Raw genomic sequence first — 230,686 nt, forward strand, 5'->3', positions numbered from 1 at the left:
CGGTGGTTGTCCCGGGGTAAGGGTGTAGGACGGCGTGCAGGCAAATCCGCACGCCATGCGTCCGAGACCCGATGCCGAGCCGATTGCGGCGAAGTGGACGATCCTATGCTGTCGAGAAAAGCCTCTAGCGAGTTTCATGGCGGCCCGTACCCCAAACCGACTCAGGTAGTCAGGTAGAGCATACCGAGGCGTTCGGGTGAACTATGGTTAAGGAACTCGGCAAAATGCCCCCGTAACTTCGGGAGAAGGGGGGCCACGCCCGGTGAGCCGATTTACTCGGTGAGCGGGGGGTGGCCGCAGAGACCAGCGAGAAGCGACTGTTTACTAAAAACACAGGTCCGTGCGAAGCCGTAAGGCGAGGTATACGGACTGACGCCTGCCCGGTGCTGGAACGTTAAGGGGACCGGTTAGTCCCGCTACGGCGGGGCGACGCTGAGAACTTAAGCGCCAGTAAACGGCGGTGGTAACTATAACCATCCTAAGGTAGCGAAATTCCTTGTCGGGTAAGTTCCGACCTGCACGAATGGCGTAACGACTTCTCGACTGTCTCAACCATAGGCCCGGTGAAATTGCACTACGAGTAAAGATGCTCGTTTCGCGCAGCAGGACGGAAAGACCCCGGGACCTTTACTACAGTTTGATATTGGTGTTCGGTTCGGCTTGTGTAGGATAGCTGGGAGACCGGGAAGCCGCCACGCCAGTGGTGGTGGAGTCGTCGTTGAAATACCAGTCTGGTCGTGCTGGATGTCTAACCCGGGTCCGTGATCCGGATCGGGGACAGTGTCTGATGGGTAGTTTAACTGGGGCGGTTGCCTCCTAAAGGGTAACGGAGGCGCCCAAAGGTTCCCTCAGCCTGGTTGGCAATCAGGTGTTGAGTGTAAGTGCACAAGGGAGCTTGACTGTGAGACCGACGGGTCGAGCAGGGACGAAAGTCGGGACTAGTGATCCGGCGGTGGCTTGTGGAAGCGCCGTCGCTCAACGGATAAAAGGTACCCCGGGGATAACAGGCTGATCTTCCCCAAGAGTCCATATCGACGGGATGGTTTGGCACCTCGATGTCGGCTCGTCGCATCCTGGGGCTGGAGTCGGTCCCAAGGGTTGGGCTGTTCGCCCATTAAAGCGGTACGCGAGCTGGGTTTAGAACGTCGTGAGACAGTTCGGTCCCTATCCGCTGCGCGCGCAGGAGTCTTGAGAAGGGCTGTCCCTAGTACGAGAGGACCGGGACGGACGAACCTCTGGTGTGCCAGTTGTCCTGCCAAGGGCATGGCTGGTTGGCTACGTTCGGGAGGGATAACCGCTGAAAGCATCTAAGCGGGAAGCCTGCTTCGAGATGAGGGCTCCCACCCACGTGATGGGGTAAGGCTCCCAGGAGATGACTGGGTTGATAGGCCGGATATGGAAGCACGGTAACGTGTGGAGTTGACCGGTACTAATAGGCCGAGGGCTTGTCCCCAGGTTGCTCGCGTCCACTGTGTTAGTTCTGAGGCAGCGAACGGTTGCCGGCTTTGAGCGGGACAGAACAGAAGAGTGTGCTTGTTCGCTCGAAACCATCAGGGTTTCGGTGGTCATAGCGTAGGGGAAACGCCCGGTTACATTCCGAACCCGGAAGCTAAGCCCTACCGCGCCGATGGTACTGCAGGGGGGACCCTGTGGGAGAGTAGGACGCCGCCGAACAATCTTTGGAAGGACCCTTGGTCCCAGCGTTCAGCTGGGACCAAGGGTCTTTTTTATTTCTGGAGCGCGCCGGAGGTCCGGCTGCGCGAGAATGCTTGCGGTACCGAAGACAGGAGTCACCCATGTCCACCAACTCTCCCGAAGACCGACCTGAGCGCGACCAGCGGCGACGGGACAGTGGTGACCGTTCGGACCGTGGCGGCCAGCGAGGAGGTCCGGGCCGGTCCAGTGACCGTGACCGCGGGGTCCGCAGGGACGGAGACCGCGACCGTGGGTCCCGTCGCGACGACCGTGGTGGCAGCCGGCCGGAGCACGGTGGTTTCCGAGGCCGTGACGACAACCGGGGCGGCGACCGGGGCGGCGACCGGGGCGGTTTCCGTCGTGACGACAGCCGTGGTGGTGAGCGGGGCGGTTTCCGTCGTGACGACAGCCGTGGTGGTGAGCGGGGCGGTTTCCGCGGGCGTGACGATCGTGGTGGCTTCCGTCGTGATGACCGCGACGACCGCGACCGTGGTGGCTTCCGTCGTGACGATCGTGGTGAGCGGGGTGCTTACCGGGGCCGTGACGACAGCCGTGGCGGCGACCGGGGTGGCTTCCGTCGTGACGACAGCCGTGGCGGCGAGCGGGGCGGTTTCCGTCGTGACGACAGCCGTGGCGGCGAGCGGGGCGGTTTCCGTCGTGACGACAGCCGTGGCGGCGAGCGGGGCGGTTTCCGTCGTGACGACAGCCGTGGCGGCGAGCGGGGCGGTTTCCGTCGTGACGACAGCCGTGGCGGCGAGCGGGGCGGTTTCCGTCGTGACGACAGCCGTGGCGGCGAGCGGGGCGGTTTCCGTCGTGACGACAGCCGTGGCGGCGAGCGGGGCGGTTTCCGTCGTGACGACAGCCGCGGCGGCGAGCGGGGCGGTTTCCGTCGTGACGACAGCCGCGGCGGCGAGCGGGGCGGTTTCCGTCGTGACGACAGCCGCGGCGGCGACCGGGGTGGCTTCCGTCGTGACGACAGCCGCGGCGGCGACCGGGGTGGCTTCCGTCGCGACGACGACCGGGGTTACGGCCGGCGGGATGACCGTCGTGACGATCGGCGAGACGACCGGCGGAGTGACGATCGTGGCGAGCGGGGTGTTTACCGGGGCCGTGACGACAGCCGTGGCGGCGACCGGGGCGGTTTCCGCCGCGACGACAGCCGTGGCGGCGAGCGGGGCGGTTTCCGTCGTGACGACGACCGGGGTGGTGAGCGGGGCGGTTACCGGGGCCGTGACGACAGCCGCGGTGCCGACCGGGGGTACGGTCGGCGTGACGACAGCCGGGGCGGCTTCCGGGGCCGCGACGACCGTGGACGTGGGCCGCGCCGGGACGACCGGGGCGGGCGGCCCGGCGAGTTCCGTGGGCGCGACGACCGGCACGGAAGCGGCCGGTTCCGTGAGGAGCGCGACCGGGACCGCGAGCCCATCAAGCGGCTGCCGATCCCCGAGGAGGTCACGGGCGAGGAGATCGACAAGGACGTACGGCAGGAGCTGCAGAGCCTGCCCAAGACCCTCGCGGAGGATGTCGCCAGGAACCTGGTGATGGTCGCCCGGCTGATCGACGAGGACCCCGAGGGCGCCTACGGCTACGCCCGGGTGGCTCTGCGGCTGGCGTCGCGTGTCGCCGCAGTACGGGAGGCCGCCGGCTTCGCGGCCTACGCCAACCAGAAGTACTCCGAGGCACTTGCCGAGTTCCGGGCGGCGCGGCGGATGACCGGGACCGTGGAGTTGTGGCCCCTCATGGCCGACTGCGAGCGTGGGCTCGGGCGGCCGGAGAAGGCGCTGGACATGGCCGGTGCTCCCGAAATGCAGAAGCTGGACAAGGCGGGGCAGGTCGAGATGCGGCTCGTCGCGGCCGGCGCGCGGCGTGACATGGGGCAGTTGGACGCTGCCATCGTGACGCTGCAGAGCTCCGAGCTCGCGTCCCACTCCGTGCAGCCGTGGACCGCGCGGCTGCGGTACGCGTACGCCGATGTGCTTCTCGCCGCCGGACGGGCCGATGAGGCTCGGGAGTGGTTCGCGAAGGCCGTGGAGGCCGACCGGGACGGCAGCACGGACGCGTCGGACCGGCTGGCCGAGCTGGACGGCGTGGAGTTCATGGACGCGCTCGACGACGAGGGTGCCGATGCCGACGCCGATGCCGACGCCTCGGCCGATGCTGATGCCGGTGCCTCGGCCGATGCTGATGCCGGTGCCTCGGCCGGTGCCTCGGCCGGTGCCTCGGCCGGTGCCTCGGCCGATGCCTCGGCCGACGCCGACGCCTCGGCCGACAAGGACGAGAGCGTCGCCGACAAGGATTGATGGCTCACGCCTGTGACGCAGGACGAAGGGGTGGGATTTCCGGTTCACCCGACCGGGAATCCCACCCCTTTCCGTTTCCCGCCTCCCGCGCCACCCGTCAGAACGCGCGCAGTACCAGCCCCGACGCCGGCTTGGGCCCGAAGGACGTCAACTTGCGGGGCATCGTCACGCCCTGGCGGGCGAGGTCGCGGACGACCTCCTCACGGACCGGGTGCAGCAGTACCGCCGTACCGCCGTCGCGTTCCGCCTTCTCGACGGTCGCGGCCGTGTCGTGGATGTAGGCGATATGGGCCGGGGAGTCCTCGGGGATGCGCCACACCCGGTTCAGGAGCGTGGAGTGCAAAACAGTGGCGTCCAGGGTGCGCCAGGCCGTCGGGCGGTTGCCGGGGACGGTGCGGGCCAGCAGATCCGGGTCCGGGCGGTCGACGAGGTGGAAGGCGCCGTCGCCGGCCAGGAGGAAGGCGTTGCCCGCGCCGGCTGCCTCGGCCAGTACCTCCATGGCCTCCGGCAACGAGGCGTCCACGCGGCGGACCCGGAACAGGCCGTCCAGGGCCGCCAGCGCGTCCGCGACGGGCAGACCGTGCAGCAGGCGGTGGATCGCGCGGACACGCAGCGGGTACCGGGCCGTGTCGACCAGGAGCACCAGGCCGTCGTCCCAGGGGCTGGGGGAGGGGTGCTCCGCGCGGAGCCGACGGTATGTCGCCCAGCGGTGGTGGCCGTCGGCGATGAGGGCCTGCTGGCCGGCCAGGTCGGTCCGGACCATGGCCAGGTCGGCGGGGTCGGTGAGGGACCACAGCCGGTGGCAGAAACCGTCCTCCGTCGTGGTCGCGAGGAGGGGAGGCGTCTTGGCCGTGCGCTCGATCAGGTCGGCGGTGGCATCGGCCGAACCCTCCCCGGGATAGGTCAGCAGCAGGGGCTCGAGGTTCGCGGACGTGGCCAGCATCAGGGCCGCGCGGTCGGCGACGATGTGCGGCATGACGTCCTCGTGCGGCAGGACCAGCTGCTCGTCGGGGTCCGAGACGCGCAGGGCGCCGATGATCCCGCGCTGCAGCAGGCCGGCGCCGTCACGCTGTTCGTAGACGTACAGACAGGGTTCGGGGTCCGTGGTCAGGACGCCTTCGGCGCGCCAGCGGTTCAGGGTGGCGGCGGCCTGGGCGTTGCGGGCCTCGGGGGTGTCGGCCTCGGGCAGGATCAGCCGGACGATGTTGTACGGGTCGGCGGACTGCAGGTGATGCAGGCCGTCGGGGCGGACGACGACGTCGTACGGCGGGGATGTCACGGCGGCCAGGCTGCCGACCCGGTCGGGATCGTAGCGAAGGCCTTGGAACGGGGTGAGTTCCAGACCTCGGCGCGCCTTTGCTTCCGAGGGACCTGCAGTCTTCATCAGGGCATCGTACGAGGGCCGGCGGCATGGGGGATGATCGGGGGAAAGCCGTCGAACGAGGAGCGATGCGGAATGAGCCGGAGCGTCAGGACGAGGCCCGGGGGCAGTGGGCAGGCCCTGAGCGAGGCGTACGACACGGCGCTGCTCGACCTCGACGGTGTGGTGTACGCGGGCGGGGAGGCGATCGTCCACGCGGTCGAGTCGCTGGCCACGGCTCGCGCGGGAGGCATGCACCTGGCGTACGTGACGAACAACGCCCTGCGCACCCCGGACACGGTGGCCGCACATCTGACGGAGCTGGGCATACCGACGGGTGCCGGGGACGTGATCACATCGGCGCAGGCGGTCGCGCGGCTGATCAGCGAGCAGGTGCCACAGGGGGCCAGGGTGCTGGTGATCGGTGGCGAGGGTTTGCGGGTGGCGCTGGGTGAGCGCGGGCTGGTGCCCGTGGAGTCGGCGGACGACGATCCGGTCGCGGTGGCACAGGGATACGGCGGGCCGGACTTCCCTTGGGGGCGGTTCGGGGAGGCGAGTTACGCGATCGCGCGCGGGGTGCCGTGGTTCGCGTCCAACACGGATCTGACGATCCCCAGCGGACGGGGTATCGCGCCGGGCAACGGCGCGGCGGTGGAGGTCGTCCGGATCGCCACGGGCGCCGAGCCGCAGGTGGCGGGCAAGCCGCTGCCGCCGATGCACCGGGAGACGATTCTGCGCACGGGCGCCGAGCGGCCCCTGGTGGTGGGAGACCGGCTGGACACGGACATCGAGGGCGCGTTCAACGGTGGGGTGGATTCGCTGCTTGTGCTGACCGGGGTGACCGACGGGGCGCAGCTGCTGGCCGCGCCGCCGCAGCATCGGCCGACCTACGTCGACGCCGACCTGCGCGGGATGCTCACCGGGCAGCCGGAGGTGGTCGAGGCGGACAGCGACGGCGGATTCCGGTGCGGTGGCTGGACGGCGGCAGCGGACGGCGAGGCCCTGGCGCTGGACGGGGACGGTGCCGCTCTGGACGGGCTGCGGGCGTTGTGCGCGGCGGCGTGGACAGCGGCGGGCGACGGCGTGTGCGCGTTGGCCGGAGCCAAGGCACTGGCACAGCTGGGCTTGTGAGGCACCCTCGAGGCAGCACCTCGGGATCGTGATCGCTTCGGAGGGTAGGCTAACCTAACTGCGTGTTGGTCGACAGTCCCCCCGAACCGCGCGCGGACATCGCCCCCGCGCATCCGAACCGCCGGGCGACGCTCCGTGTCCTCGGGCTGTTCCTCTCCGCCGCGATCCTGGTACTCATCGCCCTGGCGAGTATCGCGATCGGGGCGAAGGACCTGTCCCTGGACCAGGTCTGGCACGGCCTGTTCGAGGGTGCGGGCACCTACGGCGATGCCGTCGTCGCCGACCGGCTGTCACGGACCGTGCTCGGCGCGCTGGCCGGCGCCGCGCTCGGCCTGGCGGGAGCGGTGCTGCAGGCGCTCACCCGTAATCCGCTCGCCGATCCGGGACTGCTCGGCATCAACGCGGGCGCGTCGGCGGCGGTCGTCACGGCCATCACCTTCTTCGGCGTCACGTCGCTGTCGGGCTATGTGTGGTTCGCGTTCGGCGGGGCGGCGGCGGTCGGGGCCCTGGTGTGGTTCCTCGGCGGCAGCCGGGGCGCGACCCCGGTACGCCTGGTGCTGGCCGGCACCGCGATCACCGCGGCGCTGTTCGGCTACCTCCAGGCGGTGATGATCCTGGACGAGGCGGCCCTGGGGAGGATGCGCTTCTGGACGGTGGGGTCGCTGTCGTCGGCGAACGGCTCGGTCATCCGGCAGGTACTGCCGTTCCTGCTGGTCGGGTTCGTGCTGGCGCTGCTGCTCGCCCGGCCGCTGAACGCCATGGCCATGGGCGACGACACCGCCAGGGCCCTCGGCGCCCACCTGAACCGCACGCGGGCGCTGGCCATGCTCGCCGCGACCGTGCTGTGCGGGGCCGCGACGGCCGCCTGCGGGCCGATCGTCTTCGTGGGCCTGATGGTGCCGCACGTCGTGCGCTCGTTCACCGGACCCGACCTGCGCTGGATCCTGCCGTACGCGGCGATCCTGGCGCCGGTGCTGCTGCTCGGCGCCGACGTCATCGGCCGTGTCCTGGCCCGGCCCGCGGAACTCCAGGTCGGCATCGTCACCGCGATCATCGGCGGCCCGGTCTTCATCTTTCTCGTACGACGGCGGAGGACGGCCCAGTTGTGAAGACCAACCGTGCTGTACGGACCCCGGGCGGCCTCTCGCTCCGGGTGGACGTGCGGGCCCTCGTCGTCGCCGTCCTGCTCCTGCTCGTGGCGCTCACCGCGAGCGTGGTGCTGATCGGCACCGGCGACTTCCCGATACCGGCCGCCGACGTGATCCGGACCCTGCTGGGCGAGGGCGACCCGGGCCAGGAGTTCATCGTCACCGAACTGCGGCTGCCCCGGGTTCTGGTCGGGCTGCTGGTCGGCGTCTCGCTCGGGCTCGGCGGCGCGCTGTTCCAGTCCGTCTCCCGCAATCCTCTGGGCAGTCCGGACGTCCTCGGCCTCGGACAGGGCGCCACGGCCGGCGCGCTCGTGATGATCGTGCTGTTCTCCGGGACCGCCGACCAGGTCGCCGTCGGTGCGCTGATCGGCGGACTGGTGACCGGGTTCGCCATCTATGTGCTCGCCTGGAAGCGAGGTGTGCACGGATACCGGCTGGTCCTGGTCGGTATCGGTGTCTCCGCGATCGTCACCGCGGTCAACGGCTATCTGCTCACGAAGTCCGACATCGTCGACGCGGCCCGTGCGGTGGTGTGGATGACCGGCTCCCTCGACGGCCGCGACTGGGACCAGGTCTGGCCCCTGCTCGCGCTGTGCGTCATCCTCGTACCGCTGGTTCTCGCCCACTCCCGCGGGCTCAGGATGATGGAGATGGGCGACGACATCTCGTACGCCCTCGGAGTCCGGGTGGAGCGCGTACGGCTGTTGCTGATGCTGTCCGCCGTACTGCTCACCGCGTCCGCGACCGCCGCCTCCGGACCGGTCGGCTTCGTGGCGCTCACCGCTCCGCAGCTCGCCCGCCGCCTGACCCGTTCGCCCGGGCCCAACCTGGTGTCGTCGATGTGCATGGGCGCCGCCCTGCTGGTGACCGCCGACTGGATCTCGCAGCGGGCCTTCGGCGCCGAGCAGTTGCCCGTGGGGGTGGTCACCGGGGTACTCGGCGGTGTCTACCTGCTGTGGCTGCTGGTCACCGAGCGCAAGGCGGGCCGGATATGAGCGCCGGGAGCGCCAGGAACTCCGCCGCCGGCGGCGGACGGAACAACCGAAGGAGCACCGTGAACCGGCTGTCCGCCGAGGACGTCACCCTCGCCTACGACCAGCGTGTCATCGCCGAGCAGTTGTCGGTGGAGATACCGGACAACTCCTTCACCGTGATCGTCGGCCCGAACGCCTGTGGCAAGTCGACGCTTCTGCGGGCGCTGTCCCGGATGCTGAAGCCCCTTCAGGGGCGGGTGCTGCTGGACGGCCAGGTCATCCAGTCGATGCCCGCGAAGAAGGTCGCCCGCACGCTCGGCCTGCTGCCCCAGTCGTTGATCGCACCCGACGGGATCACCGTCGCCAACCTGGTGGGCCGGGGCCGGTATCCGCACCAGGGCATCCTGCGCCAGTGGTCGGCCGAGGACGAGCGGGTCGTCCAGGAGTCGATGGCCCGGACCGGCATCGCCGACCTCGGCGAACGCCATGTCGACGAACTCTCCGGCGGGCAGCGGCAGCGCGTGTGGATCGCCATGGCGCTCGCCCAGGAGACCCCGCTGCTGCTCCTCGACGAGCCGACGACCTACCTGGACATCCAGCACCAGATCGACGTACTCGACCTGTGCGCGGAACTGCACGAGGAGCAGGGGCGCACCCTCGTCGCCGTCCTGCACGACCTCAACCACGCCGCCCGGTACGCCACCCACCTCATCGCCCTGCGCGAAGGGAAGGTCATCGCGCAGGGCGCGCCGAAGGAGATCGTCACCGCCGGGCTGGTCGAGCAGGTCTTCGGGCTGAGCTGCCAGGTCATCGACGACCCCGAGACGGGAACGCCCCTGATCGTTCCGGCGGCCCGCAAGGCGCGCGTCGCGGCCGGAACCGGGCGGACCGCGGGCCAGCAGGAGAAGGTGGGCGCTAGAGAAGCTTCCTGAGGTGGAACAGGTCGCGCAGACCCGCCTCCAGCCTCACCCGGCCCGAGGCCCAGGCCCCGGCGAAGTGCAGTTCGCCGTCGACCAGGGCCAGCAGGTCGTCCCCCTTCATGGCGAGCCTGAGCTGGGCCTTCTCACGCGGAGGGCCTTCGAGGGTGTGGTGCACCTCGATCCGCCCGCCGGTGAGCCGGCCGACGAAGGTCACGTCCAGGTCGGTGATGTGGCAGCTGACCGAGCGCTCCATCGCCGCCGCCGCGCGGACGCCGCCCTCGGCGTGACCCATGCTGTCCGAAAGTCTGGTGAGTGCGGCGCGGCACTCCTCGATCGTGGCCATCGCGGACGACGGTACCCCAGTGGTTCGCGGTAGCGTCGGGGCATGAACGACGCAGTACCCCAGCCGGGGAGCGCGCACCGGCGGACCCTGCGGGCGGAGCCGGCCGCGCACCGGGCAGAGCACCCCGCACCGTCCCGGCCGGAGCACCCCGGGCCGGAGGATCCCGCACCGCAGGCCCCGGCCGGGTACGCTCCCGCCGACCCCGCGCCCCTGGACGTGCCCCGCACCCCCACCGGAAACGCCGAGGTGGACGCGCGGCTGGAGCGGCTGGCCGACGCCGACCACCTCACCACGGACGGCCATGTCGAGGTGTACGAAGATGTGCACCGGGGGCTGCGCGACGCGCTCACCGCGCTCGACGCCCGCCCGGGCCCTCCGGTTCCCACCCATCACCCGTCCACCACCCCTCACCGTGGCCCTTCGGGCCACGAGTCCCATTCGACCTACCGACCGGGGAGCTGAACCGAACGTGGCAGGAGTCGCACGCCGCCGTCTCGACGCGGAGCTGGTCCGCCGAAAGCTCGCGCGCTCGCGTGAGCACGCCGGCCAGCTGATCGCCGCCGGACGGGTCAGTGTCGGCAAGACCGTCGCGACCAAGCCCGCCACGCAGGTGGAGACCGCCGCCGCGATCCTCGTCGCCGAGGACGCCGGCGACCCGGACTACGTCTCGCGCGGCGGCCACAAGCTCGCCGGCGCGTTCGAGGCCTTCGTGCCTCGAGGGCTGGTCGTCGAGGGGCGGCGGGCGCTGGACGCCGGAGCCTCGACCGGGGGTTTCACCGACGTCCTGCTGCGGGCCGGGGCCGCGCACGTGGTCGCCGTGGACGTCGGATACGGACAACTCGCGTGGTCTCTCCGGAACGATGAACGCGTCACCGTCAAGGACCGTACGAATGTACGGGAGTTGACGCTTGAAGCAATCGATGGGGAGCCTGTGGATCTTGTCGTGGGGGATCTGTCCTTCATCCCGCTCGGGCTGGTCCTGCCCGCCCTGACACGGTGCGCGCGGCCGGACGCCGATCTGGTGATGATGGTCAAGCCGCAGTTCGAGGTGGGCAAGGAGCGGCTGGGTAGCGGCGGGGTCGTACGCAGCCCGCAACTGCGCGCCGACGCCGTGCGGGGGGTGGCCGCCAAGGCCTGGGAGCTGGGACTGGGGGCGAAGGGTGTGACGGCGAGTCCACTGCCCGGTCCCTCGGGGAATGTCGAATACTTTCTGTGGCTGCGGGCCGGGGCTCCGGAACTGGACCCGGCCGACGTTGACCGCGCAGTGGCGGAGGGGCCGCGTTGACACCGAATCGAGTTCGTACCGTTTTCCTGCTCGCCCACACCGGCCGTCCCGCGGCCATCCGCAGCGCGGAACTGGTGGTCAAGGGGCTGCTGCGTTCCGGGCTCGGGGTGCGGGTGCTGGAGACCGAGGCACAGGACCTGCCACTGCCCGGTGAGGTGGAGACCGTCAAGGAGGCCACGCCCGAGTGCCTCGACGGCTGCGAGCTGCTGATCGTGCTGGGCGGTGACGGCACGCTGCTGCGAGGCGCGGAGTTCGCCCGCGCCTCGGGGGTGCCGATGCTCGGTGTGAACCTCGGCAGGGTCGGGTTCCTCGCGGAGGCAGAGCGGGACGACCTCGACAAGGTCGTCGACCGGGTGGTGAGCAAGGCGTACGAGGTCGAGGAACGGATGACCGTCGACGTCGTCGTGCACCGGAACGGCACCATCGTGCACACGGACTGGGCGCTGAACGAGGCGGCCGTGCAGAAGGTGTCCGCCGAGCGGATGCTGGAGGTCGTGCTGGAGATCGACGGGCGGCCGGTGACCGGATTCGGCTGCGACGGGATCGTGTGCGCCACCCCGACCGGGTCCACCGCGTACGCGTTCTCCGCGGGCGGGCCCGTGGTGTGGCCGGAGGTCGAGGCGCTGCTGATGGTGCCGATCAGCGCGCACGCGCTGTTCGCCAAGCCGCTGGTGACCTCGCCGGACTCGGTGCTGGCCGTGGAGGTCCTGCCGCATGTTCCGCCGGGTGTGCTCTGGTGCGACGGGCGGCGGACCCTGGAGCTGCCGCCCGGGGCGCGGGTCGAGGTGCGGCGCGGCGCGGTGCCGGTACGGCTGGCCCGGCTGCATCACGCCTCGTTCACGGACCGGCTGGTGGCGAAGTTCGCCCTGCCGGTCTCGGGGTGGCGGGGGGCTCCGCACTAGCGCGTGTCGGGAGGTCGTGCCGTGCCCGGGCCGCTCCGACGGCGGCTCCCGCGCCTCTCCTGTCCCGTCCGTCGCCGCGCCCGTCGGACCCGCCGGCGGACGGGGTCCCGCTCACGGGTGACGACCCGCCGCGATCCCGAACGGGTGGGGCGGCGTCGCACGGCGCGAGGAAAACCTCGTAAGGTCTGGGACGTGTTGGAGGAGATGCGGATACGGTCGCTCGGAGTCATCGACGACGCCGTGGTCGAGCTGTCACCCGGCTTCACCGCCGTCACCGGTGAGACGGGCGCGGGCAAGACCATGGTGGTCACCAGCCTCGGGCTGCTGCTGGGTGGAAGGGCGGACGCGGCCCTGGTGCGGATCGGCGCCAGAAACGCGGTCGTCGAGGGACGGATCGCCGTGCCCGAGGGTGCCGCGGCCGTCGTACGCGCGGAGGAGGCCGGGGCCGAACTCGACGACGGGGCGCTGCTGATCAGCCGTACCGTTTCCGCCGAGGGGCGCTCACGGGCACACCTGGGCGGGCGGAGCGTGCCCGTGGGGCTGCTCGCCGAACTCGCCGACGACCTGGTGGCCGTGCACGGGCAGACCGATCAGCAGGGGCTGCTGAAGCAGTCCCGGCAGCGGCAGGCGCTCGACCGGTACGCGGGCGACGCGGTCGCCGGGCCGCTCGCCAAGTACACCGGGGCGTACAAGCGGCTGCGGGCCGTCACCGCGGAGCTCGAACAGATCACCACGCGCGCGCGTGAACGGGCCCAGGAGGCCGACATGCTGCGCTTCGGGCTCGAGGAGATCGCCGGGGTGGAGCCCCGCGCCGGTGAGGACGTGGAACTGGCCGAGGAGGCCGAGCGGCTCGGCCACGCCGAGTCCCTGGCGTCCGCCGCGCACGCCGCGCACACCGCTCTCGCCGGTAACCCGGAGGACCCCGAGGGAGTCGACGCCGGGACGCTCGTCGCGGGCGCCCAGCGGGCCCTGGAGGCCGTCCGGGCGCACGATCCCGCGCTGGCCGCGCTCACCGACCGGATCGGCGAGGTCGGCATCCTGCTGCGTGACGTGGCCGGGGAGCTCGCGGGGTACGCCGACGACCTGGACGCCGACCCGCTGCGGCTGGCGGCAGTCGAGGAGCGGCGGGCCGCGCTCACCGGGCTGACCCGGAAGTACGGCGAGGATGTCGCCGCCGTGCTGGCCTGGGCCGAGGAGAGTGCCGCGCGGCTCACGGAACTCGACGGGGACGACGAGCGGATCGGGGAACTCACCGCCGAGCGGAACGGCCTGCGCGCCGAACTGGGCGGACTGGCGCAGGAGCTGTCGGAGGCACGGACCGAGGCCGCGGAACGGTTCGCGGCGGCCGTCACCGCGGAGCTGGCGTCCCTGGCCATGCCGCACGCGCGCGTGTCGTTCGACATCCGGCAGACGGACGACCCGGACGGCGTCGAGGTCGGTGGGCGGACCGTCGCCCACGGGCCGTCGGGCGTGGACGAGGTCGAGCTGCTGCTGGCCCCGCACCCCGGCGCGCCGCCCCGGCCCATCGCCAAGGGCGCGTCCGGCGGTGAACTGTCGCGCGTGATGCTGGCCGTGGAGGTCGTGTTCGCCGGGACGGACCCGGTGCCGACGTACCTGTTCGACGAGGTCGACGCCGGTGTCGGCGGCAAGGCGGCCGTCGAGATCGGGCGGCGGCTCGCCAGACTGGCGAAGAGCGCGCAGGTCGTGGTCGTCACGCATCTGCCGCAGGTGGCCGCGTTCGCGGACCGGCAACTGCTGGTGGCGAAGACCGACGACGGGTCGGTCACCCGGTCCGGCGTGAAGGTGCTCGAAGGGGAGGACCGGATCCGGGAACTGTCCCGGATGCTGGCCGGCCAGGAGAACTCCGAAACGGCCCGTGCCCACGCGGAGGAACTCCTGGCGACGGCCCGCGCGGACGGCTAGCCGCCGTACCGCCCGGTGCCTCGGCCGGGTGCTGCCTCGGCCGGAAGGGCGCCGGCCGGGGGGCGTCGGCCGACAGGAGACTCTTCTTCACTCGTGTGGGTGAAATTTCTGTCCGGCCCGGTGCAGGCGGGCGCTTCCGTCGTTGCCGCGATCCCCTTGTGCCCTGGCATGCTTGACGGAGCACGCGTAGAAGACCGTGCGGTACACCCCCTCCGCACGGTCCTTCTGTACGTTCTTCGGGACCATCCGACCCGAACCAGGAGCTCGGCCACGTGACCCCCGTGAGCAGCCACTCGCACGGCCAGTCGCCGCTGCGCACCGTGCAGGTGCTGGGCGGCGGCAACGCCGCCACCAGCGCCCATGTGCGCTCACTGGCCGCGGGACTCGTCGCACGGGGTGTGCGGGTCACGGTGTGCGCCCCCGCCGAGGCTGAGCACACCCACGACTTCACGGGCGTCGGCGCCGGCCATGTGCACGTCCCGCGCAGCAGCGACCCCGGCTCGGTGGCCGCGTTGCGGACGGCCTGCGCGGATGCCGACCTGGTGCACGCGCACGGCCTGCACGCCTCCTTCCGGACCGCGCTCGCCCTCAGCGGCAGGCGCACCCCGCTGATCGTCACCTGGCACGACCGGGCGTACGCCGACGGCGCCCGCGCGCACTTCCTGCGGCTGCTGGAGCGGAGGGTCGCCAAGGCGGCCACCGTGGTGCTCGGAACCACCTCCGTCCTGGTCGACCGGGCCCGCCGGACCGGAGCGCGGGACGCGCGGCTGGCGGCCGTCGCCTTCCCCGCGCCCCGCACGGCCGCGGAGCCGGAGGACCCGGACGGGGCGCGGCCCAAACTGCGTGCCGAACTCGGCGCCATCGGCCGCCCGTTACTGATCGCGCTCGGCTCCCTCGAACGGCGCCGTGGTTACCACACCCTGCTGGACGCCACGCACGGGTGGCGTCGCCTCGACCCCGTGCCGCTGGTCGTCGTCGCGGGGGAGGGGCCGCTGCGCGGTGAACTCCAGCGGCGTATCGCGGACGAGGAGCTGCCGGTCCGGCTCATTGGACGACGCGACGACGTCACCGAGCTGCTCGGGGCCGCGGACCTCGCGCTGCTGCCGAGCCGGTGGGAGGGGCGCTCCACGCTCGCCCAGCAGGCCCTCCACGCGCGCGTGCCGCTCGTCGCGATCAGGGCCGGCGGCATGCCCGAACTCGTCGGCGGCGCCGCCGAACTCGTCCCCCACGGCAACGCGCGCGCGCTCGCCGACTCCGTCGTGCGGCTGCTGGGCGACCCGGAACGCAGGGAGGAACTCAGTGCCAGGGGCACCCGGCAGGCGGCCGGGTGGCCGACGGAGGACGAGGCGGTGGTCCAGGTGCTCAGTGTTTACGACGAGTTGACCCAGCACCGCCCGTCGATCTGACGTCACATGCCGCGTCAGGGCACGTGCCGCCGTGCCCGCAGGGCCAGGCTCAGGGTCAGGACCATGTGCGGGTCGTCGAGGTCGCTGCCCAGCAACTCCCCTATTCTGGCCAGCCGGTTGTACAGCGTCTGACGGTTCAGGTGCAGTTCGCGGGCCGTCTCCGCCTTGCGTCCCGCATGGGCCAGGTAAGTCTCCAGGGTGGGCAGCAGCGGCGGCCGGGAGCGGCGGTCGTGGTCCAGGACCGGGCCGATCGCGCGGTCCACGAAGGCCGCCAGGTCCGGATGGTCACGCAGCCGCCACATCAGCAGGTCGACGTCCAGGCGGCGGGCGTCGTACCAGGGACGGTCCGGCAGCCCCTGCGCCGCGCTCGCGGTCCGGGCCGCATGCCGCAGACCCGCCGACGCCGCCGCCCAGTCACCGGCGGCCCCGACCACCACCACGGGCGGCCGCGCCCCCGGCGGCATCATTCCCGCCCGCTCCGCCCCGGCGCGCAGCGCCGCCGCCACCCGGTCCGCGATCGCCGGCCGTTCCGTCTGCGCGCGCAGCCCGAGCAGCAGCGGCACCCGCCCCTCCACCGGCCGCACACCCAGCAGCACGGGCACTCCGAGCGAGGCCAGCTCCTCGGCGACCGCGCGGGCCAGCACCGCCCAGCCGCCGCCCTGCGGGGACAGGGAGTCACCGAGCCGCATCACCACCGGGAGCAGTGGGCCGGTGCCCGGTCTGAAGCCCAGCACGCGCGCCTGCGCGGGCGCGTCCTGCGGGGCGACCCGGCCCTCGGAAAGGTCGACGAGGAAGTCGCCGCGTCCGCGTGCCGCCAGTTCCTCCTCCTGGCGGGCCTGCATCAGCACCACGGCGAGCAGGCCCGCCGCCCGTTCGGCTGCCATGCGGTGCACCGGCGCCGGCGCCGTCCGCACCGGCAGCAGCACCAGACGCGCCCGTACCCCGCCGCTGCCCGGCCCGCCGCCGGGTATGTCGACGAGTGCCGAACCGGCCGGCGGGTCGTCCTGGTGCCGGTCGCGCAGCCCCTCCCACACCTGGAGCGGGTCGGCGCCCTCGGGGCCCTCCCCGGCGGCGTACAGCAGCCGCCCGTCCGTCGTCTCCAGGAACACCGGGTTGCCGCTGACGTCAGCCAGGATCCGCAGGACCTGGGGGACGCCCCCGCCGCCCAGCAGCGCCTCGGTGCAGCGCCGGTGCACCTCCTCGGCGCGCCGCAGCAGCGCGTAGTGACCGCTGACGATCTCGGTGTGGATCTCCTCGGTCACCGTCACGTACGGCACCTCGCGGTGCAGCTGGACCAGGGGCAGCCCCGCCGCCCGTGCCGTGTCGACCAGGGCGGCGGGCAGGCGGGTGAAGCGGGTGCCGAGCTCCACGACGAGGGCCGCGATGTCCCGCTCGGCCAGCGTGCGCACGAACGCCCGCTGCTCGGCGGGGCGGCTGCCGAGACCGTATCCGGTGGTCAGCAGCAGCTCCCCGCCCTTGAGTAGCGAGGCGATGTTGGGCACCTCGCCCGCGTGCACCCAGCGCACCGTGCGCTCCAGGCCGTCGGCTCCGGCCACCACCTCGGGCAGCCCGCTGCGCAGCGCGGGCAGTTCCAGCGCCTGCCGCACGGTGATTCCGGCACCCCGGGTGTCGTATCCGCCGTCACTGTCACTGCCGCCGCCCATGCACCGGACGCTACCCGCGCGCACCGGCGCGCGGGCCGTCGGGCGGCCCCTCAGCCCCCGTACGCCCCCGAGGCCGTCAGGCGCAGGGCCGTGTCGATGAGGGGGACGTGGCTGAAGGCCTGGGGGAAGTTGCCGACCTGGCGCTGGTTGACCGGGTCCCACTCCTCGGCGAGCAGGCCGAGGTCGTTGCGCAGGGACAGCAGCTTCTCGAACAGTCTGCGGGCCTCGTCCACGCGGCCGATCATCGCCAGGTCGTCGGCCATCCAGAACGAGACGGCGAGGAACGCGCCCTCGTCGCCCGGCAGCCCGTCGACGCCCTCGTCGGCTCCCTCTGTCGGGTAGCGCAGGATGAAGCCGTCCGGGGTGGACAGCTCGCGCTGGATCGCCTCGATGGTGCCGATCACCCGCTTGTCGTCCGGCGGCAGGAAGCCCACCTGCGGGATCAGCAGCAGCGCGGCGTCCAGCTCCTTGGAGCCGTACGACTGCGTGAACGTGTTGCGTTCCTTGTCGTAGCCCTTCTCGCACACGGTCCGGTGGATGTCTTCGCGCAGCTGCTTCCAGCGCTCCAGCGGGCCGTCCACGTCACCGGACTCGATGAGCTTGATGGTGCGGTCGACGGCGACCCAGGCCATCACCTTGGAGTGCACGAAGTGGCGACGCGGGCCGCGCACCTCCCAGATGCCCTCGTCCGGCTCCGTCCAGTGCTTCTCCAGGTAGTGGATCAGCTTCACCTGGAGCAGGGACGCGTAGTCGTTGCGGGCCAGGCCCGTCATGTGGGCCAGGTGCAGGGCCTCGGTGACCTCGCCGTACACATCCAGCTGGAGCTGGTGCGCCGCGCCGTTGCCGACCCGGACCGGGGTGGAGTTCTCGTAGCCGGGCAGCCAGTCCAGCTCCGCCTCGCCGAGCTCGCGCTCACCGGCGATGCCGTACATGATCTGCAGGTTCTCCGGGTCGCCGGCCACCGCGCGCAGCAGCCACTCGCGCCAGGCGCGGGCCTCCTCGCGGTAGCCGGTGCGCAGCAGCGAGGACAGGGTGATCGCCGCGTCACGCAGCCAGGTGTAGCGGTAGTCCCAGTTGCGGACGCCGCCGATGTCCTCCGGCAGGGAGGTGGTGGGCGCGGCGACGATGCCGCCGGTCGGGGCGTAGGTGAGGGCCTTCAGCGTGATCAGGGAGCGGACCACGGCCTCGCGGTAGGGGCCGTGGTACGTGCAGTGCTCCACCCACTCCCGCCAGAAGTCCTCGGTCGCCTCCAGCGACTGCTCCGGCTCCGGCAGTGCCGGCGGCTCCTTGTGCGAGGGCTGCCACGAGAGTGTGAAGGTGATCCGGTCGCCCGGCGCCACCGTGAAGTCCGAGTACGTCGTCAGCGACTTCCCGTACGTCTCGGCGGATGTGTCGAACCACACCGAGTCCGGGCCCGCGACGGCCACCGTGCGCCCCTCGTGCCGGTGCACCCACGGCACCACCCGGCCGTAGGAGAAACGCATCCGGAGCGCCGAACGCATCGGCACCCGGCCCGAGACGCCCTCCACGATGCGGATGAGCTGCGGGGCGCCGTCGCGCGGGGGCATGAAATCGGTCACCCGGACCGTGCCGCGCCCGGTGTCCCACTCCGACTCCAGGATCAGCGAGTCGCCGCGGTAGCCGCGCCGCGTCGCCGCCGGCGGGGGCGCCGGGGGCGTGCGCCGGGCCGATCCGCCAGAAGCCGTGATCTTCGGTGCCCAGTAGGCCGGCGAAGATGGCGTGCGAGTCGAAGCGGGGCAGGCACAGCCAGTCCACTGTGCCGTCCCGGCAGACCAGGGCAGCGGTCTGCATGTCTCCGATGAGTGCGTAGTCTTCGATGCGCCCGGCCACGTGCAACTCCAGTCGAACGGCCACGTCACCCCACGAGGGGGCTGTCGCTAGTGCGGTCAAGGGGTTAGTGAGTTACGTAATGCGTCGTTGAGCGACGAAGCAAAGCAGTCGCTCAGCCATGAATGCAAAGCGCCGATTATTACTCAACGAACTGACGAGCTTTCGTTGTTCCGGTGTGACGGGCTGGGGTGGCGCCGTTCGGCCGGCCGGGCTCGGCAGCGGGGTGTCTGAGCAGGATACGACGCACGTGGACGGTCTGTGCGCCGCTCCGGACAACGCACCACTGCCGAACGGGTGAGCAGCGGGTGAGGGGCCTGCGAGGTGACGGATCCGTGCCGGCGTGTGTGCGGAGCGTGGCCGGACGGCATCGCCCCGCGTCGCTGATACGCTGGTAGCCCGTGGACCGGTGGGCCCCTTCCCCGGAGGGGGAAATCCGAACAGGGCACCCCCGAACCGCAGCGACGGCACCGTCGGAGACCTCCGGCAGGCAGCCGCCCCGCCCCCCAGACAGCGACCACGGGAGCCCCCTCTTGGCCATGCCAAAATCCACGACGACCAAGCACATCTTCGTCACCGGGGGTGTCGCTTCCTCTCTCGGCAAGGGTCTGACCGCCTCGAGCCTCGGCATGCTGCTCAAGGCCCGCGGTCTGCGCGTCGTGATGCAGAAGCTCGACCCGTACCTCAACGTCGACCCCGGCACGATGAACCCCTTCCAGCACGGTGAGGTGTTCGTCACCAACGACGGCGCCGAGACCGACCTGGACATCGGACACTACGAGCGTTTCCTCGACCGTGACCTGGACGGCTCCGCCAATGTCACCACGGGCCAGATCTACTCGACGGTGATCGCCAAGGAGCGGCGCGGCGAGTACCTGGGCGACACCGTGCAGGTCATCCCGCACATCACCAACGAGATCAAGCACCGCATCCGCCGGATGGCGACGGACGAGGTCGACGTCGTGATCACCGAGGTCGGCGGCACGGTCGGCGACATCGAGTCGCTGCCGTTCCTGGAGACCGTCCGCCAGGTGCGGCACGAGGTCGGCCGCGACAACGTGTTCGTCGTCCACATCTCGCTCCTGCCGTACATCGGCCCCTCGGGTGAGCTGAAGACCAAGCCGACCCAGCACTCCGTCGCGGCGCTGCGCAACATCGGTATCCAGCCGGACGCGATCGTGCTGCGCTGCGACCGCGAGGTGCCGACCGCGATCAAGCGGAAGATCTCGCTGATGTGCGACGTCGACGAGGCCGCCGTGGTCGCCTGCCCCGACGCCCGTTCGATCTACGACATCCCGAAGGTCGTGCACGCCGAGGGCCTGGACGCCTACGTCGTGCGCAAGCTGGACCTGCCGTTCCGGGACGTGGACTGGACGACCTGGGACGACCTGCTCGACCGGGTCCACAACCCCGACCACGAGATCACCCTCGCCTTGGTCGGCAAGTACATCGACCTGCCCGACGCCTACCTGTCGGTCATCGAGGCGCTGCGCGCGGGCGGCTTCGCCAACAAGGCCCGGGTGAAGATCAAGTGGGTCACTTCCGACGACTGCAAGACCGCGGCCGGCGCCCAGGCGCAGCTCGGTGACGTCGACGCGATCTGCATCCCCGGCGGCTTCGGGGACCGCGGTGTGCTCGGCAAGGTCGGCGCGATCCGCTACGCGCGCGAGAACCGGATCCCGCTGCTCGGTCTCTGTCTGGGCCTGCAGTGCATCGTGATCGACGCGGCCCGCAACCTCGCGGACATCTCCGACGCCAACTCCACCGAGTTCGACCCGGCCACCTCCCACCCGGTCATCTCCACCATGGCCGAGCAGCTCGACATCATCGCCGGTGAGGGCGACATGGGCGGCACGATGCGGCTCGGCATGTACCCGGCGAAGCTGGCCGAGGGCTCGATCGTGCGCGAGGTGTACGACGGCAAGGAGTACGTCGAGGAGCGCCACCGGCACCGCTACGAGGTGAACAACGCCTACCGCGCGGAGCTGGAGAAGAAGGCGGGGATCGTCTTCTCCGGCACCTCCCCGGACGGCAAGCTCGTCGAGTACGTCGAGTACCCGCGCGAGGTCCACCCGTACCTGGTCGCGACCCAGGCACACCCGGAACTGCGGTCGCGTCCGACGCGTCCGCACCCCCTGTTCGCGGGTCTCGTCAGGGCCGCCGTCGAGCGGAAGGTCTCGAAGTAACACACCGGTTGTACGGTTGCCGGGGTGCAAGCCTTCAAAGGGTGAGCACCCCGGCCGCTTTTCTCACCCACCGCAATCGCACGACCCCTGTACGTCGGGAAGGACGGGCATGACGATCAAGGACACCCCGGAGGAGTGGGAGATCCGGGCGACCCGGACCCCCTTCGTCGGCAACAAGACCTCCGTCCGCACCGACGACGTGGTCATGCCCGACGGGACCGTCGTCCACCGCGACTACCAGGTCCACCCGGGGTCCGTGGCCGTCCTCGCCCTCGACGACGCCGATCGCGTCCTGGTCCTGCGCCAGTACCGCCACCCCGTGCGTCACAAGCTGTGGGAGATCCCGGCCGGTCTGCTCGACGTACCCGGCGAGAACCCGCTGCACGCCGCCCAGCGGGAGCTGTACGAGGAGGCGCACGTCAAGGCCGAGGACTGGCGGGTGCTGACCGACGTCTACACCACCCCCGGCGGCTGCGACGAGGCCGTACGGATCTTCCTGGCCCGCGGACTGTCCGAGGCCGAAGGCGACCGCTTCGAGGTCGAGGAGGAAGAGGCCGACATGGAACTGGCCCGGGTGCCCGCCGCGGACCTGGTCCGTAAGGTGCTGGCCGGTGAACTGCACAACAACTGCCTGGTGGTGGGCGTCCTTTCGCTTGTTGCCGCACGGGGCGGGGACGGGCTCGACGCGCTGCGCCCCGCCGAGGCGCCGTGGCCGGCGCGCCCGTTCGAGGCCTGAACCACCCCGATGCCCTTGCGATGTGACCATCGGCTGATCCGATCGAGGGATGCATTCGCCGCGCTCCACACGGAACGTAGCAGAGCGTGAACTAGGCTCTGAAAAACGCCCGATCCGGAGTCCCGGCGGGCTTGCGCGTGCGGTGGGACGGGAGAGTGGCCCGTGACGGACCAGGCGGTGGACACGGACGGTGCACGGCTCTCCCAGGACGTTACCGTGGGGGACCGGTTCCTGGGACGTACAAGGGAGTTGAAGGAACTGCGCGCCGACATCGAGCGCGCGGGACTGGACACCCTCTCCGGCCGCAAGGCTCCCCGCGCGCGCGTGCTGCTCATCGCCGGCCGGCCGGGCTCCGGCCGTACGACTCTCGGTGAGGAACTCGTACGCCAGGTCGCCGACCGATACCCCGACGGGGTGCTGCGCGCCCGGCTGAGCGAAACCGACGGCACGCGCGTGCCCGTCGAGCGCTCCGCGCGCGAACTGCTCGACGCGCTCGACGTGCCCGCCCCGGCCGGCGCCCCCGAGGACGATCTCGCCGAGGCGCTGCGGACCGCCCTCGCCGGCCGCCGGGTGCTGCTCCTGCTGGACGACGCGGCCGACGCCGAGCAGGTCGACGCCCTGCTGCCGGACAGCCCCGACTGCCTGGTGGTCGCCGTCTCCGAGGGCCCGCTGACTGGCATCTCCGACGTCCGCCCGTGCACCCTCGGGGGCCTCGACACCAAGTCCGCCGTGGAACTGCTGTCCCGGTCCACCGGCTCGGTCCGCATCACCGTCGACCCCCGGGCCGCGGAGGGCCTGGCCGAACAGTGCCAGGGGCAGCCGGCCGCCCTGGTACTGGCCGGCGGCTGGCTCGCCGCCCGGCCCAAGGCCGCCGTCGCCGACCTCGCCAGGCAGTTGCACACCGGCCCCGACGACGGTATCGCGCGCACCGCGGTCAGCCGTGCCCTCCACCTCGTGCACGCCGAGCTGCCCGCGCCCGCCGCCCGGATACTGCGCCTGCTGAGCCTCGCCCCGGCCGGCCTGGTCGACCCGCACACCGCCTCCGCGCTCGCCGGCTGCTCGGTGAGCAGCGCGCGCACCACCCTGGACGACTTCGTCTCCGTGGGCCTGCTGCGCCCGGCGGGGTCGTCGCTGCCGCAGTACGAGGTGCCCGGCTGTCTGCACCCCCTGCTGCGCGGCCTCGCCGAGACCCACGAACGGCCGGGCGAGCTCCAGCTGGCCCGCGCCCGCATGCTGGAGCGGACCGTGCGGCTGCTCCAGTCGTGCAGGGCCATCACCGAGACCGACAGCCCCCAGGCACGCGAGAAGCTCCTCGGGACGCCTCGCTCCCTGCGCTTCGCCGGCCCCGGGACGCCGCCGACTGGCTGAGCGCCCGCAAACCCGCCCTGCTCGCCTCGGCCCGGCTCGCGGTCGCCGACGGGACGCTGGACACCCTGGCCCGCCGCCTGATGTCGCAGTTGGTGCGCGCCATGGTGGCCCACTTCGGCACCCAGGCCGCCGCGAGCGACCTGTACGGCATCCACCGCCTCGTCCTCGACGTGGCCGAGCGCCGGAAACTGCCCCGCGAGAAGGCCGCGGCCCTGCTGAACCTCGGCGACCTCGACGTCCGGACCGGCCGCACGGCCGACGCGCTGGCACGCTACCGGGCCGCGCTGGACGCCGGCCGCGCGGCGAACGACCCGTACGCGACCGGCCGCGCGATGGAATCCGTGGGAGGCGCCCATCTGGAGCTCGGGGACTTCGACCGGGCCGCCGACTGGTTCGGGCGGGCCCTCGCCGAGCGGCTCGCCCGGGACGAGCGTGCGGACGCCGCCCGCCTCTACGGCCGGATCGCCGCCGCCCACACCTACGCCGGCCGCTACGGCGAGGCGCTGCGGAACTGGCGGGCGGCGGTCGCCGGGTACCGCAAGAACGGTGATGTGACCGCCCAGGCACGGGCGCTGAGCGAACTGGCCCGGGTGCAGGAGTACGCGGGCCTGCCCGAGGAGTCGCTGCGCACCTGCCGGGAGGCGGTGGAGTGGGCCCGGCGGGCCGAGGACACCCGGCTGCAGGCGGCGCTGCACCTGCGGCTCGCCGACACCTTCGGGCACCTCGGCGACCCCGCGTCGGCCGCGCTGCACCGGGGAACGGCCGAGCGGATGCTGCAGGAGGAGGCCGAGGCGTCCCAGGCACCCGGCATCGACCCGGAACTGCGAAATCCGTAGTTCTCTTGCGGAAGATCGAGCTTTGCAAGACCGGACAGCGGTACTGCCTTCATTGAGATGGCTCTGCCGCGCCCCCTTCAGCGGTCTCTCCCGGTGTGCACGTGTGTGCCCGGGTATGTGTAGTGATACCTCATACCCTCCGAGCCAAGGACCGTGATCGACGTGAAGGTCGGCATCCCCCGCGAAATCAAGGACAACGAGTTCCGGGTGGCCATCACCCCCACCGGCGTGCACGAGCTGGTGCGCCACGGCCACCAGGTCGTCATCGAGCGCGGCGCAGGAGCCGGCTCCTCGATCCCGGACGGCGAGTACCTCACCGCGGGAGGGCAGATACTGGACACCGCCGACGAGGTCTGGGCCGCCGCCGACCTGCTGCTGAAGGTCAAGGAGCCGGCCGCCGGGGAGTACCACCGGCTGCGCAAGGACCAGACGCTCTTCACCTACCTGCACCTGGCCGCCTCCAGGGAGTGCACGGACGCCCTGCTGGCGTCCGGCACCACCGCGATCGCCTACGAGACCGTCGAACTGCCCGGCCGCGCGTTGCCGCTGCTCGCGCCCATGTCCGAGATCGCGGGGCGGCTGTCCGCCCAGGTCGGCGCCTACCACCTGATGCGGGCCAACGGCGGCCGCGGCGTGCTGCCCGGCGGTGTCCCGGGGGTGCAGGCCGGCCGGGCCGTCGTCATCGGCGGAGGAGTCTCCGGCTGGAACGCCGCGCAGATCGCGATCGGCCTGGGTTTCCACGTGACCCTGCTCGACAAGGACATCAACAAACTCCGTGAGGCCGACCGGGTCTTCGGCACGAGGATCCAGACCGTCGCCTCCCACGCCCTCCAACTGGAGAAGGCCTGCCTGGAGGCCGATCTGGTGATCGGCGCGGTGCTGATCCCCGGCGCCAAGGCGCCGAAGCTGGTCACCGACGACCTCGTCTCACGGATGAAGGCCGGGAGTGTCCTTGTCGACATCGCGATCGACCAGGGCGGCTGCTTCGAGGGCTCCCACCCGACCACGCACACCGAGCCGACCTTCACGGTCCACGAATCGGTCTTCTACTGCGTCGCCAACATGCCCGGCGCGGTGCCCAACACCTCCACCTACGCCCTCACCAACGCCACGCTGCCCTATGTCGTCGAACTCGCCGACCGCGGCTGGTTGGAGGCGCTGCGCCGCGACCCCGCGCTCGCCAAGGGCCTCAACGCGCATGACGGCAAGGTCGTTCATCAGGAGGTCGCCGAAGCGCACGGCCTGGACCACGTGGGACTCGCCGCGCTGCTCGGCTGAGCCCCCGGGCGGTGGCCTCCGAGCGTCAAGTCGACCAAGTCACCGACCGGCAAAGGCGATACTCCCCCCATCTCGGCTTCGCTCGATCGGGAGCCCCCTCTTCGTTCGTCAACGCGGCGGACCCCGTCCGGTCTTGCCCGCCAGGTCCGGCGGGATGTGTGTATGGTCACTTCACGGATCCAGGACAACTCGTCTCGAACGTCACGCTTCCACCGATTCGCACACCGGTGAAACCTGCCGTGCGACGCTCGTACGCCCTTGACAGAGGGATGTTTCATTGTCGACACATCGGGCCGGGTCCGGCGGATTGTGTTGCTGCGGACCGCCGACACGCCATAGAGTCGCCAACCGTCGGCATGATGCCACGCTGACCTGTCTAGAAGTTTCCTGGTCACCAAGGAGGTAAGACGACTTGTGAATGAGTCGACATTTACTCCCGGGGGTGGTCAACCAGGAATGCCTGCACGGGACCGGGATCCCGCGGGGTTCGCTGCTGTCGGCTCCGTCGCCGTGCACACCTTCGCAGCCCAACAGAGTCAGCAGGCGACTCTCACTGCACACCCGAGCATGGATGGCCATCACGTGAACGCCATGGCCGGCGACGGAAGTGGCGCGCCCCACAACCAACTCGCCGACTACGACGAACTGCCCGAGGGGCATTTCTACGACCCCGACGCCGAGTACGAGCCGGATCCCGAGTACGCGGCCACCCTCGCGCCCGACGCTGCCCGGCAGCGCCGTGAGCGCGTCGGCCCGACCGGCCGCCCGCTGCCGTACTTCCCGATCCCGGGCCCGCTGACCGACCACGGTCCCGCGAAGATCATCGCGATGTGCAACCAGAAGGGCGGTGTCGGCAAGACGACGTCGACCATCAACCTGGGTGCCGCGCTCGCGGAGTACGGCCGCCGGGTGCTGCTCGTCGACTTCAACCCGCAGGGCGCGCTGTCGGTCGGACTCGGCGTCAACCCGATGGAACTCGACCTCACCGTCTACAACCTGCTCATGGAGCGGGGCATGGCGGCCGACGAGGTGCTGCTGAAGACGGCGGTCCCCGACATGGACCTGCTGCCCAGCAACATCGACCTGTCGGCGGCCGAGGTCCAACTCGTCTCCGAGGTCGCCCGCGAGTCGACGCTGCAGCGCGCGCTGAAGCCGCTCATGGACGACTACGACTACATCGTGATCGACTGTCAGCCCTCGCTCGGCCTGCTCACGGTCAACGCGCTGACGGCCGCGCACAAGGTGATCGTGCCGCTGGAGTGCGAGTTCTTCGCACTGCGCGGCGTGGCGCTGCTCACCGAGACCATCGAGAAGGTCCAGGAGCGGCTCAACCCCGAGCTGGAGCTCGACGGGATCCTCGCCACGATGTACGACTCGCGCACGGTGCACAGCCGTGAGGTGCTCGCGCGCGTCGTCGAGGCGTTCGACGACCACGTCTACCACACGGTCATCGGGCGTACGGTCCGCTTTCCGGAGACGACCGTCGCCGGTGAGCCGATCACCACGTACGCGTCCAACTCCGTCGGTGCCGCCGCCTATCGCCAGCTTGCCAGGGAGGTGCTCGCCCGGTGTCACGCCGAGTGAGTCTGCCGGGGGCCGACGAACTCTTCCGTACCACAGGGGGGATGGCGCTCCAGGCGTCCACGCCGAGGCGCCAGGCCAACGGCGAAGCCCGGATCCCCGCTCCCGCGGGAGAGGGCGGCGCGGCCGCGGCCCAGGACGACACTCCGCAGTCGGTGTCCGCGCGGGGCGGCGACGGCGAGGGTGCCGAGCACGTCGCCACGGACGCCGAGCCGGCCGAAGCCGGCGAGTCCCGCAGCCGCGTCGCGCCGGAGCGCTCCGCGCGACGGCAGGGCACGCAGGAGGGCTCGAGGGGTCCCGCCGGTACGGCCGCCGAAGCGGCCCCGCGCAAGCGCGGAAGGGCGGCGGCGAGACGGCCCAGCGGCCGTGAGCGGCACGACGAGAAGATCACGGTGTACGTGTCCGCCGAGGAGCTCATGGACCTCGAGCACGCCCGTCTGGTGCTCCGGGGCGAGCACGGACTGGCCGTCGACCGGGGCCGGATCGTCCGCGAGGCGGTCGCCGTGGTCCTCGCCGACCTGGAGTCCCGCGGAGACGCCAGCATCCTCGTACGACGCCTGCGTGGACGGTAGCGGTAGCCTGCGGAGGCCATGACCTCGAACAACGCCACCGGCCGCGGCCCGCAGCCCGGCCGCCGGCGCGCGCTGGGGCGGGGGCCGGGGGCCGCACCGCCGGTGACCCCGCCCGCGGAGGCGGGGGCGGAGGGACCGGGGGCCGTGCCTCCCACCGAGGCCCGGGCTCCCGCTCCCGCTCCGGCGGCTCCGGAGGACGTACCGGACGTCGGCAGGCCGCCCGAGCCGGCACCCGGAAGTCCCGAGGCGGACGAGGGGGCTGAGAGTGTCGAGGGCGCCGAGGCGGGCGACGGCAGGTTCAAGGTCCGGTTGTCGAACTTCGAGGGACCGTTCGACCTGCTGCTTCAGCTGATCTCGAAGCACAAGCTGGACGTCACCGAGGTCGCGCTGTCCAAGGTGACCGACGAGTTCATGGCGTACATCCGGGCGCTGGGGCCGGACTGGGACCTGGACGAGACGACCGAGTTCCTGGTCGTGGCGGCCACCCTGCTCGATCTCAAGGCGGCGCGCCTGCTGCCCGCCGCCGAGGTGGAGGACGAGGCGGACCTCGCCCTGCTGGAGGCCCGGGACCTGCTGTTCGCCCGCCTGCTCCAGTACCGCGCGTACAAACGGGTCGCGGAGATCTTCAGCGGGCGGCTCGACGAGGAGGCCCGGCGCCACCCCCGGACCGTGGGGCTCGAGCCGCACCACGCCGAGCTGCTGCCCGAGGTCGTCATCGGCATCGGCGCGGAGGGGTTCGCCAGGCTCGCCGTCAAGGCGATGCAGCCCAGGCCCAAGCCGCAGGTGTACGTCGACCACATCCACGCGCCGCTGGTCAGTGTGCAGGAGCAGGCCGGGATCATCGTCGCGCGGCTGAAGGAACTCGGCGAGGCCGGTTTCCGGGAGCTGATCGAGGACACCGACGACACGCTGACCGTCGTCGCCCGGTTCCTCGCGCTCTTGGAGCTGTACCGGGAGAAGGTCGTCGCCCTCGAGCAGGAGACCGCGCTCGCCGAGCTGACCGTGCGCTGGACCGGCGGTGACGGGGACGCCACCCCCACCGTCACCGACGAGTTCGACCGGCCGCCCGAGCAGCCGAGGGAGCCGGAGGAGGAGAAGGCGTGAGTGAGGACACGACCGGCGTTCCCGCGGGGCCGCGCACCGTTGCGGACCTCGACCTCAAGCCCGCCCTGGAGGCGGTCCTCATGGTCGTGGACGAGCCCGCGACCGAGGAGCACCTGGCGAAGATACTGGAGCGGCCGAGACGCCAGGTCGCGGACGCGTTGTGCGCGTTGGCCGACGAGTACACCGTCCAGGGGCGTGGCTTCGAGCTTCGGCTCGTCGCCGGCGGCTGGCGGTTCTACAGCCGCCCCGAGTACGCCGCGGCCGTCGAGGGCTTCGTCCTGGACGGCCAGCAGGCCCGGCTCACCCAGGCCGCCCTGGAGACCCTCGCCGTGGTCGCCTACCGTCAGCCGGTCAGCCGCAGCCGGGTCTCCGCCGTACGTGGAGTGAACTGCGACGGGGTCATGCGCACCCTGTTGCAGCGGGGTCTGGTCGAGGAGGCGGGCACGGAACCCGAAACAGGTGCGATCCTGTACACGACGACGAACTACTTCCTGGAGCGGATGGGCCTGCGCGGTCTGGACGAGCTCCCGGAGCTCGCGCCCTTCCTCCCGGAGGCGGAGGCGATCGAGGCCGAGACCCAGGAAGCCGTACCGTCGTTCGATCCGGACGCCCCGGACCCGGACGACGGTCCCCCTACGAACACGGAATTGTGATGCGAAGCAGCGGCAGCGGCAGCGGCAAGAGCGGCGGACGCGGTAACCCCCGCGGCGCCGGCGGCAACAGGGACCAGCGGCAGGGGCAGGGCCGCCCCGGCAAGCCCCGCCCCGAGGAGCGCCGCTACGACGGGGGCCCCGGGGGGCCTCCAAGGAGGGAACGGATTCCGGCCGTCCTGGCCGTACCGGCCGTACCGGTGCCAAGCCGTCCGGCCGGACCTCCCAGTCCGGGCAGCAGGGCGGCAGGGGCCGTACCGCTCCGGCCCGCTCGCGCGAGTACGAGACACGGATCGAGGAGCGCAACCGCGACCGGTACGCGGGCAAGAAGGACGTGAAGCTCCCGAAGACCTTCCCTGGCGCCGAGCAGGAGGGCGAGCGGCTGCAGAAGGTGCTCGCCCGCGCGGGGTACGGTTCCCGGCGCGCCTGCGAGGACCTGATCGAGCAGGCACGGGTCGAGGTCAACGGCGAGATCGTGCTGGAGCAGGGTCGCCGGGTCGACCCCGAGAAGGACGAGGTCAAGGTGGACGGGCTGACCGTCGCCACCCAGTCCTACCAGTTCTTCTCGTTGAACAAGCCCGCCGGTGTCGTCTCCACCATGGAGGACCCCGAGGGGCGTCAGTGCCTCGGTGACTACGTCACCAACCGCGAGACCCGGCTGTTCCACGTGGGCCGGCTCGACACCGAGACCGAGGGCGTCATCCTGCTCACCAACCACGGTGAGCTGGCGCACCGGCTGACCCACCCGCGGTACGGGGTGAAGAAGACCTACCTCGCGCACATCATCGGACCGATCCCGCGCGACCTGGGCAAGCGGCTGAAGGACGGCATCCAGCTGGAGGACGGTTACGCGCGCGCGGACCACTTCCGCGTCGTCGAGCAGACCGGCAGGAACTACCTCGTCGAGGTGACCCTGCACGAGGGCCGCAAGCACATCGTGCGCCGCATGCTCGCGGAGGTCGGCTTCCCGGTCGACAAGCTGGTGCGCACGGCCTTCGGGCCGATCACCCTGGGCGACCAGAAGTCGGGCTGGCTGCGCCGGCTGTCGAACACCGAGGTCGGCATGCTGATGCAGGAGGTCGAGCTCTGAGGAGGAGCGGCACCTTGTGAGACAGCCCCACCCCCCTTTATAGTCTTCCTGACCATAAAGGGGGGTGGGTTGTTCTCATGCAGGGCTACGACAAGTACGCCTATGAACCCTTCGCCGTCACCGTCGACCTCGCCGTGTTCACACTGCGCGGGGGCGCGCTGCACGTCCTGCTGGTCCAGCGCGGCCAGGCGCCGTACGCGGGCCGTTGGGCGCTGCCGGGCGGATTCGTCCAGCCGGACGAGTCGGCGGAGACCGCCGCCCGGCGTGAACTCGCCGAGGAGACCGGGCTGACGGACGTGTCCGGGCTGCACCTGGAGCAGCTGCGGACCTACAGCGAACCCGACCGGGATCCCCGGATGCGGGTCGTCTCCGTCGCGTTCGCCGCGCTGCTGCCCGACGCACCCGAGGCGCACGGTGGCAGCGACGCGGCCCAGGCCCGCTGGACGCCGTACGGCGGGGCGCGGGGCGGGCCGGCAGGGCGGCTCGCTTTCGATCACGATCGGATTCTGGCCGACGCCCGCGACCGCGTCGGCGCCAAGCTCGAGTACACCTGCCTGGCCACGGCCTTCTGCCCGCCCGAGTTCACCCTCGGCGAGCTGCGACAGGTCTACGAGACCGTGTGGGGCACCACGCTCGACCGGCCCAACTTCCGGCGCAAGGTGCTCGCCTCCGCCGGTTTCGTCGAACCGGTCCCCGGCGCCGCGCGCCTCACCGGCGGCCGGGGTAAACCCGCCGCGCTCTACCGGGCCGGGACCGCCACCGTCCTCCACCCGCCCCTGCTCCGGCCGACCCCGGAAGGACACCCGGCATGACCGTCACCGTCACCAAGCGCTCCGCCACGGGCGCGCTCACCGGACTCGCCCTCGGGGACGCGCTCGGATTCCCCACCGAGTTCGACGACGTCCCGTCGATCCTCGCCAAGTACGGGCCGTGGCGGGAGAGGGACCTGCCGGAGCCGGCGATCGTCACCGACGACACCCAGATGACGCTGGCACTCGGGCGCGGACTGCGCACGGCGGCGGGCCGGGGGTCGCTCGGTCCGAAGCGGCTGGAGCGCCCGGTACGCGAGGAGTTCGTGGACTGGTACCGCTCGCCCGAGAACAACCGGGCACCCGGCACCACCTGCCTCCGGGCCTGCTGCCTGCTGTCCGAGGAGGACCGCCCCTGGCAGGACGCCAGTCAGGTCGGTTCCAAGGGCTGCGGCGCCAACATGCGGGTCGCGCCCATCGGGCTGATCCCCGGGCTGAGCGGCGAACAGCGCGCAGGCGCCGCCCAGTTGCAGTCGGCCCTCACCCACGGACACCCGACCGCGCTCGCCGCCTCCGACCTCACCGCCCACGCCGTACGACTGCTCGCCCAGGGCGCCGAACCGACCGGCCTGATCGGCATGTTGCGTTCCTACGCCTACGAGAACCGCACCCGCTACCACGAGTTCTGGCTCGGCGACCTGTGGACCCGCGCCGAGGACGCCACCCCGGAGCGCTTCATCGCCCGCGGCTGGGACGAGTGCCTGGACATCCTGGAACGCCTCCAGAGCGCCGTGCGCACCGTCTCGCCGGAGACCGACCCGTGCCTGGCGACGGGGGAGGGCTGGATCGCGGAGGAGGCCCTGGCGACGGGGCTGCTGTGCTTCCTGCTCTTCGTCGACGAACCGCTCACCGCCCTGCGCCGCGCCGCCTGCACCTCGGGCGACTCCGACTCCCTCGCCTGCCTGACGGGCGCCTTCGCGGGAGCCCACCTGGGCGCGGACGCCTGGCCAAACGCCTGGGCCGACCGCATCGAGTACCGGGACGAACTGCTGGCACTGGGGGCCCTCTGGGACGCGTAGGAGGCCCCCGCCGCAGGAGCGCCCGTCTCGCTCAGGGCGTCCGCAGAGCCGACGCCCGGCGGACGCGGACGAGGAAGTCCTCGATCCGGCGGCGGTCCGGCTCCGCCGGGAGCGGCGTACCGCGCAGGGCCTCCCCGGCCTCCCGCTCCAGGCGGATCATCCGGGCCTCGACCTCCGGCCAGGGCACCTCGCCCCGCTTCACCGCGAGCAGCGGCTCGCGCAACTCGCCCGCGTGGACCGTCAGGGCGCCCGTGCGCAGCACGTCGCGGGCGGAGGCCAGCAGGCGGAGCAGATGCATCGCGTGCTTCCACCGGGGCACCCCGTGGACGTGGACGTCGGCCTCCAGTTTGCGGCGTTGGCCGTACGCGTACCTGGTGAACGTCTCGTGGACCCGGCGGGAGAGGAACGCGCCGCGCAGGGCGAGCAGTTCGCGGCCGGTGTCGTCGGCGTACTCCACGAGCGGCGAGTGCAGGCACTCCAGGATGTTGGGGTTGGCCCGCAGGGCCAGCTCGCAGAAGCGTTCCAGCTCCCAGCTGAACTGCTCCTCGGCCGGTCCCTCGACATGGGTCGGCGGCTTCTCGAAGCGCCAGAACAGGGGGGTGGGGGCGAGGAAGACGCCCCGGCGGTCGGTGTCGCTGCCCTCCGTGGCCAGACCGAAGGCACGCGACCCCATGACGCAGGCGTAGACGGTGTGGTCGCGGACGAGGTGCTCGGGGCGCATGCCCGGGAGCGTATGCGGCGGCTCACGCCGGGCGAATCGAATTTCCCTCCCCCGTGATCTGCTCCGAAGGCAGCGGACCAGTCGCCGGCCCTGGTCCACCGAGCCGTCGGTGATCCGGAACCGGCTGCCGCGGCAGGCGCAGTTGACGGTGCCGTCCGAGGCGTTCGCCAGGAGGCAGTGCCGGTGGGTGCAGATCGCCGAGAAGGCCTGGAAGTCGCCCTGCCCCGGCTGGATCACCACGATCTCCTCGTCCTTGAGGACCATCCCTCCGCCCACCGGGATGTCGCCGGTCGAGGCCAGCTCCTGACCTGCCGACGCATGGGGCGGGGCGGTGTCCGTGGCGGAGTCCGGCGAGGATTCCCTGCCGCCCCCGCCCCCGCCCCCGCCGCAGCCACGGCCAGCGCCGTCGCGCCCGTCGCGAGAAGGACCGTGCGTCGCGTTGTGCGAGGGGGCATGTCGTCGCTCCGGGGGAGGGAGGCATGGACGAGGCGGAGGAGGGACCCCAGCAGTCCGGTACCGGACGTACCGCCCGTCTCGGAGGGCGGGCACCGGACACCGGCCGCGCCCGTTCTGACTAGGCTGGACGACCGACACCCACGTCGGCACGTCGGCGAGTGAACACACCGGCACGCCGGTACACCAGTACACCAGCGCAGCAGCAAGGAGCATCGTCGTGACGGTACGAGCGGTCCGGGGCGCCGTCCAGCTCGAGCGGGACGAGTCCGGCCACATGGAGGAGCAGGTCGGCGCCCTGCTCACCGCTGTTCTGCGGCGCAACGGTCTGGCAGCGGACGACCTGATCAGCATCTGGTTCACGGCCACGCCCGACCTGCACTCCGATTTCCCGGCCGTCGCCGCCCGCAAGCTCGGCATCGTCGACGTTCCCCTGATCTGCGCTCAGGAACTGGACGTCGAGGGCGCCATGCCCCGGGTCGTCCGCATCCTCGCGCACATCGAGTCCGACCTGCCGCGTGCCGACATCGCCCACGTGTACCTCGGTGCCGCGGCGGCCCTGCGCAAGGACATCGCACAGTGAGGACCGCACTGGTCATCGGCACCGGGCTGATCGGCACGTCCGCCGCCCTCGCCCTGTCCCGGCGGGGCGTCGTCGTCCACCTCGTCGACCACGACCCGGAGCAGGCCCGTACGGCCGCCGCGCTCGGCGCCGGCACCGACCGGGAGCCGGAGGGGCCGGTGGACCTGGCGATCGTCGCCGCCCCGCCCGCCCACGTGGCCGAAGTCCTCGCCGAGACCATGGGCCGCGGTGCGGCCCGCGGCTACATCGACGTCGCCAGCGTGAAGGGCGGTCCGCGCCGTGAGCTCGAGCAGCGGGGGCTCGACCTGTCGGCGTACATCGGTACCCACCCCATGTCCGGCCGGGAGAAGTCCGGCCCGCTGGCCGCCGGCGCGGACCTCTTCGAGGGCCGCCCGTGGGTGCTCACCCCCACCCGGGACACCGACACCGAGGTGCTGAACCTCGTCCTCGAGCTGGTCTCGCACTGCAGGGCCGTGCCGGTCGTCATGGACGCCGACGCCCACGACCGTGCCGTGGCCCTCGTCTCCCACATGCCGCACCTGATGTCCAGCATGGTCGCCGCGCGCCTGGAGCACGCCGAGGAGGCCGCCGTACGGCTGTGCGGGCAGGGCATCCGGGACGTGACCCGGATCGCCGCCTCGGACCCCCGGATGTGGATCGACATCCTCTCCGCGAATCCCGGGCCGGTCGCCGACCTGCTCAGCGACGTCGCCACCGACCTGGAGGAGGCGGTGCGGGCCCTGCGCGCGCTGCAGTCCTCCGACGAGGACAAGCGCCGCGAGGGCAGCACCGGCATCGAGGGTGTGCTGCGCCGCGGCAACGCCGGCCAGGTCCGGGTCCCCGGCAAGCACGGCTCCGCGCCGCGCGTCTACGAGGTCGTGGCGGTGCTCATCAACGACCAGCCGGGCCAGCTGGCCCGCATCTTCGCCGACGCGGAACGTGCGGGCGTCAACGTCGAGGACGTACGCATCGAGCACGCGACCGGGCAGCAGGCCGGTCTGGTGCAGCTCATGGTGGAGCCCAACGCGGCCCCGGTGCTCACCGCGGCACTCCGGGAGCGGGGCTGGGCGATCCGCCAGTAGCACCTGCCGGGCGGCGGGCGGTGGGTGTCCGGAGACAGCACCCGTGCCGGTTCCGGGAGCGGGTGCGTGGCCGGGAGCGGGTAGGGCCGATCGAGGGACCCACACCCAGTAACCTTGTCCAGGGCAGTCGCGCCCCGCTCCCCGCCAGCCAGGTCCAGGAAGGTCCCCACTGTGGAAAGCGCCACGCCAGTGATTGTCGCCATCGACGGTCCGTCCGGCACGGGCAAGTCGAGCACGTCGAAGGCCGTGGCGGCACAGCTGGGCCTGAGCTACCTGGACACCGGCGCCCAGTACCGGGCGATCACGTGGTGGATGGCCGCCAACGGCATCGACATCACCGACCCCTCCGCGATCGCCGCCGCGGCCGGCAAGCCCGAGATCGTCTCCGGCACCGATCCGGCGGGACCGACCATAACGGTCGACGGTGTCGACGTGGCCGGACCGATCCGCGAGCAGGACGTCACCTCCAAGGTCAGCGCCGTCAGCGCGGTCCCCGAGGTGCGTTCCCGGATCACCGAGCTGCAGCGCACGATCGCCGGCTCCGCCGTCACCGGCATCGTCGTCGAGGGCCGTGACATCGGGACCACCGTGCTGCCCGACGCCGACCTGAAGATCTTCCTCACGGCCTCCCCGGAGGCGCGCGCCGCCCGCCGCAGCGGTGAGCTGAAGGGCGCCGACCTGCACACCACCCGCGAGGCCCTGGTCAAGCGGGACGCGGCCGACTCCAGCCGCAAGACCTCCCCGCTGGCCAAGGCGGGCGACGCGGTCGAGGTGGACACCACCGATCTGACGCTGGAGCAGGTCATCGAGTGTGTCGTCACCCTCGTCGAGGAGAAGCGAGCCGGGCGGTGACCGAGCTTCCGTCGGCGCGGGGCGCCGAGGTCGGGCGGCGGATCGGCGTCGGCCTGATGTACGGGCTGTGGAAGCCGCGCGTGCTGGGCGCCTGGCGGGTGCCCGCGGCCGGTCCGGTGGTGCTCGCCGTGAACCACTCCCACAACATCGACGGACCGATGGTCATGGGCGTGGCGCCCCGGCCGACGCACTTCCTGATCAAGAAGGAGGCGTTCGTCGGGCCGCTGGACCCGTTCCTGACCGGCATCGGCCAGGTGAAGGTGGACCGGGACACCACCGACCGCACGGCGATCTCCCGGGCGCTCGGCGTCCTGCGGGAGGGCGGCGTCCTCGGTATCTTCCCCGAGGGCACCCGGGGCGAGGGCGACTTCGCCTCGCTGCGCGCGGGGCTCGCGTACTTCGCCGTACGCGGTGGTGCGCCGATCGTGCCCGTCGCCGTGCTGGGAAGTTCCGGGCGGGGCGAACGGTTGATAAAGGGGCTGCCCCCGCTGCGCTCCCGTGTCGACGTCGTCTTCGGCGACCCGTTCGACGCGGGTGACGGCGACGGCCGCCGCACCCGCAAGGCGCTGGACGCGGCGACCGAGCGGATCCAGAAGCAGCTCACCGCGCACCTGGAAAACGCCAGACGCCTCACCGGGCGCTAGGCGACACTGAGTAGTGGATCACCCGGAACCGGGCATTCCACCGACCACCACGATGAACAACGAGGTACGGACTTCATGAACGACCACATCCAGCCCGACGGCTCGGCCGAGCACGAGCACGATCACGGGGCGCTCGGTGACGCCGAGTTCGCGGAGTTCATGGAGCTCGCCGCGGAGGAGGGCTTCGACCTCGAGGACGTCGAGGGCGCCATCGAGGCCCTCGGACACGGCCCACTGCCCGTGCTCGCCGTCGTCGGACGTCCCAATGTCGGCAAGTCGACTCTGGTGAACCGCATCATCGGCCGCCGCGAGGCCGTCGTCGAGGACAAGCCGGGCGTCACCCGCGACCGCGTCACCTACGAGGCCGAGTGGGCGGGCCGCCGCTTCAAGGTCGTCGACACCGGCGGCTGGGAGCAGGACGTCCTCGGCATCGACGCCTCCGTGGCGGCGCAGGCCGAGTACGCGATCGAGGCGGCCGACGCCGTGGTGTTCGTGGTGGACGCCAAGGTCGGCGCGACCGACACCGACGAGGCCGTCGTCCGCCTGCTGCGCAAGGCGGGCAAGCCGGTCGTCCTGTGCGCCAACAAGGTGGACGGCCCGAGCGGCGAGGCCGACGCCTCCTACCTGTGGTCCCTGGGCCTGGGCGAGCCGTACCCGGTCTCGGCCCTGCACGGCCGCGGCACCGGCGACATGCTGGACCAGGTTCTGGAGGCGCTGCCGGAGGCACCCGCGCAGACCTTCGGCACGGCGGTCGGCGGCCCCCGCCGGGTCGCCCTGATCGGCCGCCCGAACGTCGGCAAGTCCTCGCTGCTGAACAAGGTCGCCGGTGAGGAGCGCGTCGTCGTCGACGAGATCGCCGGTACCACCCGCGACCCGGTCGACGAGCTGATCGAGCTGGGCGGCAAGACCTGGAAGTTCGTCGACACCGCGGGCATCCGCAAGCGCGTCCACCTGCAGCAGGGCGCCGACTACTACGCCTCGCTGCGCACCGCCGCCGCCGTCGAGAAGGCCGAGGTGGCCGTCGTCCTCCTCGACGCCGCCGACTCCATCTCGGTGCAGGACCAGCGCATCGTCACCATGGCCGTCGAGGCGGGGCGGGCGCTCGTCCTCGCGTTCAACAAGTGGGACACCCTCGACGAGGAGCGCCGCTACTACCTGGAGCGGGAGATCGAGACCGAGCTCGACCAGGTGGCGTGGGCGCCGCGGGTGAACGTGTCGGCCCGCACCGGACGCCACATGGAGAAGCTGGTCCCGGCGATCGAGACGGCTCTGGAGGGCTGGGAGACCCGCGTCCCGACGGGCAGGCTGAACGCCTTCCTCGGCGAGCTGGTCGCCTCCCACCCGCACCCCGTACGGGGTGGCAAGCAGCCGCGCATCCTGTTCGGCACGCAGGCGGGCACCAAGCCGCCGCGGTTCGTCCTGTTCGCCTCCGGCTTCATCGAGGCGGGCTACCGGCGGTTCATCGAGCGCCGGTTGCGCGAGGAGTTCGACTTCGAGGGCACGCCGATCCACATCTCGGTGCGGGTGCGCGAGAAGCGCGGCAGGAAGAAGTGAAGAAGTAACGACGGCAGGCATGGTGAAGGGGCGCTCCCGGTAGGGAGCGCCCCTTCACCACGTCGCGCGGTGCCTCGTATGCCTTGGTCTGCCTTGGTCAGGCGCCCCTGCGAGGTGTCGGGGGCAGTCCCGCCGGCACGTGGTGCATCCCGATGGCGTGCCGGCCGACCGCCGTGACCCGCTGCCACTGCGGCTGCTGCCCGGCGGTCTGACGGGCTCTGCTCGCCCCCGCGCTGTAGGCGCTGTACGACCCGCCGCCGAGGGAACCGCCGAAGGTCCCCGAACCGTGGCCCACGGACGAGTCCGCACCGACGGACGGGCTCGTACTGTGCGGGATGCTTCCAAAGGCGGTGAAGCCCAGTTTCTCCTCGCCGCTGCGGTCGCCCGGCAGTGAGCGGAAGGACTTCACGTACTCGGCGTAGAGCGCGTCGTAGATCGGCGTGGCCGAAGGGCCGCTCTTGGAGTCCTGAGCCGACCGCACGGGGGCGGGGACCAACGGGAAGGGCTGGCGGCGGGGAACGTCGTATGCGTGCACATATACCCAAACGACCCCGCGCGGCAAGGGATGCGGCCCACGTGGGGTTTTCGCCGGTCACCGGCCGGTCGGCCGCCGTCCGACGGCCGACCCCCTTCGCTGGTCAAAGGCCGGCGAGCGGCAGTGCCGCCGCGACCAGCCTTCCGTTCGCCGCCGCCCGGTCCAGCGCGTCGCGCAGCAGGTCCTCGCGCGGCTGACGGCCGATCGAGCCGACCGGGGCCGCGAACAGCAGTACCTGCTGGTGCTTGTTGGCGGCCGTACGCCAGCCCTCGGTGACCTGGAGCGGCTGGTGCGCCTGCCACCAGGCCACCGGCTGCCCGCCGTTCGGGTTCGGCTGGAGCACCGCGTGCAGCTGGCCCACGGCCAGCAGCACCGACCAGCCGTGCAGCACGGCCGGTGTGGTGGACAGCTCGGTCACGGGCATGAAGCCCTGCTCGATGAGCAGCGGCAGGAAGTCGTCGCCGGACGCGAGCGAACCGGGCCGCGCGACCGGCGCGGTCGGCTCGAACGACCAGGGCCGGGTGCAACTCCCCGGCGATCAGGACCAGGCCGCTGGTCACACCGAGCACGGCCTGCTCCGGTGCGACCTGTTCCGCCGCGGCGTGTCCCGCCGCGGCGTGTCCCGCCGCGGCGTGTACGGCCTGCGTGGCGGGTGCGGCCTGTGCGGGCGCGGTGTCGTCTCCGCCGATGGACCGCACGGCTCCCTGGAGCTGCTCCTCGGTGACCTGGACGACCTGCGAGGGCAGGCAGGTGGAGTGGGCGAAGGCGAGGACGGCGGTCTCGTCCCCGATGAACAGGACTGTGCTGGTGCGCTCCTGCTCCGGATCGCCCGGGGTGCGGCAGGAGGTGCAGTCGTAACCGCCCGGGGCGAAATCTCCGGCGAGCAGGCGGTCGGCTTCTTCGTCGCCGATCTCGGCGCGTACCTCGTCGCTGACGTCGAGCATGCGCGGCACGGGTGGCTCCCTCGGGATGCGGTGCGTGGCGAGGCCGGGGGGCTCCCGGCCCGCGGTCCGGGTGGGTCCCCGGCTCATACAGAAGACAACGGGCGATCTGTGGCGGGAGTCACGCCCCGGAGCGAACGGAATCGAACCATCCAGCGCACACGGTCACTTCCGACACGGAATCGGACCCCCATCGTCAACTGCCCTCGGTGCCAACGGGGTTGTTCGGGTGAAGTAGCTCACGGAACATCCGGCGTGTCGATCTGTAAATCATGAAATAAGCGAATAAAGTGGGTCTCCTGAAAGTGACGCTACCTCGGGTAATGGCGAACTTGCCTGGGAGGAAGGGGAGTTGCTTGATCCCGCTGGGTCGGGCTGCCCAGATTCCTTCGCCGTGTGCAGCGAGCACCGCTCGGGAACGTCCGCCGACCGCACCGAGTACGACCCATCGCACGACCGGAGAACGCTCCGGAGAACGACCCGACGGCGGACGGGGCGGGCGCGACACACGGCGTCTCATGACGTGGTGGCGGCGCTCTGCCTCGGGGGACCCCGAGTCCTTGGAGAGGGAACTACATGTTCGAATGTGCCGACAACACCCGCGACGACGCCCGGAAGACCCAGAAGCCCCGTACGGCGGCGGTTCTGGCCGGCGCGGCACTGCTCGCGCCCCTCGGACTGCTGGCCGCTACCGGCAACGCCGCGGCGGCGGACAGTGGAGTGTGGGACCGCATCGCGCAGTGCGAGAGCGGCGGCAACTGGCACATGAACACCGGCAACGGCCACTACGGCGGGCTGCAGTTCACCGCCTCCACCTGGCGCGCGTTCGGTGGCACGGCCTATGCGCCGACCGCTGACCGGGCCACCAAGTCCCAGCAGATCGTTGTCGCCACCAAGGTCCAGCAGGCCCAGGGGTGGGGCGCCTGGCCCACCTGTTCGGCACGCGCCGGGGCATCCGGGAGCGCACCCGGTGCCGACCCGGCGCCCGCGCAGAAGGCCCCGGCGAAGCGCGCGACGCCGTCGAAGTCCGCCCAGCGATCGACATCGTCGAATCCGTCGAACCATTCCAAGCGGTCCGTCCCGTCGCGGGCACCGGCGCAGTCGTCGGGCGACGCGGACCGGGGCTCGTCCGGCGGCCACTACACCGTCCGCGCGGGCGACACACTGAGCGGCATCGCCGCCCGGCACGGAACCACCTGGCAGCGGCTGTACGCCGCCAACAAGGCCGTCATCGGCGGCGATCCCGACGTGATCACGCCCGGACAGCGACTCGCGCTCTGAACCACCCCGGGTGAACAGGGTCCGAGGTGAGGCCCCGGCCACCCGAGGTGAGGCCCCATCCGGTCGACCGCCAGGTTTTCGGCCGTTCGGGTGGGGCTTTCGGCGTCAGGCCCGGCGACCGGGTCCCCCCGCCTCCCCGGTGAACACCACCGCACCCCGGTGCGGTCCGTCGACGAAGGCGGGCCGGCCGCGCAGTGCGCGCGGCAGCCGCTGTTCGGCGATCACCGCGCACGCGTGGAGCGCGGCCGCCGGCGACATGCCCTGAGCGGGCTCGTAGACGAGCAATACGCGCGTGGGCCGACCACACCCGTGCGAGGCCGCCGTGCGCTGCTCGCCCCCGGAGAGGGTGCCCGCGGCGCTCCAGCAGTGGCCGCAGCTCGGACAGGCGCCGAGGGCCGCCGCGCCGCGGGTCGCGAAGTCTCCGGAGAAGCCGTCGCGGGGGCGCGCGGGAGCGGCGAGCACGAGGTTCTCGCGCACGGTGAGGCAGCCGAACACCGCCTGCCGCTCCGGCACCAGGCACATCCCGCGCCGGGCCCGCGCGTGCACCGGTACGCCCGGAGCGCGGTGCCCGCACGGCCGTCGTCGTCTCCTGCGAGCAGTCCGCGTCCGCCGCCCACGCCATGCTCGTCGAGCGGGGTCTGAGGACCGAGGACTACAAGGGCGCCCCGCACCGCCGCGGCGCCCTGTGGGCCACCGGCTCCAGCCGCAACTTCGACGACACCGGACGCGAGGCGGTACGGGATTTCCGGGACGCCACCGAGGGCCTGGAGACACACTCCCAGTGCCAGTGCCAGTGCCAGTGCCAGTGCCAGTGACAGAGGCACTGGGAGGGGTGGGCCGCCGCGTGCTGGTTCACCGGCGCGGCGGGGTCCTGTGCGGGCACGGGCGCGGACACCCGCACGGGCATCACGCGCGCGTGCGTCGACGACTTCGTGGACCGCGCCGACGGCTGCACCACGGGCGGGCCGCTGCTCCCCGTCACGTTCGTCCGCGCGCCCGAACCGCCGGGGACCCGCAGGGCCTGTCTGTCGGTAGCCCGTCGGCAAGAGGACGAGGGCTGGGTCTCCCAGGGCGATATGGACCGCACCTGCATCGACGTACCGCACCTGGCCTACGAGCCCCGGGGCCCGGACCTGTGCCGGCATCGCAGAGGTGGCGGACGGTATGGGGGAAACGCGAATCTTCTGTGCGGTGATGCCTTTCGCGAGCATGCGGGACGACGGAATTCAAGAGGCTCCGGAGACGCTTCTCCCGGAACTCTCCGCCGGATTCATCCGCGCCCTCCGGCGCGGCGCTCGGGGTTTGTCCGCGACTTCCTACGGAAGGGGCGCCGAACCACCCATTCGTGTGACGGTCATGGGCGCGAACACCTGTCGCACCTGTCGTGATCCTGTGACAGAAGTGTGACCGCCGGGGGATCTCGGGCCGTGTTCCCGGTCGGGCCTTCCCCGTCCGCCGGGCAGGGCATAGCGTGACCGTATGGCACCCATTCCGACACCCTCCGCGGAACCCGACGACAGCCCGGACGCCTATGTGGGCCTGCCCGCGGACCGCGCCGAGCGGCTCGCACGCGAGCGCGGCTGGTCGACGGTGCGGGTGCTGCCGCCGGGGGCGATCATCACCATGGAGTACCTCGTGGGACGGCTGAACTTCGAGGTGAGGGACGGCAGCGTGGCGCGGTCCTGGAAGGGCTGAGACACGGCGACGGTCCCGGTTCCACGAGGGAACCGGGACCGAGGTGTGCGTACCTGGACGTGGCTCCGGACCGGCGTGCGTACCGGGGCATCGGGAGCGCCGGGGTGCCGGGCAGTCGCCCAGTGTCCGTCAGGGGCGGGTCGCCGGTGCGTTGCCGCGCGGCTGGCGTTCCCCGTGCGACGGGCGGCGGCTGCCGGCCGGGGTGACCGGACTGCGCTCCGCGCGCCCAGTGTGCGGGCCGGGCGCCAGGTAGGCGGGTGACCGGGTGCCGGAACGGGACGAGGAGACCGGCTCGGGGACCGCGGTGTCCTCGTGGTCGGTGAGCGGCTTGAGCATGACCGGCGCTTCGGCGGGCAGGGGGGCGGCGGGCGCCGTACGGCCCTGACGTGCGTACCGGCGCTCGCGCCAGCGGTCGCGCCAGTCGAAGATGCGGTCCTCGGCGCGGGCGATCATCGGTTCGAACCAGGGCAGCGCCAGCAGGATCAGCAGGCCGGCCACCCAGCCGAGCAGTACGTCGCTCAGCCAGTGGGTGCCGATGTAGACGGTGGACAGGCCGACACCGAGCGAAGTCACCGCGGACAGGGCGGACAGCCAGCGCCGTGCTCTCGGAGTAGAGGCGAGATAGGCCAGGATTCCCCAGGTCACCACGGCGTTCGCGGTGTGGCCGCTGGGAAATATGCTGCCGCCGAGCCACATCTCGCTGGATCCGATCTCGGTCGCGTAGTGCGGCCCGAGGCGCCCCATGCCGTACTTCGCGGCACCGACGGTGATGTTGAGCAGCAGCAGGGACACACCGAGCGCGAGCAGCGGACGCAGCGTGTGCTGCCGCCAGGAGCGCCAGCCCAGCCAGGCGGCGACCATCACCGCGGTCGGGCCGCGCTGGCCGAGCACCACGTAGTAGTCGACGAAGGCGTGGATCTGTGCCCACTGCTCGTAGGGGCGGAAGAACATCACCCGCCAGTCCAGCCGGACCAGCCAGGACGTGATGACGACGGCCCACACGATCGCCACGTAGAAGGCCAGGGCGGAGCCGAAGAGCACCGTCCGGTGCCGGCTGATTCGAGGCACGTCGATGTGAGCCTGCCGCTCCGGCTCACGATCCAGCCTCGCGAACACCCGGTCCAGACGGGTGGGCTTACGTTCGGTACGCACCCAATCGACGTTACAGGGAGTGAACGCTCAGCCCCGTCGAATCAGCCGCTTTGTGATGACGATGTGATGTGGGATTGCTCTCAAAGTGATCTTTAATCTTAGCGAATCGAAAATCTCCGGACGTCGTGTCCTTCAATTCTTTTGATCATTCGCGGTTGCGGCTTTATTGCGCTTTTGGAATTCGTTCACCGGGGGATGACGCAGAATTTCCCCGGTGCTCACCGCCGGTCGGTGGGTACGGTCCGGCGGGAGCGGCTCAGGGCGGACCGGAACCGTTCAGCCAGAAGGCGCCGTACACCGCCGAGGCCACCGCGACGGACGCCACCACCAGTGCCGACCTGGGCGTACGCAGCCGGGCCAGGCCCTGCGCGAGGGGCAGCAGCAGCGGGAAGGCGGGCATGAGCAGACGCGGCTTCGAACCGAAGTAGCTCGACGCGCACAGGGCGAGGACGGTGACGACACCGGCGTACACCAGCAGCGGGAGCGGTTGACGCTGCCGTACGCAGACCACGTACAGCCACATCAGCAGACCGACCCCGAGGATCAGTCCGAGCCCCGCCAGGGCCGACGGAAACGACGTGAACTTCTCGAGGGTGAACCGGGCGAAGGCATAACCCCCGTCGAACCCGTTCCGCCATCCGGCCTGCACATCGAGATACCCGAACAGCCCCTTCCCGGTTCGGTGGCCGACCCACAGAACGTAACCGGCGGCACCGAGCGGAGCGAGGGACATGCCGAGCGCCCGGCGGACGCGGACGCCGGGGGCGCCCGGCGGCACGTGCGCGCCCTCGGGTGCGGGAACGCGCCGGGTGTCCTCGTGCGTGGCGGCGCGTTCCCCGGAGCGCGCGCCGCCCACCGCTGCCGCACCCCGGCTCCCCCCGAACGAGCGAAGACCGGCGGGGAGGCGACGGCGGCTGTGCGCGAGAGAGGCGATGCCCGCCGCCCATACCGCCGCGACCACCGCCAGCCCCACCGGGCGGGTCAGGCCGGTCAGACCCGCCAGGACCCCGGCCGTCACCCAGCGCCCGGTCAGCACCGCGTACAGCGACCACGCGGCGAGTGCCGTGAACAGGGACTCGCTGTACGCCATCGACTGGACGACGCCGACCGGCAGCACCGCCCAGAGCAGCACCGCGCACACCCCGGCCCGCGGCCCGTACACGTGGTCCACCACCGCGAAGATCCCCCAGGCGGCGGCGAGCGAGGCCAGTACGGCGACGACGAAGCCCCCGTCGGCGTACGACAGCGGCGACACCGCCGTCACCAGCCGCTCCAACCAGGGGAGCAGGGGGAAGAAGGCCAGGTTCGAGTGCACGTCCCCGTTCGGGAGGCGCACCTCGTAGCCGTACCCCAGCTCGGCGACCCTCGTGTACCAGAGCGCGTCCCAGCGGGCCGTCAGCAGGGTGTACGCGCTCTTGCCGCCCGCCTCGCTCCACAGCGCCAGGACGACCAGGCCCAGGGTGCGCACGGCCGCGTACCCCAGGAGCGCCGGCGCGGCCCGGCGCAGCACACCGGGGCGGGTCGGCAGGGCACGCGTCTCGAGATCGGTCACGGGCCCGATTATCGACCGGGCGCCCGGCGGGGCGGCCCGGCAGGGCGCACGGCCCTCCAAGACGGGCGGGCTCCCCGGACGGGCGGCCCGGCAGGACGTACGGGCCCCGGAGGCGACCGGAAGCCACCGGGGACCGCCGGAAACGACCGGAAAGAAAGTGGTGTACGCCACACGTTTCTGCCGGATCTGTGAGAGGTCCGCCACTCGGTACCGGCATTTCCTCGCGTACGCTGACGTGCCACTCGCCGTTCGTTGCGCAGGCCGGAGGCCACACCGCTCCTCTCCAGCCGAGTCGCGGGGGGAGTCCCCCACCCCGTGAGTCCGCCGAGCGCGAGGGAACATCTGGGAGGTCTGTACATGTCCGGGACGACCACGGCCGCCGCGCTGCGCCGTAGGGCGGCCGGGGCCGGTGCCAACCGCTGGGTGATACTCGTCGTCCTCTGCGCCAGCCTGCTGCTCGTCGCCGTCGACGCGACCGTGCTGCACGTGGCGGTCCCCGCCGTCACGGAGGACCTCAGGCCCAGTGGGATGGAACTGCTCTGGATCGTCGACGCCTACCCGCTGGTCTGCGCGTCGCTGCTGATCCTGTTCGGCACCCTGGGCGACCGGGTCGGGCGCAGACGCGTACTCCTGCTCGGCTACGCACTGTTCGGCATCGCCTCCGGTATCGCGGCCCTCGCGGACAACGCGCAGGTGCTGATCGCGGCGCGGGTGCTGCTGGGTGTCGGCGGCGCGATGATCATGCCCGCGACGCTGTCGATCCTGCGGCAGATCTTTCCGGACCGGCGCGAGCGGGCGCTCGCCATCGGCATCTGGAGCGCGGTCGCCGCCGTGGGTGCGGCGGTCGGGCCCCTGCTCGGCGGGTTCCTGCTGGAGAACTTCTGGTGGGGCTCGGTCTTCCTCATCAACATTCCGCTGATGCTGGTCAGCCTCCCGATGGGGCGGTTCCTGCTGCCGGAGTCGAAGGGCGACGGCAGCGGCCCCTGGGACGTGACGGGCGCGCTGATGGCCGCCGCCGGGCTGTTCGCGGTGGTCCTGGGCGTGAAGCGGCTCGGCGGCGGCGAATCCGCCGGCGGCGTGTGGACCGCGCTGACACTGGCCGCGGGCGCCGCCCTGCTGTCCGCCTTCGTCCGCCGCCAGCGGCGACGCGCACACCCGCTGGTCGACCTGCGGATGTTCGCCCGGCCGGCGTTCAGTACGTCGGTGGGCTGCATCGTGCTGGCCATGCTCGCCCTGGTGGGCCTGGAACTGATCGCCGCGCAGTACCTCCAGCTCGTCCTGGGACTGTCCCCGCTGGAGACCGGGCTGCGCCTGCTGCCGCTGACGTTCGCGGCGATGGCGGCGGGGCTGGCGGGTGCGCGGCTGCTGCGCCGGTTCGGGCCGCGCCGCATGGTCTGCTTCGGTTTCTGCCTGACGGCCGCCGCGGTACTGCTGCTGACCGCGATGGGTGGGCAGGACAACCGCGCCCTGCTGCTGAGCGGATTCGTCCTGCTCGGCTTCGGCCTGGAGACCACCCTGTTCGGGGCGTACGAGTCGATGCTGAGCGAAGCGCCCCCGGAACAGGCGGGCGGGGCCGCCGCCATAGGCGAGACCTCGTACCAACTGGGCGCCGGAATCGGGATCGCGCTCCTCGGCAGCGTCATGAACGCCGCCTACGCGCCCGGCCTCACCGGTGTCCCCGGGGTGCCCGCGTCGGCGTCCTCGGCGGCGGGACACTCGCTGGGAGAGGCCCACGAGGTCGCCGCCCAACTGGGCGGGCCCGCCGAAGCCGCCCTGCTGGACGCGGCACGCCACGCCTTCGTGCACGGGCTGCATGTGACCCTGCTGGTCAGTGCCGGCCTGCTGCTGCTCGGGGCCGCGATGGCGCTGCGGCTGCCGCGGGTGATGCACTGCGAGACGGCGACGGCCGGGGAAACACCCGCGGACGTGCCGGCCGAGGTCTCCGCGGACATGCCCGCCGACGTGTCCTCCGGCGGAGCGGCCGACGTCCCCGCGCCGCGTGCGGCCGCGGAGTCCCGCGTCTCGGTGTGAGGCGTGCCGCCGCCGGGCCGGGTGGACGTGAGCGACACCGCGTCGTAACGTCGGGTCGGTCCGAGCCGTGACTAGCAGTGCTAGTTGGAAGTGGTGCCGGCCGGGCCGTGCCGGTCAGATCCCCCGGAGGGTGTCCCATGTCCGCGTCCTCGAAGTTGCCCCCCTTCGACCCGGCCGACCCGCTCGGCCTCGACGACTTGCTGGAGCCGGAGGACCTGGCGGTCCGGGACACCGTGCGCGCCTGGGCGGGAGACCGGGTACTGCCACATGTCGCCGACTGGTACGAGAAGGGCGAACTGCCCGGCATCCGGGAGCTGGCACGGGAACTCGGCGGGATCGGCGCGCTCGGCATGCCCCTCAGCGGTTACGGCTGCGCGGGCGCCTCGGCCGTGCAGTACGGGCTCGCCTGCCTGGAGCTGGAGGCCGCCGACTCCGGCATCCGGTCCCTGGTCTCCGTGCAGGGCTCGCTCGCCATGTACGCCATCCACCGGTTCGGCGGCGAGGAGCAGAAGCAGCGGTGGCTGCCGCGGATGGCCGCCGGCGAGGTCATCGGCTGCTTCGGGCTCACCGAACCCGACCACGGCTCCGACCCCGCGGCCATGCGGACGTACGCCAAGCGCGACGGCGGGGACTGGGTCCTGAACGGTCGCAAGATGTGGATCACCAACGGATCCGTGGCCGGTGTCGCCGTGGTGTGGGCGCAGACCGACGACGGGATCCGCGGGTTCGTGGTGCCCACCGACAGCGCAGGGTTCTCGGCGCCGGAGATCAAGCACAAGTGGTCGCTGCGCGCCTCCGTCACCAGCGAACTGGTCCTCGACGACGTACGGCTGCCCGCCGACGCCGTACTGCCCGAGGTGACCGGGCTGCGCGGACCGCTCAGCTGCCTCTCGCACGCCCGGTACGGGATCGTCTGGGGCGCGATGGGCGCGGCGCGCGCCTGCTTCGAGGCCGCCGCCGACTACGCGAAGTCGCGGGAGCAGTTCGGGCGGCCCATCGGCGGGTTCCAGCTGACGCAGGCCAAACTCGCCGACATGGCGGTCGAACTGCACAAGGGGATACTGCTCGCCCATCATCTCGGGCGGCGCATGGCCGCCGGCCGCCTGCGTCCCGAGCAGGTCAGCTTCGGCAAGTTGAACAACGTCCGCGAGGCCATCGACATCTGCCGCACGGCCCGTACCATCCTCGGCGCCAACGGGATCTCGCTCGAATACCCCGTGATGCGGCACGCGACGAACCTCGAATCGGTGCTCACCTACGAGGGCACCGTGGAGATGCACCAGCTCGTGCTGGGCAAGGCGCTGACCGGAATCGACGCGTTCCGGTAGGCCCGGTGGGGGCAGGGCCGACGAGCGGCCCTGCCTCAGCTCTGGTTGTAGAAGCCGTCCGACCGGTGCGCCGCGGGCTCTCCGCTGACGACCTCGGTGTCGGCCGGGCTGAGCAGGAACACACGGTTGGACACGCGCTCGATGGACCCGCGCAGACCGAAGATCAGCCCGGCGGCGAAGTCGACGACGCGCTTGGCGTCCCCGGCCTCCATGGCGGTGAGGTTGATGATGACGGGGACCCCGTCCCGGAACAGCTCGCCGATGGCGCGGGCATCCCGGAAACTGTCCGGGGTGACCGTGCCGATGCGGCGGCCCTTCTCCTCGGCGACGTCCGTGGCCACCTTGACCCGCGGATCGGTGACCCAGGCGTCCCCCGGCTCGGTCCCGTCGGAGTAGTCGTCGTCGTAGTAACGCTCGTCTTCGTTGTCGTCGACGAGGCCAAGCCAGGCACTTGCCTTGCGTACCGATCCCATGGACGCCTCCTCTCACAGCGGTCCTTCTTGCTTTCCGCATCCCTATGGTCGTCCATGACGCGGAGGGCGCGCCAAGTGATTGGACGCCGCGCGGGGGGTTTGTGACGGTACTGGTGCAGGGCTGATCCGTCGAGAGCCCAAGCCCCCCAAGGGCCTTGACGGAAGCGGATGCTGACTAAGAGTGAAATATGATTCTTCTCGGCGTATGGGTGATGAGCGGCGCGTACGAGTGAACGCGGCAGTCGGTACGATGCCGCCGCTCCACTTCGCAGCATCCACGGGGGAACGTCATGTTCGGAATGCTCAGGCCCTGCCGGCACCGGCTCGGTGAACAACTCACGGCTCAGTGGACGGCGCATCTGTGCGGGCTGTGTCTGGCGTTGCGCGGGGACCACGGGCAGCTCGCACGCGTGGTCACCAACTACGACGGGCTGCTTCTCTCGGTCCTGACGGAGGCTCAGGCGGTGCGTGCGGACGCCGGACGGCGCACGGCGGGGCCGTGTCCGCTGCGCGGCATGCGGACCGCCTCCGTCGCGCACGGTGAGGGCGCGCGACTCGCGGCGGCCGTCTCGCTGGTCCTGGCCTCCGCCAAGGTGCGCGACCACGTGGCCGACCGGGACGGGCTGCTGGCCCGCAGACCGGTGGCGCTCGCCGCGCGCCGCGTCGCCGCGAGCTGGGACCGGGCCGGGGCGCGGACCGGTTCGGGCGTCGGGTTCGACACGGCCGTCCTCGTCGACGCCGTCGACCGGCAGACCGGCATCGAGACCCTGGCCGGGCCGGGCACTCCGATCCTCACCGTCACCGAACCGACCGAGACCGCCACCGCGGCGGCCTTCGCGCACACCGCGGTGCTCGCCGGGCGCGCGCACAATGCCGGGCCGCTCGCCGAGGCCGGGCGTCTCTTCGGTCGGCTCGCCCATCTCCTGGACGCCGTGGAGGACCGGGAGGCCGACGCCGCGGCGAGCGCGTGGAACCCCCTCACCGCCACCGGCACCCCCCTCACCGAGGCCCGCCGGCTCGCCGACGACGCCGTGCACGGCATCCGGCTCGCGCTGCGCGAGGTGGAGTTCGGCGACGGCGGTCTGGCGCACCGGCTGCTCGTCCATGAACTGCCCAACTCCGTCCACCGTGCCTTCGACACCGTTTCTTGTGCCCACGGCTTTGGCCCCTACGCACCGCCCGGCGCACCGGGCACGCCCGGTGGCCCCGGAGGTCCGATGCCACCCGAGCCGCCGCGCCGCGACCGGCGCGGGCTGCTCGCGGGCTGCGCCGTGTGGCTGGGACTGGCATGTACGTGTCAGATGTGCTGCGGCACTTACGAGGACCCCTGGAGCCGGGAGCGCAAGGACGCGGCCTGCTCCCGGTGCGACTGCGGCGGATGCGGCGACTGCTGCGGTTGTGGTGAGTGCTGCGGCTGCTGCGGTGAGGACGGTGGCTGCGACTGCGGCTGCGACTGCTGAACCAGCGTCCGGAGAGGCGTTCGGAGGGGCTCCGTAGAAGTAACCGGTGGGATCCGAAGGGGAATCGGAGGGGCGACTTCCGGCCATCTTCAGGGCGCGGGCGATGATGGTGAAGCTGGTGTGTCGGCCGGTGGCGCAAGGGGTGTGGCGGGCCAACTCGCACAGCCGGTTCAAAGGGTGACGGCCGAAAGGCACTCTTGTGCCGACCGGTCGTTCGACCGAATACTCACCCCCAGCGCTTGTCAGGAGCACGGCATGTTCGGAATCCGGACGGCCGGCCCCTGCCTGCGCCTCACGGGCCCGAACCCCACGAGAGCCCCCTACTTCCTTTGTGGAGGAACGAAAAGTGAGGATCAAGCGCACCACCCCCCGCAGCGGCATCTCGAGACGCACCCGGCTGATCGCCGTCTCCACCGGCCTCCTGGCCGCCGCCGCGCTCGCGATCCCCAGCGCGAACGCGTCCGAAGCACCCACCACCTTCAGCTCCGCCGAGCTCAAGAGCGTCAGCGGCTCGGTGCTGAAGGCCGACGTCCCGGGCACCGCCTGGGCCGTCGACAGCAAGACCAACCGGGTCGTCGTCACCGTCGACAGCACGGTGTCCCAGGCCGAGATCGCCGAGATCAAGCAGCAGGCCGGTGCCGACGCCGGCGCGCTGCAGATCAAGCGCACGCCGGGCAAGTTCACCAAGCTGATCCAGGGCGGCGACGCCATCTACGCGAGTAGCTGGCGCTGCTCGCTCGGCTTCAACGTCCGGGCCAGCAGCGGTGCCGAGTACTTCCTGACCGCCGGCCACTGCACCAACGGCGCGGGCACCTGGTACGCCAACTCCGGCCGCACCACCACGCTCGGCTCCACCGCCGGCTCCAGCTTCCCGGGCAACGACTACGGCATCGTCCGGTACACCAACTCCTCGGTCAGCAAGCCCGGCACCGCCAACGGCGTGGACATCACCCGGGCGGCCACCCCGAGCGTGGGCACCACCGTCATCCGCGACGGCTCCACCACGGGTGCGCACAGCGGCCGGGTCACCGCGCTCAACGCGACCGTGAACTACGGCGGCGGCGACATCGTCTACGGGATGATCCAGACCAATGTCTGTGCCGAGCCCGGCGACTCCGGCGGCCCGCTGTACGGCAGCAACGGCACCGCGTACGGTCTGACCTCCGGCGGCAGCGGCAACTGCCGTACCGGTGGCACGACCTTCTTCCAGCCGGTGACGGAGGCCCTGAGCGCCTACGGCGTCAACGTCTACTAGGCCTGCAGGGCCGACGGACCACCAGTGGGCCGTCCGGCCAGGAGGCCGGGCGGGGCCGGCCGGTACCACCGGCCCCCGCAGGTTCCACCGCAGCCGGCAGCATGACGAGCCCCGCACGGCAACCGCCGTGCGGGGCTCGCTCTTGTGGGGGCGCGGAGTTACCTTCGAGGGACACACAAGGACGCGCCGGGCGGCGCCGGTCGCGGGATCACCTGATACGCCACTTCGGACCCTGGGGGCCGTGATGGTCGAGGAACTGGTGACGGCGGGAGTGACGCTGGCGTCCGCCGGAGCGGTCGGTCTGATGTCGGCGGCGCGGGTCGTCAAGCAGTACGAGCGGGGCGTGGTCCTCCGGCTCGGCAGACTCCGCCCCCAGGTGCGGGGCCCGGGGTTCACGGTGATCGTTCCGTTCGTGGACCGGCTGCACAAGGTCAATCTGCAGATCGTCACGATGCCGGTGCCCGCGCAGGAGGGCATCACCCGGGACAACGTCACCGTGCGGGTGGACGCGGTCGTCTACTTCAAGGTCGTCGACGCGGCCGCCGCGCTCGTCAACGTCGAGGACTACCGGTTCGCGGTCTCCCAGATGGCGCAGACCTCACTGCGCTCGATCATCGGCAAGAGCGATCTCGACGACCTGCTGTCCAACCGGGAGAAGCTCAACCAGGGCCTGGAGCTGATGATCGACAGCCCGGCGGTCGGCTGGGGCGTGCAGATCGACCGGGTCGAGATCAAGGACGTCTCGCTGCCCGACACGATGAAGCGGTCCATGGCCCGGCAGGCGGAGGCCGACCGCGAGCGGCGGGCCCGGGTCATCAACGCCGACGCCGAGCTCCAGGCGTCGAAGAAGCTGGCCGAGGCCGCCCAGCAGATGGCGGACACGCCGTCCGCGCTGCAGCTGCGGCTGCTGCAGACGATCGTGGCGGTCGCGGCCGAGAAGAACTCCACGCTGGTGCTGCCCTTCCCGGTGGAGCTGCTGCGCTTCCTGGAACGGGCCGCCCAGCAGCCGGTGCAGCAGGAACGCGCCCTCGAGAAACCCGGATCGCCGAGCGACCGGCACAGGACCGGCGACGCGGACAAAGACGGAGTGGCAGGGCGAGAGAGCGGCAGGGTCGGAGACGGGGGCAGGGACCGAGCCCCGGATACCGATCGCACGGCCCCGGACTTCGGGCGCCTGGCCCCGGACACGGGCCGCAAACCGACTCCGGCCCCGACCCCGGACACATGACACGCGACCGCCCCCGGACCGACGCGTGACACGTGCTCCGCGCGTGGTTCCCGTGACTCGCGGCAGGTGCGACCGGAGCAGCAGCCGCCGCCTCTGGACGGTGCGAAGCCGGTGCGGGCGCCGTCGCAGGACTCGGTGGAGCGACGTCAGTCCACCCCGCCCCGCTCGAATTCGGACCAGGAAGGATCGAATTCGAGCCAGGGCTAGACCTCCCGAATCATCCTGCGGGTTACTCGCTCGTAGCGTTTGCAGTGCGAACCGACCTGCGTGTCCATGACCTGTCAGGACATAGCGGGCGCAAGAGTGTTGTCCTACCCGCGTCCTGAAGTCGACCTTGTGTGCCCTCTGTGGGCCTCGGAACAGTAGGCGGCGTTCAACCGGCAGGGGTGCGGCCTTTTTGTGTGCCGCCCCCGTAGCCGTACGCCTTCCGGTTCGTGAGGTCCCCGCAACCTCCCGGACCGTCCCCCCCACAGGAGGACGTGAGTGGAAGCACCGACGCGTACCCAGGCGGCGTGTTGCCGTGACGGGTGCGGGCATCGCCGCACTGGTCGCCGCGGGAGTCACCTTCCAGACTGCGAACGCCAGCGAGACCCCGGAGGCCTCCGCGCCCCGGATTCTCTCGAACACGGCGGCCGGAAACCTCGCCTCGACGCTCGCCGAGGACCTCGGCGCCGGCGCGGCGGGAACGTACTACGACGCGAAGAGCAAGAGCCTCGTGGTGAACGTGCTCGACGAGGCGGCCGCCGAGACCGTCGAGTCGGCCGGCGCCAAGGCGAGAGTCGTGGCGAACTCCCTCGCCGAGCTGAAGGGCGCGCGCACCACCCTCGAGCAGGACGCGAGCATCCCGGGTACCTCCTGGGTGGCCGACCCGACCACCAACAAGGTCGTCGTCACCGCGGACCGCACGGTCTCCGAGGCCGAGTGGGCCACCCTGACGAAGGTCGTCGACGGACTCGGGGACAAGGCCGAACTCCATCGCACCAAGGAGTAGTTCAAGACCTTCATCGCGGGCGGCGACGCCATCACCGGAAACGGCGGGCGCTGCTCGCTCGGCTTCAGCGTGACCAAGGGCGGCGAGCCGTTCTTCCTCACCGCCGGGCACTGCACCGAGGGCATTTCCACGTGGTCGGACTCCTCCGGCAACGTGATCGGTGAGAACGAGGCGTCCAGCTTCCCGGGCGACGACTACGGCCTGGTCAAGTACACCGCCGACGTGGAGCACCCGAGCGAGGTGAACCTCTACGACGGCTCCACACAGGGGATCTCCGGCGCCGCCGAGGCCACCGTCGGCATGGAGGTCACCCGCAGCGGCTCCACGACCCGGGTGCACTCGGGTACGGTCACGGGCCTGGACGTCACCGTGAACTACGGCAACGGCGACATCGTCAACGGTCTGATCCAGACCGACGTCTGCGCCGGGCCCGGCGACAGCGGCGGCTCGCTCTTCTCGGGCAGCAGCGCGGTCGGTCTCACCTCCGGCGGCAGCGGCGACTGCGCCTCCGGCGGTACGACCTTCTTCCAGCCGGTGACGGAGGCCCTCTCGGTGACTGGCGCCCAGATCGGCTGACCCGCCCGCGGTACCGGCAGTACCTGCGGTACGCACACGGACGTCCCGTCCCTCCGCGCGAGGGGCGGGACGTTTCGTGTGCCCGCCCGGTGGAGGAGGTGGCGGAGACCGTACGGGCTTGGGGTGACGTGCTGGGGGGAGGGGAAAGTGCGGTTACTGCGCGAAAGTCTGCTGCGCCTCGCACCCAACGGGTCTGTTCACCCTGTTTGGTGACGCTTTGCCAGGTGGCGCCATACGTCACCTGCTATCACTGGAAGTTTTTACCGACGCGTAACTTCCCTGTTTGGCTACTCACCCGTAACTTGACGGGTGAACAACATCCTCGTGATCCGGGTCACAGGGCGTAAGGCCGTCGCATTCTCCCCTTGACGTGCAAGGAGATCACACGATGCTGCCCTGGAAGCGAGTGGTCAGACCGCTGGCCGCACTGCTGCTGGCCGCCGCGGCCGTCACCGTCCCCACCGCCACCGGCGCCCACGCCGCGGGTTCGCCCAGCTCGGGCTGGAACGACTACACCTGCAAGCCGTCCGCCGCCCATCCCCGCCCCGTCGTCCTGGTCCACGGCACCTTCGGGAACTCCGTCGACAACTGGCTGGGTCTCGCGCCCTATCTGAAGCACCGCGACTACTGCGTCTTCTCCCTCGACTACGGTCAACTCGACGGTGTCCCCTTCTTCCACGGCCTCGGCCCCATCGAGCGGTCCGCGGAACAACTCGACGCCTTCGTCGACAAGGTGCTCGCCGCGACCGGTGCCACCAAGGCGGACCTCGTCGGGCACTCGCAGGGCGGCATGATGCCCCGCTACTACCTCAAGTTCCTCGGCGGAGCCGACGAGGTGAGCGCCCTCGTCGGGATCGCGCCCAGCAACCACGGCACCACCCTCGGCGGCCTCACCAACCTGCTGCCCTACTTCCCGGGCGCCGGGGACCTGCTGAACGAGACCACCCCCGCCCTCGCCCAGCAGGTTGTCGGCTCCGACTTCCTCACCAGACTGAACGCGGGCGGCGACACCGTGCCCGGCGTCCGCTACACCGTCCTCGCCACCCGGTACGACGAGGTGGTCACCCCGTACCGCAGCCAGTACCTGAGCGGGCCGAACGTACGCAACGTCCTGCTCCAGGACCTGTGCCCGCTCGACCTGTCCGAACATCTGGCGATCGGGGTGCTCGACCGGATCGCCTTCCACGAAGTGGCCAACGCCCTCGACCCGGCCCACGCCCGACCCACCACCTGTGCTTCGGTGTTCAGCTGACACGTGTAGTCAGTGGCACGTGCAGTCAGTGACGCGCACGCCGGGGGCCTGTCCGGCCTGAGCCGCCGGACAGGCCCCCGGGTACCGGGCGGAGTCGGGTCAGTGGCCGTTCCGCCCGCTCGCCGCACGCCGCGGGTGGAGGCGGACAACGCCGCCGAACCGAGTGCCAGCGCCACGGCCCCGCCGACCATCAGGCACGGGGTGTTCCCGTCGCCCCGGTCTCCGCGAGGTTCTCCGAAGCACCGGCCGCCTTGGGCCGGTTGGCGGTGGCCCCGGTCACGAATCGATTGTCAGTGGCGGGTGTCACGCTTGGCGCCATGACCGATGACAGTGGCGTTACGGGCACGGTGGGTGTCGACTGGGACCTGGCGGCCGCCGCCTTCGACGAGGAACCGGATCACGGGCTGCGCGATCCCCGGGTGCGCGAGGCCTGGGCCGGGCGGCTGCGTTCCTGGCTGCCCGCTCGGGCGAGCGATGTCCTCGACCTCGGCTGCGGCACCGGCAGCCTGTCCCTGCTCGCCGCCGAGCAGGGACACCGGGTGACCGGAGTCGACCGATCCCCGGCCATGGTGGCGCTCGCCCGGGAGAAGCTCGCCGGACGCGACGCGGTGTTCCTCATCGGCGACGCCGCGGCGCCCCCGACGGGGGAGCAGCGCTACGACGTCGTTCTCGTACGGCACGTGCTGTGGACGCTGCCCGATCCGGCCCGGGTGCTGCGGTGCTGGCGGGGGCTGCTGCGTCCCGGCGGCCGGCTCGTGCTGGTGGAGGGGGTCTGGGGGACGGTGAGCCCGGTCGGCATACCGGCGGACCGGCTCACTTCGCTCCTCACCCCGTTCGCCGGACAGGTGCGGGTCGAGGGGCTGTCGGACGAGGTGGCGCTGTGGGGGAGGGAGGTGGGCGACGAGCGGTACGTGGTGGTCGCGATGCCGGAGTGAGGAGGGCCCGGTCGGGCCCGCCTGCTCAGCTCAGGAGCGCGTCGAAGCGGTCTCCGCGGGCTCGGGCCTCCAGTTCGTCGAGGGCGGCGACGGCGGCGGCCGCCGCCCGCGGGTCCGTCTCCGTGAGGCCGCTCGCCGTGAACTCGTCCTCGTCGAGGCGCCGTACGTCCGTGCCGTCGGCGGAGCGCCACAGGTCCAGGTCGAGATCCTCGACGACCAGCTCCGTACCGGCGAGCACGGCCGGGCGGGTGATGTCGCAGTAGTGGCCCTTGAGGGTGCCCCCGGCGGTGCGCACCTCCTTCACGGAGTACCACCGGTCGCGCCAGTAGTACTCGGTGAAGACGTCACCGGGTTCGAAGCGGACGAAGCCGAAGTCGCGGGTGCCGTCGCCCGCCCAGGGCGCGCGCACGGTGACGCGGGTGCCGTCGTCGGAGAGGAGGTCCGCGGGGTATCTGATCTTGGTGCGGCCCGCCTTGACGAGGACGACCTCGACGCGTGCGGGGCTCTCAGCCCAGTTCGCGGACATGGCGCACCTCCGTCGCACAGATCTCGTAGCCGAACCACTTGTTGATCGCGATCATCGGTTCGTTCCCGGTGTCGTTGCCCGTGAACGCCTCCGTGTACCCGGCGGCGCGGGCGCGGTGCAGGGAGGTGTTCTTGGCGAGTTTGGCCAGGCCCCGGCCGCGGTGGGCGCGGGCGGTACCGGTCATGGCGGTGCCGTAGCGGCCGGCGCCGTCGGTGTACGCCGCGGTGAAGGCGGCGGGGCTGCCGTCGACCACCGCGACCGTGGTCAGGGCGGGGTCGAGCAGTGGGTGCCGCCAGGTCTCCTCGAGCCAGACGTCGTAGTCGGCGAACTCGGTGTCGATGTCGCTCGGTTCGTCCGACGAGGTCTCCGCGTCCAGTACGAACAGCGGATGCGGGTCGTCGGCGAAGTCGGCGCCGGTGCGCAGTTCGACGCCGGGCGGCGGATCCTGGAGCGGCGGCAGGGTGCCGCCGGCCAGATCCAGCCGCAGGAAGTACGCCGACCGGCTCGCACGGTAGCCGCGCCGCTCGGCGAACGCGCGGTTGTCCGGCGCGTCCAGGACCCAGGAGTAGACCTTGTGGACGCCGAGGGAGGCCAGACGCTCCTCGGCGGTGCGCAGCAACAGCGACCCGGCGCCGCGCCGGGTCCTGTCCGCACGTACGTAGACGTTGGCGGAGCCCTGGCCGGGCTCCGGGCTGTCGTGGGCGAGGCTGAGCTGGACGGTGCCGATGATCTCCCCGTCCTCCTCGGCGACGAGTTGCCCGAAGTGGGCGTCGGGGTGGGAGTGCCGCAGATGGTGCAGCACGGACTCGGGGGTGGACAGCATGAAGGGGATGGCGAGCCTGCGGACGTGGGAGAACCCCTCGGCGTCGGCTCGGACTTCGGGACGCAGGTCGCGCACGATGATGGCCATGAGGGCGCACGCTACGGGGGGACGCGCGGGGGCTGCCTCTCATTTTCCGCGGGGTGCGGGACAATCGGGACGTGACCCTGAAGATCCATATCGACGACAGCGCGCCCCCGTACGAGCAGGTGCGGGCGCGGATCTCCGAGCAGGCACGGTCGGGAGCCCTGCCGGTGGGCTACCGGCTGCCGACGGTGCGGGGCCTGGCCGAGACGCTCGGCCTCGCCGCGAACACGGTGGCCAAGGCCTACCGTGCGCTGGAGGCGGACGGCGTGATCGAGACCCGCGGCCGCAACGGCACGTTCGTCGCCGCCGCGGGCTCGGCCGCGGAGCGGGAGACGGCGTCGGCGGCCCAGGCCTACGCGGAGCGGGTGCGACGGCTCGGGCTGAGCGAGGACGCGGCCCTGGCCGCGGCACGGGACGCGCTGCGGGCGGCCTACGGGGGGTAGCCGCGGGCGGCTACAGGTACAGCCCTGCCTCCGCCTCCCCACGCGGTTCCGGCAGCGCCGTCGGGGACGTGCCCCGGCGCAGGGCGTACAGCTCGGCCAGGGTGGCACCCTCGCGGCCGATGCCGTCCTCGTGGCCCAGCCAGTTCACCGCCTCCGCCCGGGTCAGCGATCCCACCTCGATGCGGGCGAGGCAGCGGCCCGGGCGGACGACGGCGGGATGGAGGCGCTCCAGGTCCTCGTTGGTGGTGACGCCGACCAGGACGTTGCGGCCCTGGCCGAGCAGGCCGTCGGTGAGGTTGAGCAGCCGGGACAGCGCCTGGCCGGCGGTGTGCTTGGCCTCGCCGCGGATCAACTCGTCGCAGTCCTCCAGCAGCAGCAGCCGCCAGCGCCCCTTGCCCGTCGAGTCCTCCTCGCCGATTGCGATGTCCATCAGATAGCCGACGTCGGAGAAGAGCCGCTCGGGGTCCAGGACGCAGTCCACCTGGCACCAGTCCCGCCAGGAACGGGCCAGTGTGCGCAGGGCGGACGTCTTGCCGGTGCCCGGCGGGCCGTGCAGCAGGAGCAGCCGGCCCGCGATGTCCTCGGGCGTGGTCTGCATCAGGCGGTCCATCGCGTCGGCCACCGGCGCGGTGTAGTTGGGCCGGATCTCGTCCCAGGTGCCCGCGGAGATCCGCCGCGTCGTGCGGTGCGGACCGCGGCGCGGGGAGACGTACCAGAAGCCCATGGTCACGTTCTCCGGCTGCGGTTCCGGTTCGTCCGCCGCACCGTCCGTCGCCTCGTCCAGGATCTTCGCCGCGAGTTCGGCGGTGGTCGCGGTGACGGTGACGTCGGCGCCCCGGTTCCAGCGGGAGATCAGCAGCGTCCAGCCGTCGCCCTCGGCCAGGGTGGCGCTCCGGTCGTCGTCCCGGGCGACCCGCAGCACCTCGGCACCGGTGGGCAGCAGGGTCGCGGCGGAGCGCACGCGGTCGATGGTGACCGCGTGCGAGAACGGCTGCTCGCCCGTGGCGAAACGGCCGAGGAACAGCGCGTCGACGACGTCGGACGGGGAGTCGCTGTCGTCGACGTTGAGCCGGATCGGCAGGGCGTCGCGCGGATCTGCAGGCATGCCGCCATGATCGGTCACACGGGCGCCCCGCGCACCCGGTTTCCGTGGGGGCGCGCGGGGCGTCCGGGGCCGTGGTCGGTCCGGCCGGGCCCTGTCACTGTCGGACATGCGCCGCCAGCCGCCGCGCGTGCCGCGCCCGGCGGACCACCGCGTACCCCTTGGTCAGGGCCTGGTCCCGGACGAACACGCGGGTGAGGGCCCGGCCTTCCACCAGCCGCTCGAACTCGGCGGTGTCCGTCGACCGGCGCACGGTGACCCGCCGCAGCGCGTACGGTCCCTGCGCTCGGCGGGCGAGACCGTTGCCGACGGCGAGCGCCTGCGCGTACCCCGTTTCCCGCACCGCCTCCCGCACCCGGCGGCTGGAGTAACCGTAGGGATAGGCGAACGAGACGGGTGCGCGGCCCAGTTGGTCCGAGACGATCTCCCTGCAGAGGATCAGTTCGGAGCGCAGCCGCCGGTCGTCGAGCTGGTCGAGCTGTGGATGGTTGTGACTGTGGCCGCCGATCTCCACGCCTGCGCAGGCCAGTTCGCGCACCTGGTCCCAGTCCAGCATGGTGTCCAGGCCGCCGCCGGTGTCGTGCGGCCCCCGGAGCCATCCGGTGGAGACGAACAGTGTGGCCGGGAAGCCGTGCCGGGCGAGCACGGGCAGGGCGTGCCGGTGCACGCCCTCGTAGCCGTCGTCGAACGTGACGAGGACGGGTCGCTCGGGAAGCGGGCGTCCCGTGCGCCAGCAGGCCGCCAGTTCGGCCGTGTCGACGGGGGTCAGACCCCGCTCGGCGATCACCGCCATCTGCTCGGCGAACGCCTGCGGGGTCACGGACAGCGCGCGGGTGGCGTCGTTGGGGTCGGTGGCCACCGAGTGGTACATGAGGATCGGGACGCGTTCGTCAGCCACGTCAGCCACGGGCACCCCCTTGCTCCCCGCCCCGGCGCTCCCCGGCACGGCGGACATCGCCGCCGACGTCCACCACGGAGAACGTGACCCCGCCCCACCGGGCCCGTACGCTCCCCACCACGTATCCGCCCGCCGCCGTGAGCACCCCGGCGACGATCGCACCCACGCGTCCCGCACCACCCGGCCGGGTCAGCAGGGCGTCGCGCAACCCCCGTACCACCCCGGCCGGCAGGACACGCGTGGTGTACCGGCGTTCCGACTCCAGCCCCTTCCCGGCGCCGACGCTCCGTGCCACCAGCGCCTTGGACAGGCCCTCGGCGTAGGTGCGGGTGCGGAAGTAGCGAAAGTGCTCGCGCACCTGGGGCACCCGGTGGTGGATCACCGCGCGGTCGTCGATCAGCAGGACCGCGTCGGGCCGGGCACGGCTGAGGCGGATGCACAGCTCCGTCTCCTCCCCGCCCAGCGGGCGCTTGTCGCCGTTCCGTCCGATACCGGTGGCGAAGCCGCCCGCGGCGTTGAAGGCGCTGCGCCGGAAGGAGGCGTTGCCGCCGAGGACGTTGCGCACCCGCACCCGTCCGCGCGGCAGACCCCGGTACGTGCAGCCCACCACCCAGTCGAACTCCTCGGGGAACCAGCCGGGGCGCCTGCCCGACGCCCAGACGGGCTCGGTGCGCCCGCCGACCGCCATCACACGCGGATCGGCGTAGCCCTCGGCGAAGTGCCCGAGCCAGTCGCGTTCGGCCACGGCGTCGTCGTCGAGGAACGCGACGATCCCACCGCGCGAGGCGGCGATGCCGGTGTTGCGGCCGGCGGACAGGCCGCGGGGGCCCGCGTTGGCGAGCACCCGCACGTCGTCGGTGTCCTCGTACTCCTTGCCCAGACGGTCCAGCAGAACCTGGTTGTGGTCCACGACCAGCAGAATCTCCAGGGCCGGCCGGGACTGCGCCCGCACCGAGGCGACCGCCGCGAGGACGTCCTCCCAGCGGTCCTCGGTGTAGGCGCAGATCACGACCGAGATGCCGGTGTTCCCGGTGTCACCGGGGACACCGGGGATGCCGGGAGCGCTCAAGACACCTTCCCCCGGACCGTTTCGAGCAGCGGCGAGTGATGCGGACGGCGGCGCAGGGCACGCCGGTTGGAGCGCTCCCCGAGGATCACCCCGAGGACGCGAAACCCGTCCCGCACGGCCCGCAGATTGCTCGCGCCGTGGATGCGCAGATACTCGTGGCTGGGTATCTCCTGCACTCTCAGCCCGGCCTTGACGACCCGGATGTTCATCAGGGTCTCGACCTCGAAGCCGGTGCAGTCGAGGTCGATCTTGTCCAGGCAGTGCCGCCAGAACGCGTTGTAGCCGTAGCAGAGGTCGGTGTAGCGGGCGCCGAACTTGCGGTTGACGACACCGCACAGGACCCGGTTGCCGAGCTTGCGGATGAAGGTCATGTCGTCGGTGCCGCCGCCGTTGGCGAAACGGGACCCCTTGGCGAAGTCGGCGCCCGAGACGAGGGCGGAGACGTACGACACGATCTCGTTGCCGTCGGCCGAGCCGTCCGCGTCGACCATCACGATGATGTCGCCGGTGCAGGCCTGGAACCCGGTGTTCAGGGCGTCCCCCTTGCCCTTGCCGCGCTGTTCGACGACCTTGACGTCGGGCCACGACTCGCGGGCCACTTCGACGGTGTTGTCGGTGGAGTTGCCGTCGACCAGGACCACTTCGTGGATCCAGTCGGGAAGCGTCTTGAAGACGTACGGCAGGTTCTCCGCCTCGTTCATGGCCGGTATCACCACGCTCACCGGCGGTGCGATGGCCAGGTGCGAGGAGACGGGCCGGTATTTTCCGGTGGCCGGCGGATCTCGTCCGCGGTCGCCGGCTGCAGAACGGAACTCATGAGTCTGGTCCCTCTCGTCCGGTGGGCCGCCCACCCCCGGGTGGCCCGGCTGTTCGTCCGGTTCGAAGGGGGGTTCTCACCCGCGCCACGACAGAACGGAGTTCCGCGCACGCCGGGTGAGCTGGCAAAACTGACCGGCCGCAGAATGCGGCAGCCGGCCGCGCGGCACGGCTCGGTCACCGTTGCGGTCACCGAGCACGGCACCCCCCTACCGCGCCCCGTCTCGGTTCGTCGCAGTCCTGAACCCTCCCCTGGAGCCGCGTACTGACGGACCGATGCGAGTGAGATGTATTGCAATGTGTGACGGTATTGACGATTGAACCCGTATGGCAAGACCTGGAGTCGGATCTCACGTTTTTGTTGGTTTGACTGTTACGTGCGCCTCTGGCCGCTCCCGGACCACCGGCATGCCGCCGTGGCGCTCGGACGCAACCGCGTCTCGGGGGCGACCGCACGGTTCCGGCCGGAAGGTCCCGGTCCACGCGAGGAAAGCCTTCCGAAAGACCGGCCGACAGGTCCTGGGTCGGCGGGTCCTGCGGAAGGCATCGGTGGAGACGTGTTGTTGCGGATGGTCTGCATGGCCGACTTTGCCCCCCGAAGCGTCGGATGCCGGGCTTCAATGTGGCGCAGCCCGTTGTGGGCGTCAAGGCCCGAACAGCCCTAAGGCCTGAATTCGTCCGGGATTGAACAGGTGTTCCCGGTCGGCAGCCCGAGATGACAACACCACGCGGACTTAGGGGAAGTCACAGTTTTGGCATGGACACTTCCAGTCAACGCGCGTAGTTGCTATGAAAGTTGCTGCAGAGATCCCCCTATGGGAGGTTCCATGAGACGTTCCCGGCTTTCCGTCCTTCTCGGCTCGCTCCTCCTCGCCGTCGCGACCGCCCTCACCGGGGCCGCCACGGCGCAGGCGTCCCAACAGGCCGCCGTCGGCGGCTATGTGGCGCTCGGCGACTCCTACTCCTCCGGCGTCGGAGCCGGCAGCTACATCAGCTCCAGCGGCGACTGCAAGCGGAGCACGAAGGCCCATCCCTACCTCTGGGCCGCCGCCAACTCACCCTCGTCCTTCGCCTTCACCGCCTGCTCGGGCGCTCGAACGGGTGACGTTCTCTCCGGGCAGCTCGGCCCGCTCAGCACCGCCACCGGACTCGTCTCGATCAGCGTCGGCGGCAATGACGCCGGTTTCGCCGACGTCATGACGACCTGTGTGCTTCAGTCCGAAAGCACCTGCCTCTCGCGGATCGCCACCGCACGGGCGTACGTCGAATCGACGCTGCCCGGCAGCCTCGACAGCGTCTACTCCGCCATCCGCACCCGGGCCCCGAACGCCCATGTCGTCGTCCTCGGCTACCCCCGCTTCTACCAGCTCGGCACCTCCTGCGTCGGCCTCTCCGAGACCAAGCGGAAGGCGATCAACGACGCGGCCGACCTTCTCGCCAACACCATCGCCCAGCGCGCCCGCGCGCACGCCTTCACCTTCGGCGACGTGCGCACCCCCTTCGTCGGCCACGAGATCTGCTCCAGCAACTCCTGGCTGCACAGCGTGAACTGGCTCAACATCGGCGACTCCTACCACCCGAAGGCGGCCGGCCAGTCCGGCGGTTACCTCCCGGTGCTCAACAGCGCGGCCTGATCCAAACGAAAGACCTCAGGGGCCGCCCGCTCAGGGAGCGGCCACCGAACCGGAAGGAGAGGGGGAGACCCCGTCCGACGGGGTCTCCGTCTCGCACGTCACCGAGAACGGCACCGAGTCGGGCGTCGCCGTCCAGACGGACCGGACCCAGGGCGAACTGAACGCCGAACGGGACCGTTCACGTGAGATCGCACACGTTCTCGCGGCCCCGGACGCCCGCGCGAGCAGCGGCCGGGACGTACGGGGCGGCACGATCGGAGTGACTGCTTCCGCATCGGAGGGGAGCGCGGTCGTCACCCTCGGCGGATACGGCAACCCGCCGAACGGACGTGTGCGCCAGCTGCGGCTCATGCGCCCGGGCACCGAACCGCGCTCCCTCGGGCTCTTCGAGGCCGACACGCCTCTGGTCGCCTCCGACCTCGATAAATCCGTGACGTCACTCGCCGTGACCGTCGAGCCCGACGGGGGATCATCGCAGCCCATCACCCAGCCGGTCGTCCAACTCGCCCTGAAAAGGGTCGTATTCGGAGAGTAATCGTCGAGTGTTCGTCAACCTCCTTACAGGGAAGGTGAATCCTGCGACCGCGATACACGAGTGCCCGTACGGGGCGATAGGGTTACCCTGCCCGGGGTGGACTCGTACGGGTGGGGAGTGACATGGAACAGATAACGGTGCACAGCAGGGCCAGGGTCCCTGCGATCACCTGTGGAAGCAGCGCGACCAGTGCACGCCTGGACCGCCACCTCTCGGTGCTGGCGGGACCCGCCGTCCCGCAGCGGGAGACGGCCGAGGCGACGTCGCTGATGCGCGAGCTGACCGCACGCGACCGAGGAACCAGAGGCGTGCGGGCACGGACGAGCCGTGTCTCGCTCTTCGCCCCGCTGCGCCGACTGCGCCGCTCCCTGTTCGGCAGTCGTTAGACCCGCGCCCGGACGGACCCACCGTCCTGGCGCGGCACCGCGCGCGTCCCCTGTCACCCCCACGGCACACGACGCACACCCCGAGCACCAGCACGTCGTCCCCTTCCCGGACCACGCTCCCGACCCTGGGCCTCACCCCTCTTCCGGGTTTCCGGCACCCCGACCCACCCGGCAGCGCTCTGGGGTGTGTTGATTTCCGTCGGTCCCACCGTGTCCCCACCCGTCGCATCCGCCTCGGCCGCCGTCCGGGCGCCGTCACCCGGCGCGTCAGAGCAGAGCGAGTTGGCCCTCCGGGCCCTCCTCGTGGGCGTCCAGTACCGAGGCGGGCCGGTGTGCGGATCTCGGTGCCGGGAGTACGCCGGCCCGGTGCAGTTCCGTCGGCGTGATCGGGTCGACCGCCACTCCGTCCCGCAACGCGAGTCGACGCGGGCGCAGTTCGGCCATCAGGGTGAGGACCGTGATCAGCTCCAGGAGCTCCGAGGTCCAGGCCTGTGGCCAGACGGCCGGACGGATCGCGTCCAGGGTGCCCGGGTCGGCCCCGTCCGTGCGGGCCGCGCACCACCGCTCCAGCACCCGGACCCCGGCCACCTCGAACTCCCAGGCCGTCGTCGGCACCGGTGAGATGCGGCCCTCGTCGAGAAACAGGGCCTCCTCGTCGGGGTCGTAGCGCACGGTCAGCGGCCGGGAGGGGAGCGGGGCCCGGACGTAGGGGCGGCGTCCGCCCGGGAGCCGGGGGCGCTCCCCGTCGCGCCGCATCAGCCACAGCAGCCGGTGGCCCACCTCCACGCCCGCGGTCCACACGTCGGCGTCCCCGGTGAGCGGCACCGTGAGCCCGCCGGGTCCGGTGCGCACCGCGGCCATCGCCCAGGCGAGCACGTCGACGGCCGGAGCCTTCCGGCCGAGCCGTGCCGCGAGGTGCTCGGACAGGGCCGGGGCCAGGTTCGGTTCCGCGCCTCCGGGCCGGCGGTACAGCGGGCGGATGCGGCCGGGGCGCAGCACCGGCAGCAGGGACGTGGCGAGCAGCAGCGGACCGGCGGGGTCGTCGGCGCCGGCCTCACCGCTCCCGGCGCGTTCACCCCGAGTGCGTCCGCTCCGCCCCGCGGTGGCCTCGACGACGAAGATCTGCCGCTCGTCGGTCACCCGCCACAGTTCGGGGCGGGCCGCGTCGATCAGCCGCTGGTCGGGAATCAGCCACTGCTCGTCGAAGGGGGAGTGCAGCACCCGGACCGGTTCGGGGCACGGGCCCGAGGCGCGCGCCAGCTTCTCCGTTCCGCCCGACCGGCCCGGCAGTTGCCCGACCGCCGTGTGCACCGTCCGCGAACGCGTCGGCTGGAACAGGGCCTCCCGGTCGGGCCCCACGGCCTTCAGCAGGGCATCCCAACGGGCCTTCAGAGCCGCCGGGTCGGGGGCCGCCGGCCACCCCCGGCCGAGTCGCGGCGGTGCGACGGACCACGGCATGAGGTCCGCCAGCAGCGGAGCGTCGTCATGCGTCACGCTGGGCATCGTACGGCCTGAGGGGCCGACCGGATCAGGTGGCTTCCAGGGTCACCGTGAAGGAGAAGCGGTCGCCCCGGTAGTTGATCACGGCCACGTCCAGGGGCCGGCCGGTGGTGTCGTACGTGATGCCGGTGTAGTGCAGGATCGGGCTGAGCAGCGGGACCTGGAGCAGACGGGCCGTCTCCGGGTCCGCGAGCCGCGCCTCCACGATGTCCGTGATGCGACTGATGTCCACCCCGACGATGTCCCGCAGCACCTTGGTCATCGGCCAGCGCACCAGATCCTCCAGGTCGATGCGGGCGGCGATCTCCGGACGGACGTAGTTGCGGGCGTGGTTGGTCGGCTCGCCGGTCTTCTCGTCGCTGCGCAGCCGGTGGTAGGCCGCAGCCTCCTCCAGGTCGGGGAAGTGTTCGGCGAGTTCGGCCGGCACCGGCGCGGTGCCGTGCTCGAGCAACTCGGTCGTCATGCCGGACTGCTGGGCCACGATCGCGTCCACCGAGCCCAGCAGGCGTACCGGGGCGCCCCTTCGGGCGTCGGGCTCGATGAACGTGCCGCGCCGGCGGTGCCGCGTGATCAGTCCCTCGTCCTCCAGTTCCTTCAGTGCCTGCCGCATGGTCAGCACGCTCACCCCGTAGTGCCCCGCCAGCTGTTCCTCGGTGGGCAGGCGCAGCGGGTCCCGGGGCGAGCGGCCGAGGATCGATGCGCGCAGCGACTGCGACACCTGGTACCAGAGCGGCAACTTGCGGTTCAGGACGATCGAATCCGGCGCGAAGGAGGTCACGGGCTATCCGTATCGGTCGGGAACGCTCAGTGCAATGCGAGCCGCGGAGGCCTCGACACCCCTTGCTGCGGCACCCCGGAGGCGGCACCGCGTCACAGCGCGCGGAAGTGGCTCTCCAGGCCCTGCCACACGTCGTCGTAGCGCTCCTGCAGGTGCTCCGCGCGTGCCGCCTGCGGCGTCAGGGACACCGGCCAGCGCGTCTCGAACATGAAGGCGAGACCGTTGTCGATCTTCTGCGGGTGCAACTCGGCGGCGCTCGCCCGCTCGAACGTCTCCCGGTCCGGCCCGTGCGCCGACATCATGTTGTGCAGCGAGCCGCCGCCCGGGACGAAGCCCTCCGCCTTCGCGTCGTAGGCGCCCTCGATCAGGCCCATGTACTCGCTCATCACGTTCCGGTGGAAGTACGGCGGCCGGAACGTGTCCTCGCCCACCAGCCAGCGCGGCGCGAACACCACGAAGTCCACCCCGGCCAGCCCCGGTGTGTCGCTCGGCGACGTCAGCACCGTGAAGACCGACGGGTCCGGATGGTCGTAGGAGATGGTTCCCATCACATTGAAGCGGCGCAGGTCATAGGCGTATGGCACATAGTTGCCGTGCCAGGCGACGACATCCAGCGGGGAGTGGTCATAGGTGGCCGACCAGAGGTTGCCGCAGAACTTGTTCACCACCTCCACCGGGCCCTCGACGTCCTCGAACGCGGCGACGGGCGCCCGGAAGTCCCGTGCGTTCGCCAGTCCGTTGGCGCCGATCGGGCCGAGGTCGGGCAGCCGGAACGGGGCACCGTAGTTCTCGCACACATAGCCGCGGGCCACCGGGCCGCCGTCGGACGCGTCGTCCAGCAGCTCCACGCGGAAGCGCACCCCACGAGGGATCAGCGCGATGTGTCCCGGCTCCACATGCAGCAGCCCGAACTCCGTGCGCAGCAGCAGCCCGCCCTGCTCCGGGACGATCAGCAGCTCACCGTCGGCGTCGCTGAACACCCGGTCCATCGAGGCAGTCGCGTGGTAGAGGTGCACCGCCATTCCGGTGCGCTGGGTGACGTCGCCGTTGCCGCCCAGCGTCCACAGGCCGGCCAGGAAGTCGGTGCCCTCCGCCGGCGCGGGCAGCGGGTCCCAGCGCAGGCGGTTGGGGTCGGGCACGGTCTGGGTGAAGGGTGCGCTGCGGATCGCGCCGTTGCCCGTGCGGGTGAACGCCGGGTGCGCGGCCGACGGGCGGATCCGGTACAGCCAGGAGCGGCGGTTGCTGGCCCGCGGCTCGGTGAACGCCGTACCGCTCAGCTGCTCCGCGTACAGCCCGAGCGGCACGCGTTGAGGCGAGTTGCGTCCCTCGGGCAGGGCGCCCGGGACCGCCTCGGAGCTGTGCTCGTTGCCGAACCCGGAGAGGTGGTCGAGTCCCTCGGCGGCCTTGCGCGCGTCCCCGCTCATCTTCGCTGCTCCCTTGCGTGCGATTCCTATGCGATACCATAGGATTGCGGTTTCCCCAGCGCAAGGGGGCCGCACGACCCCGTTCCGCGTGTCGCGGCCGTCCCCGCCCCCGGGCCGCGCCCTCTTCTCGACAGAGGACGAGGGAACCCGACTCCAGGGGGATTCGGGAGTCCGCACCCGTGTTCTACGCTCCCCGGGATGGCGTGGACGGGGAGGCCGGTCACCGCACTCGCGGTCTGTGTCGTACTGCTAGCCGGATCCGCGGGCTGCGGCTCGCGTGAGGAACAGGGGATGAACGGTGAGTCGTACTCGCCGGCCGGCAGGCTCCTGGTGGCCCCGGCGATCGGCCGCGAAGGCTCCTGCAAGAGGCTCCCCCCACATGCGTACCGGTCGGTATGCTCGGCGTGTCCGCCCGTCACCGCCCCGGGAGGCCCCGTGCCCCGCACCGCCCTTCGCGTCTGCCCGCTGTGCGAGGCCACCTGTGGCCTCACCCTCACCCTCGACGACGGCCGCGTCACCGGCGCCCGGGGCGACCGTGACGACGTGTTCAGCAAAGGATTCATCTGCCCCAAAGGCACCTCCTTCCCCGCCCTGGACGCGGACCCCGACCGGCTGCGCACCCCCCTCGTCCGGGTCGGCGGCGAGCTGCGCGCGGCCACTTGGGAGGAGGCGTTCGACGCGGTCGCCGCCGGTATCCGGTCCGTCGTCGAGCGATACGGCCCGCACTCCGTCGGAGTCGTCCTCGGCAACCCCAACGTGCACACCGTGGCGGGCGCCCTCTACCCGCCCGTCCTGATCGCCGGCCTCGGCACCCGCAGCCTCTTCACCGCCTCCACCCTCGACCAGATGCCCAAGCACGTCTCGAGCGGGCTCCTCTTCGGTGACGCCAACGCGATCCCCGTACCCGACCTGGACCGCACCGACCACCTGCTGCTGATCGGCGCCAACCCCCTGGAATCCAACGGAAGTCTGTGCACGGCACCCGACTTCCCCGGCCGCCTCCGGGAGCTGAGGGCCCGCGGCGGCACCCTCACCGTCATCGACCCGCGCCGCACCCGCACCGCCCGCCTCGCCGACCGGCACATCGCCATCCGGCCCGGCACCGACGCCCTGCTGCTCGCCGCGATGACGTGCGTACTCTTCACGGAGGACCTCGTCGACCTCGGGGAGTCAGCGCCCCATGTACGAGGAGCCGACGAACTCGCCGACGCAGTCAAGGACTTCACACCCGAGGCAGTGGCCCCCGTCTGCGACGTCGACGCGGACACCATCCGCACCCTCGCCCGCGAACTCTCCGCCGCCCCCACCGCCGCCGTCTACGGCCGCATCGGCAGCTGCACCGTCCCGCACGGCACCCTGGCCAGCTGGCTCGTCGACGTCCTCAACACCCTCACCGGCAACCTCGACCGGCCCGGCGGCGCCCTCTTCCCGTGGGCCGCCACCGGCAAGGGGCCGCGCCCCGCCGGGCCCGGCCGCGGCTTCGCCCTCGGGCGCTGGCACTCCCGGGTGAGCCGGCACCCCGAGACCAAGGGCGAACTGCCGCTGTTCGCCCTCGCCGAGGAGATCGACACCGCCACCGACGAAGGTGAGCCGGTGCACGCCCTCATCGCCGTCGCCGCCAACCCGGTCCTGTCCGCACCCGACGGCGACCGCCTCGACAAGGCTCTCGGCTCACTCGACTTCATGGTCAGCGTCGACCCGTACCTCAACGAGACCTCCCGCCACGCCCACGTCGTACTCCCGCCGCCCCCGCCCGCGCAGAGTCCGCACCACGACTTCGCCTTCAACACCCTCGCCGTACGCAACCAGGTCCGCTACACGCGCCCGGCGCTTCCACTGGAGCCCGCCCGCATGGCGGAGACCGAGATCCTGGCCCGGCTCCTCCTCGCCGCCACGGGCATGCGCGGCGCCGACCCGGAGGACGTCGACCGGCTGGTCGTCCAGCAGACCCTCGGCAGGGCGGTGAACGACCCGCACTCCCCGGTGCACGGCCGCGACCCGGAGGAACTCGCGAAACTGCTCACCGGCGACGACGGACCCGAGCGGCGGCTGGACATGATGCTCCGCCTCGGCCCCTACGGCGACGGCTTCGGCGCCGAACTGGACGGACTCACCCTGGACAAACTGCTCGCCCACCCGCACGGTATCGACCTCGGACCACTGCGCCCCCGCCTTCCGCAGCTCCTGAGGACTCGCAGCGGTCGGGTGGAGCTGCTGCCGGAACCGATCGCCGCCGACCTGCCCCGACTGCGCGCCGCCCTCGGCGAACGCCCCGCCGCGTTCGTCCTCGTCGGCCGCCGCCACCTGCGCTCCAACAACAGCTGGATGCACAACGTGCCCGCCCTCACCGGCGGTTCCAACCGGTGCACCCTGCAGATCCACCCCGACGACGCCGAACGCCTCGGCATCCGCGACGGCGGGCCGGTACGGGTCAAGGGCGCCGGGGGAGAGGTGACCGCCCCCGCCGAGGTGACCGACGGGGTGCGCCGGGGCGTGGTGAGCCTCCCGCACGGCTGGGGCCACGACCGGCCCGGCACCCGGCTGCGGCACGCCACGACCGACCCCGGCGTCAATGTGAACCAGCTGCTCGACGGCAGCCTCCTCGACCCGCTGTCGGGCAACGCCGTACTCAACGGAGTGCCCGTCGAAATCGCCCTCGGGACCAGCCCGTGACGGGTCCTGTGACCGGTCCTGTGACCGAAAAGCGCACCGCGCTGACCGGAGCAAAGCTGTGACCTGGGGCTTTGCGCTTATTGGTCGCATGTCAACGTCTTGTCAACGCCGCTTCGAGGGATCTGACTTCATGCCCAACGACGGCTTCCACCTCTGATCTTGGCCGGTGCTCCGCCCCTCGGGGCGGGGGTGAAGGCCATTTCGGCGTTCTGCCCGTCCTCGCCGAGGCCGCCGCGGCCCACGGCGTCTCACCGCTCGACGGCGCGATGACCATCAGCCTGGGCAAGCAGTTCCTGCGGCTGCCCGGATCCCTCTGACCGGACCGCCGGTTGCTCCGCGTGCAGCAGGGCCGCGAGGTCATCGTGGGCCTGCGCGCCGAGGCAGTCCGGACCGCGCCAGGTTCTCGGCATCGCCCGGGCCGGGGAGGCCCCGCCGAGCTCCGGCTGCCCGGCGCCCTCCTCGTCCGCACCACCCCCGACGCCCGCCTGCGGCATGGCACGCAGGTCCCGCTCCTGGTCGACATCGCTCACCTGTTCGTCTTCGGCCAGCAGGGCGCACGCGTCTGCCCCGCCCCGGAACAACTGCCCGACCTGGACCAGTGGCACGGCCCCTCTGGCGCCAGGAAATTAGCATCGCTAGTTTATGAGGTGGACGTCGATCCCCGTACCGGAGGAAGCGCGATGAAGGCATACGACGGCATGTACATCAACGGTGCCTGGCGCCCCGCCGCCGGCCGGACGTGATCGAGGTCGTGAACCCGGCCGACGAGCAGGTGATCGCCACCGTCCCCGCGGGCACCGCCGAGGACGTGGACGCCGCCGTACGGGCCGCCCGCGCCGCCCTCCCGGCCTGGGCCGCGACCCCGCCTGCCGAGCGCGCCGCCCGCCTCGCCGCCCTCCGTGACGTGCTGGTGGCCCGGCAGGAGGAGATCGCTCGAACGGTGACGGCCGAACTCGGCGCACCCCTGAAGCTCTCGCAGACCGTGCACGCGGCCGTGCCTGTCGCGGTGGCGGGCTCGTATGCCGAACTGGCGGCGACGTACTCCTTCGAGGAGAAGACGGGCAACTCGACCGTCCTGTACGAACCGGTCGGTGTGGTCGGCGCGATCACGCCCTGGAACTACCCCCTCCACCAGATCGTCGCGAAGGCCGCCCCGGCCCTCGCCGCCGGCTGCACGATCGTCGTCAAGCCCGCCGAGGACACCCCGCTGGTCGCCCGGCTCTTCGCGGAGGCGGTGCACGAGGCGGGGGTTCCGGCCGGCGTGTTCAACCTGGTCACCGGCCTCGGCCCGGTGGCCGGCCAGGCCCTCGCCGAACACCAGGGCGTCGACCTGGTCTCCTTCACCGGCTCCACCGCCGTCGGCCGCCGGATCGGCGCCGTCGCCGCGGGCGCGGTCAAGAAGGTCGCCCTCGAACTGGGCGGCAAGTCCGCCAACGTGATCCTCCCCAGCGCCGACCTGGCCCGGGCGGTCAACGTCGGGGTCGCCAACGTGATGACCAACTCCGGTCAGACGTGCAGCGCCTGGACCCGCATGCTGGTCCACCGCGACCAGTACGACGAGGCCGTCGCGCTCGCCGCGGCCGCCGCCGCGAAGTACGGCGACCGTATCGGCCCCCTCGTCAACGCCAAGCAGCAGGAACGCGTGCGCGGTTACATAGAGAAGGGCGTCGCCGAGGGCGCGCGTCTGGTCGCCGGGGGCCCCGAAGCCCCGCGCGAGAAGGGGTGTTTCGTCAGTCCCACCGTCTTCGCCGACGTCACCTTGGACATGACGATCGCCCAGGAGGAGATCTTCGGGCCCGTCCTGTCCGTCCTGCGCTACGAGGACGAGGAGGACGCCCTGCGCATCGCCAACGGCACCGTCTACGGACTCGCCGGCGCGGTCTGGGCTGGCGACGAGGCGGAGGCGACGGCGTTCGCCCGCCGCATGGAGACCGGTCAGGTCGACATCAACGGCGGCCGCTTCAACCCCCTCGCGCCGTTCGGCGGTTACAAGCAGTCGGGCGTGGGCCGCGAACTCGGCGTGCACGGCCTGACCGAGTACCTCCAGACCAAGTCCCTCCAGTTCTAGGGGATTCCATCCATCATGACCGTCCGCGCCGCCGTACTGTCCGCCGTCGACGCCCCGTTGGAGACCACGGGGATCGCCCTGCCCGAGTCCGGCCCCGGCCAGGTCCGTATCCGGCTCGCCGCCGCCGGTCTCTGCCACTCCGACCTGTCCCTGGCCAACGGCACCATGCGCCTTCCGGTCCCGGCCGTGCTCGGCCACGAGGGCGCCGGCACGGTCGTCTCCGTCGGCGAAGGCGTCACCCATGTCGCTCCCGGCGACGGCGTCGTCCTCAACTGGGCGCCCTCCTGCGGAGCCTGCCCCGCCTGCGCGCGCGGCGAGGTATGGCTGTGCGCCGACGCCCTGGGCGGTGCCGCCCGGGTGCACGCCCACCGCGCCGACGACGGCACCCCGCTCCACCCCGGCCTGAACGTCGCCGCCTTCGCCGAGGAGACGGTGGTGCCCGCATCCTGCGTCCTGCCCGCCCCGGACGGCGTCCCGCTCACCGACGCCGCCCTGCTGGGTTGCGGCGTGCTCACCGGCTACGGCGCCGTCCACCACTCCGCGCGGGTCCGGCCGGGCGAGTCGGTCGCGGTGTTCGGCGTGGGGGGAGTGGGCCTCGCGGCCCTCCAGTCGGCCCGAATCGCCGGCGCGACGACGATCGTCGCGGTCGACGTCTCCCCGGCGAAGGAGGAACTGGCGCGCTCCGCCGGGGCGACCGACTACCTCGTCGCCTCGGACACCACGGCCCGCGAGATCCGTGCCCTCACCGGGAAACAGGGCGTGGACGCGGCCGTCGAATGCGTCGGCCGCGCGACCACCATCCGCACCGCCTGGGACTCCACCCGGCGTGGCGGCCGCACCACGGTCGTCGGCATCGGAGGCAAGGACCAGCGGGTCACCTTCAACGCCCTGGAGATCTTCCACTGGGGCAGAACCCTTTCCGGCTGCGTCTACGGCAACTCCGACCCGGCCCGGGACCTCCCCGTCCTCGCCGGACACATCCGAGCGGGCCGTCTCGACCTGGGCGCCCTGGTGACGGAACGGATCGCCCTGGACGGCATCCCGGCCGCCTTCGACAACATGTCGGCGGGCAAGGGCGGACGAGCCCTGGTGGTCTTCTAGGGCCTGATGCGGGAGTGGCGCGGTGGGCGCCGGTCAGTGCAGGACCGCTTCCTCGATCCCCAGCAGTTCGGACAGCGCCCGCTCGCCCGCCTCCGTCACCTTCACCGCGCGCTCGGAGCCGATGCGGACACACCACCGTGCGTCCAGGGCGTGCCGGCACAGGGCCGCGCCGGCGACTCCGGCGAGGTGGTGGCGGCGTTCCGTCCAGTCGAGGCAGGCGCGGGCCAGCGGGCGGCGGCCGCGGCGGTCGAGTTCGATGCCCAGGGCGTCGAACCAGCGCAGGCCCGCGCCGGTGAGCGCGAACCCGGTGTCCCGGCGCAGCAGTCCGCGCGCCGTGAACGCGTCTGTGACCGCGATGCCGAGCCGGCCGGCGAGATGGTCGTAGCAGGTGCGTCCGCGGGCCATCGCCGAGCCGGCGCTGGCCTGCCGCAGGGTGCGCGGGCGCACAGCCGTACCCGGGGCGACCTGCCCGGCCAGTTCCTCCACCAGCTGGGCGACCCGCGCGTCGGCGAGCCGTACGTACCGGTACCGACCCCGCCGTTCCTCGGCGAGCAGCCCGCCGGCGACCAGCTTGCCCAGGTGCCCGCTCAGCGTGGACGGGGCGACGCCCGCGTGCCGCGCCAACTCGCCCGCCGTCCACGCCCGGCCGTCCAGCAGAGCCAGCAGGCAGGCGGCCCGTGTCTCGTCGGCGATCAGCCCGGCGAGCCGGGCGAGCCCGGGGGCCTGGGGGTCCTTCGACGTCATGCGCCCCAGCATGCGGCATGGACTCTTCGGCGCCGGCCGAACCGTCCGCGCAGACGCTGCCCCGTACCCGCGCTGCCGTACGTACCTAGGCCGTGCCGTCCCGCACCTGCTCGTACTGCTCGGCCAGACCGTCCAGCAGCGCCGTCAGGCCCGTCTCGAAGGCCCGCTCGTCGATCTTCTCCTGTTTCTCGGCGAGCAGGTGGGCCTGCCCGAGGTGGGGATAGTCGGCGGGATCGTACGCGCCGGCGTCGTCCACGAAACCGCCGGCGAAGGAACCGAGCGCCGAGCCCATGATGAAGTACCGCATCAGCGCGCCGATGGATGTGGCCTGCGCCGGCGGCCAGCCAGCCTCGACCATCGCGCCGTAGACCGCGTCGGCGAGCCGCAGGGCGGCCGGGCGGCGGCCGGGACCGCGCGCCAGGACCGGCACGATGTGGGGGTGGTCGCGCAGCGCGGCGCGGTAGGAGACGGCCCAGTCGTGCAGCGCGGTCCGCCAGTCCCGGCCGTCCTCGAACATCGACAGGTCGACCAGCGCGCTCACCGAGTCGGCCACCGCCTCAAGGATCTCGTCCTTGGTGCGGAAGTGGTTGTAGAGCGAGGGCCCGCTGACCCCCAGCTGTGCGGCGAGCCGGCGTGTGGAGACGGCCGCAAGGCCCTCCGCGTCCACGAGCGCACGGGCCGTTTCGACGATCCGGTCGGTGCTGAGCAGGGGCTTGCGCGGTCGGGCCATGGCGCACATAGTAGGGCTGCACCGAAAAACTAGCAGTGCTAATTTGATGGGGGTGGCCGTCATGAACCTGGAGCTCAGCGAGGAGCAGAGCGCCGTCCGCCGGCTCGCCCGGGACTTCGTCGAGGGTGAGGTCGTCCCCCACGCCACGGCCTGGGACCGCGCCGAGGAGGTCGATCGCGGCATCGTGAAGAAGCTCGGCGAGGTCGGGTTCCTCGGGCTGACGATCGACGAGCGGTACGGGGGTTCCGGTGGCGACCACCTCGCGTACTGCCTGGTCACCGAGGAGTTGGGGCGCGGCGACTCCTCCGTGCGCGGGATCGTCTCCGTGTCCCTGGGACTGGTCGCCAAGACGGTCGCCGCCTGGGGCAGCGAGGAGCAGAAGCGGGCCTGGCTTCCCGGGCTCACCTCGGGCGCGTACGTCGGATGCTTCGGCCTCACCGAGCCGGGCACGGGTTCCGACGCCGGCAATGTCTCCACCCGCGCGGTGCGCGACGGCGAGGGCTACGTCATCAACGGCACCAAGATGTTCATCACCAACGGCACCTGGGCCGACGTCGTCCTGCTGTTCGCCCGCTCCACCGGCGCCCCCGGTCACAAGGGGATGTCCGCCTTCCTCGTTCCCGCCGACACCCCCGGCCTGACGCGTCGCGCCCTGCACGGCAAGCTCGGCCTGCGGCCAGGCCACCGCCGAGCTGGTGCTGGAGGACGTGCGCGTGCCCGCGTCCGCGATGCTGGGTCCCGAGGGCAAGGGTTTCTCGGTCGCCATGTCCGCCCTCGCCAAGGGGCGCGTGTCGGTCGCGGCGGGCTGTGTCGGCATAGCCCAGGCCGCACTCGACGCGGCCGTGCGGTACGCGGGCGAGCGCGAGCAGTTCGGGAAGACCCTCGCCCACCACCAGCTCGTCCAGGAGCTGATCAGCGACATCGCCGTGGACGTCGACGCCGCCCGGCTGCTGACCTGGCGGGTCGCGGACCTGATCGACCGCGGTCGGCCGTTCACCGTGGAGTCCTCCAAGGCCAAGCTCTTCGCCTCGGAGGCAGCCGTCCGCGCCGCGAACAACGCCCTCCAGGTCTACGGCGGTTACGGCTACATCGACGAGTACCCGGTGGGCAAGCTGCTGCGCGACGCCCGCGTCATGACGCTCTACGAGGGCACCAGCCAGATCCAGAAACTGGTCATCGGACGTGCCCTGACCGGGGTCTCGGCGTTCTGAGGGGCCGGCGGGACCACGGGGTCCCGGCCCGTCCGAGTACCCGGTCCGAGTACCCGATCTGAGTATCCCGGCGGATGTGTGCCGTACCGCTTTCGCCGACGCTGTCCCCATGAGTGACACACCGGTCAAGCAGCAGAACACGGCCGCCTTCTACGGCCAGGCCGTCGCATCCTTCGCCGTCGCCCTGGGGGCGACCGCCTTCGGCATCATCCGCCTCGAGGCCGACGCCTGGGTGCGTGGCTTCATGGCGATCGCCGTCCTGTACCTCGTCACCTCCGCCTTCACACTGGCCAAGGTCATCCGGGACCGCCAGGAGGCAGGGCAGATCGTGAGCCGCGTCGACCAGGCACGTCTGGAGAAACTGCTGGCGGAGCACGACCCGTTCGAGAAGCTGTGAACGTTCCGCGGGGAGGTGTCCGGTTCGCGCTCGGACGGGCGGATGCGCCGGGGAAGGCCCCGGGCAGGCCCTAAGCGCCCGCTCACCCTTGCCGGTATGGTGTTACCCCTGTCAGCGAATGGGGTGAGCGATGAGTACGGCGGAGGACGCGGCCGGCGGTGAGGCGCAGCCGTGGGGCGAGGTCACACCCGACGCGGCCCGACGGCTGCTGCTCGCCGCCGTGGAGGCGTTCGCGGAGCGCGGCTACCACGCCACGACGACCCGTGACATCGCGGGCCGCGCCGGCATGAGCCCGGCCGCGCTCTACATCCACTACAAGACCAAGGAAGAGCTGCTCCACCGCATCAGTAGGATCGGCCACGAGAAGGCCGTGGACATCCTGCGTACCGCGGCCCGTGCCGAGGGCGGCCCGACCGAGCGGCTCGCCGACGCGGTGAGCTCCTTCGTCCGCTGGCACGCCGGCGGACGCACCACCGCGCGGGTCGTGCAGTACGAACTCGACTCGCTCGGGCCCGACGCCCGCGCCGAGATCATCGCCCTGCGCCGGCAGGTCGACACCGAGGTGCGCGGGATCATCGAGGAGGGCGTGCGCACGGGCGAGTTCGACGTCTCCGACGTGCGGGGCACCACCCGCGCCGTGCTCTCCCTCTGTGTCGACGTGGCGCGCTGGTTCGACATCAACGGCGCCCGCACCCCCGAGGAGGTCGGCGCCCTCTACGCCGACCTCGTCCTGCGGATGGTCGGCGCCTACCGGACGGACACCGTTCAGAGGTAGTAGCGGGCCACCGACTCGGCCACGCACACCGGCTTCTCGCCGCCCTCGCGCTCCACGGTGAAGGCCGTGGTCACCTGGACGCCGCCCGCCACCTCGTCGACGGCGGTGACCTTCGCGGTGGCACGCACCCGCGACCCGACGGGGACGGGCGCGGGGAAACGCACCTTGTTCGTGCCGTAGTTGACGCCCATCTTCACGCCGTCGACGGAGATCAGCTGCGGGCCGAACAGCGGCAGCAGCGACAGCGTCAGATAGCCGTGGGCGATGGTCGTGCCGAACGGCCCGGCCGCCGCCTTCTCCGGATCGACGTGGATCCACTGGTGGTCACCGGTGGCCTCGGCGAACAGGTCGATCCGCTTCTGGTCGACCTCCAGCCAGTCCGTGTAACCCAGTTGCTCTCCCACCGCCGCCTTCAGGTCGTCGGCGGACGTGAAGATTCTCGGCTCTGCCATGTCCCGGCCTTTCGCGTCACGTGATCGCACGCGCCCACCCGCGCGCCTTCCTAAGCGACTGCTTAGCATGGTCGGCCTTGCAGCCCTTGTCAACGGACCGGAGCCGTGCGGAATGGGTAGGCTTCGAGGGGTGCCCCAGATTCCAGAGAAGATCCACGAGCTCACGGTCGGCCAGCTCTCCGCGCGCAGCGGCGCCGCCGTGTCGGCCCTGCACTTCTACGAGTCGAAGGGCCTGATCAGCAGCCGCCGCACCCCGGGCAACCAGCGCCGCTACAGCCGTGACACCCTGCGCCGGGTCGCGTTCATCCGGGCCGCCCAGCGCGTCGGCATCCCGCTCGCGACGATCCGCGGAGCGCTCGCCGAGCTCCCCCAGGAACGTACTCCCACCCGGGGCGACTGGGCGCACCTCTCGGAGGCCTGGCGCGCCGAACTGGACGAGCGCATCAAGCAGCTCAACCGGCTGCGCGACCACCTCACCGACTGCATCGGCTGCGGCTGCCTCTCGCTGGACACCTGCGTCCTGTCCAACCCGGACGACGCCTTCGGTGAACGCCTGACGGGCTCCCGACTGCTGCCCGAGAACACCCCCGGCAGACGACCGGGAAACCAGGCGGGCCGAGCCCCGCGTAGGCCGGGTCCCGCCTAGGCGAGGGTCCGTGGGACAGTGGGGGCGCGGCGTCCCCGGCGCACCCCCACGCCCCTCAGGCCGACACCAGCAGTTCCGGTTGCCCGGCGCCCACCAGCGCTTCGGTGGTCAGGACGGGGCGCGGCACCAGGATTCCGCAGTCCGCGCAGACCGGGCCCGCCGACGGCTCGTGGTCCAGGTCGTACCGCCACATGAGCCGCTCCCCAACACACGGGGCAGGCCGAACCCGGCTCTCGTTCCAGCGCGGCGATCAGTCGCCGCAGGACCTCGGCCAGCGGCTCACGCGGATGCACTCGCGGGTCGTCGCACCAGGCCACGCCGAAACCGCCCCAGGTCAGCCGGTGCCAGTCGTCCACGCTGCCCGGCCTGCGCAAGCCGTCGTGCTTCTCCTTCCTGCGGCGCTCGGCGAACTCGACCTCGTAGGACAGCCAGACCGCCCGGGCCTCCTCCAGTTCGTCCAGTGCGGCCACGAGCCGCGCTGGGTCGACGGAGCGGTCCTCGGGATCGAACCCGGCACGCGAGCACAGATGGTCCCAGGTCGCCCTGTGTCCGTAAGGAGCGAATCGCTCAAGGCACTTGCGCAGCGAATAGCGCCGCAGCGCCAGGTCGCACCGTGGATCGCGGACCTGTCTCGCCAGACTTCGGAAACCGGCCATCATCCTGCACCTCCGTCACACCTGCACCTGTAATCCGGTCACTTCGGCGTCGTCGAACGGACGTCGTCGAATAGACGTATCGACACGCGAATCGGCTCCATCTTTTTTCGATGGCCCCCTCTCGGTCGGTCACGGGCCGGCCGTCGGTCAGTCGTGCCCAGTCTTCAGTCAGCTCCCGTGTCTGATCATTCACTTGTGGTCCCTCATGGTCATCTCCCTCGCCGCCGCCGCAGCGGAAAATGACGCACGTTCACCTCCCCTCGAGGGGATACCGGCGGTAACGTCCCGCCCCGTCCCCGCCGGGAGGAGCCCCCGTGTCACGGCGCATCGCGCACCCCTCGACAGACTGAGAACTCTCCGCGGCCTCCACGGGTTCCTGAAGAGCGCGGCGTTATGCGCGCCGATCGCTTCCCTGGTCACCCCGCCGTCTCCGGCGAACGCGGCCCAGACGGCATCGCCGCAGGTGACATGGGTGAATGACATCCGGACGGTGCTCGGTGAGCAGATAATGATCGGCATGCGGAAGCAGGACGGCGGCGGGCCGTGCCCGGCCCGCCGCCGTCCCCGTCACCGCCGCCGTCACCGCCGCTGTCGCCGTAGCCGCCGTACGGCGCTTGCCCGGCGGACACCCCGCTCAGTGAACGCGCGCGCTCAGCGGTACAGCAGATACTCCCGGCGCATTTGCCGGAACGCCGCCAGTTCATCCCGCCAGCCGGCCACCACCTCGTCCGTGTCCGCGCCCGCGTCGATCATCGTGCGCACGCGCGTGGAGCCGGTCAGCTTGTCGATCCAGTTGTCCGGACGCCAGGCGAATCCGCTCCACACCTGCTTGGCGGTGACCAGCAGCCCCACTCCCGTACGTACGGGATCGAACGTGTCCCGGTCGTGCACATGGAGCTGTACGCCCCCGACGGTCTTCCCCTGGAACTTGGAGAACGTAGGCGCGAAGTACGCCTCACGGAACCGCACACCCGCCAGGCCGAGCCCGTTCGCCTCGGCCGCCCAGCGTCCGTCGATCCCTTCCGCGCCCAGCAGTTCGAACGGCCGGGTCGTCCCGCGCCCCTCGGACAGGTTGGTGCCCTCGAAGAGGCACGTCCCCGCGTACACCAGGGCCGTCTCGGGCGTCGGCATGTTGGGGCTGGGCGGTACCCACGGCAGCCCCGAGGCGTCGTAGAAGTCGGACCGCCGCCAGCCCGACATCCGTACCGTCTCCAGCCGTACCGGATCGGCCAGGAACTCCGCGTTGAACAGCCGCGCCAGCTCCGCCACCGTCATCCCGTGCGCCTGCGAGATCGGCTGCCGCCCCACGAACGTCGCGAACTCCGGGTGCAGTACGGGCCCCAGTGCCGCCCGCCCGGTCATCGGGTTCGGCCGGTCGAGGACGACGAACCGCTTGCCCGCGAGCCGCGCCGCCTCCATGCAGTCATAGAGCGTCCAGATGTACGTGTAGAAGCGGGCGCCCACGTCCTGGATGTCGAAGACGACCGTGTCGACGCCGGACGCGGTGAAGATGTCGGCGAGGGGCCGGCCGCTCTTCAGGTACGTGTCGTAGACGGGCAGGCCGGTCGCCGGGTCGTCGTAGCGACCCTCGGAGCCGCCCGCCTGCGCGGTGCCCCGGAAGCCGTGCTCGGGTCCGAACACGGCGGTCAGGTCCACGCGGTCGTCGGCGTGCATGACGTCGACGAGGTGCCGCACGTCCCGGGTGATGCCCGTCGGGTTGGTGACCACGCCGACGCGCTGCCCGTCGAGCAGTGCGTAACCGTCCGCCGCGAGCCGCTCGAAGCCGGTGCGCAGCCCGCGGCCCGCGGCAGGGGCCCGCCCGGGTGCCGCGTGCGCCGGGACAGCGGTCGCCGCGGAGGCGGCGAGGGTGGCTGTGGTGGTGGCGAGCAGGCTCCGTCTGGACAGCTTCATACTGTGACCTCCGTGATCGCTGCGGGTGTCATGCCCACGCACGTTAACGTGCGCGAACCGCGCTGGGGAACGAGTGGGACCTGGCCGGTTCACGTCTTCTTCTTCCGCCCGGCATACCGACCGGTTAGTCTGGCGCGAGGCGGGCGGCGTGACGGCGGCAACGCGGCGCGTCACCGCCGCGGCCAAGTCGAAATCGCCGGAACCACCAGAAAACAGAGCCGGTCGGGCAGGCGACCGGCCGCCGCGTCGAAGGAGTCCGATGGTGGAAGCCGTGCAGGGTGCGAAGGTGGTCGTCACGGGCGCCGGAGGCGGCATCGGGGCGGCACTCGCCCGCCGCTTCGCGGGCCAGGGAGCCCAGGTCGTCGTCAACGACCTGGACGCCGACCGCGTCAAGACCGTCGCCGAGGAGATCGGCGGCATCGCGGTCCCGGGCGACGCGTCCTCCGTCGTCCCCGAGGCCCTGGACGCGCTCGGCGGCAGGATCGACGTCTACTGCGCCAACGCCGGCGTCGGCCGTGACGGCGGAGAGCCCGGCGGGCCGCTCGACGAACAGGGCTGGGCACTCTCCTGGGACGTCAACGTCATGGCCCACGTCCGCGCGGCGCAGGCCCTGCTCCCCGACTGGCTGGAACGCGGCAGCGGCCGTTTCGTCTCCACCGTCTCCGCCGCCGGACTGCTCACCATGATCGGCACCGCCCCCTACAGCGTCACCAAGCACGGTGCCTACGCCTTCGCCGAATGGCTGTCCCTGACGTACCGCCACCGCGGTGTGAAGGTCCACGCGATCTGCCCGCAGGGTGTGCGCACCGACATGCTCACCGACAGCGGCAGCGCGGGCGACCTGGTGCTCAAGCCGACCGCGATCGAGCCCGACGACGTGGCCGACGCCCTGTTCCGCGGCATCGAGGAGGACCGCTTCCTGATCCTGCCGCACCCCGAGGTCGCCGAGTACTACCAGGCCCGCGCCGCCGACCCGGAGCGCTGGCTCGGCGGCATGAACCGCATCCAGCGGCACTGGGAGGCCACCCGGTGAGCCGCCCGGCCGGGCCGTGGCCGCACGCGAGCCCGCACGGCAGCCGGAGGTCCTGCCCGACGCGCCGCGGACGGCGAGTGGGAAGATCCCCGTCGGGGAACCGTGTTCCCCGACGCATGCCAGCCGGCGGCACCAACGGCGGCGACGACCAGCAGCGGCGACGACCAGCGACAGTGACACGGAAGGCAGGTGGCGGCAGTGCCCAGGACGACGGACGGTGACGGGCCCCCAGTACCGCAGCGACTCCTGGCCGCCGCCACCCGGCTCTTCGCCGAGCAGGGCTACGACCGTACCTCCGTGCAGGAGATCGTCGAGGCGGCCGGAGTCACCAAGGGCGCGCTCTACCACTACTTCGGCTCCAAGGACGACCTGCTGCACGAGGTCTACGCGCGCGTGCTGCGCGTCCAGCAGGAACGCCTGGACGCCTACGCGAACGCCGACGAGCCGATCGAGGAGCGCCTGCGCGGTGCCGCGGCCGACGTCGTCGTCACGACGATCGAGAACCTGGACGACGCGTCGATCTTCTTCCGCTCCATGCACCATCTGAGCCCGGAGAAGAACAAGCAGGTACGGGCCGAGCGCCGCCGCTACCACGAGCGCTTCCGCGCCCTGGTCGAGGAGGGCCAGGCGGCGGGCGTGTTCTCCACGGCGACCCCGGCCGACCTGGTGGTGGACTACCACTTCGGCTCCGTGCACCACCTGTCGACCTGGTACCGCCCCGACGGGCCCCTCACGCCGCAGCAGGTCGCCGATCACCTCGCCGACCTGCTGCTGCGCGCACTTCGCCCCTGAGACGCCGGCGCTTCCTACCGGTACTTCTTCAGTTCCCGGCGCGCCAGCGACCGCTGGTGCACCTCGTCCGGGCCGTCGGCGATCATCAGCGTGCGGGCACCGGCGTACAGCTCGGCCAGCGGGAAGTCCTGGCTGACCCCGCCCGCCCCGTACAACTGGATGGCCCGGTCGAGGATGCCGACGACCGTGCGCGGGGTGGTGATCTTGATGGCCTGGATCTCGGTGTGGGCGCCCCTGTTGCCGACGGTGTCCATCATCCAGGCCGTCTTCAGCACCAGCAGCCGCAGCTGCTCGACCGCGACCCGCGCGTCCGCGATCCAGTTCTGCACCACGCCCTGCTGGGCCAGCGCCTTGCCGAAGGCGTCACGGGACACCGCCCGCCGGACATCAGCTCGATCGCCCGCTCGGCCATGCCGATCAGCCGCATGCAGTGGTGGATCCGGCCGGGGCCGAGCCGAGCCTGGGCGATGGCGAACCCGCCGCCCTCCTCACCGATCAGGTGCGACACCGGCACGCGCGCGTGGTCGAAGACCACCTCGGCGTGGCCGCCGTGGGAGTGGTCCTCGTAACCGAACACCTGCATGGCGCGCGTGATCGTGACGCCGGGCGTGTCGCGGGGCACGAGGATCATCGACTGCTGACGGCGGATGTCCGCCCCGCCCGGGTCGGTCTTGCCCATCACGATGAAGATCCGGCAGTCCGGGTTCATCGCCCCGGAGATGTACCACTTGCGGCCCGTGACGACGTACGAGTCGCCGTCCCGCTCGATGTGCGTGGTGATGTTGGTGGCGTCCGAGGAGGCCACCTCCGGCTCGGTCATCGCGAACGCCGAGCGGATCTCCCCCGCCAGCAGCGGCTCCAGCCACTGCTTCTTCTGCCGCTCGTCGCCGAACTGCGCCAGCACCTCCATGTTCCCGGTGTCGGGCGCCGCGCAGTTGGTGGCGGTGGGCGCCAGGTGGGGGAGCGGCCCATGATCTCGGCGAGCGGGGCGTACTGGAGGTTGGTGAGGCCGGCGCCGTACGCGGAGTCGGGCAGGAACAGGTTCCACAGCCCCTGCCGGCGGGCCTCGGCCTTGAGGTCCTCCACCACGGGGACGGTCTCCCAGGGCGAGGCCAGGCCGGCGCGCTGCTCGTGCGCGACCTGCTCGGCGGGAAGGACGTACTCGTCCATGAAGGCGAGGAGCTTTGCGCGCAGCTCCTCGGTGCGCGCGTCGAACGCGAAATCCATCGATCAGCCCTCCTGGAGGCCTTCGTGAAGTGTGGTCAGGCCGTGCTGGACGAAGACGGGGACCAGATCACCGATGCGGTCGAAACCGGGTCCGACGGTCCGGCCCAGCGTGTAGCGGTAGTGGATGCCCTCGAGGATCACGGCGAGCTTGAACCAGGCGAACGCCGTGTACCAGGAGACCGCACAGACGTCGCGTCCCGAGCGGGCGGCGTACCGCTCGATCAACTCGGCGGGCGCCGGATGTCCGGGTGCCTCGGCCGTCGTGGAGACGGGGGAGTCGGGCATGCCCAGCGGCATGCTGTACATCACCAGCAGGCCGAGGTCGGTCAGCGGATCGCCGAGCGTGGACATCTCCCAGTCGAGGACCGCGCGGATCGTGTCAGCGGCTTCACCGGCGGTTCCACCGGTGCTCGCGGCGCCGATCAGGACGTTGTCGAGGCGATAGTCGCCGTGCACCACGGCCGGCGCGGGGGAGTGGGGCAGCTCCCGCCCCAGCGCGGCGTGCAGTTCGTCGATCCCGGCCAGCTCCCGGTTGCGGGAGGCGTCCAGCTGCTTGCCCCAGCGTCGCAGCTGCCGGTCCAGGAAGCCCTCGGGCCGGCCGAAGTCGGCCAGGCCCACCTCGCCGGGGTCCACCGCGTGCAGGTCGACGAGCGTGTCCACCAGACCGAGCACGGCGCGACGGGTGCGCTCCGGCCCCAGCGGCACCAGCTGGTCCGCCGTCCGGTACGGGACGCCGTCGACGAACTCCATGACGTAGAAGGGCGCCCCGAGCACCTCCTCGTCCTCGCACAGCAGCACGGGGCGGGGGACCGGAACGGGAGTCGGGTGCAGCGCGGTGATCACCCGGTGCTCACGCTTCATGTCGTGCGCGGTGGCCAGCACATGCCCGAGCGGCGGGCGCCGTACCACCCATTTCGCGGTGCCGTCGGAGAGCGCGTAGGTGAGGTTCGACCTGCCGCCCTCGATCAGCCGGCCGGAGAGCGGGCCGTTCACCAGACCGGGCCGCTCCCGCTCGAGCAGGGCGCTCAGCCGGTCGAGATCCAGTCCGGGTGGGTGGTCGGGGCTCATTCTCGCTCCTACGGGCAGGCGACAGTATCCGACACATGATGCCGACCAGTCGGTATGCCGTCCAGGGGGTGAGCGAAACGTGACCGGAGCCACGAGAGGCGCTCGGGCGCCGGCGTCCGTGGCCGCGGCGTGAACGGCTCCTGTCCGGGCACGGGGCGGACCGCGCGTATGCGGCCATGGCGCGGACATTCCTCGTCGGGCCCCGCTCACGGTACGCGTACAGGACACCCGTTCGGCCATTCGGCTTGCGCGGCGGGAGGCGACCCCGGAGGGTCTACCCCATGAAGGCGATCAGTTATGCGCGATACGGCGGCCCCGAGGTGCTCAGGTTCGGGGAGGTCCCCGACCCCCGGGTCGGCCCGGACTCGGTACTCGTGAAGGTACGGGCGGCGGCCGTCAACCCCGTCGACTGGAAGTGCCGCGAGGGCTCTCTCGACCCGGTCCTGGCCCCGGTGTTCCCGGTGATCCCGGGCTGGGACGTCTCGGGTGTGGTCGTACGGCCCGGTGTCGCGGTCCCCGAGTTCACCATCGGCGACGAGGTCATCGGCTATGTGCGTGAGGACTTCCTCTCCCGCGGCACCTTCGCCGAGTACGTGGCCGCCCCGGTGCGAGCCCTCGCGCGCAAGCCGCGCAATCTGTCCTTCGAGGAAGCCGCCGGACTGCCCCTCGCGGGACTCACCTCCTACCAGGTGCTGCACAAGGCCCTTGAGGTGAAACGGACCGAGACCGTCCTGGTGCACGCCGCGGCCGGCGGCGTCGGCTCCCTCGCCGTCCAGCTCGCCGCACACCTCGGCGCCCGGGTCATCGGTACGGCGAGTGAGCACAACCACGACTTCGTCCGCGAGCTGGGCGGGGAACCGGTGGTCTACGGCCAGGGCCTCGCCGAGCGGGTGCGGAGGCTCGCCCCCGAAGGCGTGGACGCGGTGTTCGACACGGTCGGCGGCGACGCCCTGAAGGTCTCGGCGAACCTCCTGGCCCCCGAGGGCCGGCTCGCGTCGATCGTCGACACCGACGTGGTGGAGTACGGAGGCCGCTACTGCTTCGTACGCCCCGATCCGCAGGATCTCGGCCACCTGTCCGAACTGGCGGAACAGGGCGCGGTGAGCGTGCACGTCTCGAAGACTTTTCCGCTGGAACGCGCGGCGGACGCCCACCGGCTGAACCAGGAGGGCCGGACCAGGGGCAAGATCGTGGTGACGGTGGACCGGGACACGGAGGGCCGGTGAACCGGCCTTCGGTGAACTCGCCGTGAGCCCACGGTGCGCCGCCCCGGCCGGTTCGCTCCCCCACCAGGGCCGGCCCGGCGGATCATGTCGGAGACATGGACCGGAACGCCCCACCCCGGGCTCTTCGAGCAGGGGGCCTCCAGCGGCGTTGTCGTCGGTCGCCGGCTTCGCCACGCTCGGCTCTGTTCGCGTGGGGGCACCCCTCTCGCCCCGCTCACCCGCGTTGTACGGACACCGGCCCTTTCCTTTCCCCGGTCTGATCCGCCGGACCGGCCACAGCCCTACCGGTCCAGGAGGACGAGGGCCGCCCCGCACACGGCCAGGGACACGGTGCAGAGCACCGCCGCGGTGAGACGTCGGGGGGAAGGCGCGACCGGGGTGCCCGTGGCCGCGAGGGCGTGGATCCGGTGATGGGCGACCAGGAGGAGCCCCAGCCAGCAGGCGCAGCACAGCGCGCACAGGACCACCCCGGCGGCCGACACCCCGCCGTACAGCGCCGTCCGCACCGCGAGCACGGACGCGACGGTGCACGCGAGGGTCGTACGCCGCCATGCGAGCCGGGTCCGCTCGGGCTGCAGCCCGGGATCCCGGGCCGCCCGGGCCCCGGCCGGTCCGCTCACCCCTCCCACCCGACGAGCACCACCACGACCATCGCGACGGCGACGAGGGCGACGAGGAGACTCAGCAGCACCGGGAACCGGGACACCGGCAGGTCCTCACCGCGCCGCATGGCGCGCTCGCAGCGCACCCAGTGGTTGACCGCGCGCAGTGCGCACAACACGCCCGCGGCGAGCAGTGCCAGCGCGAGCCCGACCCGCCAGCCCCAGCGCAGGTCCGGCAGGAACTGGTCCACGGCGAAGCCGCCGCCGACCAGCGCGAGGGCGGTGCGCAGCCAGGCCAGGAACGTACGCTCATTCGCCAGCGAGAACCGGTAGTCGGGAGTGTCCCCCTCCTGCCGCACGTCCTGGGGCGCGAACCACAGCCGGACGTTCCGTACGAAGTCGATCACGCCGCGACCCTACCGGGCCGCCCTGTCCCCGGGCACGGCCGCCGGACAGTGCGGCTCCGGGCTCCGGGTGGCCCTGAGCAGTTCGTACGCCGCCAGGCCGTCCGGTGTCCACGTCCACTCGCCCAGGCGCCGTTCCAGTTCCGCCTCGGTCAGGAAGGCGTGCCAGGCCACCTCCTCGGCCTGGGGCCGTACGGGCAGGTCGCAGCGGACCTCGTACACCGCGGACCACCAGGTCCGGCCGGCACCGTCGTCGTACAGGAACTTGAAGAGGTACTCGGGGCGAGGCAGCCCGGACACGCCCAGTTCCTCCTCGGCCTCGCGCAGGGCCGCCTCGTCGTAGCTCTCCCCGGCGCCCACGACCCCACCGACGAACATGTCGTACAGGGAGGGGAAGACCAGCTTGGTCGGGGTGCGGCGGTGCACGAAGATCCGGCCCTCGGCGTCCCGGGCCAGGACGAACGCGCAACGGTGCCGCAGATTCCGGGCATAGGCCTCACCGCGCGGGGACCGGCCGGTCACCCGGTCGTTCTCGTCCACGATGTCGAGGATCTCGTCGGCGGCACGCGGGGGTCCGTCAGCGGCACTCATGAGCCCCATCCAAGCAGGACCCAACCGTCCGCGGCAGCCCCGCCCGGGCGCCCCGCACCGGGTGCGGGGCGCGCTCCGAGGGCTGTCGGTTCTGTCGCGCCGGACGGACGCGATCCCGGCCGTCGGCCACAAGTGACCTGTCCGTGACGCTGGTTGACGCGTGTAATGACTCGGGCGCCCTTGACGTCGACTGTTGGCTGCCGGTTTGCTGTCCGTGATCAGCCCATGGCTATCGGCAGCCGACCACTGCCGTGCCGACCGACCGTCCGCCATGGGCCGAGCCACAAGAAGAGCGCGTGAGGAAGTCCGCGGTGTCTCCACCCCCGCCTCCCCTCGGCCGTGCCCGCAGACGTGCGGCACAGGCCTTCGACGAGGCCCTCGACGACGACGAACTCGTCGCCGCGAGGGCCGCGCTGGCGCAAGGCCGGTGGCAGAACGCCCGCTCGCTGCTCGTCCGTACGGGGGACGACTGGGACCGCCGCGGCCACCGGATCACCGTGCTCGCCCGGGAGGCCTACAGTGCCGCCTGGGTCCGCGACTGGCTGCTCGCCGAGCCCGACTCCGGGGACGCGTCGGTCCTGCTCGCCCTGGCCCAGGTGAGGCGCGCCCTGCGCGGCAAGGAGAAGGCGGCCCGCGCGCGCGAGGCATGCCGCCAGGCGACCGCGGCGTTACCCGCCGACCCCACCCCGTGGCTCGGTCTGCTGCTGCTGGAGTGCGCCCGGGGCACCGAGGGCGACGTGGTGCGGATCTTCGAACAGGTCCGCGCCCGGTACGCGGACCACCACCACGCCCACCACCTGGTGGTCGCCTGGCTCGCCGAACGCCGCGTGGAGGCGGGCCCGGACCCGCTGCACGAGGTCTACGACTTCGCCAACTGGTCCGCCGAACAGGCACCCGCCGACTCCCCCCTGGCGATGCTGCCGGTCATCGCGCACGCCGAGCGCTACCGCGCACTCGCCGCCGCCGGCCAGGAGCGCGCCGACCCGGCCGCCTCCGGCCACTGGGTGGGCCGCCGTGCCCGGCAGGTGATGAAGGCCGCCTTCGACTGGTGGCTGGAGTGGGAGCACGAAGGCCATCCGCGCCGTCTGATCGACCTGAACTTCCTCGCCCACGCCAAGATCTGCGAGGGCCGGGACGCCGAGGCCGCCGCCCTGTTCCACCGCATCGGCGACAAGGCCACCCCGGTTCCCTGGTCGTACCCCGACCGCGACCCGGTCACCGCCTTCCGCGCCGCGCGGACCGCCGCTCTCGGCACCGGATGAACCCGCACGAGCCCGGTCCACCCGCCCCAGGGACCCCAGCCCGGCTCGCCGCATCACACGCCCGCAGCCACGCCCGACAACCACGCAGGCCAACCACTCCCGACCCAAGGACGGTCTCCCGATGACCACGGACAGTTCAAGCCCGAGCAGATCCGCAGCGGACGGCATCAGCACCTTCAAGGGGCAGGAGCGCGCCCTGCGCGCCGACCGTCTCGGCACGGGCGGTCTGCTGCTCTCCGTGCTCGCCGCGACCGCCCCCCTCATGGTGGTCGCTGGTGTCATGCCCACCACATTCGCGGTGATGGGCATCGTCGGCCAGCCCCTGCTCTTCGTGGTCCTCGGCACCGTGCTGGTGCTGTTCAGCCTCGGCTACGCCGAGATGAGCCGGCACGTCCACAACGCCGGCGCCTTCTACGCCTACATCTCCCGCGGCCTCGGCGGCACCGCCGGCGCGGGCGCCGCCATGGTCGCGCTGGTCGCCTACAACGCGCTCCAGGTCGGCATCTACGGCATCTTCGGCTTCGAGGTCTCCGGGCTCTTCGCCACCTACGCCGACCTGGAGGTCGCCTGGTGGATACCGGCGCTCGCGGCAGCGGTCGCGGTCGGCGCGCTGGGCTGGCTGAAGATCGACGTCAACGCGCGCGTGCTCGGCGTCCTGCTGGTCATCGAGGTGCTCCTGGTCGTCGTCTTCGACGTCGCCGCCATCGCCGACCCCGGCAAGGAAGGGCTGTCGCTGCACGCCTTCAACCCGGACACCCTCACCGGTGCCGGCGTGGGCACCGCCCTGTGCTTCTGCATCGCCGCCTTCCTCGGCTTCGAGCAGGCCCCGGTCTACGCGGAGGAGACCAGCAGGCCGCACATCCTGGTGCCCCGCGTGATGTTCCTCGCGGTCACCGGCGTCGCCGTCTTCTTCGCGATCAGCAGTTGGGCGCTCACCGTGGCCACCGGCCCCGCCGGAATCGTCGCCGCCTCGCAGGAGCAGAGTGCGGGACTGCTCTTCCACCTCACCGAGGCCCGGCTCGGCGGCACCTTCACGGACGTCCTGCACATCCTCTTCGTGACCGGCATGTTCGCCGCGCTGCTCAGCTTCCACAACGTCGTCGCCCGGTACGCCTTCGCCATGGGCCGCGAAGGCCTGCTGCCCGGTGCCTTCGGCCGCACCACCGGCACCAGCGGCGCCCCCGGTACCGGTTCGCTGCTCCAGACGGGCATCGCCGTGGTGCTCGTCCTCGCCTTCGCGCTCACCGACGACAAGCCGGCCGGCGACCCGACCGCGCCCGTCCTGCACCTGTTCACCTGGTTCGGCAACATCGGCGCCCTCGGCGTGATCGTGTTGATGGCGATCGCCTCGCTGTCCGTCGTCGTCTTCTTCGTCCGCCGCGGCGCCGCCGGCGCCCAGGCCTGGCGGCTGGTCACCTCGGCGCTGGCGGGCCTCGCCCTGGTCGTGATCGCCGGTTACACCGTCAAGGACTTCGACGTACTCGTCGGCGCCGGCCCCGGGTCCGCACTGAGCAGGCTGCTGCCCGGCATCATCGGGCTGGCCCTCGTCGTCGGCCTGGTCCAGGGCCTGGTCCTGCGCGCCCGCGCGCCCGAGACCCATGCCCGTATCGGGCTGGGCAACGAGGCATTCCAGCTGGACAAGGAGGCCGAGCGCGGCGCATAGGCCTCGGCCCCTCCCGGAAACCGGCCTCGGGGAGCAGGTGACGCGCTGGATCCGCTCTCGGTGCTGATGCAGGTGAAACTGATCGGCGCGGCGGATGAGGAGGCCGAGGCGGAGAGGCGGTGGCCGCTGGCCACCCGCTACAGCATCCGCGCCGCCGTCCCGGCCGGTGGGAGTCCGCGCCCGCTGCGTGACCCGGCTGGCGCCGGCAGCGGCGAGGACGAAGAGGGGTGAGGGCCCCAGGACTTTTCGAGTCCATGACGTCCCGGGGCCGCATTTCACCGGCCGGTTGAAACCGGAGAGGGCGGATGCGCACCCTGGCCCGGCCTGCCGGGGGACGTGCGGTCGCCAGGGTGCGCATCGCGTTCGCAGCGTTCAACGACGCTTACGTGGTGAAGGGTGCAGGCGGATCGGCGGTGCGGGGCGGGGCGTCGGACCTCTCGTCGGCGGGGGCGAAGTGCCTGCCGGGCGGGTGGAGGGGCACGGAGGTGATGACGGTGGCGGCACCGGTGCGGGCGGCCAGCCGTTTCAGGGTGCGGGCGGGCAGGCGGTGGTAGGGGTTGGTCCGAGCGGGCAGCAGGACGAGGGCGCTGCGGTAGTGCCCGGCGGCGGTGAGGGCCTCGGTGTGGGCGGCGAGGACGGCGTCGGCCCGGCGGACGATGCGGCGGTGGCGGGCGAGGTGGAGCAGGGCGTTGATGCTGAGGCCGGTGGAGCGGAAGGCGACCGCGGCGGTCAGCTTCTGCCCGGTACGGGCGGCGAACTGCCCGGCGTGGGCGGCCACGTCCCGGTCGGTGCGGGTGCCGGTGAGGACGGCCAGGACGCCGCCTGCCGGGTGGCCGGGGAGCGTGTAGGTGTGGACGGTGGCGGTGCGGAGTGCGGCGAGCGGGGTGTGAGGGTGCCGGCCTCGGGTCAGGGTGATCATGACAGGGGTTCTTCCGTGCGATGCGAGGGGGCGGAGGAGGCGGGGCGGGGATCGGTTGCCGAGGCGGGTTCGGTGCCGTCCAGGCGGTTGGCGCCGGTCGTGGTGTCGCCGTTCTGGCCGCGGGTGGCGAGCAGGGACCAGGCGATGGAGACGGTGATGGTGGCGACGATGACGCCCAGGGTGAGGGGGATGGGCAGCTTGCCGACGGGGGTTTCGGACAGGATGAGCTTGACGCCGGCGAAGGCGAGCAGGACCGCGAGCCCGTAGTGCAGGTAGGCGAAGCGGCGCAGGAGTCCGGCGAGGCAGAAGTAGAGGCTGCGCAGTCCGAGGACGGCGAAGGCGTTGGCGGTCCACACCAGGAAGGTGTTGGTGGTGATGGCGAGGATCGCGGCGACGGAGTCGACGGCGAAGATCAGGTCGGTGGCCTCGATGGCGACCAGCGCCACGAACAGCAAGGTGGCCACCCGCCGCCCGTCGATCTTCGTGAAGAAGTGGCCGCCGTGGAACTTCGTATCGGTGGGGACGATCTTCTTGACCAGGCGGACGATGATGTTGCGGTCGGGGTGGACTTCCTCGTCCTTGGAGACGGCCATCTTGTAGCCGGTCCAGATCAGGAACGCGCCGAAGAGGTAGGCGGTCCAGAAGAACAGCTGCAGCAGTTCGGCGCCGACGAAGATGAACACCAGCCGGAAGACGAGTGCGCCGATGACACCCCAGAAGAGGACCTTGTGCTGGTAGGCGTCGGGGACGGCGAAGAACGAGAAGACCAGCGCGAAGACGAAGACGTTGTCGATCGACAGGGCCTTTTCGATCAGGTAGCCGGCGTAGTAGGTGGAGGATGCCTCCCCGCCCTGCCACGCCAGCAGGACCAGGCCGAAGGCAAGGCCGATCGCGATCCACACCCCGGACCAGATGGCCGCTTCCTTGAAGCCGATCACATGGTTGTCGCGGTGGGCGATCAGGTCGACGGCGAGCATGACGGCGATGACGAGCGTGACCGCGGCCCACACCCACAGCGGGACGGTGAACGACAGATCATTCATGGTTGATCGGCTTCCTCGGGCCTGAGTCGGAAGGACGGGTGGGGGCGGGTGCCGGGCCCTGGCGGGTTACGGAGGGGAGCCGGGCCCGGGCCCGCCGGTTCGGTTTCACCTAGGCGCTCACCTCCATGGTCACGCGGGTCGCCGGGCGGCGGCCGTACGGCGGCGTGGGCGCATCGCGAGCGCGACGCACAGTGAGCCGACGGCCAGGTCCACCAGCGCCAGCAGCCACCACGGCGCGGGCCCGGTCAGGCCGTCCAGCACGCCTCCCCCACCGGCCGGGAAGCCGTGGGCGGGCGCCGCTGGGCCAGCGTCCACACGTTGCGCACCCCGGCGGGCGACAGATCGGCCGACCCCAGACCCGCGCCGGCGACGGGCACCGTCCAGCGGGCCGGGGCGACGGCGTAGACGAAGGGACCGCCGCGCAGGCTTGAAGCTTCGACCATGCTGTGCGCGTCCAGGCCCGCGAGTCCCCGGCTTGAGGCGACCACCAGCGGGGAGTGGTGCCGCTCCGCCAGCGCCAGCACCCCGCCCGCGGCCCCGCAGCAGCGGCTGCGGGACCGCGGGCGGCCGGGACGCGGTGGGCGACGGGGATGTAGCCGACGCCCGCGCGGTGCAGCCGGGGCAGTACCCGGGCCAGGAACACCCGGGCCGCCTGCGCGTCGACGCGGGCTCGGCCGGGGATCTGGTGCGGGGCGGGCAGGACGGCGATCAGCAGCACCGGTGCCTCACGGGGGGCGGTCAGGCGGACCGCGCTGTCCACCACGGCGAGGTCGTCGGGCCGGTTGGTCACCAGCGCGGCGACCGGGTGCGGCAGGGAGACCGGCAGTACGGGCGTGCCGGTGGCGGCGGGACGGGTCTCGGTCAGGGCCTGGGGGGACATCGTGACCCCCTTTCAGCGGGGTCGAGGAGGAGGTGGGGTGTGTTCAGCGTCACCCGACATCCTGATACCCGTCAAGAGTTACGCGAAAAGTTTTTCGGTAATGCTTTTTCGTGAAATGATGTTGGTTAGAAGAAGTCGGCTTCGTATGATGAGGGTCATGAGCCAGCCCTCCTCTGCGCGCGGTGACCAGTGGACGTTCCTGACCAACCACGCCCGCGTCCTGATCGCCCTCGCCCGAGATCCGGAAGTGCGGCTGCGGGATGTCGCCGGCCTGATCGGCATCACCGAACGCGCCGTGCAGCTGATCGTCGCCGACCTCGAAGCGGCCGGATACCTCACCCGCACCCGCGTCGGCCGCCGCAACCGCTACACCATCGACCCCACCGTCGCCCTGCGCCACCCCACCGAAGCCGACCACCCCGTCGGCGACCTCCTGGCCACCTTCCTGCACCGCGAGGACACCCCCGCCACCGACGCCGAATCCGCCGCCTCGTAACGGCTGGCCGGCAGGCCGCAGCGGCGCCGGGGTGTGCGGCATCGGCCCCGGCCGCCCTCTCCCCGTGGGCGTGATCCGGGGCCGCTCCCTTGGTTTGCGAAGACCCATTGACTTGCGAAGACGCCTCCCGGTTCGCACCTGATGCGAAATTCTCGCCTCAGGTGCGACAGACGGAGAGTGATCGTGGGTGGGGTACGGTCTCGTGCCGGGAGCTGCTCGGCTGCCCCTGGTGGTCGGCCCTCCCGGGGCAGAACACTCAGCCCGCCCGGGCGGCGGCGAGGTGGGCGTCCACGGCGACGACACCGTCGACGCCCTGGCAGAGGCCCACGACCACCGGAACCAGCCGCGGTTCCGGGACGTGTCCCCGCAGGGTGACGACCCCGTCCCGGACCTCGACCGCGACGGTGCCCTCGTCCAGGCCGAGGAGGCGCCCCAGGACGTCCCGCTCGACCTCGCCGCGGATCTCGACGTCGGAGCGGAGGAAGGCGTCGAGCAGGTCGCTGCGGGTGACGATGCCGGTGAGGAGCCCGTCGTCGCCGACCACCGGCAGCTGCTTGACGTGCCGCCTGCGGAGTTCCCGCGCGGCCCGGGGGATCGTCCAGTCGGCGCGGGCGGTGAAGACGGGACTGCTCATGAGCGCGCCCGCGGTCCGGGCCCGGGCCTTGCCCCAGGAGCGCTCGTCGGTCCCGTCCCGACCCTGCGGATCGGGCAGGCCGGTCTCGTGCCGCAGCACGTCGGACGCGGACACGACGCCGACGGGAGCGCCGTCCTCGTCGACGACCGGGGCCGCGACGATGTCGTTCGCGTCCAGCAGGGCGGCGACCTCCTGCAGCGGTGTGGTGGGGCGGAAGGTGACGACCTCCTCGGTCATCACGTCACCGACCGTGCGGCGGTACAGCATGTCATCGGCCTCCTCCGCTGTGCGACGGGGCGGCCGCGCCCTTGCCGGCTCGTCCACGCCGTCTTCCCTCCTCATGACAGCACCGCGCCGCCCCGGCGACCAGTGACGTTCGGCCTGGCGGGAAGGCCGGCGGTGCCACGGCCGGGAGGGCGGCCGAGCGCGCGTGAGGTGCCGGCGACGCTGGGCGCCCGGTCCTTGCGCTTGAGCTTGCCGAGGGGGATGATCAGGTCGCCCCCTGACCGCTCACTCAGCGTCATTGAGCTGCGGGCTTCAGCCGCGAATACGCGACGCCCACCATGCGACCTCACCAGTCCCGAGGCCGGAACGGCCTCGGCCGCGGCACCGCACATGCGGTACCGCGGCCGAGAGCCGTATCCGAGGGGCCGACCAGTCGGCTGACCGGTCGGCTAAATGACCAACGACAGGAGCAGCACCAGACCGCCGGCGACCACCGAGATGATCGTCTCCATGATCGACCAGGTCTTGATGGTCTGGCCGACGTCCAGCCCGAAGTACTCCTTCACCAGCCAGAAACCGGCGTCGTTGACATGGCTGAAGAAGACCGAACCGGCGCCGATGGCGAGCACCAGCAGAGCGGCGTGCGTGGTCGACATGTCGACCGCGAGCGGCGCCACCAGGCCGGCCGCCGAGATGGTCGCGACGGTCGCCGAACCGGTCGCCAGCCGGATCGCCACCGCGATCAGCCAGCCGAGCAGCAGTGCCGGGATCGCCCAGTCCGCGGAGATGTCGAGGATCATCTGACCCACGCCCGAGTCGATCAGCGTCTGCTTGAAGCCACCGCCCGCACCGACGATCAGCAGGATGCCGGCGATCGGGGCGAGGCCCTTCTCGACCAGCTGCGAGATCCGGCCCTTGTCGTATCCGGCGGGCAGGACCAGCGTGAAGATGCCGACGAGCACGGACGCGAGCAGGGCGATCATCGGGGAGCCGATGACGTCGAAGACCCGCTGGACGTTGTTCTCGGGGTCGTCGATGACGATGTCGACCAGCGCCTTGGCCAGCATCAGCACGACCGGCAGCAGGATGGTGAACAGCGTCGGGCCGAACCCGGGGCGCTTCTCCAGGTCCTCGGAGGCGCGCTGCGGGATCATCCGGTCGGGGGCCGGGACGTCCACCCAGCGGGCGGCGTACTTGGAGAAGACCGGACCGGCGATGATCACCGTCGGTATGGCGACGAGCACACCCAGCGCGAGCGTCACACCGAGGTTGGCGTTGAGCGCGTCGATCGCGACCAGGGGGCCGGGGTGCGGGGGCACCAGACCGTGCATCACGGACAGACCGGCGAGCGCCGGGATGCCGATCCGCATCAGGGAGTAGTTGCCGCGCTTGGCGACCATCAGCACGACCGGGATCAGCAGGACGACGCCGACCTCGAAGAACAGCGGCAGGCCGATCACCGAGGCGATCAGCACCATCGCCCAGGGCATGGTGCGGCCGTTGGCCTTGGCCAGGATGGTGTCGACGATCTCGTCGCCGCCGCCGGAGTCGGCGAGCATCTTGCCGAGGATCGCTCCGAGGGCGATGAGCACGCCGACACCGGCGACGGTGGAACCGAGTCCGGCGCTGAAACTGGTGATGACCTTGTCCAGCGGCGCCCCGGCGAACGCGCCGAGTGCCAGTGAACCGATCGTCAGGGCCAGGAAGGCGTGCAACTTGAAGCGGGTGATGAGCAGGACGATGACGGCGATACCCGCCAGGACGGCGATGCCCAGCTGAGCGTGGCCGGCCGAGGTGATCGCCTCGGGTGCGTCCGCTGCCAGCATCTCTACTCTGAGTCTGGTCACGGTGAATCCCTTGTGAGTACGGGGAACTAAGGGGAGAAGGGGAATCAGGGGAACCGGGGCGTGGGGGCACCCCGGGGCTTGTGGGGTCCCCGAGGGGACCGGTGGAAACGGCTCCGGGCGGAACCCGCGAGCCGGCTGGGGCGGGCTCGCGGCGGGCTCGCGGCAGGGAACCTACGGGGTCGGCTCGGAGAGGGCCGCGAGGGCGGTGACCGCCTGTTCGGTGATCTCCTCCGGGCTGCCCGACACGTCGACGGCGACCCCGAACTCGTCCTCCCCCAGCGGCTGGAGCGTGGCGAACTGGGAGTCGAGCAGGGCTGTGGGCATGAAGTGCCCCTCGCGGTGCGACATCCGGTCCTCGATGAGCGCGCGGTCACCGGTGAGATGCACGAAGACCACACCGGGCGCGGCCGCCCGCAGCCGGTCGCGGTACGACCGCTTCAGCGCCGAGGAGCTGACCACCCCGCCGAGTCCGGCCCGCCTGTGCGCCCACTCGCCGATGGCGTCCAGCCAGGGCCAGCGGTCCTCGTCGCCGAGCGGGGTGCCGGCCGACATCTTGGCGATGTTGGCCGGGGGGTGGAAGTCGTCGCCTTCGGCGTAGGGGACGCCGAGCCGGGCCGCGAGCAGGGGACCGATGGTGGTCTTGCCGGTGCCCGCGACGCCCATGACCACTACGACCTGGGGGGTGTTCATCGGTGCCTCACAGTCTGTTGTCGTCGTCGACAACCTGATGTCGACGCCACTGAAACCCATAGGTAGGACAATTTCAAGACTGTGTGACGAATAAGTCTGACCTTTTGTTCTTGTGGCGCGCCCCGTACTCTGTGGAGATGAGCACCACGGGCCGGGGGCTGCACGGCCGCGTACTGGACACCCTCGGCCCCGAAATCACCGGAGGCGCATACCCACCCGGCAGCGTCCTACGCACGGACGAACTCGCACAGCGTTTCGACGTGTCGCGCTCCGTGATGCGCGAAGTGGTGCGCGTCCTGGAGTCCATGCATCTCGTCGAGTCCCGGCGCCGCGTGGGCGTGACGGTGCGCCCGGTCTGCGACTGGAACGTCTACGACCCCCAGGTCATCCGCTGGCGGCTGGCCGGCGCGGACCGCCCCCGGCAGCTGCGCTCGCTCACGATGCTGCGCTCGGCCGTCGAACCGGTCGCGGCGGGGCTCGCCGCCCGCAACGCCACCGCCGAGCAGTGCGCCGAACTCACCGAGTGCGCCCTCGGCATGGTCGCCAACTCACGCGGCCACCGGCTGGAGGGGTACCTCTTCCACGACGTGGCCTTCCACCGGGTGATCCTCACCGCGTCCGGCAACGACATGTTCGCGCGCCTCGGTGACGTCGTCGCCGAGGTCCTCACCGGCCGGACCCGCCACGACGTGATGTTCGACGACCCCGACCCGGCCGCGGTCACCCTGCACGTCCAGGTCGCCGAAGCCGTCCGCGCGCGCGACGCCGCCCGTGCGGAGGAACTGACCCGCGAGATCACCGTGGGAGCGCTCCAGGAACTGGACATCCTGGCGCCCTGACGGCGCTGCTAATCGAGGAAGTCCCCGTCGACGTACACCCACGCCCCGTCCACCCGCTCGAAGCGGCTGCGCTCGTGCAGCGAACCGCCCCGGTAGGACGCCCGGAAGGTCACCGTCCCGGTGGAGTGGAAGGCGGACCCGCCGGCCGTGTCCACGATCTCCAGCCCGGTCCACCGCGTCCCGGGATCGAGGTCGACCCGCTCCGGCCGCGTCCGCGGATGCCAGGTCCGCAGCAGATAACCGGCGTCCAGCCGCACGAAGGCGCAGTACCGCGACCGCATCAACCGCTCGGCGGTCGGCGCGGCGGCGGCCCCGGAGTGAAAACGGCCGCAACAGGCCTCGTACGCCTCGGACAGCCCGCAGGGACAGGAACGCGTGGTCATGCCGGCCATTCTGCCTGGTCCGAGCCGAGGCCCGGAGTGCGCGAGGTGCGCGCGTGACGCGGCGGCAAGCGCGGACCGGAGATCTGCGGCACGCTGACGTCCAGCCCGCACCGTGACCGGCCGGGAGTCCGGAGGAACCGGCCGCATGCCCGAACCCGGCCCTCCACCTGAGCGTCGGATCACAGAGCGGTGGCCGATGAGCTGCTGAGAGGGGGCGCGCAGTGACCACGGATGTTCAGGGGCCGGCATGGGCACCGGAAGGACTGGAGGTGCGGTCCGGGAGCTACCAGGACATACGCCGGCCGCTGGCTGAGTCCAACCCTCCGGAGTGCAGGACCGTGCATCCGGGGAAGACGGCGCGCTGATCCCGAGGGCCGTGCCGGGACACGCGGGAAAGAGTTCCGCCCAGACGGTCTTGCCGGGTGAGGCGAGCCGCGGGCCGGCGCCCCAACGGTGGCCAGCCGGGCCACCAGCAGCAGCCCCCGGCCCGACTCCGCGTCGCCGGGCGCCCCCTGAACGGACGGGGGAGGCACCCGCTCGGTGCGGGTGTCCGTCACCTCGATACGGAGTGCCTCCGGCGCTGCTGTCAGACGGGGTGGAAGTCCCGGCCGGGGACGTGGCCGTGCCGCACGGCGTTGGCGCCTGACCGGATCCGCACGCGGATCCCGAACACGACGAAGTGTGCTTTGCGGCCGTCAAGGTCGTCCGGCGGTAACTTGCGAGGACGACCACCTCCGCAGGCGCTTCGCCCTGGAACCGGAGGCGATCCGGCACGTGGGCGGTTTCCGCACCGCCGCCCTGGTCGACGCCGGCCTCAAGCGGACACACTGTGGCTGGCCACCCAGTGCATACAGGCTCCGTCGCTCCTGCCCATGCCTTCTGCGCATGACCCGCCGGCCGGTCGAGCAACGAAGAAGGGCCCTTGAAGATCAAGGGCCCTTCTTCGATCTCACTGGTGTCCGAGGGGGACTTGAACCCCCACGCCCGATAAAGGGCACTAGCACCTCAAGCTAGCGCGTCTGCCATTCCGCCACCCGGACAAGGTGTCTGACGCGCGGGTTTTCCCCGCAGCGACGACGTAAACATTACCAGGCTTTCCGGGGTGGCCGATCACCCCGGTGGACGCGTTGCCGGGCTTGCTCCGTCCCGGCGTGAACGGCGTGTGACGGGCCGGGTCCGGTCTTTGGGGTGGACGCGGCCAGGGGAGAGGATGAGGGGGACCCACCAGCAGTGACAGCGGGAGGAACCACGTGAGCGCGACCGACACGGCCAGGGGCGTCACCGGTGAGGACGAGGTCGTGGACCTCTGCCGCGAGCTGATCCGGATCGACACCAGCAACTACGGCGACCACTCGGGCCCCGGCGAGCGCAAGGCGGCCGAGTACGTCGCCGAGAAGCTCGCCGAGGTGGGCCTGGAACCGCAGATCTTCGAGTCCCACAAGGGCCGCGCCTCCACCGTGGCCCGTATCGAGGGGGAGGACCCCTCGCGGCCCGCGCTGCTGATCCACGGCCACACCGACGTCGTACCGGCCAACGCGGAGGACTGGACCCACCACCCCTTCTCCGGCGAGATCGCCGACGGCTGCGTGTGGGGGCGCGGCGCCGTCGACATGAAGGACATGGACGCGATGACGCTGGCCGTCGTCCGCGACCGCATGCGCAGTGGACGCAAGCCCCCGCGCGACGTCGTCCTCGCCTTCCTCGCCGACGAGGAGGCCGGCGGCACCTACGGCGCCAAGCACCTGGTCCGTGAACACCCCGAGCTGTTCGAAGGCGTCACCGAGGCGATCGGCGAGGTCGGCGGGTTCTCCTTCACCGTCAACGAGAAGCTGCGCCTCTACCTCGTCGAGACCGCCGAGAAGGGCATGCACTGGATGCGGCTCACCGTCGACGGCACGGCGGGCCACGGCTCGATGACCAACGACGACAACGCGATCACCGAACTCAGCGAGGCGGTCGCCCGGCTCGGCCGGCACAAGTGGCCGGTACGGGTCACCAAGACCGTACGGGCCTTCCTGGACGAGCTCTCCGACGCCCTCGGCACCGAACTCGACCCGGAGAACATGGAGGAGACCCTCGCCAAGCTCGGTGGCATCGCCCGCATGATCGGCACCACGCTGCGCAACTCGGCGGCGCCCACCATGCTCGGCGCCGGCTACAAGGTGAACGTCATCCCCGGCCAGGCCACCGCCCACGTCGACGGCCGCTTCCTGCCCGGATACGAGGAGGAGTTCCTGGCCGACCTGGACCGCATCCTCGGCCCGCGCGTGAAGCGGGAGGACGTGCACGCCGACAAGGCGCTGGAGACCGACTTCGACGGCCGCCTCGTCGACGCCATGCAGCTGGCGCTCGGTGCCGAGGACCCGATCGCGCGGGCGGTGCCGTACATGCTCTCCGGCGGCACCGACGCCAAGTCCTTCGATGACCTCGGTATCCGCTGCTTCGGCTTCGCCCCGCTTAAGCTGCCGCCGGAGCTGGACTTCGCCGGCATGTTCCACGGGGTCGACGAGCGGGTGCCGGTGGACGGCCTGAAGTTCGGCGTGCGCGTGCTCGACCGGTTCCTGGACGCGTCCTGAGGTTTTCCGGCAATTCCAATAATCGTGCAGACGTGCGGAGTTGGCCGGGAAGAGTGAATGCGACGATAAGCTCGTAGCCTCATTACTCCTTCCTCGTTACCCGTGATGTGATCCGCGACTTGGGATCGTATTGCCAACGAGGAGGAATAATGATCAAGAAGGTCGTCGCTGTCGCCGCCGCCACCGGTGGGCTGGTTCTCGCGGGTGCGGGCATGGCCGCCGCCGATTCCGGTGCCCAGGGTGCCGCCGTGCACTCCCAGGGTGTCGTCTCGGGCAACGTCGTTCAGGTCCCGGTGCACGTCCCGGTGAACGTCTGCGGCAACACGGTCTCCGTGATCGGGCTGTTGAACCCCGCCGTCGGCAACGTCTGCGTCAATCAGTGACGTGGTGCCTCGTCCCTTAGGGCAAGCACTTTCCAGGGTTTGAGCTCGTCGGCCCCGGAGCGCGCGCCATGTGCTCCGGGGCCGACCGGTCTTGAAGAACGTCGGAAATACCGGGAACCCGACGGACGGAGTTCCCGGCACAAGGTCGAAGGCAGGGATTTCAGCTATGCGACAGGTCACCCGCAAGGGCCTGATGACCGTGGCCGCCGCCACCGGAGTGATCGCCGCCGCGGGCGGGGTCGCCCACGCCGACTCCGGCGCGCAGGGCGCCGCCGTGGGTTCGTCCGGCGTGCTCTCCGGGAACACGGTGCAGGCGCCGGTGCACGCGCCGGTCAACGTCTGCGGCAACACCGTCGACGTCGTCGGCATCCTCAACCCGTCCGTGGGTAACTCCTGCGCCAACCAGGGAGGTTCCGCCTCGGCTGGACACGGCGAGTCCGGTGACCACGGCGGCTCCGGTGACCACGACGACTCCGGCGGCCACGGCGGTTCGCACGCCGAGGGACACGCCGCCGACTCGCCCGGTGTGGTCTCCGGCAACGTCGTTCAGGTCCCGGTGCACGTTCCGGTGAACGTCTGCGGCAACAGCGTCGACGTCGTCGGCGCCGGCAACGCCGCCACGGGCGGCGACTGCGCCCACAGCGACTCCGGGACGCCCGGACAGCCCGGCGACCCGGGCGCTCCGGTGGAGCCGCGGGAGCCCGGAGACGACCAGAGCACGCCGTCCGCTCCGCGCGACGAGACCCCGGGCAGTTCCTCGCACGGCAACCAGCCGGCCCCGGCCCGTCGCCGCGCGCCAGGCCGACGCGCAGCTCGCCCGGACCGGCAGCGAGCTGCCGGTGGGCCTCGCCCTGCCGGTCGGAGCGGGCGCGCTGCTCGCCGGAGCGGTCCTTTACCGCAAGGCACGGGCCGCTGCGTGACGCCGGTGACATGGAACGGGCCCCGCGACCGCGGGGCCCGTTCCATGGGTGATCTCGTAGCTGTCGACAGGGAGCCCGGGCTCACCAGGTCGCGCGTACCTGGCGGATGATCCGCCGCCGCAACCGCACCTTGCGGCTGCCGTCGCGCAGCAGGCTCAGACGGTCCAGCTCCCAGTGACCGTACTCTGCGTGGTCCGTCAGCAGACGTGCCGCCTCCTTGCGGGAAACCCCGCGCGGTACGTGCACGTGGACAAATTCGTATTCCGGCATCGCATCTATTGTGCGGGCTGGGCCCCGGTACGGATAGCGTCTGCACTATGTCTGATGCTGCGCAGCCCACCGCTGCCGAGGTACGCGCCGCCGCCGAGGCGGTCAAGACCGCGCTCGACCGCCATCTGGCCGCGGTCGAGAGCCGGTCGGGGGATGACGACCCGGCCGTCTACGAGGCGTTCAACGAGCTGGCCGTGGCCGCTGAGGCGTACGACGAACTGCTCTACGACCGCCACGACGAGGTGACGCCCTTCGAGATCCCCGGTGCGGAGGACGCGCTGCCGCCCTACACCGGGCCGGAGGAGCCGAACGCGCTGAGCGTGCTGATCCGCCGCGACTACGCCGTCGTGGAGCCGCAGCGGCTGCTGGCGCACGCACGACGGGTCGAGGCGGTGGACGACGAGGAGGGCTCGGGCACCGTCCACGGCGCGCTCGGCATACTGTTCGGCGAGTTCGAACCGGACGAGATCGCATCCCGGCACAAGGAGTTCGGCCTGGAGGAGGGGGACTCCACGCTCTGGGTGACGGCATCGGACGAACCGGCGGAGCCCGGTGAGTGGCTGGCGGCCCCGTTCGAGCAGGCGGACCCGGCCCGGGTCGTGTGCCGCTTCGACGTCAGCGCGGTCTTCGACGAGGACCTGGACGACCTCGACGACGACACGGACGACGATCTCGAGATCGGGCCGGTCCGGGCCCCGGACGAGGAAGAGGACCTGGAGCCCCTGGACGCGGACCGCTGACCGGGCCCGGGACCCGGGCCCGCGGCGACGGCGGTGACACCCTCGGTGTCACCGCCGTCGCCGTCGCGGGTGGCAGGAGTCAGCCTGCCGCTGCCTGGATCTGCGGCGCCAGCAGCACCGGGAGCCGGGTCGTCCGGGGCTTGGCCGCCACTTCCGCCACGGCGCGCGGCAGCGCCTGCTCCACACCGTGCACCACGGACAGATGGCGGTCCGCCCGGCTGAACGCGGTGTACACCCAGGGCCGGCGCAACGCCGGAACGGCATCGCCCGGCAGCACCACGACCACCGCGGGCCACCGGCACCCCACGGCCTGGTGCGCGGTCAGCGCCCATCCATGCCGCACGGACTGCTCCACGCGCTCCTGCGGCACGACGACGGCCTCGCCCGCGCAGGACAGATGCAGGCCGTCGGCGTCGGCCTTCACCACCCGGCCCGGCAGCGTACGTCCCCGGGTGGGGAGTAGGCGATCCGGTCGCCCGGGTCGAATCCGCCGAAGCGCCCCGGCCCCGGATTGAGCCGCTCCTTCAACGCGGCGTTCAGCGCCCGCGTGCCCACCGCGCCCCCGTGCCCCGGGGTGATCACCTGCGTCTCCTCGGCCGGTACCCCGATCGCGCGCGGTACCGAGTCCACCACGAGCTGCACGGTCCGGTGCACGGCCTCGCCCGGATCCCGCACCGGCACGATGACGACCTCCTTGCCGGGCGCCGCCACCTGGTTCATCTCGCCGACGCCGATACCGGAGACCAGTTCGCCCAGCGGCCCCGGATCCGGCCGCCGGGAGGCGATCTGCGGGCAGGCGCGCGCCGCCAGCAGATCGGCGAACACGCGTCCCGGACCGACGGACCACAACACCCCCGGATCCCCGGCCAGCACCAGCCGGGCACCGTCCGGCAGCGACTCCGTGACCAGCGCGGCCGCCTCGACATCCAGCAGGGGAGCGTCCAGTACGACGAGCAGATCCAGCCGCAGCGCCCCGTCGGCGTCCCGCCCCGGCCCCTCGGCACCGGACAGCAGTCCGGCGACGGTGGCGATCCCGGGACCCTCGGCTCCGGCCCCGGCATCATCGGCCGTCCCGGCATCCCCGGCCGCGGCAGCCTCCAGCAGGGCCGCGAACCGGGCGCGCCCGATCGGACCGTGTGCGGCGGCCCAGGCGCGCAGCCCGAGACCGTGCGCCGCCCACAGCAGGGCCGCCGGCTCGGCGAGGGACGCCTCCCCACCGGTGTGCAAAACAAGACCGTGACCGGCGACCGCGCGGATCAGCTCGCTCCCGGAGCCGTCCGCCGAGGCGGCGGCCCGCTCCCACTCCGCACTTGAGCCGTCCTGCTGGGGAGCGGAGTTGACGAGCCGGGCCAGGCCGTCGGCGAGGCTCTCCTCGGCCATCGCGTACCGTTCCAGCCCCATGAGCACCCTGACGGGCCGCTCCTCGTCCGCTCCGTCCTCGCTCTCCCCGGATCCGGCACTGCCCCGCTGCGGTGCGGGAACGCCCGCCTCCGGCATCGGGTCCTGGAAGACGAGGACGTCACCGTCCGAGATCGCGTTCCGCACGGCCCCCTCGGAATCCGGCACTCCCTGTTGTGCGAGGGCGGCGGTCAGCGCGGACATCTCCAGCGCGGTGTGCCCGGCCGCCGCGGCCTGCTCCAGCAGCCACCCGGTGACGGCCCGCTCCCGCCGCTCGTCGTCCGGCCCGACAGCGGAGCCGAGCAGCGCCCGGGCGAACCCGTCCGCCTGTGCGGGCCGTACACCGGCCACCCGCAGCAGCTGCCACGGATCGGCGCGCAGGGCTTCCGCGGCACCCTCACCCAGCACTCCGGCGGTCTGGGCGGCGAGCGTCTCGGGCGCACCGCCCTGAGCCAGCACCGCGCGTACGGCCGCGACCACTTCGGTGGCGGGGGCCGCCTCCACGGTCACCGGCGGCGCCGGTCGTGCCGGTTCGGGAGCGGGACGCCGCGGCGCGGGCCCGGACTCCTCGAACACGGCGGCCACCGGCTTCTCACCGCTCTCCACGGCCCGCACGGCGGCGAGCAGATCGGCGGCCCGGCCGCTCAGCTTGACGCCGGCCTCGATCGGCCCCCGCCGCTCCGCCTTCCGCCGCTCGATCCGCTCCCGCTCGGCCCGCTGCGCGAGCAACTCGGCCTCCGCCTCGGACACCTGCCGCCCCTCGGCCGCGTCCCCGCCCGTGTCGGAGGTCTCTCCGGCCGGGTCGGCCGCCTCCTCGCCCGGGCCGGAGGTCTCCCTGCCCGCGTCGGCCCCCTCCCCGCCCTCCGCCTCCGCGGACGCGTCCCTGGAGGCGGGATCCCTCACCTCGGCCCCGGCAGGCGCCTCCGCGTTCGGAGTGGTCGCCGTGTCCGGGGCGGCCTCCGTCCCGGCCCGTGTGGTCCGAGCCGACTCTCCCGGCGTACCCGGCTCGGCGTCCTCCGTGGTCTCGGGCGGCTCCGTGCTCACAGCGTGCTCCAGTCGTGATCGGGATAGCGGTGCACGGGCGCCGACACGTCGTCGAGCGCCCGGCAGATCTCGTCAGGAAGACTAAGCGCCTCCACTGACAGTGCCGCCGCGAGCTGCTGCGCGTTGCGCGCGCCGACGATGGGAGCGGCCACGCCCGGCCGGTCCCGCACCCACGCGAGGGCCACTTGGAGCGCGGTCACGGCGAGCCCGTCCGCCGCCGTCGTGACGGCGTCCACGATCCTGCTCGCCGTGTCGTCGAGATACGGCGCGACGAACGGCGCCAGATGCTCGGAGGCACCCCGCGAGTCCGGCGGCAAGGCGTCGCCCCGGTACTTGCCGGTCAGCACGCCCCGCCCGAGCGGCGAGGACGGCAGGATCCCGATCCCCGTGTCGACGGCCGCCGGCAGCACCTCCCGTTCCACGCCCCGCTGGAGCAGCGAGTACTCCATCTGGGTACTCGCCAGCCGGGCCCGCATCCCCGGCGCGGCGAGCTGCCAGGTCGCCGCCTTGGCCAGCTGCCAGCCGCAGAAGTTGGACACCCCGGCATAGCGGGCACGCCCGCTGGCGACGGCGATGTCGAGGGCCTGGAGCGTCTCGTCCAGCGGGGTGGCGGGATCGTAGGCGTGGATGTGCCACACGTCGACGTGATCGGTGCCGAGACGCGCGAGCGAGGCGTCCAGCGCGGAGAGCAGATGACCGCGTGAGCCGTCGAATCTGCGCTCCGGGTCCGGTACGCTCCCGGCCTTCGTCGAGATGACGAGGTCCCGGCGCGGCACCAGCCCGTCCATGAGCTGCCCGAGCAGGTACTCGGCATCCCCGTCGCCGTACACGTCGGCGGTGTCGACGAGGGTCCCGCCCGCTTCCCAGAACGTCTTCATGAGGTCCGCGGCGTCGTGCTCGTCGGTGTCCCGACCCCAGGTCAGGGTCCCGAGACCGATCCGGGACACGCGCAGGCCGGTACGGCCGAGATGCCTCTGCTCCATGAACGCCGAGATTACTGGCCGACACCTGAGGTGTGGGTGCCTGTCGACAACCGATTTCCCCAGGTTCCCCCGGGCCCGGTCTCCCGCGGCGAGGCACCACCCCCGGCCCGGCCGTCGGCGGTATAAGGTCACCGCAAGCGACGTTACTGATGGGTAAGGGGAGAGGGTCATGCAGCTCGGGATCAACCTCGGCTACTGGGGTGCCGGAATGGACTCGGACAACCTCGCCGTGGCACAGGAGGCCGACCGCCTGGGATACGCGGTCTGCTGGGCCGCCGAGGCCTACGGCTCCGACGCGGCCACCGTGCTCACCTGGGTCGCCGCCCAGACCCGGCGCATCGACGTGGGTTCGGCCATCTTCCAGATTCCGGCCCGCCAGCCCGCGATGACCGCGATGACCGCCGCCACCCTCGACTCCCTCTCCGGCGGCCGGTTCCGTCTCGGTCTCGGCGTGTCCGGCCCGCAGGTCTCCGAGGGCTGGTACGGCGTCAAGTTCGACAAGCCCCTCTCGCGGACCCGCGAGTACGTCGAGATCGTCCGCAAGGCCATGACGCGCGAGCGTCTCTCCCACGAGGGTGAGCACTGGACCCTGCCCCTCCCCGGTGGTCCGGGCAAGCCCCTCAAGCTCACCGTGCACCCGCAGCGCGAGCACATCCCCCTCTACATCGCCGCGATCGGCCCGAAGAACCTCGAACAGACCGGTGAGATCGCCGACGGCGCGCTGTTGATCTTCCCCTCCGCCGACCACCTGGAGGACACCGCCGTCAAGCACCTCAGGGCGGGCCGCGAGAAGGCAGGCAAGACCCTCGACGGCTTCGACGTCTGCCCCACACTCCCGCTCGCCGTCGGCGACGACAAGGACGTCGCCGCCCTCGCCGACACCTTCCGCCCCTACACCGCGCTGTACGTCGGGGGCATGGGCAGCCGCAAGCAGAACTTCTACAACCAGCTCGCCGGGCGCATGGGCTACGAGCGGGAAGCCGCCGAGATCCAGGACAAGTACCTGTCCGGTGACAAGCAGGGCGCCGCCGCGGCCGTACCGCACGACCTGATCGACTCCACGACGCTGCTCGGCTCCGTGGACCGCATCGCGGACCGGATGAAGGCCTACGCGGCAGCGGGGGTCACCACCCTCACCCTCGCCCCCGTGGGCTTCACGCTCGAGGAGCGCCTCGCCTCCCTCCGCGCCGGCACCGAAGCGCTGGAGCGCGCGGGCCTCGCGTAGACCCTGGCCTGGGACGCCAGGCGCCGCTGCGAAGTTTCCACGGCCGTGGCGGGGGCTCGGGGGTCCTCCCCGCCACGGCCGTCACACACCACAACGCCCGGCAGTCCCCTCCGGTTACGCCCCGGCGTCCCCTCGCCCGTCCTCCTTTCGGCGGAGTTGCCGGGCGCACCTGTTGCCGTGCGCGCCTCCTCGCAATTGACTCGTTCTTCGCGGACCACGGAACCGCGGAACGTGCGGAATCGCTGTGGAGAGGGGCTCCAGATGCTGTCGGCCAAGAGGCTGTTCCAGGAGATCCTCGACGACGACGACTCCTTCGCGCTGTTCTGCTCCATCGCCGCCAGCGGCGAGTCGCAGGGCGGCTGGGAGAACGCCCGGATCGCGGCCCTGGTTCCCGAGAGCCGGCGCGGACTCGCCCCCAAGATCACCAGGCACGGCGCCGACGAGGACAAGCACGGCCGCATCTTCAACGCCCTGATGAAGAAGCGCGGTGTGCGACCGGTCCCCGTCCCGCCCGAGACCGACTACACCATGCTCCTCGAGCGGGACGGCATCGGCCTGGCGCACGACAGGCTCAGGCGCGACGAACCGCTCACCGTCCAGGACATCGTCACTTACCTCGCGCACAGCCGCGTCACCGAGCAGCGCGCCTCCGAGCAGATGGAACTGCTCCGCAAGCACTTCGCCGACCACCCCGAACTCGGCCGCGCCGTCAAGATGATCTCCCGCGACGAGGACGACCACCTCGCCTACTGCCACGAGGAACTGCTGCGCTTCGCGTACGCCGGACACGGCCGCGCCATCCAGCGCACCCTGCGCGCGTGCGCGCTCACCGAGATCCGCGTCCACCGCGACGTCAGCCTCGCGGTGATGGCCCGGATGGGCGACATCCTCGGCTGGTCCCGGGCCAGAGGGACGCTCCTGGCGGCCGGCATCCACGCGGTGTACGCCTACGAGCGCCTGGGCGGCTGGCGCCGCATGGTCTCCCTGAAGACGCCGGAACGCCGCAACGCCCTGGGCGGCCCCGCGCCCGAGTCCGCCTGACCCCTGGACAGGCACCCGCCCCGCTACATCCACCCGCGCCGCTTGAACAACCGGTACAGGAACACCTCCAGTGCGGCCATCACCAGGATCACCGCCGGATAGGACCACTCCCACCGCAGTTCCGGCATGTGCTCGAAGTTCATGCCGTAGATCCCCGCGAGCATGGTGGGGATCGCGGCCATGGCCGCCCACGCGGAGATCTTCCGCATGTCGTCGTTCTGACGGACGCTCACCTGGGCCAGATGCGCCGAGAGGATGTCCGAGACCAGCCGGTCCAGACCCTCCACGGACTCGTTCACGCGCGTGAGGTGATCGTGCACGTCACGGAAGAAGGGCCGCGCCTTCTTGGACACGAAGGGCACCGCCGCACCGAACGCGCCCGCCTCCGTCAGCCGCGCCATCGGCGGCGTCAGGGGCCCGGTCGCCCGGCGGAACTCCAGGATCTGCCGCTTGAAGGTGTAGATCCGGGACGCGGTGCGCTGCGTGCCGGCGCCCTCCGGTGAGAAGACCTCCGCCTCCAGCTCCTCCAGATCGGTCTGCAGCTCGGTCGCCACGACGAGATAGTGGTCGACGGCGGCGTCGGCGATCGCGTACACCACCGACGTCGGTCCGTTGCCCAGCAGCTCCGGTTCGTGCTCCAGCCGGCTGCGTACGGCGTTCAGCGGGGAGCCCTCGCCGTGCCGGACGGTCACCACGAACGAGTCACCCAGGAAGATCATGACCTCGCCGGTGGAGACGGTGTCGCCGGCCGGCTCGTACTCGACCGGCTTGAGGACCATGAACAGCGAGTCGTCGTACACCTCCAGCTTGGGCCGCTGATGTGCCTTGAGGGCGTCCTCGACCGCGAGCGGATGAAGGCCGAACTCCTGCGAGACCAGGGCGAACTCGTCCGCCGTCGGCTCGTGCAGCCCGATCCAGACGAAACCCCCCGCCGCCCGCGCGTCCTCCAGGGCGTCGGAGAAGTCCTCGGGCCCCTCCGTGCGGTGCCCGTCCCGGTAGACGGCACAGTCGACGATCACGGAACGTACTCTCCCCTCGCCGGCCGGACAGCACATCCGGCAGCGCAACCACCAGCACACCGGGCACAGCACCCGCGCGTGTACGCCTACCCTGGTCCGCATGCCCACATTGCTCCTGGTCCGGCACGGACGGTCCACCGCCAACACCGAGGGACTGCTCGCCGGCTGGTCGCCCGGCGTCGCCCTGGACGAACGCGGGGCCGCACAGGCCGCCGCACTGCCCGGACGGCTCGCCGAACTGCCCCTCTCCGAGGTCGTCGCCAGCCCTCTCCAGCGCTGCCAGGAGACGATCCAGCCACTGCTGAGTGCCCGGCCCGCCCTCACCGCCCACACCGACGAACGCATCGGGGAGTGCCACTACGGCGACTGGACCGGCCGCAAGCTCGCCGAACTGAAGGACGAGCCCCTCATGGAGGTGGTTCAGTCACATCCGTCGGCGGCCGCCTTTCCCGGCGGGGAGTCCATGCGCGCGATGCAGACACGCGCCGCCGAGGCGGTGCGCGAGTGGAACGCGCGTGTGGAACGCGATCACGGCCCCGACGCCGTGTACCTCATGTGCTCGCACGGGGACATCATCAAGTCCCTCGTCGCGGACGCGCTCGGACTTCATCTCGACCTCTTCCAGCGGGTCTCCGTCGAGCCGTGTTCCATCACCGCGATCCGGTACACACGGCTGCGCCCCTACCTCGTCAGGCTCGGCGACACCGGCGACTTCGCCTCCCTGGTGCCGCGCGAGGAGCCGTCCGCCGACGACGCCCCGGTCGGGGGCGGTGCGGGCGCACCGTGATCGTCGGCCGCAGTAGGGTGAAGCGGTCGCAGCAGCACCGCAGATACCCGTACCCACCACTCTCAATGGAGACAGGACGTGTCCCGTCAGGTGTTCCTCTACGACAAACCGGAACGTTTCGTGGCCGGTACGGTCGGACTGCCAGGGCGCCGTACGTTCTTCCTCCAGGCCTCAGCCGGCTCCCGGGTGACCAGCGTGGCTCTGGAGAAGACCCAGGTCGCCGCGCTCGCCGAGCGCATGGACGAACTGCTCGACGAGGTCGTACGCCGTAGCGGGGGCAGCGCCGCGGTGCCCGCCATGGCACCGGCCGAGATCGCCGACACGGCCCCGCTGGACGCCCCCGTGGAGGAGGAGTTCCGCGTCGGCACCATGGCCCTCGCCTGGGACGGCGAGGAGGAGTGCATGATCGTCGAGGCGCAGGCACTCGTCGAACTGGACGCCGAGTCCGAGGAGGACCTCGCCGAGGCGGAGGAGCGACTGCTCCAGGACGAGGAGAACGGGCCCCCGATGCTCCGGGTCCGGCTCACCGGCGTCCAGGCCCGCGCCTTCGCCAAGCGCGCCCTCGACGTCGTCAACGCGGGACGGCCGCCGTGCCCGCTGTGCAGCCTCCCCCTCGACCCGGAAGGACACGTATGTCCGCGCCAGAACGGATACCGCCGCGGGGTGTGACCACCGTCGACCCCGCCGACGCGGTGCTGCTCGCCGAGGGCGAGCTGACCGTCCGTGGACGCATCCGTGAGGCGTCGAACGCGGCGCTGTACTGCACCGTCACCCACGAGGGCCGCGAGGCCGCCTGCGTCTACAAGCCCGTCGCGGGGGAGCGCCCCCTGTGGGACTTCCCCGACGGGACACTCGCCGGGCGCGAGGTCGCGGCGTACCAGGTCTCCGAGGCGACCGGCTGGGGGCTCGTGCCGCCCACCGTGCTGCGGGACGGGCCGCACGGCGAGGGCATGTGCCAGCTGTGGATCGAGGCCACGCCGGAGGCGGAACTGCTCGCACTGGTGGACGGGGAGGAGCCCGGACCCGGCTGGAAGGCGGTCGGGTTCGCCGAGGTGGGCGAGGGGCGCACCGCGCTGCTCGTGCACGCCGACGACGTACGGCTGCGGCGGCTGGCCGTCCTCGACGCGGTGATCAACAACGCCAACCGCAAGGGCGGGCACCTTCTGCCCACGCGGGACGGCCGGCTCTACGGCATCGACCACGGGGTCGCCTTCAACGCCGAGGACAAGCTGCGCACCCTGCTGTGGGGCTGGGCGGGGGAGCCGCTGACCGAGGAGGCACGCGACGTCCTCGAGGTCCTCAGGAAGGCACTCGCCGAAGACGGCGCGCTGGCCGGCGCGCTGGCCCCGCTGATCACCCGCGCGGAGATCGACGCGACGCGCGCGCGTGTGGCGTCCCTGCTCGACTCCGGCACCCATCCGGAGCCCGGCGGCCGGTGGCCGGCGATTCCCTGGCCACCCGTGTGACCCGAGCGCCGGCCGTGCACCCCACCCGCTCCACGCCCCCGCACACGCGGCCCCGGCGCGCGGCTCCCGCGCGCCGGGGCACGTCCGGCGGCGATGCGCGAGAGTGCCTTCCCGGTCGTCTGGGCTGCTCCGGTTCGTATTGAGGACCGCGGTCCGGTTACGCTCATGGGATGCATGCCTGGCCCGCTTCCGAGGTCCCCGCCCTTCCCGGTCAGGGGCGCGACCTGAGGATCCACGACACCGCGACCGGGGGTCTGACCCCGCTCGACCCCGGCCCCGTCGCCCGTATCTACGTCTGCGGCATCACCCCGTACGACGCCACCCACATCGGACACGCCGCGACGTACAACGCGTTCGACCTCGTGCAGCGCGTGTGGCTCGACACCAAGCGGCAGGTTCATTACGTCCAGAACGTCACCGACATCGACGACCCGCTGCTGGAGCGGGCCGAGCGGGACGGCGTCGACTGGGTCGCGCTCGCCGAGCAGGAGACCCAGCTCTTCCGCGAGGACATGACGGCCCTGCGGATGCTGCCGCCGCGGCAGTACATAGGTGCGGTGGAGGCGATACCCGGCCTCGTCCCGCTCGTCGAACGACTGCGCGACCTCGGCGCGGCGTACGAACTCGAGGGCGACGTCTACTTCTCCGTGGAGTCCGACCCGCACTTCGGGCGGGTCTCGAACCTCGACGCGGCCGCCATGCGGCTGCTGTCCGCCGAACGCGGCGGCGACCCGGACCGTCCGGGCAAGAAGAACCCCCTCGACCCGATGCTCTGGTCGGCTGCCCGCGAGGGCGAACCCAGCTGGGACGGCGGGTCGCTCGGCAGGGGCCGCCCCGGCTGGCACATCGAGTGCGTGGCCATCGCCCTCGACCATCTGGGCATGGGTTTCGACATCCAGGGCGGCGGTTCCGACCTGGCCTTCCCGCACCACGAGATGGGCGCCTCGCACGCCCAGGTGCTCACCGGCGAGTTCCCCATGGCCAAGGCGTACGTCCACGCCGGCATGGTCGCCCTGCACGGCCAGAAGATGTCCAAGTCCAAGGGCAACCTGGTCTTCGTGTCCCGGCTGCGGCGCGACGGCGTGGACCCGGCGGCGATCCGGCTGGCGCTGCTCGCCCACCACTACCGCGCCGACTGGGAATGGACGGACCAGATCCTCCTGGACGCCGGGACCCGGCTCGGACACTGGAGGGCCGCCGTCTCCCGCCCCGACGGTCCGCCCGCCGAGGCGCTCGTGGAGGAGATCCGCGAGGCCCTGTCCAACGACCTGGACGCCCCGGCCGCCCTGGCCGCCGTCGACCGCTGGGCCGTGGCCCAGGAGCGGAACGGCGGCACGGACGCGGGCGCGCCGGGCATCGTCTCCCGCGCGGTGGACGCCCTGCTCGGCGTGGCACTGTAGCCGCCGGCACACCGCGACAGGCGCGAACGGCCGAAGGGGGCGCCCCGTCCACGGACGGGGCGCCCCCTTCGTACCGGTCACTCCTCCGAGGAATCCTCGCCGTCCGCGTCCGGCTTCGGCGGCTTCGGCGAGCGGGGTCGGCCGCCCGGACCGTCCCGCCGGAACGACGGGCCGTCCGCGCCGTCGGCCGTGGCGTGCCCACCGGGCTGCGGCGAGCCGGACCCACCGTCACGGCGGCGCAGATAGCGCTCGAACTCGCGGGCGATCGCCTCGCCCGACGCCTCCGGCAGCTCGGCGGTGTCCCGGGCCTCCTCCAGCGACTGGACGTACTCCGCGACCTCGCTGTCCTCCGCGGCCAGTTGGTCCACTCCCACCTGCCAGGCGCGCGCGTCCTCGGACAGTTCGCCCAGCGGGATGCGTACGTCGATCAGGTCCTCGAGCCGGTTCAGCAGGGCCAGCGTGGCCTTCGGGTTGGGCGGCTGCGACACGTAGTGCGGGACCGCCGCCCACAGCGACACCGCCGGGACACCGGCGTGCGTGCACGCCTCCTGGAGGATGCCGACGATCCCCATGGGGCCCTCGTACTTGGTCTCCTCCAGATCCATGCGGCGGGCCAGGTCCGGATCGGACGTGGTCCCGCTGATCGGGACCGGACGGGTGTGCGGGGTGTCACCGAGCAGGGCGCCCAGGACGACCACCATCTCCACCCCGAGTTCATGGGCGAACCCCAGCAGTTCGTTGCAGAACGAGCGCCAGCGCATGGACGGTTCGATACCGCGGACCAGCACCAGATCGCGTGGCTTGTCGCCGCCGACCCGGACCACCGACAACCGTGTCGTCGGCCAGGTGACCTTGCGGACCCCGCCGTCCATGAACACCGTGGGCCGGTTCACCTGGAAGTCGTAGTAGTCCTCGGCGTCCAGCGCCGCGAACACCTCGCCCTTCCATTCCCTGTCCAGATGCGCGACCGCGGTGGAGGCGGCGTCGCCGGCGTCGTTCCAGCCCTCGAACGCGGCCACCATGACCGGGTCGATCAGCTCGGGAACCCCCTCGAGCTCGATCACCCAGCGCCTCCTTCCGACGTGCCCTCGCGTACGCCCCAACCTTACGGCGTGCCGAGGGGGCGTACGCAGCCCCCTCGCAGGGGGAATGACCGAACACTGCCCCGGGAGGCACCCGGAAACACCCGCAGTGGTCCGAGCTGTCCGGGAGCGCGACCGGCTCACAGTGCGGACGCGAGGGTGTCAGAGCGTGGACCGCGGCCACTGTTCCACGCTCGCGATGCGCACGGTCGCCCACGACCGCGCCGCCTCCGCGTCCCGGTCCCGCAGGGCCGCCAGGATGGCCCGGTGCTCACGCAGGGTCCGGCCGACCGCGTCCTCCTGGGTCAGTCCCCCCGCCGGACGCGGGTCCGGGTGGCCGGGCCGGACAGGCCGTCGAGCGGGGAGCAGAGCACGGAGTTCCCGGAGCCCCGCACGATGCCCCGGTGGAAGTCCGGATCGGCGCGACCGGGTCCTCCACCGACGGCTCGTCGCCGAGCCGGTCCCACCGTTCCGCCGGCTCGCCCAGTTGCTGCTCGCCGATCAGGGGCGCCGCGGCCGTCGCCGCCGGCTCCAGGATGCGGCGTACGGCGAGGAACTCCAGCACCGTGTCGTCCCGGTGGAAGTCGACGACGAAACTCAGTGCCTCCAGCAGCAGTGGGGGATCGAGACCGGTGACATACGTGCCGCCGCCCTGCCGCACGTCCAGAATCCGGATCAGGGACAGCGCGCGCACCGCCTCCCGCGGGGAGTTGCGCGACAGCCCCAGTCCGGCGGCGAGTCCGCTCTCCTTGGGCAGCCGGTCGCCGGGACGCAGCGCACCGGAGACGATCATTCCCTTGATCTTCTCGATCGCCTCGTCGGTGACTGCCGTCCCGGCCTCCCTTTGCGGACCAGACGTCCGATGTGTCCGGGCCACTGTGCGGGGCCTTCGAGGAGAGCCGCGACCGTCCGTACAGGAGCGCGTGGAGGGCGCCGCCGGACGCGGGGCGAAAACGGAAGGGGCGGCTCCGTCGGCGCGGAGCCGCCCCTTCCCGGCGTCGGCTCCCGTGCGGACGAGCCGGCCGCACGCGCCCTGCCCCTACTTCTTGTCGAGCAGGTCCTGGACCTCGGCGCGGACCTCGCCCGTGGCCAGCCCCCGGATCGTCAGGGTCGTGCGGCGGCGGAGCACGTCGTCCGCCGTCTCGGCCCACTCGTGGTCCCGGGCCCAGACGACCTGCGCCCAGATCTCCGGGGCGTCCGGGTGGACGCGCCGGGCCAGCCGCGGGTCGTCGTTGGCCAGCCGGGCGATGTCGAAGGCCAGCGAACCGTAGTGGGTCGCCAGGTGCCGGGCGGTGTCCGCCGCCATCCGCGGGCCGGGTGCCGGGTGGTCGACCAGCAGCCGGTGGGCGACCGCGCGCGGATTGGCCACACCGGGAAGCGGCAGCTTCCTCGGCAGCGAGGCGACCGGCTCGAAGTCGTCGCCCAGCGGGTGGCCCGGCAGCTCCTGGAGCTTGCGCATCACCGTACGGCCGATGTGACGGAAGGTGGTCCACTTGCCGCCCGCGACGGACAGCATCCCGCCGCGGCCCTCGCTGACGACCGTCTCCCGCTTGGCCTTCGACGTGTCCCCGGGGCCGCCCGGCAGCACCCTCAGGCCCGCGAACGAGTACGTGATCAGATCGCGGTCCAGCTGCTGGTCGCGGAGGGAGAACGCGGCCTCGTCGAGTATCTGGGCGGTGTCCTTGTCGGTGACCGCGACATCCGCCGGATCGCCCTCGAACTCCTCGTCGGTCGTGCCGAGCAGCAGCATGTCCTCCCAGGGGAGGGCGAAGGTGATGCGGTACTTGTCGATCGGCGTGGCCAGGGCGGCCTTCCACGGGGAGGTCCGCTTCAGGACCAGGTGCGCGCCCTTCGACAGCCGGATGGACGGTGCCGCGTTCGGGTCCTCCATCCGGCGCAGGTGATCGACCCACGGCCCGGTCGCGTTCAGCACGAGACGGGCGTCGACGCCGAACTCGTCGCCCGACAGCCGGTCGCGCAGCTCGGCACCGGTCACCCGGCCCCTGGTGAACCGCAGGCCCGCCACCTCGGCGTGGTTGAGGACGACCGCGCCCGACTCGGCCGCCGCGCGGACCGTCATCAGCGCCATCCGCGCGTCGTTCATCTGGTCGTCGCCGTACACGGCCACGGCCTTGAGGTTGTCGGTGCGCAGCTCCGGCACATCCCGCGCGGCCTTGGCCGGGGAGAGCAGATGGCCCACGCCGTCGCCGAACGCCGAGAGCGCCGAGTACGCGAGGACACCGGCGCCGAGCTTCGCCGCGCCGTGCGGCCCGCCCTTGTACACGGGGAGGTAGAACGTGAGCGGGTTCGCCAGGTGGGGGGCCACCTGGCGGGAGACCGCACGGCGCTCGAAGTGGTTCTCCGCCACCAGCTTCACCGCGCCGGTCTGCAGATAGCGCAGACCGCCGTGGAGGAGCTTGGAGGAGGCGGAGGAGGTGGCGCCGGCGAAGTCGCCGGCGTCCACCAGTGCCACCCTGAGGCCGGACTGCGCGGCGTGCCAGGCGATGGAGATGCCCAGGATGCCCCCGCCGATCACGAGAAGGTCGTACGACGCCTTGGCGAGCTGCTCCCGGGTCTCGGCCCGGCTCGGGTTCGAGCAGGAAGTCGGGCGCGTCCCCAGGGCAGGCACGGACTGCAGGGTGGACTGAGTGGTCATGTCGGGTTCTTGCTCCTCGTCGGGCTGTGTCAGTCTTCGTCGGCGAGCCAGCCCATGGTCCGCTCGACGGCCTTGAGCCAGCTCTTGTACTCACGGTCGCGGATCTCCGCGTCCATGCGGGGGGTCCACTCGGCGGCCCGTCGCCAGTTGGCGCGCAGGTCGTCGGTGTTGTTCCAGAAGCCGACGGCGAGGCCGGCGGCGTAGGCGGCGCCGAGGCAGGTGGTCTCGGCGACCATGGGGCGCACCACGGGCGCGTCCAGGAAGTCCGAGAGGGTCTGCATCAGCAGGTTGTTGGAGGTCATGCCGCCGTCGACCTTGAGGGCGGTCAGCTCGACGCCGGAGTCCTTCGTCATGGCGTCGGCGATCTCCCGGGTCTGCCAGGCGGTGGCCTCCAGGACGGCGCGCGCGAGGTGCGCCTTGGTGACGTACCGGGTCAGGCCCGCGATCACACCGCGGGCGTCGGAGCGCCAGTACGGGGCGAACAGACCGGAGAAGGCCGGCACGAAGTAGGCGCCGCCGTTGTCCTCGACCGAGAGTGCGAGCGTCTCGATCTCGGCGGCGGTGGAGATCAGGCCCATCTGGTCACGCATCCACTGCACCAGCGAACCGGTGACCGCGATGGAGCCCTCCAGGGCGTAGACCGGCTTCTGGTCGCCGATCTGGTAGCCGACGGTGGTCAGCAGGCCGCTGTAGGAGTTGATGATCTTGTCACCGGTGTTCATCACCATGAAGGTGCCGGTGCCGTACGTCGACTTGGTCTCGCCCTCGGCGAAACAGGTCTGGCCGAACAGGGCGGCCTGCTGGTCGCCGAGTGCGGAGGCGACCGGTATGCCGCCGAGCAGGTCGCCCAGGCTGCCGCCCTTGATCTCGCCGTAGACCTCGGAGGAGGAGCGGATCTCGGGCAGTATCGCCGTCGGGACGCCGATGGACTCGGCGATCCTCTCGTCCCACTGCATGGTGTGCAGGTTCATCAGCATCGTGCGGGACGCGTTGGTGACGTCGGTGACGTGGTGGCCGCCGTCCGTACCACCGGTCAGGTTCCAGATGACCCAGGTGTCCATGGTGCCGAAGAGGATGTCGCCCGCCTCGGCGCGCTCCTTGAGACCGTCGACGTTGTCGAGCAGCCAGCGGGCCTTGGGGCCGGCGAAGTAGGAGGCGAGGGGGAGACCGGTCTCGCGGCGGAAGCGGTCCTGGCCGACGTTGCGGCCGAGCTCGCGGCACAGGGCGTCGGTGCGGGTGTCCTGCCAGACGATGGCGTTGTGGACGGGCTCACCGGTGTTCCTGTCCCACAGGACGGTGGTCTCGCGCTGATTGGTGATGCCGATCGCCCTGATGTCGTCCCGGGTGATGCCGGCCTTCTCGATGGCACCGGCGACGACCTCCTGGACGTTGGTCCAGATCTCGGTGGCATTGTGTTCGACCCAGCCCGGCTTGGGGAAGATCTGCTCGTGTTCCTTCTGGTCGACGGCGATGATGCGGCCGTCGCGGTCGAAGACGATGCAGCGGGAGGAGGTCGTGCCCTGGTCGATGGCGGCGATGAACGGGCCGTGGCCGTGGGAGGTGATGCCGGCGGTCTGGTCGTCGGTCACTGTGTGCTCCTGGAGGTTCCTTGGTTGAGGGGCTGTACGTACGGCGCTTCCACAAGACTCGGGGTGCGGCGGCGGCCGGGTCGCCCTCAGGCGAGGGCGACGTTGTAGAAGCCTGCCGCGAGGGCGCCGCCGATCAGCGGACCGACGACCGGAACCCAGGCGTAGGACCAGTCGGAGCCGCCCTTGTTGGGCAGCGGCAGCAGGGCGTGCACGAGGCGCGGACCGAGGTCACGGGCCGGGTTGATCGCGTAGCCGGTCGGGCCGCCGAGGGACAGACCGATGGCGACCACCACGAGCGCCGTGATCAGGCCGCCCAGCACCCCGAGGCCGTTGCCCTCGGCGTTCAGGCCCTGGGTGAGCACGGCGAGCAGCAGCACCATGGTGCCGATGATTTCCGTGGCGAGGTTCTGCACCGCGTTCCGGATCTCCGGACCGGTGGAGAAAATGCCGAGCACAGGGCCGGCGCCCTTCTCCCGCGCCTCCACGGCCTTGGCCGCGGTGGCCTGAGCGCCCGGACCGCCGACGATCTCCTTGTCGGTCAGGTGGGCCTGGAACTGTCCGTAGTACGCCACCCAGACCAGCGCCGCGCCGATCATCGCGCCGAGGAACTCTCCGGCGAAGTAGACCGGAACGTTGCCCCACTCGCCGTCCTTGATGGCGAGAGCCACGGTCACGGCCGGGTTGAGGTGGGCGCCGGAGAGCGGCCCCGCGATGTACACCGCCGTCATGACGGCGAAGCCCCACCCGAAGGCGATGGCGAGCCAGCCGGCGTTACGGGCCTTCGAGGCCTTCAGCGTCACGGCGGCGCAGACGCCACCGCCGAGCAGGATGAGTATGGCGGTACCGAGGGTCTCGCCGATGAAGATGTCGGAGCTGGACACCCGCGACTCCTTTGTCCTTCGTCCAGGGAAGCCGACCCCCGGGTCCCTCCGGGGATTGGCGCCCTCAGGGATGAGAGCGATGCCGGCCCTTGGCGTTGTCACACCCTAGCGCGTATTGCCGGTAGGTGTTCGACAATGCCGACCGATGGACGGGAGTCTTTCTCCGCTTCATGCACACGTCAAGGGTTTGGTTGTCGAAAGTGTGATCGTTGTTTATTGCGCAGAGTTGTTGATCTCCACCGCAGATCTGCCGGTATCCGACCGGTTCGCCCGACCTCGGGTGCGGCGACGGCCGGGACGCCGTGCGGCGTCCCGGTCCGCTCTTCGGAGTGTGTTCGTCCTGTCAGTGCCTGTCAGTGCCTGTCAGTGCCTGTCAGGATTTGTCCGTGCCCGCCCGGACCCTGCTCAGAACCGCCGGGCGCCCAGGTCCCGCGACACCGCGCGGGCGCAGTCGCGCACCGCCGCGATCAGCTCCGGACGCAGCTCGCCGCCCTGTCGCAGCCGCTCCACCGCGCCCGTGACGCCGACCGCGCCGACCGGCATCCGCCGCCGGTCGTGGACGGGGGCCGCGATCGAGGCCACGCCCTCCCAGGTCTCCTCGACGTCCGCCGCGTACCCCCGCGCGCGCGTGAGGTCGAGGATGTGCTCGAGGGCCTCCGGCTCGCACACCGTGCGGGCGGTGAACGCCTCGCGGTCGGCTTCCAGTGCCTCGCTGTGCGCCACCGGGTCGTAGGCCGCCAGCACCTTGCCCAGGGCCGTGGAGTGCAGCGGCTGCATGGCCCCTATCTCCAGGACCTGCCGGCTGTCGTCGGGGCGGAACACGTGGTGCACGATCAGCACGCCCTGCTGGTGCAGCACGCCGAGATAGACGCTCTCGCCGCTGGAGCGGGCCAGGTCGTCCGTCCACACCAGGGCGCGTGCCCGCAGCTCGTGCACGTCGAGGTACGTGGTGCCCAGGCGCAGCAGCTCGGCGCCCAGCTGGTAGCGCCCGGAGGCGTCGTCCTGCTCGACGAAGCCCTCGTGCTGAAGGGTGCGCAGGATGCCGTGGGCGGTGCCCTTGGCGAGGCCCAGGGACGAGGCGATGTCCGACAGGCCGAGCCGCCGCTCGCCGCCCGCCAGCAGGCGCAGCATCGCCGCCGCCCGTTCGAGCGACTGGATGTTCCGTGCCATCGCCGTGCTGCCTCCGTCCCCTTCGACCGTCGCGCCGCGCGGTCGCTGCCAGTGTTCGGCAATGCCGAACACTACCGCTCGATGCCGACCTGCCGCCAACGGTCCGCCGCCATCCGCCGCGTCACCCGTACGCGGCACGCCGGGACCCGGCCATCCTCGTCCGGCCAGTGGACGTCTTGAACATCGGGGCGCGGTCCCCGATACCCTGGCGGCGTGCCCCTGCCCGGGAGCGCCATGAGGGTGCTTTCCGGACAGCCGCAAAGCCGACAGCCGTCGCACCTGAGGGAGCCCCATACATGGCCTCGTTGCCGCTGACCCCTTCCGCCGACAGCCGGAACCGTGTGTCCGCCCTCCGAGAGGCGCTCGCCACCCGAGTGGTGGTCGCCGACGGAGCGATGGGCACCATGCTCCAGGCACAGGACCCCACACTCGAAGACTTCGAGAACCTCGAGGGCTGCAACGAGATCCTGAACCTGACCCGCCCGGACATCGTCCGTTCGGTCCACTCCGCGTACTTCGACGTCGGTGTCGACTGCGTCGAGACCAACACCTTCGGGGCCAACCACAGCGCCGCGTCCGAGTACGACATCGCCCACCGCGTGCACGAGCTCTCCGAGGCGGGTGCCCGCATCGCCCGCGAGGTTGCCGACGAGCACACCGCGCGCGACGGCCGCACCCGCTGGGTACTCGGCTCGATCGGCCCCGGCACCAAGCTGCCGACCCTCGGCCACATCACCTACGGCACGATCCGCGACGGCTACCAGGCCAACACCGAGGGCCTCCTCGCGGGCGGTGCGGACGCGCTCATCGTGGAGACCACGCAGGACCTCCTCCAGACCAAGGCGTCCGTCCTCGGCGCCCGCCGCGCCATGGAGGCGACCGGCGTGGAGGTGCCGCTGCTGGCCTCGATGGCGTTCGAGACCACCGGCACCATGCTCCTCGGCTCCGAGATCGGCGCCGCGCTGACCGCGCTGGAGCCGCTCGGCATCGACATGATCGGCCTGAACTGCTCGACGGGCCCCGCCGAGATGAGCGAGCACCTGCGCTACCTCACCCGGCACTCGCGCATTCCCCTGCTGTGCATGCCCAACGCCGGCCTGCCGATCCTCACCAAGGACGGAGCCCACTTCCCGCTCGACCCCGAGGGCCTGGCCGACGCCCAGGACACCTTCGTCCGCGACTACGGCCTGTCCCTGGTCGGCGGCTGCTGCGGCACCACCCCGGAGCACCTGCGCCTGCTGGTGGAGCGCCTGCGGGGCGTCACCCCGCCCGAGCGGACCCCCCAGCCGGAACCGGGCGCCGCCTCCCTCTACCAGAGCGTGCCCTTCCGCCAGGACACCTCTTACCTCGCGATCGGCGAACGCACCAACGCCAACGGCTCCAAGAAGTTCCGTGAGGCCATGCTCGAGGGCCGCTGGGACGACTGCGTGGAACTCGCCCGCGAACAGATCCGCGAGGGCGCGCACATGCTCGACCTCTGCGTCGACTACGTCGGCCGCGACGGCGTCGCCGACATGGAGGAACTGGCCGGCCGGTTCGCCACCGCCTCCACCCTGCCGATCGTGCTGGATTCCACCGAGGTCCCCGTCATCCAGGCCGGTCTGGAGAAGCTCGGCGGCCGGGCGGTCATCAACTCGGTGAACTACGAGGACGGCGACGGCCCCGAGTCCCGCTTCGCGCGCGTCGCGCAGCTGGCCCAGGAGCACGGCGCCGCGCTGATCGCGCTCACCATCGACGAGGTGGGCCAGGCCCGCACCGCCGAGAAGAAGGTCGAGATCGCCGAACGCCTCATCGCCGATCTGACCGGGAACTGGGGCATCCACGAGGAGGACATCCTCATCGACTGCCTCACCTTCACCATCTGCACCGGCCAGGAGGAGTCCCGCAAGGACGGCCTCGCCACCATCGAGGGCATCCGCGAACTGAAGCGGCGCCACCCCAAGGTGCAGACCACTCTGGGACTGTCCAACATCTCCTTCGGCCTCAACCCGGCCGCCCGCATCCTGCTCAACTCCGTCTTCCTGGACGAGTGCGTCAAGGCGGGGCTGGACTCGGCGATCGTGCACGCGTCGAAGATCCTGCCCATCGCCCGCTTCAGCGAGGAGGAGGTGACCACCGCCCTCGACCTGATCCACGACCGGCGCCGCGAGGGCTACGACCCGCTGCAGAAGCTGATGCAGCTCTTCGAGGGAGCCACCGCCAAGTCCCTGAAGGCCGGCAAGGCCGAGGAACTGGCCGCGCTGCCCCTGGACGAGCGCCTCAAGCAGCGGATCATCGACGGTGAGCGCAACGGCCTGGAGACCGACCTCGACCAGGCACTCGAGACCCGCAAGGCCCTCGACATCGTCAACGACACGCTGCTGGACGGCATGAAGGTGGTCGGCGAGCTGTTCGGCTCGGGCCAGATGCAGCTGCCGTTCGTGCTCCAGTCCGCCGAGGTGATGAAGGCGGCCGTCGCCCACCTCGAACCGCACATGGAGAAGGTCGAGGACGGCGAGGACGTGGGCAAGGGCACCATCGTCCTGGCCACGGTCCGCGGCGACGTGCACGACATCGGCAAGAACCTGGTCGACATCATCCTGACGAACAACGGCTACAACGTGGTCAACCTCGGCATCAAGCAGCCGGTCTCGGCGATCGTGGACGCCGCCGGCGAGCACCGGGCCGACGTCATCGGCATGTCCGGGCTGCTGGTGAAGTCCACGGTGATCATGAAGGAGAACCTGGAGGAGCTCAACCAGCGCGGCCTGGCCGCCGACTACCCGGTCATCCTGGGCGGCGCCGCCCTGACCCGCGCCTACGTCGAGCAGGACCTGCACGAGATCTACCAGGGCGAGGTCCGCTACGCCCGCGACGCCTTCGAGGGCCTGCGCCTGATGGACGCCCTCATCGGCATCAAGCGCGGTGTGCCCGGCGCCAAGCTCCCCGAGCTGCGGCAGCGCCGGGTCCGCGCGGCCACCGTGGAGATCGACGAACGCCCCGAGGCCGGGCATGTCCGCTCGGACGTCGCCACCGACAACCCGATCCCCGAGCCGCCGTTCTGGGGCACCCGGGTGGTCAAGGGCATCCAGCTCAAGGAGTACGCGAGCTGGCTCGACGAGGGCGCCCTGTTCAAGGGCCAGTGGGGTCTGAAGCAGGCCCGCACGGGCGACGGGCCGACGTACGAGGAGCTGGTGGAGACCGAGGGCCTGCCCAGGCTGCGCGGCCTGCTGGACCGGCTCCAGACGGACAACCTGCTGGAGTCGGCCGTCGTGCACGGCTACTTCCCGTGCGTCTCCAAGGACGACGACCTGATCGTCCTGGACGACGCGGGCAACGAACGCACCCGCTTCACCTTCCCGCGCCAGCGCCGCGGCAGGCGCCTGTGCCTGGCCGACTTCTTCCGCCCGGAGGAGTCCGGGGAGACGGATGTCGTCGGCTTCCAGGTCGTCACCGTAGGCTCCCGCATCGGCGAGGAGACCGCGCGGATGTTCGAGGCCAACGCCTACCGCGACTACCTCGAGCTGCACGGGCTGTCCGTGCAGCTGGCCGAGGCGCTCGCCGAGTACTGGCACGCGCGCGTGCGCTCCGAGCTCGGGTTCTCCGGTGAGGATCCGGCCGCGATGGAGGACATGTTCGCCCTGAAGTACCGGGGCGCACGCTTCTCCCTCGGGTACGGCGCCTGCCCCGATCTGGAGGACCGTGCCAAGATCGCGGAGATGCTCCAGCCGGAGCGCATCGGAGTCCACCTGTCCGAGGAGTTCCAGCTGCACCCCGAGCAGTCCACGGACGCCATCGTGATCCACCACCCGGAGGCCAAGTACTTCAACGCCCGCTGATTGCCCGGACTCGCGGGGCACAAGAAGCGGCTGCGTCGCGCACGACGTACACTGGTCGGTCCAGCACAGGCCGGTTCCCCTTAGGGGAACCGGCCTGATCGTCCCTTGAAGGAGGTACGTGGATGACCAGTACGGTCCCGGTTCCCGCGCTCGGCTCTCTCCCGCAAGTCCTCGACTACTCCTCCCCGGCCGGAGGCTCCCCCTGCAGGCCGTATTCCTGGACATGGACGGCACCCTGGTCGACACCGAGGGCTTCTGGTGGGACGTCGAGGTCGAGGTGTTCGCCTCCCTCGGCCACGCCCTCGACGACTCGTGGCGCCACGTCGTGGTCGGCGGCCCCATGACCCGCAGCGCGGGCTTCCTCATCGAGGCGACCGGGGCCGACATCCCCCTGGCCGAACTGACGGTACTGCTCAACGACGGCTTCGAGGACCGTATCTCCCATGCTCTGCCGCTGATGCCCGGTGCCGCCCGGCTGCTCGCCGAGCTGTCCGAGTACGGCATTCCCACGGCCTTGGTCTCCGCCTCGCACCGGCGCATCATCGACCGGGTACTGACCTCGCTGGGCGCCCACCACTTCTCGCTGTCGGTCGCCGGTGACGAGGTCCCGCGCACCAAACCGCACCCCGACCCGTACCTGGCCGCAGCCCTCGGTCTCGGCGTGGACCCCGTGCGGTGTGCCGTCGTCGAGGACACGGCGACCGGCGTGGCCGCCGCCGAGGCCGCAGGCTGCCAGGTCGTGGCGGTGCCCTCCGTGGCCCCCATCATGCCGGCCGCCCGGCGGACCGTCGTACCGTCACTGGAAGCGGTCGACCTGACCTTTCTGCGCGGGCTGATGACAGAAATGCGCTAGGCGTTCACCCCGCGTGGAGCGGGCTGAGGGATCGGAATTTCCCGGGGCCCGCGTTCTGGTCGGCGGGGTGTGTCCGAAGGAATTCGGATCGCTACCGGCTGTTGAGTTCCGGTACCGCCGACCCGGTTTTCTGTGTGAGGTTCACCACCTTTTGACGGGTCGGCAGGGGGGCGGCATGTGGTGTCCGCCCCATTTCTGAGGTCATTCGCGTTCCCTTGTGTCCTGGTTGGTGGAACGCTGCCCCAATCCTGCTCCGTCCACGTTCGCCGGTGCGTTCACACCCGGTTCCGCTGCGTGAGGGAAGCTCAACTCCGGACGCTGCGAACCTTCCTGCGGGCGCGGACTAATGTCATCGCGAGAACATCGCCCCCATCCCCGTGGCCGGCAGCAACACCCCCTGTATGCCGCATACACGGAGTCGACAGCTCTGGAGAAACTCGAGCATGAACCGCAAGACTTTGGTGCTGGCGACCGCGATCGGTCTGCTCGCGCCGGTACTCGCCGGCTGTGGCGATACCGGTGGCGGGAGCGGCGGCGACGCGATCGCCGTGGGCACCACGGACCGGTTCATCGTCTCGAAGGAGGAGCCCGCGCCGGTCGACCCGGCGTACGCCTACGGTGTCGACACCTGGAACATCCTGCGCCAGACGGTGCAGACCCTGCTGATCCAGCCGCGTGGCGACGGCGAGCCGGTGCCCGAGGCCGCGGAGAGCTGCGGTTTCACCGACTCCGGCAACGAGCGGTACAGCTGCACCCTGCGCGAGGGCCTGAAGTTCTCGGACGGCACGCCCCTCACCGCCGCCGATGTGAAGTTCTCCATCGAGCGCGCTCTCTCGATCCAGGCCGACAGTGGCGTGTTCGCGCTGCTGTCCACGATCGACACCGTCGAGACGAAGGGTGACCGCGAGGTGATCTTCCACCTCAAGTCGTCCGACGCCACCTTCCCCTACAAGCTGGCGACCCCGGTCGCGGGCATCCTCAGCGAGGAGAAGTACGACAAGGACAAACTGCGCGCAGGTTTCGACGTCGACGGATCCGGCCCGTACACCTTCGAGACCGAGGTCGAGGAAGGCGAACTGGTCCGCGCCACCTTCGCCAAGAACCCCTCCTACAAGGGGTCCTTGGAAGTGGGCAACGAAAAGGTCGAGATGGTCTCCTTCGAGAGCGCCGAAGCCATGGGCGAGGCACTCGAGAACGAGGACATCCACGTCATGACCCGGAGCATGTCGCCGGACCAGATCCGGGGACTCGGCAACGCCAACGAGGGCACCATCGACCTCGTCGAGTCGCCGGGCCTGGAGATCCGCTACCTGGCCTTCAACATCGAGGCCCCCAGCGTGGAGACCAAGGCCGTCCGCCAGGCCATGGCCCAGATCATCAACCGCAGCGAGCTGGTCGCCAAGGTCTACGGCTCCCAGGCCGAGCCGCTGTACTCGCTGGTCCCCGCGACCGTCACCGGTCACTCCAACGCGTTCTTCAACAAGTACGGCGACCCCGACGTCTCCAAGGCCCGCCGACTGCTGGAGAAGGCCGGTATCGCCACCCCGGTGAAGATGACGATGCACTACACGACCGACCACTACGGTCCCGCGACCAAGGCGGAGTTCGAGCAGCTCAGCAAGCAACTCAACGACAGCGGCCTGTTCCAGACCGACATCAAGGGCGCGGCCTGGGACACCTTCCGGCCGGACGGCCAGAAGGGCAAGTTCGACGTCTACGGCATGGGTTGGTTCCCCGACTACCCGGACGCCGACGCGTTCCTCGCGCCGTTCCTGGACGAGGACAACTTCCTCAACTCGTCGTACGCCAACAAAGAGATCCGTAAGGAACTCATCCCGAAGTCCCGTCGTCAGGCCGACCGCCTCTCCGCGGCCGACAGCCTGAACGCCATCCAGGACATCGTCGCGGAGGACGTGCCCGTGCTGCCCCTGTGGCAGGGCAAGCAGTACATCGCCGCACGTGACGACGTCACCGGCACCGCTTACCTGGTCAACTCCTCCTCCCTGCTCCAGCTGTGGGAGCTGGGACGTGGCGTGAGCGGCTGACGCCGCAGAGCCCCGACCGGGCGTACACACACCGAGGGCGCCTCCCACTTCCGTGAGTCGGGAAGTGGGAGGCGCCCTCGGTGTGTGGATTCGGTGGGGGGAGGAGAGCGCGGCGGCCCCGAGCGGAGTGGGGAGCGGGCCGGGCGCCGGGCGGGCAGGAACTACTGCGCCCCCGGGCGCACCAGACCGCTCTCGTACGCGTACACCGCGGCCTGTACCCGGTCACGCAGCCCCAGCTTCGTCAGGACGTGACCGACGTGCGTCTTCACGGTCGTCTCACTGACGAACAGGTCCGCTGCGATCTCCGCGTTGGACAGCCCCCGCGCCACCAGCTTCAGCACCTCGACCTCACGGTCGGTCAGGGTGTGCAGGGTGTCCGGCATCGGCTCGTCACCGGACGGCAGATGCGTGGCGTACTTGTCCAGCAGCCGGCGCGTGATGCTCGGGGCCAGCATCGCCTCACCGGCGGCCACCACCCGGATCGCCTGCACCAGTTCATCGGCCGGGGCGTCCTTCAGCAGGAAGCCGCTGGCACCCGCCCGCAGCGCCTCCACCACGTACTCGTCGAGATCGAACGTCGTGAGCACCAGCACCTTCGCCGGGCCGTCCCGCTCCGGACCGGTGATCTGCCGGGTGGCCTCCACCCCGTCCATCCGCGGCATGCGGATGTCCATCAGCACCACATCGGGCTGCAGCGCCCGCACCTGGTCCTGGGCCTGGAGGCCGTCTCCGGCCTCGCCGACGACCGCGATGTCCTGCTCGGCCTCCAGGATCATGCGGAAGCCCGTACGCAGCAGCGGCTGGTCGTCAACCAGTAGGACGCGGATGGCCACGTAAGTCTCCTTCGCTAGTCCGCCCCCATTGTGCCCTGCGTACCCCGCCCCTCTTGCCTCCGGGGCACGTCAGCCGACGCCGGACCCGGCCGCCCGCACCGGCAGCGGATACGGCGGGGGAGTGCCGCCGAACTCCGGGCAGTGCGCCCGGTGGTCGCACCAGCCGCACAACTTGGTGGGACGCGGCCGCCAGTCACCCGTCTCCGTGGCCAGCCGGATCGCCTCCCACAGGGCCAGCAGCTTGCGCTCGACGCGCTCCAGATCGGCGCGGACCGGGTCGTACGTCAGCACATCACCGCTGCCCAGGTACACGAGCTGAAGCCGGCGCGGGATCACCTTCTTCAGCCGCCACACCACCAGGGCGTAGAACTTCATCTGGAACAGCGCGCCCTCCGCGTACTCCGGCCGGGGCGCCTTGCCCGTCTTGTAGTCGACGATCCGCACCTCGCCGGTGGGCGCCACATCCACCCGGTCGATGATGCCGCGCAGCCTCAGCCCGGAGTCCAGCTCGGCCTCGACGAACAGCTCCCGCTCGGCGGGCTCCAGCCGGCTCGGATCCTCCAGGGTGAACCAGCGCTCGACCAGTTGCTCCGCCTCCGCCAGCCAGCGCGCCAGCCGCTCACCCTCCGGGTCCTCGGCGAACAGCTCCACGACCTCCGGCCTCGACTCCCGCAGCCGGTCCCACTGGCCCGGGACCAGCGCCTTCGCCCGCGGTGCCGTGCGCTCGGCGGCCGGGGCGTCGAAGAGGCGCTCCAGCACCGCATGCACCAGCGTGCCCCGGGTCGCGGCCTCGCTCGGCTTCTCCGGCAGGCGGTCGATGACCCGGAACCGGTACAGCAGCGGACACTGCATGAAGTCACTGGCACGCGACGGGGACAGCGAGGCGGGCGGCGCGGCGGCCGTCTCGGACAGGGGCCCGGCCACCACCGGCGGATCCGCCGCCACGACCGGCATGCTGTCGGGCCGTCCCGCGCCCTCGGTGCTCGTCTCCATACCCATAGACCTTACGACCCGGCGTTGACAGTGACCCGCACACCAAGGGTGACCGCAGGGAGAGAAGGGGAAGCAGAGAAGGGGAAGCAGAGAAGGAGAGGGAAAGGGGAGCGGGCGCGGTGACGGACGGGAAGAGACAGGGGTGCCGAGGCGAGACGTGTGGCGACGGCCGCATACCATCGACACCAGACCCTCCCGTCCGGCAGGCACGGGAGACGCAGCGACGAGGGGACACCGGTGGACGCAAGCGGCGGACGCGGGCAGCCGCGATCCGGCAACGACGAGCCGGCCGAGCGCCACGTGGGGGCTCCGGCGGGCGCACCCCCCGAGGACGGGGGCCGCTTCGACCCGGCCGGAACCACCCCGAGCACCCCCGACGACCGCCACCCGTCGGTCCCCGGCGACGCTCCGTCACGGACCGGCGGCACCCCGGCGGAGACCGAGGACACCCCGGTTCCGGCGGACACCGGAGCCACGCCACGGAGCGGGGAACCCGCGCGGCTTCCTGCCCAGGGCATCGACGCCCACCCGCAGAACCCGCGGGGTTCGGTCGGCCCGGACCGTGCGGGGGAGCCGGGCGAGTCGAGTCGGCCCGCCGAGCACCGTGATCCGCGGACCCCGAACAAGGGTGATTTCTCCGGCAACGAGACGGCCGAGCCGCCGCCCCCCCACCGCGCCCCCGACCCGGCGGCCCACGCCCCGTCGGGCGGTCGGACGGGGGCAGAGTCCGACGCCCCGTCCGACAGCCGCGAGGCCGGTCCAGCCCCCGACGCACCGTCGGCCGACCGGTCCGCCACCGACCCATGGTCGAAGCCGCCGTCCCCCGCGGACGACGGCCGGTCCGAGCCGCCGGCCCCGAGGTTGCTCCGCGGGACGGCCACCGGTCCGCGCCATCCGAGCCCCACCGCGCCGACCGCCCCCTCGCCCACTCCGGATCCGGCAAGGCGTCCGCACCGCGTCCCCCGGAGCAGCAGCGCGGTGGGCTGCTGATGGGACGCCCGTTCGGCGTGCCCGTCTACGTCGCCCCCAGCTGGTTCCTCGTCGCCATCCTGATCACCTGGGTCTTCGGCAGCCAGATCGACCGCGTGCTGCCCGAACTCGGTGCCGCCAGCTATCTGGTCTCACTGTTCTTCGCCGTCGCCTTCTACGCCTCCGTGCTCGTTCACGAACTCGCCCACACCCTCGCCGCCCTCCGCTTCAAGCTGCCGGTGCGCCGCATTCAGCTCCAGTTCTTCGGCGGCGTCTCCGAGATCGAGAAGGAGGCGGAGACACCCGGGCGGGAGTTCGTGCTCGCCTTCGTGGGCCCCCTGCTCTCCCTCGTCCTGTCCGGCCTGTTCTACGTCGCCCTGCTCGCCGTCGAACCCAGCTCCGTACCCGGCGTCCTGCTGGCCGGCCTGATGATCTCCAACCTCATCGTGGCCGCCTTCAACCTCCTGCCCGGCCTCCCCCTCGACGGCGGACGCATGCTCCGCGCGGTCGTCTGGAAGCTCACCGGCAAGCCGATGACCGGCACCATCGCCGCCGCATGGGTGGGCCGCGCCCTCGCCGTCTCCGTCCTGATCGGCCTCCCCCTGCTCACCCAGTCCGGAGCTCTCGGCTCCGCCGCCGAGGACAGCGTCGGCATGGACACCGTCCTCGACGCGCTGCTCGCCGCCATCCTCGCCGCGATCATCTGGACCGGCGCCGGCAACAGCCTGCGCATGGCTCGCCTGCGCGAACACCTTCCCGCACTGCGTGCCCGCGCCCTCACCCGCCGCGCGGTGCCCGTCGAGACGGACACCCCGCTTTCCGAGGCCCTGCGCCGCGCCAACGCCGCCGGAGCCCGGGCCCTCGTCGTTGTCGATCCCGACGGCACCCCGCTCTCCCTGGTGCGCGAGGCCGCCATCGTCGGCGTACCCGAACACCGCCGCCCCTGGGTGGCGGTCAGCGGACTCGCCCAGGACCTCACCGACGGCATGCGCGTCTCCGCCGACCTCGCGGGAGAGGACCTCCTCGAGGCCCTGCGCGCCGCCCCCGCCACCGAGTACCTGGTCGTCGAGGCCACCGGCGAGATCTACGGTGTCCTGTCCGCGGCCGACGTCGAACGGGCCTTCGTCAAGGCCATGGCCCGCCCCGCCTGACACCCGCCCCGCCCTCGAGTGGTCAGTGGCCCACGTCGGGACCGGTAGGCTGGTCACATGTCCGAACCGACCGGTGCCGCCCGCCGCCGTGGGCCCTTCAAGGTCGGGGACCAGGTACAGCTGACCGACCCCAAGGGCCGCCACTACACGTTCACGCTCGAGGCCGGGAAGAATTTCCACACCCACAAGGGTTCCTTCCCCCACGACGAACTGATCGGCGCACCCGAGGGCAGCGTTGTCCGCACCACCGGGAACGTCGCCTACCTCGCGTTGCGCCCCCTGCTCCCCGACTACGTCCTGTCCATGCCCCGCGGGGCAGCCGTCGTCTACCCCAAGGACGCGGGACAGATCCTCGCCTTCGCCGACATCTTCCCCGGCGCCCGCGTCGTGGAGGCAGGCGTCGGCTCCGGCTCGCTCAGCAGCTTCCTGCTGCGCGCCATCGGCGACCAGGGCATGCTGCACAGCTACGAACGCCGTGAGGACTTCGCCGAGATCGCCCAGGCCAACGTGGAGCGTTACTTCGGTGGCCCGCACCCCGCCTGGCAGCTCACCGTCGGCGACCTCCAGGACAATCTGTCCGACACCGACGTCGACCGTGTCATCCTCGACATGCTCGCCCCCTGGGAATGCCTGGAGGCCGTCTCCAAGGCGCTCGTCCCCGGTGGCATCCTCTGCTGCTACGTCGCGACCACGACCCAGCTCGCCCGGACCGTCGAGTCCATCCGCGAGATCGGCTCCTTCAACGAGCCGACCGCCTGGGAATCCATGATCCGCAACTGGCACATCGAAGGACTGGCCGTCCGCCCGGACCACCGGATGATCGGCCACACCGGCTTCCTGCTCACCGCCCGCCGCCTCGCCGACGGGGTCGAACCCCCCATGCGCCGCCGCCGCCCCGCCAAGGGCGCCTACGGCGAGGACTACTCGGGACCCAACGCCGACGCGGGCACCGCCCGCTGACCCGTCCCACCACCCCGACAACGCACCGGCGCCGTGGCGCAGTTCCCGGACCGCACCGGGAACTGCGCCACGGCGCCCTCATGTTGACGCGACGGCGGCCTACCCGGATCCCGCGCCAGAACCGCACACCCCGCCGTTCCCCCGCACTGTGACGTGTGGCACGATGCTGGCCACCCCCACCGGCACAGCCCTCACAGGAGACACTCCTCGTGCAGTCATCCGCCGTCCCGGAGCTCGCCCACACGCACACCCGCCCGATCCACTGGGTCGCCACCGCCACGGCCGTCGCCGGAGTCGTGGCGCTCTCCGGCCTGATGCAGCCCCGAGCCGCGACCGCGGCCCAGACGCCCGCCCCGCAGACCAGGAGCGCCCCGGCGCACATCGTCCCGCCGGACCCCGCGGACGTCGAGTTCCCGATCCGATGCGGTCCGGTGCAGGCCGTGGTCAAGGAGGAGGCGGCCGGCGACCTCGACGGCGACGGACGGCCCGAGACCGTGGCGGTCGTCCACTGCGACGCGTCCATGGGCACCCCGCCCGACGGCATGTACGTCCTGACCGAGGCCGCCGGAGCCGACACACCACGCGTGGTGGCCACCCTCGTCGACCCCAAGGACCGCACCAACGTCGACGACTTCGCCGTACGCGACGGCGAGATCACCGCGGTACTCCTCGGCTACTCGTCCTCCGACATACCCAGTTGCTGCCCCGACGTGCGCAAGAGCCTGAAGTGGCACTGGGACAACGGCACGTTCGTCCAGTCCGCGCCCTCCGACGCCCGGAGCGTGTGAACCACGCGCGCGTGAGAACGAACGCGCGAGAACGAACATGCGAGAAACCAGACAGGGGTGACGGAAGGTGTCAAACCGGTCACCCGGCGTCCGGCCCGTACACCTCCACGCCGTCGGCCACGCGCCGCACATGGATGCACTCGCCCGGACACTCCTTCGCCGAATCGACCACATCCGGGAGAACCGGCAGCGGCACCCGCGCCGTCGCCCCCTCGGCCTGCAACAACTCGTCGTCCGGGCCCTTCACGTAAGCCAGACCGTCGATGTCCAGCTCGAACACCTCGGGCGCGTACTGCGCGCAGATGCCGTCACCGGTACACAGGTCCTGGTCGATCCAGACCTCCAAGGCCTCGGCGTCGACTTCGGCCTCCTGCTGCACGCTCATCTCCCCTGCCGTCTCCCGCGGCGAACCGAACGGGAATCCGGCCAGCTCCGACGGGTGTTGAACACATCGACCCTACCTCCGCCGGGGTTCCCGTCATCCTCGGTGGGTATTCCCCTGGCGTGAGGGAGAGCGCAAGGGTGAAGATCGGACACTCCCGACAGTCTTTGTGATCTAGGGGTTTCAATCGACACCCGCCCAGGTAGGGTCTGGAAGCGTCCAGCTCCCCTTGGAGGAGGTGAGGACCGTGGCAGCCCACGACGACGACATGAACCGCGGCATCCGCCCGGGACGCGGGTCCGACGACCCGACCGGGCAGATCGCCTACCTTGAGCAGGAGATCGCCGTCCTGCGCCGCAAGCTCGCCGACTCTCCGCGGCACACGAGAATTCTCGAAGAGCGGATCGTCGAGCTGCAGACCAACCTGGCCGGCGTGTCCGCCCAGAACGAACGACTCGCCAGCACACTCCGCGAGGCCCGCGACCAGATCGTGGCCCTCAAGGAGGAAGTGGACCGGCTGGCCCAGCCACCGGCCGGCTTCGGAGTCTTCCTCCTGGCGAACGAGGACGGCACCGCCGACATCTTCACCGGCGGCAGAAAGCTCCGGGTGAACGTCAGCCCGAGCGTCGACCTCGACGAGCTCCGGCGTGGCCAGGAAGTGATGCTCAACGAAGCGCTCAACGTGGTCGAGGCCATGGAGTTCGAGCGCGTCGGTGACATCGTCACCCTCAAGGAGATCCTCGAGGACGGTGAACGAGCCCTCGTCCTCGGGCACACCGACGAGGAACGGGTGGTCCGGCTCGCCGAACCCCTGCTGGGCATCACCATCCGCCCCGGCGACGCCCTCCTGCTCGAACCCCGCTCCGGGTACGTCTACGAGATCGTCCCGAAGAGCGAGGTCGAGGAGCTCGTCCTCGAAGAAGTCCCCGACATCGGCTACGAGCAGATCGGCGGCCTCGGCAACCAGATCGAAGCCATCCGGGACGCCGTCGAGCTGCCCTACCTCTACCCGGACCTGTTCAGGGAGCACGAGCTGCGCCCGCCCAAGGGCGTCCTGCTCTACGGGCCCCCCGGATGCGGCAAGACGCTCATCGCCAAGGCCGTCGCCAACTCACTCGCCAAAAAGGTCGCCGAGGTGACCGGAGTGGCGGCGGGCAAGAGCTTCTTCCTCAACATCAAGGGCCCCGAGCTCCTCAACAAGTACGTCGGCGAGACCGAGCGGCAGATCCGCCTCGTCTTCCAGCGGGCCCGCGAGAAGGCCAGCGAGGGCACCCCCGTCATCGTCTTCTTCGACGAGATGGAGTCCCTCTTCCGCACCCGCGGATCCGGCGTCAGCTCCGACGTGGAGAACACCATCGTCCCGCAGCTCCTCGCCGAGATCGACGGCGTGGAGGGTCTGCAGAACGTGGTCGTCATCGGTGCCTCCAACCGCGAGGACATGATCGACCCCGCCATCCTGCGGCCCGGCCGGCTCGATGTGAAGATCAAGATCGAACGTCCGGACGCCGAGGCGGCCAAGGACATCTTCGGCAAGTACCTCACCCAGCGCCTTCCGCTGCACGGCGACGACGTCGACGAGCACGGCGGCGACAGGGGCATGACGGTCCAGAGCATGATCCAGACCGCGGTGGAACAGATGTACGCCGAAAGCGAGGAAAACCGCTTCCTGGAAGTCACGTACGCCAACGGAGACAAGGAAGTCCTCTACTTCAAGGACTTCAACTCCGGCGCCATGATCGAGAACATCGTCGGCCGCGCCAAGAAGATGGCGATCAAGGACTTCCTCGAGAAGAGCCAGAAGGGTCTCCGCGTCTCCCACCTGCTCCAGGCGTGTGTGGACGAGTTCAAGGAGAACGAGGACCTGCCCAACACCACCAACCCCGACGACTGGGCCCGAATCTCCGGTAAGAAGGGTGAACGGATTGTTTACATCCGCACCCTCATCACCGGAAAGCAGGGCGCGGACACGGGACGCTCCATCGACACGGTGGCGAACACCGGTCAATACCTGTAAAAAGCAGGGCGGCTGCGGGTGCCCTCGACGGGTACCCGCAGCCGACTGCTTTCCGGGAGATGACCGGGAACACGGCAATGACGCAAATGATCTCCCCACCAGCGCAAAGGCGTTCTAGGCTCTTGGGTACCGCCGAGTCGCACAGTGCGGGGACGGGCACCGCACACGCACGGAGCGCCAGCGGTACTTGAGCAGCGCCCCGACCGGGGACGCCGCCGGGCAAGGAGGGCCGCATGACTGTACGGCGAGTAATGGGCATCGAGACGGAGTACGGAATCTCCGTCCCCGGCCACCCCAACGCCAATGCCATGCTCACCTCATCCCAGATCGTGAACGCCTACGCGGCGGCGATGCACCGGGCCCGTCGAGCCCGCTGGGACTTCGAGGAGGAGAACCCGCTGCGCGACGCGCGAGGCTTCGACCTCGCGCGCGAGGCCGCCGACGCCAGCCAGCTCACCGACGAGGACATCGGCCTCGCCAATGTCATCCTCACCAACGGCGCGCGGCTCTACGTCGACCACGCACACCCCGAATACAGCGCTCCCGAGGTCACCAACCCCCGTGACGCCGTCCTTTGGGACAAGGCCGGCGAACGCATCATGGCCGAGGCCGCGGAGCGGGCGGCGGCGCTTCCCGGCGCCCAGCCCATCCACCTGTACAAGAACAACACCGACAACAAGGGTGCCTCCTACGGCACCCACGAGAACTACCTGATGAGGCGGGAGACCCCGTTCTCGGACATCGTCCGCCACCTCACCCCGTTCTTCGTCTCCCGCCAGGTCTTCACCGGTGCGGGCCGCGTCGGCATCGGCCAGGACGGCCACGAGCACGGCTTCCAGCTCAGCCAGCGCGCGGACTACTTCGAGGTCGAGGTCGGGCTCGAGACGACACTGAAGCGCCCCATCATCAACACCCGCGACGAACCGCACGCCGACGCCGAGAAACACCGACGGCTCCACGTGATCATCGGCGACGCGAACCTGTCCGAGATCTCCACCTACCTGAAGCTCGGCACGACCGCGCTCGTCCTGTCGATGATCGAGGACGGCTTCATCGCCGTGGACCTCGCGGTCGACCAGCCCGTGCGGACGCTGCACCAGGTCTCGCACGACCCGACCCTGAAACGGCTCGTCACGCTCCGCAGCGGCCGCACACTCACCGCCGTCCAGCTCCAGATGGAGTACTACGAACTCTCCCGCAAATACGTCGAGGAACGGTACGGGGCCGACGCCGACGATCAGACCAAGGACGTCCTGGCCCGCTGGGAGGACACCCTCAACCGTCTGGAGAACGACCCCATGAGCCTGGCCGGCGAGCTGGACTGGGTCGCCAAGCGGGAACTCATGGAGGGCTACCGGCGCAGGGACGACCTGGACTGGGACGCCGCTCGGCTGCATCTCGTCGACCTCCAGTACGCCGACGTGCGCCCCGACAAGGGGCTCTACAACCGCCTCGTCGCCCGCGGCCGCATGAAGCGGCTGCTGGACGAGAACGACGTCGAGCGGGCCCGGACGAAGCCGCCCGAGGACACCCGCGCCTACTTCCGCGGTCGCTGCCTGGAGCAGTACGCGGACGATGTGGCGGCGGCGTCCTGGGACTCGGTGATCTTCGATCTGCCGGGCCGGGACTCGCTCCAGCGCGTCCCAACCCTGGAACCGCTTCGCGGAACGCGTAATCACGTCAAGGAACTCCTGGACCGCTGCCGCACGGCAGAAGACCTGGTCAGGGTGTTGTCCGGGAACTGAACCACGATCGGGGAAACCCGGGAGGGGCCGGCCGGACAGGGTGGAAGACCCCGGGGCCGGGAATCATCGAGACGGTCCCCGTACGTTGGAGCAAGTGCGGGGGCACTGTCGGACCCGGCTTGTAGGGTCTGATCAACACTGATCGGCGCAATGCCGACCATGTCGGGCGAGCTGAGCGGGGTGAGGGTTATGGCAACGAAGGACACCGGCGGCGGGCAGCAGAAGGCCACGCGCTCCACGGAGGAAGTCGAGGAGCAGACGCAGGACGCGCAGGCCTCTGAGGACCTCAAGGAGCGCCAGGAGAAGCTGAACGACGACGTGGACTCCGTACTCGACGAGATCGACGACGTGCTCGAGGAGAATGCCGAGGACTTCGTGCGGTCCTTCGTTCAGAAGGGCGGCCAGTAGGTCGGATCGACCTTCGAATCGAAGGTCGATGTCGGGGTCGTGGGTACGGGAGAGCAGCTGGTGAAGAGCTGCCCGCGGTGCGGTCGGTCCGCACCGCGGGCGGTTTTCGCCGGCGGCAGAATGTCCCGGCCGTACATGTGGATCACTGCCCCAAGGCGGGTAGGGTCCGTGGCGTATCGTGCATCAACTGCAATTCGGCCATCGGCAAGTTGGGAGAAGATCCCGACGCCATCCGTCGGGCTGCCGCCTATCTGGAGGGAACCTCGTGGAAGCCAACACTCCTAGCACCGGGCGGCTGCCGGCCGCCTTCCTGACGCCAGGGTCTTCCTCCTTCATGGACTTCCTCTCCGATCACCAGCCCGAGATGCTGCCGGGCAGGCGGAAGCTGCCGCCGCTCCAGGGCGCGGTCGAGGCGCCGCACGGCACCACGATCGTGGCCGCGAGCTTTCCCGGTGGTGTCGTGCTCGCGGGTGACCGCCGGGCCACCATGGGCAATGTCATCGCCCAGCGGGACATCGAGAAGGTGTTCCCGGCGGACGAGTACTCGGCGGTGGGCATCGCCGGTACGGCGGGGCTCGCCGTGGAGATGGTGAAGCTGTTCCAGCTGGAGCTGGAGCACTTCGAGAAGGTCGAGGGAGCGCAGCTGTCCCTGGAGGGCAAGGCGAACCGGCTGTCGACCATGATCCGGTCCAACCTCGCGATGGCGATGCAGGGCCTGGCCGTGGTCCCGCTGTTCGCGGGGTACGACATGGACCGGGAGAAGGGGCGGATCTTCTCCTACGACGTCACGGGCGGGCGCTCGGAGGAACAGGGGTACGCCGCCACCGGTTCCGGGTCCCTCTTCGCGCGCAGCGCCATGAAGAAGCTCTTCCGGGACGATCTGAGCGAGACCGAGGCGACCACACTGGTCGTGCAGGCCCTGTACGACGCGGCGGACGACGACTCGGCGACCGGCGGTCCCGATGTCGCCCGCCGGATCTACCCGATTGTCACGGTGATCACAGAGGACGGCTACCGCAGGCTCTCCGAGGACGAGGCGTCCGGGATCGCCCGGTCCGTGCTGGAGCGGCGGCTGGAGCAGCCGGACGGCCCGCGGGCCTCGCTGCTGTAGGGCGGACGGTTCGATGCTGAGGGACCTCCATCCAGTGACTTCGACAGAAAGGGACGGTTGACCCGTGTCGACGCCGTTCTATGTCTCACCCCAGCAGGCGATGGCCGACCGGGCGGAGTACGCCCGCAAGGGGATCGCCCGTGGCCGCAGCCTGGTCGTGCTGCAGTACGCCGACGGCATCGTGTTCGTCGGTGAGAACCCGTCCCGTGCGTTGCACAAGTTCAGCGAGATCTACGACCGGATCGGCTTCGCCGCCGCCGGCAAGTACAACGAGTACGAGAACCTGCGGATCGGCGGTGTGCGCTACGCCGATCTGCGGGGTTACACCTATGACCGTGACGACGTGACCGCCCGTGGCCTGGCGAACGTGTACGCGCAGACGCTGGGGACGATCTTCTCGAGTGCGGCGGAGAAGCCGTACGAGGTGGAGCTGGTGGTGGCCGAGGTCGGGGAGACCCCGGAGGGCGACCAGATCTACCGGTTGCCGCATGACGGTTCCATCGTGGACGAGCACGGCTCGGTCGCGGTGGGGGGCAACGCGGAGCAGATCAGTGGATATCTGGATCAGCGCCATCGGGACGGGATGACGCTGGCGGAGGCGCTGGAGCTGGCGGTGCAGTCGCTGTCGCGGGACACCAATGGCAGTGAGCGGCAGATTCCCGCGGAGCGGCTGGAGGTGGCGGTGCTGGACCGCACGCGGCCGCAGCAGCGGAAGTTCAGGCGGATCACGGGACGGCAGCTGGCGCGGCTGCTGGAGGCCGACGGCGCGGAGACGGTGTCCGAGGCGGAGGCCGACGCGGACACGGAGACCGAGGCCGAGGAGTAGGCGCGTCCGGAACGGGCCTGTCGGTGACGGGGCGGGGGACGACCTCCGCCCCGTCGCCTTTCCGTTTCAGGGGTGTGCGGTGGCCGGGCCGGTCGAGCCCCGGGGCACCAGGTGGACGGGGATGTCCCCGGCCTCCGGGTCGCGATTGTCCAGGACCGCGAGGAGGGCCTGCATGCCGCGTTCGCCGAAGAGTTCCGCGTCGAGGCGGACCGTGGTGAGTTCCGGATCGAGGGCCGTGGCCAGGGCCAGGTCGTCGAGGCCGGTGACGGAGAGGTCGTCGGGGATGCGCAGGCCCAGGCGGCGGGCCGCCTTGTAGGTGCCGGCCGCGAGCTGGTCGTCGTCGCAGATGACGGCGGTGGGGCGATCGGGTCCGGCGAGGGCGGCCCGGGCGGCGGCGACGGCGCCCTGGATGGAGATGGGCGAGCGGGCCGCGCGGAGTGTGGTGCCGGGAGCCGCGGCCAGCTGGGTGGCCAGTTCGCGGGCGCGTACCTCGAAGGTCCAGGAGGGGACGTCGGCCGCCAGGTGCAGGAAGCTGCGGTGGCCGAGGGCCACGAGGTGGCGGGTGATCTGGCGGATGCCGTCGGCGATGTCGAGGTTGACCGTCGCGGCGCCCAGGTTGCTCTCGGGGTCGCTGTCGAGCATGACCAGGGGGAGCCGGTCGCCGCGGATGTCGGTCAGGGCGTCGGCGGCCATGGAGGAGGCGATGACGCCGTCGAGCGCGGCCTGCGCCGAGGCGAAGGGGTTGCGGGCGGGGCCGATGCCCTCGGGGGAGGGGTAGAGGACCACGCCGAAGCCGTGCTGGGCGGCGATGCGGGCGGCTCCGGTGTAGACGCCGGCGAAGAACTCGGTGGTGAGGGCGGGGACGACGAGGAGGACGGTGCGGGTGTGCCCGAGGCGCAGGTTGCGGGCCGCGAGGTTGGGACGGTAGCCGAGACTGTGCGCGGCGTCGCGTACGCGCTGCGCGGTGGTCTCCGAGACGCGGCCACGCCATTTGTCGCCCATGACGAGGGACACGGCGGCCTGGGAGACGCCGGCGGCTTGGGCGACGTCTCTGCTCGTGGGGCGGGTCTGGGCTCGGGCCACCGTGTGCCGCTCCTTCGTCTGGACTGGTGAACAGCCGACATGGTACGTATAAAGATGCCAGTTATACGTACAACGTCGATGGTTCCGGTGAATGCCGGTAGTGAGTGGAGGCGCGGCATGGCCACGGGGTACCTGGAGATTCTCCGGGCGCGGCACGCCACTCGGCTGCTGGTGGGCACGCTGGTCGGGCGGTTGCCCAACGCGACCGCGGCCATCGCGATCGTGCTGTTCGTCCGCGCGCAGGGCGGTTCGTACAGTCTGGCCGGTGCCCTGGCGGCGGTGTACGGCGTCGCCAACGCGGTCGGCCAGCCGGTGCTGGGGCGCCTGGTGGATCTGCGGGGGCAGCCGCGGGTGCAGTTGCCCGCCGCGGTGCTGTCGGCGCTGGCGATGGCGGTCTTCGCCTTCGTGGGGATCGAGCCGCGGGCCGCGGCCTACGCGTCGGTGGCCGCCGCGGGGCTGTTCACACCGCCGCTGGAGGGCGGGTTGCGGGCCCTGTGGTCCTCGGTGCTGCACAGGGAGGACCAGATCCACCGGGCGTACGCGATGGACGCGGTGGCGCAGGAGGTCATGTTCACCGTCGGGCCGCTGCTCGTGACGGTGTGCGCGTCGCTGTGGTCGCCCCAGGCCGCGCTGCTGGTGCTGAACGTGCTCGGGGTGCTGGGCGCCCTGTCCGTGGTCGTGTCGGCGCCCTCGCGGGCGTGGCGGTCGGCGCCGCGTGAGGCGCACTGGCTGGGCGCACTGCGCTCACCGGGGCTGCTGGCGTTGCTGGGCGCCTTCCTGTTCGTCGGTATCGCGCTGGGGTCCATCACGGTGGCGTCGATGCCGTACGCGGACGAACACGGGGGTGACCATGTGTACGGCTGGCTGATGGCGGGTCTCGGTTTCGGCGCGCTCATCGGCGGTATGGCATACGGGGCGCGGCAGTGGGCGGGTGAGCCGGCGCGGCGACTTCAGGTGCTGGTCGCGTTCCTGGCGGTGTGTTATCTGCCGCTGGCGCTGATGCCGGGCGCGGTGGCGATGACCTTTCTCACGGTGCTCGCGGGTGTGTTCCTGGCCCCGGTGATCGCCTGTGCCTTCGTGCTGGTGGACCGGCACGCGCCGACCGGGACGGTCACGGAGGCGTTCTCGTGGCTGGTGACGACGTTCACGGTGGGTGCCTCGGTGGGAACGGGCCTGGCGGGCCCGGTGGTCGAGGCGGGCGGCGCGCAGTGGGGATTCGCGGTTCCGGCCGCCGCGGGCGGTGCGGCCCTGCTGGTTTTGATTTCCACAGGAAGGGTATTGGCGGTTGCCGCTCATGGGGCGATCGTTGCGGTCGGTTCGGAAAATGATCCGAACCGTGCCCTCGAACCTCGTTTGGGTTCGGGGGATCGGGCGTAATGTTCAGTCATGGACCGCCGCATTTTCGGGCTGGAGAACGAGTACGGCGTCACGTGCACGTTCAGGGGACAGCGGCGCCTGTCTCCTGACGAGGTGGCGCGGTACCTCTTCCGCCGTGTTGTGTCATGGGGCCGAAGCAGCAATGTTTTTCTGCGCAACGGCGCCCGCCTCTATCTCGACGTGGGGTCGCATCCGGAATACGCCACGCCTGAATGTGACAACGTGACCGAGCTGGTCACGCACGACAAGGCCGGGGAGCGCATTCTCGAAGGGCTCCTGGTGGACGCCGAACGACGCCTGCACGAGGAGGGAATCGCGGGCGACGTCTACCTGTTCAAGAACAACACCGACTCGGCGGGCAACTCGTACGGGTGCCACGAGAACTATCTGGTGGCGCGGCACGGGGAGTTCTCGCGGCTCGCGGACATCCTCATCCCCTTCCTGGTGACCCGCCAGCTGCTGTGCGGTGCCGGGAAGGTGTTGCAGACGCCGCGTGGTGCCGTCTACTGCGTCAGCCAGCGGGCGGAGCACATCTGGGAGGGCGTCTCCTCGGCGACGACGCGTTCCCGGCCGATCATCAACACGCGTGACGAACCGCACGCGGACGCCGAGCGCTATCGCCGGCTGCATGTCATCGTGGGCGACTCGAACATGTCCGAGACGACGATGCTGCTGAAGGTCGGTGCCACCGATCTGGTGCTGCGCATGATCGAGGCGGGCACGGTGATGCGTGACCTCACCCTGGAGAACCCGATCCGGGCGATCCGTGAGGTGAGCCATGACATCACCGGCCGCCGCAAGGTCCGCCTGGCGAGCGGCCGTGAGGCCTCCGCGCTGGAGGTGCAGCGCGAGTACTACGAGAAGGCGCTGGACTTCTGCGAGCGTCGCGGTATCCGTACCGGCACCGTAGAGCAGGTGCTCGAGCTGTGGGGCCGTACGCTGGACGCGATCGAGGCCGAGGACCTCGACCGCATCGACACCGAGATCGACTGGGTCATGAAGTACAAGCTCATCGAGCGGTACCGGGCCAAGCACAACATGACCATGTCGCATCCGCGGGTCGCGCAGATAGACCTCGCCTACCACGACATCCACCGCCGTCGCGGGCTCTACTACCTGCTGGAGAAGAAGGGGCAGGCCGCCCGGATCTGCGACGATCTGAAGATCTTCGAGGGCAAGTCCGTTCCACCGCAGACCACCCGGGCGCGGTTGCGCGGTGACTTCATCCGCCGGGCGCAGGAGCAGCGGCGGGACTTCACCGTCGACTGGGTTCATCTCAAGCTCAACGACCAGGCACAGCGGACGGTCTTGTGCAAGGACCCGTTCCGTTCGGTGGACGAGCGGGTGGAGAAGCTGATCGCCGGAATGTGAGGCACGGTGTTCCGCGGATCCCACGAACCGCGGAACGCCACACGGGCGCCGTACGTTACTCAGTGCGGCGCCCTTCTCACGCCGTAGAGTTGCGCGGACGCCACCCACAGGATCGATGATTACGAGGCCCCCACCGTGCGCCGACGCTCACTTCTCATTGCCGTACCCGCTGGACTGGTCACTCTCGCCGCGTGCGGCGACGGTGAGTCCGACTCGAGCAAGGCCAGCGAGAGCGCCTCGCCGTCGGCTCCGGACGCCTCGGCCGCGCCGTCGCCGAAGATCGTCGACGGCCCGTTGCCGGCGATCACCAAGGGGGTGAAGTTCGGCGAGAAGCCCACGGTGGAGAAGGGCAGCGGTGAGCCGTCGAAGGATCTCGCGGTGAAGACGGTCATCGCGGGCGGCGGCAAGACCATCGCCGAGAACGACTTCGTGGTGGCCCACTACCTGGGCCAGGTGTGGAACACCGCGAAGGTGTTCGACAACTCCTACGACCGCAAGAGCCCACTGGCGATCCAGCTGGCCCAGGGCAGCATCATCGACGGCTGGCGGTATGCGCTGACCGGCAAGAAGACCGGCAGCCGGGTCGAGATGGCGGTCCCGCCCACCTGGGGATACGGCACGCAGGGCAATGAGCAGGCGGGCATCAAGGGCACCGACACGCTGGTGTTCGTGGTGGACGTGCAGGACGCGTTCAACGCCAAGAGCTCCGCCAAGGGCACCGAGGTCGCCCAGGACGACACCGGTCTGCCCAAGGTGGGTACCAACACCGACGGCAAGGCCCCCACCATCGAGGTGCCCGACGCGGCCGCCCCGAAGAAGCTCGTGTCGAGCTACGTCCTCGAGGGCGACGGCCCGGAGGTCGGCGCCGAGGACAGCGTGCTCGTGCAGTACAAGGGCGTGCTGTGGGACGGCGGCAAGGAGTTCGACTCGACGTACTCCCGGAAGCAGTTGACATCGTTCTCGTTGCAGCAGGTCGTCAAGGGCTGGGCACAGGGACTCACCGGGAAGAAGGTCGGCAGCCGGGTCCTCATCGTCATTCCGCCGGAGCTGGGCTACGGCGACAACCCGCCGCAGGGCAGTGACATCAAGAAGGACTCCACACTGGTCTTCACGGTCGACATCCTCGCGAAGTTGTGACCGCGCGTGATGTAAGACTGTGTGTGTTCGCCTTTCCGCAGACAAGCAGGAGCGTTAGACGTGAGCATCGACAAGCCCGAGATCGACTTCCCGGGCGGCGAGCCCCCGGCGGACCTCGAGATCAAGGACATCTGGGAGGGCGACGGGGAGGTGGCGCAGGCGGGTCAGACCGTCACCGTCCACTACGTCGGTGTCGCCTTCAGCACGGGTGAGGAATTCGACGCCAGCTGGAACCGTGGCACTCCGTTCCGTTTCCCGCTGGGCGGCGGCCGGGTCATCAAGGGCTGGGACCAGGGTGTGCAGGGCATGAAGGTCGGCGGCCGTCGCCAGCTGACCATTCCCGCCCACCTCGCCTACGGCAACCAGAGCCCGACTCCGGCGATCAAGCCCGGCGAGACGCTGATCTTCGTGGTCGACCTGCTCGGCGTATGACCGCCCGCCCGATCGCGGCCTGATCGCCGCCGCATCGTCGGATTGCCGCATCGGCGTCACGGACGGTCGCAGCCGGTCGACGTGTGGTCGGTTCGTTCGACGTCAGGTCGGGTGACGACCGGAGTCGATCACCTGGGGTCCATGCCTGTCCGGGCATGGACCCTCGGCTTTTGCCGTGCCACCACGGGGCGGTACGGTCATCGGACTGAGCACCATAGGGAGGCGAAGGGCGTCGATGGCCATTGCCAAGGCCGAGCGGCTGATGAACCTGGCGCTGTGTCTGCTGGGGACGCGGCGGCCACTGAGCAAGCGTGAGCTGCGCGAGTCCGTCGAGGCCTACCTCGAGGCGGCCTCCGACGACGCCTTCAACCGGATGTTCGAGCGCGACAAGGACGATCTGCGCGAACTCGGGCTCGTCATCGAGACCGTCGAGAACCTCGACGGCGAGGTCGGCTATCTGGCCCGGCGGGACAGCAACCGCCTGCCGCCCATCACCCTCGACGCGGAGGAGGCCGCCGCGCTCGGGCTGGCGGCCAAGGTGTGGCAGCAGGCCAGGCTGGCCGGCGCGGCCAGCGGTGCCCTGCAGAAGCTGCGGGCGGCGGGGCTGCCCGAGGACGTCGACCCCTACGGGGCGCACAGTGCGCTCGAGCCGCGCATCCCCGTGCACGAGGCCGCCTTCGAACCGCTGATGCTGGCCTGTCGCGACCGCCGGCCGGTCGTCTTCGACTACCGCAAGGCCAACGCCGTACAGCCCGAGTCCCGCCATGTCGAGCCGTGGACGCTGGAATGCTGGCGGGGCCACTGGTATCTGGCGGGCTGGGACCGCGACCGGGGTGCCGAGCGGGTGTTCCGGTTGTCCCGGATCACCGGCAAGGTGCGCTCACGCGGCACTCGTTACACCACCCCGGTGCCGGACGTCGTCACGGTCCGCGAGACGGTGGCGAGCTGGGCGGGGGAGAGCGCCGACCGCTCCGCGCGCATCCGGCTGCGCTCCGACGCGGGGTACCCCCTTCGGGCGAAAGCGACCGCGGTGCGGGAACTCGGTGACGGCTGGGAAGAGTTGGAGATTCCGTACGGGCACGGCCTGGATGCCTGGCTGGTGGAGTTCGGACCGGACGTGGTGGTCCTGGAGCCCGCCGAGCTGCGGGCCGACGTGGTGGACCGGCTGCGCGCCGTCGCCAAGGGCTGAGGGGGACGGACAAGAACGTGGCAGGCAAACCGGTCAGGCCAGTCAACGCCATCGACCAGACCCGGCGGATGCTCTCCCTGGTGACCTATCTGAGGGAGCGCCCGGGAGCCCGGGTGGAGGACGTGGCGCGCGCCTTCGGCATCACCGAGGACGAGCTGGTCTCGGACCTCGACGTGCTGCCCATGTGCGGTACCAGTTTCCGCGGCGGTGATCTGCTGGACATCGACACCGACGGGGAGCGCATCTGGTGGCACAACCCGGCCGCTCTCGGGGCGGAGGCGGCGGAGCCGCTGCGGCTCGCCGCGGACGAGGCCACCGCCCTGCTGGTCGCCGCACGGGCCGTGGCCACGCTGCCCGGGCTGCGGGAGAGCGACCGGCAGGCGCTGCTGCGGGCCACCGCCAAGGTGGAGGCAGCGGCCGGTGAGGCGGCGGGCGCCAGCTCCCGGCTGTCGGTGACCTTCGAGTCCGAGGGCGGCGTGTTCGCGGACGTCGACCGGGCCATCGCCGAGCGCCGCAGACTCTGGATCCGCTACTACTCGCCCGCACGCGACGAGCTCAGCGAGCGCGAGATCGATCCCATCCGCCTGGTCAGCGTCGGGCACACCTATGTCGAGGCCTGGTGCCGTCGCTCCGAGGCGCGGCGCACGTTCCGGCTCGACCGGGTCGCCGAGATCCGCATCCTCGACGAACCGTCCGCGCCGCCCGAGGTCGAACTGCGGGACCTGTCGGAGGGGCTGATGCAGCCGGCCGCGGAGGACCCGGAGGTCGTGGTCGAGGTCGGGCCGGGCGGGCGCTGGGTCGCCGAGTACTACCCGCACGACAGCGCGGACGAGCTGGCCGACGGCGGGCTGCGTATCACCTTGCGGACGCCCGATCCGGCGTCGCTGAGACGGCTGGCGCTGCGGCTCGGGCGGGACGGCCGGATCGTCGCGCCGCACGATCTCGCCGAGAGTGCCCGGCGGGCGGCCCGCGAGGCGCTGGCGGCGTACGACGGAGCCGGGGCGGCCGGATGAGCGGACCACGCGCCGTACGCGTGGTCCGGGGCGGGCAGGACGACAGGCAGGAGCGAGGACTGTGAGCGAGTCGGCGACCTCTGGTGTACGGGGCATGACGGTGGCGTCCGCGTTCTCCGGGATGAGGAGCGTGGCGCCGGTCGTGTTCCGGGCGGGCTGCCCGGACTGCAGGGGGCGTTTCGAGCTCGCCGCGAGCGCGCTGCGTCTGGTCATAGGCGCCAGCAGACGGACCACCTTCTACTCGTTCACCTGCCCCGCGTGCGAGACCGCGGTCCGCAAGCCAGCCGGGGAGCGGGTCGTCGAGCTGCTCACCGGCGGCGGGGTCAGCACACTGCGGCTGCACTCCACCGCGTAGGGCCTCCGCGACGGGACGGTCTAGGCTCGACTCCATGTTCTGGCCGATGTTCGCGGTTGCTGTGGGGTTCCTGGGTCTCGTGGTGCTCGGGGTGTTCGCCGTACGGGTCTTCGTCGAGGCGGAGCGGCTCGGCAGACAGGTCAGTGACTCGGCGCGGCGCATCAGCCGGGCCGCGGAGGACCTGGAACGGGCGGCGACCGGTGCGGCCCGCTCTGCGGAAGCCCTCTGATCGGTGCCCGGACCGCCCTTATCGCCGCTTCGCCCTGTCGACCTGCCGACCCGGGCGGGTACGCTGCTGACGTGGACCGGAGAACGAGGCCCGGACCGCGGACGGGAGTACGCAGGGGGATTGCCTCACGTTCACCCCTGAGCGTTACGATCGCTGGCAGCGCGATCGTCGGACACATGTCCGAGCGGTCGGACAGGGCAGCACCCCCACCCCCAGCAGCCTCGGTGAGAAGGTAAACGCTTATGTTCGGAAGGCTCGGAGCCCCCGAGATCATTCTCATCCTCGTCGTCATCATCCTGCTGTTCGGCGCGAAGAAGCTTCCGGACATGGCGCGGTCCCTCGGCAAGTCCGCCCGCATCCTCAAGAGCGAGGCGAAGGCCATGAAGGAGGACAAGGACAAATCCTCCGCCCCGGCCGACCCGCCCGCCCCCGGCGACGAGTCCGCGGCACAGCGCACCATCCAGGCCGCCCCCGGCGACGTGACCAGCTCCCGCCCCGTCACGGAGCCGACGGACACGACCAAGCGCTGACGCAGGGCCGGACGCTCTCCGGCCCACCGCACGAGATGGGAACGTGGGTTGCTCAAGTCTGCCCGCAAGCAGGAGAGGGATCCCGAGGGACGGATGCCCCTCGCGGAACACCTTCGTGAACTCCGCAACCGGCTCGCGAAGGCACTGCTGGCCATCGTCCTCGTGACGGTCGTCGCAGCCTTCTTCTACAACGACATCATCAACTTCTTCACCGACCCGGTGCTCAAGTCGGTCGGGTGCGGTCAGTCCTTCGAGGAACTGGCCCGCTCGACACAGGGCAAGGAGCAGCCGTGCGCGATGATCACGATCAACGGTCTGCTCACGCCGTTCACGCTGGCGCTGAAGGTCTCCCTGATGGCCGGTCTCGTGCTGGCCTCCCCGGTCTGGCTGTACCAGTTGTGGTCCTTCGTCGCCCCCGGACTGCACAAGCACGAGAAGAAGTACGCCTACGCGTTCGTCGCCACGGGCTTCCCGCTCTTCCTGGGCGGTGCCTACTTCGCCTACCGGGTGCTGCCGACCACGGCGAAGGTGCTCATCGAGTTCACGCCGTTCGGCGTCGACAACCTGCTGCCGCTGGACGACCTGCTCGACCTCGTCACCCGCATGGTGGTCGTCTTCGGTCTCTCCTTCGAGCTGCCGCTGCTGCTGGTCATGCTCAACTTCAGCGGAGTGCTGACCGGCACGCGCATGCTCGGCTGGTGGCGCGGCATGATCATGGGCATCACGCTGTTCGCGGCCCTCGCCACGCCGAGCACCGACCCGCTGACCATGATCGCGCTCGCCGCGCCGATCTGGATCCTGTACTTCGGTGCCGTCGGCGTTTCCCTGTTCAACGACCGCCGCAGGCGCCGCCTGGAGGCGATGGGCCCCGCCGACGACGAGGCCTCCGAGCTGGATCTCACCCCCGAGGACATCGGCGAGGCCGAACCCGTCTCGGCCAGGCCCGCCCTGCCCGAGCAGGGGGAACGGACCGGGTCAACGGTTATGACGACGTGACCTGAGGACCGGGTCGAAGCTCGTAGGGTCACTCCCGTGACCAGCGAGATCACCCTCTTCGTCAACCCCACCGCGGGGCGCGGCCGGGGCGCCCGTGCGGCGCGGCCGGCCGCTTCCGCGTTGCGTGCGGCCGGTTTCTCGGTGCGGACCGTTCTCGGTGAGGACGCCGCGGACGCGCTCGCACGCGCGCGCGGCGCCGTCGAGGAGGGCACCGGCGCCCTGATCGCCGTCGGCGGTGACGGCATGGTGAACCTGGCCCTGCAGGCCGTCGTCGGCACCGGCACCCCGCTCGGCCTGATCGCCGTCGGCACCGGCAACGACTTCGCCCGTTCGCTGGGCATGCCCCTGCGGGAACCGGCCGCCGCAGGCCGGATGATCGCCGACGCCCTCAAGTGCGGACGGGTGCGCGACATCGACCTCGGGCGGGTCGGCGACCGCTGGTTCGGCGCCGTCCTCGCCTCCGGGTTCGACTCCCGGGTCAACGACCGCGGCAACCGGATGCGGCTGCCGGCGGGGCGCTTCAAGTACGACCTCGCCGTCGTCGCCGAACTCGCGGCGCTGCGCCCGATCCCGTACCGGATCACCCTCGACGGCGGCGCCGTCCGCGAGGTCGAGGCGACGCTGATCGCCGTCGGCAACGGGGCGTCGTACGGCGGCGGCATGCGGATCTGTCCCGACGCGGACCTCACGGACGGGCTGTTCGACGTCACCGTGGTCGGCGACTGCGGCCGCGCCAGGCTGCTGCGGGTGTTCCCGACGGTGTACCGGGGCACCCATGTCCGCCTTCCCGAGGTCAGCGTGTTCCGGGCGTCGCGGGTGGAGCTGGCGGCCGAGGGGGTCACCGGGTATGCGGACGGCGAGCCAGTCGGCCCGCTGCCGCTGACCGCGCGCTGTGTCCGTGGCGCGGTACGGGTCGTGGGTCCCTGAGCTGGGCGTACCGCGGGCCCGACGGGAACGGGTCCGGATAATGATCGTCCTGTTGTCAGTGCGGCCCGGTACGCTCGAGAGCACGATGACAGAGGACCTCTCACCGGCCGAGCGGTACGCGGCAGCACGCAGGCGCGCTGCCGAGCAGGCCACCGCGCTCGCCCCCTTCCGCGAGATGTACGACTTCGGCCTCGACCCCTTTCAGATCGAGGCATGCCAGGCGCTCGAAGCGGGGAAGGGCGTGCTGGTGGCCGCGCCCACCGGCTCCGGCAAGACGATCGTCGGCGAGTTCGCCGTCCACCTCGCCCTCCAGCAGGGCAAGAAGTGTTTCTACACCACGCCCATCAAGGCGCTCTCGAACCAGAAGTACACCGACCTGTGCCGCCGTTACGGCACCGACAAGGTCGGTCTGCTCACCGGCGACAACAGCGTCAACTCCGAAGCCCCCGTGGTTGTGATGACCACCGAGGTGCTGCGGAACATGCTGTACGCGGGTTCGCATACGCTCCTCGGCCTCGGGTACGTGGTCATGGACGAGGTGCACTACCTCTCCGACCGCTTCCGGGGCGCCGTCTGGGAGGAAGTGATCATCCACCTCCCCGAGTCGGTGACCCTGGTGTCGTTGTCGGCGACGGTGTCGAACGCCGAGGAGTTCGGCGACTGGCTCGACACCGTCCGCGGCGACACCGAGGTGATCGTCTCCGAGCACCGGCCCGTGCCGCTGTTCCAGCACGTGCTCGCCGGGCGCCGGATCTACGACCTGTTCGAGGAGGGCGAGGGCCAGAAGAAGGCCGTGAACCCCGACCTCACGCGGATGGCCCGGATGGAGGCGAGCCGCCCGTCGTGGGGTGACCGGCGCCGCGGCCGGAACATGCGCGAGGCGGACCGGGAGCGTGAGCGCAGACAGCGCTCACGGGTCTGGACACCGGGCCGCCCCGAAGTGATCGAGCGGCTCGACGCCCAGGGCCTGCTGCCCGCCATCACCTTCATCTTCAGTCGCGCCGCCTGCGAGGCCGCCGTCCAGCAGTGCCTGTACGCGGGCCTCAGGCTCAACGATGACCAGGCGCGGGAGCAGGTCCGCTCCCTCGTCGAGGAGCGCACCGCCTCCATCCCGACCGAGGACCTGCACGTCCTCGGCTACTACGAGTGGCTGGAGGGTCTGGAGCGCGGCATCGCGGCCCACCACGCGGGCATGCTGCCGACGTTCAAGGAGGTCGTCGAGGAACTGTTCGTCCGCGGCCTGGTCAAGGCGGTCTTCGCGACCGAGACCCTCGCCCTCGGCATCAACATGCCCGCCCGCTCGGTGGTGCTGGAGAAGCTCGTCAAGTGGAACGGCGAGCAGCACGCCGACATCACCCCCGGCGAGTACACCCAGCTGACCGGCCGGGCCGGCCGGCGCGGCATCGACGTCGAGGGCCACGCGGTCGTGCTGTGGCAGCGCGACATGAACCCCGAACACCTCGCGGGGCTGGCCGGCACGCGTACGTATCCGCTGCGCTCCAGCTTCAAACCGTCGTACAACATGGCGGTCAACCTGGTCGAGCAGTTCGGCCGGCACCGCTCGCGCGAGCTGCTGGAGACGTCGTTCGCGCAGTTCCAGGCGGACAAGTCGGTGGTCGGCATCTCGCGGCAGGTACAGCGCAACGAGGAGGGCCTCACGGGCTACCAGGCCTCCATGACCTGCCACCTCGGTGACTTCGAGGAGTACGCGCGGCTGCGCCGCGACCTCAGGGACCGGGAGACGGAGCTGGCCCGCGAAGGCGTGGCGCAGCGGCGCGCGGAGGCGGCCGTCGCGCTGGAGAAGCTCAAGCCCGGTGACGTCATCCACGTGCCCACCGGCAAGTACGCGGGACTGGCGCTGGTGCTCGACCCGGGACTGCCCGCGGGCCGCGCGGGCGGCCACCGCGGCGTCGAGTACCACGACGGGCCGCGCCCGCTGGTGCTGACCGCGGAGCGGCAGGTCAAGCGGCTGGCGTCGATCGACTTCCCGGTGCCCGTCGAGGCGCTGGAGCGGATGCGCATCCCGAAGTCGTTCAACGCGCGCTCACCGCAGTCCCGCCGGGACCTGGCCTCCGCCCTGCGCACCAAGGCCGGCCACCTCGTGCCGGAGCGGCACCGCAAGCGGCGCTCCCAGGCGGCCGACGACCGGGAGATCACCCGGCTGCGCAAGGAGATCCGGGCGCATCCGTGCCACGGCTGTGACGACCGTGAGGACCACGCCCGCTGGGCCGAGCGCTACCACCGGCTGCGGCGGGACACCGCGCAGCTGGAGCGGCGCATCGAGGGCCGGACGAACACCATCGCCCGCACCTTCGACCGCATCGTCGCCCTGCTGACCGAGTTGGACTATCTGCGGGGCGACGAGGTCACCGAGCACGGCAAGCGGCTCGCCCGGCTGTACGGCGAACTCGACCTGCTGGCCAGCGAATGCCTGCGCGAGGGCGTCTGGGAGCAGCTCGGCCCGGCCGAACTGGCCGCCTGTGTCTCGGCGCTGGTGTACGAGGCCCGGGTCAGCGACGACGCGATGGCGCCCAAGGTGCCCTCCGGCAAGGCGAAGGCCGCGCTCGGCGACATGGTCCGCATCTGGGGGCGCCTCGACGCCCTGGAGGAGGACTTCCGGATCACCCAGACCGAGGGCGTGGGTCAGCGCGAGCCCGACCTCGGCTTCGCCTGGGCCGCCTACATGTGGGCGTCCGGCAAGGGCCTCGACGAGGTGCTGCGTGAGGCGGAGATGCCGGCGGGGGACTTCGTGCGCTGGTGCAAGCAGGTCATCGACGTGCTGGGCCAGATCTCGGCCGCGGCACCGGCGGTGGAGGGCTCGACGGTCGCGAAGAACGCCCGCAGGGCGGTGGACGCGCTGCTGAGGGGAGTGGTGGCCTACTCGTCCGTGGGCTGACCGCCCCGGCGCTCCACCCCGCCCCGTCCGCCCGGCCCCGTCCGGTACGCCGTGAAGCCCGGCGCGCTCCGTGCGCGCCGGGCCTCTGCGTCCGGTGCGCCCCTGCCGAGAGCATGACCGGACGATTCCGGAGGCGGAACCGGGACCCGCGCGGACCCGGCATCACCACGGACCTCTCCGAGACACACGCTCCGGACACCTCGCAGCTCCTCGCGATACCGCGCAGCGCGGGCGCTCTTCGCCCTTCACGGTGAGCGAATCCCGTACGCCCGTACACCGTGACACACGGTGTACGAATGGGCTCCCAGCGTGCAAATGGGTCCGAGCGTACTCCTGTCCCCTCGGCCGTTTCCGGCACTTGCTGAATATGACACGGCGATGATCCGGTCGGACTAAGCTCGCCCGCAGCGCACCGAGTTGGTATGAATTCGTGCACTTGTTCCCCATTATGCGGATGATTCCCGCGGTTTCCAGATCAATCACGCCCCCGAACGCCCCCACCGACCACCAGCCGATTCGTTTCAGAGGCCTACATGGTGAGTGTCCAATCCCCGCCCGGTCGCCTTGAACTTCCCTATGCGCGCGTGCTGTTGCTCCCCGCCGTGCTGATGGCCGCGGCAACCGGAGCCGCCGTCGCCCTGGTGACGGAGCCCGCCCGGATCGCCGTCGGCGCGTGCGGTGTCGTCGCCACCCTGCTGGTGACCGCCGCCGCGGCCGAGGCGATGCGCCGCGGCCGCGCCCTGCGGGACGAGCGTGCCGAGCACGACCGCCACCGTGCGTACCTCGAGGCGCGGATCGCCGCCCATGACACGGAGACACTGCACTTCGCGGACGCCGTGGTCCCCGAGGCCCTGGACTTCCTGCACCGCGGAAACACCCCCAGGGAAGTGCTCCTCCACCTCAAGGAGGTCAACCCGGCCTGGCGTGATCTGCCCCAGTACCAGATCAAACTCCTCAAGACGATGCTGAAGATCATCGACGACGAGGAAGCCCTGCGTGACTCCTCCCAGCGCTCCTTCGTCAGCATCGCCCGCCGCGTCCAGGCGATCGTCCATCAGCAGGCCAAGGAGCTGAGGGAGATGGAGGAGGACCACGGCCGCAACCCCGAGGTCTTCGACGACCTGCTCCGCATCGACCACGGCACCGCGCTGATCGGCCGCCTCGCCGACTCCCTCTCCGTACTCGGCGGCGGCCGTCCCGGACGTCAGTGGCCCGAGCCGGTCGCCCTCTACAGCGTGCTGCGCGGCGCCATGTCCCGCATCCTCGAGTACCGCCGCATCGACCTGAAGTCCATCGCCAAGGTCAACATCAAGGGCATCTCCGTCGAGCCTGTCATCCACGCCGTCGCCGAACTCCTCGACAACGCCACGCGGTACTCACCGCCCCACACCAAGGTCCACGTCACCGCCATCGAGGTGCAGACCGGCGTCGCCATCGAGATCGAGGACGCCGGGGTCAGCCTCGACGAGCAGGCACGGACCCGGATCGAGACCAAGCTGGAGCAGGCCAAGGCCGGCGTCGACCTCCAGGACCTCGGGGTGAGCCCGCGCCTGGGCCTCGCCGTCATCGGCCGGCTCTGCTCCGGCTACGACATGCAGGTCTCGCTGCGGGCCTCCGCCTACGGCGGCGTCCGCGCCGTCCTCGTCGTGCCGAGCGACATGATGACCACCGAACCCGGCGTCGGCCTCGCCCACGGCATCGGGGCGACGGCGGTGCCCGTGCAGGTCGACGCGCTCCCGGGCCCCAAGCGCGCCCCGGAGAAGCGCCGCCCCACCAGCCCGAGCATCCCCGCCACCGTCTCCATGGAGGACGAGGTTCCCGTGGTCACCGAGTGGACCGCGGGCGGCCTGCCGCAACGCCGCAGCCGGGTGAGGACCCCGCTGTCCCAGCGGTACGCCGAACAGGCCGCCGCCGAACGGGCCGAACGAGAGGCCGCCGAGCGGGGCGAGACCGTTCAGTCCTCCTGGACGATGCCCGAACCCGAGCCCGCGGAGCCGAAGGACGAACGCGAACCCGGCCTGTGGGTCGACGCGTTCTGGGACGGCCTGAAGAAGGACCTCGAACCCGGCGTCCACCCCACCGACTTCACCCGGAACCCGACCGCGTACCTGCATCTGATCAACGAACCGGCCCGTACCGAGGCCGACGACGAGGGGGATCTCAAGTGATCCAGCAACGCGCCAACTTCGACTGGATGCTCAAGGAACTCGCCGACGGCGTTCCCGGCGTCCAGATGATCGTGGTGCTCTCGGCCGACGGCCTGCGCATCGCCCGCTTCGGCGGCGAGCCGGACGCCGCCGACCGGGTCGCCGCGGCCTGCGCCGGCGTGCAGAGCCTCGCCGGTGCCGTCGCCGGGGAACTCCCTCGCAGCGACGGTGAGATGAAGATGGTGATCATCGAGATCAACGGCGGCTACTTCTACCTGATGGCCGCCGGCGCCAACGCCTACCTCGCGGTGCTCTCCGACATGACCTGCGAACCCGGGCGGATGGGGACCATGATGCGCGATCTCGTCGTCCGCATCGGCGCCCACCTCACCAGCCCGCCCCGCCGGAACGGGCAGACCGTATGACGCCTCCGAAACGCCAGAGGCGCACCCCGCAGGAGGACCCCCCTCCGAAACCGGACCAGGCCAGGGAGGACGAGCGGCCCAACCCGGAACGGCTGTACGTCGTCGCCGGGGCGGACGGGAACCGCGCGAACCTCGACCTCGTCACGCTGATCGTGGCGCGCGTCGAGAACCCACCGCCCTCCGCCACGCCCGAGCAGGCGGCACTGCTCCGGCTCTGTGCCGCCCCCCTGTCCGTGGCCGAGCTGTCGGCCTGTCTCAGCCTGCCGTTCAGCGTGGTGACCGTGCTGCTCACCGAGATGCTGACGGCGGAACTGGTGCAGGCGCGCGCCCCGATCGTCCGTCAGGCGCTCCCCGACCGTTCCCTTCTCGAAGCGGTGATGCATGGACTTCAAAGGCTCTGAGGCCCTCCCGGGCCACGGACCGAGGATCAGCTGCCGCACACGGCCGAGGCCGCGGTGAAGATCGTCATCGTGGGCGGGTTCGGAGTCGGCAAGACGACCATGGTCGGGGCGGTCAGCGAGATCAAGCCGCTGACCACCGAGGAGACCATGACCCAGGCCGGCGTCGGAGTCGACGACAACTTCGGTTCCGCGACCAAGACGGCCACCACGGTGGCCATGGACTTCGACCGCATCAAGATCACCGACAGCTGGTGCTCTACCTCTTCGGCCCCCCGGGCCAGGAGCGGTTCTGGTTCCTGTGGAACGGGCTGTTCGAGGGGGCGCTCGGCGCGGTGGTGCTGGTCGACACGCGTCGCCTCGAAGTCAGTTTCGATGTCATGGGGCGGCTGGAGGAACGCGGGGTGCCGTTCGTGGTCGCCGTCAACTCCTTCCCAAACGCGCCTCGTTGTCCGCTGAAGGATCTGCGTACGGCGCTCGATCTACCCGACGGCATTCCCCTCATGGAGCGCGATGTGCGACGCCGGGCCTCCAGCCGGGACGTCCTGATGGCGCTGATGCGGTTCCTGCACTCGCTCGCCATGACGGGCTCGCTCGCCTGACACCCGCCCTCCGGTCCGCCCCTCCACGACGTGTCCCGAACCGTCCCACCCCCCGACCCCTGCTCTCCCCCTTTTTCCGGAGCGACCACTGTGACGCCTGAATCCCACTCCCCGACCGGAACGGACGCCCCCCCGGCTCGGCCCGCCCCCCGGCTGCCCCGCGCACGGCCTGGGCTCCGGGGGGCTGCCCCGGCTGCACGAGTCGGCGGACCTGAAGAAGCTGTACGAGGAACTTCGCGCCGAACACGGCCCCGTGGCCCCGGCGCTGCTCCACGGCGACGTGCCCGTGTGGGTGGTCCTCGGCCACGCCGAGAACCTGCACATGGTGCGCACCTCCGCCCAGTACTGCCGGGACAGCCGCATCCGGTCCCCGCTCCGGGAGGGCCTGGTCAAACCCGACCATCCGCTGATGCCGCACATCGCCTGGCAGCCGATGTGCTCCCACGCCGAGGGCGACGAGCACAAACGGCTGCGCGACGCGATCGACTACGCCATGTCGACCATCGACTTCCGCAGTCTGCGCCGGCACATCAACCGCTGCACCCAGCGTCTCGTCAACCGGTTCTGCGAGCAGGGCGAGGCCGAGGTCGTCAGCCAGTTCGCCGAGCACCTTCCGATGGCGGTGATGTGCCACGTCCTCGGCATGCCCGACGAGTACAACGACCGGATGGTCGAGGCGGCCCGCGACATGCTCAGGGGCACCGAGACCGCCATCGCCAGCAACGCGTACGTCATGGACGCCCTAGGCCGGCTCGCCGCGCGCCGCCGGGTGGAGCAGCAGGACGACTTCGCCAGCCATCTCATCACCCACCCGGCCGGGCTGACCGACGACGAGGTCAGAGAGCACCTGCGGGTGGTGTTCATCGCCGCCTACGAGTCGACGGCCAACCTCCTCGCCGACGTGCTGCGCACGGTGCTGGTCGACCCGCGCTTCCGGGCCCAGCTCAACGGCGGGCAGATGACGGTACCCGAGGCGGTCGAGCAACTGCTGTGGGACGAGCCGCCGTTCAGCACCGTCTTCGCCTACTTCGCCAAGCAGGAGACGGAACTCGGCGGCCAGCGCATCCGCAAGGGCGACGGTCTGCTGTTCGCCCCCGCCCCGGCCAACGTGGACCCGCGGGTGCGGCCGGACCTCGCCGCCACCATGCAGGGCAACCGTTCCCACCTCACCTTCGGCGGCGGCCCGCACGAGTGTCCCGGACAGGACATCGGGCGCGCCATCGCCGAGACCGGTGTCGACGCGCTGCTGATGCGGCTGCCCGACCTCGAACTCGACGTCGACGACGAGGACCTGCGCCACACCGAGTCCATCGCCTCACGGCATCTCATCGAGCTGCCCGTCCAGTTCATGCCCAGGCCGCCCCAGGAGGTGACCCCGCAGCCGAACCACGACCACCAGCCGGCCCCGTGGCCCAACTGGCACATCGGCGACCCCGAGCCGGAGCGGTCGGCCACGCCGTGGCCCGTCACCCGCCCCGAGTCCGCCGCCCGCCCCGAGCCGTTCGGGCACCACGACGTGCCCGCGCCGCAGCCCCCTGCGCCGCCCGTGCCACAGCCCGCCGGGCCGGTGGCGGAACCGACGGCGACCGCGGTCGCGGAGCCCGCCCGCCCGGCCGATGCCTGGCAACGCTTCCTGCGGTGGTGGCGCGGCTACTGACCGGTGGCCCACTGCTCGTACGAGGTCCATGCCGCGAGCGTCCGGCCACTGCGCAGCCGGTGCTCCACACCCGTCACCGGATCGGTGAACTCCAGGGTGCGTGCCAGTAGTTGCAACGGGCGCCGGAAATCACCGGCCGGGACGGGGGCGGTCACCTCGGGATACAGCGGGTCGCCGAGGATCGGCACGCCCAGAGCGCTCATGTGCACCCGCAGCTGATGGGTCTGCCCGGTGCCCGGCACCAGCCGGTACCGGGCCAGCCCGTCCGCCCGGTGGCCCAGGAGCTCGACCCGGCTGAGCGCGTTCGGCTCACCCTCGACCTCGCGGGCGGTCAGCACTCCGCGCTCCTTCACGATCCGGCTGCGTACGGTCCGGGGCAGGGCGAGCGCGGGATCGTGCGGGGCGACGGCCTCGTACTCCTTGTGCATCCGCCGGTCCCGGAACAGCGTCTGGTACGCACCGCGCTCCTCGGGCCGCACGGTGAACAGCACCAACCCCGCGGTGAGCCGGTCGAGGCGGTGCGCGGCACCCAGCAAGGGGATGCCGAGCTCGCGGCGCAGCCGCGCCAGCGCGGTCTCGGCGACATGGCTGCCGCGCGGCGTGGTGGCCAGGAAGTGGGGCTTGTCGGCGACGACGATGTGCTCGTCCCGGTACACGATCTCCAGCGGGAAGGGCACCGGCACCTCGGCGGGCAGCTCCCGGTGGAACCACACGTACAGCCCCGGCGCGTACGGGGCGTCGGCCGGTACGGGCCGCCCGTCCGCCCCCACGATCAGCTCCGCGTCGAACATGCCGTCGATGACACCGGCGCCGGCCGGGAGCCGGGCCACCAGATGCTCTCGCACGGTGGCCCCCGGCCCCGCCGCGGGCAGCCGGAGCCGCACCGGGTCCACCCCGTCGCGCTGCGGCAGCGGGGAGGGCGGGACGATCCGGCGTCTGCGTGTCACGAGGGCCAAGGCTACGGGGCTACATCTCCTCCCCGCCCTGCTCCTCGTGCCGTACCGCCTGCTTGACCTCGGCCTCGACCACATGCCGCGGTTTTCCCTCGGCCCGCGCGTACTCGCTCACCGCCAGCTGGACGTCACGGGCGAGGTCGCGCCAGGCCCGCCAGGCGGTCTCCCAGGTGCTGGTCTGCTGCCTGCTCCACCTGGTCCGGGTGGGAGGCCCGTAGGTCTCCTGCAGATGGCGCACGCGGACATACGCCTCGTCCGCCGCGCGCTGCTTGGCCACAAGCTCTTCAAAAGTGTCTGCCACGCGCCCGGATCCTCGGCCAGTGCTCAGGCCCGGGCAGCCTCGCCACGCCGCCCGCCGCGGCGCGGGGCCCAGGGTTCACCCGACCAGCGCCGCCGCACAAGGCACCCGACAGCCCGGAAACACCGCACCAGGAGCGGCGAAGCGCCGGTACCGGGCGGATCGGATGATGCCGGTTCGAGTGGGGAGGGTCAGGAGGTTGCCGCCGCCTGCTGCGGCGTCTGCTCCTGCTCTGCCTCGACCCGTGTGTTCCACTCCTGCTTCGAGGCCTGCCAGCCGTCCTCGTTGTGACCGAGCCGCCAGTAGCCGGAGACCGAGAGGTCCTCGCGCGGGATCTGCCGGTCGACCCGCAGCAGACGGCGCAGCTCCTTGACGAAGTGCGCCTCGCCGTGGACGAAGGCATGCACCCGGCCCTCGGGGAACTCCAGGCCCCGCACGGCCTCCACCAGTGCCTCGCCGACCGGGCGGTCCCCGCGGTGCAGCCAGGTGACCGCCACCTCGGAGTCGATCTTCTGCTCCTCCTGGGGGCCGTCGATCTCCACGAAGACATGTGCTCTGGCCCCGCTCGGCATCGCCTCGAGCGACCGGGCGATCGCGGGCAGCGCGCTCTCGTCGCCCGCCAGCAGATGCCAGTCGGCGGCCGGATCGGGGGTGTAGGCGCCGCCGGGCCCGATGAAGAACACGGTCTCGCCCGGCTGGACCCGCAGAGCCCACGGACCGGCCAGCCCCTCGTCCCCGTGGATCACGAAGTCCAGGGTCAGCTCACGCTGCTCGGCGTCCCAGTGGCGCACGGTGTAGGTCCGGGTGACCGGCCACTGGTCGCGCGGGAACTCCTCGCGGATCCGCCGCATGTCGAACGGCTCCGGGTAGGTGACGCCCTCGGCCGGGAACAGCAGCTTCACGTAGTGGTCGGTGGCCGCGTCCGCCGAGAAGTCGGCCAGGCCGTCACCGCCCAGCACCACGCGCCGCATGTGCGGGGTCAGCTGCTCGGTGCGGACCACCTGCCCGGAGTGCGGCTTGCGCGGCTGGCGTCCCGGTCGCTCTGCCATGGAGTCTCCCTGTCACTCGGTTAGGTTTACCTAAGTTAACACTTTTGCCCAGGGAATACCTCCTGCCCGCATGCCGCTGCCCCCGGCCGGCTCTACCGTGCGAGTGTCGTCAGCAGCCGCTCCAGGGACCCCCCCAGGCCCCAGCGGGTCGCCAGTGCCCGCACGGCGTCCGGGTCGCGGGGTGCACGCGGCAGCGCCGTGTCGACGTCCGGGAGCGGCACGTCGTCCGCGACCCGCACGACCTTGGGCGCGACCGCCAGGTAGGGCAGCGCCTCGGTGAGGCGCTTGCGCTGGGTCGGCGTGAGCCGGGCCCGCGGATCGTCCACCGCCGCGAGGATTCCGGCCAGGTCGCCGAACTCGGCCAGCAGCTTGGCGGCCGTCTTCTCGCCGACGCCCGGCACGCCCGGCAGGCCGTCGCTCGGGTCGCCGCGCAGCAGCGCCAGATCCGCGTACCCCGCGCCGTCGACCCCGTACTTCTCGCGCAGTACGGCCTCGTCGATGACCTGGAGCGTGCTGACGCCCTTCACCGGATACAGCACCCGCACCCCACGCGCGTCGTCCACCAGCTGGTACAGGTCGCGGTCGCCGGTGACGATGTCGACCGGACCGCGCGCCCGCGCGGTGAACGTGCCGATGACGTCGTCCGCCTCGTACTCGGCGACCCCCACGCGCGCGATGCCGACGGCGTCCAGGACGGCCTCGATGACCGGCACCTGGGGGGACAGGGTGTCGGGCACCTCCTCCTCGTCGGGGCCCGACGGGCGCTCCTCGGCGACGCGGTGCGCCTTGTAGGAGGGGATCAGCTCCACCCGCCACCGCGGGCGCCAGTCGGCGTCCATGCACGCCACCAGATCGGCGGGCTGGTGGTCCTTGACCAGGCGGTCGATGAAGTCGAGCAGTCCGCGCACGGCGTTCACCGGCGTGCCGTCCGGGGCCCTGACCGAGTCCGGGACGCCGAAGTAGGCGCGGAAGTAGAGGGATGCGGTGTCGAGGAGCATGAGTCGTCCGGTCACGCTCCGCATCATGCCGTACGCCACCGACAGCGCCCCGCAGTCGCACGATGGTGAGTGCGGGATGCGCAACGAGTTGCGTCAGGCGCTTCTTCTGTGAAGCAGAACACACGTTTGCGTTGTCCGAAACGGGGGAGGCGCCGCCACGGAGCGATGCCGGTTGCAGGTTCAACTGTTCAGGACCGCGTGGGCCTACCGCCGGGCGTCGCTCCTTTCCTTGCCGTCGAGAACAAGAGGTACGCGTGTCAACCAGGCTAGAAGCGGAGCATCTGTACAAGGTGTTCGGCAGACGACCGGGACAGGCGGTCGAGAGACTGCGCAACAACGAGGCCGACCGTGAGGAGCTGCGCGACCAGGGGATCACGGCCGCCGTCATCGACGCCTCGTTCACCGTGGAGCCGGGCGAGATCTTCGTCGTCATGGGCTTGTCCGGATCCGGCAAGTCCACCCTGCTGCGCATGCTCAACGGCCTGTCGGAGCCGACCGCCGGACAGGTGCGGTTCGACGGCGAGGACCTCACCGCGCTGTCCGACCGGGAACTGCGCGACGTCCGTTCCAAGAAGATAAGCATGGTCTTCCAGCACTTCGCTCTGTTCCCGCACCGCAGCGTCCGCGAGAACGCCGCCTACGGCCTGGAAGTGCAGGGCGTGCCCCGCGCCGAGCGCGAACGCCGCGCCGACGAGGCGCTCGCTCTGTGCGGCCTGGCAGGCTGGGAGAAGTCCTGGCCCGACGAACTGTCCGGCGGTATGCAGCAGCGGGTCGGTCTGGCCCGCGCGCTCGCCACCGACGCCGACCTGCTGCTGATGGACGAGTCCTTCAGCGCGCTCGATCCGCTGATCCGCCGCGACATGCAGGACCAGCTGGTGGAGCTGCAGAAGAAGCTGAAGAAGACGATCGTCTTCATCACCCACGACCTCAATGAGGCCATGCGCCTGGGCGACCGTATCGCGATGATGCGTGACGGCCGCATCGTGCAGATCGGCACCGCGCAGGACATCCTGATCCGCCCCGCCAACGACTACGTCGCCTCCTTCACCCAGGACGTCGACCGCTCCCGGGTGCTGACCGCCGGGGCCGTGATGGACCGGGAGGTGCGCGGCGACGAGGCCGACTGCGACTGCGAGACCGCGACGCCTCGGACGCCGTTCACCGAGCTGTGCGCGATCAGCGCCCGCGCGGCGCACCCCGTGGCGATCCTCGACGGCGAGGGCGCGGTCATCGGGGTCGTGCCCCGGCAGCGCCTCGTCGGCTTCATGGGCGACGAGGAGGCCACCCCCGGCACCTGCGACTCCGAGCGGGGCAAGGGCGAGAAGGTGATGGCCCGTGCCTAGGATTCCGCTCGGCGAATGGGTCAACAGCAGCGTCGACTGGCTGCTCGACAACGTGACCTGGCTGTTCGACTTCTTCAAGGCCGTCTTCACCGGCGCCTACGACGGTGTCAACGCCGTCCTGCAGGCACCGGAACCGCTGCTGCTCGCCGGTATCTTCGCGGTGATCGCCTTCTGGCTGCGCGGCACCCTCGCCGGTGTCCTCACCTTCCTGGGATTCGCCTTCCTCGATTCCATGGAACTGTGGGCGGACTCGATGGTGACGCTGGCGCTGGTCATCGTCGCCACCGTCATCGCGTTGGTCATCGCGGTGCCCGTGGGTATCTGGGCGGCACGCTCGGACCGGGTCAGCGCCGTCGTGCGGCCGGTCCTGGACTTCATGCAGACACTGCCCGCGATGATCTACCTGATCCCGGCGATCCTCTTCTTCGGGACCGGCCCCGCCCCCGGCATCGTCGCCACCCTGATCTTCGCGCTCGCCCCCGGCGTGCGCATGACCGAGCTGGGCATCCGCCAGGTCGACAAGGACCTCGTGGAGGCGGCCGAGGCGTTCGGCACCACGCCCCGCAACACCCTGCTGCGCGTTCAGCTGCCGCTGGCGCTGCCCACCGTGATGGCGGGCGTCAACCAGGTGATCATGCTCGGGCTGTCCATGGCCGCGATCGCCGGCATGGTCGGCACCGGCGGCCTGGGCGGCGCGGTCATCGAGGCCATCGGCCAGCTCGACATCGGTCTGGGCGCCGAGTCCGGCCTCGCCATCGTCATCCTGGCGATCTACCTCGACCGCATGACCAGTGCCCTGGGCACCCAGGTGTCCCCGCTCGGCCGCCGCGCCGCCGCCAAGGCCCGTGTCGCGCAGGGGCTCAAGATCTGGTCCTACCGGCCGCGTCCGCAGGTCGCCGTGATCGGCGTCGTCGTCCTCGCCCTGGTGGCCGGCGGCATGAGCATCTTCGGCGGCAACACCGGCGGCACGGACACCACCGCCGACGCCAAGAACGTCGGCAACGGCAAGAAGATCTCCATCGGTTACATCCCCTGGGACGAGGGCGTCGCCTCCACCTTCCTGTGGAAGGAGGTCCTCGAGCAGCGGGGCTTCGAGGTCGAGGCCACGCAGTTCAACGCCGGCCCGCTCTACACCGCGCTCGCGCAGGGCGACATCGACTTCCAGACGGACTCGTGGCTGCCCACCACCCACGCCGAGTACTGGAAGAAGTACGGCGAGCAGCTCGAGGACCTCGGCGCTTGGTACGACGAGACGTCGCTCGAACTCGCCGTGCCCGCCTACATGGAGGACTTCGACTCCCTCGAGGACCTCAAGGGCAAGGCCGGCACCTTCAACGGGAAGATCACCGGCATCGAGTCCAGCGCCGGAATGATGGGCCTGCTGAAGGACAAGGTCGTCAAGGAGTACGGCCTGGACAAGGAGTACAAGGTCGTCGACAGCTCCACGCCGGCGATGCTGGCCGAGCTCAAGCGCGCCTACAGCAAGAAGGAACCGATCGTCGTCACGCTCTGGTCGCCGCACTGGGCGTACAGCGACTACGACCTGAAGAAGCTGAAGGACCCCAAGGGCACCTGGGGCGAGGGCGACGGCGTGCACAGCCTGGCACGCAAGGGCTTCACCGCCGACAACCCCACCGTCGGCAAGTGGCTGAAGGACTTCTCGATGACCGAGGAGGAACTCACCAGCCTGGAGGCCGAGATCAACAAGGCCGGCAAGGGCAAGCAGCAGGACGCCGTCCGTGCCTGGCTGAAGGACAACCCGGGCGTCGTCGACAAGCTCGCGCCCGTGCAGTCCGGCTCCGGTGACACTCCCGCCGAGGCGAAGCGTCCGCTGGACGTGGCCTGGTTCCCCTGGGAGGAGGACATCGCGATCACCTACCTGTGGAAGAACGTCCTGGAACGGCGCGGTTACACGCTGAACCTGAAGCAGATGGACGTCGGGCCGGTCTACACGGGCCTCGCCACCGGTGATCTCGACCTCAACTTCGACGCCTGGCTGCCGCACTCCCAGAAGAACTACTGGGAGAAGAGCAAGGACAAGCTCACCGACCTCGGTACGTGGTACGAACCGGTCTCACTGGAGCTCGCCGTCCCCTCGTACGTCAAGGACGTCAAGTCGCTCGAAGACCTCAAGGGCAGGGCCGACCTGTTCAACGGGCGGATCGTCGGCATCGAGCCGGGCACCGGCCAGATGGACATCCTCAAGACCAAGGTCCTGCCGGGCTACGGCCTGGACAAGGAGTACAAGGTCGTCGACGGCTCCTCGCCGGCGATGCTGGCCGAGCTCAAGCGCGCCTACACCAAGAAGGAGCCCATCGCGGTCACCCTCTGGTCGCCGCACTGGACGTACAGCGAGTACGAGCTGACCAAGCTGAAGGACCCCAAGGGCACCTGGGGCGAGAGCAACACCATCCACACCATCGCGAGCAAGAAGTTCCCCGAGCAGTACCCCGAACTCACGCGGTGGATCAAGGGCTTCACGATGAGCGAGGACGAACTCGGCACCCTGGAGAAGGAGATCAAGGACCGCGGCCAGGGTCACGAGGAGGAAGCCGTCGCCGCCTGGCTGCAGGAACACCCGGACATGGTGGAGCGCATGACCCCGCAGTGACGGTGACGTCGCCGCGGTGACCACCGCGCCGGCAGCCACCGGCCGCCCCCGAGGGGCGGGCCCGGCCCCGCGCCTGACAGCGGGGCCGGGCCCGCCCCTCGGGCCTGTCCGGAAACACGAGAGGAATCCGGACAGTCACACACCGCTATGTCCTCCCCGAACTTCCGGGCACCTCCCCGTGACCTCCCGCCCCACTTCGGCGACAATGGCGGAAACACCTGGCACTCCGCACACATCGAACCGAACAGGCCGGGCACCGGCCGGCGTGAACTGTGGGGGCGTGCGCGATCGCTCATGGCGCCTACGTGGCAGGCGCCTGAAACGGTTTGCCGAACATGCGTAGGGTGCAGACAACTCAAAAGAAGGAGTGCGCCGGACAGCGGTGCACGCACCGGGTACGGGACGACGGGCGAAGGAGGGAGCCGGGGCGATGGGCGACCACAAAGAGCAGCCTCTGCGGGTGGGCGCGGCCGTGCGGCGGCGACGCCGTGCGCTGGACCTCACCCTCGCCGTCGTGGCCGAGCGCAGCGGCCTGTCGGTCCCGTTCCTGAGCCAGATCGAGAACGAGCGCGCGCGCCCCAGCCAGAGTTCCCTGGAGAAGGTCGCCGACGCCCTGCGCACCACCGCGGTGGAACTGCTCGCCGCCGCCGACCCGGCGTGCAGCGTCGACGTCGTCCGCGCGGAGGACACCGAGCCGCTGCTCGAACCGCGCATCCGGTCCCTGGTGCGCGGTCATCACCAGATGCACGCCTCCGAGTTCACCGGCGACCACGACGCCGGGCGCGAATTCCAGTTCCGCAACGACCAGTTGATGTACGTGGCGGACGGCGCCGTGGAGATCGAGGCGGAGGGCCGCGCCTACCGCCTCGGCCGCGGCGACACCCTGTACCTCACCGGAGGCGTCCGGCACCGGTGGCGGGCCACGGTCGTGGAGACCCGGCTGGTCGTCGTCGCCGTCGCGGAGCACATCGAGGCGGTCCGGGACAAGCCGCGCCGATGAGTCCCGCGCGGATCGTCTCCCTCGTCCCGTCCCTGACCGAGGCCGTGGCGCTCTCCGCCCCCGGCGCCCTGGTCGGCGCCACCGACTGGTGCACGCACCCGGCCGATCTCGACGTCGTACGGATCGGCGGCACGAAGAACCCGAAGGTGGAGCGGATCGCCGCCCTCGCCCCCGACCTGGTGATCGCCAACGAGGAGGAGAACCGCCCGCCCGACCTCGCCGACCTGCGCGCGGCCGGCCTCGAGGTGCTGGTGACGGAGGTACGGACGTTGCCCCAGGCCTTCGGCGAGCTGGCCAGGGTGCTCACGGCGTGCGGTGTGAACGCGCGCCCCCGGTGGCTGGACGACGCCGAGGCCGCCTGGGACGCCGTGGCGTCCCCCGCGACGCGCCGGACCGCGGTCGTGCCGGTCTGGCGGCGGCCCTGGATGGTGCTGGGCCGGGACACCTTCGCCGGCGATCTCCTGTCCCGCCTCGGCGTCGACCACCTTTACGCGGATCACCGGGAACGCTATCCCCGCGTCCCTGTGGACGCGTTGCGCGCGGCGGCACCCGACCTCGTCGTGCTGCCCGACGAGCCCTACCGCTTCACCGCCGACGACGGCCCGGACGCCTTCCCGGGAGTGCCGTGCGCGCTGATCGGGGGCCGGTTTCTCACCTGGTACGGGCCGTCGTTGGCGGAAGCCGCGACGGTGCTGCCCCGGGAGCTGCGAGCAGCGCGCCGCTGACACACCACCGTCAGGGCATAAGCTGACCTTATGAGCGCGACGGACGACGGCCATGCGGGACACAGGTCCGTGACCGCCGGAACCCTGGCCCACCGGGTACCGGACCTCGGGGCGCTGGAGCTGCTGCTGGCGGTGGCCAGGCTCGGGAGCCTGGGCCGCGCGGCACGCGAGCTGGGCATCACCCAGCCCGCGGCCAGCAGCCGGGTCCGGTCCATGGAGCGCCAGCTCGGCGTGGCACTGGTGGACCGCTCACCACGGGGGTCGCGGCTGACCGACGCGGGCGCGCTGGTCACCGACTGGGCGCGGCGGATCGTGGAGGCGGCGGAGGCCTTCGACGCGGGGGCACAGGCGCTGCGGGACCGCCGGGACTCACGGCTGCGGGTGGCGGCGAGCATGACGATCGCCGAGTACCTGCTGCCGGGCTGGCTGCTCGCACTGCGTGCGCAGCGGCCGGACACGGCGGTGTCGCTGCTGGCCGGGAACTCCGCGTCGGTCGCGGAGCGGCTGTTGTCGGACGAGGCGGACGTGGGTTTCGTGGAGGGGGTGACGGTGCCGGCGGGCCTGGACTCCGTGGTGATCGCCCATGACCGGCTGATCGTGGTGACGGCACCGATGCATGCCTGGGCCCGCCGCCGTCGCCCGATCGCCGCCGAGGAACTGGCGACCACCCCGCTGATCCTGCGCGAGAAGGGCTCCGGCACCCGGCAGGTCCTGGACACCGCCCTGGGCGGTCTGGCCCGCCCGCTGATCGAGCTGTCGTCCACGACCGCCGTGAAGGCCGCGGCGGTGAGCGGCGCCGGCCCAGCGGTCCTCAGCGAACTGGCCGTCGGCGAGGAGCTGGCGATGCGCCGCCTGACCCGCATCCCCGTACCCGGCATCGCCCTGGCCCGCGACCTCCGCGCGGTCTGGCCGACCGGTCACCGCCCCACGGGCCCCGCCCGCGACCTGCTGACCTTGACGCGCGGCTGAGCACCCGCTTGCCGTATACCGGGGAGGGGAAGGCCAACGGGCGTGGCGGGGTGGGTCAGGGTGTCGTGGCTGCTCGGGTCAGATGGCGCAGGAGGCGTAGGTCCTCGGCCATTTCCGGGTGCCACTGCACGCCCAGCACCCAGTCGGCGGACGGGAGTTCGATCGCCTCCACGGTGCCGTCCACCGTGTGGGCGGACGGGACCAGGCCCTCGCCGAGGCGGTCCACCGCCTGGTGGTGGAAGGCCGGTACGGAGGTCTCCTCCGGGACGGCAGCGGCGTACCAGGTGCCCGGCACAGGCTTGACCGGGTGGTGGCCGAAGACCCCCGGCACCCCCGCGTGGCCGTCGAGGTGCTGGACGAGGGTGCCGCCCAGGGCGACGTTCAGCAACTGCATGCCCCGGCAGATTCCGAGCAGCGGGACACGGCGGTCGAGGGCCGCTTGGATCAGGGCGAGTTCCCAGGCGTCCCGGGCGCGGGCGGGCGGCCCGGTACGCGGGTCGGGCTCGGCGCCGTAGCGGACCGGTTCCACGTCCGGACCACCCGCGACGACCAGCCCGTCGAGCCTGGCCACGGCCGCCACGGCGTGCTCGGGCGCGTCAGGCGGGAGCATCGCGGCCAGTCCTCCCGCCCGCTGCACCAGCCGCGGGTACCCGAGGGGCAGCAGCGCGGCGTCCAGCTGCCACGCGCCCCAGCGGACCCCGGACTCCACACAGGTGCTGATGCCGATCAGCGGCCTGGCCACCATGCCGTACCCCTCCGCCTCCGACGCTCGTTCTGTCCACGTCAGACCCGGGGCCAGGCCCTGATCGCCGCCGATCAGGGCGCCGTCCACGAGGCCGGCGCCAAGAGGGAGAGGTTACCTCCCGTTCGGCCGGTTCGCCGGGGCCGAGGAGATCGCCGCCGTCGCCTTCCTGGCCGGCGACGACTCCTCCTTCGTCACGCCACCGACCTCCTCGCGGACGGCGCAATCTCGGGGGCGTACGTCACACCGCTGTAGCGCTCGTCCTACAGTGCCCGGATGAGCATGACGCCCGCACCGGGCTGGTATCCCGACCCGCACGCCCCGCACCTGGAACGCTGGTGGGACGGTGCGGCCTGGACCGAGCACCGGCGCGCCCCCGAAGCCCCCGGCGGGCCGGTGCCCCCGTCTCCCGGCGGCACCGGCCGTGCCCGGGCCATCGCCCTCACCGCGGCGGCGGCCGTGCTCGTCACCGCGGTCGTCACCGGCGCGGTGCTGCTGGGTGACGACGACGGCGACCCGGAGACCGGGACCGGCCCCACGGGCACGGTGTCCGCCCACGCACCGGACAGTGAGACCCCCTCACCGCCCGCACCGGAGTCCGCGTCCGGGTCCGCGGGATCCTCCGCCGACGACCCGGCCGTCGTCGAGGACCAGCTCAACGGCGTCACCTTCCCGCTCCTCGACGGCTGGGTCCGGCCGGAGCACGTCAGCCAGGACGACGTCGTCATGACCACCCCCGGCACCCACGACTGCCCCGGCGAGGGCAGCGTCTGCCGCTACGGCATGGTCATCTCCCGCACGGTGACCGCGACCGACGAGACGTCCCCCGAACTGCTCGCCAAGGAGGACATCTCCGACGCGGCCGAGGACGCCTTCGAGGAGGACGCCCTCGACCAGAGCCCCTACGGCGGCATCGAGTCCCACGAGGTCGTCAGGTCCGGCCCGGTCGCGGTGGCGGGCCGCGCCGGGTACTTCGTCCGCTGGCGCGTCACGACGGGCAAGGGGCCCGGCGGCCATGTGCAGTCGCTGGTCTTCCCGTCCAGCGTCGGCACCGGGTCGCCGATCGTCGTCCGCTACGTCTTCGAGGGCGGCGAGGACGCCCCGCCCCTGTCCGACATGGACCGCATCACCAAGGGCATCCGCGCGGTCGGCGACGCGGACCCGGGCGGCGGCGTGGGCAGCAGCGTCGGCCCCGACCAGTGACACGGGCCGGGCCGGGGCTCCGGTGTCAGAGGAACGTCATGCCCTCGCCGCGGTACGTCGGCACTGTCGCCGTCACCTCGCCGCCCTCGATCAGCCGCAGCGCGTCGAACCGCTCGCACAGCTCGCCCGCCTTGGCGTGCCGGAACCACACCTTGTCGCCGATCAGCAGATCGTCGGCCGGCAGGCCCAGCAGCGGCGTCTGGACCTCGCCGGGCCCCTCCCGCGGGTCGTAGCGCAGCCCCTCGGGCAGATACGGCACCGGCAGCCGGTCGGCCCCGGCCGCGCCGGAGGCCGGGTACCCGCCGCCGAGCACCGTCACCACGCCCACGCCCGGCCGCCGTACGACGGGCAGGGCGAAGAGCGCCGCCGGACGCCCGGTGAACGACGTGTAGTGGTCGAACAGCCTCGGCACGTACAGCCCCGAACCCGCCGCGATCTCGGTGACCGCGTCCTCCTCGGCGGTGAACTGCACACTGCCCGTACCGCCGCCGTTGACGAACTCCAGATCCGGTACGACCTCCCGTACCGCCCGCACCACCGCCGCACGTCGACCGGCCAGTTCCCGCCGTGCGGCGGCCTGCATCAGCCGCACGGCCCGGGAGCGCAGCGGCTGCCCGGCCACCGCGTCGCCGACGCCCGCGACATGACCCTCGTACGCCATGATCCCCACCAGCTTGAACCCGGGGCGCCGGACCACCGCGCGGGCCACCTCGGCGACCTGTGCGGGGGAGTGCAGCGGGGAACGCAGGGCCCCGACCCGCAGCCGGCCGCCGAGCAGCTTCAGCGAGGTGTCCAACTCCAGGCAGACCCGCACCACTTCACCGCCGCCCGCGCGCGCGGCGTCGATCAGGTCCAGCTGCGACGGATCGTCGACCATGACGGTGACGGCGGCGGCGAGCTTGGGATCGGCGGCCAGCTCGGCGTAACCCGCGCGGTCGGCGGAGGGATACGCGAGCAGGATGTCGTCGAAACCGGAGCGGGCCAGCCACAGGGACTCGGCGAGAGTGAACGACATGACGCCCGCGAAACCGTCCCGGGCGAGGACCCGTTCGAGCAGAGCGCGGCAGCGCACGGACTTGCCGGCCACCCGGACCGGTTTCCCGCCGGCCCGGCGGAGCAGGTCGTCCGCGTTGGCGTCGAAGGCGTCCAGATCCACGATCGCGAGCGGGGCGTCGAGGTGGGCGGTGGCCTGGTCGTAACGGGCCCGGTCGGAGGCGCGCACAGTCATGAACGAAGCCTGCCAGACAGGATTACCGCAGGGTAGGGGGACGTTCCGGGCAGATGCCGCGGCCCTGCCGACTGGTTCCCGTTCGATCGGGATCACGCCGTAGAGTGACGCGCACGCCCGGCGGAACCACGCCGGACGAAGGCTCGTGCCGGGATGACGCTCCACCCGTGCGGGTATCTCTGCCCGGGACGACTTCGTGCCGGGCCCCGCAGCAGACACCGGCCCGCCGCGAGGAAACGGTCCGGGCACGACGAAACGGGGGGTGCATGAGTACGGAAGCGCAGCGCGCCTCCCACCCTCCGCGCCCCACGGCCCCTCCGCCACCGTCCACGCTGCCGCACCCGCCGGGCACACCGGACGACGACACCCGGGAGCCGGACCGGCGGCAGCCGGAAACCGGCGCTGAGGAGACGCCCCCGGGGACACCCGCCGGGGGACCGGTGAACGGCACCGCGCCGGTTCAGCCCAAGGGCAGGACCTCGGGCGGAACGGGCGCGTTCGACATGCGCCTGCGGCGGCACCGCCGCCCGCCGCCTCCTCGCCCTCCGACCCTTCGCGTTCCGACTCCGCGCCGTCCCGGCCCCGGTTCCCGCGCTTCGACGCCGGGGGACCGACGGACGGCACGCCGCCGCCACCGCAGGCCTCCGCCCGCTTCCCGGACACGCCGCCGACCGTCGGCCGGGGGACACCGGCTGCGGGCACCGCCCCGAACGGCTCGACCGCCGTACCGGGGCAGCCCGCACACCGCCCCACCGTCCGGCGTCGGGACACCCCCGCCGAAACCCCCTCGGAGACGACCACCCGCCTGCGCTCGGTACCCGCATCCGCCGAACCGGCCCCCCACACGGTCACCCCGCCCCGGTCGACCACGCCGCCGCCCCGCCCGGCACCGGACGACACCTGGGCTCCGGCCCCGCGGCCGGGCTCCCCCGACTCCGCGCTCTCCTGGAGCGCTCCCATGACGCCCGGCGGAGCCTCCGGCCCCGCCGGCCCGTCGTGTCGTTCGCGCGGCCCGAGGGATACGACGAGAACGCCCGGCCACGGCTCCTCGGACAGCGGGACCGGTCCCATATCGTGGCCGCCGCGGTCTGCCTCGTCCTCGGGGTGGGACTGATAGGCGGCGCCGTCGCCGGGAGCTGGCTCGCCGGGGACTCCGGCGAGACGGGGCCCCGCAGCGGCTTCACCGCGGCCGGAAGCCTGTGGCACAGCGTCCCGGTCGACCAGTTGTTCCCACCCACCGTGCAGGGCAGGGGCGCCGGTCCCGGCGACGCCGACCGGCTCTGGACCCGGATAGCCGTGGCCCCGGACAGCGGCTGCGAGGACGCCTTCGACCCCCTGCTGCGCAAGCTGCTCGACCCCCTCGGCTGCGCACGCCTGCTGCGCGCCACCTACACCGACGCCACCCAGAGCCACGTCACCACCGTCGGCCTGCTGTTCACCAAGGCCGACGCCGCCGGCACGGCCTCCCTCGCCGGCCGGGTCGACAAGGAACGCCTGGACCGCCGCACCGACCTGGTGCCCCTCCCGTACCCCGCGAAGGGCACCGCCGCCGCCGACTTCGGCGCCGGGCAGCGTGCCTCCTGGGCGATCTCCGTCCTCACCGACGCCCCCGTCGTCGTCTACGCCGTCTCCGGCTGGGCCGACGGCCGTGCCGTCGAGACCCCGCAGCCCGCCGAGGACGCCATGGAGTCCGGCGCCACCAGTGCCCCCGCCCAGGCGGGCCTCGGCCACGAGGCACAGGGCCTCGCCGACCGCGTCGAACGCGGCCTGCGCAAGAACGTCGGCACGGCCACGGAGCAGCCTTCATGAGGACCGCGACCGCCAGGGCCGCGACCCTGAGCGCCCTCCTGGCCGCCACCCTCGCCCTGCTCCCCGTCACCGCCGCGCACGCCGACGGAATCCGCGCCCAGCAGTGGGGCCTGGACGCCCTGCACACCCAGGAGGCATGGCGCACCACCCAGGGCGACGGCGTCATCGTCGCCGTCCTGGACACCGGGGTCGACGCCGACCACCCCGACCTCTCCGGCAACGTCCTCGAGGGCAAGGACCTGGTCGGCTTCGGTGCCGAATCCGGTGACCGTGCCTGGGCCCGGCACGGCACCGCCATGGCGGGGATCATCGCCGGTCACGGACACGGCGCCGGGAACGCCGAGGGTGTCCTGGGCATCGCGCCCGGAGCGAAGATCCTTCCCGTCCGGGTGATCCTGGAGGACGGCGACCCGTCCCGCGCCAAGGCCCGCCGCACCCGCGGCAACGCACTCGCCGAGGGCATCCGCTGGGCCGCCGACCACGGCGCCGACGTCATCAACCTCTCCCTCGGCGACGACTCGGCCTCTGCACACCCCGAGTCCGGCGAGGACGAGGCAATCCAGTACGCCCTCCGCAAAGGCGTGGCCGTCGTCGCCTCCGCCGGAAACGGCGGCGAGAAGGGCGACCGCGTCTCCTACCCGGCCGCCTACCCCGGCGTCATCACCGCCACCGCCGTCGACCGCTACGGCACCCGCGCCCCGTTCTCCACCCGGCGCTGGTACGCCACGGTCAGCGCCCCGGGCGTCGACGTGATCATCGCCGACCCCGACCGCAAGTACTACGAGGGCTGGGGCACCAGCGCCGCCGCGGCGTTCGTCTCCGGCGCCGTCGCCCTGGTCAGGGCGGCCCACCCGGAGCTGACCCCGGCCCAGCTCAAGAGCCTCCTGGAGGACACCGCCCGAAACGCCCCCGCCGACGGCCGCGACGACTCCCGCGGCTTCGGCTTCGTCGACCCGGCCGCCGCCATCGAGGCCGCGGCCCGGCTGAAGCCCGAGGGCCTGAAGCCGGCGGCCCACGGTGACAAGTACTTCGGTCCCGGTCCGGACACCGCCGACTCCGACGGCGACACCGCCGACTGGGCCGCACCCCTGGCGGGCGGCGCGGGCGGCGTCCTGCTGGTCGCCACGGTCGTCCTGTGGCGCGGCCGCCGCACGAGCCGCGAGGACGTCTAGTAGAAGCGCGCGAGGAGGTACGGGCCCGCACGGACGTCCAGTGCCGCGAGGACCGAGCGGTGTCACCGGCCGTCACTCGGCGCGGTGTCCGCCGTCCCCCACGAACACCGACACCGCCGCCCGTGCCGCCGCCTCCACCAGCGCGACGCCCTGAGTCATCGTCGCGTTGCCGTCGGACAGCACGGCCATCAGCAGGTCCCGGCCGTCGACCGTGACGCGTCCGACGCTGTTCACGACCCACAGCCCGGTCGCGTCGCGCGGCACCCAGCCGTTCTTCACCGCCCACGACGAGCCGTCCGTCAGGAGTTCGTCCGCCACGACCGGCACCCCCCACGCCTGGTCCGCGACCACCCCCTCCATCAGCCCCCGCACGTACGCCCGCGAGGCCCCGGTCAGCTCCGAGTCCGCCCCGGCGCCGAACACCTGCCGCAGCAGCAGGAGTTGGTCGGCGACGGTGGTCCGGGTCAGCCCCCATCGGATGCCGTCGCCGCCCGCGGTCCGGGCGAGCCCGAGGCGGGCGTTCGCCGCGTCGAGGCCGGCCGCCCGTCCGATCGAGCGCCACAGCGCCGACGCCGAGTCGTTGTCGCTGCGTTCGATCATCGCGGCGGCGTACGCACGCTCCTCCCCGGTGAGTCCCCGTCCCGCGTCCTGCGCCGCGAGCAGCAGCGCCGCCAGAATGTCGACCTTCACGATGCTCGCGGTGACGAACGCCCGGTCACCGTGGCAGACGCTGACCGCGGCAACCGGATCCAGTACCCCCACCGACACCTCGGCGCCGTCCGCCACCGGCACCGCCGACATGGCGGCCGCCAGCCGCGCCCCCCGCCCGTCGGACCTCCCCGACACCTCCCGCACCTTCCGTACCTCCCGCTTCTCGCACCGCCCCCGTCCGAGCCTGTCCCCGACGGCCGATAGGCTCGACGACCGTGGCGAACAAGAACATTCCCGACCCGGGCTACCGTGACGACGACGGCTCCGCCGATCCCCGGCTGAGCGCGGCACTCGCCGCGTGGGCCGAGGACGGCAACGCCGTCGCTCCGGTACTCGAAGCGCTCAAGGGCACCCGGCTGCTGGTCCCCGTGGTGGCCGTGCTCGGCGAGGTCGAGGAGGACGAGCAGGGGCTGCGCCGCGAGAAGACCAGCGACATGGCCGTTCCCACCCTGAAGGCGGGCCACCGCACCGCGCTGCCCGCGTTCACCTCCACCGACTCGCTCGCCCGCTGGGACCCGGAGGCCCGCCCCGTCGCCGTCCCGCTGCACCAGGCCCTGCAGGCCGCCGCACACGAGAAGGCCGACACGGTCGTACTCGACCTGGCCGGGCCCGTGCCCTTCGAGCTGACCGGGCCGCTGCTGCTCGCGCTCGCCGAGGGGCGCACGACGACCGATCCGCTGACCGACCCCGCGGTCACCGAGGCACTGCGCGCCGTCGTCGCCGCGGAGCCCGCCGTGCTGCGCGCCCACCTCGGGCCGGGGCAGGCCGACGGCACCCTCGCCCTGGTCCTCGACCCCGCCGCACCCGCGGCCGAGGCGGCCAGGTCCGTGGCCCAGCGCCTCGCCGCCGACGAGACGCTGAGGGCCCGCCTGGTGCGCGGCCTCGACCTGGCAGTACTGCCGGCAGAGGCGACGCCGCCGGGCGAGCCCTTCTACGTACGCGCCTGACGGGGCCCGGACCACTCGGTCGCAGGCCCCGGACCAGCCGCCCCCGGGACCCCTCAGGCGTAGAGCGGACCCGTGTACTTCTCACCCGGGCCCTGCCCCGGCTCGTCCCGGACGAGCGAGGCCTCGCGGAACGCCAGCTGGAGCGACTTCAAGCCGTCGCGCAGCGGCGCCGCGTGGAAGGAGCTGATCTCGGTCGTGGACGCGTCCAGCAGGCCGGCCAGCGCGTGTACCAGCTTGCGGGCCTCGTCCAGGTCCTTGTGCTGGTCGCCCTCCTCGGTCAGGCCGAGCTTCACCGCGGCGGCGCTCATCAGGTTGACGGCGACGGTCACGATCACCTCGACCGCCGGAACCTCGGCGATGTCCCGGGCCATGGCGTCGAAGTCGGGGTTGTCGGTGCTCTCGGGGGTTTCGGGGGCGTCCGAGGGGGAGGTCTCACTCATGCCCCACACGATAGGGCCAGGCGCGTGCCCTCTTGACAGCAGGAGGTGCGGCGCCAGAAGTGCGGGAAGAACGGTTAGCGCACCCCTGCGGAAGCTGCTAACCTTGTGTAACGACCGGTCGGACCCGTCTGCACCACTGCATACGAGCCCGGCCCACAAGTGGAGGCTTTCGAACTCCCACCTGATCGTCCCTGGGGATGACAGGTCACCGGTCAGGCGGCGCCGCTCAGCGGCGATCCGCCCGAAAGTGCGCCCCGCGGTGATCGCGGCGGTGTTCCGGTAGTTCGAGGAGCCCCGCCTGTGATCGTCCGGGGCATTTTTGTTGCTTCGGCGCGGTTAGGTCTAACGAATACAGACGTTACGCGGCTGTCCGCCAGACCGTCGCGTGGTGCTATCGAGGAGGATCCATCAGCGCCGAGCCCCGCATCAACGACCGGATTCGCGTTCCCGAGGTGCGACTTGTCGGTCCCAGTGGCGAGCAGGTGGGCATTGTCCCGCTGGCCAAGGCACTGGAGCTTGCACAGGAGTACGACCTGGACCTGGTCGAGGTCGCGGCGACCGCCCGCCCGCCTGTGTGCAAGCTCATGGACTACGGGAAGTTCAAGTACGAGTCGGCCATGAAGGCCCGTGAGGCGCGCAAGAACCAGGCGCACACGGTCATCAAGGAAATGAAGCTCCGGCCGAAGATCGACCCGCACGACTACGACACCAAGAAGGGTCACGTCGTCCGGTTCCTGAAGCAGGGCGACAAGGTCAAGATCACGATCATGTTCCGTGGTCGCGAGCAGTCCCGGCCCGAGCTGGGCTACCGGCTGCTGCAGCGGCTCGCGGAGGACGTCCAGGACCTCGGGTTCATCGAGTCGAACCCGAAGCAGGACGGCCGGAACATGATCATGGTTCTCGGTCCGCACAAGAAGAAGACCGAGGCGATGGCCGAGGCCCGCCAGGCGCAGGAAGCCCGCAAGGCGGACGCGAAGGCCCACCCCGGCCGCTCGCAGAACGCCGCCGAGGGTGACCACGACGACCACGACGACCACGACGCGGAGACCGAAGCTCCGGCCCAGGCCGCCGCCGAGGCGTGATCCCGGGGGGCCCGCCCCTCAGGACATAACCGAAACAAGTACGACGCTCCACCGTGCCCGGTTTTCGTGACCGGGCATCGGAGCGCCACCGACGAGGAGATAACGGCGCTATGCCGAAGAACAAGACGCACAGCGGTGCCCGCAAGCGCTTCAAGGTCACCGGCACCGGCAAGGTGCTCCGTGAGCGCGCCGGCAAGCGCCACCTGCTCGAGCACAAGTCGTCCCGTGTGACGCGTCGCCTCACCGGCAACGCCGAGATGGCCCCGGGCGACGCCAAGAAGATCAAGAAGCTTCTCGGCAAGTGACGCTCCGGCGCCGAGGCGCCGTACGTACGTCAGGACCGGGACCCAATCGATTTCGGGTCGTGTGAGCAACAACCGCGGCCCCGCTACAAGGAGTTAAAAAGTGGCACGCGTCAAGCGGGCAGTCAACGCCCACAAGAAGCGCCGGGCGATCCTCGAGCAGGCCTCCGGCTACCGCGGTCAGCGTTCGCGTCTGTACCGCAAGGCCAAGGAGCAGGTCACCCACTCGCTGGTCTACAACTACAACGACCGCAAGAAGCGCAAGGGTGACTTCCGCCAGCTGTGGATCCAGCGCATCAACGCCGCTGCCCGCGCGAACGGCATCACGTACAACCGCTTCATCCAGGGTCTGAAGGCCGCGAACGTCGAGGTCGACCGCAAGATCCTGGCCGAGCTGGCCGTGAACGACGCCACCGCCTTCGCCGCGCTCGTCGAGGTGGCCCAGAAGGCGCTGCCGGCCGACGTGAACGCGCCCAAGGCCGCGTGACGCCGCGCCGGCCCTGATCCGGCGTGATCCAACGGACCCGTAGGCGCTGCCTGCGGGTCCGTCGTATGTGCGGAAGTTGCGAGCGAAAGTGAACCGAATGCCCCCCGCCACCCCCGAGTTGATCTCCTCCCGCTCGCCCCGCGTGTCCGCCGCGCGGCGGCTGGCCAAGCGGAACTTCCGGGGCAAGGAGCGACTGTTCCTCGCCGAGGGGCCGCAGGCCGTACGGGAGGCCGCCGTTCACCGGGCCACGGTCGACCGGGAAGGCGGTCACCGGCCCACCGGCGCCGCCACGCTCGTCGAGCTGTTCGCCACGCCGGAGGCCGCCGAGCGCCATGCCGACATCATCGGCGCCGCGCGGGACGCCGGCGCCCGTGTCCACCTCGCCGCCGAGCAGGTCATCGCCGACATCTCCACCACGGTCACCCCGCAGGGCCTCGTCGGGGTGTGCCACTTCCTGGACACCCCCTTCGACGAGATCCTCGCCGCCCGGCCCCGGCTCGTCGCCGTCCTCGCGCACGTACGCGACCCCGGCAACGCCGGCACCGTACTGCGGTGCGCCGACGCGGCCGGCGCCGAGGCCGTCGTCCTGACCGACGCCTCCGTCGACCTGTACAACCCCAAGGCCGTACGCGCCTCCGTCGGGTCGCTGTTCCACCTGCCCGTCGCCGTGGGCGTGCCCGTCGAGCGGGCCGTGGCCGCCCTCAGGGACACCGGAGTACGGGTGCTCGCGGCGGACGGCGCGGGCGACCGGGACCTCGACGACGAACTCGACCGGTGCACCATGGGCGGGCCGACCGCCTGGGTCTTCGGCAACGAGGCGTGGGGCCTCCCCGAGGAGACCCGCGCGCTCGCGGACGCCGTCGTCCGCGTCCCGATCCACGGAAAGGCCGAGAGTCTGAACCTCGCCACCGCCGCCGCCGTATGTCTCTACGCGTCGGCGCGTGCACAGCGCGCCGCCGGAGGGTGCCGCTCCGTCACCGAGAGCTAGTAGGGTGACCTGCCCGGGGACCCTCCCCAAGCTCTCGGCCGTGCCTTAGGCTCCCCCGGCTCCGCCCGGACCGGGGAACCCTCCGTGAGCGCGGGGCACCCCGAGGGAGTTCTGAGAGGTGGGGTACGGGGATGACCGTCGGCACGAGCAGCGCACCGGGAGCACCGGAGGCGGCGCGCCCGCCCGCGTCCCGGTTCGCAGGCCCCGCCGAGCTCGGCATCGATCCCGACCAGCTGCCCGACGGACTCGTCGTCGCCGACGAGCACGGCAGGGTGATCTGCTTCAACGCGGCGGCCGCCCGGATCACCGCCGTCCCCGCCGACCGGGCCCTCGGGCAACGCCTCGAGGTGGCCCTGCCGTTGGAGGACCTGGAGGGCCGGCGCTGGTGGCAGCTCACCGACCCCTACGGCGGCCTCGCCATCCGGGTGGGCCAGCCCGAGCGCAATCTGCTGCTGCCCGGCGGCCGGGAGGTCCTCGTCTCGGCACGCTACGTCCGCACCCGCCCCACCGGCCCGGTCCGCCGGGTCGTCGTGTCGCTGCGCGACACCGAGGCCCGGCGCCGCACCGAGCGCAGCCACGCCGAACTGATCGCCATCGTCGCCCATGAACTGCGCTCCCCGCTCACCTCCGTCAAGGGTTTCACCGCCACCCTGCTCGCGAAGTGGGAGCGCTTCACCGACGAGCAGAAACAGCTGATGCTGGAGACCGTCGACGCCGACGCCGACCGCGTCACCCGGCTCATCGCCGAACTCCTCGACATCTCCCGCATCGACTCCGGGCGCCTCGAAGTGCGCCGCCAGCCCATCGACATCGGCACCGCCGTCGGACGGCACATCCAGGCGTACGTCGCCGCCGGACAGCCCGCCGACCGGTTCCTGCTGCGGATCCAGCACCCCCTGCCCGACCTGTGGGCCGACCCCGACAAGGTCGACCAGGTGCTCAGCAACCTGCTGGAAAATGCCGTGCGCCACGGCGAGGGAACCGTCACCATTGACATCACGCCCTCGGCGTCCCCCCGCGACCGGGAGAACGGCGAGCACGCGGCCACGTCGGTCACCGTGAGCGACGAGGGTCCCGGCATCCCGGAGGAGTCCATGAACCGCGTCTTCACCCGCTTCTGGCGGGGCAGCAAGCGCGGCGGCACCGGCCTCGGGCTGTACATCGTCAAGGGCATCGTCGAGGCCCACGGCGGCACCATCACCGTCGGCCGCGCCCGCGGCGGCGGCGCGGAGCTCCGATTTACGTTGCCCGTGGCGGCCCCGGCGTACCTCACCTAGAGCGACCCAGGGCCCCACGGGCGCATTCGCCTGCCCGCACCCCGTTAGACTCGGCCTCTGGCCACCATTGTGTCCCGCAGACGGAGACGCTTCGTCCACGAGCCGGTGACGGGGACCATCAGCCAGCCAACGGAAGTACGGGAAGAGATGTCGGCACCCAATAAGTCGTACGACCCAGTCGAGGTCGAGGCGTTGAAACCGGAAGAGATCGAGCGCATGCGGGACGAGGCGCTCGCCGCCTTCGCCGCCGCGGACTCCCTCGACGCGCTCCACGAGGCCAAGGTCGCCCACACCGGCCCCGCCTCCCCGCTGGCCCTCGCCAACCGCGAGATCGGCGCCCTGCCCCCGCACGCCAAGGCCGACGCGGGCAAGCGCGTGGGCCAGGCGCGCGGTGCCGTGAACAAGGCCCTCGCCGGCCGCCAGAGCGAACTGGAGGCCGAGCGGGACGCCCGGGTACTGGTCGAGGAGGCGGTGGACGTCACACTGCCCCACGACCGCGTACCGTCCGGCGCCCGGCACCCGCTGACCACGCTGTCCGAGCGCATCGAGGACACCTTCGTTGCCATGGGGTACGAGGTCGCCGAGGGCCCGCAGGTCGAGGCCGAGTGGTTCAACTTCGACGCCCTCAACATCGGCCCGGACCACCCGGCCCGCGGTGAGCACGACACCTTCTTCGTGCAGGGCCCGGAGGGCGGCACCGAATCCGGAGTCGTGCTGCGCACCCACACGTCACCCGTGCAGATCCGCTCCCTGCTCGACCGCGAGCTGCCGGTGTACGTGATCTGCCCCGGCCGGGTCTACCGCACCGACGAGCTGGACGCGACCCACACCCCCGTCTTCCACCAGGTGGAGCTCCTCGCCGTCGACGAGGGCCTGACCATGGCGGACCTCAAGGGCACCCTGGACCACATGGTGCAGTCGCTGTTCGGCGAGGGCATGAAGACCAGGCTGCGGCCGAACTTCTTCCCCTTCACCGAGCCGAGCGCCGAGATGGACATGCTCTGCTACGTCTGCAAGGGCGAGTCCATCGGAAACCCCGACCGTCCCTGCCGCACCTGCTCCTCCGAGGGCTGGATCGAACTCGGCGGCTGCGGCATGGTCAACCCTCGGGTGCTCACCGCCTGCGGCGTCGACCCCGAGAAGTACAGCGGATTCGCCTTCGGGTTCGGCATCGAGCGGATGCTGATGTTCCGCCACAACGTCGAGGACATGCGAGACATGGTCGAGGGTGACGTCCGGTTCACCCGGCCGTTCGGGATGGAGATCTGATGCGGGTCCCGCTTTCTTGGCTGCGGGAGTACGTCGACCTGCCGGCAACGGAGACCGGCCGCGACGTCCAGGCCAAGCTCATTTCGGCCGGCCTCGAGGTCGAGGCGGTCGAACACCTCGGAGCGGACCTCAAGGGTCCCCTGGTCGTCGGCCAGGTACTGACCATCGAGGAGCTGGAGGGCTTCAAGAAGCCGATCCGCTTCTGCACCGTCGACGTCGGCCAGGCCAACGGCACCGGTGAGCCCCAGGAGGTCGTCTGCGGCGCCCGCAACTTCGCGGCCGGCGACAAGGTCGTCGTGGTGCTGCCCGGCGCCGTGCTGCCCGGCGGCTTCGCGATCGCCGCCCGCAAGACCTACGGCAAGGTCTCGCACGGCATGATCTGCTCCAGCGACGAGCTGGGCATGGGCGACGACGGCAGCAAGGGCATCATCGTGCTGCCGCCGGAGACCGAGGTCGGCAAGGACGCGATCGAGCTGCTGGAACTGGTCGACGAGGTCCTCGACATCGCCGTCACCCCGGACCGCGGCTACTGCCTGTCGATGCGCGGCGTGGCCCGCGAGACCGCCACCGCCTACGGCCTGCCGCTGCGCGACCCGGCGCTGCTCGACGTGCCGGGACCGAACGCCTTCGGCTACCCGGTGAAGGTCTCCGACCCGGCCGGCTGCGACCGCTTCACCGCCCGCACGGTGACCGGCCTGAGCCCCGACGCGCGCTCCCCGATCTGGCTCCAGCGCCGGCTGCAGAAGGCCGGCATGCGCCCGATCTCCCTCGCCGTCGACATCACCAACTACGTGATGCTGGAGCTCGGCCAGCCGCTGCACGCCTACGACCGCTCCCTGGTCCAGGGCACCATCGGCGTCCGCCGGGCCGAGCCGGGCGAGAAGCTCACCACCCTCGACGGCGTGCAGCGCACCCTTGACACCGAGGACCTGGTGATCACCGACGAGCGCGGCCCGATCGGGCTCGCCGGCGTCATGGGCGGCGCCAACACGGAGATCGCCGACCTCCCCCAGTCTCGAACAGACTCGACCGGGGGGACCCCCACCGTCGAGAACGCCACGGCCGACGTGGTGATCGAGGCCGCGCACTTCGACTCGGTGTCGATCGCACGCACGGCCCGTCGGCACAAGCTGTCCTCCGAGGCGTCCCGGCGCTTCGAGCGGGGAGTCGACCCGCAGGCCGCCGCCGCTGCCGCGCAGCGCACCGTCGACCTGCTGGTGCTGCTCGCCGGCGGTACCGCGGAGGCCGGAGTCACTGAGGTCGTCGCCCCGACCGCGCCGCACACCCTCACCATCCCGGCCGACCACCCGGACAAGGTCGCGGGCGTCGCCTACGGCCGCGAGACCGTCGTACGCCGCCTCCAGCAGGTCGGCTGCGACGTCATGGGAAACACTGCCGCGTGGAACGCGTCGTTGAGGGGCGGTGGCCGGGAGACGGGCGGGCAGGATGAGCTGATCGTCACCGTGCCGTCCTGGCGGCCCGACCTCACCGACCCGAACGACCTGGCCGAAGAGGTCATCCGGCTCGAGGGCTACGAGAACCTGCCCGCCACACTGCCCAGGCCGCCCGCCGGACGTGGCCTGACCGGCCGGCAGCGGCTGCACCGCCGGATCGGCCGGGCCCTGGCCGGCGCCGGATACGTCGAGGCGCCGAACTACCCGTTCGTCGGTGAGCAGGTCTTCGATCAGCTCGGCCTGGACGCCGGTGACCCGGCCCGCCGTGTGGTGAAGCTGACCAACCCGCTCAGTGACGAGGAGCCCGCGCTGCGGACCTCGCTGCTGCCCGGTCTGCTCAACGCGCTGCGGCGCAACGACGGACGCGGCTCGCACGACCTGGCCCTGTTCGAGACCGGCTTGGTCTTCTTCCCGCGCGAGGAGCAGCGGACCGCCGTCCGGCTGCCGGTGGACCGGCGACCCACCGACGAGGAACTCGCCGGCCTCGACGCGGCGCTGCCGGATCAGCCGCGGCACGTGGCCGCGGTCCTCGCCGGTGCCCGCGAGCAGGCCGGCTGGTGGGGCGCGGGCCGCCCGGCGGACTGGGCCGACGCGATCGAGGCCGCCCGGACCGTCGCCGCCGAGGCGGGGGCCGAGCTCATCGTGCGCAAGGGCCGGTACGGCCCGTGGCACCCGGGTCGCTGCGCCGAACTGGCGGTCGTCGTCGACGGCACCGAGCGGATGATCGGACACGCCGGAGAGCTGCACCCGGGCGTGCTGAAGACCCTGGGCCTGCCCGCGCGCAGCTGCGCGATGGAGCTCGACCTGGACGTCCTGGAGCAGGCCGGCAACGACACCCCGCAGGCGCCGGGCATCTCCACCTTCCCGGTCGCCACGCAGGACGTCGCGCTGGTCGTCGACGAGTCCGTGCCGGCGTCGGACGTCGAGGCGGCACTGCGCGAGGGCGCCGGTGCACTGCTGGAGTCCATCCGCCTGTTCGACGTGTACGAGAACGCCGAGCAACTGGGCGAGGGGCGCAAGTCCCTGGCGTACGCGCTGCGGTTCCGCGCGACCGACCGGACGCTGACGGTCGACGAGGCGTCCGCGGCCCGGGAGACGGCGGTCGCCCTCGCGGGCGAGCGCACCGGGGCAGTCCTTCGCGGCTAGTGGGTCCTCCTTCAAGGACCGGCTCTTCGGGGCCGGTCCTTCGGCCCTCGCGGGTGCGCGAGTCCCGTGCGCCCCTGAAGCCGTGTATGTCTCTCGCGTATCTGTTACCGCCAGTCACCTCACTCGTTCGGGTGGCATTCCGGGTGATACGTCCGGATCGGATCGTGCGGTCGAAAGAATCTGACCGGCCTCTCCGAGGCCGGTCTGCGCTGTCTGGGCCACAAATGGGGGGCATCGGCATGATCCGCTTCCAGGCTGGGGCACCCCGCACGGGGCGGCCCAGGACCACCTCATGGAATCCCGACCGCTGCCCGCTGCGCCGGGCGCTCGCACGCGGACTGCCACCCACCGCCCTGAGCGCCCTCGGCACCGGACTGGCGCTGCACGTCGGGCAGAGCCTGCTGCGGGAGCTGAGGCGGACCCGTACGATCGCACGCACCGCGCAGCGGAGGCTGCGGCCGCCGCCGCGCGTCGACGGACTGACGGTCGCCGCCGTCCGACTCTCCGCCGACCGGGGCGCCCGGCTCGGCGGAGATCTGTATGAGGTGGTCGCCACCGAGTACGGCGTACGGGCGGTCATCGGCGACGTCCGCGGACACGGGCTCGGTGCCTTCCCCACCGTCACCACCGTCCTCGACGGCTTCCGCGAGGCCGCGTACGACGAGCCCGATCTGGCCGGAGTGCTGCGCCGACTGGAGCGGGCGATGGACCGGCACCTGCGGGAGCGGGCATGCGCCGAGCACCTTTCGGCAGCCGTCGCCGCCGACGGCCATGAGGTCGCCGAGGAGTTCGTCACCGTCCTGCTCCTCGAGATCCTCCCGGACGGGCAGATGCGGGCCCTGAACTGCGGGCACCCCTGGCCCCATCTCCTGAGCGGCGCACGGGCCGAACCGCTCGCCCGCGCCGATCCGCACCCGCCGCTGGGCCCGTTCCCGCTGCCCGCCGAGCTCCCCACCGTCCCCTGCGGACGACTGCTGCCCGGCGACATACTCGTCCTGCACACGGACGGAGCCGAGGACGCACGGGACGCCGACGGCCTTTTCTTCCCGCTGCCGGAGGTGCTCGCCGCGGCCGCGCGCGAGGCACCGCGCACACCGCAGACGGTCCTGCACACGGTCCTCACGGCGCTGACCCACCACACCGGCGGCTCACCCCAGGACGACATCGCCCTCGTGATCCTCAGGAACGAGCGCCCGTCTCCGCACGCCCCCTCGACGGCGCCGGAATCCCCCGGATCGACCACGACGGGCCCGCAGTCGGCGAGCTCTCAGCAGTTCCCCGCATAGCGTGCGTCCCCCGCAGGCGCGCGGACGGCCGGCGGGCCGTCCGCCCCGCCACGGAGTGTCGGGCAGGCGGCTGGGCGGACGGCGCGGATACGGGCCGCCGCACTGTACGAGGGGGAGCCGGCGGCCCGGCCGGCCTCTTTCGAGGCAACTCAGTCAACCGGCCGGAAACTCTCCGCGACAGCGCGCACACACTGCGGATTCGGACACTCCGTTCACACCCCGTGTGAACACCCGGCCACTACTCTGTCGACACCGATCCCCCGGGGGCCTCATGCAGCCCAACACTCTGCTCGACGCGGTCCTGGACAAGGCCGGCATCTCGCACGCCGGCCTGGCCGCGCACGTCAACCAGGCCGGTCGGGCACGCGGACTGTCACTCAGATACGAACACACCGCCGTAGCCCGCTGGTTGAGGGGGCAGCGGCCCCGCGGCCAGGTGCCCGACCTGATCTGCGAGGTACTGGCCGTCCGGCTGCACCGCCAGGTCACCCTCGACGACATCGGCCTCGGGGTCCCCGGCGAGGCGTCCACCCCGCATCCCGGTTCGCTCTCCGGCTTCGTCGAGCGGGCCACCGCGCTGTGGCGCTCCGACCAGCAGCGGCGCCCGCACATACGGGGTGTGCCCGCGGTCACCGGCACTCCCGCCGTGATGCCCGTCTGGGAGTGGGAGAACCCGCCCGAGGACGTGGACGTCTCACGCGGTGGCCGGCACCGGGTCACACCGGACGACCTGGACATGCTGCGCTCCGCCCGCTCCCACTACGAGCAGATGTACCGCAAGGCCGGCGGCGTCGCGACCCGCGCCCGCATCGTCGGCTTCCTCAACACCGAGGCCGCCCCGCTGCTGCGCGGCAGCTACACCGACTCCACCGGTCGCCAACTGCACCGGGCCACCGGTGGGTTGGTGGCGGTCGCGGGCATCTGCGCGTACGACTCCGACGCGCACGGACTCGCCCAGCGCTACTTCCACCAGGCGCTCCGACTGGCAAAAGCCAGCGGGGACCGCGGACTTGGCGCCTATGCGATCGCGCTCCTGGTCAACCAGTCGCTGTTCACGCGGGAGTACCGGCAGGCCGTCGCCTTCGCGGAGGCCGCGTTGCGCGCCACGGGCAAGCACCTCACCCCTGCCCTCGCCTCCGACCTGTACGCGATGCAGGCGAAGGCGTACGCGCACCTCGGCGACGGCACGAACGCGCTGTCCTGCATCCGGCGCGCCGAGCAGGCCGCCGAGCGCATCCGGCGCGGCCACGAACCCGACGAGACCGGTTATGTCCAACCCGGCCTGGTCAACGTGCAGGTGGCGGAGGCGCTGCTCAGCCTCGGCGAGCTGGCTGCGGCCGGCGAGCACGCGGCCGCAGCCGTCGACAACCCCGCGCACGACCGGGGACGGGTGCACCGGCTCGCCATGCTGAGCACCATCGAACTGCGGCAGGGCAACACCGACAACGCGGTCGCCATCGCGGTGCAGATGGCCGAGCAGGCCCGTGGAATGGAGTCGCAGCGGCTGCGCGACCGACTGCGCGCCGTGCGCGAGCACTTGGTGCGCAACGGCTGCGCCGGTACCGGCGAGGTGGCCGAACTCATCGACGGTGCCCTGCGCGTACCGTTGTAGCCCGCCGCGCGTGCCCGGTGGCTCGACCGAGTTGCCCGGTGGTCCGCCGCAGGTGGCCGCGCCGTGCGCCCGCGTCGCGCCGTCCGCTGCGTCCCGGGCGGCCTCCTGTGCGCCTGCTGCCGGACCGCTGCTGCTGCGATATTGCCACTTACTCAGCGGAAGGTGGCATAACCGTGCAGTGGACGAAACAGAACGAACAAATTGTGTACTCGAACCGCTGGTTCAGCGTCAATCTTGTAGATGTCGAACTGCCGGACGGCCGGCATCTCGACCACTTCCTCATCCGGTTGCGGCCCGTCGCCGTGGCCACGGTGGTGAACGAGGCCAACGAGGTCCTCCTCCTGTGGCGCCACCGCTTCATCACCGACAGCTGGGGATGGGAGCTCGCGGCCGGCGTGGTCGAGGAGGGCGAGGACGTCGTCCGCGCGGCCGCCCGGGAACTGGAGGAGGAGACCGGCTGGCGGCCCGGGCCCCTGCACCACCTCATGAGCGTGGAGCCGTCCAACGGGCTCACCGACGCCCGGCACCACATCTACTGGGCGGACGAGGGCGAGTACGTCGGGCACCCGGTGGACGACTTCGAGTCGGACCGCCGGGAGTGGGTGCCGCTCAAGGTGGTCCCCGACCTGGTGGCCCGGGGCGAGGTCCCGGCCGCCAACATGGCGGCCGCATTACTGCTGTTGCATCATCTCAGGCTCGGACCGGACGCCATGCCCTGACTCCTGCCGTGTCCGGCCCGGGTCAACGCCGAGGGCCCGGCACCCTTCATGTGTCCGAGGGGTGCCGGGCCCGTCCGTACCGCTGGATGCTGACGGGCCCTGACCGTGCAAGGAGCGGAGCCTCAGCCGTAGTCGTAGAAGCCGGAGCCGCTCTTACGGCCCAGGCGCCCCGCGTCGACCATGCGCTGGAGCAGCGGGGGAGCGGCGTACAGCGGCTCCTTGTACTCCTCGTACATCGAGTACGCGACCGAGGCCACCGTGTCCAGGCCGATCAGGTCGGAAAGCTTCAGCGGACCCATCGGGTGGGCGCAGCCCATCTCCATGCCGTTGTCGATGTCCTCGCGGCTGGCGATGCCCGACTCGAACATCCGGATCGCGGAGAGCAGGTACGGGATCAGCAGCGCGTTCACCACGAACCCGGAACGGTCCTGGGCGTGGATCGCGTGCTTGCCCAGCACCTTCTCGGTGAAGATCTGCGCCCGGCTGATCGTGCCCTCGGAGGTGGTGAGCGCCGGGATCAGCTCGACCAGCTGCTGCACGGGGGCCGGGTTGAAGAAGTGGATGCCGATGACGTGGTCGGGCCGCGAGGTGGCGACCGCCAGCTTCACCAGCGGGATGGAGGAGGTGTTGGAGGCCAGGATCGCGTCCGGCCGGGTCACCACCTGGTCGAGCACCTGGAAGATCTCCGTCTTGACCTGCTCGTTCTCGACGACGGCCTCGATCACCAGGTCACGGTCGGCGAACTCGCCGAGGTCCGTGGTGAAGCTCAGCCGGGCCTGGGTGGCCTCCAGCTCCTCCGCCGTGATCTTGCCGCGCTCGGCCGCCTTCGTCAGGGAGTTGTACAGCCGGGTACGGCCGATCTCCAGGGCCTCGCCGGTGGTCTCCGCGACCATCACGTGCAGTCCGGCGCGGGCGCACACCTCGGCGATTCCCGCGCCCATCTGACCGCAGCCCACCACTCCGACGCGTTCGATGTCGGTCACATCGTCCCTTTCGCTTCCCTGCGCGGTTCGTCTGCGCTGTTACGGCTCTGTTCTACCGCTGTTCTACCGCTCTGTTCCACGGCTCTGTTCTGCGGCTCCGGCAGGACCGCCGGGTCGCGGCGCCCTGCTCCGTTCGTGCACGCTACCCGGAAGTATCGATGATCGATCGTACGGGTCGGGCAGACTGAGCGCGGAGCGGTCCGTGATCGGGTGGATCGCGTCTTTTGTGATGAGTGTGAAATGGGACGAGTGTCACGCAGGGCGTTCGCGACGGCGGCGCTGTCGGCCGTGACGATGATGACGGCCACCTCGGCCACCCCGGGGCGGCCGGGGTCCGGGCCCTCGGGTGCGACGGGGGGGCCAGGGAGCAGCGGTGGGTGAGATGCGGGGCGTGTGGCTGGCGACCGTGGCCAACCGGGACTGGCCTTCGCGTCCGGGACTGAGCGCCGACCGGCAGCGGACCGAGCTGATCGCCCACCTCGGCGCCGCCGTCCGCAACCGGCTCAACACCGTGATCCTCCAGGGGCGGCCCACGGCCGACGCCCTGTGGCCGTCCCCGTACGAACCCCGGTCCGCGTACCTCCCCGGCACCCAGGGCACGCACATCCCGGCTGGAATCCGCTGAGCACCGCCGTCACCGAGGCCCCACGCCCGCGGCCTGGGACTGCACGTCTGGTTCAACCCGTACCGGGTCGCCCCGCACACCGACCCCACTCGGCTCGCCGCCACCCACCCGACCCGCCAAAACCCCGGCTGGGTGGTCCCGTACGGCGGGAAACTCCACTACGACCCCGGGCTTCCCGAGGGTCCGCGCCTTCGTCGAGGACGCGATGCTCGACGCGGTGCGCCGGTATCCCGTCGACGCGGTCCACTTCGACGACTACTTCTGCCCGTACCGTTCCCGTGGGCCGAGCAGGAGTGAGCCCGCTCAGCCGCGCGCCCCGAACGGTCCTGGGCGCTCCCCCGCTGCCTCACGGGCGGGGGAGGTGCCCCGGGCCCCCGGCGTACTCGACCCCGGGGCGGCGACACGCATCTCGTGCGTGGTCCGGTCCCAGGAGGATGCCGCCGAAGACGACGGAGAGGCCCTGAACCATCACTCCGGTGGAGCAGGGGCTCCGCGCGCCGACACCGCACCCGCGCCCCGGATCGCGCTGCTCGGGCTACGCCAGTCGCACCGGAGCGCCGCGAGCCCGCGAGTGAACCCTCACACGATCGAGCCAAAGCACCCCTTGTGCACGCCTCGAAGAACGATCACCGACCCCGTGGCGGGGCAGACCTTCGGCGACACCGCCTACGACGCCACGGCGGCGCCTTCCCCGACCGGGCGGCCTGGCGGCGGGACGACATCGACCGGCTGGTACGCGAGACGGCGGCTCGCATCCGGGGGATCCGGCCCGGCACCCGCTTCGGCATCCGACCCGGCGCAGCCCGCCCCTGGCAGGACCCGGCCGAATCCTCCCGGCACCTCACACTCGCCGCGGACCACCCGCAGGCACGCCGACACGTCTTCTTCGCCGCCCGGGTGCTGAGCGCCGATCCGGTCGGCGCGACGGCGCGGATGGTCGCCGACCACTACGAGCAGTCGGCGACCCCTCCGCGCTGATCCACCACCGGCGGTCGCCGGATTATCGCTGACGGTTCTTGTGCCGGATCTCGGAATCGGGCCCGGGTGAGCACACGGCCTCGTGCCCGTCCTCGAAGCGGACCCGGTAGGGTGGATCGCCCTTCTGGCCCATCACTTCGACGATCTCAGCCACCTTGTCGTGCTGACCGACCACCCTGCCGTGCTGAACAAGCTGGTCGCCCACAGTTGCGCGCATCGGGGTCTCCTCACCAAGTGCGGGAGCAGCGGTCCGTGGCTTCGAGTCTACGGCGGAGCGCGCCGCCCGGCACGCCCCGTGCGGGAGCGGGCCCCCGCTCCGGGCTTCGTGCGGCGACGGGCTGAGCGTCCGTGGTCCGTACGGCTCCTCATCCCTGGCTCCTCAGCCGCGTGTCCGCTGGGTGACGGCGATCCCGACGGCGTCGTCGTCCACGTCTGCTCGCTCGCCAAGGCGACCTCGCCCAGTTTCCGGGTGAGCGGCCTCGTCGCGCACGGGCCGGTGCTGGAGCGGCTCCGGGCCATCCAGATCGTCGACACCTTCTTCGTCCCCCGGGCCCCTCCAGGCGGCCGCGCTGGAACTCGTCGGCTCGCCCGCCGGCCGCGCCATCTGCGGGCGGTCTCCGCCGAGCTGCGGGCCCGCCGGGACGCGATGACCACCGCGCTCCGGCTCCGCCTGCCCGAACTCGCCCTGCCGCACGTCCCGGCGGGCGGTTACCACCTCTGGCCGCGCCTGCCCGACGGCACCGGGGACACCTCCCGGGCTTTCAACCCTGGGGGAGAGTCCGCGCTCACTACGGCGGCCCTGCGCGCGGGCATCGCCGTCACTCCCGGCCGCTCACGTGCGGCTGAGCTTCGCGGCGGTCGCGGGCACCGGGGAGATCACGGAGGGCGTACGGCGACTGCGCACCGCCTGCGACGAGGTGCTGGGACGAGTGAGGTAACGGGGGGAGGCGCTCGTTTCAGCTCGGCCTGACCTGCGAGTATTCGGCCATGAATGTCATACCGAGCCTGCCCGAGGGCTACGAGATTTCTACCGACCCCGCCCGTATCGACGCAGGACGTGTGCACCACTGGCTGTCCACCGACGCGTACTGGGCCCTCGGACGGTCCCGTCAGAAGCACGACGCGGCGATCGAGGGCTCGCTCAACTTCGGTGTGTACGCGACGCCCTCGGGGGAACAGGTGGCCTACGCCCGGGTCGTCACCGACCGGGCGACCTTCGCGTGGCTGTGCGATGTCTACGTCGGCCCGTCGGTGCGGGGCAAGGGGCTCGGCACGGCCCTGGTGGCCGCGGTACGGGAGGAACTGCGGCCGTGCGGACTGCGGCGCATCCTGCTCGCCACGCACGACGCGCACGGTGTCTACGCCAGGCTCGGGTTCCGGGCACTGGACCGGCCCGACCACTTCATGGCGCTCCCCCTCGAGTGAGGACGGCGGGGCGGGGGCAAGGGCTGCGGGGCCGAGGGGGAAGGCGTTTCGCGTCACTTGCCCGGCAGGTCACGGTCTGCGTGCAAGGCCTGATGGACGCTCGATGACACCCCGGCCGTACCCCTTGATTTGCTCACCCCGGGGACTGACGATCGCCGCATGGCACTTCGGGTCACGTTCGTTGCCGCGGCGGGGAGCTTCTCGCGACGGACCGAGCGTTTCGAGGACGACCGGCCACTCGATCGGGCCGGGTGGAGCGGGGTGCAGCGCGTGGTCCACGCGCTGCTGCCACTCGCCGCGACCGACCTGCGCTACTGCTCACCGAATCCGCGCAGCCGTGCCACCGGGGACGGGCTCGGCTACGCCCCGCTGGTCCAGCTCGCCCTGCGTGACTGCGACATGGGCCGTTGGCGCGGGCTGACCCTGGGCGAGGCGATGGCCCGGGAACCGGAGGTCGTGGACGCCTGGCTGGCCGACCCGCGGGCCACCGTGCACGGCGGGGAGTCGCTGCTGGACTTCCTCACCCGCGTAGGCGGCTGGCTGGACACCCGGCCGCTGGAGGAGAACTGCCGGGTCGTCGCGGTGGCCGAACCCTCCGTGATCCGCGCCGCGCTGGTGTACGCGCTGAAGGCACCGCCCGCGACCTACTGGAACATCGACGTCCAGGCGCTGTCACGGATCAGCGTCACCGGGCGGGCGGGCCGCTGGAGTCTGTGCATCGAGGGGGTTTCCCCTCAGCCCACGCGGACGTAACCCGTGTCCAGCACCAGATCCTTGGCCGGGCCACGCACCCACCAGACCGTCCACCGGTGTTCCTCGTCGCGGACGGTGAACTCGCCTCGTTGAAGTGCTCTCCCAGCCGAAGCCGGGAGATTCCTGCCCACCCTGAGGAGAATCGCATCCGGATGCCGTGACGCGGAGTGTCGCCGTATCCCGGTTTCGGGCGCGGAGCGCCTGGATGGCTGTCGGGTGGGCAGGGTGGGAACGCGTGTGCTTTCGGTCGCCGGTTCGGGTGATGCTCGCGTGATCGCGGCACGGGTGTGTGGCGGTCGCACATACCGTCTCATCGGAGGGCCCGGGATGCCGCGCATCGCGGTCGGCGGACGAGAGGGACCGGGAGGCGGGGCAGGGTGCAGGAGGCAGGCGGGTGTGCCCGTTACACCTACCGGCTGCGTGTGCCGGCGGCCGCCCGGGCGGCGCTGGAAGTTGATCGCGTAAGACTCGATTGCTCGCCGAGTGATCGAGCGGCGTGAGCCAGAAATCTCCCTCGTTCACGAGGGAGAGCATTCCGGTACACGTTCCCGGCGCACTCGGTGACGTTCCTGCGGATCAAGCAGCGGGAGCGGTCCGGGTGCGGGCCGCCGTCTCCGGAGACGGCGGCCCGCACCCGGCGCGACCGGGAAACCACCCGCCGTGTCAGTGGCGCAGCAGCAGGGTGACGCCGGCCACCACGGCGCCGAGGACGACGGAGGCGACGCCGTACGCGAGGCGGTGCGTGCGCAGCCGGGGCAGCAGCCGGTCCACGGCGATCCGGCCGGGGCCGGTCAGGGCGAGCGCCACCGCGGTCAGGGTGATGAGGAGCTCGTACTCCACGCCCTCCGGGGCGAAGAAGCCGCCGCCCCACTTCACGGCGATCGCGTTGACCAGCGTGCCGGCGACGGCCGCGGCGGCGAGCGGAGTGAACAGACCGAGCGCGAGGCCGAGCCCGCCCAGGGTCTCGGTGAGCCCGGCCACGACGGCGAACGCCTCGGGCGAGGGGTAGCCAAGGGACTCGAAGAACATCCCGGTGCCCTCGACACCGCCCCCGCCGAACCAGCCGAACAGCTTCTGGGCGCCGTGCACCGCCATGGTCAGGCCGAGCGCGAGACGCAGGACCAGCAGACCGATGTCGTAGGCACGGGCGGGAACGGCGGGGGCCTCCTGACCGGATGCCGCGGCGGGACGGGACGAAGTGGTGGTGGGACTGGCCATGGGGGGACTCCTCGGAAGGGGGCGGCGAAGACGGTCGGAGCGCCGCGCGGCATTGGGCGGCGACCCGTCTCGGCACTCTTGAAGCTTCAAGTTAAACCAACCACGGCCTCTGCTTCAACTTTCAAGCAGTACGAGTACGCTCGACCGTGCTTGAAGCCTGTGCATGCCTCACGCCGCCCAAGGAGCCGCCGCCATGCCCCACACCGCCGCCCCCACGGTCAGCTGGTCCGTCGAACCCGACCGCAGGCCCGGCACGCCGCTCGTCGTCGCCCTGCACGGGCGGGGAGCGGACGAGACGTCGTTCGCGCAGCTCGCGCCGCACCTGCCGCAGGAGGCCACGGTGGCCTTCGTGCGCGCCCCGCTGACCGAGGGCGGCGGATACGCGTGGTTCGCCAACCGGGGGATCGGGCGCCCCCTGCCCGACTCCCTCGCGGCCACCGCCGACTGGCTCTTCGGCTGGCTCGACACCGAGGCCGCCGGCCACACATCGGTCTCCCTCCTCGGCTTTTCCGGCGGAATGGCCATGGCGGGCGGCCTGCTGCTCGCCCGCCCGGAGCGGTTCGCCGCCGCTGTCCTCCTGTCCGGCACCCTGCCGTGGGACGCGGGTCTGCCCGAGGAGCAGGGTCGCCTGACCGGGATGCCGGTCTTCTGGGGCCGCGACGTCGCGGACCGGGTGATCCCCGCCGACCTCGTCACCCGGACCGGCGTCTGGCTCCGCGAGGAGTCCGGAGCGAACCTCGAGGAACACCGCTACCCGGGCCTGGGCCACGCCGTCGCCCTCCCGGAACTGGCCGACGCCTCCGCCTTCCTGCGCCGCGCCTGGGACGAGGCGTCCTGAGCCTCACGAACGGTGGTGGGAACGGCACGTGGTGCTGAGCGCCGCACTGGCCAACGAGCGTGTTCGGCCTTGACCGCCTGTGGGAAGGGGCTTCCTCGTGCGGGCTCGGGCCGGACATGGTTCCCCGTGCATGAGGACGGGGGCAATGGCCGGCGTCCTCGTCCGAACCGAGCGCCTCGGCCGGCCCGTACTGTCGGCCGGAGCACTCGTACCATTCGGCGTCTACGAACCCGGTGCTGTGTTCATCCCTGCTCCCGCTCCACCGGGAGCCACAATTCGGCGTTGGCTTCGGTCTTGTCCGGTGACAGGTGGGTGCGCAGGATCTCCGGGCCGGGACGGCTGCGGTACGGGTTCGACGGGAACCACTGGGTGAACACGTCCCGCCACAGCTCCTGGATGGCCCGCGGGACCGGTCCGGAGGTGGTGAAGACCGCCCAGGTGCCGGCCGGAACGGCCAGGGACGCCGTTCCCTCGGGGGCGGCCGCGGACGTGAGTACCCCGTGGTAGTAGTCGAGTTCGGTACCCTCGGCGCGGCTGGGGTCCAGGTCGTCGCAGACCGCGACGATGCCCTGCGGCTCCTGGTCCGACAGTTCCTCCAGGCGCTCCACGGTCCGCGGATCGACGCCGCGGACGAAGTCGATGATCGCCTGGTTCGGCCCCGAGTGCACCAGTGGCACCCGGGCCTTGAGGCCGGCAACGGTGAAGGCCGGCCGGTCGACCACGCGATAGCGCATGCTGCTGCTCCCTTCGACGGTGAGGCGGAAGGTCAACCGGGGCTGGGAGACGAGTGCGCAGCCGGTGCGCCGGGCCTCGCCCGGACCGACACCGTGCATGGCGCGGAACGCTCGCGCGAACGCCTCCCCCGAGCCGTAGCCGTAGCGCACCGCGATCTCCAGCAGCGGCTCATGGCCGGCGAGCACCTCGGCACCCGCGACGGTCAGCCGCCGACGCCGGACGTACTCCGACAACGGCATGCCCGCCAGCGCGGAGAACATCCGGCGCAGGTGGTATTCCGAGGTCATCGCGGTGCGTGCCAACCCCACCACATCGGCGGGCCGATCGAGACCGTGCTCGATCTGCTCCATGGCCTGGTTGAGCCGCTCCAGCACGCCCGGTCCCCATCCTTCTTGCGTGCGATCACCACGCTAGGCGGCACGCGTCCTGCCGGACCCGACATCCTGTGCCCGATCGAGTCGGGTGCGCGTGTCGGCTCCGCCGCGGCGCTGTCACTGAGCGCTCCAAGCCGCCCGGCAGGCCGGGCGGTTGTGACGCTGCCTCCTGCGCGACATTGCATAAAAGTGCGGCTATACGTATAGTCATGCCATCGAGAAGGAGGTTTCCGTGAGCGTACGGGTGGCTGTGGCCGGGGCCAGTGGATATGCGGGTGGGGAGCTCCTGCGTCTGCTGCTGGCGCACCCCGGGGTGGAGATCGGTGCGCTGACCGGGAACTCCAATGCCGGGCAGCGGCTCGGGAGTCTGCAACCGCATCTGGTGCCGCTCGCCGAGCGGGTGCTGGAGGCGACCACGGCCGACGTGCTGGCCGGGCACGACGTCGTCTTCCTCGCCCTGCCGCACGGGCAGTCCGCCGCCGTCGCCGAGCAGCTCGGACCGGCCGTGCTCGTGGTCGACATGGGCGCCGACCACCGGCTCGCCGACGCCGCCGACTGGGAGAGGTTCTACGGCTCCCCGCACGCCGGCACCTGGCCCTACGGCCTTCCCGAACTTCCGGGCGGCCGCGCTGCGCTGGAGGGGTCCAAGCGCATCGCGGTGCCCGGTTGCTACCCGACCGCCGTCTCGCTGGCCCTCGTCCCCGCCTACACGGCGGGGCTCGCTGAGGCCGAGGCGGTGATCGTCGCCGCCTCCGGCACCTCCGGCGCGGGCAAGGCGGCCAAGCCGCACCTGCTGGGCAGCGAGGTCATGGGGTCGATGTCGCCCTACGGCGTCGGCGGCACCCACCGGCACACCCCCGAGATGATCCAGAACCTCAGCGCGGCGGCCGGGGAACGGGTCTCCGTCTCCTTCACGCCGACCCTCGCGCCGATGCCCCGCGGCATCCTCGCCACGTGCAGTGCCAAGGCCAGGCCCGGGGTCACCGCCGAGTCCGTCCGGGCCGCCTACCAGAAGGCGTTCGCCGACGAGCCCTTCGTCCGTCTGCTCCCCGAGGGCCAGTGGCCCGCGACGGCGTCCGTCCACGGTTCCAACGCCGTTCAGATCCAGGTCACGTACGACGAGGCCGCGGGGCGGATCATCGCGATCAGCGCCATCGACAACCTCACCAAGGGCACCGCGGGCGGCGCTCTGCAGAGCATGAACATCGCCCTCGGGCTCGACGAGTCCACCGGACTGACCACGATCGGAGTCGCGCCGTGAGTGTGACGGCAGCAAAGGGATTCACGGCGGCCGGTATCGCCGCCGGGATCAAGGAGAACGGCAAACCGGACCTGGCTCTGGTGGTCAACAACGGGCCGCGCCGTGCCGCGGCGGGCGTCTTCACCGCCAACCGCGTCAAGGCCGCACCCGTGCTCTGGTCCGAGCAGGTGCTCAAGAGCGGCCAGGTCGCCGCCGTCGTCCTCAACTCCGGTGGCGCCAACGCCTGTACGGGCCCCAAGGGCTTCCAGGACACCCACGCCACCGCCGAGAAGGCCGCCGAGGTACTCGGGACCGGCGCGGGCGAGATCGCCGTCTGCTCCACCGGGCTCATCGGCGTCACGCTTCCCATGGACAAGCTGCTGCCGGGGGTCGAGGCGGCCGCCGGTCAGCTGTCCGAGCACGGTGGAGAGAAGGCCGCCCTCGCCATCAAGACCACGGACAGTGTGCACAAGACGTCCGTCGTGACGAAGGACGGCTGGACCGTCGGCGGCATGGCCAAGGGCGCCGGCATGCTCGCCCCCGGCCTCGCCACCATGCTGGTCGTCCTCACCACCGACGCCGACGTCGACGCCGGGGCACTGGACCGGGCCCTGCGCGCCGCCACCAGGGTCACCTTCGACCGTGTCGACTCCGACGGCTGCATGTCCACCAACGACACCGTGCTGCTGCTCGCCTCCGGCGCGGCCGGCGTCACCCCCGCCTACGAGGAGTTCGCCGAGGCCGTGCGCGCCGTCTGCGACGATCTCGGCCGGCAGCTCATCCGCGACGCCGAGGGCGCCAGCAAGGACATCAAGGTCGAGGTGGTGGGCGCCGCGACCGAGGACGACGCCGTCGAGGTGGGCCGCTCCATCGCCCGCAACAACCTCCTCAAGTGCGCCATCCACGGCGAGGACCCCAACTGGGGCCGGGTGCTGTCCGCGATCGGCACCACGAAGGCCGCCTTCGAACCCGACGCACTCGACGTCGCCATCAACGGCGTCTGGGTGTGCAAGAACGGCGGCGTCGGCGAGGACCGCGACAAGGTCGACATGCGCTACCGCGAGGTCCACATCGTCGCCGACCTGGGCGCCGGTGACGCGACCGCCACCATCTGGACCAACGACCTCACCGCCGACTACGTCCACGAGAACAGCGCGTACTCCTCATGAGCACCACCCGCAAGCACACCGCGCTGCCCAAGGCGCAGATCCTCATCGAGGCGCTGCCCTGGCTGACCCGGCACCACGGCAAGACCGTCGTCATCAAGTTCGGCGGCAACGCCATGGTGAACGAGGAACTGAAGAACGCCTTCGCCCAGGACGTGGTCTTCCTGCGGCACGCCGGCCTCAAGCCGGTCGTCGTGCACGGCGGCGGCCCGCAGATCAGCGCCGCGCTCGACCGGCACGGCATCGTCAGCGAGTTCAAGGCCGGCCTTCGGGTGACCACCGAGGACGCCATGGACGTCGTACGGATGGTGCTGGCCGGACAGGTGCAGCGCGAGCTGGTCGGACTGCTCAACCGGCACGGACCCTTCGCCGTCGGCCTCACCGGCGAGGACGCGCACACCCTCACCGCGACCAAACACCGGCCCGAGATCGACGGTGAGCCCGTCGACATCGGGCGGGTCGGCGAGATCACCGAGATCGACACCGGCGCCATCGAGGCCCTGCTCGCCGACGGCCGTATCCCGGTCGTCTCGTCGATCGCCCGGAGCCAGGACGACCACCACGTCTACAACGTCAACGCCGACACGGCGGCCGCGGCGCTCGCCGCCGCCCTGGACGCCGAGACCCTCATGGTCCTCACCGACGTCGAGGGGCTCTACGAGGACTGGCCGAACTCCGACGAGGTGATCAGCCGTCTCACCGCGTCCCAGCTCGAGAAGCTGCTGCCGGAACTGTCCTCCGGCATGGTGCCGAAGATGGAGGGCTGCCTGCACGCCGTACGCAACGGTGTGACCACGGCGCGTGTCATCGACGGCCGGGTCCAGCACTCGATCCTGCTGGAGATCTTCACCGACGAGGGCATCGGCACCATGGTCGTGCCCGACGATCCCGCCGACGCCATCGAGGCCGCATCCGACGGAACACCGCACGCACAGGGGGAGTCGTGAGCAACGAGGAACTGACCGCGCGGTGGCAGCACGCGCTCATGAACAACTACGGCACACCGAAGCTGTCCCTGGTCAGCGGCGCGGGTACCACCGTCCGCGACGCCGACGGCAAGGAGTACACCGACTTCGTCGGCGGCATCGCCGTCAACGCGCTCGGTCATGCCCACCCGGCCGTCGTGGAGGCCGTCAGCCGGCAGATCGCCTCCCTGGGCCACGTCTCCAACCTGTACGTCGCCGAACCGCCCGTCGCACTCGCCGAACGGCTCCTCCGGCTCTTCGGCCGCGAGGGCCGGGTGTACTTCTGCAACTCGGGCGCCGAGGCCAACGAGGCCGCGTTCAAGATCGGACGGCTGACCGGGCGGATCCACATGGTCGCCACCGACGGCGGCTTCCACGGCCGCACCATGGGCGCCCTCGCGCTGACCGGCCAGCCGGGCAAGCGGGAGCCGTTCGCGCCGCTGCCCGGGGACGTCACCCATGTCCCCTACGGCGACGCGCAGGCCCTGGCCGCCGCGGTCACCGACGACACCGCGCTGGTCGTCATCGAGCCGATCCAGGGCGAGAACGGGGTCGTGGTGCCCCCGCCCGGCTATCTGAAGGCCGCCCGCGCCATCACGGCCGCCACGGGCGCGCTGCTCGTCCTGGACGAGGTGCAGACCGGCGTCGGCCGCACCGGCAACTGGTTCGAGTACCAGGCCCACGAAGGCGTCCTGCCCGACGTCGTCACCCTCGCCAAGGGACTCGGCGGCGGGCTGCCGATCGGCGCGACCGTCGCCTTCGGACGCGCCGCCGAACTGCTGCACCCCGGCCACCACGGCACGACCTTCGGGGGCAATCCGGTCGCCTGCGCCGCCGGCCTCGCCGTCCTCGACACGATCGAGAACGAGGGGCTGCTCGAGAACGTCAAGCGGCAGGGCGAGCGGCTCCGCGACGGAATCGAGGCGCTCGGCGACCCGTTGATCGGCCATGTCCGGGGTGCGGGCCTCCTCCTGGGTATCGTGCTCACCGAGCCGCTCGCGCCCCAGGTGCAACAGGCGGCTCAGGACGCCGGTTTCCTGGTGAACGTGCCCGCCCCCGATGTCGTACGGCTGATGCCGCCGCTGATCCTCGGGGACGACGCGGTGGACGCCTTCCTCGGGGCACTGCCCGGCGTCCTGGACGCCGTCGGCCGGGCGGTGGACGGGGAAGGGCGAGCCGGACAGTGAGCCGGACCACGAGCCGGGAGAGACCCGGACGACGAGCAGGGCGATGAACCGGACCACGAGCCGGGGAACGCCCCGAGGATGACCGGAGAATGAGACGACGATGAGCCACGATCAGGACCACGGACAGCCTGCCGGGCCTGCCGTACCGCAGACCCGCACCGCCCGCCACCGCCGGATCGTGGACATCCTCAACCGGCAACCGGTCCGCTCTCAGAGCCAGTTGGCGAAGCTGCTCGCCGACCACGGGCTGACCGTCACCCAGGCGACGCTCTCCCGGGACCTGGACGAGCTGAACGCGGTGAAGATCCGCGACACCGACGGCGACCTCATCTACGCGGTACCGAGCGAGGGCGGCTTCCGCACCCCGCGCGCACCGCTGGGGGAGTCGGCGAAGGAGGAGCGGATGCGGCGGCTCTCCCAGGAGCTGCTGATCTCCGCGGAGGCGTCCGCCAACCTCGTGGTCCTGCGCACCCCGCCGGGTGCCGCGCAGTTTTTGGCCTCGGCCATCGACCAGGCCGAACTGCACGACATCCTGGGGACCATCGCCGGTGACGACACGCTGATGCTGATCAGCCGCGACCCGGTGGGTGGGCCGGCCCTGGCCGAGCACATGCTGCGGCTGGCCCAGAACGGGCACTGAGCGCGGCCTCGCCGCCGGCCGGAGGTACGCGGGCGCCGTGCGGGGCCCGATCCATTCGATCACCCCAGCCGGTCCGCCAGACCCCCCGTGCAGCGCACCTCGTCGCCCGCCGTGATGAGTAGCGCCTCCACGTCGGGCAGCGTCTCCAGCCACGCGAGCCCCTCCCGCGATCCCATCGCGAAGGCGGCGGTGGCCCAGCAGTCGGCCCAGACCAGCCGGGGCGCCACCACGGTCACCGCGACCAGGTCGGTGACCGCGGAACGGCCGGTGCGCGGGTCGACGATGTGGTCGCCGCGCTCGGCGGTGCCCGAGGTGGCCACGGCCAGCTCGTCCACGCCGGCCGCGGAGACCACGGCCGCGAGGCCGCCCGGACGGAGCGGATCCGACACGCCCACCCGCCACGGCCGCCCGGCTCCCGGGGTGCCCAGCAACTGGACGTCACCGCCGCCGTTGAGGCTCACCCCGACCGCCCCGGCCTCCGCGAGCCTCCGCGCGGCCCGCTCGGTGGCCCAGCCCTTGACGATGCCGGTCGGGTCGAGCCGGCCCCGGTAGCGCGGGCTGAACCAGCCGTCGCTCACCCGTTCCGCCTCCGCGGCCAGCTCCAGCACCTCGGCGACCTCGGGGTCGCACTCCTCGACCGTGAGGTCGCCGCGTGCCAGCCGCGAGATCTGGGTCTCGTCGCGGTACGTGCTGAACACCTCGTCGACGCGGCGCAGTCCGGCGACCGCTTCGTCCAGCGCCGCGTGTACGGCAGTGGGTTCCCCGCCGCGGACGTCGAAGGAGAAGACGGTCCCCATCGTCTCTTCCGTGCGACGCACCGCGGCGGGAGCCTGTGCGGACTCGGCCACGGTGTCAGCCACCGGCCTTGTCGAGTGCGGACTGCAGCGATTTCTTGTAGCCGGCGCTGGTGTAGGTGGCGCCGGACACGGCGTCGACGTCCGCGTTGCCGGCCGCCACGACGGCCTGGTTGAGCCTGGGTACGGACGCGAAGGTGACCTGGTCGCTCTGGCCGCCCCTGGGGGACTGGACGGCCTCGGCCTTGGTGATCTTCCCGCTCTCGACGGTGATCCGGACCTGCACCGCCCCGTACTGGGTCTGCGCCGCGTCACCGGTGACGGTGCCGTTGGCGATGGCCTGGGCGCCGCCCTGCGGGGACTGCGCGGCCGCGGGCGGGACCGCGCCGCCGGCCGCTTCCGCCGAGCCCGGGTCGGAATCCGGCTTCAGCGTCAGCAGCAGCACGATCCCGGAGACGGTGGCGGCGGTGGCCAGCACAGCACGCCGGACAGGGTGAGTCTTCCTCATCGTTTCTCAAGCTCCTGATGGGTGTGGATGACCCGTCGCTCACATCTCGAACGACTCGTGGTGGATACGGCGGGCGGGGACCCCGGCGCCGCGCAGTGCGTCGTACACCGACTGGGCGAACCCGGGCGGGCCGCACATGAAGACGTCGTGGTTGTCGATGTCGGGGATCTTCCGCCGCAGGCTGTCCGCCGAGATGTCGGGGCGTTCCCCCTCGGGGCTGTTCACCGCGTACATCAGGCGCGCACCGCGCTCGTCGGCGATCTCGGCCAGCTCGCCCCACAGGGCCAGGTCCTGGGTGGTGTTGGCCCGGTACAGCAGGGTGATGTCCCCGGAGGCACCGGGCAGCGTCTCGAACAGCGCCCGCATCGGCGTGATGCCCACCCCACCCGCGACCAGCAGCACCTTCCCGCGGCTGCGGCGCTGGGCGGTCAGCGCCCCGTAGGGTCCCTCCGCCCACACCCGGGTGCCGGGCTCCAGCTCGCGCAGCCGGGAGGTGTGGTCGCCGATCGCCTTCACGGTGATCCGCAGCATGCCGGGGCGGGGAGCCGCCGACAGCGAGTACGGGTGGGAGCTGAACCGCATCCCCGGCGCCAGGAACCGCCAGCGGAAGAACTGCCCGGCCTCCGCGCCCATCCGGTGCAGTTTGCGCCCGCTGATCAGTACCGAGGTGATGCCCGGCGTCTCCTCGATGACCGCCTCGACCCGCATCCGGTGACGCAGGTTCAGCCGGATCGGGGTGAGTGCCCGGTACCAGAGGACCAGCGCGGTCACGGCGCCGTAGAGCCCGTACCAGAAGGTCTTCGCGGACGGCTCGACGGCGAACTCGTTGCCGGTGGTGATCTGGTGCCAGAACGTCAGGTACATCGCCGCGTACGTCAGCAGGTGTGCGTGGTACCAGCTGTCGTACGGCAGCCGGCGGCGGATCGGGCCGATCGAGAGGAACGCGATCACGAACAGCAGACCTGTGCCGATGGCGGCCTTGCCCATGTCCGGCAGCTCGTTGACGGAGGTGAGCGTCTGCCGGCCGATGTCGCCGAGGCTCTTGCCCGCCTGGAGGGCGTAGCCCCACATGATGAGGAAGACGTGGGCGATGACCAGGCTGATGGTGTAGCGCCCGCTCATCGCGTGCCAGCGGGCCACCCGGTCCGAACCCACCCGGCGTTCCAGCGCGGGGACCCGGGCCATCTGCAGCACCACGAGGGCCATCAGATAGCCGGCCAGCAGGCCGGTGATGCGGCCCGCGGCGACGATCCTTCCGGTGGTGTCCGAGATGGACGGTGTGTTGTTCCACCACAACCACAGCACGGCCACCGCGCCCGCCCCCACGGCGAGCAGCAGGGGCACGGCGGGGGAGCGGCGCGGACGGATGCGGCGCATCGTCTGACGGCGGGCGGCACGTCCGCCTGCGAGCGTGGTGGTCACGGTTCCTCCGTGGGACTTGGCCCTTGGCCCACACATACGTGCCGTGACTCGGGAGCGTTCAGCGGAACGACGGGAGCGTGCGGAGGAAAAAACGCCTCAGGGCACCCCGGCACCTGGGCGGATGGCTCAGGCCGGGGACGGGGGCAGCGGCAGGGGCAGCCCGGGGAGGCCGTCCAGGCTCGTCGCGACGTGTTCCTTCTTGGTGAAGTACGCGTCCAGCGAGGCGTCGTCCTCCCGCGCGAACCGCTTCCCGTGCAGGTCGCGGTCCGCCTCGTAGGCCATGAAGGGGACGGCGTAGCCGCAGGTGTCGCGGATGAGTTCGGCGGTCACGACGACGACCGCGCGCAGGCCGTGGATCGTCGGATCGATGTCGGGAAAGCGTGCGAGCAGTTCGGGACAGCTGATCGTGCCCGGTCCCGCGAGCGTCCGGGCGACTCGCCGGCGAGGGCGGATCCGGCGATCACCGCGCCGGACAGCGCCACGGCGGCGGCGCCGCCGATGAGGCAGACGCGACGCTTGTTGTACTTCGGAAGAGCCCTGGACATGCGGATGTCTCACTCGGGTCGAGGGGGGTGGGGTCGGGTTTCGTGGGTGTCTCGTGGTGTCCCGGATGTGCCGACGCGGCGCCCGAGTCCTGCGAGAGATGCGGGAAAGCGGTTTCCCGCGTTCAACCGCCACCGGAATCGACCTCCGCGCGGAGGCGGATTGACGAATCATGCGTTCTCCTGCATACTCATGCATGTCAGCGAATGCACTGTAAGGAGAATCCCGTGACCGAGCGCGTCGTACTCGCCTACTCGGGCGGTCTGGACACCTCCGTCGCCATCGGCTGGATCGCCGAGGAGACGGGCGCCGAGGTCATCGCCGTTGCGGTCGACGTCGGCCAGGGCGGCGAGGACCTGGACGTCATCCGCAAGCGCGCGCTCGCCTGCGGTGCCGTCGAGGCGGAGGTCGCCGACGCCAAGGACGAGTTCGCCGACGAGTACTGCCTCCCGGCGATCAAGGCCAACGCCCTCTACATGGACCGCTACCCGCTGGTATCCGCGCTGTCCCGGCCGACGATCGTCAAGCACCTCGTCGCCGCCGCGCAGAAGCACGGCGCCACCACCGTCGCCCACGGCTGCACCGGCAAGGGCAACGACCAGGTCCGCTTCGAGGCCGGCATCGTCGCCCTCGCCCCCGACCTGAACTGCATCGCCCCGGTCCGTGACTACGCCATGACCCGCGACAAGGCCATCGCCTTCTGCGAGGCCAAGGGCCTGCCGATCGCGACCACGAAGAAGTCGCCGTACTCCATCGACCAGAACGTCTTCGGGCGCGCCGTCGAGACCGGCTTCCTCGAGGACATCTGGAACGCGCCGATCGAGGACGTCTACGAGTACACGCAGAACCCCGCCGTGGCGCGCGAGGCCGACGAGGTCGTCATCACCTTCAAGGAGGGCGTGCCGGTCGCCATCGACGGCAGGCCCGTCACCGTCCTCCAGGCGATCCAGCAGCTCAACGAGCGCGCGGGCGCCCAGGGCGTTGGCCGGATCGACATGGTCGAGGACCGCCTCGTCGGCATCAAGTCCCGCGAGGTGTACGAGGCGCCCGGCGCCATCGCGCTGATCACGGCCCACCAGGAGCTGGAGAACGTCACGGTCGAGCGCGAGCTCGCCCGCTACAAGCGGCAGGTCGAGCAGCGCTGGGGCGAACTGGTCTACGACGGCCAGTGGTTCTCCCCGCTCAAGCGAGCCCTGGACGGCTTCATCACCGAGGCCAACCAGCACGTCACCGGCGACATCCGGATGACCCTGCACGGCGGCCGGGCCGTCGTCACCGGCCGGCGCTCCGAGTCGTCCCTGTACGACTTCAACCTCGCCACCTACGACACCGGCGACACCTTCGACCAGGCGGCGGCCAAGGGCTTCATCGACATCTACAGCCTGTCGTCGAAGATCGCCGCCAAGCGCGACCTCGGCTGACCGTCGGACAGGCCCTGACGGCCTGACCGCCGGACGGCCCGTCACGCACTACTCTGACACCGCCTCCTCACTCCCCTGCGCCTGAGTGAGGAGGCGGTGGCACATCCACGACCTGCCTTCGAGGAGCACGCAAGTGAGCAGCAACAGCGGTGACGTACGGCTCTGGGGCGGCCGTTTCGCCGACGGTCCCGCCGAGGCCCTGGCCAAGCTGTCCGCGTCCGTCCACTTCGACTGGCGGCTCGCGCCCTACGACATCGCCGGATCGCGTGCGCACGCGCGCGTGCTGCACGGGGCGGGGCTGCTCACCGAGGACGAACTCACCCGCATGATCGAGGGCCTCGACCGGCTCGAGGCGGACGTCGCCGACGGCTCGTTCGTGGGCACCATCGCCGACGAGGACGTCCACACCGCCCTGGAGCGCGGCCTGCTGGAGCGCCTCGGCCCCGACCTCGGCGGCAAACTGCGTGCGGGCCGCTCGAGGAACGACCAGGTCGCGACCCTATTCCGGATGTACCTGCGGGATCACGCCCGGACGCTCGGCGGCCTGATCGCCGATCTCCAGGACGCCCTCGTCGGCCTCGCCGAGGCCCACCCGGACGTGGCCATGCCCGGGCGCACTCACCTCCAGCACGCTCAGCCGGTGCTCTTCGCCCACCATGTCCTCGCCCATGTCCAGTCGCTGTCCCGGGACGCCGAGCGGCTGCGCCAGTGGGACGAGCGGACCGCGGTGTCGCCGTACGGCTCGGGCGCGCTGGCCGGCAGCAGCCTCGGCCTGGACCCGGAGGCGGTGGCCCGCGACCTCGGTTTCGAGCACGGCAGCGCGGCCAACTCCATCGACGGCACGGCCTCCCGGGACTTCGTCGCCGAGTTCGCCTTCATCACCGCGATGATCGGCGTGAACCTCTCCCGGATCGCCGAGGAGGTCATCATCTGGAACACGAAGGAGTTCTCCTTCGTGACCCTGCACGACGCCTTCTCCACCGGCTCGTCGATCATGCCGCAGAAGAAGAACCCGGACATCGCGGAGCTGGCGCGCGGCAAGTCGGGCCGGCTGATCGGCAACCTGACCGGCCTGATGGCCACCCTCAAGGCACTCCCGCTCGCGTACAACCGCGACCTCCAGGAGGACAAGGAGCCGGTCTTCGACTCCATCGACCAGCTGGAGACCCTCCTCCCGGCCTTCACCGGAATGATGGCCACCCTCACCGTGCACCGCGAGCGCATGGAGGAGCTGGCCCCGGCCGGGTTCTCGCTGGCCACCGACATCGCCGAGTGGCTGGTCAAGCAGGGCGTGCCGTTCCGGGTCGCGCACGAGGTGGCAGGGGAGTGCGTCAAGACCGCCGAGGCGGAGGGCAAGGAACTCGACGAGCTGACCGACGAGCAGTTCGCGAAGATCTCCGCCCACCTCACCCCCGAAGTGCGCACCGTCCTCAACGTCCCCGGCGCCCTCGCCTCCCGCGACGGCCGCGGCGGCACGGCACCGAGCGCGGTCGCCACGCAGCTCGCCGAGGTCACGGCGGACGTGGCCGCCCAGCACGCGTGGGCGAACGCCAAGAAGTAACCGGTCCGGTGTCGCAGGGGCATCGCGGGTTACGTTGGTCCGGCAGCCGCAAGGAGCCGACCGGACGGAGCCCCCGATGCCCTTCACACGCCTCGCCTCCGCGACGACCCCCACCTGCCACATCGGCCTGGGACTCGCCGCCGTCGGCCGGCCCGGTCACATCAACCTGGGCCGTGACGACGACCTCGGCGGCGACCGCAGCGTCGAGGCCCTGCGCACCCGCACCCACGACCTCCTCGACGCCGCCTACGCCCAAGGCGTCCGCTACTTCGACGCGGCCCGCTCGTACGGCCGGTCCGAGGAGTTCCTCGCCGACTGGCTGAGGAACCGGCCCGACGCCGACGACGTCGTCATCGGCAGCAAATGGGGCTACACGTACACCGCGGACTGGTCCACCGACGCCGAGCGGCACGAGGTCAAGGACCACTCCCTCGCCGCGTACGAGCGTCAGCGCGCCGAGTCCGAGGCACTGCTCGGGGACCGGCTCGACCTCTACCAGATCCACTCGGTGACCCCGGAGAGCCCCGCCCTCACCGACAAGGACCTCCACGTCCGGCTCGCCGAGGCGGCCGCCCAGGGCCTCACGGTCGGGTTCTCCACCAGCGGCCCGGCCCAGGCCGACGCCATCCGCGCCGCGCTCGCCGTCACGGTCGAGGGCGAACCCCTCTTCCGTACCGTCCAGTCCACGTACAACGCGCTGGAGACGTCCGCCGAGCCCGCACTGGCCGAGGCCCACGACGCCGGGCTCACGGTGATCGTCAAGGAGGGCATGGCCAACGGGCGGCTGGCCGCGGCCCACGCTCCCGACGCGCTCAGGGCCGTCGCCGCGGAGACCGGACTGGACTGCGACGCCGTCGCCCTCGCGCTCGTGCTGCGCCGGCCCTGGGCCGGTGTCGTCCTCTCCGGTGCCGCCACCGTCGTCCAGCTCGCCTCCAACCTGCACGCGGCGGCCGTCGACCTCGACGACGACCAGCTCTCCCGCCTCGCCGCACTGCCCGAGGACCCGCACGTGTACTGGGAACGACGCGGACAGCTGGCCTGGCACTGACACGCCGTCGGCGGACCGCTTCAGAAGCGGTCCGCCGACGGCGTGCGTGGTCCTCGCGGCGGGCGAGGTCAGGCGGCCTTCGCCTTGCTGGCGTACATGTCCACGTACTCCTGCCCGGACAGGCGCATGACCTCGGTCATCACCGAGTCGGTCACGGCCCGCAGGACGTAGCGGTCGCGGTCCATGCCCTCGTAACGGGAGAACTCCATCGCCTCACCGAAGCGGACCGTGACCTTACCCGGCCGGGGCAGGCCCGCGCCGCCCGGCTGCAGCTTGTCGGTGCCGACCATGGCGAACGGGACGACGGGCGCGCCGGTCATCAGGGTGAGCCGCGCGATACCGGTGCGGCCCCGGTAGAGGCGGCCGTCGGGAGAGCGGGTGCCCTCGGGGTAGATGCCGAAGATCCTGCCCTGCTCCAGCACCCGACGGCCCGTCATCAGCGCCGCGACCCCGCCCCGGCCGCCGTCGCGGTCGACCGGGATCATGCCGACGCCGGTGAAGAACCAGGCCATCACCCGGCCCTTGAGGCCCTTGCCGGTGACGTACTCGTCCTTGCCGATGAAGAAGACCTGACGGTCGCATACCAGCGGCAGGATCATCGAGTCGATGAACGTGAGGTGGTTGCCCGCCAGGATCACCGGACCGTCACCCGGGATGTGCTCCACACCCTCCACCCGTGGGCGGAACATCAGGCGCATGATCGGGCCGAGCACTGCCTTGATGAGCGCGAAGCGGGACAACGGTTCCTCCGGTGTCGGGAATGCGGTATGAGTCTGTGCAGGTAAGGACATTACTCGCGGGCGAGGGGGGCGCGCACGTCGGGTTCACCGAGGTGCCACGCGGTGTCGACACATGTTCACCTGCGGTGACGTGGTGCCGCACGGCCGTCACGCGAACGCCGCGATGTGAGGCAGGTCGCGTCCGTACCGCTCTCCTGTTGCTCGTCGTCATGACCGCCGCCACCGTCCTGCTCCGATGGGACCGGCGTCGTTGTCCGGGGGTGCGGACACGGCCCGGATCGAAGCACGCGCGACCCGCGGACTGCGGGAGGCGCGCCGTTGGCGGCGTGCCGCCGGTCCCCGCGCCGTCGCCGCGTTCCTCGTGGACCACCACCACGAGGAACGCGGCGACCGACGGGTACCCCGGTCCGGCGCCCCCGAAGCCGGCGGATCGTCAGACCCCCCGCCCCGCACACCCGTCCGGGGGCGTCCTGGACCGTCCGGGACCCGACGGGCCGGGCCATACGACATCCGGTGGCACCCGCGTGTTCCGGTCGCGGTCTCCCGTTCGTCATGCGCGCGCCCCTACGATCGCCCCGCACTGACGGTCAACGGCAGGAGGCCCCTCATGGGAACGCAGGAGTCGGACGAGCGGACGGGCGGGACCGCGGCCGGCGGAACCGGACGGCGGGCGCTCCTGGGCGCGGCGGTGCTCGGCGCGGGCGGTACCGCCCTCGGGCTGGGCGGCACGGCGAGAGCGACCGAGGACCGGAACGGCGGCGGACGGGGCGTCAAGGGCCTGCCCGTCCCGACCATCGTCGGCCACCGGGGGGCCAGCGGCCACCGGCCCGAGCACACCTTCGGCGCCTACGAACTGGCCCTCGACATGGGCGCCGACATCGTCGAGGCCGGCGACCTGGTGCCCACCAAGGACGGCCACCTCGTCTGCCGGCACGAGCCGGAGATCGGCGGCACCACGGACGTCGCGAACCATCCCGAGTTCACCGACCGCAAGCGCACGAAGCAGCTCGACGGCGTCTCCGTCACCGGCTGGTTCACCGAGGACTTCACCCTCGCCGAACTCAAGACGCTCCGCGCCACCGAGCGCATTCCGGCCAACCGCCCGCACAACACCCTCTACGACGGCCGCTGGGAGATCCCCACCTTCGAAGAGGTGCTCCGCTGGCAGAACGAGCAGACCCGCAAGCGCGGCAAGCAGGTCTGGATCTACCCCGAGCTCAAGCACCCCACCTACTTCCGCCGGTTGGGACTGGGCACCGAGGAGCGCCTCGCCCGGCTGCTGCGCAAGTACGGCAAGGACAAGAAGAACTCGCCCGTCATCGTCCAGTCCTTCGAACCCACCAGCATCCAGCGGATGGACAGGCTCGTCGACAACCCGCTCGCCGTGCTGCTCTCCGGCGCGAACAGCCGCCCCTGGGACTTCGTCGAGAACGGTGACCCGCGCACGGTGGCCGACCTCATCACACCGAAGGGCCTGAAGGAGATCGCCTCCTACGCACAGGGCATCGGCCCCACCCTGGACCTGGTCATCCCCCGCGACGCGGCCGGAAACCTCACCGAGCCCACCACCCTCGTCCGTGACGCGCACCGGGCCGGGCTGATCCTGCACCCGTACACGATGCGCAACGAGAACCCCTTCCTGCCCGCGAACTTCCGCAAGGGCAGCGACCCCGACGCCTACGGCGACGTCTTCGGCGCCTTCCGTGCCTACTTCGCCACCGGCATCGACGGTGTCTTCACCGACCACCCGGACACCGGTCTGCTCGCCCGTGAGGACTTCGTCAACGGCTGAGCCGTCCTGCCCCCGGTGGGGTGATTTCCAGCCGCCCCGGGCAACTGGGCCCGGGGCGGCCGTGTCGTTGCGCATATGACCCATGACCTGGTCACCGCTCTCCGTCCGCTGCTCACCGCGGAGGCCTCCGCCGAGGCATACGCGTCCGGGGCCGAATCCGCCGACCTGGAACAGGCGGTCTGGCTGCGCCTCCTGGAACGCCTCGACGCCCACGGCCCGCCGCACGACCTCCAGGGCTGGCTCCGCAGGGCCGTCCGCACCGAGGCCCGTCGCAGCCGCCGCGCCGTCCGGCACGAGAGGCCGTGGGACGGTGACCCCGTCGATCCCGGCGACCCCCGTGACCGCGACCCCGAACTCCTCGCCGTCGCCGCCGCCCGCCGCCGCGCCCTGCGGGACGCGGTACGCCGGCTGCCCGGCCGCTGCCCCCGGCTGCTGGAGGCGCTGCTGGCCCCGCACAATCCGACATACCGGGAAATTGCAGGGGAGTTGGGTATCTCACAAGGCAGTCTGGGTCCGGAACGTTCCAGATGCCTGGGATGTCTGCGGCGATTGCTCGCGTCGGAGGTTGCGTCGCATTGAGGACGGGGATAGGAGTGAGGGACCACAGGTGATCAGGTGAGCGGGAGGCGTGCGCACATGGGCATGAGCGTGACCATCTCTGCGGCGGCCGAGCAGGACGCCGAGCAGATCTTCAGGTTGCAGTACCTGTGCTTCCAGAGCGAAGCGGCGCTGTACGGCAACTACCGCATCGACCCGCTCGTCCAGAGTCTGGACTCGGTCCGCGAGGAGGTCGCCGCCGACCTGGTCTTCGTCGCCCGCCTCGGTGACGAGATCGTAGGCTCGGTGCACGGCAGGAGCACCGAGGGCGCCGCCGCGGCCATCGGCAAGCTCTGCGTCCATCCCCGTCTCCAGGGGCACGGCATCGGCGCCCGGCTCCTGCGGGTCGCCGAAGCCGCCCTCGCCGACGAGCGGGGCGCCAGGACCTTCCGTCTGCACGCCGGGCATCGCAGCGAGAGCAACCTCCAGCTGTACAGCAGGGTCGGCTACCAGCGGGTCGGGACGTCCCGGGGCGCGGACGGCGTACCGATGATCGTCCTGGAGAAGTCGGCCGAGGCGTACGCGGCCACCGCCTGACCGGGGTGGTCGCTACGCCGTGCGCGCCTTGCGCAGCCAGTACATGGCCGTGAGGGGCAGCAGCACGGGAATGAACAGATACCCCATCCCGTAGTCCGACCACACGGTCGCGTCGGGGAAGGCGGACGGATCGACCAGGGTCCAGGTGCCGACCGTCAGGACGCCCACCAACTCGGCGGCGCAGCACGCCAGCGCCGCCCTGCGGGCCGTCTCCCCGCCGCGCACCAGGGTGTACGTGATGAATCCGTAGACCACCCCGGCGATCGCCGAGAGCGAGTAGGCGAGCGGTGCCCGGTCGAATTCGGTGGCGATCTGGTACGCGGAGCGCGACACGGCGCCGACGACCATCACCCCGTACAGCCACACCAGCAGCAGTCCGGGCCCGCCGACCAGCCGGGTCCTCTCCGGCTTCTGTTCCGGCGCGGCCATCTCAGCCCCTCCAGATGTCATAGAGCCGGACCTCGAGCACGGCCAGGACGACGCCGCTCGCGGCCACCGTGATCGAGCCCCACCGGGTGCGCTCGGCCAGCGACATGAAGCCCGCCGCCGGGACACACGCGAACGAGCCCAGCAGATACGCCACGAAGATCGTCGTCCCCTGCTCCGGCTTCTCGCCCCGGGCCAGCTGCACGATCCCGATGATCAGTTGAACCAGCGTCAGCAACGTGACCACGGCCATACCGATGAAGTGCCAGTCCTTCGTCGGCTGATCACGGTAGGCGGCCCAGCCGCACCAGGCGGCGAGCAGCAGCGCGGCGACGCCGGTCGTCAGCGTCAGGACATCAAGCATGGCAGCGACTTTATTACGCCGGAAAAGCCCCACCGTGCCCGGCCCCACCGTGCCCCGCTCGTCGCAGTGGGGGAGAGGCGCGCTGAGGCCTGGCGATGTCCCCGGGCACCGTAGAGCCGATGGCATGACCATCCATGCGCGAGCTCTCCTGTTCGACAACGACGGAACCCTCGTGTCCTCCCTCGAATCCGTGCGGTGCTGCTGGACACGGTGGGCCATGGAGTACGGGATCCCGGCCGAGGAGTTCGGGCGGATCGAACTGCACGGCCGACCGTCGGGATAGCCGCCGACCTGCTGCCCGCCCACGTCGGGCCGGAGGCCGTCGCGCGGATCGAGGACCTGGAGGTGGAGGACGTGCCGAACGGCGGGGCCCGTCTGCTGCCGGGCATCCGGGACTTCCTCGACGCGCTGCCGTCCCCCTGGCTCTTCGACAGGCTCGGAGCAGGGGGGACCCCCATGCGCTGGGCCGTCGTCACCTCCGCCACCCGGCGGCCGGTCGAAGCCCGCCTCGCCGCCGTCGGCGTTCTGCCCAAGACCCTGGTGGCCGCGGACGACATCACCCGGGGCAAGCCCGGCCCCGAGCCCTACCTGCTCGCCGCCCGGACTCTCGGCGTCGACCCCGCACACTGCGTCGTCTTCGAGGACGCCCCCGCCGGGCTCCATGCAGGCCGGGCCGCCGGCATGACCACCGTGGCGTTGGCCACAACCCACCAGGCCCACGAGCTGACCGCCGACCTGGTGGTAAAGGACCTGTCGGCCCTGTCCGCACTGGTCACGGACGCGGGGGTGGAGCTCGCCCTACGCCCCTGACGTGCAATCATTCGTGTCCACGGTTGTCCAGAATACGGACAGGGGTGTCCGGTCAGCAGTAAAGGTCTGCTTTACTGGCCGCATGACCACGATGAGCGACCGCAGCCCCGTGACCGAGGCGCATGTGCCGCCCGGTGCCGGTTGTATGTGTCCGCTCCGAATGTGCGCCTTCTAGAGGGCCCCCACACCACTTGAGCCTCGCGCCCCGAAGCGAGAGCCGGTTCCCGTCCGCCCGCGTGTCCCCCGGATCCCGCGTGCGCGACGGAACCACGCCCCCGCGCACGTCTCTCCACGGTTCACCTCCGCCGCGCTCGGGAGAAGCCGTGCCGCGTACGGGCTGCTTTCGACCCTGAATGCCTCGTGCCCGGCGCCACGACGTGCCGCGCACTCGACAGTGACGGATACTCACGTGATCACCACCTCGGGCCTCACCAAGGTCTACCGCTCACGCGGACGCGAGGTCACCGCCCTGGACGGCGTCGACCTGCACGTCCGCGAAGGCGAGGTCTACGGCGTCATCGGCCAGTCCGGCGCCGGCAAGTCCTCCCTCATCCGCTGCGTCAACCTGCTCGAGCGCCCCACCTCGGGCACCGTGACCGTCGCCGGGCAGGACCTCACCGCCCTGGCCGGGCGCGGGCCGCGCGCGGGACGGGAACTGCGGCGGGCGCGCAGCCGTATCGGCATGGTCTTCCAGCACTTCAATCTGCTCTCCTCACGCACCGTGCAGGACAACGTCGAACTGCCGCTGGAGATCCTCGGCCAGTCGGGGAAGGAACGTTCCCGCAAGGCACTGGAACTGCTCGACCTGGTGGGCCTCGCCGACAAGGCCAAGGCATACCCCGCCCAGCTCTCCGGCGGCCAGAAGCAGCGTGTCGGAATCGCCCGCGCCCTGGCCGGTGACCCGAAGGTGCTGCTGTCCGACGAGGCCACCAGCGCCCTCGACCCGGAGACCACCCGTTCGATCCTGGCGCTGCTGCGCGACCTGAACCGTCAGCTCGGCCTGACCGTCCTGCTCATCACGCACGAGATGGACGTCGTGAAGTCGATCTGCGACTCGGCCGCGCTCATGGAGAACGGCCGCGTCGTCGAGTCCGGCACGGTCACCGAACTCCTGGCCACCCCCGGCTCCGAACTGGCCTCCGCGCTGTTCCCGGTCGCCGGTGAGGCCTCGGGCGACGACCGCACCGTCCTGGACGTCACCTTCCAGGGTGAGAGCGCGACCCAGCCGGTCATCTCCCAGCTGGCCCGCACCTACCACATCGACATATCGATCCTCGGTGCCGCCATCGACACCGTCGGAGGTCTCCAGGTGGGCAGGATGCGCATCGAACTCCCGGGCCGCTACGAGGACAACGTCGTACCGATCGGCTTCCTGCGGGAGCAGGGGCTCCAGATCGACGTTGTCGAGCGGGCAGCGCAGGCGGAACAGGCCGCGCGCACCCTCGTGCAGGAGGCGGCCAAGTGACCTGGTCCGAGATGCAGCCGCTGCTGGAACAGGCGTGTGGGGAAACGCTGGTCATGGTCGGCTGGTCCACCCTGATCTCTGTCGTCGTCGGTCTCCCGATCGGCGTCCTGCTCGTCCTCACCGACAGGGGCGGGCTGCTGCAGAACAGCCTGGTGAACAAGGTCGTCGGGCAGATCGTGAACGTCGGCCGCTCGATGCCGTTCATCATCCTCATGGTCGCCCTGATGAGCTTCACCCGCTGGATCACCGGGACGACCATCGGCAGCGAGGCCGCGATCGTGCCGCTCGCCATCGGCGGCATCCCCTTCTTCGCCCGGCTCGTCGAGACGGCCGTGCGCGAAGTGGACCACGGACTCGTCGAGGCCGTGCAGGCCATGGGCGGCAACACCTGGACGATCGTCCGCAGGGTTCTCGTGCCCGAGTCGCTGCCCTCGCTGATCGCCAGCACCACCACCACGATCATCGCCCTCATCGGCTACTCGGCCATGGCCGGCACCGTGGGCGGCGGCGGACTCGGCGACCTCGCCGTCCGCTACGGCTACCAGCGCTTCGAGACCGGACTGATGTGGATCACCGTCGCGATCCTCGCCGTGGTCATCTCCCTCATCCAGTTCGCCGGCGACTACGCGGCACGCTCCCTGCACCACCGCGGCGGACGCCCGGCGCCGGCCCGAAGCTGCGGCTGCTCAAGGCCAAGGGGCCGGAGAAGGCGACGGCCGACCTCAGCAAGGCCGGGTGACCCCGGCCCGGCCCTCAGCCTCCGCGTACCCCTGATCCCCACTTCCCCCGAAGGCCCCGCACCACCCCGAGCGGGGGCCGCACCACCCTGAAGGAAAGGCACTTTTCGTGCGTAACACCATCAAGATCACCACCGCTGTCCTCGCCGCCGGAGCCCTCACCCTCGGCCTCACCGCCTGCGGCTCGGAGGAGGAATCCGGGTCCGACGCCTCCGGTTCGCTGACCGTCGCCGCGAGCCCCGTGCCGCACGCCGAGATCCTCAACTTCGTCAAGGACAACCTGGCCGAGAAGGCCGGGCTCGACCTGGAGGTCAAGGAAGTCACCGACTACGTCACGCCGAACACCTCCACGGAGGACGGCTCGGTGGACGCCAACTACTTCCAGACCCAGGCGTACCTCGACGACTTCAACAAGAAGAACGGCACGCACATCGTGCCCGCCGGCGACGTGCACCTGGAGCCGCTCGGTCTCTACTCCGAGAAGGTCAAGGAGGCCGACGAGCTGAAGAGCGGTGCGACCATCGCCATCCCCAACGACACCATCAACGAGGGACGCGCGCTGCAGCTGCTCGCCGCCAACAAGATCATCACGATCAAGGACGGCGTCGGCTTCGAGGCGACCCCTTCGGACATCACCGGGAACCCGAAGAAGCTCAAGTTCAAGGAGCTGGAGGCGGCCCAGACGCCGCGCGCACTGGCCGATGTCGACGCCGCGGTCGTCAACGGCAACTACGCGATCGGGGCCGACCTCGAGCCGGCCGAGGACGCCCTCGTCCTCGAGTCCGCCGAGGGCAACCCGCACGCCAACTTCCTGGCCGTCAAGGAGGGCAACGAGGACGACCCGCGCGTGAAGAAGCTCGCCGAGCTCCTCACCTCCGACGAGGTCAAGAAGTTCATCGACGACAAGTACGCCGGCTCGGTCGTCGCCGCCTTCTGATCCGCCCGACGGGCACCACCGGCACGGGGCGCACAGCGGTCCGCGTCGCGCCCGCCACCCGTTCGGCACTCTCGGGGTCCACTCCGGCACACGGGGTGGACCCCGTGGTGCGGTTCGGTGCTTTCATGCTGCATGCTGGGCAGTTCAGCAGCACCCGACGGTCTCGAAGGTTACGGAGCGGCGCATGACGAGCAGCACCTTCCCCAACATCTCCATCAGCACGGAGCGGTTGGTGCTGCGTCCCCTCGACGCGGACGACGTCCCCGCCCTGACCGAGATGATGAACGACGAACAGGTCGCCGCCTGGACCGATGTTCCCCGGCCCTTCACCGAACCGGCCGCCCGCACCTGGATCACCGAGGAGGCCCCCGCCGAACGGATGGCCGGACGCGGACTCGATCTCGCCGTCACCGAGTTCCTCACCCAGCGCCTGGTCGGCGTCATCCGGCTCACCGGCACCGACTGGCACATCCGGTCCACCGAACTGTCGTACATCGTCGCCCCCTGGGCACGGGGTGAGGGATACGCCTCCGAGGCCGCGCTCGCCACCGCCCAGTGGCTCTTCGGCGACCAGAAGCTGGAACGCGTCGAGCTGCGCACCGCCGCCGACAACACCGCCTCGCAACAGGTCGCCCAGAAGATCGGCTGCATCAGTGAAGGCGTCCTGCGCAACGCCTGCATAGCCCACGTCCGCACCGAGGACGGCGGCTGGACGGACGTGCGCACCGACTTCATCGTCTGGAGCCTGCTGCCGGAGGACCTCGAGGGCGCGTCCGGGCCCCTGGCCGACACCGGCGAGTTCACCACCCTCACCGACTGGAGCTGACCCTCCGCGAACCCGTGGCCGGCGGTACCGTCCACCCGCTGCATGGCCGTACCAGGTACTCTCACCAAGCCCGCCCGTCCGCGGGCGGAGCGGCCGACAACGGACCCGCACACCTCCAGACGACCCGCGCACAACCCAGGAGACTGACGACGATGGCCGACCGGGTCACGGTGATCGGCTGGGACGGTTCGCCGCTGACCGCAGCGGCCCGCGCCGCACTGGGCGCCGCCACACTGGTGGCAGGCGCCCCGCACCATCTGGAACTCCCCGAGGTACCCGCGGGCGCCGAGCGCGTCCGGCTCGGCAGCGCCGCCCTGGCCGCCCGCCGGGTCGCCGGCCACCGCGGCACGGCGGTGGTCCTCGCCGACGGCGACCCCGGCTTCTTCGGCGTCGTACGAACCCTGCGCGCACCCGAGTTCGGCCTGGAGGTCGAGGTCGTCCCCGCCGTCTCCTCGGTCGCCGCCGCCTTCGCCAGGGCCGGAATGCCCTGGGACGACGCACAGGTGGTCGTCGCACACCCCCGAACCCTGCGACGCGCGGTGAACGTATGCCGAGCCCATACCAAAGTGGCGGTTCTCACCTCCCCCGGCGCAGGTCCCGCCGAACTGGGTCTGCTCCTGCAGGGCGTCCATCGCACCTTCGTCATCTGTGAGGAACTCGGCACCGCTCGCGAGCAGGTCAGCGTCGTCACCTCCGACAAGGCCGCCGACCACACCTGGCGGGACCCCAACGTCGTCATCGTGATCGGCGGCCCGGCCGCCACCGGCGAGTCCGGCGGCTGGATCGCCGGACGCGACCCCGCCGCCGGCCCGCGCGGCTGGTCGCTGCCGGCCGAGGCCTACGGCGGCGAACTCGCCGAGGGCGAGCGGGAGCCGCTGCGCGTCTCCCAACTTGCCCGGCTCGGACCGCGGCCGGGCGACCTCGTGTGGGACATCGGCTGCGGCAGCGGTGCCTTCGCCACCGAGGCGGCACGGGCCGGCGCCGCGGTCATCGCCGTCGACAGCGACCCGCGGGCCTGCGCGCGCACCGAGTCCACCGCCCGCCGGTACGGCGTCCAGCTCCAGATCGTGCACGGCACCGCCCCGCACGTCCTGGAGGACCTCCCGGAACCGGACGTCGTCCGGGTCGGCGGCGGGGGAGCGGCCGTGGTCATGGCGGTCGCCGACCGCCGCCCGCAGCGCATCGTCACGCACGCCGCCACCCGCGACGCGGCCGAACGCGTCGGCCGGGAACTGACGGAACACGGCTACGGCGTCGAGTGCGCCCTCCTGCAGTCCGTCGAACTCGACACCAGGACCTGGACGGAGACGGAGCGGAGCGTCGCGTTCCTGCTCAGCGGCGTACTGCCCGCGCGCACCCCCTGATCGCGTCGCCCGGTGACGATGCCGTCCCCGTGATCGGGTTGTCATATCGCGCGCGGTAGGCTGGCCGATCGTTGTACCGCAACTCGGACGCTCGCCGATTCGTCGGCAAATGTCCCGAAAACACACCTGTTTTGAGGTGTGTGTGGTACGGCAGAACCCAAGGACGCGCAACGTGGCGCAGTCCACAGCGGAACCGTCGCCGATCAAGCTGACGCGACGGCCGTACGGCAGTGACAATGCCAGTGAATGGCTTTGTCGCCTTTTTCGGCAGGCCGTTCGTGCCGCTGGGGACGCACGCTCGTTCTTCAGTGTGGGGCGGTCGGTGCGCCGTTCCGGGTGAGCTGGTAGTAGGAGCACTAACCGATGGGCGAGGGGTACGCATGACCGACACCGGCCAGGTCCCGGGCGAGGGACTGCCGGAGAACGCAGGCATGGTGGAGCAGCCGGGCGTCCCCGCGCCCGACCCGTACACCTACCTCTCCGAGAGTTCCGCCGAAGACGAAGAACTGCTGCTGCCCGGCGCCCAGGGCGCCTGGGGCAACGAGGTCGCCCCACCCGCGCCCGAGCCGGTCGTCGAGACCGTGCACGAGCCGGGACCGCACGAGAGGGCCGGCCGGGACACCGGCTCGGTCGACCTCGGCGGTGTCCGCCTCCCCGAACCGGAGCGGGCGCAGGCACCCGGCCCGGCGTTCACGCACGAGCCGGAGGCGCCGGCGGTGCCGCGCCGTCCGCTGCACCTCGGCCCGCCGATCCCCAGCGCCACCGCCGGCCCGGTCCGCTCGCTCGCCGACCGCGGCCCCGCCGATGTGCCGGTACGCCAGGTCGGCCCGCCGACCGTCGGCCCCGAGTACCTCGACGTGCTGCGGACCCGGGAGGCGGCCCCGCAGGCGGCGGAGCCCTGGGGTGCCCCGGCGTCGGTGGGCGCGGGCTCGGCGGCCCGAGTGGAAACGGTTGTTCCTTCCCCGCAGCCGATGGGCGCAGCCCAGGCGCTCGTCGCCCGCGTCTCGCCGGAGGCGGGCGACGCGGCTCAGGCGCAGGCCGCGCCGCAGGGCGTTCCGCCGGTGGCCGCATCGCGGACACCGACGGCACCTGCGGCATCGGAGACACCTGCGCCAGGGGTGGCGGCCACGGAGACATGGCAGGGCGACGCGGGGGCCTCCGACACGGACACCGGTTCCGGACAGGGGCCGCGGAACTCCGAGGGTGCTGAGAGCGCGCCCGCACCGACGGCGGCCGATGCGAACGGGTTCGGTGGGAGCCCTGCTGCGGACGCCGTACCTCCCGCTGCCCCGGAGGCCGGCCGAAGTGCCGGGATCGTGCCGGCGCTGGCTACCGAGGGACAGGCTGCTGAGGCGGCCGACGCCATGGTCGCCGGGGTCGATGTCGCGGGGCAGGAGGAGCCCACCCCCGTCGTTTCCGTGGTACCGGGGGCTTCGGACCAGGAGGCCGTGGCCGCTCAGACGCCGGAAAGCGCCGCCCCCGACGCCGGCCTGCCCGACGCGGGCGAAACAGATGCCGCTGCCGTCGAGGTGGGGACGACGATCGGTGACGCCGCCGTCCCCGCAGCGACCGACGAGGCGGGCACCGGGGCCCACGGCCCGGTCACCGACCTGGCCGATCCGCAAGCGGCTGCCGCTGCCGCGACCGCTGTCGGTGACGAGGGGGCATCAGCCTCCGTACCTCTGGCCGGAGCTGACAGCATTCCGGCACCCGGGCACACCTCCGTAACGGAGACAGAGCAGCCGGTTCCCGTACCCGCGCCCGCTCCCGGCCCGGCGGAGACGGCCGAAGCCCCCGAGCCCGCCGCATCCGCCCCCGACACGATGCCCACTCCCGTCATGGCAGCCGAACCGCTTCTCCGGCGGACGGAGGCCGAGCCGGTCGCCGAGAGCCTGAACAGCGGGCACCACCCGGCCATGTCTCCGGTCCAGGGACCGCAGCAGGCCCAGACCCAGGCCCCGGCTCCGACCACTCCCATCGCCCCGCCCGTCCAGGAGGCGTGGACACCCCTTCCCGCGCCCTCGGCCTCCTCGGGCACCGAGGCCCCCGCCGCGGACGCGGCCCCTCCCGCCGGACCCGAGTCGGCCCCCGACGGCACCGTGCCCCTGGAGGCCCAGCCGGAGCAGACGCTGGGGGAGTTCGTGCCCGTAGAGGGAAGCGTGCCGACCACCCCGTACCTCGCGCCGACCCCGCCGCAACCCCTGCCCCTCCCCACCGAGGAACAGTCAGCGCCGGAAGCCGCCACCTCGGTGCCCGCACCCCGCCAGGCCGACGCCGCCGCCGACGCCGAAGCGGCGCCCACCACGCCGGCGAAGGCCGGACTCGCCCCGCAGGAACTCGCCCCGCACGAACCGGCCCAGAACCCGGACGACCTGGACACCCAGGGCGCCGGAGTGCCCGACGCCGCGCCGCCCGCCGGTTCCGCCGGCCCCCGCCCCCGGCTACGACGCCGCCGAGCGCGAGGCCGTACTGAAGGTCATGCGGGAGCGCCGGGACATCCGTAACGGCTTCCGTGACGACCCCATCCCGCACGAGGTCCTGCTCCGCGTCCTGGAGGCCGCCCACACCGCGCCTTCCGTGGGCCACTCGCAGCCCTGGGACTTCGTCGTCATCCGTTCCGCCGAGACCCGGCGCGGCATGCACGAACTGGCCACGCGGCAGCGCGAGGCCTATGCCAAATCCCTGCCCAAGGGCCGGGCGAAGCAGTTCAAGGAACTGAAGATCGAGGCCATCCTCGACACCCCGGTGAACATCGTCGTCACCGCCGACCCGACCCGCGGCGGCCGGCACACCCTGGGCCGGCACACCCAGCCCCGGATGGCGCCGTACTCCTCCGCGCTGGCCGTCGAGAACCTGTGGCTCGCCGCGCGCGCCGAGGGACTCGGGGTCGGCTGGGTCAGCTTCTTCGACGAGCGCGAGATGGTCCGCGCGCTGGGCCTGCCCGAGCACCTCGAGGTCGTCGCCTACCTCTGCGTGGGCTACGTCGACGAGTTCCCGGAGGAGCCCGAGCTGGTGCAGGCCGGCTGGTCCAGGCGCCGCCCGTTGTCCTGGGTCGTGCACGAGGAGACGTACGGCAGGCGCGCGCTGCCCGGCGAGGACCCGCACGACCTGCTCGCGGAGACCGTCGCGCAGATCCGTCCGCTGGACGCCAAGGCGCTCGGCGAGGCCTGGGAGCGGCAGAAGCGCATGACCAAGCCGGCCGGCGCGCTCGGCATGCTGGAGATCATCTCCGCACAGCTGTCCGGGCTGTCCCGCCAGTGCCCGCCGCCCGTCCCGGAGCCCGCGGCCGTCGCGGTCTTCGCGGGCGACCACGGCGTGCACGCCCAGGGCGTCACCCCGTGGCCGCAGGAGGTCACCGCCCAGATGGTGGCCAACTTCCTCGGCGGGGGAGCGGTCTGCAACGCCTTCGCCGCCCAGGTGGGCGCCGAGGTCTGCGTCGTCGACGTGGGGGTGGCCTCCGATCTCCCGGCCACCCCTGGGCTGCTGCCGCGCAAGGTCCGGGCCGGCACCTCCGACATGACCACCGGCCCCGCGATGACCCGCGAGGAGGCCAAGCAGGCCATCGAGGTGGGTATCGAGACCGCCCGCGACCTGGTCGCGGCCGGCAACAAGGCCCTGCTCACCGGTGAGATGGGCATCGCCAACACCACCGCGTCCGCCGCCCTGATCTCGGTCTTCACCGGCGCGGACCCGGCGGAGGTCACCGGCCGGGGCACCGGCATCAACGACGAGACCCTGGTCCGCAAGACCGAGGTCGTGCGCCGTGCCCTCGAACTGCACCAGCCGGATCCGGCCGACCCCCTCGGTGTCCTCGCCGCCGTCGGCGGCTTCGAGCACGCGGCCATGGTCGGTCTGCTCCTCGGTGGCGCGTCGCTGCGTACGCCGGTGATCCTGGACGGCGTCAGTGCCGGGGCCGCGGCCCTGGTGGCCCGTGCCATCGCCCCCGAGGTGCTGGCCGCCTGCATCGCCGGACACCGCAGCGCCGAGCCCGGCCATGTTGCCGCCCTCAACAAGCTGGGTCTGCGCCCGTTGGTCGACCTCGACCTGCGCCTCGGCGAGGGCACGGGCGCGCTGCTCGCACTGCCGATGGTGCAGAGCACGGCGCGTGCCATGCACGAGGTGGCGACGTTCGACTCGGCGGGCGTCACCGAGAAGTAGCAGGCACCCGGCGGGGGCGGGGCGACGGCCGGTGTTCCGCCGCCGCCGCCCCACCCCCGCCGTACGCTGAAATCCCCATCCGAACCCCGCACGTCAGGGCCGCTCCAGTGCCGTAGCGCCCGCGCACGCCGCCTGTACGAGGAGCCGTACCTCATGGCCGAACACCCCGCCTACCCCGTGGGCCTCCGCCTCACCGGCCGCCGAGTGGTCGTGCTCGGCGGTGGCCAGGTCGCCCAGCGCCGCCTGCCCGCCCTCATCGCGGCCGGCGGGGACATCCTCCTGATCTCCCCTGAGGCGACGCCGTCGGTGGAGGCGATGGCGGACGCCGGCGAGATCACCTGGGAGCGGCGCCGGTACAGCGAGGGCGACCTCGCGGACGCCTGGTACGCCCTGATCGCCACCGGCGACGACGAGGCCAACACCCGGGCCTCCGCCGAGGCGGAACGCCACCGCGTCTGGTGCGTCCGTTCCGACGACGCGGACCGGGCCACCGCCTGGACCCCGGCCACCGGGCACAGCGAGGGCGTCACGGTCGCCGTCCTCACCACGGACGCCAAGGGCCGCGACCCCCGCCGCACCGCCGCGATCCGTGACGCCGTGGTCGAGGGCCTGCGCGACGGCACCCTTGTCGCCCCGCACCACCGCACCCGCACCCCGGGCGTCGCCCTGGTCGGCGGCGGTCCCGGCGACCCGGACCTGATCACCGTGCGCGGACGCCGGCTGCTCGCCGAGGCGGACGTCGTCATCGCCGACCGGCTCGGCCCGCGCGGCCTGCTGGCCGAACTCCCTCCGCACGTCGAGGTGATCGACGCGGCGAAGATCCCCTACGGCCGGTTCATGGCGCAGGAGGCCATCAACAACGCGCTGATCGAACACGCCAGGCAGGGCAAGGCGGTGGTCCGGCTCAAGGGCGGCGACCCGTATGTCTTCGGCCGCGGCATGGAGGAGCTTCAGGCGCTCGCCGAGGCGGGCATCCCGTGCACGGTCGTCCCCGGCGTCTCCAGCTCCGTCTCCGTGCCGGGCGCCGCCGGGATTCCGGTCACCCACCGCGGTGTGGCCCACGAGTTCACCGTGGTCAGCGGCCATGTCGCGCCCGACGACGAGCGTTCTCTGGCCGACTGGCCGTCCCTGGCGAAGCTGACCGGCACCCTGGTGGTCCTCATGGGCGTCGACAAGATCGGCCGGATCGCCGAGACCCTCGTGGCGCACGGCAGGTCCCCGGACACCCCGGTCGCCCTGGTCCAGGAGGGCACCACGGCCGCGCAGCGCCGCGTCGACGCCACCCTCGCCACGGTCGCCGAGACCGTCCGCGCCGAGGAGGTCAAGCCGCCGGCGGTGATCGTCATAGGGGAGGTCGTGAACGTCGGCCCCCCGTCCGCGCAAGCTCCGAAGCCTTCGCGGACCTCGCGGTGACCCCAGGCGACACACCCGAAAGTAACCTTCGGTAACACGGCCGATCCCAGCCGTCGGCACCACATCCAGGACAAGGCAGTATCACCCCCGTGGCCGATCTCATCACCATTGAGGACCCCGACGACCCGCGCCTGCACGACTACACGGGCCTGACCGACGTGGAGTTGCGCCGCACACGCGAACCCGCCGAGGGCCTGTTCATCGCCGAGGGCGAGAAGGTCATCAGACGCGCCAAGGACGCGGGCTACGCGATGCGCTCCATGCTGCTCTCGGCCAAGTGGGTCGACGTCATGCGTGACGTCATCGACGAACTCCCCGCCCCTGTCTACGCCGTGAGCCCGGAACTCGCCGAACAGGTCACCGGCTACCACGTGCACCGCGGCGCGCTCGCCTCCATGCAGCGCAAGCCGCTGCCCACGGCGGCCGAACTCCTCCGCACCACCCGCCGGGTGGTGGTCATGGAGTCGGTCAACGACCACACCAACATCGGGGTCGTCTTCCGCTCGGCGGCGGCCCTCGGCATGGACGCCGTCCTGCTCTCCCCGGACTGCGCCGACCCGCTCTACCGCCGCAGCGTCAAGGTTTCCATGGGCGCGGTCTTCTCCGTGCCGTACGCCCGGCTGGACAGCTGGCCCAAGAGCCTGGAATCGGTCCGCGAGGCGGGCTTCACTCTCCTCGCCCTGACACCCGACGAGAAGGCCCGAAGCCTCGACGAGGCAGCCCCGCACCGGATGGACCGGGTCGCCCTCATGCTGGGCGCGGAGGGCGACGGGCTGTCCACCCAGGCCCTGGTCGCGGCCGACGAATGGGTGCGCATCCCGATGTCCCACGGCGTCGACTCCCTCAACGTGGGCGCCGCGGCCGCGGTCGCCTTCTACGCGGTGGCGACGGGCCGGCCGGTGGAACAGGAACGGCAGAGGCCAGGCCCCGTGAGGGGCGTCGAACCACGGGTCGAAGACCGAGCCGAAGACTGGGGACTCGGCGAGCGCGGTCCGGATCCCGGCCGGGTCAGTCGTCCCGGTCCCTCGTCGACACGTACCGCTCGGACATGAGGTCGCCCGCGCCGGCGGCTCGTAGCCGCTCCGCCCCCACTCCTGCTGGGCCCGCACGCCGTTGCCGCCGTCGTCGCCGAGTCCGCGCGCCGAACCCTGGCAGCCCTGAACCAGGGCGATGCCGACCGCGACGACCAGCGTCACCACGACGAACACGAACAGCCGCTGCCGGAGCAGCCGCGGGTTGGCCGGACGCAGCCCGCCGCCCGTCGTCCTGGACCCGGGACGACGGGAGCCGGTGCCCGACCGGGTCGAGCTCCGGGAGCCCGACGTGGACCGCGGCCCGGACCGGGACGGCGTACCACCGCGCGAGGCGCCACCGCGTGACGCGCCGCCCCCGCGCGCCGCGGGCACCCGCCGGTCGCCGCGCCGCGGCGACGGCCCGCTCCCGACCGGAGCGGCACCGCGTCCGGCGGACGCCCCGGACGGCGGGGGAGTGGCCCGGCCCCCGGGCGTGCCCTGCTGTCCCGGGGCCCGACGCTGCACGCGGTCCGGGTAGGTGCCGGACTGCCGTCCGGTCACCCGCTCCGTCTCCGCGCCGCGCGGTGCGGGCGGACGTACGTCGGTGAATCCCTGGCCCTCCCGCGCGGCGATCTCCTTGAGCCGCAGCGACAACTGGAGGGTGCTGGGCCGCTCCTCGGGGTCCTTCGCCAGACAGGCGCGGACGAGTGGCGCCAACGCGTCCGGGACATCGTGCAGATGAGCCTCCTCGTGCACGACGCGATACAGCATCACCTCGGAACTGCCGTGTCCGAAGGGCGAGTCGCCCATCGACGCGTACGCGAGCGTGGCGCCCAGCGAGAACACGTCCGTGGCCGGGGTGACGGCCGCGCCGCGCACCTGTTCCGGGGCGAGGAAGCCGGGGGAGCCGACCGCCGTACCGACGTGGGTGAGCGTCGAGGCACCGGTGGCCCAGGCGATGCCGAAGTCGATGATCCGCGGCCCCTTCGGGGACAGCAGGATGTTGGACGGCTTCAGGTCCCGGTGCACCACCCCGGCCTCGTGCACGGCGACCAGCCCTTCCGACAGGGCCGCGCCGACCGCGGCGGCCTCGGCCGCGCCGAGCGGCCCCTCGTCGGCGACCCGGTCGTGCAGCGACGGGCCGGGCACGTACTGCGTGGCGAACCACGGCCGGTCCGCGTCCAGGTCGGCGGCCACCAGGCGGGCCGTGCACCCGCCGCGGATCCGGCGCGCGGCGGAGACCTCGCGGGCGAACCGCGAGCGGAACTCCTGGTCCTCCGCCAGATCGGGCCGGATGACCTTCAGCGCCACCCGCTGCCCCTTCTTGTCGGAGCCCAGGTAGACGACGCCCATCCCACCCGCGCCGAGCCGTCGGTGAAGTCTGAAAGAGCCGACGACGCGCGGGTCCTCGCGCCTCAGGCGCATCATCGCCATGTTCATCCCCGCTGCCCGGTCCTGTGACGTGCCTCAGCTTACGTTTCCCCGGGCGCCCGTGGGCAGAGGCCGCGCCCTCTCGCGACGACGGATTGTCAGTGGTGGGTGGGAAACTCGAAGGGTGGTCAGGGGAGGCGCGAGCAGGACGGGCTCGCGCCCGAGCATGATCCCAACCACTTGACACCGAAGGGGGATTGATCAAGTGAAGGGCGATCGTGTGGAGATAGTCGTGGACGCGGGGGACACGACGCGGGTGTACGAGGTGGTGGCGAGCAGGGCGGGCCGCAGGGTGGAGACAGCGGTGCGCAGGGGCGTGGTGGAAGTGAGTGAAGTCACGCGTACGGGCTCGGTGGTGCGGACCGCCCGTTTCATGGCGAACCGCGTGCTCGCGCTGGTCGAGCAGCCGGTGCCGAGGGCGGACGACTCCGCGTAGGCGAGGAGCGGGGCGGGACGTCCCGGAGGGGCTGTTCCCTCGGGGATGTCCCTGACACGGAGGAGTCCGTCTCCACCCAGGGGAGTACACCGCAGGTCATGGCTCATCCTCCGGGAGGCCCGGCAATCGGTACGAGGGCATGACGTCCGAGCGGCGCAGGGCCCCTAGATTTGAGGTCGAGCGGCGGGTGCGGTACTCGTCCCCCGAGGTCGGACGTCCGCCGCTGCCCTAGGCGCACAAGGGCACCTGAAGCAACATGACAACAGAAACGGTCAGGAGAGGGGTCATGGCCCACACGGCACCGCGGACACTCGTCCGCACGCGGGTACAGCAGGCGGGCACCGCCGCGTTCCGCCCGCGCCGCGAGGGCCGCCGCCACCCCGTGGTGGCGACGCTCATGGCCCTCCCCCTGGCGGTCCTGCTCCTCCTGGTCTTCGACGGGTGGGAGACGGTGACCACACAGGCGTCGTCCGTGGGAGAGATGCTGGGGCGCTGAGCGGCGACCCCAGGCCCGGAAGAGCGGTCCGGGCGGGGACATCCACCCATGAAACCCCGTGGGGACGGGGGTGCGGCGGACGGCACAAATGCCGGCGCAGCTGGGGAGCTGCGCCGGCATTGCGCGTCTTTGCGCCCAAGCCGGCGCGCGCTCTCGCGGACGTGGTGGCTGTCTGTGGGGGTTCCTCAATGAGTGGTTGCGGTGCCTACGGGGCTGTTGCGGCGGGCGGTGTTCGCGAGTGTCGCCGGCTCACGCAGCCGTCACCGCCCACCGGTGCCTCGTCACTGAGAGCAGCCGTGTCTTCCCGACCACTGGCCAACGCCGGTCACGCCCCCGCGTACCCTCTCCTCAGGCCGCACCCAGGGAGCCCCGTGACAGCCACCACCCTCCTTCCCGAACTCACCGCCCGGGCCGAAGGCATCGCTCACACCCGTACCCCCACCTGCCCCTGCGGGACGACCGGCACCCTGGCCGACCGTCCGGACGGCACCGTCGTCCGGCACGCGGACACCGTCGCGAAGGCCCACGCCCCGGACGCCGACGCCGGTGAGCTGGCCGGGCGCCTCACCATTTCCGCCGGGCTCCCGGACGTGTTCCTGCCCCCACTCGGGCCGGCACCGGTCGACCTGCACGGACGCCTCGTGACCTTCTGGCCGTACGGCAGCCCGGTCGACCCGGACGATCCCCACACCGCCCCCTGGG

At 71.4% G+C, this 230,686-nt stretch carries 190 protein-coding genes, 1 tRNA gene, 2 rRNA genes and 32 pseudogenes (2 of these 225 cut by a window edge); 148 read left to right on the plus strand and 77 right to left on the minus strand.

Annotated features, from left to right (window positions below; all coding sequences use genetic code 11):
* Together WJ438_RS31645 and rrf are read left to right on the plus strand one after the other, a co-directional pair.
* Nucleotides 1–1,453, plus strand: a 23S ribosomal RNA gene (locus WJ438_RS31645) (it extends 1,669 nt beyond the left edge of the window).
* Nucleotides 1,454–1,557: 104 nt separating this feature from the next.
* Nucleotides 1,558–1,674: ribosomal RNA gene (gene rrf / locus WJ438_RS31650) — 5S ribosomal RNA — on the plus strand.
* A 116-nt stretch (nt 1,675–1,790) separates the two neighbouring features.
* Here rrf and WJ438_RS31655 read toward each other — a convergent pair.
* The gene (locus WJ438_RS31655) at nt 1,791–3,074 is read right to left on the minus strand and encodes a hypothetical protein (protein WP_406729986.1); all 1,284 of its coding nucleotides are present in this window, start codon (nt 3,072–3,074) and stop codon (nt 1,791–1,793) included.
* A 54-nt stretch (nt 3,075–3,128) separates the two neighbouring features.
* On the opposite strand from WJ438_RS31655, the gene WJ438_RS31660 reads away from it, so the two are divergent.
* Complete coding sequence (locus tag WJ438_RS31660; RefSeq protein WP_406729867.1) at nt 3,129–3,995, plus strand: tetratricopeptide repeat protein; 867 nt, start codon at nt 3,129–3,131, stop codon at nt 3,993–3,995.
* 97 nt (nt 3,996–4,092) lie between these two features.
* On the opposite strand, the gene WJ438_RS31665 is transcribed toward WJ438_RS31660, so the two are convergent.
* Nucleotides 4,093–5,379 (minus strand): DUF1015 family protein, encoded by a 1,287-nt coding sequence (locus WJ438_RS31665; protein ID WP_406728254.1) that lies wholly within the window; start codon nt 5,377–5,379, stop codon nt 4,093–4,095.
* 72 nt (nt 5,380–5,451) lie between these two features.
* Between WJ438_RS31665 and WJ438_RS31670 the strand changes: the two genes are divergently transcribed.
* The 4 genes from WJ438_RS31670 to WJ438_RS31685 all read left to right on the plus strand — a co-directional run bounded on the left by WJ438_RS31670 (nt 5,452) and on the right by WJ438_RS31685 (nt 9,540).
* Entirely contained in the window at nt 5,452–6,486 is a 1,035-nt protein-coding gene (locus tag WJ438_RS31670; protein WP_406728255.1) for an HAD hydrolase-like protein, read from the plus strand.
* A gap of 62 nt (nt 6,487–6,548) precedes the next feature.
* Nucleotides 6,549–7,595 (plus strand): FecCD family ABC transporter permease, encoded by a 1,047-nt coding sequence (locus WJ438_RS31675; protein WP_406728256.1) that lies wholly within the window; start codon nt 6,549–6,551, stop codon nt 7,593–7,595.
* Complete coding sequence (locus tag WJ438_RS31680; protein ID WP_406728257.1) at nt 7,592–8,629, plus strand: FecCD family ABC transporter permease; 1,038 nt, start codon at nt 7,592–7,594, stop codon at nt 8,627–8,629. The genes WJ438_RS31675 and WJ438_RS31680 overlap by 4 nt, the downstream gene beginning before the upstream one ends.
* Entirely contained in the window at nt 8,626–9,540 is a 915-nt protein-coding gene (locus WJ438_RS31685) for an ABC transporter ATP-binding protein (RefSeq protein ID WP_406728258.1), read from the plus strand. The genes WJ438_RS31680 and WJ438_RS31685 overlap by 4 nt, the downstream gene beginning before the upstream one ends.
* Here the strand turns inward: WJ438_RS31685 and WJ438_RS31690 are convergent.
* Nucleotides 9,524–9,871, minus strand: coding sequence for a sterol-binding protein (locus tag WJ438_RS31690; RefSeq protein ID WP_406728259.1), 348 nt, complete (start codon nt 9,869–9,871; stop codon nt 9,524–9,526). The two genes, WJ438_RS31685 and WJ438_RS31690, sit on opposite strands and share 17 nt — an antisense overlap.
* Nucleotides 9,872–9,913: 42 nt before the next feature.
* On the opposite strand from WJ438_RS31690, the gene WJ438_RS31695 reads away from it, so the two are divergent.
* The 5 genes from WJ438_RS31695 (at nt 9,914) to WJ438_RS31715 (ending at nt 15,387) form a co-directional block, all read left to right on the plus strand.
* Entirely contained in the window at nt 9,914–10,333 is a 420-nt protein-coding gene (locus WJ438_RS31695; RefSeq protein WP_406728260.1) for a hypothetical protein, read from the plus strand.
* A gap of 7 nt (nt 10,334–10,340) precedes the next feature.
* Nucleotides 10,341–11,156: a TlyA family RNA methyltransferase gene (locus WJ438_RS31700; RefSeq protein ID WP_406728261.1), complete on the plus strand. Its 816-nt coding sequence runs from the start codon at nt 10,341–10,343 to the stop codon at nt 11,154–11,156.
* On the plus strand, nt 11,153–12,058 hold the full coding sequence (locus WJ438_RS31705; protein ID WP_406728262.1) for an NAD kinase: 906 nt from the start codon (nt 11,153–11,155) through the stop codon (nt 12,056–12,058). Before WJ438_RS31700 ends, WJ438_RS31705 begins: the two co-directional genes overlap by 4 nt.
* A gap of 204 nt (nt 12,059–12,262) precedes the next feature.
* Nucleotides 12,263–13,981, plus strand: a complete 1,719-nt coding sequence (gene recN / locus WJ438_RS31710) for a DNA repair protein RecN (RefSeq protein WP_406728263.1) — start codon at nt 12,263–12,265, stop codon at nt 13,979–13,981.
* A 272-nt stretch (nt 13,982–14,253) separates the two neighbouring features.
* Complete coding sequence (locus tag WJ438_RS31715) at nt 14,254–15,387, plus strand: glycosyltransferase family 4 protein (RefSeq protein WP_406728264.1); 1,134 nt, start codon at nt 14,254–14,256, stop codon at nt 15,385–15,387.
* A 14-nt stretch (nt 15,388–15,401) separates the two neighbouring features.
* On the opposite strand, the gene WJ438_RS31720 is transcribed toward WJ438_RS31715, so the two are convergent.
* On the minus strand, nt 15,402–17,051 hold the full coding sequence (locus WJ438_RS31720; RefSeq protein ID WP_406728265.1) for a PucR family transcriptional regulator: 1,650 nt from the start codon (nt 17,049–17,051) through the stop codon (nt 15,402–15,404).
* Nucleotides 17,052–17,101: 50 nt separating this feature from the next.
* A pseudogene (locus tag WJ438_RS31725) lies at nt 17,102–18,902 on the minus strand (glycoside hydrolase family 15 protein).
* A gap of 536 nt (nt 18,903–19,438) precedes the next feature.
* On the opposite strand from WJ438_RS31725, the gene WJ438_RS31730 reads away from it, so the two are divergent.
* The 11 genes and pseudogenes from WJ438_RS31730 (at nt 19,439) to WJ438_RS31780 (ending at nt 32,128) form a co-directional block, all read left to right on the plus strand.
* Nucleotides 19,439–21,085 (plus strand): CTP synthase, encoded by a 1,647-nt coding sequence (locus WJ438_RS31730; RefSeq protein ID WP_406728266.1) that lies wholly within the window; start codon nt 19,439–19,441, stop codon nt 21,083–21,085.
* A 109-nt stretch (nt 21,086–21,194) separates the two neighbouring features.
* On the plus strand, nt 21,195–21,821 hold the full coding sequence (locus tag WJ438_RS31735) for an NUDIX domain-containing protein (protein ID WP_406728267.1): 627 nt from the start codon (nt 21,195–21,197) through the stop codon (nt 21,819–21,821).
* A gap of 162 nt (nt 21,822–21,983) precedes the next feature.
* Nucleotides 21,984–24,182, plus strand: a pseudogene (locus WJ438_RS31740) (tetratricopeptide repeat protein).
* On the plus strand, nt 24,179–25,303 hold the full coding sequence (ald, locus tag WJ438_RS31745; RefSeq protein ID WP_406728268.1) for an alanine dehydrogenase: 1,125 nt from the start codon (nt 24,179–24,181) through the stop codon (nt 25,301–25,303). The pseudogene WJ438_RS31740 and the gene ald overlap by 4 nt, the downstream one beginning before the upstream one ends.
* A 456-nt stretch (nt 25,304–25,759) precedes the next feature.
* Entirely contained in the window at nt 25,760–26,887 is a 1,128-nt protein-coding gene (locus tag WJ438_RS31750) for a ParA family protein (RefSeq protein WP_406728269.1), read from the plus strand.
* The gene (locus WJ438_RS31755; RefSeq protein WP_406728270.1) at nt 26,872–27,456 is read left to right on the plus strand and encodes a hypothetical protein; all 585 of its coding nucleotides are present in this window, start codon (nt 26,872–26,874) and stop codon (nt 27,454–27,456) included. The genes WJ438_RS31750 and WJ438_RS31755 overlap by 16 nt, the downstream gene beginning before the upstream one ends.
* Before the next feature lie 18 nt (nt 27,457–27,474).
* A complete protein-coding gene (locus WJ438_RS31760; protein WP_406728271.1) occupies nt 27,475–28,560 on the plus strand; it encodes a segregation and condensation protein A in 1,086 nt (361 codons plus the stop codon).
* Entirely contained in the window at nt 28,557–29,213 is a 657-nt protein-coding gene (gene scpB / locus WJ438_RS31765; protein ID WP_406728272.1) for an SMC-Scp complex subunit ScpB, read from the plus strand. The genes WJ438_RS31760 and scpB overlap by 4 nt, the downstream gene beginning before the upstream one ends.
* Nucleotides 29,213–30,300 (plus strand): annotated as a pseudogene (locus WJ438_RS31770) (pseudouridine synthase). Before scpB ends, WJ438_RS31770 begins: the two are co-directional and overlap by 1 nt.
* 77 nt (nt 30,301–30,377) lie before the next feature.
* Complete coding sequence (locus WJ438_RS31775; RefSeq protein WP_406728273.1) at nt 30,378–31,112, plus strand: NUDIX hydrolase; 735 nt, start codon at nt 30,378–30,380, stop codon at nt 31,110–31,112.
* Nucleotides 31,109–32,128: an ADP-ribosylglycohydrolase family protein gene (locus tag WJ438_RS31780; protein ID WP_406728274.1), complete on the plus strand. Its 1,020-nt coding sequence runs from the start codon at nt 31,109–31,111 to the stop codon at nt 32,126–32,128. Before WJ438_RS31775 ends, WJ438_RS31780 begins: the two co-directional genes overlap by 4 nt.
* Before the next feature lie 31 nt (nt 32,129–32,159).
* On the opposite strand, the gene WJ438_RS31785 is transcribed toward WJ438_RS31780, so the two are convergent.
* Complete coding sequence (locus WJ438_RS31785; RefSeq protein WP_406729868.1) at nt 32,160–32,849, minus strand: DNA polymerase beta superfamily protein; 690 nt, start codon at nt 32,847–32,849, stop codon at nt 32,160–32,162.
* A 144-nt stretch (nt 32,850–32,993) separates the two neighbouring features.
* Nucleotides 32,994–33,581 (minus strand): annotated as a pseudogene (locus tag WJ438_RS31790) (Rieske (2Fe-2S) protein); the annotation flags it as partial.
* On the opposite strand from WJ438_RS31790, the gene aroH reads away from it, so the two are divergent.
* The 5 genes from aroH (at nt 33,523) to der (ending at nt 38,017) form a co-directional block, all read left to right on the plus strand.
* Nucleotides 33,523–33,885, plus strand: a complete 363-nt coding sequence (gene aroH / locus WJ438_RS31795; protein WP_406728275.1) for a chorismate mutase — start codon at nt 33,523–33,525, stop codon at nt 33,883–33,885. The pseudogene WJ438_RS31790 and the gene aroH overlap by 59 nt on opposite strands.
* Nucleotides 33,882–34,967 carry a prephenate dehydrogenase gene (locus WJ438_RS31800; protein WP_406728276.1) on the plus strand — a complete coding sequence of 362 codons (1,086 nt, stop codon included), beginning with the start codon at nt 33,882–33,884 and terminating at the stop codon, nt 34,965–34,967. Before aroH ends, WJ438_RS31800 begins: the two co-directional genes overlap by 4 nt.
* Nucleotides 34,968–35,138: 171 nt before the next feature.
* Nucleotides 35,139–35,819 carry a (d)CMP kinase gene (gene cmk, locus WJ438_RS31805; RefSeq protein WP_406728277.1) on the plus strand — a complete coding sequence of 227 codons (681 nt, stop codon included), beginning with the start codon at nt 35,139–35,141 and terminating at the stop codon, nt 35,817–35,819.
* Complete coding sequence (locus WJ438_RS31810; RefSeq protein WP_406728278.1) at nt 35,816–36,463, plus strand: lysophospholipid acyltransferase family protein; 648 nt, start codon at nt 35,816–35,818, stop codon at nt 36,461–36,463. Before cmk ends, WJ438_RS31810 begins: the two co-directional genes overlap by 4 nt.
* A gap of 75 nt (nt 36,464–36,538) precedes the next feature.
* Nucleotides 36,539–38,017, plus strand: a complete 1,479-nt coding sequence (gene der, locus WJ438_RS31815; RefSeq protein ID WP_406728279.1) for a ribosome biogenesis GTPase Der — start codon at nt 36,539–36,541, stop codon at nt 38,015–38,017.
* A 97-nt stretch (nt 38,018–38,114) separates the two neighbouring features.
* Here the strand turns inward: der and WJ438_RS31820 are convergent, their stop codons facing one another.
* On the minus strand, nt 38,115–38,552 hold the full coding sequence (locus WJ438_RS31820) for a hypothetical protein (protein ID WP_406728280.1): 438 nt from the start codon (nt 38,550–38,552) through the stop codon (nt 38,115–38,117).
* Between the two features lie 103 nt (nt 38,553–38,655).
* Nucleotides 38,656–39,505, minus strand: a pseudogene (locus WJ438_RS31825) (hypothetical protein).
* A 564-nt stretch (nt 39,506–40,069) separates the two neighbouring features.
* Between WJ438_RS31825 and WJ438_RS31830 the strand changes: the two are divergent.
* Nucleotides 40,070–40,774, plus strand: a complete 705-nt coding sequence (locus WJ438_RS31830; RefSeq protein WP_406728281.1) for a transglycosylase family protein — start codon at nt 40,070–40,072, stop codon at nt 40,772–40,774.
* A 105-nt stretch (nt 40,775–40,879) separates the two neighbouring features.
* Here WJ438_RS31830 and WJ438_RS31835 read toward each other — a convergent pair whose 3' ends face one another.
* The gene (locus WJ438_RS31835; protein WP_406728282.1) at nt 40,880–41,287 is read right to left on the minus strand and encodes a hypothetical protein; all 408 of its coding nucleotides are present in this window, start codon (nt 41,285–41,287) and stop codon (nt 40,880–40,882) included.
* A 44-nt stretch (nt 41,288–41,331) separates the two neighbouring features.
* Here WJ438_RS31835 and WJ438_RS31840 point away from each other — a divergent pair.
* Together WJ438_RS31840 and WJ438_RS31845 are read left to right on the plus strand one after the other, a co-directional pair.
* A pseudogene (locus WJ438_RS31840) lies at nt 41,332–41,895 on the plus strand (hypothetical protein); the annotation flags it as partial.
* 358 nt (nt 41,896–42,253) lie between these two features.
* The gene (locus tag WJ438_RS31845; RefSeq protein ID WP_406728283.1) at nt 42,254–42,469 is read left to right on the plus strand and encodes an I78 family peptidase inhibitor; all 216 of its coding nucleotides are present in this window, start codon (nt 42,254–42,256) and stop codon (nt 42,467–42,469) included.
* Between the two features lie 129 nt (nt 42,470–42,598).
* On the opposite strand, the gene WJ438_RS31850 is transcribed toward WJ438_RS31845, so the two are convergent.
* Both WJ438_RS31850 and WJ438_RS31855 read right to left on the minus strand, forming a co-directional pair.
* Nucleotides 42,599–43,621 (minus strand): phosphatase PAP2 family protein, encoded by a 1,023-nt coding sequence (locus tag WJ438_RS31850; RefSeq protein WP_406728284.1) that lies wholly within the window; start codon nt 43,619–43,621, stop codon nt 42,599–42,601.
* Nucleotides 43,622–43,877: 256 nt separating this feature from the next.
* The gene (locus tag WJ438_RS31855) at nt 43,878–45,173 is read right to left on the minus strand and encodes a glycosyltransferase family 39 protein (protein ID WP_406728285.1); all 1,296 of its coding nucleotides are present in this window, start codon (nt 45,171–45,173) and stop codon (nt 43,878–43,880) included.
* 357 nt (nt 45,174–45,530) lie between these two features.
* On the opposite strand from WJ438_RS31855, the gene WJ438_RS31860 reads away from it, so the two are divergent.
* Nucleotides 45,531–47,204: an MFS transporter gene (locus WJ438_RS31860; RefSeq protein WP_406728286.1), complete on the plus strand. Its 1,674-nt coding sequence runs from the start codon at nt 45,531–45,533 to the stop codon at nt 47,202–47,204.
* Between the two features lie 137 nt (nt 47,205–47,341).
* Nucleotides 47,342–48,532 carry an acyl-CoA dehydrogenase family protein gene (locus WJ438_RS31865; RefSeq protein ID WP_406728287.1) on the plus strand — a complete coding sequence of 397 codons (1,191 nt, stop codon included), beginning with the start codon at nt 47,342–47,344 and terminating at the stop codon, nt 48,530–48,532.
* Between the two features lie 35 nt (nt 48,533–48,567).
* Here the strand turns inward: WJ438_RS31865 and WJ438_RS31870 are convergent, their stop codons facing one another.
* A complete protein-coding gene (locus WJ438_RS31870) occupies nt 48,568–49,005 on the minus strand; it encodes a cell division protein SepF (protein ID WP_406728288.1) in 438 nt (145 codons plus the stop codon).
* Between the two features lie 290 nt (nt 49,006–49,295).
* Here WJ438_RS31870 and WJ438_RS31875 point away from each other — a divergent pair, with 290 nt between their 5' ends.
* The 6 genes and pseudogenes from WJ438_RS31875 to WJ438_RS31900 all read left to right on the plus strand — a co-directional run bounded on the left by WJ438_RS31875 (nt 49,296) and on the right by WJ438_RS31900 (nt 56,702).
* Nucleotides 49,296–50,465: a DUF5685 family protein gene (locus tag WJ438_RS31875; RefSeq protein ID WP_406728289.1), complete on the plus strand. Its 1,170-nt coding sequence runs from the start codon at nt 49,296–49,298 to the stop codon at nt 50,463–50,465.
* A gap of 346 nt (nt 50,466–50,811) precedes the next feature.
* Nucleotides 50,812–51,720: a S1 family peptidase gene (locus tag WJ438_RS31880; RefSeq protein WP_406728290.1), complete on the plus strand. Its 909-nt coding sequence runs from the start codon at nt 50,812–50,814 to the stop codon at nt 51,718–51,720.
* A 244-nt stretch (nt 51,721–51,964) separates the two neighbouring features.
* Nucleotides 51,965–52,948, plus strand: coding sequence for an SPFH domain-containing protein (locus WJ438_RS31885; protein ID WP_406729869.1), 984 nt, complete (start codon nt 51,965–51,967; stop codon nt 52,946–52,948).
* Nucleotides 52,949–53,468: 520 nt separating this feature from the next.
* Nucleotides 53,469–54,515, plus strand: a pseudogene (locus WJ438_RS31890) (S1 family peptidase).
* A 388-nt stretch (nt 54,516–54,903) separates the two neighbouring features.
* Nucleotides 54,904–55,767 carry an esterase/lipase family protein gene (locus WJ438_RS31895; protein ID WP_406728291.1) on the plus strand — a complete coding sequence of 288 codons (864 nt, stop codon included), beginning with the start codon at nt 54,904–54,906 and terminating at the stop codon, nt 55,765–55,767.
* Nucleotides 55,768–56,084: 317 nt separating this feature from the next.
* Nucleotides 56,085–56,702 (plus strand): class I SAM-dependent methyltransferase, encoded by a 618-nt coding sequence (locus WJ438_RS31900; protein ID WP_406728292.1) that lies wholly within the window; start codon nt 56,085–56,087, stop codon nt 56,700–56,702.
* 25 nt (nt 56,703–56,727) lie between these two features.
* On the opposite strand, the gene WJ438_RS31905 is transcribed toward WJ438_RS31900, so the two are convergent.
* Together WJ438_RS31905 and WJ438_RS31910 are read right to left on the minus strand one after the other, a co-directional pair.
* Nucleotides 56,728–57,228: a DUF402 domain-containing protein gene (locus WJ438_RS31905; protein ID WP_406728293.1), complete on the minus strand. Its 501-nt coding sequence runs from the start codon at nt 57,226–57,228 to the stop codon at nt 56,728–56,730.
* Nucleotides 57,209–58,138: a GNAT family N-acetyltransferase gene (locus WJ438_RS31910; protein WP_406728294.1), complete on the minus strand. Its 930-nt coding sequence runs from the start codon at nt 58,136–58,138 to the stop codon at nt 57,209–57,211. Before WJ438_RS31910 ends, WJ438_RS31905 begins: the two co-directional genes overlap by 20 nt.
* A 71-nt stretch (nt 58,139–58,209) precedes the next feature.
* Between WJ438_RS31910 and WJ438_RS31915 the strand changes: the two genes are divergently transcribed.
* Nucleotides 58,210–58,578: a GntR family transcriptional regulator gene (locus tag WJ438_RS31915; protein ID WP_406728295.1), complete on the plus strand. Its 369-nt coding sequence runs from the start codon at nt 58,210–58,212 to the stop codon at nt 58,576–58,578.
* 10 nt (nt 58,579–58,588) lie between these two features.
* Here WJ438_RS31915 and WJ438_RS31920 read toward each other — a convergent pair whose 3' ends face one another.
* The 4 genes from WJ438_RS31920 to WJ438_RS31935 form a co-directional block, all read right to left on the minus strand.
* The gene (locus tag WJ438_RS31920) at nt 58,589–59,683 is read right to left on the minus strand and encodes a DUF5925 domain-containing protein (protein ID WP_406728296.1); all 1,095 of its coding nucleotides are present in this window, start codon (nt 59,681–59,683) and stop codon (nt 58,589–58,591) included.
* A gap of 94 nt (nt 59,684–59,777) precedes the next feature.
* Nucleotides 59,778–60,578 (minus strand): polysaccharide deacetylase family protein, encoded by an 801-nt coding sequence (locus WJ438_RS31925; RefSeq protein ID WP_406729870.1) that lies wholly within the window; start codon nt 60,576–60,578, stop codon nt 59,778–59,780.
* A gap of 1 nt (nt 60,579) precedes the next feature.
* A complete protein-coding gene (locus tag WJ438_RS31930; protein WP_406728297.1) occupies nt 60,580–61,647 on the minus strand; it encodes a glycosyltransferase family 2 protein in 1,068 nt (355 codons plus the stop codon).
* A complete protein-coding gene (locus WJ438_RS31935) occupies nt 61,644–62,387 on the minus strand; it encodes a glycosyltransferase family 2 protein (protein WP_406729871.1) in 744 nt (247 codons plus the stop codon). The genes WJ438_RS31930 and WJ438_RS31935 overlap by 4 nt, the downstream gene beginning before the upstream one ends.
* A 903-nt stretch (nt 62,388–63,290) precedes the next feature.
* On the opposite strand from WJ438_RS31935, the gene WJ438_RS31940 reads away from it, so the two are divergent.
* The 3 genes and pseudogenes from WJ438_RS31940 to WJ438_RS31950 all read left to right on the plus strand — a co-directional run bounded on the left by WJ438_RS31940 (nt 63,291) and on the right by WJ438_RS31950 (nt 65,018).
* Nucleotides 63,291–64,097, plus strand: a complete 807-nt coding sequence (locus WJ438_RS31940) for an SGNH/GDSL hydrolase family protein (protein ID WP_406728298.1) — start codon at nt 63,291–63,293, stop codon at nt 64,095–64,097.
* Nucleotides 64,098–64,224: 127 nt separating this feature from the next.
* Nucleotides 64,225–64,632 (plus strand): annotated as a pseudogene (locus WJ438_RS31945) (anti-sigma factor); the annotation flags it as partial.
* A gap of 122 nt (nt 64,633–64,754) precedes the next feature.
* Nucleotides 64,755–65,018 (plus strand): hypothetical protein, encoded by a 264-nt coding sequence (locus WJ438_RS31950; RefSeq protein WP_406728299.1) that lies wholly within the window; start codon nt 64,755–64,757, stop codon nt 65,016–65,018.
* Nucleotides 65,019–65,285: 267 nt separating this feature from the next.
* Here the strand turns inward: WJ438_RS31950 and WJ438_RS31955 are convergent, their stop codons facing one another.
* The 3 genes from WJ438_RS31955 to hmgA form a co-directional block, all read right to left on the minus strand.
* On the minus strand, nt 65,286–66,521 hold the full coding sequence (locus WJ438_RS31955; RefSeq protein WP_406728300.1) for a type ISP restriction/modification enzyme: 1,236 nt from the start codon (nt 66,519–66,521) through the stop codon (nt 65,286–65,288).
* A gap of 25 nt (nt 66,522–66,546) precedes the next feature.
* Complete coding sequence (locus tag WJ438_RS31960; protein ID WP_406728301.1) at nt 66,547–67,296, minus strand: GntR family transcriptional regulator; 750 nt, start codon at nt 67,294–67,296, stop codon at nt 66,547–66,549.
* A 92-nt stretch (nt 67,297–67,388) separates the two neighbouring features.
* The gene (gene hmgA, locus WJ438_RS31965; RefSeq protein WP_406728302.1) at nt 67,389–68,720 is read right to left on the minus strand and encodes a homogentisate 1,2-dioxygenase; all 1,332 of its coding nucleotides are present in this window, start codon (nt 68,718–68,720) and stop codon (nt 67,389–67,391) included.
* A 435-nt stretch (nt 68,721–69,155) separates the two neighbouring features.
* Here hmgA and WJ438_RS31970 point away from each other — a divergent pair, with 435 nt between their 5' ends.
* From WJ438_RS31970 to WJ438_RS31985, 4 genes and pseudogenes are all read left to right on the plus strand, one after another.
* Complete coding sequence (locus WJ438_RS31970) at nt 69,156–71,393, plus strand: molybdopterin oxidoreductase family protein (protein WP_406728303.1); 2,238 nt, start codon at nt 69,156–69,158, stop codon at nt 71,391–71,393.
* Nucleotides 71,394–71,590: 197 nt separating this feature from the next.
* Nucleotides 71,591–71,992 (plus strand): annotated as a pseudogene (locus WJ438_RS31975) (hypothetical protein); the annotation flags it as partial.
* A gap of 81 nt (nt 71,993–72,073) precedes the next feature.
* Nucleotides 72,074–73,461 (plus strand): annotated as a pseudogene (locus tag WJ438_RS31980) (aldehyde dehydrogenase family protein).
* 15 nt (nt 73,462–73,476) lie between these two features.
* A complete protein-coding gene (locus tag WJ438_RS31985) occupies nt 73,477–74,562 on the plus strand; it encodes a Zn-dependent alcohol dehydrogenase (RefSeq protein ID WP_406728304.1) in 1,086 nt (361 codons plus the stop codon).
* Between the two features lie 33 nt (nt 74,563–74,595).
* Here WJ438_RS31985 and WJ438_RS31990 read toward each other — a convergent pair whose 3' ends face one another.
* A complete protein-coding gene (locus tag WJ438_RS31990; protein ID WP_406728305.1) occupies nt 74,596–75,306 on the minus strand; it encodes an ArsR/SmtB family transcription factor in 711 nt (236 codons plus the stop codon).
* Nucleotides 75,307–75,391: 85 nt separating this feature from the next.
* Nucleotides 75,392–76,036, minus strand: coding sequence for a TetR/AcrR family transcriptional regulator (locus tag WJ438_RS31995; RefSeq protein WP_406728306.1), 645 nt, complete (start codon nt 76,034–76,036; stop codon nt 75,392–75,394).
* A gap of 61 nt (nt 76,037–76,097) precedes the next feature.
* Here WJ438_RS31995 and WJ438_RS32000 point away from each other — a divergent pair.
* From WJ438_RS32000 to WJ438_RS32010, 3 genes and pseudogenes are all read left to right on the plus strand, one after another.
* Nucleotides 76,098–77,247: pseudogene (locus WJ438_RS32000) on the plus strand (acyl-CoA dehydrogenase family protein).
* Between the two features lie 109 nt (nt 77,248–77,356).
* Nucleotides 77,357–77,644, plus strand: a complete 288-nt coding sequence (locus WJ438_RS32005) for a YiaA/YiaB family inner membrane protein (RefSeq protein ID WP_055689400.1) — start codon at nt 77,357–77,359, stop codon at nt 77,642–77,644.
* Between the two features lie 130 nt (nt 77,645–77,774).
* On the plus strand, nt 77,775–78,419 hold the full coding sequence (locus tag WJ438_RS32010) for a TetR/AcrR family transcriptional regulator (protein WP_406728307.1): 645 nt from the start codon (nt 77,775–77,777) through the stop codon (nt 78,417–78,419).
* On the opposite strand, the gene WJ438_RS32015 is transcribed toward WJ438_RS32010, so the two are convergent.
* Nucleotides 78,410–78,871 (minus strand): MaoC family dehydratase, encoded by a 462-nt coding sequence (locus tag WJ438_RS32015; RefSeq protein ID WP_406728308.1) that lies wholly within the window; start codon nt 78,869–78,871, stop codon nt 78,410–78,412. The two genes, WJ438_RS32010 and WJ438_RS32015, sit on opposite strands and share 10 nt — an antisense overlap.
* A 130-nt stretch (nt 78,872–79,001) precedes the next feature.
* On the opposite strand from WJ438_RS32015, the gene soxR reads away from it, so the two are divergent.
* A complete protein-coding gene (gene soxR / locus WJ438_RS32020) occupies nt 79,002–79,517 on the plus strand; it encodes a redox-sensitive transcriptional activator SoxR (protein ID WP_406728309.1) in 516 nt (171 codons plus the stop codon).
* A gap of 55 nt (nt 79,518–79,572) precedes the next feature.
* Here soxR and WJ438_RS32025 read toward each other — a convergent pair.
* Nucleotides 79,573–80,173, minus strand: a pseudogene (locus WJ438_RS32025) (hypothetical protein).
* 651 nt (nt 80,174–80,824) lie between these two features.
* On the minus strand, nt 80,825–82,084 hold the full coding sequence (locus tag WJ438_RS32030; RefSeq protein WP_406728310.1) for an exo-beta-N-acetylmuramidase NamZ domain-containing protein: 1,260 nt from the start codon (nt 82,082–82,084) through the stop codon (nt 80,825–80,827).
* A gap of 259 nt (nt 82,085–82,343) precedes the next feature.
* Here WJ438_RS32030 and WJ438_RS32035 point away from each other — a divergent pair, with 259 nt between their 5' ends.
* Nucleotides 82,344–83,117, plus strand: coding sequence for an SDR family oxidoreductase (locus WJ438_RS32035; protein ID WP_406728311.1), 774 nt, complete (start codon nt 82,344–82,346; stop codon nt 83,115–83,117).
* Between the two features lie 198 nt (nt 83,118–83,315).
* On the plus strand, nt 83,316–83,909 hold the full coding sequence (locus WJ438_RS32040; protein WP_055593011.1) for a TetR/AcrR family transcriptional regulator: 594 nt from the start codon (nt 83,316–83,318) through the stop codon (nt 83,907–83,909).
* 14 nt (nt 83,910–83,923) lie between these two features.
* Here WJ438_RS32040 and WJ438_RS32045 read toward each other — a convergent pair.
* Nucleotides 83,924–85,136 (minus strand): annotated as a pseudogene (locus WJ438_RS32045) (acyl-CoA dehydrogenase family protein).
* A gap of 3 nt (nt 85,137–85,139) precedes the next feature.
* Nucleotides 85,140–86,204 carry a phosphotransferase family protein gene (locus WJ438_RS32050; protein WP_406728312.1) on the minus strand — a complete coding sequence of 355 codons (1,065 nt, stop codon included), beginning with the start codon at nt 86,202–86,204 and terminating at the stop codon, nt 85,140–85,142.
* A 281-nt stretch (nt 86,205–86,485) separates the two neighbouring features.
* On the opposite strand from WJ438_RS32050, the gene WJ438_RS32055 reads away from it, so the two are divergent.
* Nucleotides 86,486–87,430 (plus strand): NADP-dependent oxidoreductase, encoded by a 945-nt coding sequence (locus tag WJ438_RS32055; RefSeq protein WP_406728313.1) that lies wholly within the window; start codon nt 86,486–86,488, stop codon nt 87,428–87,430.
* Nucleotides 87,431–87,711: 281 nt separating this feature from the next.
* Here the strand turns inward: WJ438_RS32055 and WJ438_RS32060 are convergent, their stop codons facing one another.
* The 3 genes from WJ438_RS32060 to WJ438_RS32070 are packed head-to-tail and all read right to left on the minus strand — an operon-like array spanning nt 87,712 to nt 89,027.
* Nucleotides 87,712–88,050, minus strand: a complete 339-nt coding sequence (locus WJ438_RS32060) for a DUF202 domain-containing protein (protein ID WP_406728314.1) — start codon at nt 88,048–88,050, stop codon at nt 87,712–87,714.
* Complete coding sequence (locus WJ438_RS32065; RefSeq protein ID WP_406728315.1) at nt 88,047–88,439, minus strand: YidH family protein; 393 nt, start codon at nt 88,437–88,439, stop codon at nt 88,047–88,049. Before WJ438_RS32065 ends, WJ438_RS32060 begins: the two co-directional genes overlap by 4 nt.
* Nucleotides 88,440–88,448: 9 nt before the next feature.
* A complete protein-coding gene (locus WJ438_RS32070; protein ID WP_406728316.1) occupies nt 88,449–89,027 on the minus strand; it encodes an NUDIX hydrolase in 579 nt (192 codons plus the stop codon).
* 311 nt (nt 89,028–89,338) lie between these two features.
* Between WJ438_RS32070 and WJ438_RS32075 the strand changes: the two genes are divergently transcribed.
* From WJ438_RS32075 to WJ438_RS32085, 3 genes are all read left to right on the plus strand, one after another.
* Nucleotides 89,339–90,289 carry a hypothetical protein gene (locus WJ438_RS32075; RefSeq protein ID WP_406728317.1) on the plus strand — a complete coding sequence of 317 codons (951 nt, stop codon included), beginning with the start codon at nt 89,339–89,341 and terminating at the stop codon, nt 90,287–90,289.
* A gap of 121 nt (nt 90,290–90,410) precedes the next feature.
* Nucleotides 90,411–91,952 carry an APC family permease gene (locus tag WJ438_RS32080; RefSeq protein ID WP_406728318.1) on the plus strand — a complete coding sequence of 514 codons (1,542 nt, stop codon included), beginning with the start codon at nt 90,411–90,413 and terminating at the stop codon, nt 91,950–91,952.
* A gap of 66 nt (nt 91,953–92,018) precedes the next feature.
* Complete coding sequence (locus WJ438_RS32085; RefSeq protein WP_406728319.1) at nt 92,019–92,183, plus strand: hypothetical protein; 165 nt, start codon at nt 92,019–92,021, stop codon at nt 92,181–92,183.
* Nucleotides 92,184–92,334: 151 nt separating this feature from the next.
* Here WJ438_RS32085 and WJ438_RS32090 read toward each other — a convergent pair whose 3' ends face one another.
* The 4 genes from WJ438_RS32090 to WJ438_RS32105 all read right to left on the minus strand — a co-directional run bounded on the left by WJ438_RS32090 (nt 92,335) and on the right by WJ438_RS32105 (nt 94,438).
* The gene (locus WJ438_RS32090; protein WP_406728320.1) at nt 92,335–92,871 is read right to left on the minus strand and encodes a hypothetical protein; all 537 of its coding nucleotides are present in this window, start codon (nt 92,869–92,871) and stop codon (nt 92,335–92,337) included.
* Nucleotides 92,868–93,914: a TerC family protein gene (locus WJ438_RS32095; RefSeq protein ID WP_406728321.1), complete on the minus strand. Its 1,047-nt coding sequence runs from the start codon at nt 93,912–93,914 to the stop codon at nt 92,868–92,870. The genes WJ438_RS32090 and WJ438_RS32095 overlap by 4 nt, the downstream gene beginning before the upstream one ends.
* Before the next feature lie 129 nt (nt 93,915–94,043).
* Nucleotides 94,044–94,175: a hypothetical protein gene (locus WJ438_RS32100; RefSeq protein ID WP_406728322.1), complete on the minus strand. Its 132-nt coding sequence runs from the start codon at nt 94,173–94,175 to the stop codon at nt 94,044–94,046.
* The gene (locus WJ438_RS32105; RefSeq protein WP_406728323.1) at nt 94,160–94,438 is read right to left on the minus strand and encodes a hypothetical protein; all 279 of its coding nucleotides are present in this window, start codon (nt 94,436–94,438) and stop codon (nt 94,160–94,162) included. Before WJ438_RS32105 ends, WJ438_RS32100 begins: the two co-directional genes overlap by 16 nt.
* A gap of 513 nt (nt 94,439–94,951) precedes the next feature.
* Here WJ438_RS32105 and WJ438_RS32110 point away from each other — a divergent pair.
* The gene (locus WJ438_RS32110) at nt 94,952–95,290 is read left to right on the plus strand and encodes a helix-turn-helix transcriptional regulator (RefSeq protein WP_406728324.1); all 339 of its coding nucleotides are present in this window, start codon (nt 94,952–94,954) and stop codon (nt 95,288–95,290) included.
* A gap of 256 nt (nt 95,291–95,546) precedes the next feature.
* On the opposite strand, the gene WJ438_RS32115 is transcribed toward WJ438_RS32110, so the two are convergent.
* The 4 genes from WJ438_RS32115 to WJ438_RS32130 form a co-directional block, all read right to left on the minus strand.
* A complete protein-coding gene (locus WJ438_RS32115) occupies nt 95,547–96,191 on the minus strand; it encodes a CBS domain-containing protein (protein ID WP_406728325.1) in 645 nt (214 codons plus the stop codon).
* A gap of 71 nt (nt 96,192–96,262) precedes the next feature.
* Complete coding sequence (locus WJ438_RS32120; RefSeq protein ID WP_406728326.1) at nt 96,263–96,448, minus strand: hypothetical protein; 186 nt, start codon at nt 96,446–96,448, stop codon at nt 96,263–96,265.
* A gap of 150 nt (nt 96,449–96,598) precedes the next feature.
* Nucleotides 96,599–97,996 (minus strand): gluconate:H+ symporter, encoded by a 1,398-nt coding sequence (locus tag WJ438_RS32125; protein WP_406728327.1) that lies wholly within the window; start codon nt 97,994–97,996, stop codon nt 96,599–96,601.
* Nucleotides 97,997–98,167: 171 nt separating this feature from the next.
* Nucleotides 98,168–98,686, minus strand: coding sequence for a gluconokinase (locus tag WJ438_RS32130; RefSeq protein WP_406728328.1), 519 nt, complete (start codon nt 98,684–98,686; stop codon nt 98,168–98,170).
* A 137-nt stretch (nt 98,687–98,823) separates the two neighbouring features.
* On the opposite strand from WJ438_RS32130, the gene WJ438_RS32135 reads away from it, so the two are divergent.
* Entirely contained in the window at nt 98,824–99,525 is a 702-nt protein-coding gene (locus tag WJ438_RS32135) for a FadR/GntR family transcriptional regulator (RefSeq protein WP_406728329.1), read from the plus strand.
* Nucleotides 99,526–99,533: 8 nt separating this feature from the next.
* Here the strand turns inward: WJ438_RS32135 and WJ438_RS32140 are convergent, their stop codons facing one another.
* From WJ438_RS32140 to WJ438_RS32150, 3 genes and pseudogenes are all read right to left on the minus strand, one after another.
* Nucleotides 99,534–99,908: a YchJ family protein gene (locus WJ438_RS32140; protein ID WP_406729872.1), complete on the minus strand. Its 375-nt coding sequence runs from the start codon at nt 99,906–99,908 to the stop codon at nt 99,534–99,536.
* A 396-nt stretch (nt 99,909–100,304) separates the two neighbouring features.
* A pseudogene (locus WJ438_RS32145) lies at nt 100,305–100,548 on the minus strand (ATP-binding protein); the annotation flags it as partial.
* 313 nt (nt 100,549–100,861) lie between these two features.
* A tRNA-Leu gene (locus WJ438_RS32150) sits at nt 100,862–100,948 on the minus strand.
* Nucleotides 100,949–101,158: 210 nt separating this feature from the next.
* On the opposite strand from WJ438_RS32150, the gene WJ438_RS32155 reads away from it, so the two are divergent.
* The 3 genes and pseudogenes from WJ438_RS32155 (at nt 101,159) to WJ438_RS32165 (ending at nt 103,787) form a co-directional block, all read left to right on the plus strand.
* Nucleotides 101,159–102,484, plus strand: coding sequence for a M20/M25/M40 family metallo-hydrolase (locus tag WJ438_RS32155; protein ID WP_406728330.1), 1,326 nt, complete (start codon nt 101,159–101,161; stop codon nt 102,482–102,484).
* Between the two features lie 149 nt (nt 102,485–102,633).
* Nucleotides 102,634–102,867, plus strand: a complete 234-nt coding sequence (gene chpH, locus WJ438_RS32160) for a chaplin ChpH (protein ID WP_406728331.1) — start codon at nt 102,634–102,636, stop codon at nt 102,865–102,867.
* Between the two features lie 166 nt (nt 102,868–103,033).
* Nucleotides 103,034–103,787, plus strand: a pseudogene (locus WJ438_RS32165) (chaplin).
* An 81-nt stretch (nt 103,788–103,868) separates the two neighbouring features.
* Here the strand turns inward: WJ438_RS32165 and WJ438_RS32170 are convergent.
* Nucleotides 103,869–104,057, minus strand: coding sequence for a DUF5703 family protein (locus WJ438_RS32170; protein ID WP_406728332.1), 189 nt, complete (start codon nt 104,055–104,057; stop codon nt 103,869–103,871).
* A 47-nt stretch (nt 104,058–104,104) separates the two neighbouring features.
* Here WJ438_RS32170 and WJ438_RS32175 point away from each other — a divergent pair, with 47 nt between their 5' ends.
* On the plus strand, nt 104,105–104,797 hold the full coding sequence (locus WJ438_RS32175) for a hypothetical protein (RefSeq protein WP_406728333.1): 693 nt from the start codon (nt 104,105–104,107) through the stop codon (nt 104,795–104,797).
* Between the two features lie 79 nt (nt 104,798–104,876).
* Here WJ438_RS32175 and WJ438_RS32180 read toward each other — a convergent pair.
* Together WJ438_RS32180 and WJ438_RS32185 are read right to left on the minus strand one after the other, a co-directional pair.
* Nucleotides 104,877–107,239, minus strand: a pseudogene (locus WJ438_RS32180) (helix-hairpin-helix domain-containing protein).
* Nucleotides 107,236–108,222 (minus strand): aldo/keto reductase, encoded by a 987-nt coding sequence (locus WJ438_RS32185; protein ID WP_406728334.1) that lies wholly within the window; start codon nt 108,220–108,222, stop codon nt 107,236–107,238. Before WJ438_RS32185 ends, WJ438_RS32180 begins: the two are co-directional and overlap by 4 nt.
* Nucleotides 108,223–108,391: 169 nt before the next feature.
* On the opposite strand from WJ438_RS32185, the gene WJ438_RS32190 reads away from it, so the two are divergent.
* Together WJ438_RS32190 and WJ438_RS32195 are read left to right on the plus strand one after the other, a co-directional pair.
* Entirely contained in the window at nt 108,392–109,447 is a 1,056-nt protein-coding gene (locus WJ438_RS32190; RefSeq protein WP_406728335.1) for an LLM class F420-dependent oxidoreductase, read from the plus strand.
* Between the two features lie 261 nt (nt 109,448–109,708).
* The gene (locus WJ438_RS32195; RefSeq protein WP_406728336.1) at nt 109,709–110,488 is read left to right on the plus strand and encodes a ferritin-like domain-containing protein; all 780 of its coding nucleotides are present in this window, start codon (nt 109,709–109,711) and stop codon (nt 110,486–110,488) included.
* A gap of 23 nt (nt 110,489–110,511) precedes the next feature.
* Here WJ438_RS32195 and corA read toward each other — a convergent pair whose 3' ends face one another.
* Nucleotides 110,512–111,507: a magnesium/cobalt transporter CorA gene (corA, locus tag WJ438_RS32200; RefSeq protein ID WP_406728337.1), complete on the minus strand. Its 996-nt coding sequence runs from the start codon at nt 111,505–111,507 to the stop codon at nt 110,512–110,514.
* Nucleotides 111,508–111,607: 100 nt separating this feature from the next.
* Between corA and WJ438_RS32205 the strand changes: the two genes are divergently transcribed.
* From WJ438_RS32205 to mshC, 4 genes are all read left to right on the plus strand, one after another.
* Complete coding sequence (locus WJ438_RS32205; RefSeq protein WP_406728338.1) at nt 111,608–112,294, plus strand: histidine phosphatase family protein; 687 nt, start codon at nt 111,608–111,610, stop codon at nt 112,292–112,294.
* A 78-nt stretch (nt 112,295–112,372) separates the two neighbouring features.
* Nucleotides 112,373–112,963 (plus strand): DUF3090 domain-containing protein, encoded by a 591-nt coding sequence (locus tag WJ438_RS32210; RefSeq protein WP_406728339.1) that lies wholly within the window; start codon nt 112,373–112,375, stop codon nt 112,961–112,963.
* The gene (locus WJ438_RS32215) at nt 112,927–113,760 is read left to right on the plus strand and encodes an SCO1664 family protein (RefSeq protein ID WP_406728340.1); all 834 of its coding nucleotides are present in this window, start codon (nt 112,927–112,929) and stop codon (nt 113,758–113,760) included. Before WJ438_RS32210 ends, WJ438_RS32215 begins: the two co-directional genes overlap by 37 nt.
* A 170-nt stretch (nt 113,761–113,930) precedes the next feature.
* Nucleotides 113,931–115,160: a cysteine--1-D-myo-inosityl 2-amino-2-deoxy-alpha-D-glucopyranoside ligase gene (gene mshC, locus WJ438_RS32220; RefSeq protein WP_406728341.1), complete on the plus strand. Its 1,230-nt coding sequence runs from the start codon at nt 113,931–113,933 to the stop codon at nt 115,158–115,160.
* Between the two features lie 77 nt (nt 115,161–115,237).
* On the opposite strand, the gene WJ438_RS32225 is transcribed toward mshC, so the two are convergent.
* The 6 genes and pseudogenes from WJ438_RS32225 to WJ438_RS32250 all read right to left on the minus strand — a co-directional run bounded on the left by WJ438_RS32225 (nt 115,238) and on the right by WJ438_RS32250 (nt 122,538).
* Nucleotides 115,238–116,224 carry a PAC2 family protein gene (locus WJ438_RS32225; protein WP_406728342.1) on the minus strand — a complete coding sequence of 329 codons (987 nt, stop codon included), beginning with the start codon at nt 116,222–116,224 and terminating at the stop codon, nt 115,238–115,240.
* Nucleotides 116,225–116,404: 180 nt separating this feature from the next.
* Nucleotides 116,405–117,035: pseudogene (locus WJ438_RS32230) on the minus strand (FadR/GntR family transcriptional regulator).
* Between the two features lie 246 nt (nt 117,036–117,281).
* Nucleotides 117,282–118,898: a glycerol-3-phosphate dehydrogenase/oxidase gene (locus tag WJ438_RS32235; RefSeq protein ID WP_406728343.1), complete on the minus strand. Its 1,617-nt coding sequence runs from the start codon at nt 118,896–118,898 to the stop codon at nt 117,282–117,284.
* 29 nt (nt 118,899–118,927) lie between these two features.
* Nucleotides 118,928–120,463, minus strand: coding sequence for a glycerol kinase GlpK (gene glpK / locus WJ438_RS32240; protein ID WP_406729873.1), 1,536 nt, complete (start codon nt 120,461–120,463; stop codon nt 118,928–118,930).
* Between the two features lie 110 nt (nt 120,464–120,573).
* The gene (locus WJ438_RS32245; protein WP_406728344.1) at nt 120,574–121,368 is read right to left on the minus strand and encodes an MIP/aquaporin family protein; all 795 of its coding nucleotides are present in this window, start codon (nt 121,366–121,368) and stop codon (nt 120,574–120,576) included.
* A gap of 405 nt (nt 121,369–121,773) precedes the next feature.
* Nucleotides 121,774–122,538 carry an IclR family transcriptional regulator gene (locus tag WJ438_RS32250; protein ID WP_406728345.1) on the minus strand — a complete coding sequence of 255 codons (765 nt, stop codon included), beginning with the start codon at nt 122,536–122,538 and terminating at the stop codon, nt 121,774–121,776.
* A gap of 296 nt (nt 122,539–122,834) precedes the next feature.
* Between WJ438_RS32250 and metH the strand changes: the two genes are divergently transcribed.
* From metH to WJ438_RS32265, 3 genes and pseudogenes are all read left to right on the plus strand, one after another.
* Nucleotides 122,835–126,356: a methionine synthase gene (gene metH / locus WJ438_RS32255; RefSeq protein ID WP_406728346.1), complete on the plus strand. Its 3,522-nt coding sequence runs from the start codon at nt 122,835–122,837 to the stop codon at nt 126,354–126,356.
* 122 nt (nt 126,357–126,478) lie between these two features.
* Nucleotides 126,479–127,209, plus strand: a pseudogene (locus WJ438_RS32260) (HAD family hydrolase).
* Between the two features lie 443 nt (nt 127,210–127,652).
* Nucleotides 127,653–129,254: an ABC transporter substrate-binding protein gene (locus WJ438_RS32265; protein ID WP_406728347.1), complete on the plus strand. Its 1,602-nt coding sequence runs from the start codon at nt 127,653–127,655 to the stop codon at nt 129,252–129,254.
* A 161-nt stretch (nt 129,255–129,415) separates the two neighbouring features.
* Here WJ438_RS32265 and WJ438_RS32270 read toward each other — a convergent pair whose 3' ends face one another.
* Both WJ438_RS32270 and WJ438_RS32275 read right to left on the minus strand, forming a co-directional pair.
* Complete coding sequence (locus WJ438_RS32270; RefSeq protein WP_406728348.1) at nt 129,416–130,087, minus strand: response regulator; 672 nt, start codon at nt 130,085–130,087, stop codon at nt 129,416–129,418.
* Between the two features lie 69 nt (nt 130,088–130,156).
* Nucleotides 130,157–131,080 carry a RecB family exonuclease gene (locus WJ438_RS32275; protein ID WP_406728349.1) on the minus strand — a complete coding sequence of 308 codons (924 nt, stop codon included), beginning with the start codon at nt 131,078–131,080 and terminating at the stop codon, nt 130,157–130,159.
* A gap of 237 nt (nt 131,081–131,317) precedes the next feature.
* On the opposite strand from WJ438_RS32275, the gene WJ438_RS32280 reads away from it, so the two are divergent.
* The 4 genes from WJ438_RS32280 (at nt 131,318) to WJ438_RS32295 (ending at nt 134,948) form a co-directional block, all read left to right on the plus strand.
* On the plus strand, nt 131,318–132,070 hold the full coding sequence (locus WJ438_RS32280) for a hypothetical protein (RefSeq protein WP_406728350.1): 753 nt from the start codon (nt 131,318–131,320) through the stop codon (nt 132,068–132,070).
* Entirely contained in the window at nt 132,070–133,200 is a 1,131-nt protein-coding gene (locus WJ438_RS32285) for a site-2 protease family protein (RefSeq protein WP_406728351.1), read from the plus strand. The genes WJ438_RS32280 and WJ438_RS32285 overlap by 1 nt, the downstream gene beginning before the upstream one ends.
* A 57-nt stretch (nt 133,201–133,257) precedes the next feature.
* The gene (locus WJ438_RS32290) at nt 133,258–134,160 is read left to right on the plus strand and encodes a tRNA (adenine-N1)-methyltransferase (RefSeq protein ID WP_406728352.1); all 903 of its coding nucleotides are present in this window, start codon (nt 133,258–133,260) and stop codon (nt 134,158–134,160) included.
* 209 nt (nt 134,161–134,369) lie between these two features.
* Nucleotides 134,370–134,948: a hypothetical protein gene (locus WJ438_RS32295; RefSeq protein WP_406728353.1), complete on the plus strand. Its 579-nt coding sequence runs from the start codon at nt 134,370–134,372 to the stop codon at nt 134,946–134,948.
* Nucleotides 134,949–135,027: 79 nt separating this feature from the next.
* On the opposite strand, the gene WJ438_RS32300 is transcribed toward WJ438_RS32295, so the two are convergent.
* The gene (locus WJ438_RS32300; protein WP_406728354.1) at nt 135,028–135,333 is read right to left on the minus strand and encodes a ferredoxin; all 306 of its coding nucleotides are present in this window, start codon (nt 135,331–135,333) and stop codon (nt 135,028–135,030) included.
* 244 nt (nt 135,334–135,577) lie between these two features.
* On the opposite strand from WJ438_RS32300, the gene arc reads away from it, so the two are divergent.
* The 6 genes from arc to prcA all read left to right on the plus strand — a co-directional run bounded on the left by arc (nt 135,578) and on the right by prcA (nt 141,434).
* Nucleotides 135,578–137,344, plus strand: a complete 1,767-nt coding sequence (gene arc, locus WJ438_RS32305; protein ID WP_406728355.1) for a proteasome ATPase — start codon at nt 135,578–135,580, stop codon at nt 137,342–137,344.
* Between the two features lie 233 nt (nt 137,345–137,577).
* On the plus strand, nt 137,578–139,089 hold the full coding sequence (gene dop, locus WJ438_RS32310; protein ID WP_406728356.1) for a depupylase/deamidase Dop: 1,512 nt from the start codon (nt 137,578–137,580) through the stop codon (nt 139,087–139,089).
* A gap of 189 nt (nt 139,090–139,278) precedes the next feature.
* Entirely contained in the window at nt 139,279–139,497 is a 219-nt protein-coding gene (locus tag WJ438_RS32315; protein WP_109380473.1) for a ubiquitin-like protein Pup, read from the plus strand.
* 77 nt (nt 139,498–139,574) lie between these two features.
* Nucleotides 139,575–139,811, plus strand: coding sequence for an endonuclease domain-containing protein (locus WJ438_RS32320; RefSeq protein WP_406728357.1), 237 nt, complete (start codon nt 139,575–139,577; stop codon nt 139,809–139,811).
* Nucleotides 139,763–140,608 carry a proteasome subunit beta gene (prcB, locus tag WJ438_RS32325; protein ID WP_406728358.1) on the plus strand — a complete coding sequence of 282 codons (846 nt, stop codon included), beginning with the start codon at nt 139,763–139,765 and terminating at the stop codon, nt 140,606–140,608. The genes WJ438_RS32320 and prcB overlap by 49 nt, the downstream gene beginning before the upstream one ends.
* A gap of 64 nt (nt 140,609–140,672) precedes the next feature.
* The gene (gene prcA, locus WJ438_RS32330) at nt 140,673–141,434 is read left to right on the plus strand and encodes a proteasome subunit alpha (protein ID WP_406728359.1); all 762 of its coding nucleotides are present in this window, start codon (nt 140,673–140,675) and stop codon (nt 141,432–141,434) included.
* Between the two features lie 66 nt (nt 141,435–141,500).
* On the opposite strand, the gene WJ438_RS32335 is transcribed toward prcA, so the two are convergent.
* The gene (locus tag WJ438_RS32335; protein ID WP_406728360.1) at nt 141,501–142,517 is read right to left on the minus strand and encodes a LacI family DNA-binding transcriptional regulator; all 1,017 of its coding nucleotides are present in this window, start codon (nt 142,515–142,517) and stop codon (nt 141,501–141,503) included.
* Between the two features lie 117 nt (nt 142,518–142,634).
* Here WJ438_RS32335 and WJ438_RS32340 point away from each other — a divergent pair, with 117 nt between their 5' ends.
* From WJ438_RS32340 to WJ438_RS32420, 17 genes and pseudogenes are all read left to right on the plus strand, one after another.
* A complete protein-coding gene (locus WJ438_RS32340) occupies nt 142,635–143,894 on the plus strand; it encodes an MFS transporter (RefSeq protein ID WP_406729874.1) in 1,260 nt (419 codons plus the stop codon).
* Nucleotides 143,895–143,903: 9 nt separating this feature from the next.
* A complete protein-coding gene (gene pafA / locus WJ438_RS32345) occupies nt 143,904–145,265 on the plus strand; it encodes a Pup--protein ligase (protein WP_406728361.1) in 1,362 nt (453 codons plus the stop codon).
* A 135-nt stretch (nt 145,266–145,400) separates the two neighbouring features.
* Nucleotides 145,401–146,402: an FKBP-type peptidyl-prolyl cis-trans isomerase gene (locus WJ438_RS32350; RefSeq protein ID WP_406728362.1), complete on the plus strand. Its 1,002-nt coding sequence runs from the start codon at nt 145,401–145,403 to the stop codon at nt 146,400–146,402.
* A 60-nt stretch (nt 146,403–146,462) separates the two neighbouring features.
* A complete protein-coding gene (locus WJ438_RS32355) occupies nt 146,463–146,834 on the plus strand; it encodes an FKBP-type peptidyl-prolyl cis-trans isomerase (RefSeq protein ID WP_030835713.1) in 372 nt (123 codons plus the stop codon).
* A gap of 235 nt (nt 146,835–147,069) precedes the next feature.
* Nucleotides 147,070–148,023 carry a helix-turn-helix transcriptional regulator gene (locus tag WJ438_RS32360; protein ID WP_406728363.1) on the plus strand — a complete coding sequence of 318 codons (954 nt, stop codon included), beginning with the start codon at nt 147,070–147,072 and terminating at the stop codon, nt 148,021–148,023.
* 17 nt (nt 148,024–148,040) lie between these two features.
* Nucleotides 148,041–149,036 (plus strand): helix-turn-helix transcriptional regulator, encoded by a 996-nt coding sequence (locus WJ438_RS32365; protein ID WP_406728364.1) that lies wholly within the window; start codon nt 148,041–148,043, stop codon nt 149,034–149,036.
* 61 nt (nt 149,037–149,097) lie between these two features.
* Nucleotides 149,098–149,391: a hypothetical protein gene (locus WJ438_RS32370; protein WP_109380463.1), complete on the plus strand. Its 294-nt coding sequence runs from the start codon at nt 149,098–149,100 to the stop codon at nt 149,389–149,391.
* A 34-nt stretch (nt 149,392–149,425) separates the two neighbouring features.
* Entirely contained in the window at nt 149,426–149,620 is a 195-nt protein-coding gene (locus tag WJ438_RS32375) for a hypothetical protein (RefSeq protein WP_361462836.1), read from the plus strand.
* A gap of 242 nt (nt 149,621–149,862) precedes the next feature.
* On the plus strand, nt 149,863–150,150 hold the full coding sequence (gene tatA, locus WJ438_RS32380; protein WP_406728365.1) for a Sec-independent protein translocase subunit TatA: 288 nt from the start codon (nt 149,863–149,865) through the stop codon (nt 150,148–150,150).
* 48 nt (nt 150,151–150,198) lie between these two features.
* Nucleotides 150,199–151,151, plus strand: a pseudogene (gene tatC, locus WJ438_RS32385) (twin-arginine translocase subunit TatC).
* 31 nt (nt 151,152–151,182) lie between these two features.
* Nucleotides 151,183–152,073: a diacylglycerol kinase gene (locus WJ438_RS32390; RefSeq protein WP_406728366.1), complete on the plus strand. Its 891-nt coding sequence runs from the start codon at nt 151,183–151,185 to the stop codon at nt 152,071–152,073.
* Nucleotides 152,074–152,113: 40 nt separating this feature from the next.
* Nucleotides 152,114–154,969, plus strand: a complete 2,856-nt coding sequence (locus WJ438_RS32395; protein WP_406728367.1) for a DEAD/DEAH box helicase — start codon at nt 152,114–152,116, stop codon at nt 154,967–154,969.
* Between the two features lie 533 nt (nt 154,970–155,502).
* On the plus strand, nt 155,503–157,137 hold the full coding sequence (locus WJ438_RS32400) for a sensor histidine kinase (RefSeq protein WP_406728368.1): 1,635 nt from the start codon (nt 155,503–155,505) through the stop codon (nt 157,135–157,137).
* Nucleotides 157,134–157,541, plus strand: a complete 408-nt coding sequence (locus WJ438_RS32405; protein WP_406728369.1) for a roadblock/LC7 domain-containing protein — start codon at nt 157,134–157,136, stop codon at nt 157,539–157,541. The genes WJ438_RS32400 and WJ438_RS32405 overlap by 4 nt, the downstream gene beginning before the upstream one ends.
* The gene (locus WJ438_RS32410; RefSeq protein WP_406728370.1) at nt 157,538–157,942 is read left to right on the plus strand and encodes a DUF742 domain-containing protein; all 405 of its coding nucleotides are present in this window, start codon (nt 157,538–157,540) and stop codon (nt 157,940–157,942) included. Before WJ438_RS32405 ends, WJ438_RS32410 begins: the two co-directional genes overlap by 4 nt.
* A pseudogene (locus WJ438_RS32415) lies at nt 157,923–158,541 on the plus strand (GTP-binding protein). The gene WJ438_RS32410 and the pseudogene WJ438_RS32415 overlap by 20 nt, the downstream one beginning before the upstream one ends.
* Nucleotides 158,542–158,631: 90 nt before the next feature.
* Nucleotides 158,632–160,198 (plus strand): annotated as a pseudogene (locus WJ438_RS32420) (cytochrome P450).
* Here WJ438_RS32420 and WJ438_RS32425 read toward each other — a convergent pair.
* From WJ438_RS32425 to WJ438_RS32440, 4 genes are all read right to left on the minus strand, one after another.
* Nucleotides 160,192–161,145 (minus strand): RluA family pseudouridine synthase, encoded by a 954-nt coding sequence (locus WJ438_RS32425; protein ID WP_406728371.1) that lies wholly within the window; start codon nt 161,143–161,145, stop codon nt 160,192–160,194. The pseudogene WJ438_RS32420 and the gene WJ438_RS32425 sit on opposite strands and share 7 nt — an antisense overlap.
* 19 nt (nt 161,146–161,164) lie before the next feature.
* Entirely contained in the window at nt 161,165–161,452 is a 288-nt protein-coding gene (locus WJ438_RS32430) for a hypothetical protein (RefSeq protein WP_406728372.1), read from the minus strand.
* A 188-nt stretch (nt 161,453–161,640) separates the two neighbouring features.
* Entirely contained in the window at nt 161,641–162,498 is an 858-nt protein-coding gene (locus WJ438_RS32435) for a siderophore-interacting protein (RefSeq protein WP_406728373.1), read from the minus strand.
* Nucleotides 162,499–162,590: 92 nt separating this feature from the next.
* Nucleotides 162,591–163,520 carry a 5'-3' exonuclease H3TH domain-containing protein gene (locus tag WJ438_RS32440; RefSeq protein WP_406729875.1) on the minus strand — a complete coding sequence of 310 codons (930 nt, stop codon included), beginning with the start codon at nt 163,518–163,520 and terminating at the stop codon, nt 162,591–162,593.
* Between the two features lie 230 nt (nt 163,521–163,750).
* Between WJ438_RS32440 and WJ438_RS32445 the strand changes: the two genes are divergently transcribed.
* From WJ438_RS32445 to WJ438_RS32465, 5 genes are all read left to right on the plus strand, one after another.
* Nucleotides 163,751–164,839: a glycine betaine/L-proline ABC transporter ATP-binding protein gene (locus tag WJ438_RS32445; RefSeq protein ID WP_406728374.1), complete on the plus strand. Its 1,089-nt coding sequence runs from the start codon at nt 163,751–163,753 to the stop codon at nt 164,837–164,839.
* Complete coding sequence (locus tag WJ438_RS32450) at nt 164,832–167,450, plus strand: ABC transporter permease/substrate binding protein (RefSeq protein WP_406728375.1); 2,619 nt, start codon at nt 164,832–164,834, stop codon at nt 167,448–167,450. The genes WJ438_RS32445 and WJ438_RS32450 overlap by 8 nt, the downstream gene beginning before the upstream one ends.
* Nucleotides 167,451–167,880: 430 nt before the next feature.
* The gene (locus tag WJ438_RS32455; RefSeq protein ID WP_406728376.1) at nt 167,881–168,450 is read left to right on the plus strand and encodes a helix-turn-helix domain-containing protein; all 570 of its coding nucleotides are present in this window, start codon (nt 167,881–167,883) and stop codon (nt 168,448–168,450) included.
* Nucleotides 168,447–169,175, plus strand: coding sequence for a helical backbone metal receptor (locus WJ438_RS32460; RefSeq protein WP_406728377.1), 729 nt, complete (start codon nt 168,447–168,449; stop codon nt 169,173–169,175). Before WJ438_RS32455 ends, WJ438_RS32460 begins: the two co-directional genes overlap by 4 nt.
* A gap of 30 nt (nt 169,176–169,205) precedes the next feature.
* Nucleotides 169,206–170,144 carry a LysR family transcriptional regulator gene (locus WJ438_RS32465; RefSeq protein ID WP_406728378.1) on the plus strand — a complete coding sequence of 313 codons (939 nt, stop codon included), beginning with the start codon at nt 169,206–169,208 and terminating at the stop codon, nt 170,142–170,144.
* 55 nt (nt 170,145–170,199) lie between these two features.
* Here WJ438_RS32465 and WJ438_RS32470 read toward each other — a convergent pair whose 3' ends face one another.
* Nucleotides 170,200–170,889: a gamma-glutamyl-gamma-aminobutyrate hydrolase family protein gene (locus tag WJ438_RS32470; protein ID WP_406728379.1), complete on the minus strand. Its 690-nt coding sequence runs from the start codon at nt 170,887–170,889 to the stop codon at nt 170,200–170,202.
* A gap of 118 nt (nt 170,890–171,007) precedes the next feature.
* Here WJ438_RS32470 and WJ438_RS32475 point away from each other — a divergent pair.
* A pseudogene (locus WJ438_RS32475) lies at nt 171,008–171,141 on the plus strand (short-chain dehydrogenase); the annotation flags it as partial.
* A 27-nt stretch (nt 171,142–171,168) separates the two neighbouring features.
* Complete coding sequence (locus tag WJ438_RS32480; protein WP_406729876.1) at nt 171,169–172,089, plus strand: DUF2510 domain-containing protein; 921 nt, start codon at nt 171,169–171,171, stop codon at nt 172,087–172,089.
* A gap of 25 nt (nt 172,090–172,114) precedes the next feature.
* Here WJ438_RS32480 and WJ438_RS32485 read toward each other — a convergent pair whose 3' ends face one another.
* Complete coding sequence (locus tag WJ438_RS32485; protein WP_406728380.1) at nt 172,115–173,317, minus strand: amino acid deaminase/aldolase; 1,203 nt, start codon at nt 173,315–173,317, stop codon at nt 172,115–172,117.
* A gap of 996 nt (nt 173,318–174,313) precedes the next feature.
* Between WJ438_RS32485 and WJ438_RS32490 the strand changes: the two genes are divergently transcribed.
* The gene (locus WJ438_RS32490; protein ID WP_406728381.1) at nt 174,314–175,126 is read left to right on the plus strand and encodes a hypothetical protein; all 813 of its coding nucleotides are present in this window, start codon (nt 174,314–174,316) and stop codon (nt 175,124–175,126) included.
* On the plus strand, nt 175,123–176,298 hold the full coding sequence (mycP, locus tag WJ438_RS32495; protein WP_406728382.1) for a type VII secretion-associated serine protease mycosin: 1,176 nt from the start codon (nt 175,123–175,125) through the stop codon (nt 176,296–176,298). The genes WJ438_RS32490 and mycP overlap by 4 nt, the downstream gene beginning before the upstream one ends.
* 72 nt (nt 176,299–176,370) lie before the next feature.
* Here the strand turns inward: mycP and WJ438_RS32500 are convergent, their stop codons facing one another.
* On the minus strand, nt 176,371–177,144 hold the full coding sequence (locus WJ438_RS32500; RefSeq protein WP_406728383.1) for a hypothetical protein: 774 nt from the start codon (nt 177,142–177,144) through the stop codon (nt 176,371–176,373).
* An 80-nt stretch (nt 177,145–177,224) separates the two neighbouring features.
* Between WJ438_RS32500 and WJ438_RS32505 the strand changes: the two genes are divergently transcribed.
* Nucleotides 177,225–177,956 carry an SseB family protein gene (locus WJ438_RS32505; protein WP_406728384.1) on the plus strand — a complete coding sequence of 244 codons (732 nt, stop codon included), beginning with the start codon at nt 177,225–177,227 and terminating at the stop codon, nt 177,954–177,956.
* 53 nt (nt 177,957–178,009) lie between these two features.
* On the opposite strand, the gene WJ438_RS32510 is transcribed toward WJ438_RS32505, so the two are convergent.
* Nucleotides 178,010–178,396, minus strand: a complete 387-nt coding sequence (locus WJ438_RS32510; protein ID WP_406728385.1) for a DUF1844 domain-containing protein — start codon at nt 178,394–178,396, stop codon at nt 178,010–178,012.
* A gap of 407 nt (nt 178,397–178,803) precedes the next feature.
* Here WJ438_RS32510 and infC point away from each other — a divergent pair, with 407 nt between their 5' ends.
* The 10 genes from infC (at nt 178,804) to WJ438_RS32560 (ending at nt 190,018) form a co-directional block, all read left to right on the plus strand.
* Nucleotides 178,804–179,478, plus strand: coding sequence for a translation initiation factor IF-3 (infC, locus tag WJ438_RS32515; protein WP_406729877.1), 675 nt, complete (start codon nt 178,804–178,806; stop codon nt 179,476–179,478).
* 110 nt (nt 179,479–179,588) lie between these two features.
* A complete protein-coding gene (gene rpmI / locus WJ438_RS32520; protein ID WP_406728386.1) occupies nt 179,589–179,783 on the plus strand; it encodes a 50S ribosomal protein L35 in 195 nt (64 codons plus the stop codon).
* A 100-nt stretch (nt 179,784–179,883) separates the two neighbouring features.
* Nucleotides 179,884–180,267, plus strand: a complete 384-nt coding sequence (gene rplT / locus WJ438_RS32525; RefSeq protein ID WP_004933571.1) for a 50S ribosomal protein L20 — start codon at nt 179,884–179,886, stop codon at nt 180,265–180,267.
* Nucleotides 180,268–180,364: 97 nt separating this feature from the next.
* Entirely contained in the window at nt 180,365–181,255 is an 891-nt protein-coding gene (locus WJ438_RS32530) for a TrmH family RNA methyltransferase (RefSeq protein ID WP_406728387.1), read from the plus strand.
* A gap of 131 nt (nt 181,256–181,386) precedes the next feature.
* Complete coding sequence (locus tag WJ438_RS32535; RefSeq protein ID WP_406728388.1) at nt 181,387–182,532, plus strand: ATP-binding protein; 1,146 nt, start codon at nt 181,387–181,389, stop codon at nt 182,530–182,532.
* A gap of 147 nt (nt 182,533–182,679) precedes the next feature.
* Nucleotides 182,680–183,801: a phenylalanine--tRNA ligase subunit alpha gene (gene pheS / locus WJ438_RS32540; RefSeq protein WP_406728389.1), complete on the plus strand. Its 1,122-nt coding sequence runs from the start codon at nt 182,680–182,682 to the stop codon at nt 183,799–183,801.
* A complete protein-coding gene (pheT, locus tag WJ438_RS32545; protein ID WP_406728390.1) occupies nt 183,801–186,401 on the plus strand; it encodes a phenylalanine--tRNA ligase subunit beta in 2,601 nt (866 codons plus the stop codon). Before pheS ends, pheT begins: the two co-directional genes overlap by 1 nt.
* Before the next feature lie 239 nt (nt 186,402–186,640).
* Nucleotides 186,641–187,687, plus strand: coding sequence for a PP2C family protein-serine/threonine phosphatase (locus WJ438_RS32550; RefSeq protein ID WP_406728391.1), 1,047 nt, complete (start codon nt 186,641–186,643; stop codon nt 187,685–187,687).
* A 271-nt stretch (nt 187,688–187,958) separates the two neighbouring features.
* On the plus strand, nt 187,959–189,299 hold the full coding sequence (locus WJ438_RS32555; protein ID WP_406728392.1) for a transcriptional regulator: 1,341 nt from the start codon (nt 187,959–187,961) through the stop codon (nt 189,297–189,299).
* A gap of 173 nt (nt 189,300–189,472) precedes the next feature.
* Nucleotides 189,473–190,018: an NUDIX hydrolase gene (locus WJ438_RS32560; RefSeq protein ID WP_406728393.1), complete on the plus strand. Its 546-nt coding sequence runs from the start codon at nt 189,473–189,475 to the stop codon at nt 190,016–190,018.
* A 122-nt stretch (nt 190,019–190,140) separates the two neighbouring features.
* On the opposite strand, the gene WJ438_RS32565 is transcribed toward WJ438_RS32560, so the two are convergent.
* Complete coding sequence (locus tag WJ438_RS32565; protein WP_406728394.1) at nt 190,141–191,001, minus strand: 3-hydroxybutyryl-CoA dehydrogenase; 861 nt, start codon at nt 190,999–191,001, stop codon at nt 190,141–190,143.
* 240 nt (nt 191,002–191,241) lie between these two features.
* Here WJ438_RS32565 and WJ438_RS32570 point away from each other — a divergent pair.
* Together WJ438_RS32570 and WJ438_RS32575 are read left to right on the plus strand one after the other, a co-directional pair.
* A pseudogene (locus WJ438_RS32570) lies at nt 191,242–191,909 on the plus strand (glycoside hydrolase family 10 protein); the annotation flags it as partial.
* 351 nt (nt 191,910–192,260) lie between these two features.
* A pseudogene (locus WJ438_RS32575) lies at nt 192,261–192,604 on the plus strand (hypothetical protein); the annotation flags it as partial.
* A 22-nt stretch (nt 192,605–192,626) separates the two neighbouring features.
* Here the strand turns inward: WJ438_RS32575 and WJ438_RS32580 are convergent.
* A complete protein-coding gene (locus WJ438_RS32580) occupies nt 192,627–192,821 on the minus strand; it encodes a DUF1918 domain-containing protein (protein ID WP_109380432.1) in 195 nt (64 codons plus the stop codon).
* Between the two features lie 174 nt (nt 192,822–192,995).
* Between WJ438_RS32580 and WJ438_RS32585 the strand changes: the two are divergent.
* The 3 genes and pseudogenes from WJ438_RS32585 to WJ438_RS32595 all read left to right on the plus strand — a co-directional run.
* A pseudogene (locus WJ438_RS32585) lies at nt 192,996–193,542 on the plus strand (PLP-dependent aminotransferase family protein); the annotation flags it as partial.
* Nucleotides 193,543–193,591: 49 nt separating this feature from the next.
* A complete protein-coding gene (locus WJ438_RS32590; protein ID WP_406728395.1) occupies nt 193,592–194,029 on the plus strand; it encodes a GNAT family N-acetyltransferase in 438 nt (145 codons plus the stop codon).
* A 159-nt stretch (nt 194,030–194,188) separates the two neighbouring features.
* Nucleotides 194,189–194,782, plus strand: a complete 594-nt coding sequence (locus tag WJ438_RS32595; RefSeq protein ID WP_406728396.1) for a histidine phosphatase family protein — start codon at nt 194,189–194,191, stop codon at nt 194,780–194,782.
* A gap of 663 nt (nt 194,783–195,445) precedes the next feature.
* On the opposite strand, the gene WJ438_RS32600 is transcribed toward WJ438_RS32595, so the two are convergent.
* Nucleotides 195,446–196,000, minus strand: coding sequence for a DoxX family protein (locus WJ438_RS32600; protein WP_406728397.1), 555 nt, complete (start codon nt 195,998–196,000; stop codon nt 195,446–195,448).
* Nucleotides 196,001–196,193: 193 nt separating this feature from the next.
* On the opposite strand from WJ438_RS32600, the gene WJ438_RS32605 reads away from it, so the two are divergent.
* Entirely contained in the window at nt 196,194–196,838 is a 645-nt protein-coding gene (locus WJ438_RS32605) for an alpha/beta hydrolase (RefSeq protein ID WP_406728398.1), read from the plus strand.
* A 242-nt stretch (nt 196,839–197,080) separates the two neighbouring features.
* On the opposite strand, the gene WJ438_RS32610 is transcribed toward WJ438_RS32605, so the two are convergent.
* On the minus strand, nt 197,081–197,947 hold the full coding sequence (locus tag WJ438_RS32610; RefSeq protein WP_406728399.1) for a GyrI-like domain-containing protein: 867 nt from the start codon (nt 197,945–197,947) through the stop codon (nt 197,081–197,083).
* Nucleotides 197,948–198,179: 232 nt separating this feature from the next.
* Here WJ438_RS32610 and argC point away from each other — a divergent pair, with 232 nt between their 5' ends.
* The 5 genes from argC (at nt 198,180) to WJ438_RS32635 (ending at nt 203,145) form a co-directional block, all read left to right on the plus strand.
* Nucleotides 198,180–199,208, plus strand: coding sequence for an N-acetyl-gamma-glutamyl-phosphate reductase (gene argC / locus WJ438_RS32615; RefSeq protein WP_406728400.1), 1,029 nt, complete (start codon nt 198,180–198,182; stop codon nt 199,206–199,208).
* Nucleotides 199,205–200,356, plus strand: a complete 1,152-nt coding sequence (argJ, locus tag WJ438_RS32620) for a bifunctional glutamate N-acetyltransferase/amino-acid acetyltransferase ArgJ (protein ID WP_406728401.1) — start codon at nt 199,205–199,207, stop codon at nt 200,354–200,356. Before argC ends, argJ begins: the two co-directional genes overlap by 4 nt.
* A complete protein-coding gene (argB, locus tag WJ438_RS32625) occupies nt 200,353–201,300 on the plus strand; it encodes an acetylglutamate kinase (protein WP_406728402.1) in 948 nt (315 codons plus the stop codon). Before argJ ends, argB begins: the two co-directional genes overlap by 4 nt.
* Nucleotides 201,297–202,505, plus strand: coding sequence for an acetylornithine transaminase (locus WJ438_RS32630; RefSeq protein WP_406728403.1), 1,209 nt, complete (start codon nt 201,297–201,299; stop codon nt 202,503–202,505). Before argB ends, WJ438_RS32630 begins: the two co-directional genes overlap by 4 nt.
* A gap of 100 nt (nt 202,506–202,605) precedes the next feature.
* Nucleotides 202,606–203,145 carry an arginine repressor gene (locus WJ438_RS32635; protein ID WP_406728404.1) on the plus strand — a complete coding sequence of 180 codons (540 nt, stop codon included), beginning with the start codon at nt 202,606–202,608 and terminating at the stop codon, nt 203,143–203,145.
* A 59-nt stretch (nt 203,146–203,204) separates the two neighbouring features.
* On the opposite strand, the gene WJ438_RS32640 is transcribed toward WJ438_RS32635, so the two are convergent.
* The 4 genes and pseudogenes from WJ438_RS32640 to WJ438_RS32655 form a co-directional block, all read right to left on the minus strand.
* Nucleotides 203,205–204,005, minus strand: a complete 801-nt coding sequence (locus tag WJ438_RS32640) for an FAD:protein FMN transferase (RefSeq protein ID WP_406728405.1) — start codon at nt 204,003–204,005, stop codon at nt 203,205–203,207.
* Nucleotide 204,006: 1 nt separating this feature from the next.
* Nucleotides 204,007–204,447 (minus strand): annotated as a pseudogene (locus WJ438_RS32645) (FMN-binding protein); the annotation flags it as partial.
* 39 nt (nt 204,448–204,486) lie between these two features.
* Nucleotides 204,487–205,869, minus strand: a complete 1,383-nt coding sequence (locus WJ438_RS32650) for a ferric reductase-like transmembrane domain-containing protein (RefSeq protein WP_406728406.1) — start codon at nt 205,867–205,869, stop codon at nt 204,487–204,489.
* A gap of 126 nt (nt 205,870–205,995) precedes the next feature.
* Nucleotides 205,996–206,262, minus strand: a pseudogene (locus tag WJ438_RS32655) (pyridoxamine 5'-phosphate oxidase family protein); the annotation flags it as partial.
* Between the two features lie 377 nt (nt 206,263–206,639).
* Here WJ438_RS32655 and WJ438_RS32660 point away from each other — a divergent pair.
* From WJ438_RS32660 to WJ438_RS32670, 3 genes are all read left to right on the plus strand, one after another.
* A complete protein-coding gene (locus WJ438_RS32660) occupies nt 206,640–207,833 on the plus strand; it encodes an argininosuccinate synthase (protein WP_406728407.1) in 1,194 nt (397 codons plus the stop codon).
* A gap of 133 nt (nt 207,834–207,966) precedes the next feature.
* On the plus strand, nt 207,967–209,394 hold the full coding sequence (argH, locus tag WJ438_RS32665) for an argininosuccinate lyase (protein ID WP_406728408.1): 1,428 nt from the start codon (nt 207,967–207,969) through the stop codon (nt 209,392–209,394).
* Between the two features lie 76 nt (nt 209,395–209,470).
* Nucleotides 209,471–210,442, plus strand: coding sequence for an aldo/keto reductase (locus tag WJ438_RS32670; protein ID WP_406728409.1), 972 nt, complete (start codon nt 209,471–209,473; stop codon nt 210,440–210,442).
* A 68-nt stretch (nt 210,443–210,510) separates the two neighbouring features.
* Here the strand turns inward: WJ438_RS32670 and WJ438_RS32675 are convergent, their stop codons facing one another.
* On the minus strand, nt 210,511–211,182 hold the full coding sequence (locus WJ438_RS32675; protein WP_406728410.1) for a lysophospholipid acyltransferase family protein: 672 nt from the start codon (nt 211,180–211,182) through the stop codon (nt 210,511–210,513).
* Between the two features lie 607 nt (nt 211,183–211,789).
* On the opposite strand from WJ438_RS32675, the gene WJ438_RS32680 reads away from it, so the two are divergent.
* From WJ438_RS32680 to WJ438_RS32690, 3 genes are all read left to right on the plus strand, one after another.
* The gene (locus WJ438_RS32680; RefSeq protein WP_406728411.1) at nt 211,790–212,974 is read left to right on the plus strand and encodes a glycerophosphodiester phosphodiesterase; all 1,185 of its coding nucleotides are present in this window, start codon (nt 211,790–211,792) and stop codon (nt 212,972–212,974) included.
* Nucleotides 212,975–213,049: 75 nt separating this feature from the next.
* Nucleotides 213,050–213,553, plus strand: a complete 504-nt coding sequence (locus tag WJ438_RS32685; protein WP_406728412.1) for an RNA polymerase sigma factor — start codon at nt 213,050–213,052, stop codon at nt 213,551–213,553.
* A 57-nt stretch (nt 213,554–213,610) separates the two neighbouring features.
* Nucleotides 213,611–214,108 carry a GNAT family N-acetyltransferase gene (locus WJ438_RS32690; protein WP_406729878.1) on the plus strand — a complete coding sequence of 166 codons (498 nt, stop codon included), beginning with the start codon at nt 213,611–213,613 and terminating at the stop codon, nt 214,106–214,108.
* A gap of 12 nt (nt 214,109–214,120) precedes the next feature.
* On the opposite strand, the gene WJ438_RS32695 is transcribed toward WJ438_RS32690, so the two are convergent.
* Together WJ438_RS32695 and WJ438_RS32700 are read right to left on the minus strand one after the other, a co-directional pair.
* The gene (locus WJ438_RS32695) at nt 214,121–214,537 is read right to left on the minus strand and encodes a hypothetical protein (RefSeq protein WP_406728413.1); all 417 of its coding nucleotides are present in this window, start codon (nt 214,535–214,537) and stop codon (nt 214,121–214,123) included.
* 1 nt (nt 214,538) lies between these two features.
* Nucleotides 214,539–214,898, minus strand: coding sequence for a hypothetical protein (locus tag WJ438_RS32700; protein WP_406728414.1), 360 nt, complete (start codon nt 214,896–214,898; stop codon nt 214,539–214,541).
* 124 nt (nt 214,899–215,022) lie between these two features.
* On the opposite strand from WJ438_RS32700, the pseudogene WJ438_RS32705 reads away from it, so the two are divergent.
* The 9 genes and pseudogenes from WJ438_RS32705 to WJ438_RS32745 all read left to right on the plus strand — a co-directional run.
* Nucleotides 215,023–215,708, plus strand: a pseudogene (locus tag WJ438_RS32705) (HAD-IA family hydrolase).
* A gap of 409 nt (nt 215,709–216,117) precedes the next feature.
* Nucleotides 216,118–217,173: a methionine ABC transporter ATP-binding protein gene (locus WJ438_RS32710; RefSeq protein ID WP_406728415.1), complete on the plus strand. Its 1,056-nt coding sequence runs from the start codon at nt 216,118–216,120 to the stop codon at nt 217,171–217,173.
* Nucleotides 217,170–217,912 (plus strand): annotated as a pseudogene (locus WJ438_RS32715) (methionine ABC transporter permease). The gene WJ438_RS32710 and the pseudogene WJ438_RS32715 overlap by 4 nt, the downstream one beginning before the upstream one ends.
* A gap of 107 nt (nt 217,913–218,019) precedes the next feature.
* The gene (locus tag WJ438_RS32720; protein ID WP_406728416.1) at nt 218,020–218,847 is read left to right on the plus strand and encodes a MetQ/NlpA family ABC transporter substrate-binding protein; all 828 of its coding nucleotides are present in this window, start codon (nt 218,020–218,022) and stop codon (nt 218,845–218,847) included.
* Between the two features lie 184 nt (nt 218,848–219,031).
* Nucleotides 219,032–219,673 carry a GNAT family N-acetyltransferase gene (locus WJ438_RS32725; protein WP_406728417.1) on the plus strand — a complete coding sequence of 214 codons (642 nt, stop codon included), beginning with the start codon at nt 219,032–219,034 and terminating at the stop codon, nt 219,671–219,673.
* 152 nt (nt 219,674–219,825) lie between these two features.
* Nucleotides 219,826–221,037, plus strand: a complete 1,212-nt coding sequence (gene cbiE, locus WJ438_RS32730) for a precorrin-6y C5,15-methyltransferase (decarboxylating) subunit CbiE (protein WP_406728418.1) — start codon at nt 219,826–219,828, stop codon at nt 221,035–221,037.
* Nucleotides 221,038–221,417: 380 nt separating this feature from the next.
* Nucleotides 221,418–225,195: pseudogene (gene cobT / locus WJ438_RS32735) on the plus strand (nicotinate-nucleotide--dimethylbenzimidazole phosphoribosyltransferase).
* A 153-nt stretch (nt 225,196–225,348) separates the two neighbouring features.
* Nucleotides 225,349–226,608, plus strand: a complete 1,260-nt coding sequence (gene cobA, locus WJ438_RS32740; protein WP_406728419.1) for a uroporphyrinogen-III C-methyltransferase — start codon at nt 225,349–225,351, stop codon at nt 226,606–226,608.
* Between the two features lie 89 nt (nt 226,609–226,697).
* Nucleotides 226,698–227,507, plus strand: a pseudogene (locus WJ438_RS32745) (TrmH family RNA methyltransferase); the annotation flags it as partial.
* A gap of 165 nt (nt 227,508–227,672) precedes the next feature.
* Here WJ438_RS32745 and WJ438_RS32750 read toward each other — a convergent pair.
* Nucleotides 227,673–229,061: pseudogene (locus tag WJ438_RS32750) on the minus strand (serine/threonine-protein kinase); the annotation flags it as partial.
* 196 nt (nt 229,062–229,257) lie between these two features.
* Between WJ438_RS32750 and WJ438_RS32755 the strand changes: the two are divergent.
* From WJ438_RS32755 to WJ438_RS32765, 3 genes are all read left to right on the plus strand, one after another.
* Nucleotides 229,258–229,488, plus strand: coding sequence for a hypothetical protein (locus tag WJ438_RS32755; protein WP_406728420.1), 231 nt, complete (start codon nt 229,258–229,260; stop codon nt 229,486–229,488).
* Between the two features lie 286 nt (nt 229,489–229,774).
* On the plus strand, nt 229,775–229,984 hold the full coding sequence (locus WJ438_RS32760) for a hypothetical protein (RefSeq protein ID WP_406728421.1): 210 nt from the start codon (nt 229,775–229,777) through the stop codon (nt 229,982–229,984).
* A gap of 371 nt (nt 229,985–230,355) precedes the next feature.
* Nucleotides 230,356–230,686, plus strand: the 5' portion of a protein-coding gene (locus WJ438_RS32765; RefSeq protein WP_406728422.1) for an aminoglycoside phosphotransferase family protein. Its footprint extends 602 nt past the window's final position; 331 of the gene's 933 nt are visible here — the first part of the coding sequence; its start codon is at nt 230,356–230,358; its stop codon lies off the right edge, out of view.

The organism is Streptomyces sp. GD-15H (assembly GCF_045291515.1).
GTDB lineage: Bacteria > Actinomycetota > Actinomycetes > Streptomycetales > Streptomycetaceae > Streptomyces.

Excerpts from the sequence above, each read along its gene's own strand:
- WJ438_RS31665 (WP_406728254.1), bottom strand. The coding sequence starts at position 5,379 with ATGAAGACTGCAGGTCCCTCGGAAGCAAAGGCGCGCCGAGGTCTGGAA.
- WJ438_RS31670 (WP_406728255.1), top strand. The coding sequence starts at position 5,452 with ATGAGCCGGAGCGTCAGGACGAGGCCCGGGGGCAGTGGGCAGGCCCTG.
- WJ438_RS31685 (WP_406728258.1), top strand. The coding sequence starts at position 8,626 with ATGAGCGCCGGGAGCGCCAGGAACTCCGCCGCCGGCGGCGGACGGAAC.
- WJ438_RS31690 (WP_406728259.1), bottom strand. The coding sequence starts at position 9,871 with ATGGCCACGATCGAGGAGTGCCGCGCCGCACTCACCAGACTTTCGGAC.
- WJ438_RS31695 (WP_406728260.1), top strand. The coding sequence starts at position 9,914 with ATGAACGACGCAGTACCCCAGCCGGGGAGCGCGCACCGGCGGACCCTG.
- recN (WP_406728263.1), top strand. The coding sequence starts at position 12,263 with ATGCGGATACGGTCGCTCGGAGTCATCGACGACGCCGTGGTCGAGCTG.
- WJ438_RS31720 (WP_406728265.1), bottom strand. The coding sequence starts at position 17,051 with ATGGGCGGCGGCAGTGACAGTGACGGCGGATACGACACCCGGGGTGCC.
- WJ438_RS31730 (WP_406728266.1), top strand. The coding sequence starts at position 19,439 with ATGCCAAAATCCACGACGACCAAGCACATCTTCGTCACCGGGGGTGTC.
- WJ438_RS31735 (WP_406728267.1), top strand. The coding sequence starts at position 21,195 with ATGACGATCAAGGACACCCCGGAGGAGTGGGAGATCCGGGCGACCCGG.
- WJ438_RS31750 (WP_406728269.1), top strand. The coding sequence starts at position 25,760 with ATGCCTGCACGGGACCGGGATCCCGCGGGGTTCGCTGCTGTCGGCTCC.
- WJ438_RS31760 (WP_406728271.1), top strand. The coding sequence starts at position 27,475 with ATGACCTCGAACAACGCCACCGGCCGCGGCCCGCAGCCCGGCCGCCGG.
- WJ438_RS31775 (WP_406728273.1), top strand. The coding sequence starts at position 30,378 with ATGCAGGGCTACGACAAGTACGCCTATGAACCCTTCGCCGTCACCGTC.
- WJ438_RS31780 (WP_406728274.1), top strand. The coding sequence starts at position 31,109 with ATGACCGTCACCGTCACCAAGCGCTCCGCCACGGGCGCGCTCACCGGA.
- WJ438_RS31785 (WP_406729868.1), bottom strand. The coding sequence starts at position 32,849 with ATGCGCCCCGAGCACCTCGTCCGCGACCACACCGTCTACGCCTGCGTC.
- der (WP_406728279.1), top strand. The coding sequence starts at position 36,539 with ATGAACGACCACATCCAGCCCGACGGCTCGGCCGAGCACGAGCACGAT.
- WJ438_RS31830 (WP_406728281.1), top strand. The coding sequence starts at position 40,070 with ATGTTCGAATGTGCCGACAACACCCGCGACGACGCCCGGAAGACCCAG.
- WJ438_RS31845 (WP_406728283.1), top strand. The coding sequence starts at position 42,254 with ATGGCACCCATTCCGACACCCTCCGCGGAACCCGACGACAGCCCGGAC.
- WJ438_RS31860 (WP_406728286.1), top strand. The coding sequence starts at position 45,531 with ATGTCCGGGACGACCACGGCCGCCGCGCTGCGCCGTAGGGCGGCCGGG.
- WJ438_RS31865 (WP_406728287.1), top strand. The coding sequence starts at position 47,342 with ATGTCCGCGTCCTCGAAGTTGCCCCCCTTCGACCCGGCCGACCCGCTC.
- WJ438_RS31870 (WP_406728288.1), bottom strand. The coding sequence starts at position 49,005 with ATGGGATCGGTACGCAAGGCAAGTGCCTGGCTTGGCCTCGTCGACGAC.
- WJ438_RS31875 (WP_406728289.1), top strand. The coding sequence starts at position 49,296 with ATGTTCGGAATGCTCAGGCCCTGCCGGCACCGGCTCGGTGAACAACTC.
- WJ438_RS31885 (WP_406729869.1), top strand. The coding sequence starts at position 51,965 with ATGGTCGAGGAACTGGTGACGGCGGGAGTGACGCTGGCGTCCGCCGGA.
- WJ438_RS31895 (WP_406728291.1), top strand. The coding sequence starts at position 54,904 with ATGCTGCCCTGGAAGCGAGTGGTCAGACCGCTGGCCGCACTGCTGCTG.
- WJ438_RS31900 (WP_406728292.1), top strand. The coding sequence starts at position 56,085 with ATGACCGATGACAGTGGCGTTACGGGCACGGTGGGTGTCGACTGGGAC.
- WJ438_RS31905 (WP_406728293.1), bottom strand. The coding sequence starts at position 57,228 with ATGTCCGCGAACTGGGCTGAGAGCCCCGCACGCGTCGAGGTCGTCCTC.
- WJ438_RS31910 (WP_406728294.1), bottom strand. The coding sequence starts at position 58,138 with ATGGCCATCATCGTGCGCGACCTGCGTCCCGAAGTCCGAGCCGACGCC.
- WJ438_RS31920 (WP_406728296.1), bottom strand. The coding sequence starts at position 59,683 with ATGCCTGCAGATCCGCGCGACGCCCTGCCGATCCGGCTCAACGTCGAC.
- WJ438_RS31940 (WP_406728298.1), top strand. The coding sequence starts at position 63,291 with ATGAGACGTTCCCGGCTTTCCGTCCTTCTCGGCTCGCTCCTCCTCGCC.
- WJ438_RS31950 (WP_406728299.1), top strand. The coding sequence starts at position 64,755 with ATGGAACAGATAACGGTGCACAGCAGGGCCAGGGTCCCTGCGATCACC.
- WJ438_RS31955 (WP_406728300.1), bottom strand. The coding sequence starts at position 66,521 with ATGCCCAGCGTGACGCATGACGACGCTCCGCTGCTGGCGGACCTCATG.
- hmgA (WP_406728302.1), bottom strand. The coding sequence starts at position 68,720 with ATGAGCGGGGACGCGCGCAAGGCCGCCGAGGGACTCGACCACCTCTCC.
- WJ438_RS31985 (WP_406728304.1), top strand. The coding sequence starts at position 73,477 with ATGACCGTCCGCGCCGCCGTACTGTCCGCCGTCGACGCCCCGTTGGAG.
- WJ438_RS31990 (WP_406728305.1), bottom strand. The coding sequence starts at position 75,306 with ATGACGTCGAAGGACCCCCAGGCCCCCGGGCTCGCCCGGCTCGCCGGG.
- WJ438_RS31995 (WP_406728306.1), bottom strand. The coding sequence starts at position 76,036 with ATGGCCCGACCGCGCAAGCCCCTGCTCAGCACCGACCGGATCGTCGAA.
- WJ438_RS32005 (WP_055689400.1), top strand. The coding sequence starts at position 77,357 with ATGAGTGACACACCGGTCAAGCAGCAGAACACGGCCGCCTTCTACGGC.
- WJ438_RS32010 (WP_406728307.1), top strand. The coding sequence starts at position 77,775 with ATGAGTACGGCGGAGGACGCGGCCGGCGGTGAGGCGCAGCCGTGGGGC.
- WJ438_RS32015 (WP_406728308.1), bottom strand. The coding sequence starts at position 78,871 with ATGGCAGAGCCGAGAATCTTCACGTCCGCCGACGACCTGAAGGCGGCG.
- WJ438_RS32030 (WP_406728310.1), bottom strand. The coding sequence starts at position 82,084 with ATGAAGCTGTCCAGACGGAGCCTGCTCGCCACCACCACAGCCACCCTC.
- WJ438_RS32035 (WP_406728311.1), top strand. The coding sequence starts at position 82,344 with ATGGTGGAAGCCGTGCAGGGTGCGAAGGTGGTCGTCACGGGCGCCGGA.
- WJ438_RS32050 (WP_406728312.1), bottom strand. The coding sequence starts at position 86,204 with ATGAGCCCCGACCACCCACCCGGACTGGATCTCGACCGGCTGAGCGCC.
- WJ438_RS32055 (WP_406728313.1), top strand. The coding sequence starts at position 86,486 with ATGAAGGCGATCAGTTATGCGCGATACGGCGGCCCCGAGGTGCTCAGG.
- WJ438_RS32070 (WP_406728316.1), bottom strand. The coding sequence starts at position 89,027 with ATGAGTGCCGCTGACGGACCCCCGCGTGCCGCCGACGAGATCCTCGAC.
- WJ438_RS32080 (WP_406728318.1), top strand. The coding sequence starts at position 90,411 with ATGACCACGGACAGTTCAAGCCCGAGCAGATCCGCAGCGGACGGCATC.
- WJ438_RS32085 (WP_406728319.1), top strand. The coding sequence starts at position 92,019 with ATGCAGGTGAAACTGATCGGCGCGGCGGATGAGGAGGCCGAGGCGGAG.
- WJ438_RS32090 (WP_406728320.1), bottom strand. The coding sequence starts at position 92,871 with ATGATCACCCTGACCCGAGGCCGGCACCCTCACACCCCGCTCGCCGCA.
- WJ438_RS32095 (WP_406728321.1), bottom strand. The coding sequence starts at position 93,914 with ATGAATGATCTGTCGTTCACCGTCCCGCTGTGGGTGTGGGCCGCGGTC.
- WJ438_RS32110 (WP_406728324.1), top strand. The coding sequence starts at position 94,952 with ATGAGCCAGCCCTCCTCTGCGCGCGGTGACCAGTGGACGTTCCTGACC.
- WJ438_RS32115 (WP_406728325.1), bottom strand. The coding sequence starts at position 96,191 with ATGCTGTACCGCCGCACGGTCGGTGACGTGATGACCGAGGAGGTCGTC.
- WJ438_RS32120 (WP_406728326.1), bottom strand. The coding sequence starts at position 96,448 with ATGACGCTGAGTGAGCGGTCAGGGGGCGACCTGATCATCCCCCTCGGC.
- WJ438_RS32130 (WP_406728328.1), bottom strand. The coding sequence starts at position 98,686 with ATGAACACCCCCCAGGTCGTAGTGGTCATGGGCGTCGCGGGCACCGGC.
- WJ438_RS32135 (WP_406728329.1), top strand. The coding sequence starts at position 98,824 with ATGAGCACCACGGGCCGGGGGCTGCACGGCCGCGTACTGGACACCCTC.
- WJ438_RS32140 (WP_406729872.1), bottom strand. The coding sequence starts at position 99,908 with ATGACCACGCGTTCCTGTCCCTGCGGGCTGTCCGAGGCGTACGAGGCC.
- chpH (WP_406728331.1), top strand. The coding sequence starts at position 102,634 with ATGATCAAGAAGGTCGTCGCTGTCGCCGCCGCCACCGGTGGGCTGGTT.
- WJ438_RS32170 (WP_406728332.1), bottom strand. The coding sequence starts at position 104,057 with ATGCCGGAATACGAATTTGTCCACGTGCACGTACCGCGCGGGGTTTCC.
- WJ438_RS32175 (WP_406728333.1), top strand. The coding sequence starts at position 104,105 with ATGTCTGATGCTGCGCAGCCCACCGCTGCCGAGGTACGCGCCGCCGCC.
- WJ438_RS32185 (WP_406728334.1), bottom strand. The coding sequence starts at position 108,222 with ATGGAGCAGAGGCATCTCGGCCGTACCGGCCTGCGCGTGTCCCGGATC.
- WJ438_RS32190 (WP_406728335.1), top strand. The coding sequence starts at position 108,392 with ATGCAGCTCGGGATCAACCTCGGCTACTGGGGTGCCGGAATGGACTCG.
- WJ438_RS32195 (WP_406728336.1), top strand. The coding sequence starts at position 109,709 with ATGCTGTCGGCCAAGAGGCTGTTCCAGGAGATCCTCGACGACGACGAC.
- WJ438_RS32205 (WP_406728338.1), top strand. The coding sequence starts at position 111,608 with ATGCCCACATTGCTCCTGGTCCGGCACGGACGGTCCACCGCCAACACC.
- WJ438_RS32215 (WP_406728340.1), top strand. The coding sequence starts at position 112,927 with ATGTCCGCGCCAGAACGGATACCGCCGCGGGGTGTGACCACCGTCGAC.
- mshC (WP_406728341.1), top strand. The coding sequence starts at position 113,931 with ATGCATGCCTGGCCCGCTTCCGAGGTCCCCGCCCTTCCCGGTCAGGGG.
- WJ438_RS32235 (WP_406728343.1), bottom strand. The coding sequence starts at position 118,898 with ATGACCACTCAGTCCACCCTGCAGTCCGTGCCTGCCCTGGGGACGCGC.
- WJ438_RS32250 (WP_406728345.1), bottom strand. The coding sequence starts at position 122,538 with ATGGCACGGAACATCCAGTCGCTCGAACGGGCGGCGGCGATGCTGCGC.
- metH (WP_406728346.1), top strand. The coding sequence starts at position 122,835 with ATGGCCTCGTTGCCGCTGACCCCTTCCGCCGACAGCCGGAACCGTGTG.
- WJ438_RS32265 (WP_406728347.1), top strand. The coding sequence starts at position 127,653 with ATGAACCGCAAGACTTTGGTGCTGGCGACCGCGATCGGTCTGCTCGCG.
- WJ438_RS32275 (WP_406728349.1), bottom strand. The coding sequence starts at position 131,080 with ATGGAGACGAGCACCGAGGGCGCGGGACGGCCCGACAGCATGCCGGTC.
- WJ438_RS32285 (WP_406728351.1), top strand. The coding sequence starts at position 132,070 with ATGGGACGCCCGTTCGGCGTGCCCGTCTACGTCGCCCCCAGCTGGTTC.
- WJ438_RS32290 (WP_406728352.1), top strand. The coding sequence starts at position 133,258 with ATGTCCGAACCGACCGGTGCCGCCCGCCGCCGTGGGCCCTTCAAGGTC.
- WJ438_RS32300 (WP_406728354.1), bottom strand. The coding sequence starts at position 135,333 with ATGAGCGTGCAGCAGGAGGCCGAAGTCGACGCCGAGGCCTTGGAGGTC.
- dop (WP_406728356.1), top strand. The coding sequence starts at position 137,578 with ATGACTGTACGGCGAGTAATGGGCATCGAGACGGAGTACGGAATCTCC.
- WJ438_RS32315 (WP_109380473.1), top strand. The coding sequence starts at position 139,279 with ATGGCAACGAAGGACACCGGCGGCGGGCAGCAGAAGGCCACGCGCTCC.
- WJ438_RS32340 (WP_406729874.1), top strand. The coding sequence starts at position 142,635 with ATGGCCACGGGGTACCTGGAGATTCTCCGGGCGCGGCACGCCACTCGG.
- pafA (WP_406728361.1), top strand. The coding sequence starts at position 143,904 with ATGGACCGCCGCATTTTCGGGCTGGAGAACGAGTACGGCGTCACGTGC.
- WJ438_RS32360 (WP_406728363.1), top strand. The coding sequence starts at position 147,070 with ATGGCCATTGCCAAGGCCGAGCGGCTGATGAACCTGGCGCTGTGTCTG.
- WJ438_RS32375 (WP_361462836.1), top strand. The coding sequence starts at position 149,426 with ATGTTCTGGCCGATGTTCGCGGTTGCTGTGGGGTTCCTGGGTCTCGTG.
- tatA (WP_406728365.1), top strand. The coding sequence starts at position 149,863 with ATGTTCGGAAGGCTCGGAGCCCCCGAGATCATTCTCATCCTCGTCGTC.
- WJ438_RS32395 (WP_406728367.1), top strand. The coding sequence starts at position 152,114 with ATGATCGTCCTGTTGTCAGTGCGGCCCGGTACGCTCGAGAGCACGATG.
- WJ438_RS32400 (WP_406728368.1), top strand. The coding sequence starts at position 155,503 with ATGGTGAGTGTCCAATCCCCGCCCGGTCGCCTTGAACTTCCCTATGCG.
- WJ438_RS32410 (WP_406728370.1), top strand. The coding sequence starts at position 157,538 with ATGACGCCTCCGAAACGCCAGAGGCGCACCCCGCAGGAGGACCCCCCT.
- WJ438_RS32435 (WP_406728373.1), bottom strand. The coding sequence starts at position 162,498 with ATGGCAGAGCGACCGGGACGCCAGCCGCGCAAGCCGCACTCCGGGCAG.
- WJ438_RS32440 (WP_406729875.1), bottom strand. The coding sequence starts at position 163,520 with ATGCGGAGCGTGACCGGACGACTCATGCTCCTCGACACCGCATCCCTC.
- WJ438_RS32455 (WP_406728376.1), top strand. The coding sequence starts at position 167,881 with ATGGGCGACCACAAAGAGCAGCCTCTGCGGGTGGGCGCGGCCGTGCGG.
- WJ438_RS32460 (WP_406728377.1), top strand. The coding sequence starts at position 168,447 with ATGAGTCCCGCGCGGATCGTCTCCCTCGTCCCGTCCCTGACCGAGGCC.
- WJ438_RS32465 (WP_406728378.1), top strand. The coding sequence starts at position 169,206 with ATGAGCGCGACGGACGACGGCCATGCGGGACACAGGTCCGTGACCGCC.
- WJ438_RS32470 (WP_406728379.1), bottom strand. The coding sequence starts at position 170,889 with ATGGTGGCCAGGCCGCTGATCGGCATCAGCACCTGTGTGGAGTCCGGG.
- WJ438_RS32480 (WP_406729876.1), top strand. The coding sequence starts at position 171,169 with ATGACGCCCGCACCGGGCTGGTATCCCGACCCGCACGCCCCGCACCTG.
- WJ438_RS32485 (WP_406728380.1), bottom strand. The coding sequence starts at position 173,317 with ATGACTGTGCGCGCCTCCGACCGGGCCCGTTACGACCAGGCCACCGCC.
- mycP (WP_406728382.1), top strand. The coding sequence starts at position 175,123 with ATGAGGACCGCGACCGCCAGGGCCGCGACCCTGAGCGCCCTCCTGGCC.
- WJ438_RS32510 (WP_406728385.1), bottom strand. The coding sequence starts at position 178,396 with ATGAGTGAGACCTCCCCCTCGGACGCCCCCGAAACCCCCGAGAGCACC.
- rpmI (WP_406728386.1), top strand. The coding sequence starts at position 179,589 with ATGCCGAAGAACAAGACGCACAGCGGTGCCCGCAAGCGCTTCAAGGTC.
- WJ438_RS32530 (WP_406728387.1), top strand. The coding sequence starts at position 180,365 with ATGCCCCCCGCCACCCCCGAGTTGATCTCCTCCCGCTCGCCCCGCGTG.
- WJ438_RS32535 (WP_406728388.1), top strand. The coding sequence starts at position 181,387 with ATGACCGTCGGCACGAGCAGCGCACCGGGAGCACCGGAGGCGGCGCGC.
- pheS (WP_406728389.1), top strand. The coding sequence starts at position 182,680 with ATGTCGGCACCCAATAAGTCGTACGACCCAGTCGAGGTCGAGGCGTTG.
- pheT (WP_406728390.1), top strand. The coding sequence starts at position 183,801 with ATGCGGGTCCCGCTTTCTTGGCTGCGGGAGTACGTCGACCTGCCGGCA.
- WJ438_RS32550 (WP_406728391.1), top strand. The coding sequence starts at position 186,641 with ATGATCCGCTTCCAGGCTGGGGCACCCCGCACGGGGCGGCCCAGGACC.
- WJ438_RS32555 (WP_406728392.1), top strand. The coding sequence starts at position 187,959 with ATGCAGCCCAACACTCTGCTCGACGCGGTCCTGGACAAGGCCGGCATC.
- WJ438_RS32580 (WP_109380432.1), bottom strand. The coding sequence starts at position 192,821 with ATGCGCGCAACTGTGGGCGACCAGCTTGTTCAGCACGGCAGGGTGGTC.
- WJ438_RS32590 (WP_406728395.1), top strand. The coding sequence starts at position 193,592 with ATGAATGTCATACCGAGCCTGCCCGAGGGCTACGAGATTTCTACCGAC.
- WJ438_RS32595 (WP_406728396.1), top strand. The coding sequence starts at position 194,189 with ATGGCACTTCGGGTCACGTTCGTTGCCGCGGCGGGGAGCTTCTCGCGA.
- WJ438_RS32600 (WP_406728397.1), bottom strand. The coding sequence starts at position 196,000 with ATGGCCAGTCCCACCACCACTTCGTCCCGTCCCGCCGCGGCATCCGGT.
- WJ438_RS32605 (WP_406728398.1), top strand. The coding sequence starts at position 196,194 with ATGCCCCACACCGCCGCCCCCACGGTCAGCTGGTCCGTCGAACCCGAC.
- argB (WP_406728402.1), top strand. The coding sequence starts at position 200,353 with ATGAGCACCACCCGCAAGCACACCGCGCTGCCCAAGGCGCAGATCCTC.
- WJ438_RS32635 (WP_406728404.1), top strand. The coding sequence starts at position 202,606 with ATGAGCCACGATCAGGACCACGGACAGCCTGCCGGGCCTGCCGTACCG.
- WJ438_RS32670 (WP_406728409.1), top strand. The coding sequence starts at position 209,471 with ATGCCCTTCACACGCCTCGCCTCCGCGACGACCCCCACCTGCCACATC.
- WJ438_RS32680 (WP_406728411.1), top strand. The coding sequence starts at position 211,790 with ATGGGAACGCAGGAGTCGGACGAGCGGACGGGCGGGACCGCGGCCGGC.
- WJ438_RS32685 (WP_406728412.1), top strand. The coding sequence starts at position 213,050 with ATGACCCATGACCTGGTCACCGCTCTCCGTCCGCTGCTCACCGCGGAG.
- WJ438_RS32690 (WP_406729878.1), top strand. The coding sequence starts at position 213,611 with ATGGGCATGAGCGTGACCATCTCTGCGGCGGCCGAGCAGGACGCCGAG.
- WJ438_RS32695 (WP_406728413.1), bottom strand. The coding sequence starts at position 214,537 with ATGGCCGCGCCGGAACAGAAGCCGGAGAGGACCCGGCTGGTCGGCGGG.
- WJ438_RS32700 (WP_406728414.1), bottom strand. The coding sequence starts at position 214,898 with ATGCTTGATGTCCTGACGCTGACGACCGGCGTCGCCGCGCTGCTGCTC.
- WJ438_RS32725 (WP_406728417.1), top strand. The coding sequence starts at position 219,032 with ATGACGAGCAGCACCTTCCCCAACATCTCCATCAGCACGGAGCGGTTG.
- cbiE (WP_406728418.1), top strand. The coding sequence starts at position 219,826 with ATGGCCGACCGGGTCACGGTGATCGGCTGGGACGGTTCGCCGCTGACC.
- cobA (WP_406728419.1), top strand. The coding sequence starts at position 225,349 with ATGGCCGAACACCCCGCCTACCCCGTGGGCCTCCGCCTCACCGGCCGC.
- WJ438_RS32760 (WP_406728421.1), top strand. The coding sequence starts at position 229,775 with ATGGCCCACACGGCACCGCGGACACTCGTCCGCACGCGGGTACAGCAG.